We start from the raw sequence: 226,041 nt of genomic DNA, 5'->3' as shown, positions 1-226,041 counted from the left end.
ACGCCCTATGAAAGAGCGAGGGCCGGCATCGGCTTCGTCCCCCAGGGCCGCGAGATCTTCGCCAGGCTCACGGTCGAGGAAAACCTGCGCATGGGCCTGGCCTACAAGAGCGGCAGCACGCCCATCCCGTCGGAACTGTTCGATCTGTTCCCCGTGCTCAAGCAGATGATCAACAGGAGAGGCGGCGACCTCTCCGGCGGCCAGCAGCAACAGCTCGCCATCGCCCGCGCCCTGGCGCCCAAGCCCAAGCTCCTGATCCTCGACGAGCCCACCGAAGGCATCCAGCCCAGCATCATCAAGGACATCGGCCGCGTCATCCGCATGCTGGCCGACCGCGGCGACATGGCCATCGTGCTGTGCGAGCAGTACTACGACTTTGCCCAGGAACTGGCCGACGACTACCTCGTGATGGAGCGCGGCGAGGTCATTGCGCGCGGCCTTGGCAAGGACATGGAAGCGCAGGGCGTGCGCCAGCTCGTCGCGATCTGACAACGGGCCGGCCGGCATGCCGGTATCAGCCACAGCATGGCCGTATCGGCAGAAATTCAGGGTTTACCCTAAAATTGGGCTTCTGCCCGCTGCCGCCGGGCACCCTCCCAGGAGCCTGGCCTTGAACGCCTCCCCACCCGCGCTGGACAGCGCGGACACCGACATTTCCGCTGTTTCCCCCTCCGCACGGCCCGTCAACTTCCTGCGCGCCGTGCTCGCGCTCGGCGTCGGCGGCTTCGCCATCGGCACCGGTGAGTTCGTCATCATGGGCCTCTTGCCCGAAGTGGCCAAAGACATCGACGTCAGCATTCCGCAAGCCGGCCACGTCATCAGCGCCTATGCGCTCGGCGTGGTCATCGGCGCCCCGGTGCTCGCGGTGCTGGCGGCCGGCTGGCGCCGCCGCGCGCTGCTGATCGCGCTCATGGCCGTGTTTGCCGCCGGCAACTTCGCGAGCGCGATGGCGCCGGGCTACATGTCGCTCAACCTGCTGCGCTTTGCGACCGGGCTGCCGCACGGCACCTACTTCGGCGTTGCCGCGCTCGTGGCGGCCACGCTCGCGCCACCCGGGCGCCGCGCACGCGCCGTGGGCCTCGTGATGCTGGGGCTCACCGGCGCCACGCTGGTGGGCGTGCCGATTGCGGCATGGCTCGGCCAGCTGTTCGGCTGGCGCGCCGCCTTCGTGTTCGTCGGCCTCATCGCGCTGGTGGCCGTGGCGCTGCTGCGCCGCGACATCCCCGACCTGGCCCCGCCCGCGGGTGCCAGCCCCTGGCGCGAACTTGGCGCGCTCAGGCGCAAGCAGGTGTGGTTCACGCTCGGCATCGGCGCCATCGGCTTCGGCGGCATGTTCTCGGTGTTCAGCTACATCAAGCCCACGCTCATCGAAGTGGCCGGCCTGCCGCTGGGCGGCGTGCCTTTCGTGCTCGCGCTGTTCGGCCTGGGCATGGTCACAGGCAACCTCGTCGGCTCGCGCCTGGCCGACAAGTCGCTCATGCGCACCATCGGCGGCCTGCTCGTCTATGCGGCGCTGGTGCTTGCAATGTTCTCGTTCGCGGCGCACCACGTGGTCACCGCGGCAATCAACGTGTTTCTCATCGGCACCACCGTGGCCATCGGCCCGGCGCTGCAGATCCGCCTGATGGACGTGGCCGGCGATGCGCAGACGCTCGCCGCGGCGCTCAATCACTCGGCCTTCAACATGGCCAATGCGCTGGGCGCCTGGCTCGGCGGCGTGGCCATTGCCGCCGGGCTGGGCTGGACCTCGACCGGGTGGGTCGGTGCGCTGCTCGCGCTCGCAGGCGTGGGTGTGTTCGCCTGGGCGCTGACGAGTGCACGGGCGGGTGCACGGGCCGACGCGCGGCCGAACGACAAGGTGGCCTGCGAGGGCTCCGCCGGCTAGCCGGGCCTTCTTCAGGCTTGCGCGGCCAGCGCCTGGTAGAGCTTCAGCGCCGTGCGCGCCGTCTGCTCATCGCAGATCAGCACCGACAGCAGCCTGGCCCGCAGCACCGCCGCAATGATCGGCGCCTTGTTCTCGCCGCCCGAGGCAACGATCACCGTTGGAATGCGTGCCAGCTCCTCGAGCGACGGCGCGACCACGCGCTGGTTCAGCGCATGCTTCACCGGCTTGCCGTGGCGGTCGAGGAACTGGCCGATGATGTCGCCCACCGCCTTGGCCTGCCGCAGCTCGGCCACCGGCACGTCCTTCGGCAGGCCGTAGCGCACCAGCAGCGAGCGCGTGCTCAGGTCACCCACGCTCAGCAGCGCGACGTCGTTGGCCGCGATCTGGCCGAACGCTTCCTTGAAGACATCCTGCGAAACGATGGTGTCGCGCGATTTGGCGCTGCCCGCATACAGGGGCGCCGCCAGGTAGCTGCATTGCGCGCCCAGGCGCGCGGCCAGTGCGCTGGCCGTTTCGAAGGTGTTGATCTCCAGGCCGCGCGTCAGGCCGCCCATCATCGAGTTCACGTGCACCTCGGGCCATTGGCCGGATGCGACGTGGCGTATGGCCTCGCGCAAGGTGGCGCCCCAGCCCACGCCCACGCCGCGCACGCGGTTCGTCTCGATGTGCTTCGAAAGATATTCGCCGGCCGTGCGTCCCAGCAGCACGGGGATGAGATCGGGGCTTTCCGGCGTCGGAATGATCGTTGCCTCGCGCAGGCCGCAGACGCTGCGCAGTTCTTCTTCCAGCCGCAGGCAGCTCTCGTGGCGCGAGTTGATCTTGATGCTGACCAGCCCACTCTCGCGCGCCTCGCCCAGCAGGCGGTTCACGCGCAGCCGCGTCAGGCCGAGCTTCGTGGCGATGCCGTCCTGCGTCAGGCCCTCCATGTAGTAGAGCCAGGCCACGCGCACCGCCACCTGATCTTCCTCAGCCATCCGAATTCTCCGTGGTTGTCGTCGTCGATTCTGCGGCCGCGATGGTGGCACGAGTGCGCCGGACTACGGGTAGTCACGTGGTTGAAACAAATGTCTTTCAAACTATACACTTGTTCATCGACCGGAAAACGGCGTCCAGATTGCAGGAGACATGAGCGATTCGACATCCCCGCTGAGGGCCGCGCTGCGCGATGCGGTGGTCACGAAAGAAGTCGTCATCGAGCACGCCGCGGTGCGCTCGCTGCCTGGCGTGCTGCAGCGCTGCGCGCCAGGCCGGCGCTGGATGCTGGTGGCCGACGAGAACACCTGGGATGCGGTGGGCGCGTCGGCGCAGGCCCTGCTCGAATCGCAGGGCGTGTCCTGCGCGGCGCCGCTGGTCTTTCCTGCGAAGCCTCGCCTGAAGCCGCGCGTGCAGCGCTCGGCGGCCATCGCGCAGCAGCTTTCCGCGCAGGCGGCCACGCCCCTCGCGGTGGGCTCGGGCGTCGTGAGCGACCTGGTCAAGCATGCAGCCTCGCTCGCCGGCAGGCCTTATGTGTGCCTTGCAACCGCCGCCTCCATGGATGGCTACGCGGCCTCCGGCGCCGCGCTGCTGGGCGAAGACGGCTTCAAGCGCACGCTCGCATGCCCACCTCCGGTGGCGGTGCTGGCCGACCTCGACGTGCTGCGCGCCGCGCCGGCGCGCATGACGGCCTGGGGCTACGGCGATCTGGCCGGCAAGGCCGTGGCCGGCGCCGACTGGCTGCTGGCCGATGCGCTCGGCGTGGAGCCCATCAACCCGCGTCCCTATGCCCTGGTGCAAGACCATCTCGGCGATTGGCTCGGCGCGCCGCAGCGCCTGGCGGTGCATGAACCGCAGGCGCTGGCCGGCTTGCTGGCCGGCTTGCTGGTCAGCGGCTTCGCCATGCAGGCCCATGGCAACTCGCGTCCGGCGAGCGGCAGCGACCACCAGTTCTCGCACCTGTGGGAAATGGAGAACCTGCAGGTCGATGGCGAACCCGCGGCGCATGGCGCCTGCGTGGGCGTCGGCTGCGTGGCCATGCTGGCGATGTACGAATGGCTTCTTGCGCAGCCCGCCGCCGTAATCGCGGCTGCCGCGTCGCAGGCGCATGACGGCCAGGACGAGGCCGCGCTGTCGCGCGAGATCGAGGCCGCCTTCGGCAACGAAGAATTCAGGGCCGCCGCGCGCGACGAGATGAATGCGAAGGCCGCACTCGGCAGCCGCCGCGCACGCCTCGAGCAGCTGGTGCGCGCCTGGCCCGCCCTGCGCGCACAGCTGAAGCGCCAGCTGATCGGTGCGCGCGACATGCAGCAGCGCCTGGCCACCGTCGGCGGCGCGAGCCATCCCGGTGAGCTCGGCATCGCCGCCGCCAGGTTTGCCGCCGACCACCGCCGCGCACGCCTCATCCGGCGCCGCTACACGCTGCTCGACCTGCTCGACGACCTGGGCTGGCTCGACCGGGCGATCACCGAGCAGTTCGCTCCCGGCGGCTTCTGGGCCGCCTGAACGCAAGCACACACCGGCATCGACACACACCCCACAGGAGAACGCGATGAACATCCAACGACGCAGCACGCTGGCCATGCTGGCCCTTTCATCCACGCTCTGGCTCGCGAGCGCCACGCCCGCCGCCGCGCAGCCGGTGCAGGTGCAGTGGTGGCATGCCATGGGCGGGGCGCTCGGCGAGCGGGTGGAAGAGCTGGTGAAGAACTTCAACAGCTCGCAGAACAAGTACGCCGTGACCGCCGTCTACAAGGGCAACTACGACGAGGTCATCAACGGCACCATCGCCGCCTACCGCGCCAAGCGTGCGCCGGCGCTCGTGCAGATCTACGAACGCGGCTTCATGACCATGCTGTTGTCCGATGCGACCATGCCGGTGCAGGACCTGCTCGACCAGCGCGGCTTCAAGGTCGACTGGGCCGATTTCGTGAAGCCGGTGGCCGGCTTCTACAGCTACAAGGGCAAGCTGATGACGATGCCCTTCAATTCGTCCTCGCCCATCCTCTGGTACAACAAGGCGCACTTCGAGAAGGCCGGCTTCGCCAAGCCTGCCGAGACCTGGCAGGAGCTGGAGAAGCAGCTCTATGCCATCAAGCAGAAGGGCATTTCGGCCTGCGGCTCGGTGCTCGCGGGCGACTACCACTGGAGCCTGCTCGAGAACTACAGCGCCATCAACGACCTTCCCTATGCCACCAAGGCCAACGGCTACCAGGGGCTGGACACCGAGTTCGTCTACAACAACACGTCGGTCGTCTCGCAGGTCGCACGCATCAAGAAATGGATCGACGACGACGTGATGCAGATCGCTGGCCAGGGCCTGAGCCCCGAGCAGCTCTTCACCTCGGGCAAGTGCTCCACCTACTTTGCCTCGACCGCCGCGCACAGCGGCATCGAGCGTGAATCCAAGATCGACTGGAGCGCCACCTACCTGCCGTGGGAAGAAGGCAAGCAGCCGAAGAACAGCACCATCGGCGGTGCGTCGCTGTGGGTGATGAAGGGCCAGAAGCCCGCCGAGTACGAGGCCGTGGCCGCCTTCCTCGACTACCTGGCCAAGCCCGAGACGCAGTTCTGGTGGGTCAAGGCCACGGGCTACGTGCCGCTGACCAACAAGGCCTACGAGCTGGCCAGGTCGCAGGGCTACTACAAGGACCATGCAACGCGCGAGATCGCGATCCTGCAGCTCACGCGCGGCACGCCCACGGCCAATTCCACCGGCTTTCACTTCGGCAACTTCACGCAGACCATGATGGCGCAGCGCGACGAGTTCCAGAACGTGGTGGCCGGCAAGAAGACGCCGCAAGTGGCCATGGACGATGCCGTCAAGCGCGGCAACGAGATCCTGCGGCAGTACGAGAAGCTCAACAAGGGCCGCTACTGAGCGGGCTGGGACCCGGTGGCAGGCAGCATCCATGGCAGCAGCAATCGAATCGGGCCTGAAGCGCGCGCACTTCAAGGACGTGCGCCTGCCCGTGCTGCTGCTGTTGCCGCAGCTCGCGATCCTGCTGTTCTTCTTTTTCATCCCGTCGTTCCGGGCGCTGGGGCAGGCTTTCTTCCTGTCCGATCCGTTCGGCAACACGGTGCACTTCGTCGGCTTCGACAACTTCGCGCAGCTGCTGCAAAGCGACACGTACCACGAGTCGGTCCAGGTCACGGTGGTGTTCACCATCCTGCAGAACCTGCTGACCATCGCGGTGGCGCTGGTGCTGGCCTTTGCGAGTGACCGGGTGATCCGCGGCCGCGGCATCTACAAGGCGATCATCCTGCTGCCCTATGCCATTGCGCCGGTCATTGCGGGCATCCTGTGGGCCTTTCTGTTCAACCCGGCGGTGGGTCCGCTGGCGCAGGTGCTGCATGCGCTCGGCCTCGCGTGGGACCCGAACCGCGTGGGCTCGGACGCGATGATCCTGGTGATTTTGGCCGCCTCGTGGAAGCATGTGTGCTACGACTACATCTTTCTGCTCGCCGGCCTGCTGGCGGTTCCTTCCTCGCTGATGGAGGCGGCGGCGGTCGACGGCGCAGGGCCGCTTCGGCGCTTCTTCACCATCGGGCTGCCGCTGCTCATGCCCACGATGTTCTTCCTGGCCGTGATGAACTTCGTCTACGGCTTCTTCGAGATCTTTGCCATCGTCGATGCGGTCACGCAGGGCGGACCGGCCGGTGCGACCAACGTGCTGGTGTTCAAGGTGTACGTCGACGGGTTCATCAACCTCGACCTCGGCTCGTCGGCAGCGCAGTCGGTCATCCTGATGATCTTCGCGCTGCTGATGACGCTGCTGCAGTTCCGCTACGTGGAGCGGCGCGTGAGCTACGACGTATGACGCACGGCCCCAAGGATTCATCGCATGGTTGAACGCGCTCCCGTTCTCGACGGCATCTGCCACGCCATTCTGCTGGTGGGAGTGGCCTTCGTCTGCGTGCCGCTCTACCTGGCCTTCGTCGCGGGCTCGCTCACCATTGCCGAGGTGCAGCAGGTGCCGCTGCCGTGGCTGCCCGGCGACCAGTTCGTGCAGAACCTGCGCACCGCGTGGACGCAGGCCAACTTCGGCCGGCTGTTCTTCAATTCGTTCATCGTGGCGGCGGGCATCACCGTGGGCAAGATCGCGGTGTCCCTGCTGTCGGCCTTTGCCATCACGTACTTCCGCTTCCGCTTTCGCATGACGGCGTTCTGGCTCATCTTCGTGTCGCTGATGCTGCCCATCGAAGTGCGCATTTCGCCTACCTACGAATCGGTGGCGAATGCGGCGCTGCCGCTGCAGTGGGTGGTGGAGGCGCTGCACCTTTCGTCGGCATGGAACGCCATCACGGGCCACACCATCGATATCCAGCTCCAGTGGAACATGGTCGACACCTACCCGGGCCTCATCCTGCCGCTGATCGCCTCGGCCTCGGCCACCTTCCTGTTCCGCCAGTTCTTTCTCACAGTGCCCGACGAGCTGTGCGAGGCGTCCCGGCTCGACGGCGCCTCGCCGATGCAGTTCTTCTGGTCGATCCTGCTGCCGCTGTCGCGCTCCAACATTGCGGCGCTGGCGATCATTCTTTTCCTGTACGGTTGGAACCAGTATCTCTGGCCGCTGCTCTTCACCACCGACAAGGACATGGCCACCGCGGTGATCGGCCTCAAGCACCTGATACCGCGCGCCGATTCGCAGCCGGCATGGAACGTGGCGATGAGCGCCGCGCTCCTCACGATGCTGCCGCCCATCGTCGTGGTGGTGGCGCTCCAGCGTTCGTTCGTCAAGGGGCTGGTGGACAGCAGCAAATGAGGCAAGGGACTTTGCAGCAATGATCATCGTCGGACACCGCGGCGCGCGGAATCTCTGGCCCGAGAACAGCATGAGCGGCTTTCGCCGCCTCATCGCGCTGGGCGCCGATGCGGTCGAATTCGACGTGCAGGAAACGCGCGACGGCAAGGCCGTGGTCATCCACGATCCGCTGCTCGACCGCACCACCGAAGGCACGGGCGCGGTGCGCGACCATGCTGCCGCCCAGGTGCTGGCCACGCGCCTGCGCAAAGGGCAGGGCGCGCAGGGGGAACAGCGCCGCGACGAAGCCGGCGAATGCGTGCCTTCGCTGGCCGAAGTGCTGAAGCTCTTCGCGCCCACGCGCATGGAGGTGCACGTCGAGATCAAGACCGACGCCGCCGGCGAGCTGCCGCCCGGCGCCATCGCGCGCACGGTGCAGGCGCTGCACGATGCGGGCGTGGCCGATCGCAGCGTCCTGACCTGCTTCGTGCCCGAGGTGCTGGCGCAGGTGCTCGCCCACTGGCCGCGCGGGCGCGTGCTGGCCTCGCTCGACCATCGCTCGGCTGAAATGCTGGGCGGCATCACGCGTGCACTGGCGCGCTACGCGGCGCTGCCGGGCTGCATCGTCGCGGTCGAGAAGAAGCTGCTGGCCGCCACCTGGCCGCAGTGCCTGGCCGCACTCGGCAGCGAACGGCTGGGCGCCTGGGTCGTCAACGAGCCCGATGAAATTGCACAATGGCTCACCATGCCCCTGCGCCAGATCACCACCGACCGACCCGACCTGGCGCTGGCCGCGCGCGCAACACCATGAGGGTCTCGCGCCGCCGCCTGCTGCTCGGCGGAATGGCCGCCGCATCGCTCGGCCATCCGTTCCTCCGGCTCCACGCGCAACGGGCTTCGCGCGAATTTCCCTTCACGCTCGGCGTGGCGTCCGGCAGCCCCAGGCCCGACGGCATGGTGCTGTGGACCCGGCTGGCGCCCGATCCGCTGCAGGGCGGCGGCATGGGCGAGGCCCCGGTCGACGTGCGGTGGGAAGTGGCGCACGACGAGGGCTTCTCGCGCATCGCGGCAAAGGGCAGGGCGACGGCCCTTGCGGCGCTCGCGCATTCGGTGCACGTCGAGGTGCAGGGCCTCGCACCCGGCCGGCCTTACTGGTACCGCTTCACGGCCAATGGCGCGCGAAGCCCCGCCGGCCGCACCCGCACCGCGCCGGCCGAGGGCGATGCCGCGCCGCAGCCGCTGCGCTTCGCCTTCGCGTCATGCCAGCAGTACGAGCAGGGCTACTACGCGGCCTACCGCGACATGGCCATGCAGCCTTTGGACTTCGTCGTGCACCTGGGCGACTACATCTACGAAAGCTCCTGGGGCTCGCGCCACGTGCGCCACCACCAGGGCGGCATTCCCACGCAGCTCGGCGAGTTCCGCGACCGCTATGCGCTCTACAAGACCGATCCGCACCTGCAGGCCGCGCACGCCGCCTTCCCCTGGCTCGTGACCTGGGACGACCACGAGGTGGCGAACGACTACACCGACGACGTCTCGCCGCGCAGCATCGATCCCGCGCAGTTCCTTGCGATCCGCGCCGCGGCCTACCAAGCGTGGTACGAGCACATGCCCGTGCCCGCCAGCATGCGGCCGACCGGCGCCGCGGCCACCATCTACGGCCGCCATCGCCTCGGCCACATGCTCGACGTGTTGCTGCTCGACGGGCGGCAGTACCGTTCGCACCATGCCTGCCTCGCGGGCCGCAGCGCCTCGCCCTTGGCCGACTGCGCCGACCGGCTGTCACCGGAGCGCAGCTTCCTCGGCGCGAGGCAGGAGGCCTGGCTCGCGAACGAACTCGCTGCGCCGCGGGCCCGCTGGACCGTGATCGCCCAGCCCACGCTGCTGGCCGAGGCCGACCGCAAGCGCGGTCCCGAGCACGGCTACTGGATGGACGGCTGGGACGGCTACGCCGCCTCGCGCGCGCGCCTGCTCGACGGCCTGGCCGCGAACAAGGCGCGCGGCGGCGATGCGCTGGTCATCAGCGGCGACGTGCATGCCTTCTGGGCCGCCGACCTGCGCCGCGAGCCGCAGGGGCCGGCGGTGGCGACCGAATTCGTCGGCGGCGCCATCACCTCCGAAGGCCCCAGCGCCGCCAACGTGGCCAACATGCTCGCCAAGAACGACCACCTGCGCTACGGCCGGGGCGACAAGCGCGGCTATGCGCACATGGCGCTCGATGCGCGCGGCTGCGCGGTCGAGTTCCGCGCCGTGGACGACGAAAAGGCCGAAGACGCCGCCGTCGTGCCGATGGCACGCTTTGCGGTGGAGCGCGGCGCGCCCGGCGTGCATCTCGAAAGCACCTGAGCGCTGCAGCCTTGCGCTGTCGTGACTATGATGGCCGTCGCCCTTCAATCGCCTGGAGCGACACCCTCATGAGCATTCCGACCACCCGACTCGGCCGCACCGGCCTCACCGTCTCGCGCCTTGCGCTCGGCACCATGACCTTCGGCCTGCAGACCGACGAGGCCGTGTCGCACCAGATCCTCGACAAGGCCGCCGAGGGCGGCATCAACTTTCTCGATACCGCCGACGTGTATCCGCTCGGCGGCACCGTCGAAACCACCGGCCGCACCGAAGAGATCATCGGCCGCTGGCTGCAGAAGCAGGGCTCCGCGGGCCGCCGCCGCTTCGTGGTGGCCACCAAGGCCGTCGGCAAGGTCGGCCCCAACAGCTGGGACCAGGGCGCCTCGCGCAAGCACCTGCTCGACGCCATCGATGCCTCCTTGAAGCGGCTGCAGACCGACCATGTCGACCTGTACCAGCTGCACAGCGACGACCGCGAGACGCCGCTCGAAGAGAGCCTGGAGGCGCTCGACGTCATCGTCAAGTCGGGCCGCGCGCGCTACATCGGCGTGTCCAACTTCCTGGCCTACCGGCTGGCCCGCGCGCTCGGCAAGGCCGAGCTGCACAAGCTCACGCGCTACGTGTCGGTGCAGCCGCGCTACAGCCTGCTGTTCCGCGAGATCGAACGCGAGCTGCTGCCGCTCGCGGGCGAAGAGGGCCTGGGCGTGATTCCCTACAACCCGCTGGCCGGCGGCCTGCTCACCGGCAAGTACAAGCCCGGCGCCACGCCCGAGGAGAACACCCGCTTCACGCTCGGCACGGCCGGCGGCATGTACCAGGACCGCTATTGGAACGAGCGCAGCTTCAACACCGTGACCCAGCTGCACCAGCTGGCCGACGAAGCCGGCGTGCCGCTGGCCACCCTGGCGGTGGCCTGGGTCATGGCCAACCCGCTCATCACCGCGCCGCTGCTCGGCGCCAGCCGCCCCGAGCAGCTCGACGCCACGCTGGCCGCGGCCGACTACAAGCTGGACCCCGCGCTGAAGCAGAAGCTCGACGAGCTCACGGCCGAATACCGCAAGGGCGACGCGCCCAGGTAGGCACCCAGGAGTGAATCCGAAGAAGCTCGCGCTGCTGCCATGGCACAGCTGATGTCGCTGCTGGTGCAGAACGCGATCGCGATCGTCTTCGCGGCGAGCTTTGCCGCGCGCCTCGGATTGCCGGTGCCCGCGGCCGCGGTGCTGGTGGTGTCCGGTGCGCTGCTGGCGGCCGGCAACGTCTCGGTGGCGGGCGTGGTGCTGGCCGCGGTGCTGGCCAACGTGCTCGGCGATGGCGCCTGGTTCTATGCCGGGCGCCGCTTCGGCTACCGCTTCATGCGCCTTCTGTGCCGCATCTCGCTGTCGCCCGATTCATGCGTGCGGCGCGGCGAATCGCTCATTGGCCGATGGGGCGGCCTCTCGCTGGTGGCCGCCAAGTTCGTGCCGGGCGTGTCGGTGGTTGCGCCGCCGATGGCCGGTGCGCTGGGCATGTCGGTGTGGCGCTTCATCGGCTTCGACATTGGCGCCGCGCTGGTCTGGACCGGCGCCTTCCTCGGGCTGGGCTGGATTTTTCGCGACCAGATCCAGGAGGTGCTGGCCATGCTGGCCCAGGCCGGCGGCATCGCGACCCTGGCGCTCGTGGTGGTGCTGGCCGTGATGTTGGCGGTGCGCTATTGGCGTCGGCGTGCCTTCATGCGGCTCACGGGCATGCCGCGCATCAGCGTGGACGAGCTGCACGAGCTGCTGGCCAGCGAGGCGCCGCCGCTGGTGATCGACGTGCGCGGAGAGGCGGGCGTGCAGGTCGACCCGCGCCGCATCCCCGGGGCACTGCCGTACACGCTCAAGGCGCTGCAGCAGCGGCATCCGGAACTGCCGCTGGTCGACGGGCGCGACGTGGTCCTTTATTGCAACTGCCCCAACGAAGTGTCAGCCGCCCTGGCTGCGCGCGTGCTGCTGGCGCGTGGTGCGCGGCGCGCCCTGCCGTTGACCGGCGGGTTCGATGCCTGGGTGGCCTCGGGCCGCCCGACAAGTCTCCATTGAAAGCCGGCGCTGGAGCGCGTCGGGCACCTTCGCGATCCTGGGTCCATGGCCTTGCCCGGTGGTAGTCTTGCCCTCCGATGAACCTCCGCACCAAGATCGTCGCGCTGGCCGTTGCACCGCTGCTGGTTGCGCTGGTGTTGGTGGCCCTGGCGGTGCGCCACCAGGAGCATGACCTGGCGCAGCGCGAGCGTGCGCTGATCGAGAAAAGCTACATGGCCCAGCGGCGCAGCGAACTGCGCAGCTACGTCGACCTTGCCGTGAGCACCGTGCGGCCGCTGTACGACGCCGGCCAGGACGACGAGGAAACCCGCAGCGAAGCCCTGCGCCGCCTGGCCGCGCTCGACTATGGCGACGACGGGTACTTCTTCGTCTACGACATGCAGGGCCGCTCGCTCATGCATTCGCGCCAGCCCGAGCTCGTGAACCAGAACCTCTGGGAGATGCGCGACTCCCGCGGGCGCTTCACCATCCAGGACCTGATCGCGGGCGCGCGTGCGGGCGGTGGCTACGTCGAATACGAATGGCGCAAGCCTTCCAGCGATCAGATGGCGCCCAAGCTTGGTTACGTCACTGCGCTGCCGCGCTGGAAGTGGATGGTCGGCACCGGCCTGTACCTGGACGACATCGAGGCGACCATGCAGGCGCTCGACCGCCAGATGAGCGCCAACGTCACCACCACGCTGCTCTGGATTGCCGGCATTGCCGCGCTGTGCCTGGGCGTGGTGAGCGCCACCGGGCTGCTGCTCAACCTCAGCGAGCACCGCACGGCCGAGGCCAAGCTGCGGCTGCTGGCGCGGCGCGTGGTTCAGTCGCAGGAGGAAGAGCGTGGTCACCTCGCACGCGAGCTGCATGACGGCACCAGCCAGACGCTGGTGTCGGCCAAGCTGCTGATCGAATCCGCGGTGGACGCGCTGGACCGCGAACGCCAGCCCACGCCGCCCGCATTGAGCAAGGCGCTGCAAAGGCTCAATGATTCGCTGCTCGAGGTGCGCCGCATCTCGCACCGCCTGCGGCCGGCTCTGCTCGACACGCTTGGCCTGCCTGCAGCGCTCGAGCGCCTGGGCGATGAATTCGCCGAAGAGGGCGCCATCGACGCGTCGATCATGATCGAGGGCGAGGCCTTCGAGCTCTCGCAGGAAGCCAAGACTGCGCTCTTCCGCGTCACGCAGGAGGCGCTCACCAACGTGCGCAAGCACGCGCAGGCGCACCGCGTGCACATTGCGCTGGGCTTTTCCGACGAAGAAGGCGTGCGGCTGGAGATTGGCGACGACGGCACCGGCTTCGACGTGGATGCCATGCAGCTCGACCCGCGGCGCGGCATCGGCCTGCGCAACATGCGCGAACGCATGGAGTCGATCGGCGGACACCTGAATGTGCAGTCCGGCGAAGGCGGAACAACCATCGTGGCCGAAGTGCCGGCCCGCAGCGCGAAGCCCGAATAGCCAAATGACAAAAGAAGACGCTGCCCCCATTCGCCTCTTTCTGGTCGACGACCATCCGCTGGTGCGCGATGGCCTGCGCGCGCGGCTGGGCACCATGCCCAGGCTCGAGATCGTCGGCGAGGCGGGCAGCGCGGCCGAGGCGCTGGCGCTCGTCGAGTCGCTCAGGCCCGATCTGCTGCTGATGGATGTCGGCATGAAGGACATGAACGGCATCGACCTGGCCGCGCTGGTGCTGCAACGCCAGCCCGCGCCGCATGTGGTGATGCTCAGCATGTACGACAATCCCGAGTACGTGCAGAAGGCCCTGCAGGTGGGCGCGCGCGGCTACGTGCTGAAGGACGCGCCCGCGGCCGAGATCGTGGCCGCCATCGAGGCCGTGTCGGCGGGCGGCACCTTCCTGAGCCCGGCCGTGTCGAAGAAGTTGTTCCGCAACCAGGCGCCAAGGCCGCTGCTCACGCCGCGCGAGAGCGAGATTCTTACCGCGCTGGGCCGCGGCGAATCGAGCAAGCAGATCGCGCGCGACCTGGGCCTGAGCGTGCGCACGGTGGAGGCGCACCGGCAGAGCATCAAGCGGCGACTGGGCATCGAAGGGCAGGCGGAACTCATCAAGTATGCGGTGGAGCATGCGCGGGAGTTCGGGCAGGGGTGAACCGCGCTGTCTGTCCCCAATCAAACCACACCTATCCAAGCCGAATTCGCATGTCCGACCTTCCCCACAGCCCCGCCGCCGATCGCAACAAGCAGCCCATCCTCGAGGCGCTGACCCGCATCCTCGGCGAGCGCGGCACCGCACTGGAGATCGCATCCGGAACAGGCCAGCACGCCGCGTGGTTCGCAGCAGCAATGCCTCAATGGACCTGGCAACCGACCGACGCGGATGCACGGATGCTCCCCGCCATTGCAAGCCGAGTCGCAGAAGCCGCGCTGCCCAATCTTCGTGCACCGCTGCTGCTAGACGTGATGTCATCTCGATGGCCGTCGCAGGGGGCGGCGTTCGCTCCAGACGAAAAGTTCGATGCGATCTACTGCGCCAACATGCTGCACATCGCGCCCTGGCCCGCATGTGCTGCGCTGATGCAGGGCGCCGCGCAGCATCTGCTTCCTGGTGGGTTGCTGATCACGTACGGGCCCTACTTCGAAGACGAAGGCACACCGGCGCCGAGCAACCTGGCGTTCGACCAGGACCTGCGCGCCCGCAATCCTGCATGGGGCATACGCCGCCTGCAGGATGTGGGGGCAGAGGCGCGCCAGTCAGGACTCGTGTTGCGCGAGCGGCATGCGATGCCCGCGAACAACCTGCTGCTGGCCTTCGGCTTCTGAGTTCAGCGCACGCGGGGCACCGCAGCCGTCAGCAGCGCAAGCGCCTTGTTCAGCGTCGAGGCCGCGAAGCGTTCGCCCTTCGAATGGCCGATCCGCACCACGATGAGGTCGTGTGACGGAATCACCAGCACGAACTGGCCGCCGGCGCCGAGCATGTAGTAGGCCGACGTCGGCATCGCCAGCGAGCTCATTCCATTGATCCAGAAGAAGCCGCCGTAGATCGGGCGCTTGTCCGCTGCCCAGGCCGGTGCCACGCTGCTCACGAAATTGACGAAGCCTTCGGGAAGAATGCGCTCGCCATTCCACATGCCGTCCTGCAGATAGAGATTGCCCAGGCGGGCCCAATCGCGCGCCGACATGAAGTCGTAGCCCTGCGTGAGAAAGTTGCCGTAGGGATCGGTCTCGATCACCATCGAGCGGATGCCGATCTTGTCGAAGAGCGCGCGCTGCGGAAACGAAAGATATTCCTCGCCGCGCTTCTCCACCGCGAGGCGAACCAGGTAGTTGGCCAGCACGGGATCGGTGTTGCGGTAGCGGCCCACCGCGCCGGGAGGCCATTGCTGCGGCCGGGTCGCGGCGTAGTTGAACGCGTTGATGCGGCCCGTGTAGTAGTAGACGTGGTCGGGGTAGGTGCCGTTGGGGTCGAAGTCCGGATCGTCCGGCGCCTTGATCCGCAGGCCGCTCGACATCTGCAGGATGTCGGAAATCTTGATCTGCTGCCGCGCATCGCCAGCGCCTTGCCACTCGGGAATCGGCGCCGGCTGGTCGAGCTTGTACACGCCCTGCTTGATGAGCACCCCCATCATCGTGGCCACGACGCTCTTGCCCATCGACCAGGATTCGAGCGGCGTCGTCGCGCCGATGCCGTTCATGTAGCGCTCGGCGACGATGCGGCCCTTGTGCGTGACCACGAAGGCCGATGTGTAGGCCTCCGGCACGCCGAACGCGGCGTCGACGGCCTGATTCACCCTGGCCATGTCGACATCGGCCGGCGGCGGGTCGCCCGGCAGCACGTCGCCCATCGGCCACGGTTGCGTCGCGGGGTCGGGCAGCGAGCTCTTGACTTCGACGGGCGTGAAGAGAACGTCGTCCCGGCCGGCCGGCAGCGTGACGCAGCCCTGCGAACCGAAGTGGCGCGCCACCAGCGTCGGGCCGTTGGGAATCGAGATGCGAACCTCCTTTTTCACGCGGTCGACCACGGGCTTGCCGACGTTCTTGCGCTGGTCGTACGGTCCCACGAAGTAGCCGAGGCTTTCGGCGGCGACGTCGGGGTCGATGCCGGTGATGAACACTGCGGAGCACATCGTCTTGGCATAGCCGGAGGTGTGGTGCTCCAGCACGTTGCCGGGCGGTGGCACGTAGGGCGTGTTGAGTTCGAGGGCCCGTGCGCGGGCAATGAGCGCCTCGCGTTCCGGCAACTGCGCCGTGGTCGGCGGCAATGGAGCGCCGATGCCGATCCCTCCGCCGCCTCCGCCCCCGCCGCCACCGCCACCGCAGGAGGCCAACACGGCTGCCAGGCCCAGGGCCACGGCGGTTGTGGTGAGGGAGCGGCGGATCGAGCACTTCATTGGCGGTCCTTGGGTCTTCGCGATGGTCGATTGCGGTGCGCAACCTTCGGCACCGGCGGGATTGTGGGTGAATTCCGTGAGGGCGCCTAGCGCTTTCAAGTGAGGTGCATGCGATGTAGCTCCAAGGTTCTCACCCTTCGATCCAATGGCCGAAGAGTCCCAGCATCGTGCTTGCCTGCAGAACGCGGCAATAGTTCACGGTCGGAGGAGACAGCCTGTGTGGACGTAGCCTTTTGGGTGGCTGGCAGCACGCGCTTGAGTCGATAAGATGTGGCGCACTCACGGCCATGGAGCGGCAATGGATACCTCTACTCCGATTTGCACGCGTCGCGTCGAGTGGTCTTCTGGCCGATAAGCTGATGAAGCGTCCGATCTTCACTCTGTGCGGGGCTTTTCTCGGCGTCGCTTTGTTTCTGGGCATGCCAATCCTCTTTTCACTTGCGTTTCCAGGCACAGGGATTGGGCATCACGGCGAGGATGAAGCCGCCCGGATCCTGCGCGTGTATTTCGTCATGGGCGGTCTAGCCTCTGCCGTGTTGGATGGTTGGGTCGGCGGCGTCGCCGCCACGAGTCCACGTCGGGCGCTTGGAATGCTTGGTGCCATCGCAGCAGTCAGCATTGCCTTTGGCATCATTCCGATGCAATTGCCTATGAAGCCCGAGAACGCGATGGCTGTTGGCATTGGAGCGTGGGCCATCGTCAGTGCTGGTCTCGCGGCTTTGGTAGCACGCAAGAAGAGCGAAATCACTGCGTAGTGCCAATGCTTCGAGATGCGGGCGCATAGGCGTCACATCCTGGGTGCGCTAGCGGCACATGTCGTACCCACCGGCCAGCGTCAGGCTGGCGACGTCCAGCGCATCGGCCGTTGCGTGCCGACTGCGCGAAGCGCCTGGTACGGCGCCTTCGCCACGGTTCACGTTGCGGCAGGCATAGCTGCCGAGGTGCTCGATGGCCACCACCGGCTGGCCGAAGCGCTGCCTGGCAGCCGGCTGCAGCGCGTGCCGCTCCCACATGAAGAAGGACAGCGCCATCGGGCAGCTCAGCGAAGGCGCCGTGCCCAGGCGCACGCCGGCGGAGGCTTGCGGCGCGAAGGCGCCGGCTTCACCGGACGCCCAGAAGGATCCAGGGCCATTGACCTCGATGGAATGCCAGCCGAAGATCGATCGCCATGGCTGAGGCCCATCGCTCAGGGTGGCGTTGCAATGAGCGGATCCAGCTCGGCGCGTATGCGCCTTATCGCCACTTCATGCCGCAGCGTCTGCGCTCCGCGCCCATAGGTCATCGCTTTTCGGATCAGCCGCAATTGCTCGCGCTGCAGCAGCGTCTTCAGCCGCCTGGCCCGCAGGCCGAAGGTCCAGCCCATCTGCCTGCGAATCCGATACCGCAACAAGGGCGCGCCCAGGCGGATCCACTCGTCGTCGCGGATCAGCTCGCGCTCCGGCACGAAGTAGGCCGCCAGCGCATGCAGGTAGGCGCCGTTCTCGCGCGCAGCAACCCGCCAGAAGAGGCCCGCCGCAATCATCGCGGGAATGCCCTTGACGACGAGCAGCACCGCCATGTCGCCATACCCGCCGTCGAAGAGGTCTTCGAGCCATGGCGAGTTCCAGATGAAATGCATCGCCCACGCGAGTGCGAAGCACAGGAATGCGCAGGCGATCCTCGCCGCCATCGACCGCTCCGGATGCAGCAGGAACCAGGCGACGCCGAAGGACGCGATCGTCGTGTAGGCCGCGTGGCTCCACAGTCCGCTCAGCAGCCCGCGCGTCAGCAGGTTGATGAGCACCGGAGACACCTGGTTCTCGAGCGGAAAATGCATGGAGGCGTTGACGGTGTAGGTCAGGTTCTCGACCACCTGGAAACCCAGGCCCGCCATGGCACCCACGATCAGCACCGACAGATAAGTCTGGAACTGGTTGCGCGCCACCAGCACCAGCAGGATGACGCCGGCGATCTTCAGGAACTCCTCGGTGATCGGGCCCGCGATGGCCGGTCCCCAGAGCGCCACGAAATCCGGCGACACCAGCTTGGCGCACAGGCTCTGGATGGCGATGTTCGCCGGCGCGGCGAAGTAGACGGCTCCGAGCCCGCCCCATGCAAAGGCCAGCACGAAAGCTTCCGGCGGGTGCTGTTCGAGCAGGTCCAGCGTGCGAAAGACCAGAAGAAAAACCAGCGTGTAGATGCCCCACACCAGGATGCCCAGCAGGGCCGTGACGGGGACGACACGGAAACCCATCGAGAACATGTTGATGGTGTAGAACAGGCCGTTGACGATCAGCGCCGCCAGCAGCCAGAAGGCCGCGCGCTGCGGCTGGAAGAACGAATCGGTGCCGATCGGCCAGTCGCCGCGGTCCTGTTGGCCTTCGAAGGCGGGCGGGCTCACGGCGATGCCTCCAGGTCCATGGATTCCAGCATGCTGCGGGCCTCGGCCATCGTCTCGTTCAGGCCGTCGCTGGCGCCGTAGCACTCGATCTGCACGAGCGAGCGGCGCTGGAGGTCGACCACTTGCCAGAACCGGCCGGCCAGCTTCGATCCGTAGTACGCAAAGGTCTTGCCCTGCAGGCCCCACGAGGTGACGAAGTCGGACACGTCGCCGTCGATGTTCAGGCCCTGGCCGCGTTCCATGAGCCTTTGCTGCCGCATCAGCGGACCGTCGGGCCCGCCCGCCCATGCACGCGTGGTCACCAGGAACTTGTGGCCGCCCTTGAACAGCATCAACGACTGGCCGGCCCTGGAGCGCGACACGTCCATCTCCCATCCGCTGGCGGGAACGAACCTGGCATGGCCGACGGCCACCGTTTCCCCCGCGGGCAGCGGCCGGTTGCCAGGCGTGCGGCTGTCCCAGAAGGTCAGGCCGCCCACGTAGGCGGCAATGGCAAGGAGCACCGCGAGCGCGCCTGGCCAGGTGCGGTACGGTATGCGGCGGGATGGCTCGGGCATGCGGTGATCGTGCCATACGATGGCCGGGACACGGGCCTTGCTTGCATTGCTTCGACGCATGGCTATCCTCCACGGTCATTGCAATGAAGCTGCTTCGGAACCTTCAGGACAGAACATGAAAAAGTCGGACGCGAGCACCGGCCAGCCGGCATCGGGGCTCATCTCGCAACGAATCGCCGAGCTCGGCGGCTGGCGCGGCGAAACGCTGGGCCGCATGCGCAAGCTGATCAAGCAGGCGGACCCGGATGTGGTCGAGGAATGGAAGTGGATGGGCACGCCGGTCTGGTCGCACGGCGGCATCATCTGCACGGGGGAGTCCTACAAGGACAAGGTGAAGCTCACCTTCGCCAAGGGCGCCTCGCTGCCGGACCCGGCCGGCCTCTTCAACGCGAGCCTGGACGGCAACATGCGCCGCGCGATCGACATCTTCGAAGGCGAAGAAGTCGACGAAGCCGCCTTCGAGGCGCTCGTGCGCCAGGCGGTGGCGCTCAACAGTGCCGGCAAGCCAAAGCCTGCGAAGAAGACGGCCAAGTCCTGAAGGAACCACATGCCCGACGCATCCGCACCCGCGCCACGCCTCCGCATGCCGCTGCCGCTTCTTCGGCTGCTCCCGATCGGTGCCTGCCTGCTGGTGCTGGGCTGCGCGGGCCCGCGGGGGCCGCAGCCCGGGGCCGGCTACGGGCCGCCTCCCGTGCTCACGGCCGAGCAATCGAGCGGCGTCGCGATCCATGCGCTGGGCCTGGTCGGCACGCCGTACCGCTACGGCGGCAACACGCCGGAGGGCGGCTTCGATTGCAGCGGGCTCATCGGCTACGTATACAGAAACAGCACGGGCCAGGCCACGCCGCGCACGGTGGCGCGGATGGCCGCTTTCGGCCGCCCCGTGCCCGCATCCGACCTTCGCTCGGGCGACCTGGTGCTCTTCGGCGCGTCCACGCCGTCGCATGCGGGCATCTACGTGGGGGCAGGGCAGTTCGTGCATGCGCCGTCGACGGGCGGCGAGGTTCGGCTCGATCGGCTGGACGGCATCTACTGGTCGCGCCAGCCGATGCAGGCGCGGCGGCTCTAGCCTGGATATTTCGCGAGTGACGTGTCGCGATGGCAGTTGATCAATGTAGGGCGCGAAGCGCGCGATACAACCGCGATGAGTGAGATTTCAGCCGCATTGCTGGGGCTGAAGACGCAGTGCCCCCTTACCCCCGTTGTTTGTCGACGTGCCGGGGACAGCACTCGACGCGATCTATGGAGCCAGTGCGCGAGCGGCCGTGAGGAAGACGTGCTTGAGCGGGTGGTGCGAGGCCAGCAGCAGGCGGATGCGACGGGTATTGCGCAGCACGGCGGCGCCGATCTTGAGCAGCTTGACGCGGATGGTGGCGGTGCACGCGCGTTCCAACTGCGTGCCTTGAAGGGCCAGCCGGCGCAGGTTGATCATCAAGGTGTAGGCCAGCGCAGCCAACAGCAGGCGCAACTGGTTGGACGCGAAGCGGCGACAACTGCCGCGGCGACCGAACAGGTCGATCTGCGCTTCCTTGATGCGGTTCTCGGCCTCACCGCGGGCGCAGTACAAGTCCTCGTACAGCGACTTGGCGTCTCCCGCTTCCAGGCTCGTGACCACGAAGCGTGGATTGCGCCCTTGCGCGCCGTGCTCCAGCCGCGCGATGACGCGCCGCTCACGCTCCCAGCTGCGCGTTGCATATCGGAACTCGCCGATCAGGCGCTGCTTCGTGCCGACGGCTTCGTACTGCTCGGCCAGCGCGTGTTCAGCGATGGCCACGCGTTCAAGCAAGGCGGAGTTCTTCTGCAGGCCCACGATGTAGTCAATGCCCCAGGCGTCGAAGCGGCGCAGCGCCTTCGGGCGACAGAAGCCGGAGTCGCCGCGCACCACGAGCCGCACGCCGGGCCACGCCTGGCGCAGCCGTCGCGCGATCAGCTTGATCAACGCGCTGAGCACGCTGGCCGGATCGCGCCAGCTCGGGCGCAGCACGCACGCGAGCATGTCTTGCCCACAGAAGATGTACAGCGGCAAGTAGCAGTAGTTGTCGTAGTGGGCGTGGAAGTGCGCGCCTTCCTGGTCACCGTACAGCGGGATGTGCGTGGCATCGATGTCGAGCACGAGTTCGTCGGGGGTCGTCATGCGGCTAGCGATGAATTGATCCAACAAAACAGCGTGCAACGCCGCGGCATGCTCGCTCGTGGCCGAAGTCTCCAACCGGCTCAACGTCGGCGCCGAGGCCAGCTCAACGACACGACCTACCGCCGTTTGGTGCGCCAGGTCATGGCGCAGCGTGTTGTGCTGCGAAACACTTTCCCAGCCACAACACAAGCCGTACACGCGCTGCGCGAGCAGACTGCGAATGTCGTGACGCACGCTGGCCTTGCGCCGTGCGTCAGCGAACACGCGCGCCGCCGCGCGCGTCAAGCCGATGCGCTCATCGACTTGCTTGAGCAGTACCGCACCACCGTCGCTGACGATATCTCCGCCGTCAAACGCCGCCTCCACGACGCGACGCCCAACCTTGCAAAATCTCACTGGCACATCGGTACACTTTGGCACTGGCAGTCCTGTTCTCGAGTTGCATGTTCTTGGCATCAGATACCAATAACAACGCATCCCGGCTCAGGGCTGCCGACCTTCTACTCGCGAAATATCCAGGCTAGGCTCGAAAAAATGCTGCTCAATCCAACTTAACGCATCGGTGTCGCCGTTGGTTCTACGGGGATGCCTGCCTTGGGGCGGTCGGGCCGGTGTGGCATGCTGTGCCGGTATCACCGAACCTCGGAGAGGTCCTCATGAAAAAAATCTTCGTCCTGGCCGTTCTGGGCCTTGTCACCATCCTCCCGGCGTTCGCGCAACGCGGCGACTCTTACGAGAACGACCGCCGCTATTGCGCCAGCGGCCGCTCCGGCGTCGACTTCAACACCTGCATGTGGCGCATCCAGCGCGACCGCGAAGAGCGCTATGACCGCCGCGAGCAGCGCGCCTACGAACGGGAACAGCGGCGCGAATACGAACGCCGCGAGCGCTGGGCCGAGCAACCGCCTCCGCCGCCGGCCTATCGCCAGTGGGACGGCCCGCCCCCCGGCGAGCAGCCGAGGCTCAGCGACATGCAGCAGCGTGCGCTGGACAACTGCAACCTGCTGGCGCCGCGCGACCAGCCCCGCTGCCGCGCGACGGTGATGTCGACCGTCCGCTAGCAGGGTTTTCCATTACGCAAAGCCACGCACGCGGGCCGCGCGGTCCGACGGATGCGCCTGCGCGCGCGTGCGGCAACACTCCCGGGTTCATTCCCAGGAGACATTCCCATGCACAGCATCCGCCGCCATCTGGTGTGGCTCGTCGTGGCCGTGGTCGGCGCATTCGCGCTGGGCACCGTGGCCCTCACGCGCGGTGAAAGCGTCAACGCCCTGTGGGTGGTGACCGCCGCGGTCTGCACCTACCTGATCGCCTACCGCTACTACAGCCTGTTCATCGCCGAGAAGGTGCTGGGGCTGGACGGCAACCGCAAGACGCCGGCGCACCGCCACAACGACGGCCTGGACTACGTGCCGACCGACAAGAACGTGCTGTTCGGCCACCACTTCGCGGCCATTGCGGGCGCCGGTCCGCTGGTGGGCCCGGTGCTCGCCGCGCAGATGGGCTACCTGCCCGGGCTGCTGTGGGTGCTGGCGGGCGTGGTGTTCGCGGGCGCGGTGCAGGACTTCATCATCCTGTTCATTTCCACGCGGCGCGACGGCCGCTCGCTCGGCGACCTCGTCAAGCAGGAGATGGGCACGGTGCCCGGCATGATCGCGCTGTTCGGCACCTTCATGATCATGATCATCATCCTCGCGGTGCTGGCGCTGATCGTGGTGAAGGCGCTGGCCGAATCGCCGTGGGGCACCTTCACCGTGGCGGCCACCATTCCGGTGGCGCTGTTCATGGGCGTGTACCTGCGCTTCATCCGGCCGGGGCGCATCGGCGAGGTTTCGCTGATCGGCTTCGTGCTCCTGATGCTCGCCATCTTCGGCGGCCAGGCCGTGAGCCAGAACCCCGCGTGGGCGCCGCTCTTCACCTTCGACGGCAAGGCACTCACCTGGATGCTGGTGGGCTACGGCTTCGTGGCCGCGAGCCTGCCGGTGTGGTTGCTGCTGGCGCCGCGCGACTACCTGTCGACCTTCCTGAAGATCGGCACCATCATCGCGCTGGCGCTGGGCATCGTGTTCGTCATGCCCACGCTGCAGATGCCTGCGCTCACGCAGTTCGCGCAGGGCGGCGGGCCGGTGTGGGCGGGCAGCATGTTCCCGTTCCTGTTCATCACCATTGCCTGCGGCGCGGTGTCGGGCTTCCATGCGCTGATCTCCTCGGGCACCACGCCCAAGATGCTCGACAACGAGCGCCATGCGCGCTTCATCGGCTATGGCGGCATGCTGGCCGAATCCTTTGTGGCAGTGATGGCGCTGGTGGCGGCTTCGTGCATCGAGCCCGGCATCTACTTTGCAATGAACAGCCCGGCCGCGCTGGTGGGCAGCACCGCGCAGCAGGCGGCGCAGACCATCTCGAGCTGGGGCTTCGTGGTCACGCCCGAGATGCTCGTGCAGACCGCTAAGGACGTGGGCGAAAGCACCATTCTCGGCCGCGCGGGCGGTGCGCCGACGCTGGCCGTGGGCATGGCCCACATCCTCCACCAGGTGATCGGCGGGCAGGCCATGATGGCCTTCTGGTACCACTTCGCGATCCTGTTCGAGGCGCTCTTCATCCTCACGGCCGTGGACGCCGGCACCCGCGCGGGCCGCTTCATGTTGCAGGACCTGCTGGGCAGTTTCGTGCCCGCGCTCAAGCGCACCGATTCGCTGCCGGCCAACCTGTTTGCCACGGCGCTGTGCGTGGCGGCCTGGGGCTACTTCCTGTACCAGGGCGTGGTCGATCCGCTGGGCGGCATCAACACGCTGTGGCCGCTGTTCGGCATCTCCAACCAGATGCTGGCCGCGGTGGCGCTGCTGCTCGGCGTGGTGGTGCTGTTCCGCATGAAGCGCGAGCGCTATGCATGGGTGGCGATTGCGCCGGCCGCATGGCTGCTGGCGTGCACGCTCACGGCCGGCTGGCAGAAGATCTTCTCGCCCGATCCGAAGATCGGCTTCCTCTCGCACGCGGCCAGATACGTCGATGGGCTCGCCAACGGCGTGCTGGTGGCGCCGGCGAAGACGCCCGAGGCCATGTCGCGCATCGTCTTCAACGACCGGCTCGATGCGGCGCTGTGCGCGCTCTTCATGTTCGTGGTGCTGAGCGTGCTGGTCTACAGCATCAAGGCCTGCCTCGCGGCACGCGCGGCCCATCGGCCGACCGCGCAGGAGACGCCGTTCGAACCGCTCGCCGCGTCGGCGGCACGCTGAGCAGGCCGCCATGGCTCTCGCATTGCCGGAAGCCGGGCGCCACTTCGCCCGCTCGCTCAAGCAGTCGCTGCGGCTCATGGTCGGGTTGCCCGACTACGACGCCTACCTGACCCACATGGCGGCCACGCATCCGGACCAGCCGCCGATGAGCTACGAGGCCTTCTTTCGAGAGCGGCTCGAGGCGCGCTACGGCGGGGGTAAGGGGCGCTGCTGCTGAAGGACGGCGGCAGCAGCATTTAGAATCCCGCGGTTCGCGCGAAGCGAACTTTGTTGCAGGAAGCCCCGGCCACGCGCCGGTGCGAGCCGGGCAAAGGACCCAACCCAGATTTTCTCCAGGCAGGGCGCATGCGGTTTCTCCATTCGATCGATGGAGGGGCTGCATGGCGCTTCGCGATTCCAAAAAAATCGCCCTGAGGGAAATTCTCCATGTCCGTTCGCCCGCATGCCGTGCGCCTTCGCCGCACGCCGCTCTTTCTTGCCACCCTTGCCGCACTGCATTGCGCGGCCCAGGCCCAGACCTCCGCCAGCACGCTCCAGGAGATCACCGTCACCTCCGAGCAGGAGCCCGGCTATGCCCCGTCGGTCGGCAGCACGGCCACCAAGGGCAGCGCGCCGCTGCGCGACGTTCCCCAGGCGGTCAACGTGCTGCCCGCGCAGCTGCTGCGCGACCAGGGCGCAACCTCCATGCAGGACGCGCTGCGCAATGCGCCCGGCGTTTCCTTCAATGCCGGTGACGGCCAGCGCGACCAGGTGGTCATCCGCGGCTTCACGGCCATCGCCGACTGGTTCGTGGACGGCGTGCGCGACGACGCGCTGTACTTCCGCGACCTGTCGGACACCGAGCGCATCGAGGTGCTCAAGGGCCCGGCCGCCGTGCTGTATGGCCGCGGCTCGTCGGGCGGGCTGGTCAACCGCGTGACGAAGAAGCCGATCTTCGAGCGGCCCTTCGGCGAGGTGTCGCTCGGCCTGGGCACCCACGACTTCAAGCGGCTCACGGTCGACCTCAACCGGCCCATCGGCGAGAACATGGCCTTCCGCCTGAACGTCGCGCGCGAAAAGTCGGGCAGCTGGCGCGACCAGCAGTTCATCGACCGCTACAGCATCGCGCCCTCGCTGGCCATGAAGTTCAGCCCGCAGACCGACCTGCTGCTGCAGTACACCAACGCCTACGACCAGCGGCTGACCGACTTCGGCATTCCGGCGCTCAACGGCCGCCCGGTGAACGTGCCCATCGGCACCTACTACGGTTCGGCCTTCGCGAAGCGCGACGACACCACCACCACGCGCGTGCAGTCCTTCACCGCCACGCTCAACCACCGCTTCAGCGACACGCTGAGCCTGCGCAACACCACGCGCTACTACAGCTACAAGCTCGACCGCTTCAACACGCTGCCCAGCGGCACCACCGACCCGGTGCGCATGACCGTGGGCCGCACCCGCGGCTTCGTCGACCGCGACGAGAGCGGCTGGTTCAACCAGACCGACCTGACATGGCGCAACGAGCTCGGCGGCTTCAAGCAGGAATGGCTGGTCGGCGCCGAGCTCGGCAAGCAGGACAAGCGCGCGTACACGGTGTCCTCGGCCACCGGCTTCGAGCGCGTGAGCATCCTGAACCCGGTCTCCGCGCCGCCGCCGATCCCGCTCGCAAGCTACCTGGGCAACAGCGCGATTCCGAGCAACACCACCTTCAAGACGGCCGCGCTCTATGCGCAGGACCAGATCACGCTGGCGCCGCAGTGGAAGGCGCTCGTCGGCGGACGCTACGACGACTTCCGCCAGGAGACCTCCTTCGAGCGCACGCTGGCCCCCTTCTCGCGCACCGACCGCAAGTTCAGCCCGCGCGCGGGCCTGGTCTGGCAGCCGAGCGACTCGCAGTCCTACTACGTGTCGTACAGCCGCTCGTTCCAGCCTTCGGCCGAGACCTTCGCGCTGTCGGCCAACAACGCGGCCAACGATCCCGAGATCACCGTCAACAAGGAGATCGGCGCCAAGCTCGACTTCCTCGACGGCGCGCTCAACCTCACGGCCGCGCTTTTCAACCTGGAGCGCTCGGGCATCAAGAACACCGACCCGTCCAACCCGGCGCGGCAGATCAACGTGGGCACGCAGCGCACCAACGGCATGGAACTGGCGCTGGCCGGCAAGCTGCCGGGGCGCTGGGACGTCAGCGCGGGCTATGCCTACCTGGACGGCCGCATGGTCAAGTCGCTGGCCACCGTGAGTTCGCTGCAGCTGCCCGTCGGCGCCGCGATGCCGGTGCAGGGCAAGGTGGCGCCGCTCACGCCGCGGCATTCGGCCTTCGTGTGGCTCATGAAGGACCTGGGCCATGGCCTGAGCGCGGGCGGCGGCGTGAACTACGTGGCCGCGCGCTATGCCTCGCTCAGCAACCTGGTGACGCTGCCTTCGTACGTCACGGCCGACCTGGCCGCGAGCTACAGGACCGAGCGCTACGAACTCTCGGTGAACCTGAAGAACATCACGGGCAGGAAGTACTACGTGTCCGCGCACGGCAGCGTCGACAACTTGATCATGCCGGGGCCGGGACGCGAGCTGCAGGTGGCGCTGACCGCGAAGTTCTGAGGACGGGCAGGCAGGAAGGCTCAGGCGCCGGCTGAGCCTGGCTGCGTGAATTCCAGTTTCTTCCGGCCGGTGCTTGCTGCCACGATGGCCTCCACGCAACGGAATGGTGGAGAACATCGATGGCATCCGAATTGAATCAAATCGCAAGCTGGTCGCTGCGCTGGCGCATCGGCCTGTCGGGCGCCCTGTGCCTCGCGGCGGCGCTCTCCGCGGCGCAGCCGCCGGACGCGAGCGTTGTCCTGCATGCCGAGCAGCGTTTCCAGCTGGCGCTGGAAGCGCAGGCCGCCCGCGACTACCGCTCGATGCTCGAGCAGCTTCGGCAAGCGGCGGCCGAGGACAGCGCCGAGGCGCAGGAGATGCTGGGCATGGTGCTGCTGGCGGGACCGATGCTCTATGGCTCCGCAGTCAAGGCCGACCGCTGCGAGGCCCGCCGCTGGATGCTGCGGGCCGCATCGCAGGGCAGCGATACGGCCAGGGTCCAGCTCGCTTTCCTCAACCGGCTGCGCCAATCTCCGGCCGGCAGGAACGCCTGCGACTGAGCCTGTATTCCGGCGGCCGTGACGCCTGGTTACCGCAGCGTGCGCGAGGATGCTTCCCCGCGCGATGAGGGGCTAGACTCTTCGTTTGCCAAACCCTCCGCTGCGAGGCCGACTCATCATGAAACCCTGGTTGATTTCCATGGCGCTTGCTTTGGCGGGCGCCGCTCACGGCGCCGAAAACTGCGAAGCCCTGCGCACCCAGATCGAAGCGAAGATTGCCGCGGCCGGCGTGACGCGCTTCACCGTCACCACCGTCGATGCCAATGCAGAGGCGGCAGGACAGGTGGTGGGCAGCTGCGATCTCGGCAGCAAGAAAATCGTCTACCAGCGCGAAGGCGCACCCGCAGCCGGTGCGGCCCCGGCGCGTCCGGGCACGGGCCCGGCCGACGAAGAGATATTGACGGAGTGCAGGGACGGCACGGTTTCCGTCGGCGGCAGCTGCAAGAAGTAGGCGGGAGCCAAGCCTTGTCATCATCCAAAGCCTTTCGCATTGCGCTCTCGGCCTCGGCCGCCGCCATTGGCGGCATTGCGGCGTACTGGACCCTGCTGGCGACGCGGCAGGGACACATCCTCTTCAACGCCAGAAAGCTTCCCGTCGTCCATCTGTCCGACGACTTTTCCACCTACTCCCACACCGTGCCGGGCGGCATGGTGCGCGGCTATGTCTATCACCCCCAGGGCGAAGACGCGCTGCAGGACCTGTTCATCTATTTCGCCGGCCGGGGCGAGGACGTTCGAGCCACCGCGCAGGCGCTGCACTGGCTGCCGGAGGGCTTCGGATTTGCCGCGGTCAACTACCGGGGCGTGGCCGACTCGCAGGGCCACCCCTCCGAGATCGCTTCCGTGGCGGACGCAATCCAGTTTGCCAATCACCTGCGCAAGGCCTTTCCGCAGGCACGCCTGCACGTGGTGGGCCGCAGCCTGGGCACCGGCGTGGCCATCCAGCTGGTGGCACAGCAGGACTTCTCGAGCCTGCAACTGGTCACGCCCTACGACTCGATGCTGGAAGTGGCAAAGAAGCGATTTCCGCTCGTTCCGCTGTCGCTGTTGCTGCGGCACCGGTTCGACTCGCTCACGCACTGCAAGGAAGTGGCCGCGAAAACCCAGGTGCTGCTGGCCGAGCGCGACGACGTGGTGCTGCCCGAGCGCTCGCAGAAGCTCATCGCGGCCTGGCCGACACCCATCAACGTGCAGACCGTCCCCGGCTCCGACCACCACAGCATCATGGGCCTGGAAGCGACCTGGCTTCATCTCGTCGACTTCGCGCTGACGGCCATTCTTCCCGAACCGGTGGCAGCCTGAGCCGCTGGAGAAGCCTTCAGCCGGCACCCAGGGCGGCAAAGCCGCAATCAAGATCGCGCAGCAGATCCGAAGGCGCCTCGAGCCCCACGTGCAGCCGCACGACCGCGCCGCGCTGGCTCCAGTCGGTCACGCTGCGCGCTGCGCGCATGTTGGCCCAGGCCACCAGGCTCTCGTAGCCGCCCCAGGACGCGCCTCGGCCGAACAGCGACAGGGCATCGACGAAGCGCTCGACCGCGGCGTTTTCGATGCCAGGCTGCAGCTCGAACGAGACGAGCCCGTTGGTGCCGCGGCAATCGCGCTTCCAGAGTTCGTGGCCGGGGTGCTGCGGCAGCGCGGGGCAGAACACGGCCGCCACTTCGGGCCGTGCCTCCAGCCAGTGCGCCACTTCCATCGCATGCCGCTCATGCATCTGCAGCCGCGCGGACAGCGTGCGCATGCCGCGCAGCACCAGCCAGGCATCGTCGGGGCTCACCGTCATGCCGAAGGCATCGCAGCGCTCGTTGAGCGGCTGCCAGGCTTCGCGCGTGGTGGCGACCGTGCCCATCATCACGTCGGAATGGCCCGAGAGGTATTTGGTGGCAGCCATCAGCGAGATGTCGGCGCCCAGCGCGAGCGGCCGGTATTGAACGCCCGAACCCCAGGTGTTGTCCGCGGCAACGAGCGCGCCGCGTGAATGGGCCAGTTCGGCCAGCTTCGGCAGGTCGCACATCTCGTAGACCAGCGAGCCGGGACACTCGGCATACACAAGCCTCGTGTTCGGCTCGAACAGTTCCTCGATGCCGCTGCCGTCCGCGGCAAAGAAGGTGCAGCGGATGCCGTAGGGATCGAGGAAGGAATGCACGAGGTTGCGCGCTGGCTCGTACACGCTGTCCGACATCAGCACGTGGTCGCCGGGCTTCAGGTACGACAGCAGCACCATGCCGATGGCTGCAAGGCCGGTGGGGAAGAGGCGCGTGCGGTGGGCGCCTTCGAGTTCGGTCACCGCGTCTTCGAGCGCGAAGGTGGTGGGCGTGCCGCGTGCGCCGTAGCTGAAGGCACGCTCGCCGCCGCGCCGCGCGCGTGTGTCGCGCATGGCTGCCACGCTGTCGAACAGCACGGTGCTGGCGCGCACCAGCGGCATGTTGACCGGCGAGCCGCCGAAGTAGGCCGGGGCCTTGCCGGTGTGGGCGAGCCGGGTGTCGAGGGCCTGGCCTGCGGAGTCTTTGGGCGAATCGGACATGGTGTGTTCCAGCGAGCGCGGGCCTCTATGGTGCGTCAATCCGCCTTCGCGCCGGAAAGCTTGACGATGCGCGACCAGCGGTCGATGTCCTGTCGCAACTGCGCAGCGAAGGCCTCGGGCGTGTTGGCCACCACCTCGCTGCCGCCGTCGGTCACGAGCTTGGTCACTTCGGGCAGGCGCAGCGTGCGCACGATGGCTTCGTTCAGGTAGGCCACGCGCTCGGGCGGCGTGCCGGCCGGCGCGAAGAAGCCGTACCAGTCTTCGAAGCGGGCATTGGCGTAGCCCAGCTCCTCGAGTGTGGGCACCTTGGCGAACACGCCGATGCGGCGCGGGCTGGTGACGGCAAGCACGCGCAGCTTGCCGTTCTGCACCATGCCTGCGACCGAGGAGGTCGAGGTCACGAGCACGTCGACCTGCCCGCCGAGCAGGTCGGTGAGTGCCGGACCGGCGCCCTTGTAGGGCACATGCGTCATGTCCACGCCGCTGTCCTTTTGCAGCACCACGCCGACCAGGTGCGAGAGCGTGCCGTTGCCCGGCGTGGCATAGGTGACCTTGCCGGGGTTGGCCTTGGCGCGCGTGGCCAGGTCGGCAAAGGTCTTGTACGGCGAATTGGCTTCCACCACCAGCGCGAGCGGCGCCGCGTTGATCTGCGTGATCGGCATGAAGTTCTTCAGCGGATCGAAGCCGGGCGCCGAGTAGAGCGAAGGGTTCACCGCCATGATCGACACTTGCGAGGTCAGCACCGTGTAGCCGTCGGGCTTGGCCTCGGCCACCGACTTGGCGCCGATGTTGCCGCCCGCGCCGCCGCGGTTGTCCACCACCGCGGCCTGGCCCATGATTTCCGGCAGCCGCGTGGTCACCAGCCGGGCCGTGGCGTCGTTGCCGCCGCCCGGGGGAAAGGGCGAGACGAACTTCACCGTTTGCGAAGGAAAGCCGTTGCGCGCAGGCAGCGGCTGGGCCGAGGCAGGCTGCAGGGCCATGGCCGCCAGCCATGCGGCAGCGATGGAAAGGCGGGCAAGGCTCGGAATGCGAAAGACAGACGACATGACGGGACTCCTGGAATAGGAACTGACAACGACGAACGAACGAAAAAAGAGAAAGCGGAACTAGGCGTGTGGCGCGGTGGAAGCGGCGGGCAGCCTGAAAGCCGAGCGCTCCCGCGCGTCGAGCTGCGCGACCAGGCCGGTCTCCCAGGCGAGGTAGCGGCGCGCCGCTTCCTTGTTGCCGTCGTGGCGGTCGTGCACGAAGAACAGGTAGTCGATGCAGTCCGCATCCGCGGGCAGGGCGGGCGTGGCTTCCACCGGCAGGCCGGCGCCGCGCCATGCGGCCATGCTGCCTTCGAGCAGCAGCGGGGCGGGCGAAAGGCCGGCCAGCTCGGACGCCGCGGTCCAGGCCGCGAGCGCGGCGTCGTCGGCCACCAGCACGAGCTGGCGCGTTTCGTTCTTCAGGTCGTTGGCCAGGCGCGGGCGTATCGACCAGCGGGCCTGCGGGATGTGGCCGGCGCGGAACTGCATGCTCGGGCGCAGGTCGACCAGCGTCACATCGCCCTGCGCGAGGCGGGCGGACAGCGTCTGTGTATCGATCGTCGCCAGCGCAGGCGCGGACGGCGCGGCGGCGGCCGCGAGCGACAGCCCGCTCGCGAGCCCGCCTTCGAGCACGCTCGCATCGTGACCCATCTGCCGCAGCCAGTGCGCGACGGTGGGCGCGCGCACGCCATCGTCGTCGAACAGCACGAGCCGCGCGCCGCGCACGCCGAAGTACTGGTCGCCGGCCTGCATCAACTGCCCGCCGGGCGTGTGCTGTGCGCCGGGCAGCGTGCCGGCCGCGAATTCCTCGGGCGTGCGCACGTCGCAGAGAAACAGGCTGCGGCTGACATCGCCGGCCCATTGCTGGGCGGTCTGCGCCGTGACCGTGGGCACGCCGAAGCGTTCGGCCAGCGCTTTCGCGGCCGGCCGAAGATCGGCGTTGCCGCTGTCCGCCGGATAGCGCCGCGTGCCGCCGTGCTCCAGCCTGTGGTCGTTCAGGTACCAGCCCTGCGTGCCGTTCTCCAGCGCATAGACGGGGTTGGGCAGGCCCAGGTTGATGAGCGTCTGCGCGCCGATGATGCTGCGCGTGCGGCCCGCGCAATTGATGACGATGGGTGTGGTGGTGTCGGGCACCAGCCGGCGCACGCGGTAGGCGAGTTCGCCGTTGGGGCAGCAGGTGGCCGTGGGGATGTTCATCTTGTGGAACTCGCTCACCGGCCGGCCGTCGAGCACCACCACGTTCTCCTTGCGTGCCAGCATTTCGGCCAGCTGGTCGGCGCTCACGCGGGGCGTGTGATAGACCTCTTCGGCCAGTTCGCCGAAGGTCTTCGAGGGCAGGTTGACGCCCGCGAAGAGTGCATGGCCCGCGGCCTTCCAGGCGCGGGTGCCGCCCTGCAGAACGTGCACGTCGGTGTAGTCCAGCACGGCAAGCCGCCGGGCGGCACGTTCGGCCACGTCGGAGTCGCCGCCGTCATACACCACCACACGTACGCCGCGGCGCGGCATGAGGCGCGGCGCGTCGAGTTCGAGCCGGCTGAAGGGCAGGGGAATGCCGTAGAACAGATGCGCCTCGCCGTACTGGCCGTGCTCGCGCACGTCGAGCAGCGCGATCTCGCCGCCGTCGTGCAGCCAGGATTTGAGGGTCGTCGGGTCGATGAAAGAGGTCATGGGAAGCAAGCCGTTGGGACGAATGCAGTCCTGCGAGGCCGCGCCCTGCATGGCCCGCATGAAAGAAGACGAGGTTGAATGAGGGGCCTAGCGGCGCGTCTGCACGCCGATGCCCATCGTCTGGTACGTGCCGGCTTCCAGGTCGTACGCGGTGCGCTGGTTCAGCGTCTCGAGCGCACGGCCGTACATGTGCAGGTGCCGAATGACCTGCTCGCCCTGGATCTCGACCGAATGGATGTCCTCGGGCATCAGTGCGATGCCCTTGCCGGGCGCGACCACGACCAGCGCGGTTTCCTCGAGCTTGCCGACGCCCGGCACCGAGCCGTCGTCGCGCCGCTCGTACACGCGGTTGTGCTCGGTGCCTTCCACCGCAGCAATGCAGGCCCAGGTGGTGTGGTTGTGCGGCACGATCTTCTTGCCTGGGCGCATCACGTTGAGGTAGAGCGCATAGCTCTGGTCCGGGTCCTCGGCAATCAGGTAGCGGGCCTGGTGCTCGCCGGCCTCGGGCGCCGGAAAGTCGGCGGCGCCCCAGTAGTCGGTGCGCGCGGCCAGCCCTTGCAGCGAATCGAGCACCGCATCGAGCTTTTCGCGGGTTGGTTCAGCGCCGCCAATGGCTTTCTTCATCTGGGCGATGGACGCGGCAACCGCCTCGCGGCGTGGATCGGACAGGGTGCTCATGCAGGGTTCTCCAGTGGGGATGCTTGTCTTGGTGTGCATTCACTGTAGTGTCCGGGGCGTGACCCGACAATCCAGCCGGCGCACGAAATACATCAATAAAATTAATGTATGTCCACGCTCGATCTTGAATTGCTGCGCTCCTTCGCGGCCGTCGTCAGCCACCACAGCTTTGCGGCGGCGGCCGTGCACCTGGGGCGCACGCAGTCGGCCATCACGCAGCAGATGCAGCGGCTCGAAGAGCAGGTGGGCCACGCGCTGTTCGCCAAGCAGGGCCGGCAGAAGCGGCTCACCGAACATGGCGAGCGGCTCCTGACCTATGCGCACCACCTGCTCGCGCTCAACGACGAGGCGCTGCGGAGCCTCCGGCAGGGCGAACTCGAAGGCAACCTGCGCATCGGCGCGCCGCACGACGTGGCCGAGACCATGCTGCCGCTGCTGCTGACCGAGGTGGCGCGCACCTCGCCGCTGCTGCAGCTGGACATCCACATCGGCCGCAGCCCCTACCTGATGACCTCGCTCAAGAGCGGCGAGGTCGACATGATCATCTCGAACCGCGCCGATCCGCAGTTCGATGGCGTGGTGCTGCGCAATTCGCCGACCGTGTGGCTCTGCGCGGCCAGCTACGTGCACGACCCGGCCAAGCCGGTGCCGCTGATCATGGCGGATGGCCCGAGCATCTTCCGCCGCATCGGCCACGAGGCGCTCGACGCCGCGGGCGTGGCCTGGACGCCGCGCTACACCTCGTCGAGCCTGATCGGCATCAAGGCCGCGTTGCGCGCGGGCCTCGGCGTGACGGCGCGCGGCGTGGAACAGCTCGACGCAGGCCTGCGCGTGCTGGGTGCCGGCGACGGCATGCCGCGCCTGCCCGACCTGGCGTACTACCTGTACGTGCGCAGCCACGTGGTGAACCCGGTCACGCGGCAGGTGTTCGAGACGCTGAAGAAGCACTTGCGATTGCCGCGTACCGACATGCCGGCTTGAAATGTTCCGCACGCGTTGTGCACCGCCTGCTCACCTCGGCTTGGCGCGCGCTCCTGTTACCACCAGTGCGACCCCGCCCATCACCAGAGCGATCCCGGCCATGGTGAGCGCAGCCGGGATTTCCTTGAGAAACAGCACACCGATCAACGCAGCGAGCGCCGGCGCGAGGGCACCGAAAATGGCCGCCCTGGAAGCACCGAGCCGGCGCACGGCCTCGGTGTAGAAGTACATCCCGAGGATCGCGACCAGAATGCCTTGCGCGATCACCTGGAACCCGACAGCCGCCGGCGGCGCAGTGAAGATGTTCGGGGTGAACCAGAAGAAGTAGATCGGTGCGAACAGCACGGCGGAGCACACGTTCACCAGCGCGGTGGCGTGCCAGGGACTGATGCCGGAGCGGCGCTGCGCAATGGTGAAGCTTGCAAAGCACAGGCCTGCCAGCAGGAACAGCAGATCGCCCCGCCACTCGCCCGCCGCGCGGTTGGCAAGGAGCGCATAGCCGCCGATGCAGAGCACACCGGCGAGGACGACCGCCATGCCGCCAAGTTGCTGGCGGCTGAACTTTTCGCCGAACAGAACGCCGGACAACAGCGCCACCCAGATCGGCATCGTTCCGATCATGAGCGTGGCGACATGCGATGCGGGTGCGAAGCGCATGCCCACCGAACCGAGCATCATGAAAGGCACTCCCGCGCCCAGCACCATCACCAGCAGCCGCACGACGCCGATCTGTGCGAGGCCAAGGCCCTTTCGAGCCAGGATGGGCCACAGGAGCAGGGCCGAAACACCGAAGCGAAGAAACGTCACGTCATGCGGCCCCAGAGTGGTGGTCACGGCGAACCGCGTGGCCACCGACCAGCTCGACCAGATCAGCGCGACCGCAAGGCCGCACAGCACGCCCGCGGCCAGCGACTGCCGCCCCGCGGATCCCGCGAGTGTGGTGGAAGAAGCTGCGGACATGGCTACCTGCCCCTGCGCAGGATCTTGATGATGCCGATGGCGTCGTCCTGCGATTGCCCGGCCTGCATGGCTTCTGCAAACAGCGAACGGTTGGCCGTGGCAATCGGAAGCCACACGCCGCGTTGCTCGGCCTCGTCGCAAACCAGCCCAATGTCCTTGGCCACGTGGCGGATCGGGGCCTGCTGGGCAAAGTCGTTCGACACGAGCTTGGCGACTTTCGAGCGCAGCACGTCGTTGGCCAAGGGGCCGGCCTGCGCCATGTCGAGAAACTGCTGCACGTCGAGGCCGATGCCTGCAGCGAAGTGGGTCGCCTCGGAAATCGCCTCGAAGCAGGCGATCAGCAAGAGCTGATTGGCCAGCTTCATGCGCATGGCCATGGGGACCGGGCCGCAGCGAACGGTCTTCTTTCCGATCGCATCGAACAGTGGCTGCACGTGGTCGATGTGCTCCTGTTCGGCGGCCGACGCCAGGATCACGAGCTGCGCCGTTTCGGCGGGCTGCCTGGAGCCCGAGACCGGTGCTTCGACGTGGCGGGCGCCCGCGGCCGCGAGGCTGGTGCCAAGCGCCGTCGAGTACGCCGGTGCCACGGTGGCCATCAACACGATGGTCCGGCCGTTCACAGGCGCGGCAATTGCACCCTCCGGGGAGCGCTCCAGGACCTGGTCCACCTCCAGATGACTCGGAACCATGATGATGATGGCTTCCGACGCCGCGAAAACCTGGCCCGGCGTGTCTGCGACCTCGATGCCCAAGGGGCGCAGCACATCGCAGCGAGCGGGCGTCCGGTTGTAGACCGTGACGCTGTGCCCGGCCTTCTTGAGATTCTTCGCCATGGGTTCTCCCATGACGCCAGCACCGATAAGCCCGATTTTCATGATGATGTTCTGCGGGTATTCCTGACTCAGGAAACCATTGCCTTGTTGAAGTTGCAGAGAACTCTAAAGAGAATGAGCCTGGCAAAGAAACGACAAATACAGAACGAACAGTTCAGGGAAGGCGATGCATGGAGTTCTCGGATCTGCAGATTTTTCGGACCGTGGTCCAGGCCGGCGGCGTGGTGCGGGCGGCCGAGGTGCTGCATCGCGCACAGTCGAGCGTGACCGCGCGCATCAAGGTGCTGGAAGAAAAGCTGGGCGTTTCGCTGTTCCTGCGCGAGGGGCGCCGAATGCAGCTCACGCCCTCGGGAAAGATACTTGTCGGCTACGCCGATCGCATGCTCGACCTGGCCAGGGAGGCGGCCAGCGCCATCAAGTCGGATCGGCCCACCGGGGTGCTGCGCCTCGGCGCAATGGAAAGCACGGCTGCGGCCCGCCTGCCCGAGCCGCTTGGCCGTTTCCACGAGCGCTACCCCGAGGTGGCGTTGGAACTCTTCTCGGGCGATCCTCTCGACCTGATCAAACAGGTTCTTTGTTCGGAACTGGATGCAGCGCTCATCGCGGACCCCGTCTCCGACCCTCGGCTCGAGTCCATCGAGATCTATGACGAAGAGCTTGTGATCGTCGCCGAGGCCAGGCATGCACGCATTTCGTCGCCGAAGGATCTGCCATCGAAGACGATTCTTGCCTTTCATCCAGGCTGCCCGCATCGCAAGAGACTCGAGGACTGGTTCCTGCGCGGCCGCGTCGCGCCCGGGCGAATCGTGGAGGCCGGCTCCTACCACCTGATTCTTGGTTGTGTCGCCGTCGGCATGGGGATTGCGCTGGTGCCGTACAGCGTGCTCGACAGCTATGCGGAGCGCGATCGCCTGAGCGTCCACAGGCTGCATTCGAAGTTCGGCCGCGCCAAGACGAGGTTGGTGTGGCTCAAGGAAGCCCCTCAGACCAAGATACTCGCGCTGTCGGCCGTCTTGCTGGAAAGCTACGGCGCGTAATAGGAAGCCCCCGCGCTAAGTCGCCCAGATGCGCGGCGAACTCGCCGGCAACTGCCAGAGCTCGGCGCGCCACGCCTGCCACACCTGCCGCAGCAGCTGCATCGCGGGCTCGACCACCGGCGCCAGCACGCGCAGCACGACGATCTCCGCATGCGGGCTGGTCGCGCCGGCGCTCTCCTGCAGCCCGTGCGCATCGATGGCTGTGCGTGCGAGCGCAAGCAGCGCCTCGCGCCGCGCCCGCGCGGCCGGCGTGCCCGACACGAAGAACAGCGACGCGATGCAGCGATGCCCGCCGAAGCCCAGCGGGCTCTGCAGCAGCCGATGGTCCGCTGCGTCGATGCGCCCGCGCTCCAGCCACACGCCCGGCACTTCGATGTGCTGCAGGTAGGTGCCGCGCTCGAACGGCTGGTTGGCATTCGGCAGGCCGAGGGCCGTCACGTCCCAGCCGATCATTTCGGCGCCGGGCTCGGCCTCGATGGTGAGCCGGTTCTCGGCGCGGCAGCCGCTGTAGCAGATGGCCTCCAGCGGCAGCCACTCGAGCCGCGCGCCCTTGGCAAGCCGGATGCGCGTGCGCTGCAGCGCGAGCTCGCCTTCGGAGCGGTAGAAGCGCGACGCGCCCGGCGTGGTGATCAGGCCATGGCTCCCATCGGCCGCCTCGATGTCGATGTCCAGCGTGTCGCCGCCCACCAGTCCACCCGGCGGATGCACCAGCACGTTGTGGCAGATCGCATCGCCCTCGGGATAGAGGCTTTGGAGAATGCGCAGCGGCCCGTCATGGCGAAAGCGCGCAACGCTGCGGGCGGCTTCCTGTCGGTAGTCAAGATGAAGATGGGCGTGCCAGGACATCCAACGAGTCTATTCGCCCCGCACGGCTCTCCGTGGCTAGCTGCCCCAGGCGCCGTCGTGCGCAGCGCTCGCTTCGTCGAGCAGCGCGGGCCCAATGCATTCGATCGGATGCGGCGAGGCGCGGAACACGTCACGGCACGACAGCTCGGCATCGCGCTGGTCCTGCCGCTCGCCGCGGAACACGCGCAGCCGCTCGGCGTCGATGCCGAACACCACGCGGCCGATGTTCGACCAGAAGATCGCGCCCGCGCACATCACGCAGGGCTCGCCCGATGCATAGAGGGTGGCGCCGGCGAGTTCCTCGCGCGAGAGGCCGCGCCCCGCAAGTGCGCGCAGGGCGTTCACCTCCGCATGCGCCGTGCAGTCGCCGGTCTCGGCGTTGCTGTTGCCGGCTTCGGCCAGCACTTCTCCGGTTGCCGAGACGATGACCGATCCGAAGGGCCGGTTGCCGCGGCGGCGCGCCGCATGCGACCAGACGATGGCCTTGCGCAGGTAGCGTCCGTCGCGTTCGTCGAGGGTGGTTTCTTCGGGGAGTATGGAATTGCTGTTGCTGAAGTTCATGCCTTGATGGGAATCATGCGTTCGTTGCGCGATGGCAGCATCGACGTGTTGATGATGGCGTCGGACGAGGGCTTGACCTTGAGGCCGAGTATGTCGGCGACCCACTGCTCGAGCGTGAGCTTCTCGATGTCGCCCAGGCCGTGGCCGCGCGCAAAAAAAAGCAGAAGGTACTTCAAGAGCAATTTCCGGGCGAGCGCACAAGGGTGGTGCGTGCGCTGCTGAACGCTTCTACTCTCTCGCGGGAGTTCATGCACGACCCATGCCAGAGCCGCATGCCACGGTTTTTTGCTCGGACATTGCGGCTTGGGCTTGGACGCGTGGCCGATGCGCGCCACAATCCGGGCGCGCAATTTGCATGGCAGGTGGCGCAGAGTAGAAGCGTTCAGCCCTTGCGGCAGGAAATTGCTCTTTCAGGTTCGTTCGTACCCACGCGCAACAGAAGGAGTCCACGCATGCTCGTCACCCAACAACCCGTCTTCCGCAAGTTCTGGCATGCCGTCATGCCGCTCACCGAACTGGCCAACGGCCCGAAGCCCTTCACGCTGCTGGGCGAAGACATCGTTCTCTTCATCGATGCCGACGGCCAGCCCGCCGCGCTGCGCGACCGCTGCTGCCATCGCACAGCGAAGTTGTCGAAAGGCTGGTGCGTCGATGGCGAAGGCAAGGCCTGCGGCCAGGGCGCCATCCAGTGCGGCTACCACGGCTGGACCTACGACCGCAGCGGGCAGGTGATCCGCATTCCGCAGTACGAGGCCGACCGCAAGATCTCGCCGGAGTACCGCACCACCGCCTACCGCTGCACCGCGCGCTACGGTCACGCATGGGTGGCGCTCGAGGAGCCCATCGCCGACATTCCGGCGATTCCGGAATTCGACGACCCGGGCTACCGCACGATCTTCCAGTTCTACGAAGAGTGGCAGACCAGCCCGATGCGAGCCCTCGAGAACTCGTTCGACAACTCGCATTTCAGCTTCGTGCACCGCGCCACCTTCGGCGTGGCCGCGAGCCCGAAACCGAGCAAGTACGAACTGGTGGAGAACGAGGGCGGCTTCCATGCCGAGACGGTGATCGAGGCGGTCAACCCGGCGAAGTTCCACGCCATCAGCGGCGTGACCGAGCCGATCACCACGCGCCATATGCGCAACGCCTACTTCCTGCCGTTCTCGCGCCGGCTCGACATCGAATATCCGAGCGGCGTGCGCCACATCATCATCAACTGCTTCACGCCCATCGACGACGGCCGCATGCAGCTGTGCCAATGGCTGTTCCGTAACGACACCGAGGCCGACTGCACGGCGCAGATGCTGATCGACTTCGACGAGGCGGTCACGCGCGAGGACAAGGACATCCTCGAATCGACCGACCCCGACGCGCTGGTGGACACGCGCCGGCGCGGCGTCGAGTATTCGATGGAATCGGACCGGCCCGGCATGCTGATCCGCAAGCACCTGATGCAGCTGCTGGCGAAGCACGGCGAGGCGGAGGTCCATCGCGGCATGACCGGCGCAGTCATTCCGATAGCAAAGGCCGCCTGAGCGGCCGCTGCATCAAGCGTGTGCCGTCGCCGGGTTCGGGCGCGTTGCGCGCGATGAGCCCTGTTCGTAGCGGTCCATCGCCAGGCCATCGGTGCGGATCTCCGGACGCTGGCCGGTCACGAGGTCGGAGATGAGCTTGCCCGAGCCGCAGGCCATGGTCCAGCCGAGCGTGCCGTGGCCGGTGTTGAGGAACAGGTTTGCATAGCGCGTGGCGCCGACGATGGGCGTGCTGTCCGGCGTCATCGGGCGCAGGCCGGTCCAGAAGGTGGCGCGCGGCAGGTCGCCGCCGGGGAAGAGGTCGCTCACCACTTTTTCGAGCGTGGCGCGGCGGTGCGGATTCAGCCGCAGGTCGAAGCCCCCGAGTTCGGCCATGCCGCCCACGCGGATGCGGTTGTCGAAGCGCGTGACGGCCACCTTGTAGGTTTCGTCGAGCACGGTCGATTGCGGCGCCAGCGATTCATCGACCAGCGGCACGGTGAGCGAGTAGCCCTTGACGGGGTACACCGGAATGTCCAGCCCCAGCGATGCGATGGCGGCGCGCGAATAGCTGCCGAAGGCCATCACGTAGCGGTCGGCCGTGAGGATCTTGCCGGCGCTGGTGCGCACGCCGGTGATGCGGTCACCCGCCATCTCGAGCCCTTCGACCGCCTGGCCGAAGCGGAAGTCCACGCCCATGCCGCGCGCAATGTCTGCCAGGCCGCGGGTGAACAGGTGGCAGTCGCCAGTCTCGTCGTTCGGCAGGCGCAGGCCGCCCGTGAGCCGGTCGCGCGCGCCGGCCAGCGCGGGTTCGACGCGCGCGAGCGCATCGCGGTCGAGCAGTTCGTAGGGCACGCCGCATTCCTCGAGCACCGCGATGTCGCGCTGTACCGCGTCGAGCTGCGCCTGCGTGCGGAACAGCTGCAGCGTGCCGCCGGTGCGGTGTTCGTAGCGCAGGCCGGTTTCCGCGCGCAGCTGCTGCAGGCAGCCGCGGCTGTACTCGGCCACGCGCATCATGCGTTCCTTGTTGACTGCGTAGCGTTCAGGCGAGCAGTTGCGCAGCATCGCCGCCATCCAGCGCAGCTGGAACAGCGTGCCGTCGGGCCGGATCGACAGCGGCGCGTGCTTCTGGAACATCCACTTGATGGCCTTCAGCGGAATGCCGGGCGCGGCCCATGGCGTCGAATAGCCCGGCGACACCTGCCCGGCGTTGCCGAAGCTGGTTTCCTCGGCCGGGCCGGCCTGCCGGTCGAGCAGCGTCACGTCGGCGCCGGAGCGCGCGAGATAGTAGGCCGTGGTGGTGCCGATCACGCCGCCGCCGAGAACGATGACTTTCATGGGTATTTACGCGAATGAAGGTGAATGCATGGAATCTAAAGTGCATAATGCAGTGGATTTCATTGTTTTTGGAAGTTTTGCAGTGAAATTTCCTGCAGAGAACCTGCCAACTGCCTGCGCGAAGTGAAATGCCCGAACTCGACCGTATCGACCGCAAGATCCTCGACGTGCTGCAGCGCCAGGGCCGCATTTCCATGACCGAACTCGCCGAGCGCATCGGCCTGTCGGCATCGCCTTGCGCCGAGCGCGTGAAGCGCATGGAGCGCGACGGCGTCATCAGCGGCTACCACGCGCATGTGTCGCCCGAGGCGCTGGGCAAGACGCTGCTGGTGTTCGTGGAGATCAAGCTCTCGGCCAAATCGGGCGAGGTGTTCGACAAGGTGCGCAAGGAGCTGCTGCACATGCCCGAGGTGCTCGAGTGCCACCTGGTGTCGGGCAGCTTCGACTACCTGGTGAAGGCACGCCTGAGCGGCATGAGCGAATACCGGCACCTCTTGGGCGACATCCTCAAGAAGCTGCCCGTGGCGGCGGAATCGCACAGCTACGTGGTGATGGAGGAGATCAAGGAAACACTGATGCTTGCGGTCGACCGCTGAGCAGGGTTGCGGGCTACCATCGCGCCCGGCATTCACACCCCGCAAGGACATCGGCATGAGCATCACGGTCCGGCGCGACGGCATCACCGGCACGCGTCACATCCTCAAGATCCGCAACCACGAGATTCCCATCGATGCCTCGGAGGCCGGCGGCGGCAGCGATGCAGGTCCGCAGCCGCACGACCTGTACGACGCGTCTCTGGCCGCCTGCAAGGCGCTCACCGTGCTGATCTATGCGCGCCGCAAGGGCATGCCGGTGGAAGACATCGAGGTGGTCGTCGACCGCGACGACAGCGAGGAGCGCAAGGGCGTCTACCGGCTGAAGTCGAGCTTGCGCGTGACCGGCGAGCTGACCGAGGCGCAGCGCGACGAACTGCTGCGCGTGGCCGGCAAGTGCCCGGTGCACCGGCTCATGACCGAGGTGAAGACCGAGATCGAGACCGGCTGGGCCTGAAGAGGCCGCCTCTCATTCAGCGCGCGGCGTTCGCGCGCTTCGCATAGCGGTCGCCCCAATCGGCCAGCGGCCCGAGTGCCGCATTGAGCGATGCACCGAGCTTCGTCTCCGAATATTCCACCCGCGGCGGCACCTCGTGGAACACCTCGCGGTGCACCAGGCCGTCCGCCTCCAACTCCCGCAATTGCTGGATCAGCATCTTCTCGCTGATGTCGGGCAAGAGGCGCCGCAGTTCGCCGAAGCGGCGCGCCTGCACGTGAAGCTCCCAGAGGATCACTGCTTTCCATTTGCCGCCGATGACTTCGAATGCGGGGCCGATGCCGCAGTTGTAGGGCTTCTTTGCCTTCATGAGCCGTTCCAATACATGCGTTTCGGTAAGTACCTCACTTTATGGTAGGTACTTGACTGTTGGCAAGTGGAATTCCTACGATGCAGGCATCAACACAACCTGCAAGATCTGCATTGGAATCGCCATGAGCAACAAGGAAGTTTCCGTTCTGGGCCTGGGCTCGATGGGCATTGCCATCGCACGGCTTTATCTCGACCAGGGCTACACGGTCACGGTGTGGAACCGCACGGCGGAGAAAGCCGATGCGCTGGTCGCGAAGGGCGCGGTGCGGGCGCGCAGCGCAGCCGAGGCGGTGCGCGCCGCCAGGACGGCAGTGATGTGCGTCTACGACTACCGCGCCGCCGAGGCCATCCTCGCGATGGATGGCGTCGCGGCGGCGATGGATGGCCGCCTGCTGGTCCAGCTGACCACCGGCAGCCCCCGCGACGCGCTCGCGGCCGAGGCCTGGGCCCATCGGCATGGCGCCAGCCATCTCGAAGGCGCGATCCAGGCCGCTCCGGACCAGATGGGGCAGCCCGACACGCCGATCCTCATGTCGGGCGCACAAGCTGCTTTCCGCGAGGCCGAGCCGCTGCTGAAGGCGTTGGGCGGCGGCATCGTGTACCTGGGTGAGAAGGCCAGCGCCGCGGCGGCCATGGACCTGGCGACGCTTTCCACCATCTATGGCACGCTGCTCGGGTTCATGCATGGCGCGCGCATCGCCGAGCACGAGGGGTTCGACGTGGCCGAGTACGGCCGCGTCGTGGCCGGGATCATGCCGACCTTCGCCGCCTTCCTTCAGCACGAGGGCGCCGTGATCCAGTCCGGCGATTTCACGGTCTCGCAGAGTCCGATGCGCATCTCGGTCGAGGCGACGCAGCGCATACTGCAGACGGCACAGGAGGCGGGCATCAGCACCGAATTCCCGGCTTTCGCCGCGGGCCTTTTCAAGCGCGCCGATGCGGCGGGGCTCGGCGGCGAGGAGATCGCGGCGCTGATCAAGCTGCTGCGCTGACACGGCGGGCGACCCACCCCAGCCCGTGCGGCGCACCCTGAAACCTCCTTCGGGGCACGGCCAAAAGGCGCGGTCAGGTCCAATTTGGGGCGACGATTTACACTACCCGGTTAGCCCCGGCGCCGTCTACAGGACACTTTCAACAATGAAGTGGGTCATTCTTGCCATCTTCGCGCTCAGCGCGCTCTACGTTCATTTCCGCGGCCAGGTCCGGCATCGTTTCTTCAGACAGCTGTCTGATCACTCGACCTTCCTGGCGCCGCTGAACGCCTTCATGTACATCTTCTCGAAGGTGCCGAGCACGCCGTACCTGTCGCCCGCGCAGTTCCCCGAGATGCGCGTGCTCGAGGAGAACTGGCAGGTCATCCGCGAAGAGGCGCTCGCCATGCGCAACGGCGGCAGCATCAAGGCCTCGAGCCAGTTCAACGACGTGGGCTTCAACTCCTTCTTCAAGAGCGGCTGGAAGCGCTTCTACCTGAAGTGGTATGACGAGGCGCATCCGTCGGCGGCCGTGCTTTGCCCGCGCACCACCGAATTGCTCAAGGGCATCGGCACCATCAAGGCGGCGATGTTCGCCGAGCTGCCGCCAGGCAGCCGCCTCGTGCGCCACCGCGATCCCTTCGCCGGTTCGTTGCGCTACCACCTGGGCCTGTGGACACCGGGCGTCGAGGGCTGCTACATCGACGTGGACGGCCAGCGCTACCACTGGCGCGACGGCGAGGCCGTGGTGTTCGATGAAACCTACATCCACTACGCCGAGAACACGACCGACCACGACCGCGTGATCCTGTTCTGCGACATCGAGCGTCCGCTGAAGTACCGCTGGGCCAGCGCCGTGAACCGCTGGTTCGCCAAGAACCTGCTCGCTGCCGCCAGTTCGCCCAACGAGGCCGGCGACAAGACGGGCGGCATCAACCGCGCGTTCAAGTACATCTACCAGATCCGCGTGATCGGCAAGCGGCTCAAGGCCTGGGACAAGCGGGTGTACTACCTCGTGAAATGGTCGATCTTCGGCGGCCTGGCGCTCTGGATCTTCTGGTAGGCGCAAGCCTGCCGCGCGGTGCCCGGCCACCACTGCCCGCCCATGTCCCTCGCAGACAAAGACCTGCCCCTGCCGATCGACCTTGCCAGCGCCCAGGCGCTGATCGAGGCCGTTCAGTCCGAAGCCTTGGCGCAGCGGCTCGCCCTGCGCGTGCCGCCGCCCGAGCCCACCACCTGCTGCGGGCGCGGCTGCAACGGCTGCGTGTGGGAAGGCTGGCTGGCCGCCGTGGCCTACTGGCGCGACGAGGCCGCGCTGCTGCTGACCGGCGGCGCGTGCACCGATGAACAACCGTCCTGACGGCCGCCTATGCACCCGGCGGCAGGGTGTGTGAGCTGACCCGGAACACGTGCTGCTCCGGATCGGCGAGCACGGCCTGCCACTGGCCGTAATAGGTGGCATAGGGTGCCTTCAGCACGCGGCCGCCGAGCGCCGCGGCCTGCGCCGAAGCGGCGTCGACGGCCGATGGCGTGTCGAGCATGAAGGTGGCATAGGCCGTGACGGGCGGCACCGTTTCGGCACCAGTACCGGGTGCGCGCTCGTCCAGGCCGAGCAGCGCATAGGCGGGCGGTGCGTTGAAGCCGAACTGCACGCCCTCGTGCTGCAGCGCGCGGTAGATCGGCGAACGGCTGTGCACCGCCTCGGGCCAACCGAGCAGCGCGGCGTAGAAGCGCATCTGCGACTCGATGTCGCGGCACAGCAGGTTGAACCAGAGCTTCATGGACTGGCCGCGGAAGTTGCGTCGGTCGCGCCTGTCTTCAGTCCGTAGGTCTTGCGGTACATCTCGCGCAGGTGCTCTCCCGCCGTGCAGGGCGCATGGCGCGGTGCTTCGCCGGCCGGCACCGTGCCCGGCACGGCCTCGATGCGCGCGAAGTAGCCGGGTTCGTAGAAGAAGGGAATCGAGTAGCGCGGCGCTCCGCCCGAATGCAGGTTGCGCACGCGGTGCGGGTTGGAGTGGTAGAGGCCGTTGGTCCAGCGCGGGATCATGTCGCCGAGGTTGACGACGAAGCAGCCCTCGACGGGCGTTGCGGGGACCCAGTCGCCGTCGGGCATGCAGACTTCCAGGCCGCCATGCGCGTCCTGCGCGAGGATGGTGATGGCGCCCCAGTCGGTGTGCGCGCCGGCGCCGAAGGTGCGTTCGTCCGCATCCACCGGATGGGCCGGGTAGCGGACCATGCGCAGCGTGACCATCGGGTCCGCGCTGGTCGCATCGAAGTAGTCCTCGGGCAGGCCCAGCGACAGCGCCATGAGCTGCATCAGTCGCGTCGAGAGCCCGAGCATCGTGCGGATGTAGGTCTCGCATTGCGCCGGCGCATCGGGCAGCTCGCTCGGCCACTGGTTGTGGCCGTAGGTCTGGTAGCCCGCGCGCACGTAGGGGTGGTCGTCGGGGTAGGCCATGCCGCAATAGAAGCTTTCCTTCAGGTCGGGACGGGCCGCGGCGTCGAGCGTCTGCGCGCCGATGTTCTCGAAGCCGCGCATGGTCGGCGAGAGCTGCATCGACAGCGCCTGCCGCCTTTGCTGCGGGAGCGCCATCAGCTGGTGCGCGACGCAGAACTGCCGTGCCACGAGCTCGCCGCTGACGCCGTGGTTGCGCACATAGAAGAAGCCCGAAGCCATGGCGGCGGCGCGCAGCTGTGCCGCCACCGCGGCGCTGCGCGCACCGCCCGGCGCGAGCGCCTCCTGCAGGTCGAGGATGGGGATCGACATGGCGCCTCAGGCCTTGAGCTTGCGGTCTGCCGCCGGCGGCAGAAAGCGCTCGGTCCAGAGCTGCTCGACCGGCGGGCTGCTCTTCAGGCCGAAGGCGCCGACCGTCTCGTCGATCGTGGCCTGCAGCCGCGCCGTGGAGGCGGCGCCCCAGCCATTGCTGCGGGTGTCGGGTGTCTTCATGGTGCCGTCGACGATCAGCTTCAGCCGCTCGTGCTCGATCTCCTCGCTGGCCAGCGGCTCTCGCGCCTTGATGGCGGCGGCACCCGCCTTCGGGTCGGCGATCGCCTCGATCCAGCCGCGCGTCGTGGCCTTGACGAAGGCCTTCATGGCATCGCCCTGCTCCTGCATGCTCTTCGCATTGGCCACCAGGCCGTTGCCGTACGACTTCATGCCGTGGTCGGAAAAGCGGAACACCGTGATCTGCTCCGGCCCCATGCCGCGGGCCTTGAGGTTGAGCAGGCCGGTGAAGAAGAAATAGGCCGAGGCGTCGAAGTCGCCCTTGACGAAGCGCGTGTCGCCGATGTCGGGCGCGACGTTCTCCCACTTGACGCCCGACGGGTCGAAGCCTTGCGCCTTGGCGAAGGCGGGAAACAGTTTGCGCGAAGCATTGAAGGGCTGGCCGAGGATGGCTTTGCCCGCCAGGTCGGCCGGCTTGGCGATCGGCCCGCCCTTGCGCACCAGGATCGCATTGGGATTCAGGTCGTACTGGATCGCGACGGCCTTGAGCCCGGCGCCCGGGTTGTTGACGTTGAACTCGATCATGGTCGCGAGGTCGGCCGACGCGCAGTCGTAGGCGCCGCTGCCGACCAGGCTGATCGCCGACGCCGAGCCGTTGCCGGTGTCGATCGCCACGTCGAGCCCGGCGTCCTTGTAATAGCCGCGCTGCTGCGCGAGCAGGAAGCCGGCGCCGGAGGCTTCGATCTTCCAGCCGAGGTTGAACTTGAATTTCTGAAGCGAGCCCTGGGCGCGCACGAAGGGCGTGGCGGCGACGAGGGCGGTGGCGCCGGCCGCGTGCAGGAGGGAACGACGTTGCATGAATGAAAACACTCCGTAGGCGTTGGAAAAAAGGACACCGGAAGCAGCGCGTGCGTGCTGCCTCCAGAGCAATTTCCGGCCGAAGCGCGGAGAAGCCGCACCGTCATCGGGCGTCTTCACGGCGAAACGGTGAACGCTTCTACTCCGTGGAGGGTTTTGCAGGTTTCGTGCCAGCAGCCCTCATGCGCCGCGGCTTTCCCAGAAGCCGCGGTGGGTGGCGATCATTTCTTCCGCCACTTCGGGCACGGGGCCGATCACCTCGATCTTCTTCTGTCCGCGCGCGAACACTTCGCGGCAGGGCAGGCTCAGCGTGGGGTTCTCGGGGTGGTCGCCCGTGAGTGCGAGCAGGGCGCTTTCTTCCGCGCCGTAGACGATGCGGCCGATGTGCGCCCAGTAGCCGGTGCCCGCACACATCGCGCAAGGCTCGAAGGTCGTCACCAGGGTGCATTGCCACAAATAGTCGGCCGGCCAGTTCTGAGCGGCATGGCGCGCCAGCGTGGCTTCGGCGTGGTTCACCGTGTCGATGTTGCCCTGCTCGGCCAGGATGGTTTCGCCGTCGGGCGCAACGAGCACTGCGCCGAAGGGATGGCGGCCCATGGCCATGGCGCGGCGGGCCACCTCGTCGGCGCGTCGCAGCGCGCGGATGATCTGGTCGCGTGTCATGCGTCGCGCATCATTGGTTCTGCGAACCGCGGTGCGCCCAGCCGGTCGTGTGCTTCTCGACCACGCTGAAAAGCTCGTACATCAGCATGGCCATCGCGCCCACCACCATCAGGCCCGCGAAGGCCAGGCCCATCTGCATGGCCGATCCGGCCGAAATGAGCAGGTAGCCGATGCCTTCGTTGGCCGCGGTCATCTCGCTCACCGTGGTGCCGACGAACGCCAGCGTGATCGCCACCTTGAGCGAGCCGAAGAAGTAGGGCATGGAGCGCGGCAGGCCGATCTTCATGAGCACGTCCCAGCGCTTGGCGCCGAGCACGCGCAGCACGTCTTCGAGCTCGGGCTCCAGCGTGGCAAGGCCGGTGGCGATGTTGACCATGATCGGGAAGAAGCTGATCAAAAAGGCCGTGAGGATTGCCGGGCCCACGCCAATGCCGAACCACACCACGAGGATGGGCACGAAGGCTGCCTTGGGCAGTGCGTTGAAGGCCGTCATCAGCGGATAGATCGCCGCATAGGCGATGCGCGAACTCCCGATCACGAAGCCCAGCAGCACACCCACCACAATGGCCAGGCCGAAGCCCGCCATCGTGACCCAGAAGGTGCGCCACGCATGGCCCGCGATGATTTCCTTGAACTCCCAGAACTGGGTCCAGATGCGCAGCGGGCTCGGAAAGATGAAGTCCGAGACGCCGAAGCCCGCGCAGATCACCTGCCACAGCAGGATCACGGCCACGAGCAGCAGCCAGGGCGACCAGCGTTCGATTTGCTTGGTGTTCTTCATGGCGCGCCTTCAGTGAGACACCGCAGCGGCCGTTTGCGCCGCGCTGATGCCCGTGTTGCGGATGGCGCCGATGTGGCCGCGCAGCTCCAGCACGATGTCGGTGAACTCCTTGGTGTAGGTGAGCTCCAGTTCGCGCGGGCGCGGCAGCTCGATCTCGCGTTTGACCACGAAGCGGCCGGGGCTCTTGCTCATCACGTACACCGTGTCGGCCAGGAACACCGATTCGCGCAGGTCGTGCGTCACCAGGATGACGTTGAACTGCTGCTCGGTCCAGAGGTCGCGCAGGATGCACCAGAGCTCCTCGCGCGTGAAGGCGTCGAGCGCGCCGAAGGGCTCGTCGAGCAGCAGCATCTTGGGTTCGTGGATGAGCGCGCGGCAGATGCTCGCGCGCTGCTGCATGCCGCCGGAGAGCTGCCACGGGAACTTGTCCTCGTAGCCCGCGAGGCCCACCTTCTGCAGCAGCTTGCGCGCTCGCTCGACGTATTCCTTGCGCTTGGCCTTGAAGTTCGAGCGATAAGGCTCGACGATCTCGAGCGGCAGCAGCACGTTGTCGACCGTGGTGCGCCACGGCAGCAGCGAAGGCGCCTGAAAGGCCATGCCCGAGATCTTGAGCGGCCCGGTCACAGGCTGGCCGTCGATGCGGATCTTGCCCATCGAGGGCATCTTGAGGCCCGTGGTGAGCTTCATGAAGGTCGACTTGCCGCAGCCCGAAGGCCCGACGATGGCAATGAACTCCCCGCGCTTGACCTTCAGGTCGATGGCTTCGACCGCGAAGTGGTTCTCGCGCAGGAGCTCTTCGTTGTAGGCGAGCCAGACGTCCTGGAAGTCGACGAAGGAAGCAGCGGCCGCGTTCGATGCGTCCGCCATCACTTGCGCAGCACGCCGTTGAGTTCGGCCGCGGGCGGCAGCAGCGCGGCGGTCCACACGGCGTCGGGGCTCACGCGGGTCTTGGTGTTGAATGCGTCCGACACCTGCGAGGCCATCAGCGACATGCGGCCGGCATTGACCGTGCCGAAGCCTTCGCTGCGCGCGTCGGCGCTGTTGATCACGGTGTCGATGGCCAGCTGCAGGCGGCGGGTTTCGAGCTTGCTGTCGATGATGCCGTCGCGCGCCTTGACCGATTCGATGGCCACCGCCGGATTGGCGATCACTTCCTTCGCGCCCTTGGCAAAGGCCGAGAGGAATTTCTTCACCGCTTCCGGGTTCTCCTTGATGAGCTTGGGCGACGCGATGATCACGTTGCCGTAGAGCTTCACGCCGTAGTCGGGGTAGGGCAGCACGACGATGTCGGCGGCCTTGGCGCCGCGCGCCTCCAGGTTCAGCAGCGAGGTGAAGGTGAAGCCGGTGATCGCGTCGATGTCGCCGCGGATCAGCATGGTTTCGCGCAGCGTCGGGTCCATGGCGGTCCAGTTGACCGCGCCGATGTTGTTGGCCTTGGCAAAGATCGGGAACGCGCGGCGGCCCGCGTCGAACACCGGCGCACCGAGCTTCTTGCCGGCCAGGTCGGCCGGCTTGGCAATGCCGCTCTTCTTGAGCGCCATGACCGAGGCCGGCGTGTTGTTGTAGACCATCATCACCGCGACCGGCTTGTTGGGGCTGTCGGGGTTGTTGGCGTGGAATTCCATCAGCGCGGCGAGGTCGGCAAAGCCCATGTCGTAGGCGCCCGAGGCCACGCGCGTGACCGTGCCGCCCGAGCCGTTGCCCGCGTCGATGGTCACGTCGAGGCCTGCGGCCTTGAAGTAGCCCTTGGCGGCAGGATGCAGGAACAGGGCGGCCGGTCCTTCGAAGCGCCAGTCGAGCTGGAACTTGATCGGCGTCGTGGGCTGGGCCAGGGCCGAGGAAAGGCCGAAGCTGAGGGCCGAGGCGGCGAGGAAGGACTGGAGCAGTTGGCGCTTGTTCATGCGGGATCCGTTGTAGGTGAATGCTTCTGCATTCAAGCAAAAACGGTGCCCGCACGCGATTGGTGCGAACCCTTCCGCGGAACTGTTGCGGTGCGCAACTGGGGCAATGGCGCACCCTCCTTGGGAGTTCTCGCAGGTTTCAGCCAAAAGAAGCGTGAAGGTTGAACCAGCATGGGGCGCCGGCGTGCCTGCCGGCCCGCGCGGCGCCTTGGCTCAGAGCGCCGCGCCGATCTTGCGCAGCTCTGCGATCTGCGGCGCCTTGGGCAGCCAGATCTTGTCGAACTCCGCGATGATCGGCGCGGGGTTGTAGCCGGCGTCGCTCTTGATGGCGATGCCGCTGGCCTTGAACTTGTCGATCAGGCCGAGCTCGGTGGTCACGATGTCCCTGATCTGTGCGTCGAGCGACTGCTTGACCAGATCTGTGATGAGTGCCTTGTCCTTGCCGTCGAGCGTCTGCCAGATGCGGCCCGACACCAGCGGGGCGAAGGGCATGAACAGCGCGTTCATCGGCAGCATCGTCTTGGCCACGCGGTCGAAGCGCTGGTTCCACGAGAACTCGATGTCCGCTTCGAGCCCGTCGACCTGGCCGTTCGACATGGCGTCGAAAACGGCCGGCGTCGGAATGGGCGTGGGCGCGGCGCCGAGCAGCTGGTAGAAGTCGCGGTACACCGGCGTCGGGTTGATGCGCAGCTTCATGCCCTTGAGGTCGGTGGGCGTGGAGATGGGCTTGGTCGCGAACACCACGCGCATGCCGGTGATGCCCCAGCCCAGGCCGATGGTGCCGGTCTCGCGCGGCAGCACGTCGAGCAGCTTCAGCGCGGCGGGCGTGCGTACCAGCGAGGCCACGTTGGTGGTCGAGCGCACGAGGTAGGGGGCGTTGATGGCCGCCACGCTGGCCACGCGCGAGCCGAGTTCGGCCGCCTGGATCCAGCCCATGTCCAGGGCGCCGGACTGCAGCTGCTGCATCATGGCCGACTCGTTGCCGAGCTGGCCCGAATGGAACACCGTGGCGCTCAGGCGGCCCTCGGTGGCTTTCTTGAGCGCTTCGCCGAAGCTCAGCGCGGCGCGGTTCCACGAGTGGCCGGCCGGCGTGATGAGGCCGAGGCGGAATTCCTTGGCGGCCGCCGCGCGCGACACGGTGCCGAAGAGGGCGGACGACGCGGCGGCGGTACCGGCTGCGGCCTGGACGAATTTGCGGCGAGAGAGGGACATGCGGGGGCTCCGGGTTGAGTGAAGGGAAAAAGGGGGCGCCTGCCTGATCTACTTGAGCAGGGCCAGCGAAAGGCTCGGGAACAGCGACAGCAGCACCAGTGCGGCGCAGCAGATCAGGAAGAACGGCAGGGTGACGATGAACATCTTTCCCGGCTTGGCGCCGGTCACGGCGGAGGCCACGAAAAAGCTCAGGCCCACGGGCGGCGTCATCAGCCCCAGCACGAGGTTGATCACCACCACCACGCCGAAGTGGCGCGGGTCGATGCCGTAGATCTCGGTGGCAATGGGCAGCAGGATGGGCACCGTCATGATCAGCCCCGGAATGCCGTCGATCACGGTGCCGATCACCAGCAGGATCAGGTTCACCAGCAGCAGGAACGCGATCGGGTCTTTCGCCACGGTCTGGATCCAGGCGGCCGTGGCTTGCGGCACCTTGCCGTAGATCAGCAGCCACGAGAACACCGCCGCCGCGGCCACCAGGAACAGCACCACCGCCGAGTAGATCGCCGACTTCAGCAGGATCTGAGGAATCATCGCGAAGCGGAATTCCTTCGTGACGTAGCGGCCCACCAGCACCGCGGCCACCGCGCCCACGGCGGCCGCCTCGGTCGGGTTGGCGAAGCCGCCGAGGATCGAGCCGACGATCACGATGGGGATCAGCAGCGTCGGGCAGGCCGTGAGCATCGTGTGCAGGCGCTGCCGGATGGTGCGCTTCTCGGTGCGCGGGTAGTTGTAGACCAGCCCCATGCACGCAATCACGATGAAGAACAGCACCGTGAGGATCACGCCGGGGATGATGCCGGCAATGAGCATGTCGCCCACCGCCACCTGCGCGAGCACGCTGTACACCACGAACATCACCGAGGGCGGAATGATCGGCCCCAGCATGCCGCCATACACCGTGATGCCGGCCGCAAATGTCTTGTCGTAGCCCTGCTTCTCCATCTCCGGCACCATGATCTGGCTCATGATGGCGACCTGCGCGGTGGCCGAGCCGATGATCGACGACACCAGCATGTTGGCCAGGATGTTCACGTAGGCGAGGCCGCCCTTCACCGAGCCGATGAAGGCCAGCGCGAGGTCGACCAGCCGCTTCGTGATGCCGCCGCCGTTCATGATCTCGCCGATCAGGATGAACAGCGGAATCGCAATGAGGCTGTAGCTGTCGACGCCGCCGAACATCTGCACCGGGAACGACTGGAACAGCACCGTGTCGCCGGAGTTGAGGATGTAGACGATGCCTGCAAGGCACAGGCAGGCGCCGATCGGCACGCCCACCAGCATGATCGCGAGGAAGAAGAGGGAGGTCAGCATTTCAGTTCACCGCGTCTGCGTTGGTGACATGGAACTCGGTGTGCGTGCGCCTGGGCTGCAGGCCGAGGTCTTCGATGAGGTTGGACAGCGCATGCAGGCTGAGGGTGAGCGAGAAGACCGGCAGGATCAGCTGGATGGCCCAGGTCGGCCAGTTCAGCGTCTGCGTGCGCTCGGTGTAGAGAAAGTTGAAGGATTCGGCCGCGTACTCCTTGGCATCGAAACCCCAGCGCACGATGCCCACCGGGTCCATGTAGAGCCAGCACATCGCCAGCAGCGCGAGACCCAGCAGCAGCACGCCCCCGGAGGCGGTGGCCTTGGCGACGCGCACGGCCTTCTCGCCGAGCTTGTCGGTGAGCAGCGTCACTGCAAAGTCCAGCCGCAGCCGCGTCATCGCCGAGGCACCGATGAAGGTGAGCCACACCACGCAATAGACGGAAGCTTCGTCGACCCAGTAGAGCGGCACGCCGCCATAGCGCGTGACCACGTTCAACAGCACCAGCACGATGAGCAGGCCCATCAGGCCCGAGAGCAGGCGGCGTTCGCAGCGCAGCACGAAGTCGGACGCATCGAGCACCTGGCGGGAGAAGCCCCCGCGTTCCAAGGCGTGTTCTTCCATGGTGAGAAAGAGAAGGGCGCGCCCTTCAGGCAACCGACTGGTACTGCGCCGGCCGCGTGGCCAGCGCCTGCTTCACGATGGCCTCGATGGCCGCGCGCTCCTGGCCGATGAGCGGCAGCCGCGGGCGGCGCATGTGCTCGCTGCCCACGCCCACCAGCACGTCGATCAGCTTCAGGTTCTGCACCAGCTTGGTCGACACGTCCAGGTGCAGCATCGGCGTCATCCACTGGTACAGCTTCAGCGCCTCGGCGAATTTCCCGGCCTTCATCAGGTCGTACAGCGCCACCGTCTCGCGCGGGAACGCGCAGCCCACCCCGGCCAGCAGGCCGTCGCAGCCCAGCGCCAGCCCTTCATAGGCCAGGTCGTCCACCCCCAGGAACAGCTGGTAGCGATCGCCCACCGTGTTGCGCAGGTCCGTGATGCGGCGGATGTCGTCCGAGCTCTCCTTGATGGCCGCGATCCATTCGCAGTCCGCCAGCTCCAGCATGTGCTCGGGCTTCAGGTCCACCCGGTAGGCCACCGGGTTGTTGTAGACCATGATGGGTTTTTGCGCCGCATGGGCGATGGTGCGCACGTTGAGCATCGCCTCGCGCGCATCGGCCACGTAGATCACCGAGGGCATCACCATGAAGCCGGCGACGCCGAGCTGGTTGGCCCCGTCCACGTACCGCAGCGCCTCGCGCGTGCTGGTTTCCGACACATTGGCCAGCACGGGGATGCGGCCGTCGGCCGCTTCCAGGGCGATCTTCGCCACCTGCAGCTTTTCTTCGAGCGTGAGCGTGCTGGCCTCGCCCAGCGAGCCGCAGGTGACGAGGCCGTGGATGCCGTTGCGGATCTGGAAGTCGATGTGCCGCGCGGTGCCTTCGGCATCGATGCTTTCGTCGGCGTGGAACTTGGTGGTGATGGCGGGGAAGATGCCTTGCCAGCGGGGATTGCTCATGAGGTGCTTCTGGAAGTCGAGGAAGGTTGACGAAGGGCCTGGAGGGTCGTGGTTTCTTTAAATATATTAATAAGATATTTAAGATATCCGCTCAGGGTATTAGCAGATTGCATGCCAGCCGAAAAGATGATGAGCGGGCGAAAACGGTGCATACACCGACCGGCCCGCAATGAAAAACGCCCCGCTGCGTGCTGCAGCGGGGCGTCGGTTCAGGGAAAGCGGAAGCGGCCTACTTCAGCGCGGTCGTCGCGTTCGCCACCGCCAGCGCCGTCATGTTGACCACGCGCCGCACGGTCGACGACGGCGTGAGCACATGCGCCGAGCCCGCGGCCCCCAGCAGGATCGGGCCGACCGTGATGCCGTTGGCGCCCGTCATCTTCAGCACGTTGTAGAGGATGTGGGCCGAGTCGAGGTTCGGGCACACGAGCAGGTTGGCCTCGCCGGTGAGCGTGGTCTCGGGCAGGGCGGTGCGGCGCACTTCTTCCGACAGCGCCGCGTCGCCGTGCATCTCGCCGTCGCATTCGATGTCGGGCGCCATCTGCGCGAACAGGTCGCGCGCGAGCCGCATCTTGCGTGCCGAGCCGCGGCTCGAGGTGCCGTAGTTCGAGTGCGAGAGAAAGGCCACCTTCGGCGGCAGCCCGAAGCGGCGCACCTCTTCGGCCGCCATCAACGCAATGCTCGCCAGCAGCTCGGCGCTCGGGTCTTCGTTCACGTTGGTGTCGGTGATGAACACCGTGCGCTTCTCGAGCGTGAGCGCGTTGAGCGTGGCGAAGCCCGGCGCGCCGCGCTTCAGGCCGATCAGGTTGCGGATGTGCTCCAGGTGCACATCGAAGCGCCCGACCAGGCCGCAGATCATGGCGTCGGCATCGCCCAGGTGCATCATCAGTGCCGCGATGGTGGTGTTGGAGCGGCGCACCATGGTCTTGGCGGCCTCGGGCGTGACGCCGCGGCGGCCCATGAGCTTGTGGAAGCTCTCCCAGTAGATGCGAAAGCGCGGATCGTCCTCGGGATTGACGATCTCGAAGTCGGTGCCTGCGCGGATATGCAGGCCGGCCTTCTGGATGCGCGCCTCGATCACGGCCGGGCGCCCCACCAGGATGGGCTGGGCCAGGCCTTCGTCGATGGCCCACTGCGCGGCGCGCAGCACGCGCTCGTCCTCGCCCTCGGCGTAGGCCACGCGCTTGGACGCGGCGATCTTGGCGGCGCCGAACACCGGCCGCATGAACATGCTGGTCTGGTAGACGAAGCGCGTCAGGTGCTGGCGGTAGGCATCCATGTCCTCGATGGGGCGCGTGGCCACGCCCGAGGCGGCGGCCGCCTTGGCCACGGCCGGCGCGATACGCAGGATGAGCCGCGAATCGAAGGGCTTCGGAATGATGTAGTCGGGCCCGAAGGACAGCTCCTGCCCGGCATAGGCCGTGGCCACTTCCTCGCTGATGTCGGCCTTGGTGAGTTCGGCGATCTCGCGCACGCAGGCCAGCTTCATTTCCTCCGTGATCTTGCTGGCGCCGCAGTCGAGCGCCCCGCGGAAGATGTACGGGAAGCACAGCACGTTGTTGACCTGGTTCGGGTAGTCCGAGCGGCCGGTGGCGATGATGCAGTCGGGCCGCACCGCCTTGGCGAGTTCGGGCCGGATCTCGGGCTCGGGGTTGGCCAGCGCCAGGATGATCGGCTGGCCGGCCATGGTCTTCACCATGTCGGCGCTCATCACGCCGGGCGCGGAACAGCCCAGGAACACATCGGCGTCCTTCACCACGTCGGCCAGGGTGCGGGCGCCGGTGTCTTTCTGGGCGTAGCGTGCCTTGGATTCGTCGAAGCCGCCCGCGCGGCCCATGTAGATCAGGCCCTTGGAGTCGCAGGCGTAGATGTTGGCGGGCTTGGCGCCCAGGCCCACCATCACGTCGAGGCAGGCAATGGCGGCCGCGCCGGCGCCGGAGACGGCGATCTTCACCTCCTCGATCTTCTTGCCGACCAGTTCGAGGCCGTTGATGAGCGCCGCGGCCGAGATGATGGCCGTGCCGTGCTGGTCGTCATGGAACACCGGGATGTTCATTCGCTCGCGCAGCTTCTTCTCGATGTAGAAGCACTCGGGCGCCTTGATGTCCTCGAGGTTGATGCCGCCCAGCGTGGGCTCGAGCGCCGCGATGATCTCGACCAGCTTGTCGGGGTCGTTCTCGGCCAGTTCGATGTCGAACACGTCGATGCCGGCAAATTTCTTGAACAGGCAGCCCTTGCCCTCCATCACGGGCTTGGCGGCCAGCGGGCCGATGTTGCCCAGGCCCAGCACGGCGGTGCCGTTGGTGACGACGCCCACCAGGTTGCCGCGCGCGGTGAACTCGGCCGCCATCGACGGATCGGCCGCGATGTCGAGGCAGGGGTAGGCCACGCCGGGCGAATAGGCCAGCGACAGGTCGCGCTGGTTCAGCAGCGGCTTGGTCGGGCTGATGGAAATCTTGCCCTTGACGGGCGAGCGGTGGTATTCGCGCGCTGCTTCGCGAAGTGCTTCTTCGGCGGGTGACAGGGGAGCAGCCATGAAAAGTCTCCTTGTTTCTGACGGGCAATGAGGCTACCGCAAAAAGTGCCGCATCCTCAGCGGGTGGGCACGGGTTTTTGGTGCGGCGGGCGTGAATTCCCGGCATGCCGACTCGCTAAACTCCCGGCTGTTACCAAGTTTTAACTCTTGGCCAACACCCCGTGCGTCGGCCTGGCGGCCGGCCACCATCAACAACGAAGAACGACCCAGGAGGGGAGCGCATGACGCCCGGACCTTTCACGAGTACAGAGCCCGACGTCGTGGTCATCGGCGGGGGCCCGGCGGGCTCCACCGTGGCCGCGCTGCTTGCGGACAAGGGCCACGACGTGGTGCTGTTCGAGAAGGCGCACCATCCGCGCTTTCACATCGGCGAATCGCTGCTGCCGATGAACATGCCGCTGTTCGACCGCCTGGGCGTGCGCACCGAGGTGGAGGCCATCGGCATTGCCAAGCACGGCGCCGAGTTCGTCTCGCCGTGGCATGACCACACCAGCCACTTCTTCTTTGGCGAGGCCATGGACAAGAGCTTTCCGTATGCGGTGCACGTGCGCCGCTCGGAGTTCGACGAGCTGCTGTTCCGCCATGCCGCCAGGCGCGGTGCGCGCACCTTCGAAGGCCAGCGCGTCATGGGCGTGGACATGGACGCCGGCAAGGGCGCGGACAACCGCGCGCTGGTGAAGATCAAGGCCGAGGACGGCACCGAAACCAGCTGGCGTCCGCGCTTCGTGATCGATGCGAGCGGCCGCGACACGGTGCTGTCGAACCAGTTCGACGCCAAGCAGCGCAACCGCAAGCACGCCAGCGCGGCCCTGTTCGGCCACTTCGAGAATGCGGAGCGCCGGCCGGGCCGCTACGAAGGCAATATCTCGCTCTTCTGGTTCGATCACGGCTGGTTCTGGTACATCCCGCTGAAGGACGGCACCGTGAGCGTCGGCGCCGTGGCTTCGCCCGCGTATTTCAAGCGGCGCAAGGGCACGCTCGAGGAGTTCCTGATGGAAACCATCGCGCTCGCGCCCAAGCTGGCCGCGCGCCTGAAGAACGCCACGCTGATGGAAGGCGCCACCACTACCGGCAACTACGCCTACGACTCCAAGTTCTGCCGCGGCGACCGCTTCATGATGGTCGGCGACGCCTATGCCTTCGTCGACCCGATGTTCTCGTCGGGCGTGTACCTGGCGATGAACAGCGCCTTCGAGAGCGCCGCCGCGGCCGACTTCTGGCTCAAGGGCGAGATGAAGGAAGCCGAGAAGGCCTTCCGCCGCTTCGACAAGGTGATGAAGCACGGCCCCAGGATGTTCTCGTGGTTCATCTACCGCATCACCTCGCCGGCCATCCGCCGGCTGTTCATGAACCCGCGCAACATCTGGCGCATGCAGGAGGCGCTGCTGTCCATCCTGGCAGGCGACCTGTTCCGCAACACGCCCATCGGTCCGCGCTTCTGGGGCTTCAAGGTAACGTACTACGCCTCGTGCATCGGCATCCTGCCGCAGGCCATCAAGACCTGGGCATGGCGCCGGCGCAACCTGAAAGAGTCTCTGGAGACTGCGAAGTCCTGAGCCTCAGTCAGGAGTCACCGTGTGCTGCGCCAGCGCCTCGAGCGCGCGCACCAGCGCCGAGTGGTCCTGCTGGCCATGGCCCAATGCGGCGCAGGCGTTCATGAGCTGCGCCGCGCCCGCCGTCTGCGGCAGCGCCACGCCCAGCGCTCGTGCGCTCTGCAGTGCCAGGTTCAGGTCCTTCTGGTGCAGCGAGATGCGGAAGCCCGGCGCGAAGGTGCGCTTGATCATGCGTTCGCCGTGCACCTCGAGGATGCGCGAGCTCGCGAAGCCGCCCATCAGCGCCTGGCGCACCTTGGCCGGATCGGCGCCGGCCTTGGACGCGAACAGCAGCGCCTCGCCCACGGCCGCGATGTTCAGCGCCACGATGATCTGGTTGGCCACCTTGCAGACCTGGCCGTCGCCCACGTTGCCGACCAGCGTGACGTTCTTGCCCATCTTCTCGAGCAGCGGCCGCACCTGGCCGAAGGTGCCTTCGTCGCCGCCGCACATGATGGTGAGGCTGGCCGCCTTGGCGCCCACCTCGCCGCCCGAGACCGGCGCGTCGATGTAGCCGCAGCCGAGCGCGATGATGCGCTTGGCGAAGCCCTTGGTGGCAATCGGATCGATGGAGCTGCAATCGACCACGATCTTGCCGCGCGAGTCCTTCAGGCCCTCGGCCACGCCCTGCGTGCCCGGCTCGCCGAACAGCACCTTTTCCACGTCGGGCGTGTCGGGCACCATGATGAAGATCACGTCGGCCTGGCGCGCCACCTCGGCCGCCGAGGCGCAGATGGTGGCCTTCGAGATGAAGGGCTCGGGTGTGTTGCCTTGCGTGTTCACGAAGAGCTGGTGCCCCGCGTCGAGCAGGTGGCCCGCCATGGGCGCGCCCATGATGCCGAGGCCGATGAATCCGATTCTTTGTGATTGCGACATGTCTCTGTTTCCGATCTGAAGTTGTCTTTTATTGCGTGAGCGCTTCGCGCCAGCCGAGGCCGTTCACGGTGTCGCTGCGCGGCTTGTATTCGCAGCCGATCCAGCCGTCGTAGCCGATCGAATCGATGTGCCTGAAGAGCCATGGGTAGTTGATTTCACCCGTGCCCGGTTCGCCACGCCCGGGGTTGTCGGCCAGCTGGATGTGGCCGATGCGCGCGAGGTGCTTCGACAGGGTGTTGCCCAGCTCGCCTTCCATGCGCTGCGCGTGGTAGATGTCGTACTGCACGCGCAGGTTGGAAGAACCCACCTCGTCGATCAGCGCCAGTGCCTGGTCGGTGCGCGTCAGGAAGAAGCCCGGGATGTCGAAGGTGTTGATCGGCTCGATCAAGAGGCGCAGGCCCGCCGCCTCGAGCTCGCCGGCGGCAAGGCGCAGGTTCTCGACCACCGTCTTGTGCGCGGCCTCGGTGCTCACGCCGGCCGGCACCTTGCCGACCAGGCAGTTGAGCTGCGGGCAGCCCAGCGCCGTGGCGTAGTCGATGGCCATGGCAATGCCTTCGCGGAATTCGCCGGTGCGGTCCGGATGGCAGGCGATGCCGCGCTCGCCCTTGTCCCAGTCGCCGGCCGGCAGGTTGTGCAGCACCTGCTGCAAGCCATTGGCGCGCAGCGCGGCCGCGAGCTCCTTCTTTTCGAAGGGGTAGGGGAACAGATATTCCACCGCCTCGAAGCCGGCCTTGGCGGCGGCCTCGAAGCGCTGCATGAACGGCAGCTCGGTGAAGAGCATCGTGAGGTTGGCTGCGAACTTGGGCATCGCGTGCTCCTCTTCAGTCCAGCATCTCGGCCGCGACTGCGGTCGGTGCATCGGCCGGATGCTCGGCCAGGGGCTCGAACTCGGTGATGTTGTCGATCTCGGTGCCCATCGCGATGTTGGTCACGCGCTCCAGCATCACTTCGATGACGACCGGCACGCTGAACTCGGCCATCAGCGCTTCGGCGCGCTGGATGGCCGGCGCGATCTCTTCCTGCTTGTTCACGCGGATCGCCTTGCAGCCCAGGCCTTCGACGACCTTCAGGTGGTCCACGCCGTAGCTGCTTTCGATGCCTGCATCCGGCCCCGCGTTGATGTTGTCGAACGCGAGCTGCACGCAGTAGTCCATCTCGAAGCCGCGCTGCGCCTGGCGGATGAGGCCGAGGTAGGAGTTGTTGACCACGATGTGGATGTACGGCAGCTTGAACTGCGCACCCACCGCGAGCTCCTCGATCATGAACTGGAAGTCGTAGTCGCCCGAGAGTGCGACGATCTTGCGCGTCGGGTCCGCGGCGCGCACGCCCAGCGCGGCCGGAATGGTCCAGCCCAGCGGGCCGGCCTGGCCGCAGTTGATCCAGTGGCGCGGGTTGTACACGTGCAGGAACTGCGCAGCCGCGATCTGCGAGAGGCCGATGGTGCTCACGTAGCAGGTGTCGTTGCTGAAGTTGTTGTTCATGCACTGGTACACGCGCTGCGGCTTCATCGGCACTTCGTCGAAGTTGGTCTTGCGCAGCATGGTCTTCTTGCGCTCGATGCACGACCTGGCCCACTCGCGGCGGTCGCGCAGCTTGCCGGCCGCCTTCATCTCCTCGGCCACTTCGACGAAGAGCGCGAGCGCGGCCTTGGCGTCCGACACGATGCCGAAGTCGGGCGTGAACACGCGTCCGATCTGCGTGGGCTCGATGTCCACGTGCACGAAGGTGCGGCCCTTGGTGTAGACGTCGACCGAGCCGGTGTGGCGGTTGGCCCAGCGGTTGCCGATGCCCAGCACGAAGTCGCTCGCGAGCATCGTCGCGTTGCCGTAGCGGTGGCTGGTCTGCAGGCCGCACATGCCGGCCATCAGCGGATGGTCGTCGGGAATCGCGCCCCAGCCCATCAGCGTGGGAATCACCGGCACGCCGGTGGCTTCGGCAAGGCGCACCAGCAGGTCGGACGCATCGGCGTTGATGACGCCGCCGCCGGCCACGATCAGCGGGCGCTCGGCCGCGTTGAGCATGCCGATGGCCTTCTCGATCTGGGCCCGCGTGGCGGCCGGCTTGTAGGGGGTGAGCGGCTCGTAGCTGTCGATGTCGAACTCGATCTCGGCCATCTGCACGTCGAAGGGCAGGTCGACCAGCACCGGGCCCGGGCGGCCCGAGCGCATCAGGTGGAAGGCCTGCTGAAACACCTGCGGCACCTGGCCGGGCTCGCGCACCGTGACCGACCACTTGGTGACGGGCTTGGAGATCGATTCGATGTCCACCGCCTGGAAGTCTTCCTTGTAGAGCCGCGCGCGCGGCGCCTGGCCGGTGATGCAGAGGATCGGAATCGAATCGGCCCAGGCCGAGTACAGGCCCGTGATCATGTCGGTACCCGCGGGCCCCGAGGTGCCGATGCACACGCCGATGTTGCCGGCCACGGCACGCGTGTAGCCCTCGGCCATGTGCGAGGCGCCCTCCACGTGGCGCGCGAGGATGTGCGAGATGGTGCCGCGCTGGCGCAGCGCGGAATACATCGGATTGATGGCGGCGCCGGGCACGCCGAAGGCCTGCGTCACGCCTTCCTTTTCCATCACCAGCACGGCGGCCTGGACCGCTTTCATTTTTGCCATGGGACTGTCTCCTTGAGTGAGGTCCACTGTAGGAAGGGGAGACCATTCGAAGAAGACGGCTGGGGACCATAAAACCTATTCCGCCCTGGAATAAGTGATTACGATCCGGCCATGGACAGATTGTTGGCAATGGAAATGTTCGTGCGCGTGGTCGAGACCGGCAGCTTCTCGAAGGCGGCGCTCGAGTTCCACACCACGCAGCCCACCGTGACCAAGCAGGTAGCGGCCACCGAGGCGCGGCTGAAGGTGCGGCTGCTCAACCGCAACACGCGCGGCGTGAGCCTCACCGAGCCGGGCGCGCTCTACTACGAGAAGTGCAAGAACATCGTGCGCGAGGCCGAAGAGGCCGAGAGCATCGTGCAGCTGCGCCAGAACCAGGCGCAGGGGCTGCTGCGCATCGGCACCTCGGTGGCCTTCGGCCGCCGCGTGGTGGTGCCGCTGGCGCTCGAATACATGCGCCGGCATCCGCAGGTGCAGCTCGACCTGAGCTTCGAGGATCGCTATGTCGACCTCATCGCCCAGGGCATCGACGTGGCCATCCGCATGGGCAAGCTGGCCGATTCTTCCCTGGGCGCGCGCTATCTGGGCACCAACCCATGGGCCATGGTCGCGGCGCCGGGCTACCTGAAGAAGCACGGCACGCCCCGGCGCGCGCAGGACCTGAGCGCGCACGTGGCGCTCATCTACAGCAGCGTGGTGGGCGACGAGTTCTGGCGCATGCACACGCCCAAGGGCGATCCGGTGACGGTGCCGGTCTCGGGCCGCTTCCGCTCCAACAACCTTTCCGCGGTGCTGGCCGCGGCGCGCGACGGCCTGGGCATTGCGCTCATGCCGCGCTACGTGGCGAGCGAGTCGCTGGCCTCGGGCAAGGTGCTCGAGGTGCTGGGCGACCATGCGCTGCCCGAGCAGGAGATCCACGCCGTCTTTCCCTCGCCCAAGCTGGTGCCGGGCAAGGTGTCGGGTTTCGTGGCCTTCCTGCAGGGGCGCTTTGCCGAAGGCTGGTGGGGCGGCTGAGCGTGCCCACCGCCTGCTTCAGGCAGGCACGAAGGCGCCGTGCAGGCCCAAGGGCAGAGCGTAGGGCAGGGTGGCCTGCGCTACCGGTCCCGCCGCCAAATGGTCAGCCGCGAAGCACGACAGCACCGTCTTCTGCCGGCCGAAATCGAGCACCGTGCCCAGCACCCAGCCCGGCTTGGTGCCGTCCGGCACGAAGACATGCTCTTCCACCATGGCCTGGGTGCCGTAGCTGAAGCGCTGGCTGCGGCCGCTTTCGACATCGGTTCGCGCGATCGCGCCGAAGCCCGGTAGATCGGGCCGGATCTGCGTGGCATGAACCACCTGGCGGTGACGCAGGCCCACGCGTCGCGGATCGATGCGCGGAAACTCGGCTTCCTGCGCCGGCGCCTGCTGCGTGGCCTTGCCAGTGCCGAGGTTCAGCGTGGCGACGGTCAGCCGCGGATGGGTGCTTCTCACAACGCGCGCGCGCATCACTTCGCGGTTGGTCGTGAACACCGAATCGGCGTTGTCCGAACGCACGTAGTCGACGTGGATGAGCGTGCCGCTCGGCGTCTCTTCTTCCCAGGCATTGCCGACGTGGAACAGGAAGCCGGCCGGCAGCGTGAGCATCTGGCGCCGCTCCCAGTTCTGCTTGTCGATCACCAGGGCGCGCATGCCGAGTTCCGGCCGCCAGACATGGGCATCGAGAAAGCTCGCACCCGCCTCCTTGCGCTTGCCGTCGTAGACCAGCGGCGGCATCAGGAACACCATGTGCCGTTCGGTCACGGCGAAGTCATGGACCATCGGCATGTCGGCCACCGGCACCACGGCTGCGCGCCGCAGCGTGCCTTCGGGCGCGATCTCGTACAGCGCCAGCAGGCCCTGGCCGGAGCTCACGCCAAAGTTCCACACCGTGCCGTCCGGATCGACCTTGGGATGGGCCGAGAACGGCATGCCCGCGAGGTCCGGCCGCCAGGTCTTCACGCCCAGCGTCTCCAGCGTGCGCGCATCGACGCGCGTGGCCGAGCCGCCTTCCCAGAGCGCCAGCACCTCGCCCTGCATCGGCAGTACGCTGGTATTGGCGACGTTGATGCTGTCGGCCGAGGTCGGTGGCTCGACGCCCGGCGGCATGGTGCCGAAGGCCTCGAACAGGCGGCGGCCGGCCCGCACCTCGGCCACGCGCTTGGGCGTGGCGACATAGCGGCCCTGGTGCCGCACGTCGGGGCCGTCGATCACGAAGCGATGCACCATGCCGTCGCCGTCGAACCAGTGGTGATAGCGCTCGCCGCCCAGGTCGTGGCCGGCCGGGCCGATGCGCAACAGCGTGCCGGCCACGGCATCGGGAAAGCGCCCGCGCACCGTGGCGCGGGTCAGCGGCAGGTCGTCCGGGGGCGTGGCGAAGCCGGTCTTCCAAGGCGTACGGGCGGCCTCGAACCGGGCTTGCCAGTCGTCGGCCGTGCCGGCCGCGCGGGCCAGCGGTGCCAAGAGGGGCAGGGCACCGGCCGAGGCCAGCAGGCGCAGGAGTTCGCGTCGTTCCATGGCGGTTTGCTCCTCAGCGCAGGTGAATGACGGTCTGCAGGTCGGCGTCGACGATGATCGCAGCGGCTTCGAAGGCGGGCGCGGCGCGGTTGCCCTTCGCGTCGTTCGAGAAGCCATAGCGCTCGGTCGGCATGCCCATGAGGTTGGTGTCGAGCTTGCCGTTGCCGTTCTCGTCGGTGAACGCCCGCAGCGCGTACCGCCCCGGCGCCAGTCCTGTGAACACGAGCCGGGCCTTGCCGCCCTGCATCGGCGCGGTCTGCGAGGCCACGGCCTTGCTGTCGGCGTAGCTCGCGGCGTCGTTGTACAGCGCCACGTAGAGCGTGGCTTCGGCGGCCGGCCCGTCGGCTACGTTCAGGCTCAGGTCGGCGGCCAGAGCGGCCAGCGGGGAAATGAGGGAGGCGGCGTACAGGGCGCGTGCACCCGTTCGGGACAGTGGAAAGTTCATCGACAAGACCTCTTCTGGAAGTTGGAGGCCTCGACGATCTCGCAGCCGGCACGCGCTCGCCAGCGCCATGCGACGGAATGCGAAAACGCGCGCGCGAAATGCACGTGGCAGGCGCAGGGCGCACCCGCCTCGGTGCCCGGGGCCGCCTCGCCTGGGCGGCCCGCAAGGGCTTGTTTTCAGCTGGTGTTCTTGTCGTCGCCGGGGCTGGTCTCCAGCTGGCCCGATTCCGCGAACAGGCTCCACGCCGCCATGAACAGCGCCGCGATCACCGGCCCGATCACGAAACCGTTGATGCCGAAGATCGCCATGCCGCCGATGGTCGACATCAGCACGATGTAGTCGGGCATCTGCGTGTCCTTGCCCACCAGCAAGGGGCGAAGGATGTTGTCGACCAGCCCGATCACGAACACGCCCACGAAGACCAGGATGCCGCCCTGCCAGAAATGGCCGGTGGCAAGGAAATAGATGGCCACGGGCCCCCAGATGAGCGCCGCGCCCACCGCGGGCAGCAGCGAGAGAAAGGCCATCAGCACGGCCCACAGCAGCGCCCCCTGCACACCGAGGAACCAGAAGGCCAGGCCGCCGATGGTGCCCTGCGCGATGGCCACCGCCACGTTGCCCTTGACGGTGGCGCGGATCACGGTGGTGAACTTGTTGAGCAGGTAATGCGTGTGCGGCTTGGCGAGCGGCACTGCCTCGCGCATCGACCTCGAGAGCGCCGAACCGTCGCGCACCAGGAAGTACAGCAAATACAGCATCACGAAGAAGCTGATGACGAAGTCGAAGGTGTTCTGGCCGATGGTCAGCGCTTGGCTGGCGATGAGCTGGCTGCCCTGGGCCGCGCCCGCGGAGATGCGGGCCTGCCAGGCCTCCATGTCGCCGAGGTTGAAGCGGTCGAAGAGGTTCAGCAGCCATTGCGGCACGGCGTTGAGGATCTGCTGGAAATAGGCCGCGAAATTGATCTGCCCCGACCGGATGCTCTGCGTGACCTGCACGATTTCCTGCACCAGCGATACCCCGACCATGGCCAGCGGAAGAATCACGATGAAGAGGCAGATGGCCAGCGTCGACAGCGCGGCGGCGTTGTGCCAGCCGGGCATTTTCTTCAGCAGCCGCTTGTAGAGCGGCGTGAACAGGATGGCCAGCGCCACGCCCCACAGCACCGCGCCGAAGAACGGCATCAGCACCCAGAGAAAGGCCGCAGTGACGATGGCGAGCAGGGCGAGGAACACGCCGCGCTGGAGTTGGGGTGAGTTCATAGGTGATTCGGACTGTAGCCGAGCCTGAATGCACCCCCCTGTCGGTCGGCACGCCCTTGTGCGGTAGCGCCCCGGCGCTGCGGCGCCGGGAGGTCAGCGCCTGGCGCGCGGCAGCGCCACCGGCGCCAGCGTGGCGCGCAGCCGGGCGGGCGCGTCGGGCCCGGCCGTGGTTTCGACCTCGAGCGAGCGTTCGACATTGCCGATGTGCTCGATCATCAGCTGGCGTGCCCTGGCCGTGTCGCCGGCCTCCAGCGCGGCGACGATGGCGCCGTGCTCCGCGCAGGACTGCCCGGCCTCGTGCCTTGATTGGTAGAGCGTGGCGGCCAGCGTGGTGCGGGCCGTGAGGTCGCGCAGCACGTCGACCAGCAGCTGGTGGCCCATCTGCTCGGCCAGGCAGACGTGGAAATCGGCCAGCAGGAAGGCGCGCGTGGCGGCATCGGCGCCCTCGATGGCGCGCCGCTCGTCGGCAATGTGGTCGCGCAGCCTGCGGATGGCCTTTTGCAGCGGCCGGCCTTCGCTTTCGGCCAGAATGCCCGCCTCGACGATGCGCCGCGCCGAGAAGGCGTCGCGCGCTTCCTCGGCCGAGGGCTCCACCACGTACCAGCCGCGGCGCGACTGCACCTCGACGAAGCCGCGCGCCTGCAGCTGCATGAGCGCCTCGCGCACCATGGTCCGGCTCACCGCGAAGTTCTCGGCCAGCGCCTGCTCGCCGAGCCGCTCGCCCGGCGCGAGCTTTTGCGCCAGGATGGCTTCGACCACGCGCTCCGCGATGGAGGTGGGATTGACGTCGGTGGCCATCGGCTTCAATGGCTGCCGGCGCCCGCGCCCAGCGGTGCCGCCGGCAGCTCGGGCTCGGCCAGCGGCTCGTCGTCGGGCGAGTGGGTGCCGTCGAGCACGGCATGGGCGCGCTCGCGGTCGATGTCGCCTTCCCAGGCCGCGATGGCCACCGTGGCCACGCAGTTGCCGATCAGGTTGCCCAGCGCGCGCGCAATGCCCATGAACCAGTCGACCGAGAGCACCAGCACCAGGCCGATGGCCGGAATGGCGGGAATCGCGTGCAGCGTGGCGGCCAGCACCACGATGGCCGAGCCCGGCACGCCGTGCGCGCCCTTGGAGGTGACCAGCGCGATCGCAAGGATGGTCAGCAGGTCCGCCATCGAGATCGGCGTGTTGGTGGCCTGCGCGATGAACACCGCCGCGAGCGTGATGTAGATCGAGAAGGCGTCGAGGTTGAACGAGTAGCCCGTGGGAATCACCAGCCCCACCGTCGAGTCGCGGATGCCCATGCGCCGCAGCTTGGCCATGATCTGCGGCAGCACGCTGTCCGACGAGGTGGTGGCGAACACGATGGCGAGCTCCTCGCGCAGGTAGCGCAGCAGCTTCCACAGGCTGAAGCCCGAAATACGCATGACCAGCCCGAGCACCACGAACACGAAGATCAGCACCGCGCCGTAGAACAGGGCGACCAGCATGCCGAGCTGCTTGAGCGAGCCGATGCCGTACTTGCCCACCGTGAAGGCAATGGCGCCCAGCACGCCGAGCGGCGCCAGCTTGATGAGGATGCCCATGATCTTGAACAGCACCAGCGAAAGCGCGTCCACCACCACGCCCACAGGCTTGCCGCGCTCGCCCAGCAGCGACAGCGCGCAGCCGAACAGCACCGCGAACAGCAGCACCTGCAGCACGTCGCCGGTGGCAAAGGCGGCGACCACCGTGGTGGGGATCAGCTTCATCAGGAACTCGACCGTGCCGCCGCTCGTGAGCTTGTCGGCGTTCGAGGCATAGGCGCTCATGGCGGTGGCGTCGAGCTTGCCCGGGTCCACGTTCATGCCCACGCCCGGCTGGAACACGAAGGCCAGCACCAGGCCCATGGCCAGCGCAATGGTGGTGAGCACCTCGAAGTAGATCAGCGCCTTCACGCCGACCCGGCCCACGCGCTTCAGGTCGCCCGCGCCCGCGATGCCGTGCACCACCACGCAGAACACCAGCACCGGGATGATCATCTTGATCAGCTTGATGAAGCCGTCGCCGAGCGGCTTGAGCTTGATGGCGAACTCCGGCAAGAAGAGGCCGGCGAGCACGCCGAGCACCAGGGCGATGACGACCTGGCCGAAGAGCGATTTGGCGAAGCGAGGCATGGAAGTCTCCTTGTGTGTCTTGGCGGTGTTTGCATGCAAGGATCGTTTTTCTTGCATACAAGCAATGTAGGCAAGAAGGCTTCGGGGCAACCAGAGGGTATTCCCGGGCTCCGCGGGTCGGGTGAGGGCCGGGGCGGAGCGCCTTCTGGTGTTGTTAACAGTCCCCGGAAATGTAACCAGACTGTTCGTGTCGTTTATCGAGAGTTACATTCGTTGGAACACTCGAGAGCGACATGAACGAAGAAGGCCAGAAGGCGCTGCAGCCAATGATTTACCTGCCCGTGTCGGGCAAGTTTGTTATTGCGTTGATTGGCGCCAGCGCCTGGATGTGGTTCTCGATATGGGCTGCGGGACCCTGGCTGGCCGATTTGACGGATCGGGTCGGGATGGCCCTGGCCATTTTCCTGGTGTATGGCATCGCCGTTGTTCCGGGCTTCATGAATGCATTCCTGGCCATCAGCCTGCTGCTGGACAAGAGGCCGCCGCATCCCGCGCTATCTGTCTATCCCCCGATCTCCATCCTGATTGCCGCCTACAACGAGGAAGCGTCCATCGATGAGACGCTGGTCAGCATCGATCGGCAGAATTACCCGGGCGAACTGCAGGTGATCGTGATCAATGACGGCTCCGCGGACGGCACGTCTCTTGTCGTCGAGCGCGCCCTGGAGCGATACCCGTGGCTGACTTTCGTGGACCTTGAAAAAAACGGCGGCAAGGCGCGCGCGCTGAACATCGGGTTCAAGGAGGTGGCGCACGACCTGGTCATCACCGTGGATGCCGACTCTTTCCTTTACCGGGGGGCGCTGGCCAGCATCGTCGAGCGCTATCGCGCCGATCCGCCCCATACGCGGGCTGTCGCGGGAAAAATCCTGGTCCGCAACTCGCGGCTGAACTGGATCACCCGCTGCCAGGAATGGGACTACTTCCATGGGATTGCCGCCATCAAGCGGGTGCAATCGTTGTTCCAAGGCACCTTGGTGGCGCAGGGCGCATTTTCGATCTACGACAGGGCCGCGCTGATCGAGGTTGGCGGATGGCCCGAGTGCGTGGGCGAGGACATCGTGCTCACCTGGGCGCTGCTGAAAGCCGGCTACCGGGTGGGCCACTGCGAGGACGCATGCCTGTTCACCAATGTGCCCACCACCGTCAAGCAACTGGTCAAGCAGCGCCAGCGATGGGCGCGCGGCATGGCGGAAGCCTTCCTCAAACATCCGGGGATCCTGATCAAGCCGAGGTTGTCGACATTTTTCATTTATTGGAATCTGCTGTTTCCGTGGCTGGACCTGGCGTGCACCATCGGATTCATACCCGGAATAATTCTCGCGTTATTCGGCCATTACTGGATCGTGGGAATCATGACCCTTGCATTGATACCGGCCACATTCGCATTGAGCCTGCTCATGTTCAGGATCGAACGCCGGATGTTCAGGAAAACAGGCTTGGTGGTACGAAAGAACATCCAGGGATTCTTTGTCTACGCGCTGCTGTACAGCCTGATCCTGCAGCCGGCCAGCGTGCTCGGCTATCTGGATGAACTGTTCAGGAAGCCCAAGGCCTGGGGAACCAAATGACGGGGCTGCCGAGGTATCTTGCCGCCGTTTCCCTGGGTTGCCTGGTGCTGACCGCTCCCTGCAGGGCGGAGGAAGAAAAAGCAAACGAAAAATCGGCCGGCATGGCCTTTGGCCCGGAATTCTTCCTCACCAGCGACAGCGATAATTTTCAATCGCGGCGGGTGTCGGTGGAATTCTTTCCCGCCTTTGAAAATGCCGACCGCTACCTGGGGTTCCGGCTGGGCGACTATCAATACAGGCAGGACAACTGGCAAAGGGCCGGCAAGAAGATCTCGTTCCTGGCTCGCTCGGTCGAAACGAAGACCACCGACGGAGGAGCGATCGAGGTCGGCGCGTTCGAGCAGGGAGGGCACACGCTGCTCACGCTCGACGGCAGCTACCGCCTGTCGCCCACCAAGAGCACGGCGGTGGAGTTCCTGGTGACGCGCGACTGGGTGGAAACCCCGAAGTCGCTGGATCGCGGCATCGATTTTTCGTTTGTCGGGGTGGCCGTGGACCAGGGGCTTGGAAGCCACGTGACCCTGGTCGGGCTCGCGGCGCAGCAGTATTTCTCCGACGGCAACCGGCGCGACCACGGCCGCCTGCGGCTGATCTACCAGCCGTCGCTCGACCTGGGGCTGACCCTGCAGGCGCGCTATCGAACCTACCGCAGCAGCCACGAGGACGTGGACAGGGCCTATTTCAATCCGAAGAACTACAGCGAGGCGATGCTGGCGGTCGGCTGGCGGCAGCGTTTTTCGGGCTGGACCCTCGCGGTCACGGCGGGGCTTGGCACCGAGACGATCAACCACGAGTTCCGGCAGCCGACGCGGCTGCTGGACGTGAACCTGCAAAGCCCCGTGAGGGGATCGCAGGTCTTTCGCTTCGGTGCCGGCTACAGCCGCAGCACCACCTTCTCGGGGCCCAGCTACAAGTATCGGTACCTGCGCGGCGAGTGGGTGATACTGTTCTGAGGCCGCGCGCCTCCTGCCCGGCTACTTGTCGTGGTGCAGGTAGCTTGCCTGCTTCGGCAGCAGCAGGCTCACCATGAAGGCCACGCCCATCATCGCGGTCACGTACCAGTAGAAGTACGACTCGTGGCCGATCGACTTCAGGCCCAGCGCCACGTATTCGGCGCTGCCGCCGAAGATGGCGTTGCCCACCGCATACGACAGGCCCACGCCCAGCGCGCGCACTTCGGGCGGGAACATCTCGGCCTTCACGATGCCGCTGATCGAGGTGTAGAAGCTCACCACCGCGAGCGCCAGCGTGATCAGCACGCCGGCCATCAGCGGGCTGCCCACGCTCTGCAGGTTGCTCAGCACGGGCACCGTCATCAGCGCGCCGAGCGCGCCGAACAGCAGCATGTTGCTGCGCCGGCCGATGCGGTCCGACAGCGCGCCGAACAGCGGCTGCATGCACATGTAGATGAACAGGCAGGCGGTCATCACGTTGCTGGCGGTCTTGATCGACATGCCGGCCGAGTTCACCAGGTACTTCTGCATGTAGGTGGTGAAGGTGTAGAAGATCAGCGAGCCGCCGGCCGTGTAGCCCAGCACCACGAAGAACGCGCGCTTGTGGTGTTTGAACAGCTCGGCGACGCTGCCGGCGCCCTTGGCGGCGCGGGTCTGCGTGCTGGCGGTCTCGGTCAGCGTGCGGCGCAGCATCAGGGCCACGATGGCCGCCACGGCGCCCAGCACGAAGGGAACGCGCCAGCCCCAGGCCTTGAGCTCGGCCTCGTCGAGCACCTGCTGCAGCACCACCACGACCACCACGGCCAGCAGCTGGCCGCCGATCAGGGTCACGTACTGGAACGACGAGAAGAAGCCGCGCTGGCCGCGCATCGCCACTTCGCTCATGTAGGTGGCGGTGGTGCCGTACTCGCCGCCGACCGACAGCCCCTGCAAGAGGCGCGCGGCCAGCAGCAGCGCGGGCGCCCAGGCGCCGATCTGCGCATAGGTGGGCAGGCAGGCGATGACCAGCGAGCCCACGCACATCATGACGACCGAGGTCACCATCGAGGTCTTGCGGCCCTTGCGGTCGGCCAGCCGGCCGAACAGCCAGCCGCCGATCGGGCGCATCAGGAAGCCGGCAGCGAACACGCCCGCCGTGTTCAGCAACTGGACCGTGGGGTCCGACTTGGGAAAGAACGAGGGCGCGAAGTAGATCGCGCAGAAGGCGTAGACGTAGAAGTCGAACCACTCCACCAGGTTGCCGGACGAGGCGGCGAAGATGGCGAAGATGCGCTTGCGCTTTTCCTCGAAGGTGTAGGGCGTGGCGTTGGGCGCGTTGGCGCTGGTCGCGTCCGGGCTGGAGGCACCGGCGGTGGCGCTGGCAATGGCGGTCATTCGGGGGTCCTTGTCTCTGGCTGTGGCCGCCCGCGAAGCCGCGGAAAGCCGTGCCGGGGAGTCTGTCGCGCCAAGGGCGCGCCGTCGTCCGTAGCCGCCCGCCGCGGCGCTACGTACGTGTACGCAAGGGTAAATACCTAGAAAGAGCTACAACGCGTGCTCGCGCAGGAACCGGTCGAGCTCGTGGCTGTTCGACAGGCCGAGCTTGGCGAACACGTGGGCGCGGTGCGTTTCCACCGTGCGCTGCTCCAGCGGCGCGAGCTCCAGCGCGATGCGCTTGTTGGGCAGGCCCTGGGCGACCAGCCGGGCCACCTGCATCTCGCGCGGCGTCAGTTTGGACCACAGGGCCTGCGCGGCCTGGCGGGCCTGCCGGCGCACGGCGATCTCCTCGGCCTTCTGCAGCGCCTTGGCAATGCTCTCGAGCAGGCGTTCGTCGTTGCAGGGCTTCTCGAGCCAGCCGAAGGCGCCGTTCTGCACCGCCTCGACCGCCATCGGAATGTCGCCGTGGCCGGACAGGAAGATCACCACCAGCGGGCTGTCCTGCGCACGCAGCGCATCGAACACCTGCAGCCCGCTCATGCCCTCCATGCGCAGGTCCAGCACGACGCAGCCCGGGCGCTGCAGGTCGGCGCCGGCCAGGAAGGCCTCGCCCGAGGCAAAGGTCTGCACCGCATGGCCGCGCGACAGCAGCAGGAGGCCCAGCGAGCGGCGCACGGCCTCGTCGTCGTCGACGATGCACAGGTGGTTGGCAAGGGCGGTCACGGGGCTGAGATTTCCAGTTCGAGGGTGAAAACTGTGCCACCACCGGCCCGGTTGGCAAAGGACAGCCGGCCTCGGTGGGCTTCGACGATGGTGCGGCAGATGTTCAGCCCCAGCCCCAGCCCGCCGGCCTTGGTGGTGAAGAAGGGCGCGAACACCTGCTCGGCCAGCGCGGCGTCGATGCCGGAACCCCGGTCCGCCAGGCGGATGTGCACGCGGCCTTCGAGCAGTTCGGCCTCGACCTCCACCACGCGCTGCTCGGGCGGCGTGGCCAGCATGGCGTGCAGGCTGTTCGACAGCAGGTTCAGCAGCACCTGCTCCAGCAGCACGCGGTCGCCGCGCACCGGGGGCAGCGAAGGCGCGATGCGGACCTCCGCGCGCGCCTGGCGCAGCCGCATCTCGCCCTGCAGCAGCGCCAGCGCATGGGTGACCAGTGCCGCCACCGCGCAATCCTCCGTGCCGGCGGTGCGCTGGCGCACGAAGCCGCGGATGCGGCGCACGATCTCGGCGCTGCGCTGGGCCTGCGCCACGGTCTCGTCGAGGCTGCTGGCCAGCAGCGCCTGGTTGCCCTGTTCCGCGAAGGCCTTGGCCGCGCTCGCGAAATTGCTCAGCGCCATCAGCGGCTGGTTCAGCTCGTGGGCCAGGGTGGAGGCCATCTCGCCCAGGCTGGCGAGGCGCTGCGCATGCTGCAGCTGCTCGTCGTTCTGGCGCTGGCGCAGCTCGGCGCGCTTTTGCTCGGTGATGTCCACCACCGAGCTCATCCAGCCGCTGTGGCGGCCATCGGCATCGATGAGCTGCGCCGTGTAGACCATGGTGATCACCTCGTGCCCGTCGCGATGCCGCAGGCGCGATTCGAAACCCGAGCGCGCGGGCTGCCCGTTCATCATGGCCTGGTAGTGCAGCCAGTGCTGCGCCACGTCGTCGGGATGCCAGTAGGGGTAGGGCGGCAGCCGTCCGAGGAGCTCGTCGGCGCCGTAGCCGGTCATCTCGCAGAAGGCGGGATTGACGTAGATGATCCGGCCTTCGAGGTCGCGTGCGCGCATGCCCACCAGCAGCGAGTCTTCCATCGCCTTGCGGAAGGCGTGGGCCTCGTCCAGCGCGTGCGTGCGCTCGCGCACCCGCAGCTCCAGGTCGCGCCGCGCGTCGCGCTGTTCGGCGAAACGGCGCTCGCGCAGCTGCCAGTACAGCCCGCCCAGCAGCAGCACGCCCGCGCACAGCAGGCCCAGCATCCAGGTGCGTTCGCGCGCGCGGGCGACCTCGGCGTGGTCGGCCATCACGGTCAGGGTCCAGCCGAGGTCGGGCAGCGGCTCGTCCAGCACGAGGAAGCGGCGCGTCTTGCCGCCGATGTCGGTGCGCACGAGGTAGCCCGGATGTCCTTCCTCGCGCTCCACCGTCCATGGCAGCGGCGAGAAGCCGGTGCGGGCGCCGTACTGCTGGTCGCGCTTCATGCCCTCCAGGTCGGCGGCGGCGAGGGGCCGCGTGGCCTGGTACATCCACGCCGGCACCGAGCTCAGGAACACGATGCCGCGCGCATCGGTCAGCAGGATCGGTTCGCGCGCGAAGGTCCAGGCCTCCTGGAGCTGGCGCAGGCTGATCTTGACCGTCAGCACGCCCAGCACGGCGCCGGCCTCGGAGCGCACCGGCGCGGACATGAAGAGCCCGGGCTCGCCGGTGGTCTGGCCCACGCCGTAGAAGAGGCCGCTGCGGCCCGCGCGCGCGTCGATGAAGTAGGGCCGGTTGGCATAGGACTCGCCGACGAAGCTCTGCGGCGTGGCCCAGTTGCTTGCCGCCAGCGTGAGGCCTTGCAGGTCGATCAGGTAGAGCGCATCCGAGCCCGCGTGGCGGTTCACTTCCTCGATGTAGCGGTTGGCGCGCTGCTGCGCCGCGGGGTCGCGCGGATGGGCCAGCACGTCGAAGACGTCGGGGTGCATGCCCGCGGTGCGCGGCAGGTAGCCGTACTTGCCGGCGGCATCGCGCAGGCCCAGCACGTGGACCTCCATCGCGCGGCGGATCGAGTCCGCCTGGAAGCTTGCCTCGCGGGCTGCGGCCCACTGGCCCGCCGCGCCGATCAGCAGCAGCGCCACGGCCACGGCGGCCGTCCAGGCGAGCAGCGTGCGCCAGCGGCCGCGGCGCGAGCGGGCCATTGGCGTTGCGGGCGGGAGGGGAGGCAGGGGCGGCATGGGAGGCGGGGGCCGACCGGAGCGGCGACCGGGATTTTGCCTTGATCCCCGGATCGGCCGGCGGGGCCGCCGTACCATCGCCCTCATGCGAACCCTTTCACTCCCGGCCGGCGGCGAGATGCCGGTGCTCGGCCTCGGCACCTGGCGCATGGGCGAGATCGCAGGCCGCCATGCGGCCGAAGTTGCCGCGGTGCGCGAAGCCATCGCGATGGGCTACCGGCTGATCGACACCGCCGAGATGTACGGCGAGGGCGGAGCCGAAACCGTACTCGGCCAGGCCATTGCAGAGGCCCTGCGCGCGGGCGACGTGCGGCGCGACGAGCTCTTCATCGTCAGCAAGGTGTATCCGCACAACGCGAGCCGTCGCGGCACGCCCGAGGCCTGCGAGCGCAGCCTGAAACGGCTCGGCCTCGACACGATCGACCTGTACCTGCTGCATTGGCGCGGCAGCCATCCGCTACGCGAAACGGTCGATGCGATGCAGGCGCTGGTGGCCAAGGGGCGTATCGCGCGTTGGGGCGTGAGCAACTTCGACGCCGACGACATGGAGGAGCTGGCGCCGCTTATCGAGTCAGGCCCCGGCTGCGCGGCCAACCAGGTGTACCTGTCGCTGGCCGAACGCGGCCCGGAGTTCAGCCTGCTGCCGTGGTTACGCGAGCACGGCATGCCATTGATGGCCTACAGCCCGATCGACCAGGGCGCACTGGCCGCGGACGAGGCACTGGTAGCGCTGGCCGGGCGGCTCGGCGTGAGCGCCGCGCAACTCGCGCTGGCCGCGGTGATCGCACGGCCCGGTGTCGCCGCGATTCCGAAGGCCGTGCGCAGCGCGCACCTCCAGCAGAACCTCGCCGCCACCGACCTGAGGCTCGATGCGGCAACCCTCGCCGAACTCGACCGCCTGCATCCGCCGCCGCGCCGCAAGGCGCCGCTGGCGATGATCTGAGCAGTCTCTAGTGCGCTTCGGCCTGCTTGGCCGCCGCGATCACGGCCTCTTCGTCGTGCTTCGCGCCATTGAGGAACAGGTTCAGCAGCACCGCGCTGATCGACGCCAGCAGAATGCCCGACTCGATCAGCGAGTGAATGGCATGCGGCATCCACTGCTTGAAGTTGGGTGCAATGAGCGGAATCATGCCGACGCCGATCGACACCGCCACGATCATCGCGTTGTGCCGGTTGCCCTTGAAGTCCACGCCCGAGAGAATGCGGATGCCGGTGGCCGCCACCATGCCGAACATCACCAGGCCCGCGCCGCCCAGCACCACGGTGGGCAGCGATTCGATCAGCGCCGCCATCTTGGGCAGCAAGCCCAGCACGATCAGGATCACGCCGCCGGCCACGCAGACATAGCGGCTCTTGATGCCCGTGACGGCCACCAGGCCCACGTTCTGCGAAAAGCTCGTGTACGGAAAGGTGTTGAAGATGCCGCCGATGAGCGTGCCCAGGCCGTCGGTGCGCAGGCCCTTGGCCAGGTCCTTCTGCGTGATCTTCCGGTCGGTCATTTCGCCGAGCGCGAGGAACATGCCGGTCGACTCGATCATCACCACGATCATGATGAGCGTCATCGTGAGGATCAGGATCGGGTCGAACTGCGGCATGCCGAAGTGGAAGGGCAGCACCACGTCCACCCAGGCTGCCTTGCCGACTTTCTCGTAGGTCATCAGCCCGGTGATCGAGGCCACGACCGCGCCAATCACAATGCCCAGCAGCACCGAGATGTTGGCGATGAAGCCCTTGGCGTACTTGACGATCAGCAGGATCGACACCAGCACCAGCGCCGCCACCCCGAAGCCCGACAGGTCCGCGTACTTGGGGTTGGGCACCGTCGGCATGATGGCAAAGCCCTTGGGCACTGCGGGAATCGAGCTGCCCGGCGAGGTCACCTCCGCGAGCCACTTCGCATATACCGGATCCACCAGCGCAGGCGCCGTCGGCCCCACCGGGTTGCCGAAGATCCAGTTGATGCCCACGCGCATCAGGCTGATGCCGATCACCGCGATGATGGTGCCCGTGACCACCGGCGGAAAGAAGCGCAGCATGCGGCTCACCAGCGGCGCGATCAGCATCGAGACCGCGCCGGCGCCGATGATGGCGCCGAACAGCAGCTGCGCGCCGTTCTGGCCCGGGTTGGCATTGGCAATGGCCACCATGGGCGCGACCGATGCGAAGGTCACCCCCATCATCACCGGCAGCCGGATGCCGAACCACTGCGTGGCGCCCAGCGCCTGGATCAGCGTGGCGATGCCGCAGCAGAACAGGTCGGCCGAGATCAGCAGCGCAACCTCGTCGGGCGAGAGCTTGAGCGCACGCCCGACGATCAGCGGCACCGCAACGGCCCCCGCGTACATCACCAGCACATGCTGAAGGCCCAGGGCCGCGAGCTTGCCCGAAGGCAGTCGCTGGTCCACCGGATGGACTGTGGAAGGGGTGTCGGCCGTCATTGCGTTTCTCCTGCAGCGGCAAGGGGAAAGGTGCGTGGACGGCGCGGGTGCCCGTGGCGTCCACTCGTTGTGTACGCCAAACTGTATACAATTTATGCTGCAATCCGGATGGAGGTAAACCCGGATCAGTTTTCCATCTTCAGCCGCCGCATGAGCCAGTTCGCGGTGAACTCGAAGTGCTCACTCATGTTCGACTCCGCCGTGTGGCCGTCCTCTCCGAATACCAGTTGCGTCACGTTGAAGCCAAGGGCCGCAAGGGATGCGGGCTCGTCCCTGGAGACGAGGTCTTCGCGCGCGCCGTTCACCATGAGAATGGGCTTGCGCAGCTGCGCCGTGGTCGGTTTCTTCAGCTGGCGCGAGAGCTGGAATGCTTCGTAGTATTCGCACATCGCTTCGCGAGGCGTGGTCTGCGGGTTCATGTTCGCAAACACGGTGTAGGGCGCGACGATCCATGCAGGAGCCACCTTGCAATGCGCTTGCCCAAAGCTCGAATCGCTGGGGCCGCCCACATTGACGATCGCCTTGTAGAAGTCGTTGCGCAGCCCGCCAAGCGTTCCCAGGTAGCCTCCCATGCTCCAGCCGTACACGGCCACGCGGCTCGCGTCCAGGTCGCTGCGGGTCTTGATGTAGTCCGCCACGGCGTCGAACATCACGTGGGACTCCGGGCGGAACCCGAGCTGGTTCTCCCCGGTGTCCGGGTTCTCCACAATGATGGTGGCGAAGCCGCGGCCCATGAAGTAGTCGCTGTGCCGGATCATCTCGGTCTTCAGGTTGTCGAGGCCGCCAAGAATGACCAGCACCGGCAGCTTCTCGTTGCCGCCCGGACGTGCCGGCGGTGCCCGGAAGTAGCCGATGAATTCCTTCGCGCCGGTCTTGAATGCGATCCGCTGCAGCGGCTTTCCCAGGAGCGCATGGGCTCGTTCGGTCGCCTGCAGGTCCGCCGCGGGAACACGCTTGGGAAGCCGGTTCATCCGAAGGTAGAAAGCGGCCTTCCTGTATTCGGCCGATGCGGCGGTGCCGTTGCCCCGCTCTTCGAGTGCGCGGGCCCGTTCCAGATGCATCTGGGCAGGCTTGTTGAAGGTTGCTTGCCAGGCTGCCTGCGACGGCCCGGCGTGTTCCGGCAGCGCCGCGGCGATTTCGTCGAAGGTGCGTGCTTCGATGCCGGCATCCTCGAGCCACCAGCAGATGTTGAATTTGAACGAGGGATGCATGCGGGCGATGCCTCCCGGGTACTCCGCCTGCCCCTTGCTGCAGAACTCGGCCATGCTGCCTGCGGCCCTGGCGGCAGGGAGGCCCTGGGCCGCAGACTCCTGCGGCGCTGCCGCGATGCAAAGAACGGCTGCGATGGCCGTCGAGAGTTTCAGGATCAATCTGTTGGTCACGGTCTTTTTCCCTTGTTCAGGATTCGATTCGGGTCGGCACACCGGGCAGCCAGCCATTGCCGCGATACCAGGCGAGCGTGTCGGCAACGGTCTGCTCGATCGGGCGAAACTTCAGCTGAAGCTTCTGCTCGCTCTTCGTGTGATTGAAATGGCTGCGCCCCGCCTCCTTGCGCATCAGCCGCACAGTGGCCAGGCTGAGCAGGATGGGCTTGCCGGTGATCCGCGCGTAGAGTTCCTGCACCGCCGCCAGCAGATACAGGAGCGGAAAGGGCAAGTGGCGCGTCGGCGTCTTGATGCCTGCGATCTTTCCCACCAAGGGCACCAGTTCCTGCATCGTCATGTGGCGGCCGGCCGCCAGGTAGCGTTCGCCGCGCTGCCCGTGCTCCGCGGCCGAAATCTGCGCCCTTGCCACATCGCGGGCGTCGACGACGGAAAAGCTGCCGGGTACCAGTCCGGGCAGTTTTCCGAGCACCACATCGTTGACGAATTGTCCTGACGAGGTGGGGCCGATATCGGCCGGCCCCCACATCCATCCTGGCAGGACAAAGCTCGCATGCATGTCCGGGTGCGTGCCCAGAAAGGCCGACACGACCTGGTCGGCCATGATCTTGCTGCGGTAGTAGTCGTCGTCGGCGTCGGCCAGGTCGCGCAGGCAGGTCTCGTCCATGGGCACGCCCGGCTCGCCGTTGAGCACCGCAATGGACGAGGTCTGGACGAAGCGCCGGATGCCGGCACCGTAGGCCTGCTCGATGAGCTGCCGCGTGCCGTCCACATTGATGCGCTTGAGCTCTTCCCAGTGGCTGCCGCCCTTGAAGTTGTCCCGGAAGAATGCGGCAGTGTGGAACACCACGTCGCACCCTTGCAGCGCGCCGGCGAAGGCGGGCACATCGGCCATGTCGCCCAGCACCAGTTCGACGCCCTTCACGCCCGCAAACTGCTGCTGGCCCTTGGCCTTCGAGCGGACAAGGGCCTTGACGGAGACGCCTCGCGCGACCAGTTCGCGCACCAGGTTGTTGCCGAGAAGGCCGGTCGCGCCGGTGACGAACGCGGACCTCAAGGCCTTGGTTTTTTCCATATCAATCGAATTTCAAAAATCAAACGAGTTTTGAATGTAGCCGCGGCATTTTCAAATATCAAGTGATTTCTGAATCTTGGCTGTCCGATATCCAAAGTTCATGTGATATCTTTTGAGGCATGAGCCCGACGACAGCAAGAAGGCGCCTGACCCGCGAGGAAAGCCGGGCGCAGACGCGCGAGCGTCTGATCGAAGCCGCGCAGCACCTGTTCGTGTCGAACGGCTATGGGGGCGCGTCGATCCGCGACATCGCGGACAAGGCGGGCTACTCCCAAGGCGCCTTCTATTCGAACTTCTCGAGCAAGGAGGACGTCCTCCTGGAGTTGCTGCGGCGGCACATGGAGGCGGAAGCGACGCAGCTTTTCAAGGTCATGGGCAACGAGCAGCAAGAACCCGAGCAGATGCTGGCCGAACTGGAAGCCTGGGCTTCCACGCTCAATCACGATGCCGACTGGTGCATGCTTTCCATCGAACTGCAGCTGCATGCCAACCGCAGCCAAACGTTCGCTGCGGAGTACCAGAAGGTGTGGGACAGACACCGCTGCGAGATCGGCGGTGTGATCGGCCAGCTGTTCAACAAGCTCGGGCGCACGCCTCCTGCCGCACCGGACGAACTGGCCGCCGCGTTCATGGCCCTGTCGCATGGGCTGGCACTGCAGAGGATCAGCACGCGCCCGGATCCCTCGGGACGGCTGATCATGGTGTTCCTGCGCGGACTGATCGCAGGTGCGGAACGCCTGGGTTGAGGCGCTTTTGCAGACCCTCCCAGACCCTCCCTAAGCGGAATGGCACTTACTTTGGGCCGCTGAGCCTTCGGCGAGGCGTAAGTGCTTGATTGCAAAGGGAGGGTGGCTGACCCTGGATCGATAGGATGGTTGGTTACGAAGCATCCAAACCATCTCACCAAAGGCCAGCCAGCATGGATCGTAAAGCCCGAAGCGATTTGCATCAACGCCGCAGAGGCATTCAACGGCGGGCACGCACGACCGAGGCGGTGGAGTTCTTCAACATCCTGACGAGCCCGCAGTTGCTCGAGACGACCGAAGCGCTGCTGCCCGAGCATCGCGAGCGGCTGTATCCGCCGACGGTGACGCTGTCGATGTTCATGCGCCAGACGCTGGAGGCCGATGGCTCATGCCAGAAGGCGGTCAATGGCTGGGCGGCGCAGCGCGCGGCCGACGGGTTGAGCGCGTGCAGCGTTCGCACGGGCGCGTATTTGCAAGGCTCGCCAGCGCTTGCCCTTGGAGATGGTCACGGCGCTCACACAGCAAACGGGGCGCGAGCTGAGCGCAAAGGCGTTGGCGCCCTGGAAGTGGCGAGGCCGCGCGGTCAAGTTGGTGGACGGCACGGGCCTGTCGATGCCCGACACGCCCGAGAACCAGGCGGTGTATCCGCAGCCCAGCACGCAGGCACCGGGCGTGGGCTTCCCGCTGGCGCGGCTGGTGGCGGTGATCTGTCTGGCCACTGGAGCAGCCCTGGACGCGGCGATTGGCCCGTACAGCGGCAAGGGCAGCGGAGAACTGGCGCTGGTGCGCCGCCTGCTCGAAGGCTTTGGCGCGGGCGATGTGATGCTCGCCGACGCGCTGTACTGCAACTACTTCCTGATCGCCGCGCTGCTGGACAAGGGCGTGGACGTCGTGTTCGAGCAGCACGGAGCGCGGATCACGGACTTCCGCCGCGGCCAGCAGTTGGGCACGCGCGATCACATCGTGTGCTGGCCCAGGCCGGCGCGTCCCGAGTGGATGACACACGAGCAGTACGCGCGCGTGCCCGAGGACATCATGCTGCGCGAAGCCAAGGTGGGCCACCAGGTGCTGGTCACCACGCTGCTGGAGCCTCGAGAGGTGAGCAAGAGTGATCTGTCGGCGCTCTACGCACGCCGCTGGAACGTCGAGCTGGACCTGCGAAACCTCAAGACCACCACGGGCATGGAGGTGCTGAGCTGCCAGACGCCGCAGATGAACGAGAAACAGATGTGGGTGCACCTGCTGGCCTACAACGTGATCCGGCTACTGATGGCGCAGGCCGCTTGCAAGGCCGGCGTCGATCCGCGCGGCCTGAGCTTCAAACACACGGTGCAACTATGGGCGGAGTGGACCACGCGCGGACTATGCGCCGCGAAGGACAACCAGCGGCTGTTCGCATTGATCGCTCAATCCAAAGTCGGCCACCGCCCAGGGCGCATCGAGCCGCGAATGCGAAAGCGACGGCCCAAACCGTACCCATGGCTGAAGACGCCGCGCGAGCAGGCCCGTCGACATGTGCAGCGACACGGTCACGCATGCAGGCCAAAGTAAGTGCCATTCTCCCTAAGCGAGCAGAGCCTTCACCAGATCGAGCTGGCGGTCGGGCTTCTCGGTACCCAGTTCGAGGCTGGCCTCGATGCGCTCCAGGTGATCGATCATGCAGGCCACAGCGCTTTCCACGTCGCCCTTGCGGCAGATGCGCAGGAAGTCCGAGTGCTCGTCCGACGAGCAATGCGGGTCGTTCGACGAGTGGTAGAGCATCGCGATCAGCGAGCTGCGCGCGACCAGTTCGCGCACCAGCTCGGCCAGCGTCTTGTTGCCCGTGGCCTCCGCCAGCGCCACGTGGAAATCGCCCAGCACCTTCTCGCGCACGGTGCCCGTGGTGGTGGTCTGGCGCAGCGCGGTGCGCTCGAAGCGGATGTGCTGTTCCAGCACCTGGTAGTCGCGCGGCCGTGCATTGGCAATGAACAGGCGCACCACCTCGCTTTCGAGGATGCGGCGCACCGCGAACACCTCGCGCGCTTCCTGCACCGTGGGCTGGCAGACGAAGGCGCCCTTGTCGGGAATCATCTCGATGAGCTTGTCTTTCGAGAGCATCAGCAAGGCCGCGCGGATCTTGGTGCGGCTCACCGAGTAGACACGGCCCAGTGCTTCTTCGCGCAGCCAGGTGCCGGGCGGCAGGCGCTTCTCGACGATCGCGGTGGCGATGTCCTGCGCAATGCTTTCGATGGAGCTGCCCTTGTCGGTGGCCGCCGCGCCGTTCTCGGCCGGAGCGGCGGTGGTGGGGGAGGCGGTGGATTTGGTGCTGGCGCGGGGCATGCGGAGATTGTGGCTCAGTGGGTGGCTGCCGTGCCCGCACCGCCCTCCGTCAGCCGCGCAGCGTGAAGCCCTCGAGCGTGCCCTTCATGGCCTTGGGCAGGGGACGGGCCAGTTCGCCGCGCTTGCTGGTTTGCAGCTTCAGCGCAACCAGCGATTCGACGAGCTTGGTGGCCGCGGCCACGCCGTCGATCACCGGCACGCCGAGCAGGCCGCCGATGTGCTCGCACAGGTCGGTCATGCCGGCGCAGCCGAGCACGATGCAGTCGGAGCCGTCTTCCTCGAGCGCGCGCTTGCATTCGTCGGCGATGCGCTCGCGTGCCTTGGAGCCGGGCTCCTCGAGTTCGAGCACCGGCAGTTCGCAGGCGCGCACGTTGGCGCAGAAGCGTTCCATGCCGTAGATCTCGGCCAGGTGCCAGGCCTGGCCCATCGTGCGGCCCAGCGTGGTGACCACGCTGAAGCGGCTGCCCACCATGCTGGCCATGTGCATCGCGGCTTCGGCGATGCCCACCACCGGGCCGCGCGCCAGTTCGCGGGCGGCCTTCAGGCCCGGATCGCCGAAGCAGGCGATCACGTAGCCGTCGATGCCGTCGCGCTCGCCGGCCGCGATCTCCTGCAGCAGGCCGGGCACGGCCAGTGCCTCGTCGTAGTGGCTCTCGATGGAGACCGGCCCCATGGCCGGGCTGACCGCGACGATCTGCGTGCCGGCGCTCGCCACCGCGCGGGCGCAGGCGCCGATCTTCTCGGTCATGCTCCAGGTGGTGTTGGGATTGATGATCTTGATGCGCACGGCGCGGCCCTTTCTCTTTTCGGTATTTCAAGTCTTGTTGTTGCGGTTCAGGAGCACGTACAGGACGAAGCCCAGACCCATGCCGATGAACCATGCATAGTTCGCGCCACCGCGCAGCACCGGCACCATCACGCAAAGGATCGGCACCAGGGCGGAGGGGATCAGCGCCTGGATCGCTTTCGGGTTGTAGCCGCCGCTGTACCAGTACTCGCCCTTGGTGCTCATGGTGTAGAGCGCGTCCACGTCGATGCGCTGCCTGCGCACGATGTAGTAGTCGGCAATCAGGATACCGAACAGCGGCCCGATGAACGAGCCCAGCACGTCGAGCGTGTAGTGGATGACTTCGGGGCTGTTGTAGAGGTTCCACGGCGTGAGGAACACCGAACCCACCGCGGCGATCATGCCGCCCGTGCGCCAGCTGATGTGCTGCGGCGCCACGTTCGAGAAGTCGAAGGCCGGCGAGACGAAGTTGGCGACGATGTTGATGCCGATGGTCGCGATCATGAAGGTCAGCGCGCCCAGCACCACGGCGGTGGTGCTGTCGATCTTGCCCACGGTGTGCACCGGATCGGTGATCAGCTCGCCGAACACCGGCAGCGTGGCGGCGGTGGTGATCACCGTCAGCAGCGAGAAGAACACGAAGTTGATCGGCAGGCCCCAGAAGTTGCCCTTCTTCACCGCGTCGAAGCTCTTGCCGTAGCGCGAGAAGTCGCCGAAGTTGAGCATCGGGCCGCTGAAGTAGCTCACCACCAGCGCAATGGCCGAGAGCATCACCGGCAGCGCGTCCCAGCCCTGGAACTTGATGCCGCCCAGGTTCAGGTCGATGTTGCTCCAGCCGGCCTTCCACACCAGCCAGCCGCAGAGCACGGTCATGACCACGTGCACGGCCGGCCCGGCCCAGTCGATGAACTTGCGGATCGCTTCCATGCCGTGCCAGAACACGAAGGCCTGCAGCACCCACATGATCATGAACGCCACCCAGCCCAGCGTCGACAGGCCCACGAAGCCATGCTGCGCCACGTCGGCATACGGCGCGAGGTTCGGGAACATGTGCAGCGCCAGCACCATGAAGGCGGCCGAGGCGAGATAGGTCTGCACGCCGTACCAGGCCACCGCGATCAGCCCGCGGATGATGGCCGGGATGTTGGCGCCCAGCACGCCGAACGAGGCGCGGCACACCACGGGGTAGGGCACGCCCGTGACCTGGCTCGGCTTGGCCACCAGGTTGCAGAAGAACTGGACGATGACGATGCCGACCAGGAGCGACACCAGCACCTGCCAGCTCGACAGGCCCAGCGCGAACAGGCTGCCGGCCGTGATGTAGCCGCCCACGCTGTGCACGTCGGACATCCAGAACGCGAAGATGTTGTATTGGCCCCAGGTCTGCTTCCTGAGCGGGGCAAGGTCTTCGTTGGTCAGCCGCGGGTGGTAGCCGGGCTTGATCAGCGCGTTGGATTCAGCATGCGGCGCATGGCCGGCTTCGCTCGCCCCCGCGGGGGCCTGGCTGACGACTGTGCTCATGGGTCTTTCCTCGTGCGAATGGTGGGTTGAGGGACCGCTTTCCAACGCAAATTCGGCGCCGGGTATCGGGTGCGTTATTTGTATACAAAAACGGTGTGCAATCAAGTCCATCCGGCAATTCATATATCCGTAGATTCCCTGAGGTACCGCCAAGCGGTGAAATCTATAATATGGACATACATCCACAATATGGACAACTCCCATGCCGCTCGACGATTCCGACTCGAATCCGAAGACCCCTTACCAGTACCCGAACCCACCGGATGCACTGCCCGAGATCGTGGTGCCCCACGCCATTCCGACGGACGAGCGGCTGTGGGTGCCGCAGGCCGAGAACGTGTGGTTCCGTCCGCTGTGCCTGAATGCGAGCCAGGGCTACTGGATGAATCTGCTGCGCGTGCGCAAGTCGGGGGTGCTGAGCCGCCATCGCCATCCGCAGGCGGTGCACGGCTTCGTGCTGAAGGGCCGTTGGCGCTACCTCGAGCATGACTGGGAAGCCACCGAGGGCAGCTACGTCTTCGAGCCGCCGGGCGAAACGCACACGCTCTACGTGCCCGAAGACGTCGAGGAAATGATCACGTACTTCCAGGTCAACGGCGTCATGTACTACACCGATCCCTGGGGCAAGGGCATTGGCTACGAGGACGTGTTCACCAAGATCGACATGTGCCGCAAGCACTTCGATGCCGTCGGCCTGGGTGCGGACTACGTCAAGCAGTTCATTCGATGACCAGCGGGCGCCTTGCAATGGCCCGCTACGACTTCGCGGGCCGAGCCGGTGTCGTGACCGGCGGCGCCAGCGGTATCGGCGCGGAGGTCGTCCAACGCCTGCGAGAAAGCGGAGCGCGTGCCGCCGTGTGGGACCTGGCCGAGCCTGCTGCAAGCGACGACGCCTGGCGCGTCGACGTGAGCGACCTGGCCAGCGTCGAGGGCGCGGCCCGCGAAACCGCGGCCCGTTTCGGCCGCATCGACTTCGTCGTGAACAGCGCCGGCTTTGCCGGCCCGACCGTGCCGTTGGCCGAGTACGACCCGAAGACGTGGCGCCGCATCGTCGATGTCAACCTCGTTGGCACTTTTCACGTCTGCCGCGCGCTGGTGCCCCATCTGCGCCAGGCCGGGGCAGGGCGCATCGTCAACATCGCCTCGCTGGCCGGCAAGGAAGGCACGCCCAACGCCTCCGCCTACAGCTCGGCCAAGGCGGGCGTGCTGGCATTGACCAAGTCGCTCGGCAAGGAACTGGCGGGCACCGGCGTCCTTGTGAATGCGATCGCGCCGGCCGCCGTGCGCACGTCCATCCTGGAACAGATGTCGCCCGCCCATGTCCAGACCATGATCGACAAGAGCCCCATGCAGCGGCTGGGAGAAAGCAGCGAAGTGGCCGAAATGGTGGCCTGGCTTTGCTCGGGATCGTGCAGCTTCAACACCGGCGCGGTGTTCGACCTTTCGGGCGGGCGCGCGACTTACTGAGTCGTTGCGCTCCCCCTTTTTCCTTCTTCATCTCTTTCACCTCACGGAGACATTCCATGATTCGATTCGCCCGCAACCTGCGCCGCCTGGCGGTGCTTTCGTTGCTGCCCGCCGCGGCTGTGCTGGTTGCCGGCACCGCATCGGCCCAACCGGCAGGATTCCCCAGCAAGCCCATAGAACTGGTGGTGCCCTTCCAGCCGGGCGGCGGCACCGATGCCCTGGCGCGTGCCTTTGCCGATGCCACCCGCAAGCACATGCCGCAGAGCATGATCATCGTCAACAAGCCGGGCGCCAGCGGCGCGATCGGCTGGCAGGACGTGGTCAATGCCAGGCCCGACGGCTACCGCCTGGCGGTCGTCACGGTGGAACTCACCACGCTGCCGCACATGGGCCTGGCGAAGTTCACCTATAAGGACCTGACGCCCATCGTCCGCCTGAACGCGGACCAGTCCGCCATCACCGTGCGCGCGGATGCGCCGTGGAACACCGTCGAGGAATTCCTTGCCGCGGCCAGGAAGGACAGCGGCAAGCTGAGCATGGGCAATGCCGGCAACGGCTCCATCTGGCATCTCGCCGCCGCCGCGCTGGAAGACAAGACCGGTGCCAGGTTCAACCACACGCCGTTCCAGGGCGCCGGCCCGGCCGTGCTGGCGCTGCTGGGTGGCCACATCGACGCCGTCGCAGTGAGCCCCGCCGAGGTCACCACCTACGTGCAGGCCGGCAAACTCAAGACGCTGGCGGTGATGGCCGAGCAGCGCGTCAAGGGCTTCGACAAGGTGCCGACCCTGAAGGAGCGCGGCATCGATCTGGTCATCGGTACCTGGCGGGGCATTGCGGCGCCGAAGAACACGCCGCCGGAAGTCGTGGCCTACCTGAAGAACCTGAGCCAGAAGGCTGCCAACGAGCCGGCCTTCCGCGAGGTGCTGGACAAGCAGAACCTGGGCTTCTCGTATGCCGACGACGTGGCCTTCAAGGCCAACATGGCCAAGGACAACGCCTACTTCAAGGCGCTGATGGGCAAGCTGGACATCAAGAACTGAGAATGCCGACGCCATGACTTATCAAGCAGGACTCTTCAATGGCAAGCGCGCGCTGGTCAGCGGTGCGACCCAGGGCATCGGCGCCGTCATCGCCAACCACCTGGCTGCGTTGGGTGCCCGGGTCACCGCCATCGGGCTGGGCAAGGGCGACGGCACGCTGGGCGCCGCCGTCGAGGTGAAGGAGGCCGACGTGACATCGGCGCAAAGCCTCGACGCTGCGCTGGCAGGCATCGACCGGCTCGACATTGTCTTCAACTGCGCCGGCATCATCCAGCGCGGCGCCGAGCATGACCTCGAAGTCTTCGAGAAGGTGCTCGCGGTGAACCTCACCGGCACCATGCGGGTGTGCACCGCGACGCGCGAACGGCTCAAGGCCGGCGGGGGCTGCATCGTCAACACGGCCTCGATGCTGAGCTTTTTCGGCGGCGGCCTGGTGCCCGGCTATGCGGCCAGCAAGGGTGGCGTAGCGCAACTCACCAAGTCGCTGGCGATCGCCTATGCGGCCGATGGCATCCGTGTCAACGCGGTGGCGCCGGGCTGGATTGCGACGCCGCTGACGCAGGCGCTGCAGGACGACCCGGCGCGCGCCGGTCCCATCCTGGCGCGCACGCCCATGGGCCGCTGGGGCACGCCGGACGACGTGGCGCGCGCCGCGATGTTCCTGTGCACGCCGGCCGCGGCCTTCATGACCGGGGTGATCCTGCCGGTCGACGGTGGCTATATGGTGAGCTGAGCGCGGCTCGGCGATACGGCCCGAAGGTCGCAGGGCGCGTGGCGTTCGTGGGGATAATCGAGAGCCACCACCCGAGCCCAATCTCCTTCCGATCGTCGTTTGATGCCCGCATCGTCCAGTTCCCGCGCCGCGCCGGCGCCCGTGAAGCCGCAAGTGGCGGGCACGGCTGCGTTCTCCAAGTTCATGCAGGTGCTGCAACTGGTGGCGGATGCGCAAGAGCCGATGAACATTGCGGCGCTGATGCGCGCGACCGGCTTTCCGCGGCCCACGGTGCATCGCATCGTTGCTGCCTTGGTGGCCGAGCGCCTGCTGGTGGAGCAGGCGCCTGGCGCCACCTTCGCGCTGGGGCCGCGCCTGATCCAGCTGGCGAGTCGCAGCTGGGGCCGCTCCGAGCTGCGCCTGGCGGCGGTGGACGAACTCAAGCGCCTGCGCGACATCACCGGCGAGACGGTGCACCTGGCCGTGCCCAACGGCACGAGCATGGTCTACATCGAGAAGCTCGAGAGCCCGAGTGCGGTGCGCATGGCCTCGCGCATCGGCACCAGCGTGTCCCTGCACTCGACGGCAGTCGGCAAGGCCTACCTGGCAGCACTCGACGACAGCGCGGTCAAGAAACTGCTCAAGGACCTGCCGATGCCGCGCTACACCGCCAACACGCCGGTCGACCCGGCGCAGTTGCGCGCGCTGATCCGCGAGGCCCGCGAGCGTGGCTGGGCGGTGGACAACGAGGAAAACGAACCCGGCATCTGCTGCTTCGGGGCCGTCATCCGCGGCGCGGGCGGTGTGCCGGTGGCAGCGATCAGTGTCAGCACGCTTGTGTTCCGCCAGAAGGAAGATCCGCTGCAGAGCTATGTCGCGCCCTTGCTGGAATCCTGCCGCGTGATCTCGGAGCGCATCGCCCAGACGCCCTCGATCTCTGCAGGCGACATGCTCTAGCAGGCGCCTTTTCGGTAGGTGCTCAATCCGCGTCCACCGGAGCCAGCATCGTTCCGCGGCAGTTCGGCGAGCCGCAGTGGCAGGGGTATTTCTCGGCGGTCGAACCGTCGTCCGCGGTCAGGGAATAGTCGATGAACAACTCGTCGCCCGCGTCCACCGCCACGAGGGTCTGGAACTTGAGCAGCAGTTCGCCCGCGTCGTCGTACTCCTCGACCGCTTCGCAGTTGGGGTCGCAGGCGTGGTTCAGGTGGCGCGTGCCGTTGCCGCCCTTGGCGCCGTCGATCGTTTCCTGGTTGGAGAGCGTGAACAGGTAGGTGAGCTGGTCGTTCCACGTTCTGGCGGCGATCTCCTGCTGCGTGTAGCGCCGGCCTTCGTAGAGGCCGAGGAACGCCTCTGCCGGGAGGTCGCACGTCGCGAACGCGCCGAGCCCGTGCACCCCGCTGGGCGCGACCCGGATATGAGGCGTGGACGAGGTTTGCTTGCGGGGTTTCATGTGCGGGAGAACAAAAAGGATTGGAGACGCGCTCATTTTGCGGGCTCTTCGTCGGCTTGCGCCTGGAACATGCGCGTGAAATCGCAGCATTCCTGCGCCAGCATCACGATGGAGGAGGTCAGCGCGCTGCGGTGCTCGCCCTTGTGCATGGCCACGTAGCGCACCACCGGCAGCGCGGGCACCACGTCGATCACCGCGAGCATGCCGGCCGAAACCAGCGGGTCCAGGCACTGGCGCGGAAGGTAGCTCACGCCCAGGCCCGACACCGTGAGCCCGGTCAACGCCACGAGGTTGCTCACCACGATGGTGTCGGCGGGCTGCACGCCCTGGTCCTTCATCCAGGCGTCGTAGGCGCGGCCGGTGCCCGAGTTCTTGCCTTGCACCAGCATGCGGTGGCGCGCGAGCTCGTGCAGCCGCATGGCGCCCGTGGCCCGCACCACGCCGGGCTTGCACATCCAGGCGCTCTTCACTTCGCCGATGGCCTTGCTCTGCATGCGCGAATCGGCAAAGGTGTCGGGCACGATCACCAGGTCGAGCTCGTCGGCCAGCAGCTTGTCGCGCAGCTGCAGGCTGTCGTCCACGTCGGGCTCGAGGATGACCTTGGGATAGTGCCGCTGGATCACGCCCACCAGCCGCGGCAGCCATGTCATCGCAGTGAGCTCGGTGACGCCGATGCGCAGCCGCCGCTCCACCACGCCCGGCTTGCTGAACTGCTCGACCGCGGCATCGCGCTGCTCGAGCAGCCGGGACGCGAGCACGAACATCTCCTCGCCCTTCTCGGTGAGCCGCGCGGTGCGCTGGCTGCGGTCGAACAGCTCGGTCTCGAACAGCAGCTCGAGTTCATGCACCCGCTTGGACACGGCCGACTGCGAGGTATGAAGCTGGTTGGCCGCCTGTGCGAAGCCGCCCAGCTTGGCGATCCAGTACAGGGCCTCGAGCTGCTTGAAGGTCATCACGGTGCACGCCCCTTGGATTGAATACTTTTATTCATCTTATTCAATCACAAAAAATCGCTTTTAGAAATTTGAAGCCGAGCCGAAGATGCGCCCGTGTCGCCCCCTGCCTCTTCTTCAAAGGAACATTCCATGAACTTCAAACTGTCCCTCGCGCTGGGTGCCAGCGTTGCGTTGATCTGCGGCGCCGCGGCCGCGCAGGAGAGCCCCACGCTGCGCAAGATCAAGGAAAGCGGCACCGTGCAGATCGGCAGCCGCGACACGCAGATTCCGTTCTCCTACAAGACCGGCGCCGAGAGCGCACCCATCGGCTTCACCAACGAAATCTGCCTGAAGGTGGTGGACGCCATCAAGGCCAAGCTCGGCCTTTCGAAGATCGAGGTGCGCTACACGCTGCTCAACTCGACCAACCGCATTCCGCTGGTGCAGAACGGCACGGTCGACCTCGACTGCGCGACCACCACCAACACCGTGCAGCGCCAGCAGCAGGTCGACTTCGCGCCGAGCCATTTCGTCACCAACATCACCGCTGCGGTGAAGAAGAACTCGGGCATCAACTCGATCGCCGACCTGCAGGGCAAGACCGTGGCCACGGTGGCCGGCAGCACGTCGATGCAGCTGCTGCGCGGCTTCCGAAAGACCGAGAACATCGAGGTGCAGGAGATCGCGGGCAAGGACACGGCCGATGCCTTCCTGCTGCTCGCAAGCGACCGTGCCGTGGCCTACGTGCTGGACGACGTGCAGCTGGCCGGCCTCATCGCCAACCAGCCCAACGCCTCCGACTACAAGCTGCTGAAGGACGTGCTGCGCCAGGAGCCCTACGGCATCATGATGCGCAAGGACGACCCCGAGTTCAAGGCCGTCGTCGACCAGGCCGTGACCGAGATGATGAAGTCGGGCGCCATCGACAAGCTCTATGCGAAGTGGTTCATGGCGCCCATTCCGCCGCGCAACGTGAACCTCAACTTCCCGATGTCCGACGCCGTGCGCGAGGCCTACAAGAACCCGAACAACAAGGGCGTTTGAGGATGTCGGCAAACACACAACGTGCCAACGGGCTGGCGTTTCCCGACGCGCTGATGCGCGAGGTGAAGCAGCGCTTTCTCCACGTCGACCACGACCACCACGGGCGCGAGCGCCTCTACTTCGACAATGCCGGCGGCTCGTTCCGGCTGAAGGCGGCGGCCGAGCGCTTCGCGCAGGTCGACGCCGTCCCCGACAACGCGGAGCGCATCCACGCAACCGCCGTCGAGCTGCAGCAGATCCAGGCCAGGGCCACGGCCGACGTGCGCACCATCCTCAACGCGCGGGGCGGCAGCGTCTATGCGTCGCTGACGGCATCGGGCGCGATGTTCGACATGGTGCGCGCGGTGGCCGAGAACGTGCCGGGCACGAACATGGTCACCACCGTGCTGGAGCATCCTTCGTCGTTCGACGCGATGAGCCTCTATGCCGGCAAGTCCGGCTGCGAGCTGCGGGTGGCGAAGAGCAACCCTGAGACCGGCGGCGTCGATGCCGACGAGATCGTGCGGCTGGTGGACAAGGACACCTGCCTGCTCAACGTGATCTATGCATCGAACATCTCGGGCGCCAAGCTAGACATGGAACAGATCGTCCGGCGCGCGCGAGAGATCAAGCCCGATCTCTACATCGTGGTGGACGCCGTGCAGCACGCGCCGCATGGCCTGATCGACCTGCAGAAGACGCCGGTGGACGGCATCAACATGGCGCCCTACAAGTTCTTCGGCTGCCGCGGCTCGGGCCTGTCGTGGGTGTCGGACCGCGCGGCGCTGCTGCCACACCACAAGCTCGCGGGCAAGAAGCCCGACTTCTGGGACCTGGGCAGCTCCGCGCCCTGGCAGTTTGCCGTGGTCACCGAGATCGTGGACTACGTGTGCTGGCTCGGCGGTCATTTCTGTGACGCCACCGGGCGCCGCGCGCTGTTCGAGGCGGGCATCGCGCACATCGAGCTGCACGAGCGGGCCTTGCTGTCGGCTCTGCTGGACGGAAGCGGCGGTGCCACCGGCCTGCGCGGGATCGAAGGCGTGAAGGTCTTCCTCGACCATCCGGACCTGACGAAGCGCGACCTGATCATCGGCATCGGCTTCGAGCACATCGACTGCACGCAGGCCGTGGTCGAGTACGGCTTGCGCGGCGTGACGGTCTACGAGCGCGTGGCGAGCAGCATCTATTCGAAGCGCATGCTCGATTCCTTCGGCCTCGAAGGCACCGTGCGGGTTTCGCCGCTGCACTGCCACTCGGTCGCGGACATGGAGAAGTTTCTCCAGGTGACGCGGGAGATTGCCGTCGGCGCCGGTTCGGCCCGCTGAACTCAGTCGCGGTCGCGATCGATGCCAAAGGCGCGCAGCTGCACTGCCAGCCGTTCGTACTCGGCAGCATCCAGCGCCACCAGCGGCGGCCGCACCCGCATCCAGCCGGGGGCATCGTCGAGCATGGCCATCAGGCCCTTGAAGGCGGCCGTCAATCCGTAGCCGCCGAGGATCTTGAGCAGGTCCAGCACGCGCTGCTGGTCGGTCTCCGGCTGAGTGGAGCCCGCGACCAGGCGCTGCACGAGGCGCGGCATGACGTTGGCAATGCCGCTGACGGCGCCGAGGCTGCCGCGTGCGGCCATCGTCTGAAGATCCGGCTCGTTGCCCACCCACACCTGCATCGGCGGCATGAACGCCTCGGCGTAGGCCAGGGAATCCGCGCGCTGGCAGCCGCTGTCCTTCAGCCCCACGATCGTGTCCGGGTACAGCGTCTTCAGCGTGCGGATCACGTGGTGGCTCAGCCCGACGCCCGATACCTGCGGGATGTGATAGAGCACGATGCGCAGCCTCGAATCGGCGACGCCGTCGATGATCCAGCGGTAGGCGTCGATCACCCCCTGGTCGGAAACGCCCTTGAGAAAGAAGGGCGGCAGCAGCAAGCAGCCGTAGGCGCCCAGCTCCAACGCATGCCGGGTCAGCGCGAATGCATCCGGCAGCGCGGCGCAGCTGGTGGAGGCCAGGATGCGCCCGGCCGGCACGCCGTGGGCGACCAGGCCGGCCAGTGCATTCATCCGTTCGCTCACACTGAAGGACGGGCCTTCGCCGGTCGTGCCGAAAGGCGTCACGCCGGTGCAGCCGGCATCGAGCAGGCGCAAGGCGTGCGAGGCGAAGCGGGGGGTGTCGATGCCGAGCTTCTCGTCGAGCGGGGTCAGCAAGGCGGGCCAGATGCCGGTGTAGGGAACGGAAGATAGGGTGTTCACGGTCGGACTTTCGAAGATGCGAAGGGTGGGGACAAAGGAAGGAAGAAGTGCGCGTCAGCCCTCGGCGCCGAATTGCGCGTCGAGTAGCTGGTGGGCCGGCAGGCCGACGATGCGGGTGAAGTCGGCATAGGCGAGCGACGGCACGTCGCGCGGCGTGCCGTCCCGCCGCAGGCGCGCCAGCGCCTGTTCGACGGCCAGCGCGGCGCTGAACAGGGCCGTCACCGCATACAGCACGACGGCGAAGCCCATGCCCTGCAGGTCGGAGGCGCTGAGCGCCGTGGTCTCGTTGCCGTCGACGATGGAGACGATCTTCGGCCCGGGAAGGTGCCTGGCCACGGCCTCCACCTCGGCGATCTTCTTGATGCCGTCGACGAAGACCAGGTCGACGCCCGCGTCCTGCCAGCGCCGGGCCCGTGCCAGCGCCTCGTCGATGCCGGCGGCGGGCAATGCGTCGGTGCGCCCGATGATCAGCATCGGATCGTCGCCGCGCGCGGCGACCGCACAGCGCAGCCGGCGCTCGTTTTCGCGCGCGTCGATCAGCCGGATGCCGGCCATCTGCCCGCAGCGCTTGGGCGCCACCTGGTCCTCGAGGTGGATGGCGGCCACGCCGGATTGGACGTATTCGCGCACCGTGCGCTCGATGTTCGACGGGCCACCGTAGCCGGTGTCGGCGTCGGCGATCACCGGCACGCCGACGGCACGCACCATGTCGCGTGCATGGCCGGTCATCTCGGTCTGCGTCATGAGGCCGATGTCGGGCTGGCCCAGCCGCGAGGCGGTGGCGCCGAAGCCGGTCATGTAGATCGCGGGGAAGCCGGCGTGCTCGATCTGGCGCGCACTCAGCGCGTCGTAGGCGCCCGGTGCCTGGACGATGGGGCCGGCGGCGAGCAGCGCCTTCAGGGACAGTGCGGGATGCAGGGTCATGGCATCAGCTCATCATCAGGCCGCCGTCGATGTTGATCGACTGGCCCGTCATGTAGTCGGCCGCCGGCGAGGCGAGGAACATCGCCAGGTCGGCCACGTCGTCCGGCGTCTGCGCGCGGCCCATCGGCACGGCGGCCACGCGCTGCTGCCACGCCTGGCCCCGGGGCACGCCCTGCAGCGCGGTCCAGTCGCGGTCCATGCGCTGCCACATGTCGGTCTCCACCAGTCCGGGGCAGATCGCGTTGACGGTGATCTGCGGCGCGAAGGTGATGGCGGCCGACTGGGCCAGGCTGATCACCGCCGCCTTGCTGGCGCGGTAGTGCGGTATCACCGATGCGATCGGGCCGGCCCCGCTGCGCCCGGCAATGGACGCCATCAGCAGGATCTTTCCGCGCGGCCGGCCTTCGGCGCGCGGCGGCTGCGCCAGCATCTGGCGCGCGGCGGCCTGCAGCGTGAGGAAGCTGCCCTTCACGTTGACGCCGAGCATGCGGTCCCAGTCGGCGCCGTCCAGTTCGAGCAGCGGCTTGAGCTGCATGATGCCGGCGTTGCAGATCATCACGTCGAGACGGCCGAAGCTTGCGACCGTGCGCTCGACCAGCGTGGCGCATTGCCTGGCGTGCGTCACGTCGGCTGCAACGCCCAGGGTCTGCAGTTCGTCCGCCGCGGCCGCGCAGGACGCGGCATCGATGTCCGAAACGACCACCCGCGCGCCCTGTGCCCGGAAGGCACGCGCCAGCGCCCGGCCGATGCCCTGGCCGGCACCGGTGATTGCCACCACCGGCTCTTCGATGGCGGCCCGCGTCATGGCGCCGCTGCCTTGCGTTGCAGCGCCTCGCCGGCGACGTAGGTGCGGTTCCACACCGGCGAGATCACCAGTTCGTTGATGCAGACATGCGGCGGCATCTCGGCGATGAAGCGGATCGTGCGTCCCAGGTCTTCTTCCTGCAGCATGCGGGCCTTGTCCGCTTCGCTGGGCTGCACCGGCCGCTTCTTCAGGATCGGCGTGGCGACTTCGCCCGGGCACAGCGCGGTCGCGCGCAGGCCGTGGACGCATTCCTCGATGTTGAACGAGTGCGTGAGCGCCATCATCGCGGCCTTGCTCGCGGTGTAGGCGGGGCCGGTCATGTATTCGTAGTGCCAGCCCGCGAAGGAGGCAATGTTGATCACCGTGCCGGCGCGGCGCGCGCGCATGCCCTTCGCCACGGCCAGCGTGCAGTAAGCGGCGCCGTTCAGGTTGACGGCGACCACCTGCTCGAAGGTGGCGGCGTCGGTTTCGCACCAGTAGCGCTTGGGAAAGTTGATGCCGGCGCTGTTGACGAGGATGTCGATGCGGCCGAGTTCCGCCTCGATCGCCCGCGCCGTGGCCGTGACCGCCGCGGCGCCCGCCACGTCGAGCTCTGCCGCCGTGATGGCGCCGCGCGGCGCGCCCAGGCGCTCGGCGGTCTCGATGGCCGCGCCGAGCTTGGGCCCTTCACGCCCGGAAATGACGACCCGGCAGCCGGCCTGCGCCAGCTGCGTGGCGCCCGCCAGGCCGATGCCGCTGCCACCGCCCGTGACCCAGGCGACCTGTCCTGAAAGACTCATTGCTTCGTCCCGTCGCCTGCGTTGTCGCGGATGCGCTTGAGTTCGGCCGTGACCATGGTGATGGCCTGGTCGCCGATGGCCTTGGCATGGCGCTCGTAGATCACGCTCGAGCGCTCGCGGATGCGCTGCATCTCGGCCGGCGCGATCTCGTTGACCGTCATGCCCTTGGCCTTCAGGCTGTCCACGCTGCGCGCTTCCATGGCCCGGTTGGCGCGGCGCTGCTCGTCGCGTCCCTGCACCGCGCATTCGCGAAGCGTCGCCTGCTCCTGCGCAGAGAGCGTGTCCCAGATCTTCTTGGAGAACAGCACCAGCGTCGGGCTGTAGGCGTGCTTGGTCAGCGTGAGGTATTTCTGCACCTCGTAGAACTTCATGTTCTCGATGTTGGTGAAAGGGTTCTCCTGGCCGTCCACGGTCTTGGTCTCCAGGGCCGAATAGACCTCGGTGAAGGCCATCGGCACCGCGTTGCTGCCCAGGGTCTTGAAGGTGTCGAGGAAGATGGCGTTCTGCATCACGCGCATCTTCACGCCGTCGAAATCCTCGACCTTGTTGATCGGGCGCTTCGAGTTGGTGGTGTGGCGAAAACCGTTCTCCCACCAGGCGAGATTGACCAGACCCACCGCGGGCAGCTTGGCCGAGAACCAGTCGCCGACCTTGCCGTCGAGCAGCTTGTCGGCCTCGCTGGAGGTGTTGAACAGGAAGGGCAGGTCGAAGACGCCCAGCGCCGGCACGATGGAGACGACCGGTGCGGTCGAGGTGATCACCATGTCGAGCGAGCCCGTGCGCACGCTCTGCGTGCCGGTGAGGTCGCTGCCCAGCGCGCCATCCCAGAAGGGCTGGATCTTCATCTTGCCGCCGCTCTTCTCGAGCGTGCAGGCCCCCATCTTCGCGAGGCCGTTGCCCATCGGGTGCTCCTTGCTCACGCCGTTGGAGACGCGGAAATTGCGCTCCTTGAACTGGGCCTGCGCGGCGCCGGCGGTCAGGCCGGCGGCCAGGGCCACGGCAAGCAAGCGGGAAAGACGGGAGTGAATCGGCATCGTATGTCTCCTGGTTGTATGAAAAGTCAGCTCAGCCACTTGAGCGGCACCAGCACGAGGTCCGGGAACAGCACCAGCAGCAACAGGACGAAGAGCTCGGCCCAGAGGAAGGGCCAGAGGCCGCGCATCAGATCCCTCATCGAGATCTTTGCCACGCCGCACATCACGTTGAGCACGATGCCCACCGGGGGCGTGATGAGGCCGATGGCGTTGTTCATGATGAACAGCACCCCGAAGTACACCGGATCGATGCCGGCCTGCTTGACCACGGGCATCAGCACGGGTGTGAGAATCATCAGCGTGGGCGCGAAATCGAGTGCGGTGCCGACGATCACCACGATGACCATGATCACGAACATCAGAAGGATCTTGTTGCCCATGAAGGGCTCGAGCATGGCGGCCACCTGGCTCGGCACGTCCGAGGTGGTGATCAGCCAGGCCGAGACCAGCGCCGCCGCAATCAGGAACACCACCACCGCGGTGCTCTTGGCCGCGGCCACGAGCAGGCCATAGCACTGGCGCAGGCCCAGCTCGCGATAGACGAAGGCACCGAGCACGAAGGCGTAGACGCAGGCCGCCACGCCGGCCTCGGTGGGCGTGAAGATGCCGAACTTCAAGCCGCCGATGATGCCCAGCGGCATCAGCAGCGCCCAGATGCCATCGACCGCGGCGCGCCCGCGCGCGGCCATCGACTGGCGCGGCTGCACCGTCACCTTGTCGCGCCGCGCCACCCACTGCCAGGTGAGCACCAGCGACACCCCCATCAGCAGGCCCGGCACGATGCCGGCCAGGAACAGCTTGCCGATCGACACGTTGGCGATGACGCCGAACACGATGAGTCCGATCGAGGGCGGCAGCACCGGCGCGATCACGCCGCCGGCAGCGATCAGCCCGGCCGAGCGAGGCACGTCGTAGCCGGCCTGGCGCATCATCGGAATCAGCATTGCGCCGATGGCCGCGGCGTCGGCAGCCGCGCTGCCGGAGATCGCCGCCATCACCACCGAGGCGAAGATCGCCACCAGCCCGAGGCCCCCGCGCAGATGGCCGACCCAGGCCAGCGCGAAGTTGACGATGCGCCGCGAGATGCCGCCGGCGTTCATCAGTTCGCCGGCCAGCATGAAGAAGGGAATCGCCAGCAGCGGAAAGCTGTCGGCGCCTTCCACGAGCTTCTGCGACAGGATGGTGGCGTCGATCTGTCCCTGCGACACCATCAAGGCCACGCCGCAGATCAGCAGGGCGAAGGCAATCGGCGCGCCCAGCATCATGGCGCCGAGCAGCGACAGCGTGAAGACGGCGATCGTCATGGCCGTGCTCCCGGATGTGCGGCCTCGTGCGGTATCTCTTCGCTTTCCGTGACCTGCACCAGTTCGTCGTCGCGCAGCCGGCCGCTCGCGATGCGCCAGAGGGCGTGCAGCGCATGCGCGCCGATCCCCAGGCTCGTCAGGTAGCTCACGCCGAAGACCCAGATCATCGAGAGGCCGGTGACCGGCGCCGTCGTGGTGGCGTTGACCTCGTGCTGCTGCCAGGTGCCCCAGAACAGCACCGCGCAACCGGCCAGCACGATCGCCTGGCTGGCCGCCAGGCAGGCCAGCTTGCCGCGGTGCGACAGGCGGCTGACGAAGCCGTCCATGCCCAGGTGCGCGCCGTCGCGCATCGCGACGACGGCGCCCACGAAGGTGAGCCAGACGAAGAAGATGCGCGACAGTTCCTCGGACACCTGGATGCCCGAGTTGAAGGCGTAGCGCAGCACCACGTTGCCGAACACCATCACCACCATGCCCAGCAGCAGGGCTGCGAGCACGGCCTCGATGCCCTTGAACAGGCGGTCGATGAAGACGCGTCCCATGCTCACACCACCTTGCCGGGGTTGAGCAGGCCCAGGGGGTCGAGGGCGGCCTTCAGCGTCTTCATGAGCGCGATCTCCTCGGGGCTGCGCGCGTGGCCGAGCCAGCGCTTCTTCGCCGTGCCGATGCCGTGTTCGGCCGACACCGTGCCGCCGAATTCGCGCACCAGGCCATAGATCACCTCGTCCATCGCCTCCTTGGGCTGCTGCTCGACCGACAGGCCGGGCACCCAGGCGACCAGGTGCAGGTTGCCATCACCGATGTGCCCGTAGTAGACGCTCTCGCAGCCGGGAATGCGCACGGCCAGCGCCGCCTTGCAGGCACGCACGTAGGCGCCCATCGACTTCACGGCCAGTCCGACGTCGTAGGAGACGTGAGGGCCCAGCGTGGGAAAGAACTCGGCGCACGCATCGCGCAGCGCCCAGAACGCTTGCGTGTCGGCCACCGATTGCGCCACCGCCGCGTCGGCCAGGGCGCCTTCCTCCATCAGGGATTCGAGCCAGCGCTGGAAGCGGGGGCCGTCGATCGCCTCGTCGGTGCCCTGGACTTCGACCAGCACATAGTGTCCATGCCGTGCGCTGCCGGTCAGCGGGTCGCGCACGCCCACCCGCTCGGTCACCACTTGCCAGTAGTCGGGCCACATCACCTCGAAGGCCGAGAGCAGCGGACCGAGCCCGCCGCGCGCGGCGCCCAGCAGGCGCACCACGCCGTCGTAGTCGGGCAGGGCGCACAGCGCCGACAGCGTGCAGCCCGGCTGGGGGTGCAGGCGCAGCACGATGCGGGTGATGATGCCCAGCGTGCCCTCGCTGCCGATGAACAGGTGCTTGAGGTCGTAGCCGGCGTTGTTCTTCAGCATCTTGTTGAGGCTGGTCATCACCGTGCCGTCGGGCAGCACCACCTCCAGGCCGAGCACCAGTTCGCGCGCCATGCCGTAGCGGATCACACGGTTGCCGCCGGCGTTGGTCGACAGATTGCCGCCGATGGCGCAGGAGCCGCGCGCACCCAGATCGAGGGCGAAGTAGAAGCCGGCCTCGGCCGCCGCGCGCTGCACCAGCTCGAGCGGCGTGCCGGCCAGCACGGTCATCGTGGCGCTGGCGGGGTCGATCTCCTCGATGCCGACCATGCGCTCCAGCGACAGGGCGACCCAGCCGTCCTCGGGCCGCGCGCCGCCGCACAGGCCGGTCAAGCCTCCCTGGGGCACCACCGCCAGGCCGGCCGCGCGGCAGGCCTTCAGCGCCGCGGAAACGCCTGCGGCGTCCACCGGGCGGACCACCGCCAGCGGATGTGCCGGCGGCTGGGTGCTCCAGTCGTTGCGGTTGCGCTGCGGCACCTCGTCACCAAAGAGCACCGCAGAGGCGCCGAGCGATTCGCGCAGTGCGAGCAGGGGCTGCGGCACAGCCGCGGGGGACGCAAGAGTCATGGCCATCCGTTCGAAGGAAATTGACCGTATCATCTTGTATGTAAGGTACTAGAGCATCGGTATTTGCACCGGCTTCCGTTCGTCGCGGCAGGTCGGCTATAAGCAACCCGGTCGTTCCAGCCCCGTCCCATCCGTCCTCATCGCGCCGTGCCTCCAACCCACCGTTTCAAGATCGAAGCCCCGAAATCACTTGCGTCCCAGGTGGCGCAGCGCCTGCGCGAAGCCATCATCGACGGCGAATTCGCCCTGGGCGCGATGATTCCGGAGGAGTCGCTCGCGACCTCCTTCGGCGTCAGCCGCACGCCGGTGCGCGAGGCACTGAACCTGCTGCAGCTGGCGGGCCTGGTGGTGATACGGCCACAGCGTGGCAGCTACGTGTTCGAGCCCAGCGAGGCCGACATCACGGCCATCTGCGAGTTCCGCTGCCTGCTGGAGCCGCGCGCGGCCGAACTGGCATACCAGAACGCGCGCGACGCCACGGCCGCGGCGCTGCAGGCGGCGATCGACGAGATGGAGGGCGCGCGTGCAGCGCGCGACGCGGTGCGGTATGGCCGCGCAGACACGCGGCTGCACGAGGCCTTCTTCGAGTACTGCGGCAACCCGTACATGCAAGCCGCCTACGCCACCGCCGCGACCAAGATCGCGGCGCTGCGCACGCACCTTTCAGCGCCGGCCGACGTGCTGCATACGGCGGGCTTCGAGCAGCACTCGCAACTTCTCGCGCTGTTTCGCGCCGGCGATTTCGTCAAGTTCGAAAAGCTCATGCGCGCCCATGTCACCGGCACGCGCAACAGCTATGTCGCCAGCCTGAAGACGCGGACCGCCGCGTAAAAAAGGCTCAGGCCAGCAGGTCGCTCAGCGTGCGTGCGATCACCTTGGTGGCGCGGCGCAGGTCTTCGAGCACCACGCGCTCGTCGCTGCGCTTGGCATGCGATTCGAGCACGGTGCGGGGGCCGGCGCCGTAGATCACGCCCGGAACGCCGGCTTCGCCGTAGAGGCGCACGTCGGTGTACAGCGGCGTGCCCATGGCCTTGATCGGCTCGCCGAACAGTTCCTGGCCGTGCTTCTGGATGGCGTCGACCAGCGGCTTGTTGCCCGCCAGCGGCTTCATCGAGTTGGCGAGCAGCAGGCGCTTGATGTCGACCGTGATGCCGGCGCTCTCGGCCGCGGCATCGGCGATCACCTTGCGGATCGTGGCCTCGACCTCGACCGGGTTCTCTTCGGGAATCATGCGCCGGTCGAGCTTGAACACCACCTTGCCCGGAACCACGTTGGTGTTGGTGCCGCCTTCGATGCGGCCCACGTTGAGGTAGGGGTGCGTGATGCCCTCGACCTTCGACGTCACCTGCTGGTAGAGCGTGTTCTGCGCATAGAGCGCGTTGAGGATCTTCACCGCGCCTTGCAGCGCATCGACGCCGGTGGTGGGGATGGCCGCATGGGCCATCTTGCCGTGCACCGTCACTTCCATCTGCAGGCAGCCGTTGTGCGCGGTGACCACTTCGTAGCTGAAGCCGGCCGCGATCATCAGGTCGGGCTTGGTCAGGCCCTGCCTGAGCAGCCAGCCCGGGCCGAGGATGCCGCCGAATTCCTCGTCATAGGTGAAGTGCAGCTCGACGCTGCCCTTGGCCGGCCTGGCCACGGCTTCGAGCGCGCGCAGCGCGAAGGTGAAGCTCGCGAAGTCGCTCTTGCTCACCGCAGCGGCGCGGCCGTAGAGGCTGCCGTCGGCAATCTCGCCGCCGTAGGGGTCGTGCGTCCAGCCTTCCCCCGGGGGCACCACGTCGCCGTGGGCGTTCAGGGCCACGGTGCGGCCATCGTTGCCGTACTTGCGGCGCACGATCAGGTTGGTGATCGATTCGAGCCCGTAGTCCTTCACTTCCTGCGCGGGCACGGCGTGCTTCTCGGCGTCCAGGCCGAAGTCCTTCAGCAGTTCGGCCGTGCGCTCGGCATGCGGCGCATTGTTGCCGGGCGGCGTGTCGGTGGGCACCTGCACCAGTTGCTGCAGGAACTGCACTTCCTCGTCGAAGTGGGCGTCGATCCAGGCGTCGAGCTTGGCGTAGTCGGTCATGGTTTTTCTTTTCAGTGGGCTTGTTCGGCGGCGAGGTTGTCCAGCAGGTGCTGGAAGGCTTCGACCGCGAGCTGGATGTCGTCGTTGGTGCTCGATTCGAGTGGGTTGTGGCTGATGCCCGAGTTGATGCCGCGCACGAAGAGCATGGCCTGCGGCATCACCTCGTGCAGCTTCATCGCGTCGTGGCCGGCGCCGCTGGGCATGCGGTACAGCGGCACGCCGAGCGATTCGACGGCCTTTTCCCAGCGTTGCTGCCATTCGGGCGCACTGGGCGCAGCGGCGGCGCGCATGGCCTCCTCGATGACGAAGCGCACGCCGCGGCGATCGGCAATCTCCTGCAGCGCGGCCAGCACGTCGCGCACCACGGCGTCGCGCTGCGGATCGTTGGGTGCGCGGATGTCCAGGCTGAACTTGCAGCGTCCGGGCACCACGTTGATCGAGCCGCTCGGCACTTCGAGCATGCCCACGGTGGCGACGGAGTCGCCGTCCTTCGCTGCGCGCTGCTCGGCGAAAAGAATCAGTTCGGCCACTGCGGCGGCGGCATCGCGGCGCCGGCCCATCGGCGTGGTGCCGGCATGGCTGGCCATGCCGATCATCTCGCCCACGTAGCGCACGCCGCCGTTGATGGAGGTGACGATGCCCAGGGGGATGTCGAACTCGGTGAGCACCGGGCCCTGCTCGATGTGCACCTCGACGAAGCCGAGGTAGCGCGTCGGGTCGCGCTGGATCTTGGGAATGTCTTCGAGCTTCAGGCCTGCATGCTGCATCGCCTCGAGCATGGTGATGCCATCGGCATCCTTCTGGTCGAGCCAGCGCGGGTCGAAGTGGCCGATGAGCGCGCCCGATCCCAAAAAGGTGGCCTTGTAGCGCTGGCCTTCCTCTTCGGCAAAGCCCACCACCTCGAACGCGAACGGCAGGCGCCTGCCCTGGCGCTTGAGTTCGCGCACGCAGGCCATCGGCACGAAGATGCCCAGGCGGCCGTCGTACTTGCCGCCGTTGCGCACGGTGTCGTAGTGCGAGCCGGTGAGCAGCGCCTTTGCGTCGGGCGTGGCGCCTTCGTAGCGGCCGACCACGTTGCCGACCGCGTCGATGTGCACCGAGTCGAAGCCGCAATCGCGCATCAGGCCCGAGATCTGCGCGGCGCAGGCGCGGTGCGCGTCGGTCAGGTAGGTGACGGTGAGCTGGCCCTTCTCGGCATAGCCGGGGTCGGTGTGCGCCGAGAGCGCTTCCTGCCAGTCCCAGACGTCGTTGCCGAGCGAGACGTCGGCGCCGAACTTGTCGTCGAGCCGGATCTCGGCGATGCGGTGGATGTTGCGCAGTGCCTCGCCGAGTTCGAAGGCCGGGTGATGGTGCAGCCGGCGCTCGAAGGTGTCGATGATCTCGCGCTTGGAAAGCCCGGTGCCGCGCGGCCCGCGCACCGCCAGGATGAACGGAAAGCCGAACTTCGCGTTGTAGTCGGCATTGAGCTGCTGGATCTTTGCAAACTCTTCGGGCGTGCAATCGGTGAGGCCGGCCTTGCTTTGCTCATGGGTCGATTCGGCCGTGAGCGTCTTGCTGACCATGGCCTTGCCTGCGAGCTCGGGGTGAGCGCGGATCAGGCCCAGCTGTTCGTCGGCCGAGGCCGCGGCCACCGCCTTCACGAGCGCATGCTTCAGGTGCGCAAGCGAGCGGAAGGGGCGCGCCGCGAGCGCGCGCTGGGCGATCCACGGCGAATGCTCGTAGGTGCCGTCGAGCAGCGCCAGGGCATCGCCCGGCGTTGCTGCGTTCAGTTGGTCGAGGGTCTGGCTCATGACGGGTCTCCTGTGGCGGCCGCTTCGAAGGGATGCGCCTGCTTCCAGTGGCGCGCGATGTCCACGCGCCGGCAGACCCACACGCCCTCGTGCCGGCCGATGTGATCGAGAAAGCGCTGCAGCGCGGTGATGCGGCCGGGCCGCCCGAGCAGGCGACAGTGCATGCCGATGCTCATCATCTTGGGGCTGTTGTCGCCCTGCGGGTCGCCTTCGGCATAGAGCGCGTCGAAGCTGTCCTTCATGTACTGGAAGAAGGGGTCGGCGTGCGAGTAGCCCTGCGGCAGCGCAAAGCGCATGTCGTTGCAGTCGAGCGTGTAGGGCACGATGAGCTGCGGTACCACGGTGCCGTCGGTCTTCTGCACCTTCATCCAGAAGGGCAGGTCGTCGCCGTAGTAGTCGCTGTCGTACTCGAAGCCGCCGTAGTCGGCCACGAGGCGGCGCGTGCGTGGGCTGTCGCGGCCGGTGTACCAGCCCAGGGCGCGCTCGCCCGTGAGCTTTTCGATCGCTTCCATGCCCAGGCGCATGTGCTCGCGCTCGGTGGCTTCGTCGAGGTTCTGGTAGTGGATCCAGCGCCAGCCGTGGCAGGCGATCTCGTGGCCCAGCTCCTTGAAGGCGGCGGCCAGTTCGGGGTAGCGTTCCAGCGCCATGCCCACGCCGAACACGGTGAGCGGCAGGCCGCGCTTCTCGAACTCGCGCAGGATGCGCCAGACGCCGGCGCGCGAGCCGTACTCGTAGATGCCTTCCATGCTGATGTGCCGGTCGGGGAAGCTGGCCGGGTTGAACATCTCGGAGAGGAACTGTTCGGAGCCTGCGTCGCCGTGCAGCGTGGCGTTCTCGCCGCCCTCTTCGTAGTTGAGGACGAACTGCACCGCGATGCGCGCGCCGCCCGGCCATCGGGCATGGGGCGGATTGCGGCCGTAGCCGACGAGGTCGCGCGGGTAGGGCAGGGTGGTGTCGTAGACGGTCATGGGCGTTCGTTCAGGACAGGGCAAGCGAGATGTCGTTGGTCGGAACCTTGCGGTCGAACGTGAGGTTGGCCTCGACGTGTTCCAGGTGTTCGGTCATGAGGCGTACCGCGCGCTCCTCGTCGCGGGCGGCCAGCGCCTTCACGATGTCGGCGTGCTCGTCGTTGGAGTGCTCGGCCGCGCTGGTGCTCTGGTACATCAGCGTGATGAGGGCGCAGCGCGAGATCAGCTCGCCGAGGATCTGCGCCAGCACCTGGTTGCCCATGAGCTCGGCCATGCGCACGTGGAAGTCGCCGAGCAGCTCGGTGCGGCCCGAGATGTCCTCGCCCGACACCGCGGACTTTTCGAGCGCCACGTGCTCCTTGAGCGCCTTGATCTTGGCCGGCGTGACGGTGCGCACGAACTCGCGCGTCATCTCGGCCTCGAGCATGCGGCGCACCGCGAACACCTGTTTGGCCTCGTCGACGGCTGGGGCCGCCACGAAGGCGCCGCGCGCGGGCTCCAGGCGGATCAGCTTGTTCTGCGACAGCTGGAACAGCGCCTGGCGCACCAGCGTGCGCGACACGCCGAAGTGGTCGGCCAGCTTCTGCTCAGCCAGCTTGGTGCCGGGCTGCAGCCGGTGGTCGACGATCGCCTTGGTGAGCGCGTCGACGATCGAACGGGTGGTGGAGGACTCCATGTTTTTCATGATAGACCCAAAGCCAGTAACTGTATACACTTTTGTCCACCGGAATTTCCCGCACCCGATTCGACCTTCGAAGGAGCGCCCCATGGGCTTGAGCACTCACGTACTGGACACGATGCACGGCGGCCCCGCGGCCGGGATGGAGGTGGCGCTGTACACCACCCAAGGTGAGGACGCCACGCTGGTGAAGCGCTTCACCTTGAATTCGGACGGCCGCAGCGACGCGCCGCTCTACGACAACCACTCGCTCAAGGTCGGCACCTACCGGCTGGTGTTCGACGTGGCGGGCTACTTCAAGGCGCGCGGCGTGACGCTGCCCGAGCCCAACTTCCTGAACAAGGTGTCGCTGGACTTCGGCGTGGCGCACACCGACCAGCACTACCACGTGCCGCTGCTCGTGAGCCCGTGGAGCTACTCCACCTACCGCGGGTCCTGAGGTGTCAATCCCCTTGGGACTGGCCTTCGGTCAAGGTGTCGAGCTGGAAGCGTCCGCTCTTGTCCCACAGCCAGGTGTCGGTCCAGGTGACCGGGCCGAGGCGGGTGGCGGCGGGGAAGGGGGCGGCCTGCAGCACGGCGCGCTCGATCTCGGCGATGACCTCGGGCGCATGCTGGGGCGCGCGCATCCAGTGCATCGACACCACCCTGCCGCCGGCATCGAGATTCACCTGCAGCGTGCCCACGGCATAGAGCAGCGGCGGCAGCTGGCCGCCGTAGATGCGCGAGCGGTTGATCTCGTAGATGTGGCGCGCGGCATCGCGGCGGTAGTCGCGCGCGGTGGCCGCGTTCGACGCGCGCGGTGCGGGACCGCTGGCGCTGCGGTCGGCCGTGGCCTTGCTCAACTGGCCGGGCACCGATCCGGCGCCCGGGCCGGTGGTGCCGCATCCGGCAATCCAGAGTGCGCAGAGGGAGGAGGCCAAGAGGGCGAGGCGGCGCGGCGTAAGCTGACGGTTCATCGCCGGGTTTATACCGTGAGTCACGCGCAACCCCGCAACCGAAGGTATCGAGAATGAACGGCTTGGTCGATCAGCTGCTGGCGCGCCTGGCCCGCGAAGACGCGGTGCTGGTGCGCGTCGAATCCACGCAGGGCTCGGCGCCGCGCGAGGCGGGCACCTGGATGGCGGTGTGGGCCGAAGGGCTCACGGGCACCATCGGCGGTGGCCAGCTCGAGTTCCAGGCCACGCAGGAAGCGCGCGAGTTGCTCGCGGGGCGGCGCGCCATCGACGGCATCGAACGCTATCCGCTCGGCCCGAGCCTGGGCCAATGCTGCGGCGGCGTGGTGTTTCTCTCTTATCGCCGCATCACGGCGGCCGATGCGCCGGTGCTGCAGCGCGAACTGGTCGGTCAGCTCCAGCCGGTGGCGCTGTTCGGCGGCGGCCACGTGGGCGCCGCGCTCGCGCGGCTGCTGGCCGGCCTGCCGTTCTCGGTGCGCTGGATCGACAGCCGCGACGGCGTGTTCCCCGATGCGCTGCCGGCGCAGATCGAGACCGAGCATTCAGAGCCCGTGCAGGACGCCGTGGCCGCGCTCGCGCCGGGCAGCCGCGTGCTGATCATGAGCTTCAGCCACGCCGAAGACCTGGACATCGTCATCGCCTGCCTCAAGCGCCTGCGCACGCACGGCGACCTGCCCTACATCGGCCTGATCGGCAGCAAGACCAAGTGGGCCACCTTCAGCCACCGGCTCGAGGCACGGGGCTTCACGCCCGGCGAACTGGCGCGCATCACCTGCCCGATCGGCGTGCCCGGCATCACGGGCAAGGAGCCCGAGGTGATCGCGGTGGCGGTGGCGGCACAGTTGTTGCAATCGCTGGGCTGAACAGGGTTTTCCCCGGCGGCAACGCCCCAAAAAAAGCTCCCGTCCGTTGCCAAAACTGTATACACTTTCGGTCCACAACAAGCCGCAGCGGAGCGAGGCCCATTTCATGGAGCCTGCGTTCGCGGCACTTTCTCTGCTTACAGCGCCCGCAGTGGTGAGCAGGCTGAAACCCCTTTGCGGCGCCCCGCGCGCCTAGAGGGTTGAGAGAGAGCACATGGAAAGCTACTACCTCGACTGGGCCAACCTGCTGCTGCGCTGGGTCCACGTCATCACCGCCATCGCCTGGATCGGCGCTTCCTTCTACTTCGTGATGCTGGACAACAGCCTCGAGAAGCCGCAAGACCAGGAGTCGCTCGACAAGGGCGTGGGCGGCGAGCAATGGGCCGTGCACGGCGGCGGCTTCTACAACATGCAGAAGTACGCGCTGGCGCCCAAGAAGCTGCCGGACCACCTGCACTGGTCGTACTGGGAGAGCTACAGCACGTGGCTCACGGGCTTTGCGCTCTTCACCATGTCGTACCTGTGGAACGCCAGCACCTACCTGATCGACAAATCGAAGATGGATTGGCAGCCCGGCGCCGCCATTGGCGTGGCCCTGGCTTTCTTCGTGGTGTTCTGGATGGTCTACGACGGCATCTGCCAGGTCTTCGGCCGCCGCAAGAACGGCGACACCATCGTCGGCGTGCTGATCGCAGTCTTCATCGTGTTTGCGACCTGGCTGGCCTGCCAGTGGTTCGCGGGCCGCGCGGCCTTCCTGCTGGTGGGCGCGATGATGGCCACCACGATGAGCGGCAACGTGTTCTTCTGGATCATTCCGGGCCAGCGCAAGAACGTTCAGGCCCTGCGCGAAGGCCGGCCGGTCGACCCGGTGCACGGGCAGCGCGGCAAGCAGCGCAGCGTGCACAACACCTACTTCACGCTGCCCGTGCTGTTCGCGATGCTGAGCAACCACTACAGCTTCACTTACACGCACAAGTACAACTGGATCGTGCTGCTGCTGATCATGCTCGGCGGCGCGGCCATTCGCCAGTTCTTCGTGGTGCGGCACCGCTTCAAGCTCGGCAACGCGGGCAATCCGCTGCCCTACGCGCTGGTTGGCATCGTGGTGCTGGGGCTCACCATCGTCTGGATGAAGCCCGAGCCGGCCGCCGCGCCCGCGGCTGGCGCAGCGGCGCCCGCGGTGGCCTTCAAGGACGTGCAGAAGGTGCTCGAGCAGCGCTGCTTCATGTGCCACGGCGAGGCCACGCAGATGAAGAACGTGCGCGTCGACTCGCCCGACCAGGTGGCTGCGCATGCGCAGGCCATTTACCAGCAGGTGGTGGTCACGAAGATCATGCCGATGAACAACGCCACGGGCATTACCGACGAAGAGCGGGCCCTGATCAGCCGCTGGTTCCAGGCCGGCGCAAAGACCAACTAGTACGTCAACACGTAAGTTTCGAAACGTAATGACGACCGAGCTTGTGATCTGCATCCTGTCGAGTGAACTTCCACTCGATGGTTCGGCGCAGCGCGTTTCGATCTGCTTGCCAGGCATCGACTTCGCGTCGCAGGAGTTGCTGGCTGGGGAGGCGGCGGTTCAGGCATTGGCGCGTGAGGATGCCGATCTCGATTTCTGCCATGTTGAGCCAACTTGCGTGCTTGGGCGTGTAGTGAAAGCACACCCGGCGCAACAGCGTGTTGGCCGCGCGCACTCCCAACACATCGTCGAAGCATTTCCTGAAGTGAATGTTCAGGTTGTCCAGCACGAGGTGAACGCGGCGTGCCGTCGCATAAGTGTCGGTGAGAAGTGCCTGGACGAAGCCGACGAAGTCTGTCTTGCCCCGGTGATCGGTGACCGAGACGACGCGCTGTCCCGCCTTGGGCTCGACTGCCACGAACAGATTGGTGGTGCCCTTGCGCACGTATTCGTAGTCCAGCTTGGCCGCCTCGCCCGGCGCCATGGGCAACGGCTCTCGGCTATGAGCAACGAGTTGCAGACTCTTCTCGTCGATGCAGATCACGGGCTCGTCGCCGCACATCGGTTTGGCGTACAGCTTGAGCAGGTTGTACATGCGGCAGCGGTACTCTTCGGTGAGCGTGCCGATGCACCACATCAGCCGTCGCCAGGGCTTGAGATCGTTTTTTTTAGCATGCGCCGGACGGTTTCCCGACTGACGTTGCCAAGGCCCAATTCCTGGCGCGCGGCACGTTCGAGTTCGACGATCGTCCAGCGCTGGCGACCCTCGGGCGCAGCCGAGCATGCCAGTGCCGTCACGCGCGCCTCGGCATCGGTGTCGTACTGTCGCGGCCGACCCGAGCGTGCAACGTCGAACACGGCCAGATCGACGCCCCCTTGCAGGTATGCCGACCGGGTGCGCCACAGCGCGGTGCGTCCGATCCCCAGAACGTCCATGATCTGCGCCTCGGGAATCCCGCGATCCAGGCACCACAGCGCATGCGCCCGGTTCACTTCGCGCGAATGATGGATTCCCTTGCGTCGAATCTCCTCGATGATCGCCCGATCCTTCTCGGTCAAATGCAGTTCGGTCTGGCGCATGAGCACTCCTTCGTAACCCCAACGGGGATAGATGGAGTGTATTCATGTTTTGTTATTTACGTGTCAATGTACTAGACAGACGGAAGTTGACCGGCGACAAGGGGGCGGGTCTTGGTCCGCAGCACAATCGCCGGATTGGAGACAAAGCAGCAATGACCGCATCGAACCCCACCTTCGGCCCCGCTCCCGATCCGCGCGAAGCCCCGCGCGCCTTCCTCGAACATCTCTACCGCGTGGCGGTGGACCGCGCGCTGCCGCTGTCCACGCTGGGCGCGCATCTGCCGAAGCCGCCCAAGGGCCGCACGCTGGTGCTGGGCGCCGGTAAGGCCGGCGGCTCGATGGTGCAGGCGCTCGAAGCCCTGTGGCCAGCCGATGCGCCGCTCTCGGGCCTGGTCGTCACGCGCTACGACCACATTCCGCCGCGCCCTGAAGGCGTGCCGCAGCGCGTGAAGATCGTCGAGGCCGCGCATCCGGTGCCCGATGCGGCCGGGCAGCAGGCGGCCGAGCGCATCCTCGCGCTCACGCAAGGCCTCACGGCCGACGATCTCGTGCTGTGCCTGATCTCGGGCGGCGGCTCGTCGCTGCTGGTGCTGCCGGCCGAAGGCCTCACGCTGGCCGACAAGCAGCGCATCAACAAGCAGCTGCTCGACAGTGGCGCCGGCATCGGCGAGATGAACTGCGTGCGCAAGCACCTGTCGCGCATCAAGGGCGGCCGGCTGGCTGCGGCCTGCGCGCCGGCCCGGGTGGTGACGCTCACGATCAGCGACGTGCCGGGCGACGACGCGGCCGTCATTGCCAGCGGCCCCACGGTGCCCGATGCCACCACCTGCGCCGAGGCGCTGGCCATCCTCGACCGCTATGGCATCGAGGTGCCGGCGCCCGTGCGCGCGCAGCTCGAGAGCGGAGAACTCGAAACGCCGAAGCCGGACGACGCGGTGTTCGCGGGCCATGAAGTCCACCTGATCGCCACGCCCCAGCAATCGCTCGAAGCCGCGGCCAGGGCAGCGCGCGAGACCGGCATCGAGGCGCACATCCTCAGCGACGAGATCGAAGGCGAATCGCGCGAAGTCGGCAAGGTGCATGCCGCACTGGCGCGCGCCGTGGCACACCGCGGCGAGCCGTTCGCGCGGCCCTGCGTGATTCTCTCGGGTGGCGAGACCACGGTGACCATCCGCCCGCGCCAGCCGGGCCAGGCCAAGGGCCGCGGCGGCCGCGCTGGTGAACTGTGCATGGGCCTGGCCGGTGCGCTCATGGGCCAGCAGCAGGTGTGGGCACTGGCCGCCGACACCGACGGCATCGACGGCGTGGAAGATAACGCGGGCGCCTTCGTCACGCCCGACACGCTGGCGCGCGCCACGGCTGCCGGGAGGAAACTGTCGGACCACCTCGACCGCAACGATGCGTACGGCTACTTCGATGCCATCGGCGACCTGTTCGTGACGGGGCCGACGAACACCAACGTCAACGACTTTCGCGCGCTGCTGATTCTTTAAGAGTCTGTCTGCGATCCATATGTTGGGCGCTGTTGTTCAGGGCGCGATCAAGCCGACGGTGTGCTCTGCTCCGCGAATGTCCCCCGGCCTGCGGCCTCCTCCTTTATTTCGCTGCGCAGAGCACACCATCGACGTGATCGTTGGTCAGAGCGGTCGTTGATCGGTCTCACACCAGCAGCGTGTCCTGCGCACGCGCCCCGAAAAACGGGCGATTTCCGGCCGCCGGCGGGGTTTGGTGAACTCGGGTTAATCTACGCACCCGGCGGCGATTTGCCGCCGTTGTCGCATGCGTACCCCCCAAAGGTGCCGCGCCGCGCACCCAGATTTCCCCCTTTTCATCATCCAGCCCTCGAAGGAAAAGTTCGCCATGACCGCCACCTATACCGACACCCGCCTGCTGATCGACAACGAATGGGTCGACGCCACCGGCGGCAAGACGCTGGACGTCGTGAACCCCGCCACCGGCAAGGCCATCGGCAAGGTGGCGCACGCCAGCATCGCCGACCTCGACCGCGCCCTGGCCGCCGCCCAGCGCGGCTTCGAGAAGTGGCGCAGCACGCCCGCCAACGAGCGCGCCGCCGTGATGCGCCGCGCGGCTGCACTGATCCGCGAACGCGCCCCCGAGATCGCCAGGCTGCTCACGCAGGAACAGGGCAAGCCGCTGGCCGAAGCCAAGGGCGAGACGCTGGCCGCTGCCGACATCATCGAATGGTTCGCCGACGAAGGCCGCCGCGTCTACGGCCGCATCGTGCCCTCGCGCAACCTGGCCGCGCAGCAGCTGGTGATCAAGGAGCCCCTGGGCCCCGTCGCCGCGTTCACGCCCTGGAACTTTCCCATCAACCAGATCGTGCGCAAGCTCGGCGCCGCGCTGGCCACCGGCTGCTCGTTCCTGGTGAAGGCGCCGGAAGAAACCCCGGCTTCGCCGGCCGCGCTGCTGCAGGCTTTCGTCGATGCCGGCATTCCGCCCGGCACGGTGGGCCTGGTGTTCGGCAACCCGGCCGAAATCTCGAACTACCTGATCTCGCACCCGATCATCCGCAAGGTGACCTTCACGGGCTCCACGCCGGTCGGCAAGCAGCTGGCCGCGCTGGCGGGCTCGCACATGAAGCGCGTCACCATGGAGCTGGGCGGCCACGCGCCGGTCATCGTGGCCGAAGACGCCGACGTGGCGCTGGCCGTGAAGGCCGCGGGTGCCGCCAAGTTCCGCAATGCGGGCCAGGTCTGCATCTCGCCCACCCGCTTCCTGGTGCACAACAGCCTGCGCGAGGAATTCGCCCGCACGCTGGTCAAGTACACCGAAGGCCTGAAGCTCGGCGACGGCCTGGCCGAAGGCACGACCCTCGGCCCGCTCGCCAATGCACGCCGCCTCACGGCCATGGCCCATGTGCTGGAGGATGCGCGCAAGAAGGGCGCGACCGTGGCGGCCGGTGGCGAACGCGTCGGCGACACCGGCAACTTCTTCGCGCCCACCGTGCTGACCGACGTGCCGCTCGATGCCGACGTGTTCAACAACGAGCCCTTCGGCCCCATCGCTGCGATCCGCGGCTTCGACACGCTCGAGGAAGCCATTGCCGAAGCCAACCGCCTGCCGTTCGGCCTGGCCGGCTACGCCTTCACCAAGTCGATCAAGAACGCGCACCTGCTGAGCCAGAAGCTCGAACTCGGCATGCTGTGGATCAACCAGCCCGCCGCGCCATCGCCGGAAATGCCCTTCGGCGGCGTGAAGGATTCGGGCTACGGCTCGGAAGGCGGCCCGGAGGCGCTCGAGGCCTACCTGAACACCAAGGCTGTTTCGATCATGAGCGTGTAAGCGGTCGTTCGAATCGCTCCGGCTTTTTGCAAAAAGCGGGATCGCTTCGCGGCGGTGTCGCTTTTTTTATGCCCTTGTCCTTGTTTCAGGGCGCGCTCCCGCCGACGGGGTACCTTGCTCCGCGAATGTCCTCCGGCCTGCGGCCTCCCCCCTGATTTCGCTGCACAAGGCACCCCATCGACGGGAGCGTTGGACAGAGCGGTCGTTGAGCGGGGGTACACCACGAGCGTGCCCAGTGCACAGGGCATCGGGTGCTCCCCGCAGCGAAATCAAGGAGGAGCCGAAGGCGGGGGACATTCGCGGAGGGGAGTACCCGGTGGCCTGTGCACGTGCCCTGAACAAAGCGCCCTGAACAAAGCGCCCTAAACGAAGAGCCCTGAACAAAACGTCACTGCCACCCATACCGCCGCGCATACCAGCCCTTGACCGCCTGCGTGAGCGTCGCGTACCCCGCCAGCATCGCGGCCAGCCACGGAAAGTAGGCCAGCGGAAGCGCCTGCAGCCTGAAGTAGTGCGCGAGCCGCCCCATCGGCAGCCAGATGCCCGCCGCGGCAATGGCCGCGCCCATGGCCAGCAGCGGCCAGGCCGCGCGGCTTTGCAGGAACGGAATCTTGCGCGTGCGGATCAGGTGCACGATCAGCGTCTGCGACAGCAGTCCCTCCACGAACCAGCCCGACTGGAACAGTGCCTGGTGAGCCACCGTGTTGGCCGAGAACGCGAACCACATCACGGCGTAGGTCAGGACGTCGAACACCGAGCTCAGCGGGCCGAAGAACAACATGAAGCGGCCCAGGTCGGCCGGGTTCCAGCTCTGCGGCTTGCGCAGGAACTCGGCATCGACGTTGTCGAACGGAATCGCGATCTGCGACACGTCGTACAGCAGGTTCTGCACCAGCAGATGCAGCGGCAGCATCGGCAGGAACGGAAGGAACGCGCTCGCCACCAGTACCGAGAACACGTTGCCGAAATTCGAGCTCGCGGTGAGCTTGATGTATTTCAGCATGTTGGCAAAGGTGCGGCGGCCCTCCACCACGCCCTGCTCCAGCACCACGAGGCTCTTCTCGAGCAGGATGACGTCGGCCGATTCCTTGGCCACGTCCACCGCGCCGTCCACCGAAATGCCGATGTCGGCCGCGCGCAGCGCGGGCGCATCGTTGATGCCGTCGCCCATGAAGCCGACCACGTGCCCGTTCGCATGCAGGGCGCGCACGATGCGCTCCTTGTGCGCGGGCGTGAGCTTGGCGAACACCTGGTGCCGTTCGACCAGCGTGCGCAGGCCGGCGTCGTCCAGCTCGTCGATCTCCCGGCCCGGCACGACGCGGCCGGCCTCGATGCCCACGTCGCCGCAGACCTTGCGCACCACCAGCTCGTTGTCGCCCGTCAGCACTTTCACCGCCACGCCGTGCTCCGCCAGCGCGCGCAGCGCGGGCGCGGTCGATTCCTTCGGCGGATCGAGAAAGGCGACGTAGCCCAGCAGCGTCAGCGCCGCTTCGTCGGCCACGCCGTAGGCAACCTGGGCCGGCCGTTGCGCCCCGGCGGCCAGCACGCGGCTGGCCACGGCCACCACGCGCAGGCCCTGGGTGTTGAGCTCCGACGCGATGCCGTGAATGCGTTCGAGCAGATCGGCGTCGAGCGGCAGCACGTCGTCGCCGCGCTCGACCGAGGTGCAGACCGAGAGGATCTCCTCCAACGCGCCCTTGCAGACCAGCAGGTGCTCGCTGCCGCCGCCGTCCTCCATTCCCACCACCACCGACATGCGGCGGCGCGCGAAGTCGAAAGGCACCTCGTCGATCTTGCGCCAGGCCGTTTGCAGCCGCGTCTCCAGCTGCATTTCAGCGTGGTTCAGCACGGCCTTGTCGAGCAGGTTCTTGAGCCCGGTCTGGTGGAAGCTGTTCAGGTAGGCCATCTGCAGCACATGGTCCGAGGCTTCGCCCCAGGCGTTGGTGTGGCGCTCCAGCACGATGCGGTCCTGCGTCAACGTGCCGGTCTTGTCGGTGCACAGCACGTCCATGGCGCCGAAGTTGTGAATGGCTTCCAGCCGCTTCACGATCACCTTCCGGCGCGACATCACGACCGCGCCCTTGGCCAGCGTGGCGGTCACGATCATCGGCAGCATCTCGGGCGTGAGGCCGACCGCGATCGACAGCGCGAACAGCGCCGCCTCCCACCAGTCGCCTTTGGCCACGCCGTTGATCACCAGCACCAGGGGCGCCATCACCAGCATGAAGCGGATCAGCACCCAACTCACGCGGTTGATGCCGGCCTGGAATGCACTGATGCCTTGGTCAACGGCGGTCACGCGCTGCGCCAGCGCGCCGAAGAAGGTGCGGCTGCCCGTATGCACGATGAGCGCGGTGGCGGTGCCGCTGACCACGCTGGTGCCCATGAAGAGCAGGTTCTCGCGTTCGAGCACGCCGGCTTCGGGGCCGCGGCGGTCGATGCAGAACTTCTCCACGGGCATCGCCTCGCCGGTCAGCGCCGACTGGCTGATGAACAGGTCCTTGGCCGCGAGCAGCCGGCAGTCGGCCGGGATCATGTCGCCGGCCGAGAGCGCGATCACGTCGCCCGGCACCAGCTCGCGCATCGGCACTTCGATGCGCAGCGCGCTCGCGGTGCCGGGTGCGGGCCGCAGCACGGTGGCCGTGTTGCTCACCATGGCCTTGAGCCGCTCGGCCGCCTTGCTGGAGCGCGACTCCTGCAGAAAGCGCAGCACGGTCGACAGCCCCACCATGTTGCCGATCACGAGTGCGGCCTTCATGTCTTCCGTGATCCAGGAGATCAGCGCCAGCGCCGTCAGCAGCAGGTTGAAGGGATTGCGGTAGCACTGCCACAGATGCACCCACCATGACGGCGGCTGATCGTGGCGAACCTCGTTGCTGCCGAACTGCTTGCGCAGCGCTTGCGCCTGGCTTTCGTCCAGGCCTTGCGGCGAGCTGTGGAGTCCGAGGAGCACCTGGCCGGCATCGGTGCGCGACGCAGTCTGCAGTGCTTTCGAGATATCGGGCGGGGTGCCGGCAGAGGCCGGGGCGATGCGCGGCCGTGCGGCGCGCGGCAGGTGTTCGCGGCGGATCATGGGGTTCTTCTCCTTCGGGCGCGGGCCGCGAAGGAGGGAACCTCCCGCCTCGGTCAATCAGCGGGCAGGAATCCTCCGCGGCGCGGCGCGCCGGGTCGTGAAAGCAAATGGCATCGAATCAAAAGAGAGTGGGGCGCGCTGGGGCGCAAGCGAGGGGCTGGGTCCATGGTGGCCTCCTGCGATGAAGATGCGGCTGTGGCTTTGCGCGGCGGCTCAGCGCTGCTTCGGACCGGCGTTCCGGTCGAGCAGCAGGAAGAAGCTGCGGATGCGCCGCGTGGTCCAGAGCGCGGCGGCCTGGTCCACCGTCTCGTCGATGGCGGCCGGTGCCGCGGCCGCATGGCCTGGCGCATGCGCCGAGGCGCTGCGGACGCGCGGCTGCACCTGCGGCGACGATGGCTGCTGCTGTTGCCGTTGCTGGCAGGAATGAAACTGACGCATGACAAGGCTCCTTCGCGATGAAGGGCGTCGTGGCATGAGACCACGCAAGCTGACTGAAAAAGTCAGCGACGAAAGCAACGGGATTTGGGAGGAGGAGAGCCGCTTGCCGAAGAGGCAAGGGGGTCACACGCTGCGGGCACACAGGCCGCAGCGCGGAAGAAGCCTGCGCTACGGAGCCGGGTGTGTCACGCCTGCCAAAGCACGCGTCTTGTCACTGATCCAACTGGCACTGTCCACGCACGAGGCTCCGAAGTAAAGATGTGGGATTGTTGCACTGCGTCATAGGGTCGTCAACCCTTTGGCTCGGCATTGCGCAGGGCTATCGCGCCGTGCAGCGGATGCGCCCGCAAGGGGCCGCGAAGCTCAGTTGCACTGGAACAGGACGCCGGATTCCGCAGGCGCCTTGCCGAGCCAGCGCGGCGTTTGGCCCTTGGCGCTGCAATGGTCGGTGGCCTGCGTGTACGTGGGCGCACGCAGCACACCTTCGCGGAAGGGCACCACCTGGTTGGGAGGTACGGAGCAGCCGGTGGCAAGCAACGCGAGCGGAAGAAGAGTGCGCCAGTTCATCGGGCCATTCTAAGACGCGGCCTAGTCGCAGAGCGCCCGGATCGTGGGTGGAATGGGCACCGCGCGGATGCCGCCGCCTTCGCGCTTCGCCGCGAAGATGCGCACCTCCTCGCATTCGAGGATCAGCTCGTCGCCGCGCAGGACGCGGTAGGTCTGCACGAAGCTCTTGTCGCGCCACTCGGCGATGCGCACCGCGATCTGCAGCGTGTCGCCGTAGCTTGCGGCCTTGACGAAGCGGGTGTGCGTGTCGACCAGCGGCGTGCCGATCACGCCCAGCGTGCGCGCCGTTTCTTCCCAGCGCGGCACGCCGCATTCGGCGAAGAAGTGGCGCGACGCCGCATCGATCCAGCGGAAGAAGTTGGGAAACCAGACGATGCCGGCGGGATCGCAGTCGCCGAACTCGACGCGCGCGGTGTAGGTGATCTCTTTGCTGTTGCTCATCAGTTCATTCTCGTCGGCCGCCACGGGGCGATGCGTGCGTTCAATCCGCGACGATCTTGCGGTCGCGGATCAGCGCGCCGAAGCGCTGCGAATCGGCCGCCGCGCGCCGCTGGAATTCGGCCGGCGAGCCCGGCACCGCCTCGCCGCCAAGCGAGGCGATGCGTTCCTTCACGGCCGGCAGCGCGAGCGCGCGGTTGATCTGGGCGTTGAGTTGCGCCACCACCTCCGGCGGCGTGCCTGCGGGCGCGTAGAAGCCGAACACGGTGTCGGCGTCGAAGCCGCGCAGTCCGGCTTCGTCGAGCGTGGGCACATCGGGAAAGAGCGGTGAGCGGTGCGGGCTGCCGACCGCAAGCAGCCGGAGCTTGCCCGCGCGCACCTGCTGCAGGCCGATGCCCGGATCGAAGGCGTAGTCGATCTGGCCCGCCAGCAGGTCCTGCAGGGCGGGCGCCGCGCCGCGGTAGGGCACGTGCAGCGCGAAGAGGCCCGCCTGGCTCTTGAACATCTCGCCCGCCAGGTGCGGCGAGCTGCCGTTGCCCGGCGAGCCGTACGACAGCTTGCCCGGGTTGGTCTTGGCGTACGAGATGAACTCGCGCACATTCACGGGCGGCAGCGAGGGCCTGATCACCAGAAACACCAGCACGCGCGCGGCCGCTGCCACCGGCACCAGGTCCTTCGCGGGATCGAAGCTCATGCGCGAATACAGGTGCGGGTTCACCGACACCATGCCGCCCGAACTCATGAGCAGCGTGTAGCCGTCGGCCGGTGCGCGCGCCACCGCCTCGCCGCCGACGTTGCCGTTGGCACCCGCGCGGTTCTCGATCACCACCGGTTGCTTGAGCGCTTCCTGCAGCGGCTGCGAGACCGCGCGCGCGATCTGGTCGGCGGCGCCGCCGGGCGGAAAGTTGACGACCACCTTGATCGGCTTGGCGGGCCATGTGTCGGCATGCGCCTGTGCGTGCGCACAGGCCAGCAGCACGCAGGCGGCGCTGAACAGCAGGCGTCGCCGCCAGGGAAGGGCATGGTGGGGCATGAGTGGTGTCTCCTGTGTTGTCATGGAATCAGGGGCGGGCGGTGGTGGATGGCGGCCGTTTCATCCAGCGGATCGGCTGCGCCTGCACCGGCCGCGGCGCGGCACCGTGGCGCACCAGCGCGGCGTCGAGCGCCTTGCCTCCCTCGTCGGCCAGGGCTGCTTCGCGCGCCGCGGCAATCGCCTCGGCGCGCGCCGGCGCGGGCAGCGTTGCACGGCCTGCGAGTTCGCCGATCATGTGCAGCAGGTTGTGCTTGCCGCGCTCGTTGGTGCTGCCATAGCCCTTGATGAGCCGGCCGCACAGCGCGAGCTCGTGGCCCAGCACCCAGGCCTCGCGCGTGCCGGCCTCCACCGCCGCGAGCCAGCGTTCGATCAGCGCCTGCTCCTCGGCAAAGCGATGGCCGCGGCGGCGCAGCCACTTCAGCGATGACAAGAGGCGCAGCGAGGCCATGCCGGCCACCGAGTGGCTGCCCACCTGCAAAGGCAGCGCCCAGGGTGCGAGGCCGCGTGCCTGCCTGCCGCGGTCCCACGCGGTGACGCGGCGCGCCAGGCCCGCCGGCAGCAATGCGGCGAACTCGGCCGCGCCGGGCTTGAAGTGGTCGTAGACCTTCACGATGTCTTCCTCGGCCGCGCGCACTTCCTGCCGCACGCGCTGTGCGCGGCTGGCGCGGCCCTTGAGCGCGGCCACGCGCACGATGTCGTCGAAGGCCATCCAGAGCGCGAGCCAGCGCGCGATTTCGCGGGTGATGGCAAAGCCCTGCGCGCCGGCCGGGTCGGCGGCGCGCTCGGCATCGAGCACCCGGCCCAGCCGGTCGGCGTAGAGGGCGGCGTAGCCGGCGTCCTGGTAGTCGAGCACGCGCGCATGGCCGAGCGTGAGCATGTCGTGCACGGCGGGCGGAAAGCGCCGCGCCAGTTCGTCCGGCAATGCGCGCGGCGGTGGCGGTGCGTCGCGGGTGTCGGCGGCCAGCACGCTGCTCACGAAGGCGGCCTGCGCGCGCGGCGTGCCCACGGCCTCGAAGCCTGCTGCAAAGCCGCGCAGGCTGGCGGCGGCCATCTTGCCCAGCTTCTCGGGCGCGCGGGCGTCGCCGCCGCGCACCACGTGCTCATAGGCCTCGCGCGGGAACGGAAACAGGCCGCTGCCCGCGATGGCGCCGAGCATCACCGCGCTGACCACCGTGCCGGTCTCGCGCGCCATCGCGTTCATGTCGAACACATGGTGTTCGCGGCTGAAGGCCTTCACCACGTCGACGAGGCGCTGCGCATCGGCGCGGCCGTCGCCGGGCTGCATGCGCTCCGCGGTGGTGAAGATGCGCGCCGACGAGCTGATGACCAGCGTGCGCAGCGGCGCGCTCATGCCGTTGCCGATCTGGCGCGCCGTTTCGAGCAGCTCCGACGACACGATGGCGTCGAGCGCGCCCGGCACCGGGCTCAGGCTGAACACCGGGCGCCGGCCGGCAAGCTGCACGAGCGGCACCGGGAAAACCTCGATGTAGTAGGTGGTGGCGCCGGTGCGCTGCGCCACGCCGGGAATCGACGTGCTCTGCGCGGCATGGCCGGCGTGGCGCGCGATGTCGACCAGCCACTCGGTGAGCACGCCGCCGCCTTCGCCGCCTAGGGCGCAGACGAGCAGGGAGATGGGGCGGTTCTGTTCCATGTCGTCGTCTCTCATGCGGGTTGCAGCACGCGCACCACGGCGCCGCGCAGCGCGTGCAGCAGGCGCTCGTGCCACTTCGGGTTCTGCACCACCTCGGCGCGGTAGAAGCTCGGGCACAGCGTGGCCGCATGCGCGTTCTCGCCGCACAGGCCGCAGCCCACGCAGCCGTCGATCACGGTGGCGACGGGGTCGACCTTGAGCGGGTCGGGGTTGTCCTTGAGCGTGAGCGTGGGGCAGCCCGACAGGCGGATGCAGGCGTGGTCGCCGTTGCACACGTCCTCGTCGACGCCGTACTTCACGCGCACCACGCGCTCGCCGCGCTGAAGGAGGCCGGCAAGCCAGGGCTTGATGCGGCGCTGGCGCTCGAGCTGGCATTCGCCTTCGGCAATCACCACCTTCAGGCCGTTGAAGTCGCTGGTGAGCGCTTCGGTCAGCGTCTTGCGCATGCGCTCCACGTCGTAGGTGGTGACGGTGCGCATCCACTTCACGCCCAGGCCCGTGAGCGTGGCCTCGATGGTCTGGTTCTTGTCGACCAGGCTCTGCTGCTTGTCGACGGCGCGCTCCTTCATCTCGTCGTCGGGCGTGGAGATGATGTCCTGCGTACCGGTGGCCGAGGTGTAGCCGTTCTTGAAGATCAGCAGCACCGCGTCGTCGCCGTTGAAGAGCGCGCTCTGCACGCCCGTGAGCAGCCCGTTGTGCCAGAAGCCGCCGTCGCCCATGATCGACAGCGTGCGGCGGTTCATCATGGGCGCCACGCCCGCGCGGCTCGCCAGGCTCATGCCGTAGCCGAGGATCGAATGCCCCATCGAGAAGGGCTCGAAGGTGCCGAAGGCATGGCAGCCGATGTCGGCCGCGATGTGCACCGGCCCCGTCTCCTGCTGCGCGAGCTTCAGGGCCGAGAACACCGGGCGCTCGGGGCAGCCGATGCAGAAGCTCGGCGGCCGGTTGGGCAGCGGCGTCTCGAGCTGTCGGGCCACGGCCTCGCGGCGCTCGCGGTTGCCGGCCAGCCAGGCCTGCGCGGAAGATGAAGCCTCGCTGGTCTCGATGTATTTCGCGGCGAACGCGCCGAGGCCGCCCGCGAGCACCTCGACGCCGTATTCTCCGGCTGCGGGCAGCATGTCCTTGCCGTGCAGCGGCGTCTGGATGTCGCGCCGGCGCAGCAGGGTGGCGATGTCCTGTTCGATGTATTCGGGCTGGCCTTCCTCCACCACCAGCACGGCACGCTTGCCCACGCAGAAGTCGGCCACCTGCTCGGGCACCAGCGGGTAGGTCACGTTGAGCACCAGGATCGGGATGTCCGTCTCGCCGAAGGCGTCGGCCAGGCCCTGCTGCTGCAGGCTGCGGATGAGCGCGTTGTAGAGCCCGCCCTGCACCACGATGCCGAGGCCGGCATGCCGGCCGCCCGGAATCAGCTCGTTGAGCCCGTGCTCGATGATGTGGCGCCGCGCGGCCGGAATGCGCTCGTCGCCCTTGAGTTTTTCGTGCCGGAAGGTGACGGGCGGATGCGCGAGCCGCATGTAGTCGAAGCCCGCGGGCTCGCTCATCAACGCGCGGGTCGATACCGCGGGCGCGATGTTGTCCTTGCACTCGAAGCTGCCGCGCACGTGGCAGGTGCGGATGCGCAGCTCCATCAGGCAGGGCATGTTGGAGGCTTCCGAAAGGCAGAAGCCTTCTTCCACCATGCGCACCATCACGCCCAGGTCGGGCCGCGGGTCGAGCAGGCACATGCTCGACTTGAGCGCATAGGCGTGCGTTCGCTCCTGGATCACGCTGGCGCCTTCGCCATAGTCCTCGCCCACCACCACCAGCACGCCGCCGGTCACGCCGGGCGACGACAGGTTGGAGAGCGCATCGGCCGCCACGTTGGTGCCGACTATCGACTTCCAGGTGACCGCGCCGCGCAGCGGGTAATGAATGGAGGCGCCGAGCATCGCCGCGGCCGAGGCTTCGTTGGAGCAGGCCTCCACATGCACGCCGAGTTCGTCCATGTAGGCCTTGCCCTGCACCATGACGTCGAGCAGGTGCGACACCGGCGCGCCCTGGTAGCCGCCCACGTATGCCACGCCCGACTGCAGCAGGCCCTTGGTGATTGCGAGGATGCCCTCGCCATGAAAAGTGGCGCCGGCGCCCAGGCGCAGCAGCTCCACTTCCTTGCTGAATGAAACTTCCAAGAGATTCGACTCCGTTGATGTATGGGGGTTGAGTGGTGGCGAGAGCGCGGGGCGGCAAACGCTTTCCCCGCGCCGCGCTTCGCCGACGCCGTGCCGTGGTGGCGGCTCCTTACTTGCCGGACGGCCTGGCGGCTGCGCCGGGAAAGCGCGCCACGTAGTAGGCAAGGGTGTCCAGGTCCTCCGGCGGGATGCCGCTCAGGGCTTCGGTCATGGCCTGTGTGTAGCCCGGGCGCTTGCCCGTGCGGAAGCCGTGCAGGGTCAGCTGCAGATAGTCTTCGCGCTGCTGCGCGATGCGCGGGACCTGCTGGCCGCCGCTCAGGTCGGCGCCGTGGCAGATCACGCAGCGATGCGTTTGCGCCAAGGCCTGGCCGCGTGCCATGCGCGCCGCATCGGGCGGCGCGGCCGGCGGCGCGGCGGGCACCGGCGCCAGCGTGGCGATGAACTCCGAGAAGCCGCGCAGGTCCTCGTCCTTCATGGTCTTTGTCACTGCCGACATCGCGGGGTTGTCGCGCCGGCCTTCGCGGAACAGGAACAGCTGCGTGATCGCATAGAACGAATGCTGGCCTGCGAGCGCCGGCGCTCCCGCCATGTCGCTGCGCCCGTTCGCGCCGTGGCACGAGGCGCACACGGCCGCATAGCGCTGCGCATAGCTGCCCTGCGCAGGCTGCGTGCCCTGTGCGCCGGCAGGCGGTGCCGCTGAAGCGAGGAGCGTCATGGCGATGCCCGCAATGGACTGCGCGATGAAGAGAAAGCTCTTGCTCATCGGCCGCCGTAGCTGATGCGGTAGATCGCGCCGGCGTGGTCGTCGCTCACGAGCATGGAGCCGTCCTTCAGCACCAGGAAGTCCACCGGCCGGCCAAGGTAGTTGTTGTTCTCGACGAAGCCCGTCATGAAGGGCTCGACCTTCGCGCCGCCCTTGCCGTCAGGCCATGCCACGGCAATGTCGGCGTACTTGACGGTGCGGTTCCACGGACCGTGGCGGGCGATGAACATCGCGCCGCGGTACTTGGTGGGGAACATCTTTCCGTTGTAGAAGGCCAGGCCCAGCGAGGCGGCGTGCGGGCCGAGCAGCGCGGCGGGCTTCGTGAACTCACCGCAGTTCTTGCCCCAGCCGAATTCGGGGTCGGCGATGTTGCCCTGGTGGCAATACGGATAGCCGAAATGCTGGTCGGGCTTGGTCACCACGTTCAGCTCGTCGTTCGGCAGGTCTTCGCTGAGCCAGTCGCGGCCGTTGTCGGTGAACCAGAGGTTGCCGGTCTTGGGGTCGAAGTCGAAGCCCACCGTGTTGCGCACGCCGCGCGCCACGGTCTCGATGCCGCTGCCGTCGAGGTTCATGCGAAAGATGCGCGCATGCGCCTCGTCGGGATCGCAGATGTTGCAGGGCGCACCCACGGCGTAATAGAGCTTGCCGTCGCGCACGCGAAGGTAGCGCCAGCTGTGGTCCTGCCCGCCGGGCAGCTTGTCGTTGAGCACCGCGGGCGTGCCGGGGTTGTCGAGCTTGTCCTCGATGCCGTCGTAGCGAACGATCTGCTTGTGGGTGGCCAGATAGAGCGCGCCCTTGTGGAACTCGATGCCGGTGGCGAATTCGGTCTTGTCGACGATGGTCTTCGGCTTGCGGTCGCCCTTCTCCGCAATGGCATAGACCTTGTTGCCCACGAACAGCGTGCTCACGAAGACCGTGCCCTTGTCGCCCTGGCGCAGCGAGCGCGCATCGAGCACGCCCGAGGCCCAGGTCTCCACCTTGAAGCCGGGCGGCAGCTTGAACTTGGCGGTGGGCAGCTGGTCGGGCGCGGTCGGGATCGGGAAGGAGGGCACCGGCGCCATGCGCGTGGCGGCTTCGGTCTTGGGGCGCCCCTTGGCCCAGCCCGGCTCCTCGGCCGGCGGCTGTTGTGCCCAGGCGGCGGTGGCGGCAACGCAAAGCAGTGCGGCGATTGCCGCATGCGGACGGAGTCTGGCCATGTCTTGTCTCCTGTGCGCCGGTCAAAGCCGGCGAGGTGTTGTGAATGAAAGAGTCATACGTTGAAGGCTTAGCCAGCTACGGCGGCCCCGAGTCATGCGTGCACATTCGTGAGGGTGTGGGCGAAGCGTTGACAGGGGTACGCGCGGGCCGGGTATCGAGCCGCGTAATACATGCCCCGCGGCGAGAGCTGCGGGTGGTCCGGGGTGCCGAGGCAGTAGGAGATTGCCGAAGGCCACACCGATGCTGCCGCTTTGGCGAGGTGGCATGGGACCCCGCGCGGTCAGAGACCCCGCGCACGCGCGGAAACACCTTGCACGGAAACCGGGAGATCCCGCGTCCTTCTGCAACGCGCTGGGAAGCGTCGAGTGCAGAGCGCATCGTGAAGCCCAAGGGCGTACGACGATGAGCGATAGGAGCGGGAAGTCGGACTGCTGCGTAGTACCGAAGAAGCTGCCGAACAAGGCTGCGGGGGAAGCTCCTGCGGCGGCGGAGGCGGTGGAGGGAAGGCGGCAGGCCAAGGGAAATGCCATCGCGGCGCGCATGTCCCGCAGATCGGTGCGGGTCTATGACATGGGAACCGCGCTCGATGGCATACGACAGACGGCAAAGGGCCGTCGTGGTGCGAGGTTCACTGGACTGCTGCACCACATCTACGCGGTCGAACGCCTTGAGGCGGCCTACCTTGCGCTCAAGCGCGACGCGGCCGCTGGGGTGGACGGCCAGACCTGGCAGGCGTACGGGCAGGACCTGGAGGGCAACCTCCTGGATCTGTCCGAACGGTTGGCCCGAGGGGGCTACCGGCCCCAGCCTGTGAAGCGGGTGTACATCGACAAGGCCGACGGCAGCAAGCGCCCGCTGGGCGTGCCGGCGCTGGAGGACAAGCTCGTCCAGCGCGCCACGGTCGAAGTGTTGAACGCCATCTATGAGCAGGACTTCCTCGGGTTCAGCTACGGCTTCAGGCCCGGCAAGAGTGCGCACAACGCGCTGGATGCCGTGGCGGTAGGTGTGCACAGCAGACGAGTGAGCTGGATTCTCGATGCGGACATTGCCAAGTTCTTCGACACAATCGAAAGGGACTGGCTGGTGAAGTTCATCGAACACCGCGTGGCGGACACGCGCGTGGTGCGGCTGATCAAGAAATGGCTGCACGCGGGCGTGCTGGAAGAAGGCAGGCTGAGGCAAAGTGAGGTGGGTACGGTTCAGGGTGGGAGCATCAGTCCGCTGCTGGCCAACATCTACCTGCACTATGCGTTCGACCTGTGGGTGAAGCAGTGGAGGGGGCGCCATGCCCGAGGCGACGTGATCGTCGTGCGTTACGCCGACGATTGGGTAGCCGGGTTCCAGTTCCGCGACGATGCCGAGCGCTTCCAGCGCGCGGTGGCCGAGCGGCTGGGCCAATTCGGGCTGAAGCTGCACCCCGAGAAGACGCGGCTGATCGAGTTCGGGCGCTTCGCCCGGGAGAATCGACGCCGCCGAGGACAAGGCAAGCCGCAGACCTTCGACTTCCTGGGGTTCACGCATTGCTGCGGGACGACGAGGAAGGGCCACTTCATGGTCCTGCGGCTCACCAGTGCCAAACGCCTGCGAGCCAAACTGCAGGTGGTCAAGCTCGAACTCAGAAGGCGCATGCACCAACCCATCCCGGAGCAGGGCCAGTACCTGCGGGCGGTGGTGGCCGGGCATGCGCGCTACTTCGGCGTGCCGTGCAACGGCGCGCGGCTGAGGACATTCCGCTTCCAGGTCGCCGGGCTGTGGCATCGCACGCTGTGCCGCCGCAGTCAGAGCCATGGCCTGACGTGGCGTCGAATGTATCGATTGATGGCGCATTGGCTGCCTGTTGCGAACATCTGCCACCCGTACCCGAACCAGCGTCTGATCGTCATGACCCAAGGCAGGAGCCGTATGCGGTAGCTCCGCACGTACGGATCTGTGGAGGGGGTGCTGGGTGACTGGCATTCCTACTCCTACTTTCGTTGTGGGGTGCTCTTCTTGTGTTCACCGAACGGAGCGCGATCGGCGACGGCGGCCAGTGTGCGAGCCCGGTGCCGGGTCTTCAATAAAATAATCGAGCTAAGTAATATGCATGCCATGCATATACAGACGATCGACCTCAACCTGCTGCGCCTTTTCGATGCGGTCTACCGTGCCCGCAGCGTGAGCCGCGCGGCCGAGGCGCTGGGCCTGACGCAGCCGGCGGCGAGCCACGGCCTCGGCCGCCTGCGCCTGCTGCTGAAGGACGCGCTTTTCACGCGCGCGCCGGGCGGTGTGGCGCCGACACCGCGCGCCGAGCGGCTGGCCACTGCGGTGCAGGTTGCGCTCAACACGCTGGAAGAGGCGCTGAACGAGTCCGACCGTTTCGAGCCGCAGGCCTCGCGCAAGACCTTCCGCATCCACATGAGCGACATCGGCGAGGGCCGCTTCCTGCCCGCGCTCATGGCGCGGCTCGGCGAGCTGGCGCCCGGCGTGCGGGTCGAGACGCTTCCGCTGCCGCCCACCGAAATCGCGCCCGCGCTCGACAGCGGCCGCATCGACTTTGCCTTCGGCTTCCTGCCCAAGGTGCGCGACACGCAGCGCAAGCACCTGCTGAAGGACCGCTACATCGTGCTGCTGCGCAAGGGCCATCCGTTCGCGCGCGGGCGGCGCAGCAGCCAGGCGCTGATCGAGGCGCTGCAGACGCTCGAGTACGTGGCGGTGCGCACGCATGCGGAGACGCTGCGCATTCTGCAGCTGCTCAACCTGGAGGAGCGCGTGCGGCTCACCACCGAGCACTTCATGGTGCTGCCGGCCATCGTGCGCGCCACCGATCTTGCCGTGGTGATGCCGCGCAACATCGCGCGCGGGTTCGCCGAGGAGGGCGGCTACGCCATCGTGGAGCCTGCCTTTCCGCTGCGCGACTTCACGGTCTCGCTGCACTGGAGCAAGCGCTTCGAGGCCGATCCGGCCAACCAGTGGCTGCGGCAGGTGATCACGGCGCTGTTTTCCGAGCGCACCGGTTAAGGGGAGAGGGAAAGACGCAGGACCGGCGCGCCTTGTTTCAGCAGGCGCTTGCGAAAGATCATCTGGCGGTCAGGCTTGGCATGCCACCATCGAGGCACACATGAAGAAACGTATTCCGTCGTTCCTGCGCCACGTGGGGCCCGGCGTCGTCACCGGTGCGGCCGACGACGACCCCTCCGGCATTGCCACCTACACCCAGGCCGGTGCCCAGTTCGGCACCGGCCTGCTCTGGACGGTGTTCCTGTCGCTGCCGTTCATGGTGGCGATCCAGCTGGTGTCGGCGCGCATCGGCCGGGTCACGGGCAAGGGTGTGGCCGCCAACCTGCGCGAGCACATGCCGCGCGGCTTTCTGTTCGTGCTGGTGGCGCTGCTGGTGGTGGCCAACACCATCAACATCGCGGCCGATATCGCGGCCATGGGCGAGGCGCTGGCGCTGGTGGTGGGCGGCGGGGCGCATTTCCTTTCGCTGATGTTCGGCGTGGTCACGGTGCTGCTGCAGGTGTTCGTGCCCTATCGCAAGCTGGCCTACGTCCTCAAGTGGCTGACGCTCACGCTGTTTGCCTATGTGGCCGCGGTGTTCGCGGTGCAGGTGGAGTGGGGCCGCGTGCTGCACGACCTCGTCGTGCCCAGGCTGCAGTGGAACGGCAACTACTGGATGATGATCGTGGCGCTGCTGGGTACCACCATCTCGCCGTACCTGTTCTTCTGGCAGGCCTCGCAGGAAGTCGAAGAGCTCCGGCTCAAGGGCGGGCGGCGCGGCACCGACAAGGAGGTGTGGCGCGACCTGCGGCGCGTGCGGCTCGACACCTGGCTGGGAATGACCTTCTCGAACGTGATCGCTTTCTTCGTGATGGTGGTGGGAGCGGCGGTGCTGTTCACGGCGGGGGTGCGCGACGTGACCTCGGCGGCGCAGGCGGCCGAGGCGCTGCGGCCGCTGGCGGGCGACTTCGCGTTCTGGCTCTTCGCGGGCGGCATCATCGCGACCGGCTTGCTGGCGGTGCCCGTGCTGGCCTCGTCGGCCGCCTATGCGGTGGCGGAGGCCTTCGGCTGGGAAGAAGGGCTGGAGCGGCACTGGCGCGAGGCCAAGGAGTTCTACGGCATCATCGCCGTGGCCACGTTGGTGGGAACGGCGCTCGACTTCACGCCGATCGATCCGATGAAGGCGCTCTACTGGAGTGCCGTGATCAACGGCGTGGTGGCCGTGCCGATCATGGCCGCGATGATGGTCCTGGTGTCGCGCGAGAAGGTCATGGGCGTGTTCACCTCGGGGCGCCGCACGCGATGGCTGGGGTGGGGCGGCACGGCCCTGATGGGGTTCGCTGCCCTGATGATGGGATGGGACATGGTGCGCTGACACGGGATCGCCCCGCGGCCTTGGAATCAATCAAAAGTACGCGCTGCCGAGCGCATATTTTTTTGGCCGGCCGTTCACACGCCGATGGATGCCCCTACAGAATTTGTACCAAGTTGCTGCATTGCAACAATGTTTTCGACGCATCGGACCTAGGAAATACGATGAAAGCCTTCGTATTCGGCCATCGCGAATCGAATGTCCACTTCCCGGTGAAACCTTTCTCGCTCAAGGTTCCGCGTGAAATTTCCGTGCGCGGAAAAGCGTCACTGAAATCATTGCAACGACTTGTACATTGGTCCGGCAATGTGAACGGATTGTCACCGCGGGCCACCGGCATTTCTCCTTGAACGGCGGGTGCATCACGCGTCCATTTCACGCGCACATGCATCGTTGCCGATTTCATTCAAGACTTGGAGAAATGCATGACTACCGCCGATCACCTGGGCCGCACCGCGCCCCTGACCTCGGGTCAGATGGCGATGTGGCTCGGCGCAAAGTTCGCGTCGCCCGACACCAACTTCAATCTCGCCGAAGCCATCGAGATCGATGGCCCCATCGACCCCGCCATCTTCCTTGCCGCCATGCGCCAGGTGGCCGATGAAGCCGAAGCCACGCGGCTGAGTTTTCTCGACACGGGCGAAGGGCCGCGCCAAGTCGTGGCGCCCGCCTTCACCGGCGAGATCCCCTACCTCGACCTGAGCGGCCGGAGCGATGCGCAGGCCGAGGCCGAGCGCTGGATGCGCGCCGACTTCACGCGCAACATCGACCTGGAGAAGGGGCCGCTGTGGCTGTCCGCGCTGATCCGGCTCTCGCCCGTGCGCCACATCTGGTACCACCGCAGCCACCACATCGTGCTCGACGGCTTCGGTGGCGGCCTCATTGCGCGCCGCTTCGCGGACGTCTACAGCGCCATGGCCGCCGGCAGCGCGGCGGTGCCCGACGAATCGCGCCTGGCGCCGATCTCGCAGCTGGCCGAGGAAGACAACGCCTACCGCGCCTCGGGCCGCTTCCCGCGCGACCGCCAGTACTGGGTCGAGCGCTTCGGCGATGCACCGGATCCGCTGAGCCTGGCTTCGCAGCGTTCCGTCAACATCGGCGGCCTGCTGCGCCAGACCGTGCACCTGCCGGCCGCCAGCGTGCAGGCCTTGCAGGCCATTGCGCAAGACCTCGGGACCACGCTGCCGCAGATCCTCATCGCCACCACCGCGGCCTACCTGTACCGCGCCACCGGCATCGAGGACATGGTGATCGGTATTCCGGTCACGGCGCGCCACAACGACCGCATGCGGCGCGTACCGGCGATGGTGGCCAACGCACTGCCGCTGCGCCTTGCAATGCGCGCGGACCTGCCGATCCCGGAACTGATCCGCGAGGTCGGCCGGCAGATGCGGCAGATCCTGCGGCACCAGAGCTACCGCTACGAGCACCTGCGCAGCGATCTCAACATGCTGGTCGCCAACCGGCAGCTGTTCACCACGGTAGTCAACGTCGAGCCCTTCGACTACGACTTCCGTTTTGCCGGCCATGCTGCCATGCCGCGCAACCTGTCGAACGGCACGGCCGAGGACCTGGGCATCTTCCTGTACGAACGCGGCAACGGGCAGGACCTGCAGATCGACTTCGATGCCAACCCCGCGGTGCACAGCGCAGAAGGCCTGGCCGATCACCAGCGCCGCCTGCTCGCCTTCGTGGCCGCGGTGATCCGCGAGCCGGAGCAGGCCGTCGGCCACGTCGACCTGCTGAGTGCCGACGAACGCAGGCAACTGCTGGTGGACTGGAACGACACGGCGCACCCGGCGCCCGCCACCCATCTCACCGCATTGATCGAGGCCCAGCTTGCAGCCAACCCGCAAGGCATTGCGCTGCGCTTCGAAGGCGAGGCCATGCGCAACGACGAGCTGAACCGCCGCGCCAACCGGCTCGCGCATCTGCTGCGCGCGCGCGGTGCAGCGCCGGAGCGCACCGTGGCCCTGGCCATTCCGCGCTCGATGGAGCTGATGGTGGCCCTGCTGGCCACGCTGAAGACGGGCGCCGCCTACCTGCCGGTCGACCCGGACTTTCCGCAGGACCGCATCGCCTTCATGCTCGGCGACGCGCAGCCGGTGTGCCTCGTCACGACCACGGCGCTCGCGGAGACACTGCCGGGCGATGCCCCGAAACTGCTGCTCGATGAAGCGCAAACGATTGCGGATCTGGCGAGTTGCGATGACACCGATCCCGGCATCGCGATCGACCCTTCGCATCCGGCCTATGTGATCTACACCTCGGGCTCCACCGGAACGCCGAAGGGCGCGGTGGTGTCGCACCGCGCCATCGCCAATCGCCTGCGCTGGATGCAGCACCGCTACGGCCTGCGGGCCGACGACCGCGTGCTGCAGAAGACGCCTTCGAGCTTCGACGTGTCGGTCTGGGAATTCTTCTGGCCGTTGATCGACGGCGCCGCGCTGGTGCTCGCGAAGCCGGGCGGCCACAAGGATGCGGCCTACCTGGCCGGGCTGATCGCCAGCGAAGGCATCACCACGATCCACTTCGTGCCGTCGATGCTCGAGGTCTTCCTGCGCGAGCCCGCCGCGTCCGCGTGCACCACGCTGCGACGCGTGATCTGCAGCGGCGAAGCCTTGTCGCCCGCGCTGGTGTCGCAATTCCAGCAGCGCCTGTCCTGCGAGCTGCACAACCTCTACGGGCCGACCGAGGCCGCCGTCGACGTGACCTCGTGGGAATGCCCGCGCGAGCCGCAAACCGTGGCGGCATCGGTGAGCGTTCCTATCGGCCGCCCGATCTGGAACACGCAGATGCATGTGCTGGACAGCGGCCTGCAGCCTGTGCCGCCGGGCGTGACCGGCGAGCTCTACATCGCCGGCATCGGCTTGGCGCGCGGTTACCTGAAGCGACCGCTGCTGAGCGCCGAACGCTTCATTGCCAACCCGCATGGCGAGGCCGGCAGCCGCATGTACCGCAGCGGCGACCTCGCACGCTGGCGCAGCGACGGCAGCCTCGACTTCCTGGGCCGCGCCGACCAGCAGGTGAAGATCCGCGGCCTGCGCATCGAGCCGGGCGAGATCGAATCGGTGCTGCTGAAGCACCCGCAGGTGGCGCAGGCCGCGGTGGTTGCACGCGAGGACGCACCGGGCGAGAAGCGCCTCGTCGCCTACGTGGTTGCCGTGGATGCGGCCGACCCGCAGGCCGCCGAGCTGCGCACGCACCTGGCGCACGCCTTGCCCGAGTACATGGTGCCCTCGGCCTTCATGAGCCTGCCGGCGCTGCCGCTCGGCCCCAGCGGCAAGCTCGACCGCAAGGCGCTGCCGGCGCCCGAGTTGCAGGCCGCCACGCCGTACGCTGCGCCCCGCACGCCCACCGAAAAGATCCTGGCCGGGCTCTGGGCCGAGACGCTGCACCTGCCGCGCGTGGGCGTCCACGACAACTTCTTCGAGCTCGGCGGGCACTCGCTGATGATCGTGCAGCTGATCTCGATGATCCGGCAGCAGTTCATGATCGACCTGCCGCTGGACACGCTGTTCCAGGTCTCCACCATCGCCGGCCTTGCGGAACTGCTCGACCAGGAGACGGTGGCGCGCCCCAGCATCGTGCCGATGCCGCGCCCGGCGCGCATTCCGCTGTCGTTCGCGCAGCGCCGCCTGTGGCTGATGAACCAGCTCGAGGAAGGCAACCCGGCCTACAACATGCCGCTGGCCCTGCGCCTGTCCGGTGTGCTGGACCGCGCGGCGCTGCACGAGGCGCTGGGTGACCTGGTGCAGCGCCACGAGAGCCTGCGCACCATCTATCCGAACGAGGACGGGCTGCCCTACCAGCACATCCTCGGTGGTGCGCAGGCGCGGCCGGCGGTGATCGAAGCCGACAGCAGCGAGGACGACATCGCCGCGCAGCTGCATGCCGCGGCGCACCGCGGCTTCGCGCTCGGCACCACGCCGCCTCTGCGCACGCACCTGTTCAAGCTGGCCGCCGACGAGCACGTGCTGCTGCTCCTGACGCACCACATCGTCGGCGACGGCGCCTCGCTGCTGCCGCTGGCGCGCGACCTGAGCGTGGCCTATGCCGCACGCTGCGAAGGCAAGGCGCCGGGCTGGGCGCCGCTGCCGCTGCAATATGCCGACTACGCACTGTGGCAGCACGAACTGCTCGGCAGCGAAGACGACCCCGACAGCATGGCCGGGCGCCAGCGCGAGTTCTGGCGCGAGACCCTGCGCGACCTGCCCGAGCGGCTGAGCCTGCCCGTCGACCGCCCGCATCCGGCGGTTCCCAGCTACCGCGGCGACGTGGTGCCGATGCAGATCGCGCCGCGCGTGCACGAACGCATGCTGCAGCTGGCGCGCGACGGCCAGGCCAGCGTCTTCATGGTGCTGCAGGCCGCGCTCGCGGGGCTGCTGCACCGGCTGGGGGCCGGCGACGACATCGCCATCGGCACGCCGGTGGCCGGGCGCAGCGATCATGCGCTGGACGAGCTGATCGGCTGCTTCGTCAACGCGCTGGTGCTGCGCACCGACCTTTCGGGGCAGCCGAGCCTGCGCGAGCTGATCGCGCGGGTGCGCACCACCAACCTGGCGGCTTATGCGAACCAGGAGTTCCCGTACGACCGCATCGTGGAGCTGCTGCGGCCGGGCCGCTCGGGCGCCAACCTGCCGCTGTTCCAAGTCATGCTGGGCTTCCAGCAGGGCCGCAACCGGCTGTCCTTCAGCCTGCCGGGCCTGTCGATCACGCCGCAGCCGGTGGCCGTGGACACCGCGAAGTTCGACCTGTCCTTCATCCTCGACGAGCAGCGCGGCGCCGACGGCCTGCCGGGCGGCATTGCCGGCGGCATCCAGTACAGCACCGACCTGTTCGACCGCGACACGGTCGAAGCCATCGCGGCGCGGCTCGCGCGCCTGCTGGAAGAGGCGTGCGATGCGCCCGACGAGCCCATCGGCAGCCTGGCCATCCTGAGCGGCGAGGAGCACAGGCGTCTGCTGGAGGACTGGAGCGGCCGCACGCGCGAGCTGGCGCCGCTCACGCTGGCCGCCATGGTGCAGGCCCATGCCGCCGAGCGACCGCATGCCGCGGCGGTGGTGCTGGACGGCGCGACGGTGAGCTATGCCGAGCTCGACCTGCGCGCCAACCGGCTCGCGCACCTGCTGCGCGGCCGGGGCATCGGTGCCGGCGCCATCGTGGCGACGGTGCTGCCGCGTTCGCTCGACCTCGTGGTAGCGCACCTGGCCATCGTCAAGGCCGGCGCGGCCTACCTGCCCATCGACCCGGGCCACATGGCCGGGCGCAGCGCCTTCGTGTTCGAGGAAGCGGCGCCCGCCGCCGTGCTGACCCATGCCGCGCTCCTGCCGCAACTGGCCGGCGTGCCGCACTGCATGGCGCTCGACGGCGACGGGACGGTCGCCGCGCTGGCGATCCAGCCGGACGATCATCCGGCGCCAGCGCAAGCTGCCGATCCTCGGGAGGCCGCCTACGTTATCTACACCTCCGGCTCCACCGGCGTGCCCAAGGGCGTGGTGGTGCCGCATGCGGGCCTGGGCAGCCTGGGCGCCGCCATGATGGAGCGGCTTGCGATCACGCCCGATTCGCGCGTGCTGCAGTTTTCCTCCAGCGGCTTCGATGCTTCCGTGATGGACCAGCTGATGGCCTTCTACGCCGGCGCCGCGCTGGTGGTGCCGGCGGTGCAGCAGCTGCTGGGCACGGACCTGGCTGACCTGCTCGAAAGGCAGGCCGTCAGCCATGCGCTGATTCCGCCCGCCGCGCTGGCCACCTTGCCGCACGGCGAATTTCCGCAGCTGCAAACGCTGGTGGTGGGCGGCGACGCCTGCCCCGCCGCGCTGGCCGCGCGCTGGTCGCCGGGCCGCCGCATGATCAACGCCTACGGCCCAACCGAAATCACCATCTGCGCGAGCATGAGCGCGCCGATGAATGCAAAGGAGCCGCCCTCCATCGGCCAGTCGGTCTGGAACACGCGGATGTATGTGCTCGACGACAGCCTGCGGTCGGTGCCGCCCGGTGTCGCGGGCGAGCTGTACATCGCCGGCAGCGGCGTGGCGCGCGGCTATCTGAAGCGGCCCGTGCTGAGCGCCGAACGCTTCATCGCCAACCCCTTCGGCGAGCCCGGCAGCCGCATGTACCGCAGTGGCGACCTCGCGCGCTGGCGCAGCGACGGCAGCCTCGATTTCCTGGGCCGCGCCGACCAGCAGGTGAAGATCCGCGGCTTCCGCATCGAGCCCGGCGAGATCGAATCGGTGCTGCTGAAGCATCCGCAGGTGACGCAGGCGGCCGTGGTCGTGCGCGAGGACGTGCCGGGCGACAAACGCCTGGTGGCGTACTTCGCCGCCGCATCCGATCCGCAGCCGGTCGAGCTGCGCGCGCACATGGCGAAGGCGCTGCCCGACTACATGGTGCCCTCGGCCTTCGTGCACCTGCCGTCGCTGCCGCTGACCCAGAGCGGCAAGCTCGACCGCAAGGCGCTGCCCGCGCCCGGAGAGCCGCAGGCCGGTGCGCAGTACGTGGAACCGCGCACGGCCACCGAGAGGCTGCTCGCGGGGCTGTGGGCGGAAACGCTGCAGCTGGAGCGCATCGGCATCCACGACAACTTCTTCGAGATCGGCGGGCATTCGCTGATGGCCATACAGCTCGGCATGCGCATCCGCCAGCAGGTGCGCGCGGACTTTCCGCATGCCGAGGTCTACAACCGCCCCTCGATTGCCGAGCTGGCCGCATGGATCGACGACAACGCCGGCGGTGGGGCCGAGGCACTGGACCTGTCGCGCGAACTCGACCTGCCCGCGCACATCCGCCCGCAGAGCACGGCGCCGATGCTGGCTGCGAAGCGCGTGTTCCTCACCGGCGCCAGCGGCTTCGTCGGCAGCCACCTGCTGGCCGCGCTGCTGCGCGACACCACGGCCTGCGTGGTGTGCCACGTGCGCGCCGAGGACGAGCAGGCGGGCGAGCTTCGGCTGAAGCGCACGCTGGCCCAGCGCCGGCTGGGCGCGGTGTGGGACGACGCGCGCATCAAGGTGGTGACCGGCGACCTCGGCAAGCCGCGCCTGGGCCTCGACGACAGCGCCGTGCAGCTGGTGCGGGACGGCTGCGACGCCCTCTACCACTGCGCCGCGCAGGTCGACTTCCTGCATCCCTATGCGAGCCTGAAGCCCGCGAACGTCGACAGCGTGGTCACGCTGCTCGAATGGACGGCGCAAGGCCGCGCGAAGAGCATGCACTACGTCTCCACGCTCGCGGTGATCGACCAGAACAACAAGGAAGACACCATCACCGAGCAATCGGCGCTGGCCTCGTGGAGCGGGCTGGTCGACGGCTACAGCCAGAGCAAGTGGGTCGGCGATGCGCTGGCCCGCGAGGCGCAGGCGCGGGGCATGCCGGTGGCGATCTACCGGCTGGGGGCAGTCACCGGCGACCACGCGCATGCGATCTGCAATGCCGACGACCTGATCTGGCGCGTGGCGCACCTCTACGCCGACCTGGAAGCGATTCCCGACATGGACCTGCCGCTCAACCTCACGCCGGTGGACGACGTGGTGCGCGCCATTCTCGGCCTGGCGGGGCAGGAGGCCTCGTGGGGCCAGGTGTTCCATTTGATGAGCCAGGAGGCACTGCGGGTGCGCGACATTCCGCCGGTCTTCGAGCGGATGGGCATGCGCCTGGAGCCGGTGGGGCTCGAGCCCTGGCTGCAGCGCGCGCACGCGCGGCTGGCCACCGGGCACGACCGCGACCTGGCCGCGGTGCTGGCGATTCTCGACCGCTACGACACCACGGCCACGCCGCCGCAGGTGAGCGGCGCGGCCACGCATGCGCAGCTCGCAGCCATCGGCGCGCCGATCCGCCCGGTGGATCGCGAGCTGCTGCAGCGCTACTTCGTCGACCTGGGCATCGACACCAAGGCGCGCCGCGCCGCGGAAACCACCACTTCATAGAGAGGAGCAAGAACGCAAATGGCAAGCTATCTCATCGCCGCCACCGCCCTGCCGGGGCACGTGTTGCCGATGCTGGCGATCGCGCAGCACCTCGTGGGCCTCGGGCACGAGGTGCGGGTGCACACCGCGAGCCAGTTCAGGGCGCAGGCCGAAGCCACCGGCGCAGGCTTCACGCCGTTCGCACCCGCGATCGATTACGACTACCGCGACCTCGACAAGCGCTTTCCCGAGCGCCAGCGCCTGTCGTCCGCACATGCGCAGCTGTGCTTCGGCCTCAAGCATTTCTTTGCCGGCGCCATGGCCGCGCAGCACGCGGGGCTGCGTTCGATCCTCGACGGGTTCGAGGCCGATGCCATCCTGGTCGACACGATGTTCTGCGGCACCTTCCCGCTGCTGCTGGGGCCGCGCGAAGAGCGTCCGGCCGTCGTCGCCATCGGCATCTCGGCGCTGCCGCTGTCCAGCTGCGACACCGCCTTCTTCGGTACCGCGCTGGCGCCGTCGAGCACGCCGGAAGGGCGCGCGCGCAACCGGGCGATGAACGCCAACCTCAAGCAGGCGATGTTCGGCGAGGTGCAGCGCCACTTCGACGGCTTGCTGGCGCGCTCGGGTTCGCCGGCGCTGCCGGAGTTCTTCGTCGATGCGATGGTCAAGCTGCCGGACCTGTACCTGCAGCTCACCGCGCCTTCCTTCGAATACCCGCGCAGCGACCTGCCCGCATCGGTGCGCTTCGTCGGCCCGCTGCTCGCGCCCGCCAGCCGCGGCTTCACGCCGCCCGACTGGTGGCACGAACTGGACGACGGCCGCTCGGTCGTGCTGGTGACGCAGGGCACGCTGGCCAACCAGAACCCGGCGCAGCTGATCGGCCCGACCCTGCAGGCGCTGGCGGGCGACGGCAACGTCCTCGTCATCGCCACCACCGGCGGTCCGGTGCCGCCTGCGCTGGCTGCGAACCTGCCCGCCAATGCCCGCGTGCTGCCGTTCCTGCCCTACGACCGGCTGCTGCCCAAGGTGCACGCGATGGTCACCAACGGCGGCTACGGCTCGGTCAACCATGCGCTGAGCCTTGGCGTGCCGCTGGTGGTGGCCGGAACCAGCGAGGAGAAACCCGAGATCGCCGCGCGCGTGGCCTGGTCGGGGGCGGGCATCAACCTGGGCACCGGCCAGCCGGGCGCGCGCCAGATCGGCGACGCCGTGCGCAAGGTGCTGGGCGAATCCAGCTACCGGCAGCGCGCGGCCGCATTGCGCGAGGATTTCGCGCGCCATCACGCGCTCGCCGGTATCGCCGAAGCGCTGGCGGCGCTGCGCCGCACCACCCCCGCATCCGCGGAAATGGCTTGAACGCCCAAGGAAATCGACATGAGCAACCCGTTCGACGACAAGAACGCCAGCTTTCTGGTGCTGGTGAACCACGAGGGGCAGCACTCGCTGTGGCCCGCCTTCATCGCCGTACCCGCCGGCTGGCAGGTGGCGCTGGCAGCGACCGACCGGGCCGCCTGCGACGCATTCATCGAAGCGAACTGGGTCGACATGCGGCCGCGCTCGCTGGTGGCCGCCGGCGGCGGCTGACGGCACCCGCTCCCGCCATGGGTGCGCACGCCCATGGCCCGGGAATTGCTCTCGCTCTCGAGGGTTTCCCCCTAGGTCGCATACCCGCGTCCACATACGCAATATGGCTCCTGCGGTATGTGGGCACTGGCACAAGCGGCTAACGTCCAGGCTTGGCCGGGAAACCGAGCCGCCCACGAGGCCAAAGAGCATGAGCACAGAGAGCAGCAGCAACAACAACACGCAACCCGTCCGCTTCTTCCACCGCGGCAGGATCGTCGACGTCAGCGGCGTCCATCCGACCCGTTCGGTGCTCGACTGGCTGCGCGAGGACGCGCACTGCACCGGCACCAAGGAGGGCTGCAACGAGGGCGACTGCGGCGCCTGCACCGTCGTGATCGGCGAACTGGCCAGCGACGCCAACGCGCCGGGCACGGTCGGCGGGCTGCAGCTGCAGACGGTCAACGCCTGCATCCAGTTTTTGCCCGCGCTTCATGGCAAGGCGCTGTTCACGGTCGAGGACCTGAAGGCGCAGTGCGCGGCCGCCCAACCGCAGGACAACAGGAAGCATGCCGTCCACACGCTGCACCCCGTGCAGCAGGCGATGGTCGACTGCCATGGCTCGCAATGCGGCTTCTGCACGCCGGGCTTCGTGATGTCGCTGTGGTCCGCCTACGAGCACCACCAGGCCGAGGGCACGCAGCCCACGCGCCAGCAGCTGGCCGACGAGCTCTCGGGCAACCTCTGCCGCTGCACCGGCTACCGGCCGATCCTCGATGCGGGCCAGCGCATGTTCGACCTGCCGGCCGTGCGGCTCGACACGAAGCCCGTGGTGGCGGCGCTCACCGCCTTGCAGAACGATGGCCTGGACTACGCGGCGCCGCTCGGCGCCCGCATCGACCACTTCCACGCCCCCAGGACCATCGCCCAGCTCGCCGCGCTGCGCGAGCAGAAGCCGCGCGCCCAGCTGCTGGCCGGCTCGACCGACGTCGGCCTCTGGGTCAACAAGCAGTTCCGCGACCTCGGCGACATCATCTACGTGGGCGACGTGGCCGAGATGAAGACCATCGAGACCCGGCAGAACGACGAAGGGGGGGAGCTCTACATCGGCGCCGGCGCCTCGCTCGAAGCCGCCTTCGAAGCCCTGGTGCAGCGCGTGCCGAGCCTCACGGACGTGTGGTTGCGCTTCGCCTCGCCGCCGATCCGCCATGCCGGCACCATGGGCGGCAACGTGGCCAACGGCTCGCCCATCGGCGATTCGCCGCCGGTGCTGATGTCGCTGGACGCCGAGATCGAGCTGCGCCGCGGCGACGCGGTGCGCCGCATGCCGCTGCCCGATTTCTACATCGACTACATGAAGAACCAGCTGCAGCCCGGCGAGTTCGTGCAGGGGCTCGCGGTTCCGCTGGCCGCCATGCGCCGCCAGGTGCGCGCCTACAAGATCAGCAAGCGTTTCGACTGCGACATCTCTGCCCTGTGCGCAGGCTTCGCGATCGATCTGGAGCCGGGCAGCGACACGGTGAAGGCCGTGCGCCTGGCCTTTGGCGGCATGGCCGCCACCGTCAAGCGCGCCGCAAATGCCGAAGCGGCGCTCGTCGGCAAGCCGTGGACGCAGGCCAGCGTCGCCGCCGCCAGACTCGCGCTCGCGCAGGACTTCAAGCCGCTGTCGGACATGCGCGCCTCGGCCGACTACCGGCTGCAGGTGGCGCAGAACCTGATCCAGCGCCTCTGGCTCGAAACGCGCGCCGAAGACGCGCTGTCGCTCGAAGAGACCAGCGTCTGGAGCGTGATGCCGCATGCCGCGGTCAAAGCCGCGGCCGAAGGAGCTTGACCATGAACAAACCCATCGACGCCCGCCTGCTGCAGCCCGCCGAGGCCTTTGCCGACTACCTGACCAACACGGCTGCCCGCATCGACCCGGCGGCCGAAGCGCTTGCGCACGACCTCGGCGCACGCGTCGGCATCAGCCGGCCGCACGAATCGGCGCACCTGCACGTGGCCGGCGAAGCGACCTACATCGACGACATTCCGGAACTCACCGGCACGCTGCACTGCGCGCTCGGCCTGTCGCCGGCCGCCAACGGCCGCGTCACGGCGCTGTCGCTCGACGCCATCCGCGCGATGCCCGGCGTGGTCACGGTGCTCACGGCCGACGACATTCCCGGCACCAACGACTGCGGTTCGATCGTCCACGACGACCCGATTCTCTTGCCGGTGAAGGACGGCGGCGAGATCCGCTATCTCGGCCAGCCCGTGTTCGCCGTGATCGCCGAGACGCGCGAGGCCGCGCGCCGCGCCGCTTCCAGGGCCAAGGAGGCGATGACCATCGAGGCGCAGCCGCCCGTGCTCACGCCGCAGGATGCGCATGCGCGCGGCCAGTACGTGGTGCCGCCGATGCACATCGTGCGCAGCGGCGGCTCGGCCAACGAGGGCGACGAGGCAGCCGTGCGCGCGGCCATCGCCAAGGCACCGCACCGCCACACCGCCACGCTCGACGTGGGCGGGCAGGAGCAGTTCTATCTGGAAGGCCAGATCAGCTACGCCATTCCCAAGGAAGGCGGCGCGCTGCACATCCACTGCTCGACGCAGCACCCGAGCGAGATGCAGCACCTGGTGGCGCACGCGCTGCATCTGCAGTCGAACGAAGTGCACGTGGAATGCCGGCGCATGGGCGGCGGCTTCGGCGGCAAGGAATCGCAATCGGCGCTGTTCGCCTGCGTGGCGGCCATCGCGGCGCGGCAGCTGCAGCGCCCGGTCAAGCTCAGGCTCGACCGCGACGACGATTTCATGATCACCGGCCGGCGCCACTGCTTCTGGTACGAGTACGAGGTGGGCTACGACGACGAGGGCCGCATCCTCGGCGCGGAAATCACCATGGTCTCGCGCGCTGGCCACTCGGCCGACTTGTCGGGCCCGGTGATGACGCGCGCGCTGTGCCACTTCGACAACGCCTACTGGCTGCCCAACGTGGCCATGCACGGCTACTCGGGCAAGACCAACACGCAGAGCAACACCGCGTTCCGCGGCTTCGGCGGCCCGCAGGGCGCCATTGCCATCGAGAACATCATGGACTCGGTGGCGAGGGAACTGAAGCGCGATCCGCTCGACGTGCGGCGCGTCAACTTCTACGGCAAGGCGGAGAACAACGTCACGCCCTACCGCCAGACCGTGACCGACAACATCGTCCACGAACTGGTGGCCGACCTCGAAATCAGCAGCGGCTACCGTGCGCGGCGCGAAGAGATCGCAGCCTTCAACCAGAAGAGCGTGGTGCTCAAGCGCGGCCTCGCGCTCGCGCCGCTCAAGTTCGGCATTTCGTTCAACGTCAAGCACTTCAACCAGGCCGGCGCGCTGGTGCATGTGTACACCGACGGATCGATCCTCGTGAACCACGGCGGAACCGAGATGGGGCAGGGCCTCAACACCAAGGTGGCGCAGGTGGTGGCGCACGAGCTGGGCGTGAGCTTCGAGCGCGTGCGCGTGACCGCGACCGACACCACCAAGGTGGCGAACACCTCGGCCACGGCCGCATCGACCGGCGCCGACCTCAACGGCAAGGCCGCGCAGGATGCCGCGCGCCAGATCCGCGAGCGCCTGGCCGAGAGCGCGGCCGAGCGCCACGGCGGCAAGGCGAGCGAAGTGCGCTTTGCCAACGACAAGGTCGAGGTCAATGGCCGCTCGCTGGCCTTCAGCACCGTGGTGGGCGAGGCGTATCTCGACCGCAAGCAGCTGTGGTCCGACGGCTTCTACGCCACGCCCGGCCTCAGCTGGGACAAGGACAAGATGCAGGGCCGCCCGTTCTACTACTACGCCTACGGCGCGGCGGTGAGCGAGGTGATCGTCGACACGCTCACCGGCGAATGGAAGCTCTTGCGCGCCGACATCCTGCACGACGCGGGCAAGTCGCTGAACCCGGCCGTGGACATCGGCCAGGTCGAAGGCGCCTTCATCCAGGGCATGGGCTGGCTCACCACCGAGGAGCTGGTGTGGCATCCGCAAAGCGGCATGCTCACCACGCACGCTCCCAGCACCTACAAGATCCCGACCGCCAACGACTGCCCGCCCGTCTTCAACGTGCGCCTGTTCGAAGGCCAGAACTTCGAGGACTCGATCCACCGCAGCAAGGCCGTGGGCGAGCCGCCGCTCCTGCTGCCGTTCTCGGTGTTCTTCGCGATCCGCGATGCGGTGTCGGCGGCCGGCGGCCACAGGGTCGATCCGCCGCTGAAGGCACCGGCCACGAGCGAGTCGATTCTTCGCGCCATCACCGCCGTCCAGTCCGCATAGTCACTCGTAGACTTTGGCGCATGTCCAAAGTCCTTCCAATGCCCTACGCCCTGATTCCCTTCGCGAAACACCGCGGAACCGGCTTTGCCGGGGGGGAACGTCATGCGTGATCAAGCGCTGTTCGACAAGATCGATCTTCATCTCATCAGGGTGCTTCACACCGTGCTGACCGACCGCAGTGTCTCGCGCGCCGCCATTCGCCTGGGCATGTACCAGCCGGCCGTCTCGGCCGCGCTGAAGCGGCTGCGCGAACTCTCGGGCGACCCGCTCCTGGTGCGCTCGGGTTCGGGCATGGTGCCGACCGATGCGGGGCTGCGGATGATCGAGCCCGCCGCGAGCATCCTGCGCGCCGCCGAGATGCTGTTCTCCGATGCGCGCGGCTTCGAGCCGCAGTCGGCGGCCACCACCTTCCGCATCGCAGCGAGCGACTACATGGACCCGCTGTTCCTGCCGATGCTGGTGGCGCACGTGAAGCGCGAGGCGCCGCTGTGCCAGATCGAAATCCACGCGCTCACGCCCGATTCGGACTACCACGGCCATCTGGCGCTCGGCCAGGTCGACCTGGTGATCGGCAACTGGCTCAAGCCGCCGGAAGACCTGCACATGGCGCGGCTCTTCGGCGACGAGGTGGTGTCGCTGGTCAACCAGGACCACCCGGCCGTGCGCCGCGGCTGGGACCTGGAGACCTGGCTCGCGGCCGAGCACATCGCGCCCACGCCCATGCACCCGGGCGGGCGCGGCATCATCGACCAGATGCTCGACGAGCTCGGACGGCAGCGCAACATCACGGCGCGCTGCGCGCACTTCAGCCTGATCCCGGACATGGTGGCCTCGAGCCTCCTGGTGCTCACCACCGGGCGCCAGTACTGCGAGCGCTTTGCCGCGCGGCTGCCGGTGAAGATCCTCGAATGCCCGGTGGCGCTGCCGCGCCTCATGTACTACCAGCTCTGGCACGAGCGCACCCATTCGTCGAGTTCCGCGCGCTGGCTGCGCGAATGCATCAAGGACGTGGCGGCGTCGCTGCGGCCCGCCTTCACCACACCGGCCTCACGGGCCTTCGCGGCCGAGGCCCCCGACCCGCCTTGACGAATCCTTCGGCCGCGCCGGCGTCGCGGCCGAGGCAACGTTTGAACGAACCGCCACATACAACAGCTGGAGACAAGCGACATGAACAGGTTTGAAGAGGTGCCCAAGGTCACCGATCCCCACGCCTCGGGGACAGCCGCGCGCAGCGCGCCGCAGGGCACGAACTGGCTTGAACGCATGTTCAAGCTGACCGAGCACAACACCACGGTGCGTACCGAAGTCATCGCAGGGCTCACCACCTTCCTGACGATGGCCTACATCATCTTCGTGAACCCGTCGATCCTCGGCGACGCGGGCATGCCCAAGGGTGCGGTCTTCGTGGCCACCTGCCTGATCGCAGCGCTGGGCACGCTGATCATGGGCCTGTATGCCAACTACCCGATCGCGATGGCGCCGGGCATGGGGCTCAACGCCTACTTCGCCTACGTGGTGGTGCTGGGCATGGGCTACACGTGGCAGATCGCGCTGGGCGCGGTGTTCATCTCGGGCTGCCTGTTCCTGATTGTCACGGTCACGGGGCTGCGGGAGCTTTTCATCCAGGGCATACCGCAGTCGCTGCGAACGGCGATCACCGTGGGCATCGGCATGTTCCTGGCGCTCATCGCGCTCAAGAGCGCGGGTGTCGTCGCCGCCTCGCCAGCCACCTTCGTCACGCTGGGCGACCTGCACTCGGCACCGGTGGTGCTGGCCACGCTGGGCTTCCTGGTCATCGTGGCGCTCGACCGGCTCAAGGTGCGCGGCGCCATCCTGATCGGCATCCTGCTGGTGACGGTGCTGTCGTTCTTCTTCGGCGGCAACAAGTTCCATGGCGTGTTCGATGCGCCGCCATCCATTGCGCCCACCTTCATGCAGCTCGACATCATGGGCGCGCTCAAGGGCGGCATCCTGAACGTGGTGCTGGTGTTCTTCCTGGTCGAGATGTTCGACGCCACCGGCACGCTGATGGGCGTGGCCAAGCGCGCCGGCCTGCTGGTGCCCGGCAAGATGGAGCGCATGAACAAGGCGCTGCTGGCCGACAGCGGCGCGATCTTCGCGGGCTCGCTGCTCGGCACCTCGAGCACCACGGCGTACGTGGAAAGCGCGGCCGGCGTGCAGGCGGGCGGGCGCACCGGCCTCACGGCCGTGGTGGTGGCGGGGCTGTTCCTCGCCTGCCTGATGATCTCGCCGCTCGCGGGCTCGGTGCCGGCCTATGCCACCGCACCGGCGCTGCTGTTCGTGGGCTGCCTGATGCTGCGCGACCTCGTCGAGCTCGACTGGGAAGACACCACCGAGGTGATCCCCGCGGCCGTGACCGCGCTGGCCATGCCTTTCACCTACTCGATCGCCAATGGCCTGGCCTTCGGCTTCATCACCTACGCGGTGCTCAAGCTCTTCACCGGCCGGGCACGGGAAGTGCATGTCATGGTGTGGGTGATCGCGGCGATTTTCCTGTTCAAGTTCGCCTATGTAGGAGGACACTGAGGGGAGCGCCGTCGGGTGCCGATGGATGCGGGGACGCTATTAAACTTATAGCTGTCCCCGCTTGTTGCTGTTGAACGAGACAAAACCCACGAAACCCGGCATGACAACCCCCAGACTCCAGCTCGCGAACATCACCAAGCGCTATCCCGCGGTGGTGGCGAACAGCGACATCTCGCTGGCCGTGGCGCCCGGCGAGATCCATGCCGTGCTCGGCGAGAACGGCGCCGGCAAATCGACCCTGATGAAGATCATCTACGGCTCGGTCAAGCCCGACGAAGGCACGGTCACCTTCGACGGCCAGCCCGTCATCCTGCGCAACCCGCAGCAGGCGAGGGCGCTGGGCATCAGCATGGTGTTCCAGCATTTCAGCCTGTTCGACACGCTCACCGTGGCCGAGAACGTGTGGCTGGGCCTGGACAAGTCGCTGCAGCTGGCCGAAGTGGCGCGCAGCATCACGGCCAAGGCCAGCGAATACGGGCTCGACATCGATCCCTCGCGGCCGGTGCACACGCTGTCGGTGGGCGAGATGCAGCGTGTGGAAATCATCCGCGCGCTGCTCACCAACCCCAAGCTGCTGATCCTCGACGAACCCACCTCGGTGCTCACGCCGCAGGCGGTGGTCAAGCTCTTCGGCGTGCTCAACAAGCTGGCGTCGGAGGGCTGCAGCATCCTCTACATCAGCCACAAGCTGCACGAGATCCGCGAGCTGTGCACGGCCTGCACGGTGCTGTGCGGCGGCAAGGTCACGGGCGTGTGCAATCCGCAGAACGAAAGCAACGAGTCGCTCTCGCGGCTGATGATTGGCAGCGAGCCGCCGCCCCTGCAGCACCGGCCGGTGCATGCGGGCGCGGTGGCGTTGCGCGTGAACGGGCTCACGCTGGCGCGCGAGGACCAGTTCGGTGTCGATCTCGACGGCATCTCGTTCGAGGTGCGTGCCGGCGAGGTGGTCGGCATTGCGGGCGTGTCCGGCAACGGGCAGAAGGAACTGCTCTACACGCTTTCGGGCGAAGACGTGCGCGCCGAGCCCGCGATGGTGCAGGTGTTCGGCAAGCCGGCAGGCCGGCTGCGGCCGCGCGCGCGGCGCGCGATGGGCCTGCATTTCGTGCCCGAGGAGCGGCTGGGCCGCGGCGCCGTGCCCACGCTCGGGCTCGCGCACAACCTGCTGCTCACGCGCGGCAACGCGGTGGGCAAGGGTGGCTGGATCCGCACGGCGGCGCTCGAAAAGCATGCCAGGGCCATCATCGAGCGCTTCAACGTCAAGGCTGGCGGCCCGAATGCCGCGGCGCGCTCGCTCTCGGGCGGCAACCTGCAGAAATACATCGTCGGCCGTGAGATCGACGCCAACCCCAAGCTCTTTATCGTCTCGCAGCCGACCTGGGGCGTGGACGTGGGCGCGGCCGCGCTGATCCGCGGCGAAATCCTTGCGCTGCGCGACGTCGGCTGCGCGGTGCTGGTGGTCAGCGAGGAGCTCGACGAGCTGTTCGACATCAGCGACCGGCTGCACGTGATCGCCAAGGGCCGGCTGTCGCCATCCATCGACCGCGCGGCCGCCACGCTGCCGCAGATCGGAGAATGGATGAGTGGCCTTTGGGAGGAGAAGAACAACAACAAGGAGGCGACCCATGCTTAAGCTCGAACCCCGCCCGGAGCTGTCGCGCTTCTGGACCTTTGCCTCGCCGATCCTCGCGCTGCTGATCACCGTGCTGATCGGCGTGGCGCTGTTCGCCGCGCTCGGCAAGGACCCGGTCAAGGGCCTGCTGGTGTTCTTCTACGAACCGATCAAGAGCGGCTATGCGATCGGCGAGCTGACGATCAAGGCCACGCCGCTGCTCATCATCGCGCTCGGGCTGGCGGTGTGCTTCCGCTCCAACGTCTGGAACATCGGCGCCGAAGGCCAGTTCGTGTTCGGCGCCATCGCCGCGGGCGGCGTCGCGCTGATGGCCGACAAGACCACGGGTTCGTGGATCGTTGCGGCCATCCTGGTCGCGGGCACCGTCGGCGGCATGGTGTGGGCCGGCATCGTGGCCTTCCTGCGCGACCGGTTCAACGCCAACGAAATCCTCGTGAGCCTGATGCTGGTGTACGTGGCCACGCTGCTGCTGGGCTACATGGTGTTCGGCCCCTGGAAGGATCCGCAGGGCTACAACTTTCCGCAATCGAAGACCTTCGAGGCCGTGACGCAGATTCCGCGGCTCTTCAAGGGTTCGCGCGTGAGCATCGGGCTGATCATCGCGCTGCTGGGGGTGGGCGCGCTCTGGGTGTTCCTGTTCCGCACGCGCGCAGGCTTTGCGCAGCAGGTCGGCGGGCTTGCGCCGGCGGCCGCGCGCTATGCGGGCTTCTCGGCGCGCCGCGCGGTGTGGATCGCGCTGCTGACCTCGGGCGGCGCGGCGGGCCTGGCCGGTGCGCTCGAAGTCGCCGGCCCGCTCGGCCAGCTCACGCCGTACGTGCCGGCGGGCTACGGCTTCGCGGCCATCATCGTGGCCTTCGTCGGCCGGCTGCATCCGGTGGGCATGGTGTTCTCGGCCATCCTCATGAGCATGTTCTACATCGGCGGCGAGCTCGCGCAGTCGCGCCTGGGCCTGCCCAAGTCGCTGACCGGCGTGTTCCAGGGCCTCTTGCTCTTCACGCTCTTGGCCTGCGACACGCTCATCGCCTATCGCATCCGCCGCAAGGCCGCTGCGAAGGCGGTGGCCTCCACGATGACGACGAGTTCGCTGCAAGCCAGCACGCCTTTGACCGCGCCGATCGTGCGTTCCACGGAGTCCACATGAAGCACACGATGAATTCACTTCCAGGAACACCGCGGAACCGGCTTTGCCGGGCCGCTGGTGTTGCCCCCGGTAGCGGGTTGGCGAAGCGGACACGTAGTGCCGCGCAGCTTGGGGGCGAGCAACATGTTTGACAGCTACGCACTCCTGCTCGGCTCGACGTTGAGCGCCGGCACCGTGCTCGCCATCGCGGCACTGGGCCTGCTCATCAACGAGAAGGCCGGCATCGTCAATCTCGGCGCCGAGGGCATGATGCTCTGCGCCGCCATTGCCGGCTTTGCGACGGTCGTCATCACGCACAACCCCTGGCTCGGCTTCCTGGCCGGCATGGCGGCGGGTGCCTTGCTTGCCGCCTTCTTCGGCGTGCTGGTGATCTGGCTCAACACCAACCAGTACGCCACCGGCCTCGCGCTCAGCCTGTTCGGCGTCGGCTTCTCCGCCTTCGTGGGCATCAGCTTCGTGCAGGCCAAGCTGCCCGAGAGCGTGTCGTACGCGGTGCCGGTGCTCGGCGACATTCCGCTCGCCGGACCTGCGCTTTTCCGCCACCACCCCATGGTGTATTTCGCGGTTGTCCTGACCTTCGGGCTGATCTGGTTTCTCTACCGCACCCGCGCCGGGCTGGTGCTGCGGTCGGTGGGCGAATCGCCCGAATCGGCGCATGCGCTCGGCTATCCGGTGCGGCGCATCCGCTTCATGGCGGTGATCGCGGGCGGCGCGCTGTGCGGCCTGGCGGGAGCGTACCTCTCTACCGTCTACACGCCGCTGTGGGTCGAAGGCATGGTCGCGGGCCGCGGCTGGATCGCGCTGGCGCTCACCACCTTCGCCACCTGGCGGCCGATCCGCGTGCTGCTGGGCGCCTACCTGTTCGGCGGCGTCTCGATGCTGGGCTTCCACCTGCAGAGCAGCGGCGTCGACGTGCCGCCGCAGTTCCTCAGCATGCTGCAATACATCGCGCCCATCGTGGTGCTGGCGCTGATCTCGCGCAACCCGGCCTTCATTCGCATCAACATGCCCGCCTCGATCGGAAAACCGTTCTACCCCGGCTCATAATCTCGCTTCTCGATTTCCGCCAACCTGTCCTTTTTGAGGATTTCCGACAATGAATGATCTGAACAAGCGCTCCCTGCTCAAGCTGGCCGCCCTCACGGCGGTCGCTTCGGCGGCCCTGATCGGCTGCGGCAAGAAAGAGGAAGCGGCTGCACCGGCTGCAACCCCCGCACCGGCGCCGGCACCCGCTGCCGCCGCACCGGCACCGGCGGCGCCGCTCAACATCGCATTCGCATACATCGGCCCGGTGGGCGACGGCGGCTGGACCTTCGCGCACGACAACGGCCGCAAGGCGCTCGAGAAGGAATTCGGCGACAAGATCAAGACCACCTTCGTCGAGAGCGTGCCCGAGGGCGCCGACGCCGAGCGCGTGTTCCGCGACATGGTCGGGCAGGGCAACAAGCTGATCTTCGGCACCACCTTCGGCTACATGGAGCCGATGCTCAAGGTGGCCGCCGACAGCAAGGACGTGAAGTTCGAGCATGCCACCGGCTACAAGACCGCCGAGAACATGCGCACCTACGACAGCCGCACCTACGAAGGCGCCTACATGGCCGGCGTCATTGCCGGTGCCATGACCAAGAGCAACACGCTCGGCGTGGTCGGCTCGGTGCCGATTCCCGAGGTGCTGCGCAACATCAACAGCTTCACGCTGGGCGCGCAGTCGGTCAACCCGAAGATCACCACCAAGGTGGTGTGGGTGAACGAATGGTTCAGCCCGCCGAAGGAAACCGAAGCCGCCACCGCCCTCATCAACGGCGGCGCCGACGTGCTGTTCCAGAACACCGACTCGCCGGCCGTGCTCAAGACCGCGCAGGAAAAGGGCAAGCGCGCCTTCGGCTGGGATTCCGACATGACCGCCTACGGTCCCAAGGCCCACCTGGCCTCGGCCACCATCAACTGGGCGCCGTACTACATCAAGGCCACGCAGGACGCGCTCGACGGCAAGTGGGCCACGGGCCAGAGCTGGTGGGGCGTGAAGGAAGGCGCCATCGACATCGTCTCGATCGCCGAGGACGTGCCGGCCGAAACCAAGGCCAAGGTCGAGGCAGTGAAGAAGGGCCTGAAGGACGGCAGCTTCGTGATCTGGAAGGGCCCGATCCTGGGCCAGGACGGCAAGGAAGTGGTCGCCAAGGATGCCGTGGCCGACGACAAGTTCCTGTCGGGCGTGAACTTCTATGTCAAGGGCGTGGAAGGCAAGGTTCCCGGCGGCGACAAGAAGTAAACCGCTGCGCGCCTGCGCGTATGAAGGGTCGCCTGCGGGCGGCCCTTTTCATTTGTGGTTCGCGCCGCGCGGCTTCCCTTCGGTCACCATCCGCGCGCTGTCGACAAGGCCCTGGATCAATCGCAGGCGCGGCGATGCGCGCTGCCACAGGACGCCGAAGCGCCGCGGCTCCGAAGGCAGCGGCAGCGCAATCTTCGCCACGCGCTGGCCGTCGAGCAGCGGCGAGGCGATGTCGGGCACCAGCGAGACGCCCAGGCCGCGGTCGACCATCATGGCAATCGCCAGCAGCGAGCTGAGTTCGAAGCGCTCCTGCGGCACGATGCCCGCGGTGCGCAGGTAGCGGTCGGCCTGCTTGCCGCCGCCCAGGTTGCGGTCGTAGCGGATCAGCGGCGAGGTCCGCAGCAGCTCGTGCGGATCGCGCCGCGCGAGGCGGCTGGGCGCCAGCAGCACCAGCGGCTCCTCGCGCAGCAGCGACCAGTCGAAGGTCTTGGCGAGCACATAGGGCGGGTAGAGGCACACGGCCGCGTCGAGGTCGCCCTGCTGCACCGCCTTGTAGAGCGTGGCCGTGGTGCCCGACTGCAGGAACACCTTGACGCCGGGATGCGTCTTCACGAAGCGCGCGAGGATGTCCGGCAGCAGGCTGTGGATGGCCGTGTTGATGGTGCCGACCAGCAGCTCGCCGCCGGCCGCGTCGCTGCCGAGCAGCGCCTTGATGTCGCCCACCTCGCGCAGCAGGTTGCGCGCCCGCTGCACCAGCTGGTGTCCCGCCTCGGTGGGCTGCACCGTGCGGCCGGCGCGGGCCAGCAGCGGCGCGCCGAGTTCGCGCTCCAGCGTGCGGATCTGCTGCGCCACGGCCGCGGGCGTCAGGTCGAGGCGGCGCGCGGCTTCCGACATGGAGCCCGACTCCACCACCAGAAGAAAGCTTTGCAGATAGGCTGTTTCCATGAAAGATAGATTTTCTATCATCTGATCATAGGGGGCGTGTGTTTTTCCGATCTCGTGAACCGCACACACTGCGGCGCATGAGAAGCAAACTCTTCGTTCCCGGAACGCGCCCCGAGCTGTTCGCCAAGGCGCTGGGCGGCGCGGCCGATGGCGTCTGTTTCGACCTGGAAGACGCGGTGTCCGAACCGCGCAAGGGCGAGGCGCGCGACGCCGTGCGGCAGTTGTTGCACGGCGGCGGCACGGCCGCGTCGGGCAAGACCGTGATCGTTCGCGTCAACGCGATGGACACGCCGCATTTCGCGGACGACGTTGCGGCGGTGGCCCAGCCAGGCGTGCACCTGATCAACATCCCCAAGCCCGAAAGTCCGGCCCACGTGCGCGCCGCGGTCGAGGCGATCGAGCGCGCCGAGCGCGCCAACGGCGTGGCCACGCCCATCGGCCTGCTGCTGAACATCGAGGCACCCGCGGCCTTGCGCACTGCGGCCGAGCTCGCCCTCGCGCATCCGCGCGTGGCGGGGCTGCAGTTGGGCCTGGGTGACCTGTTCGAGCCGCTGGGCATCGCGCGGCGCGAGCCGGCCGCGATCCAGCAGGCGATGTTCGCGGTGCGCATGGCGGCGGGCGAGGCGGGCGTCTATGCCTGCGACGGCGCGTTCGCGGACATCCGCGACGCCGATGGATTCCGCGCCGAAGCCATGCTGGCGCGCAACCTCGGCTTCCTCGGAAAGACCTGCATCCACCCGAGCCAGATCGCGATCGCCAACGAGGTGTTCCGTCCCACCGACGAGGAAATCGCGCACGCATGCAAGGTGGTCGAGGCCACCGGCGTGGCCGACGCCGGCGGCGTGGGCGCCTATGTGGTGGACGGAAAGATGATCGACATTCCCTTCGTGATCCGCGCACGCGCCATCGTCGCGAGCGCGCGCAGCCTCGGCCTGCTGCCGGGCTGAGCCTTTCGCTGTTTCAAATAAAACCAGGAGACAAGACAGATGCACATTCCCTCGCCCCTTCGCCTGCGCGCGCTCGCAGTGGCCGCCTTCGCCGGCGGCTTGCTGTTGAGCGGCGGCGCGTTCGCGCAGACCGCGGCCTACCCGAGCAAGGCCATCACCATCGTGGTGCCCTATCCGGCGGGCGGCTCGAACGACACCTTCGCGCGCCAGGTGGCCAAGGAACTGGGCGACGAGCTCAAGCAGCCGGTGATCATCGACAACCGCCCCGGCGCGAGCGGCAACACCGGCACCGGACAGGTCGCCAAGGCCGCGCCCGACGGCTACACGCTGGTGGCGGTGTCCTCGAGCATGACGACCAACGCGGCCGTGCAGTCCAAGCTGCCGTTCGATCCGATCAACGGGCTGGCGCCGGTGGCGATGTTCGCCAAGGGCCCCTTCATCGTCGCGGTGAACAACGAGTTTCCCGCCAGGACGCCGGCCGAGCTGATCGCTGCCATCAAGGCCAAGCCGGGGCAGTACAACTACGCATCGTCCGGCTCGGGCAGCGTCAACCAGTTCGGCACCGAGCTGCTCAAGGCCAAGGTCGGCGACATGCAGATCACGCACATCCCGTACAAGGGCATGGGCCCGGCCGTGACCGACCTGGTCGGCAACCAGACGCAGCTGCTGATCTCCAGCGGCCCTTCGCTGCTGCCGATGGTGCGCGCGGGCAAGCTGCGCGCCGTGGGCATCACGAGCCTGAAGCCGAGCCCGATTGCGCCCGAGCTCATTCCGATGTCCACCGCCGTGCCGGGCTACGAGTTCGAACTCTGGTGGGGCCTGCTGGCGCCGGCTGGCACGCCGTCCGACGTGGTTGCCAAGCTCAACGCCACGGTCAACAAGATCCTGGCCAAGCCCGAGATCGCGGCCAACTTCCTGCGCGAAGGCGCCATTGCCACGCCGCTCGCGCCAAAGCAGTTCGCCGCGGTGATCGCCGAGGACGTCGAGCGCTGGAAGAAGCTGGCGAAACAACAGAACATCACTGCCGACTGAGGAAGAAGGAACCGATCCATGAGCTTCGACGCCCCGAACGACGACGCACGCCTGCCCGTACGCAGCGGCCCCACCGGCCCGCTCAGCGGCCTGCGCGTGCTCGACCTCAGTGCCTACATCGCGGGCCCGTACGGCTGCTCGCTGCTGGCCGACCAGGGCGCCGAAGTCATCAAGATCGAGCCGCCCACGGGCGACAACCTGCGCAAATATCCGTCAACGCTCGAGGCCGAGAGCCGCGCCTTCATCGGCGTGAACCGCAGCAAGCTCGGCGTGGTGCTCGACCTGAAGAAGGCAGACGACCTTGCCGCGCTGATGGCGCTGGTGCGCATGGCCGACGTGCTGGTGCACAACTTCCGGCCCAGCGTGCCGCCGCGGCTGGGCATTGCCTACGAACAGCTGAAGGCCGTCAACCCGCGCCTGATCTATTGCAGCCTCACGGGCTACGGCGAGACCGGGCCGCTGCGCGAGAAGGCGGGCTACGACCAGGTGCTGCAGACCATGACCGGCATGTGCGCACTGCAGGGCAAGCGCGGCGAGCCGCCCGAGATCATCTATGGCTCGGTGGTCGACTACTACGCGGCCGCGCTGGTGGCCGCCGGCGTGGCCTCGGCGCTGTACGAGCGCGAGAAGAGCGGCCAGGGCCAGTTCGTCGGCGTCTCGCTCCTGCGCTCCGCGCTCACGATGCAGTCCGCCCGCATGGTGTGGGCCGAGGGCGAGCCCAAGGACGTGGGGCGCGACATGCGCTCCGGCGGCATCACCGGCATCCACCCGACGCGCGAGGGCCACCTCTACATCTCGGCCAACACGCCGCATTTCTGGCGCGCGCTGTGCGACAAGGTGGGCCTGCCCGAGTTCGCAGCCGACGAGCGCTACGACTCGGTGCGCAAGCGCGCGCAGCATTTCGCCGAGATCGTGCCGCGCTTGCGCGAAGCGCTGGCCGCGCGCACCGCACTCGAATGGGAAGAACTGTTCGGCGAGGAAGTGCCCTGCGCGGCAGCTCGCACGGTCGAGGACATGTTCGACAACGAGCAGGTGCTGGCCGAAGACATGGTGGCGAACTTCGCGCATCCCACGCTCGGCTCCTACCGCGGCTTCACCCGGCCGGTGCAGTTCGGCCGCACGCCCGGCCCCGAGCCCTTTGCGGCGCCCACGCTGGGCCAGCACACGGGGCCGGTGCTGGCGGCGCGCAAGGCAGCGGACGGGGCCGATTGAGCAACCCACATGCAGGCCGTCTATTCCCACAGCAGCGGCAGCCGCAAGCCCGCCAGCGTTGCACCGCAGGGTGCGTGCGATGCGCATATGCATGTCTACGACCACCGCTTCGCGCTCCACGGGTCGCCCGATGCCATGGTCGACAACGCCACGGCCGCCGACTACCGCCTGCTGCAGCATCGCATCGGCACGCGGCGCACGGTCGTCGTGCAGCCGCGCATTCACGGCACCGACAACAGCGTGACCCTGGATGCGATCCGCGCGCTGGGCTCGGCGCACACCCGGGGTGTCGCGGTGGTCCGGCCCGACGTGAGCGATGCCGAGCTCGAGCGCCTGCATGCGGGCGGCATCCGCGGCATCCGCTTCACGCTCTACACGCCGGCCAACGCGACGACCGATTTCTCGATGGTCGAGCCGCTCGCGCAGCGCGTGCATGCCCTGGGCTGGCATGTGCAGCTGCATTGGAGCGCCGGCCAGATCGCAGCGCATGCGGACTTGCTGGCGCGCCTGCCGTGCACGATCGTGTTCGACCATCTCGCGCGGCTGCCGCTGCCCGGCGCGCTATCGCATCCCGCGTTCGATGTCGTCAGCCGGCTGCGCGACAACGGCCGCACGTGGATCAAGCTGTCCGGCGCCTACCTCGACTCGAAGACGGGCGCCGCGGGCGGCTATGCAGACACGAGCGCCATCGCGCAGGCCTGGGTCCGGCAGGCGCCGGAGCGCGTGGTGTGGGGCAGCGACTGGCCGCACCCGACCGAGCCTGCGCCCAAGCCCGACGACGCGGTGCTGTTCGACCTGCTGGGCCAATGGGTTCCCGACGAGGCCGTGCGCCACCGCGTGCTCGTCGACAACCCGGCGCTGCTCTACGACTTTTCCTGAAACGACAAAGACCGAGACAACCGAATGACGAAGAGACGTATCCTGAAATCGATCGCGGCACTGGCCGCCTGTGTTCCCCTGCTGGGCTGGGCCGCATGGCCCGAGAAGCCGATCCGCATGGTGGTTCCGTATGCCGCGGGCGGCGGTGCCGACAACACCGCGCGCGTCGTCGCGCAGCAGATGAGCATCGCGCTCGGCCAGCAGATCGTCATCGACAACCGGCCGGGCGCGGGCGGTGTGATCGGCGAGGACAACGTGGCCAAGGCGCCCGCCGACGGCTACACCGTGCTCTACGACGCCTCGGCGTTCTCGGTGAACCCGTCGCTGCGCAAGCTGCCTTTCGATGCTGCGAAAGACTTCATCCCGGTGTCTCTGGTGGCGACCGCGCCGCAGATCCTCGTCGTGCCCGCCACGGCGCCGTACAAGACGGTGGCGCAGTTCCTGGACTTCGCGCGCAAGAACCCCGGCAAGCTGAGCTTTGCCTCGGCGGGCGGCGGCACCGGCTCGCACCTGGCCGGCGAGGCGCTGAACGAACAGGCCAAGGTCAGCCTGATGCACGTGCCCTACAAGGGCGGCGCACCTGCGCTGACCGATGTGATGGGCGAGCAGGTCTCGGCCTACTTCGGCAACGTGGCGTCGACGCTTGGCTACGTGCAGTCGGGCAAGCTGCGCGCACTGGCCGTGAGTTCGGCGAAGCGCGTGCCCGGCCTGGCCGACACGCCGACGCTCGCGGAGTCGGGCCTGCCGGGCTACAACGTGGTCGAGTGGAACGGCGTGTTTCTTCCCAAGGGCACGCCGCCCGACATCGTGCAACGGCTCGGCAAGGCGGTGCAGGCGGCGGTCAACGAACCCCAGGTGAAGCAGAAGCTGCTGCAGCTCGGCCTGGAACCCGCCGGCACCACGCCGGAGGCCTTCGCGAAATTCGTGCAGAACGAGACGGGGCGTGTGGGCGCGCTGGTGAAGGAGCGCAACATCCGGGTCGATTGATTCCGGCCCGTTCATGCGGCCGGCCGCTCAGCCTGTGCAGGCGGCGACCGGCCCGGGGTATTCCATTTCCTGCATGACCCAGTCGCGCCGCGAGGCGCCGTAGCGTTCGCCGATCTCGCACAGCGTGCGGTCCAGTTGCGGCACCGGCCTCAGCGACGATGAGAGGAGCAGGCGACTCGCCCCTTCGCGAGGCGGTTGCGCCAGCAGCACCAGCCCGCTGCGAAGCCTGACCGGTCCCGAGGCCGATGCGGCATCGACGCTGACGTGTCCGGTGCGCGTCCACGCGTCGACGGCCAGCGCGAGGGCGATGTCGTCGGCGCCGTCCTGCACGTCCACGCGCCAGCGCTCGCCGCGCCAGAACGCGGCCTTGTTGAGCAGGAAATCCGCCCTGCGGCCGGCGTCGAGATGGAACGGCGAACTGTCGTGCGCCGGAGTCCATGAAGCCACGCCGAGTTCCGCGGCGAGGGCCTTGGCCTTCTCCTGGCCGCCGATCGCCTCCACCAGCGCCAGCATGGTCGGCACCGAGGCGGTGATGCCCGTGGTGGTGGCGACGCCGCGGTCCATCACGTAGCGCTGGTGCGGCACGTAGGTGGCGCCGGCGTGGCGCTTCAGCAGCGTGCCGCGGTCGTACCAGTGGCCCGCGAAACGCCGGCCGTCGAGCAGGCCGGCGCGGCCGACCACGCGTGCGCCCGAGCAGACGCCGATCACACGTGCGCCCCGCGCTGCCTGCTGCTTCAGCCAGGCAGCCACCGCAGGGTTGTCGTCGGCGATCATCGCCGGCACGATCACGTAGTCGGCGCCCGAGGGGTTCGACCGGTCGAAGCTGGCGAAGTCCTGCGCGCCATCGACCTCCAGTGCCGGGTACAGGCTGACCCGTCCGCTGCGCGGCGCCACAATCCGTACTTCGGCCACATCGGCACGCTCGAGCACCGCATGCGGCAGCAGAAGATCCGTCATTTCCGTGCCTTCGTTCAGCGCCAGCACGGCGACCACGGGCCTGCCGGCGCGATGCGGCTTCAGGGCCCCGACGAAGGCCTGCTTCTCGCGCTCGCTGCGGGCCGCATCGGCCTGCGCGGGCGGCAGCGGCGGCGCGCCTCCCGTGCAGGCTGCCAACACAAAGGCTGCAATACTTGCGCCGATCAGCGCTCCTACCGATCTCCACATGGCCGTTTCCCTGTCGACTTGACGATGCCCAGAGACTACGAATGCCCACCCTGACCCGCAAGGACGAAGTAACCGCGGTTTCTGCCAGCGACGTGGTGCTGGTGGTGTTCGACGGCGTTGAGGTGATCGACGTCGCCGGCCCCGCCAGCGTGTTCAGCAAGGCCGGGCAGATGCGCCCCGGCAACTACCGCCTGCACATCGCGTCGCCGGCCGGCGGCACCGTGTCGACGAATGGCGGCCTGAGCTTTTCCGGCACCAGCAAGCTGCAGCAGCTGCCCCCGTCGATCGATACGCTGATCGTTGCCGGCGGCGATGAGCCGGCCGTGCGCGCGGCCATCCTCGAGCAGCACATCGGCGCCTGGCTCAGGCAGGTGGCGCCGCACACGCGCCGCATGGCAAGCGTGTGCAGCGGCGCCTTCGCACTGGCCGCGGCCGGCCTGCTCGACGGCCGCGAGGCCACCACGCACTGGCGCGTCTGCGACCAGCTCCAGGCGCTGCGGCCGCAGGTGCGGGTGCAGCGCGATCGCATCTATGTGCGCGATGGTCCGGTGTGGACCTCGGCCGGCGTCACCACCGGCATCGAGCTCGCGCTTGCGCTGGTCGAGGACGACCTTGGCCATGCGGTGTCGATGGAGATCGCCCGCACGCTGGCGTTGCCGATGCTGCGCGGCGGGGCGCAGCCGCAGCTGACGCAGGCGCTCCAGGCGCAGGCCTCGGCCAGCCATCGGCTGCGCGAACTGGTGGCGTGGATCGGCACGCATCCGCAGGACGACCTGTCGGTCGAGGCATTGGCCGAGCGCGTGCAGATGAGCCCGCGGAACTTCGCGCGCGCCTTCACGGCCGAGACCGGCTGCACGCCGGCGCGCCTTGTCGAACAGGTCCGCGTGGCCGCCGCCGCGCAGCTGCTGCGCCAGACGCGCTGGCCGCAGGACCGCATTGCGAGCCGCAGCGGCTTCCGCTCGGTGGACGCGCTGCAGCGCGCCTTCGCGCGGCAGCACGGCCTGACGCCGCAAGCCTATCGAACCCATGACGAAACCTGACACCTCTTCCCTTGCACTGATCGACGACTGTTCCCGAGCTTCGCTCCAGCTCCTGGAGCGCAACCTCACGCCGCACGGCATCCTGGCCGCCACCCGCACCGAGGCGGCTGTTGCGCGGCGCTACACGCGCATCTTCGGGCGCGACGCGGCCATCTGCGTGATGGCCATGTGCGGCAGCGGCGTGCCCGCGCTGGAGCAGGGCGCGGTGGCCAGCCTCGACGCGCTGGCCGCGCAGCAGGCGGCCAACGGGCAGATTCCCAAGTACGTCGACCCCGACGGCCACGATGCCGACTTCTGGTACCTGGGCTGCATCGACGCCACGCTGTGGTGGCTGATCGCGGTGGACCATGTGCGCCGCCACGGCCGTGTCGGCCCCTTGCACTGGAGCGGCGAGGTGGAGCGCGCCATCGGCTGGCTGCTGGCGCAGGAGCACCAGCACTTCCGGCTGCTGCAGCAGAACGAGGCCAGCGACTGGGCCGACATCATGCCGCGCTCGGGCTACGTGCTGTACAGCAACGCGCTCTGGTACGAGGTGAAGCGCCGCTTCGCGCTGGACCATGCCGAGGCGACGCAGCACCACTTCAACCACCTGTTCAATCCGTTCCAGCAGGACCTGCCCGAATACCACCGCGCCCGGCTGCTGCGGCACTATGCGCGCCGCGGGCGAGCCGATCCGGGCCTGTACCTGAGCTTCGTCAACCTGTCCTTCGTCGGCGACGAGGGCGACGTGTTCGGCAACGTGCTGGCCATACAGAGCGGGCTGGCCGATGCGGAGATGGCGAACCGCATCGTCAAGACCATTGCCGCGGCGCGCGCCTGCGAGCCGTACCCGGTGCGCGTGGTGCTGCATCCGCTGACGCGCGAGCATGCGCTGTGGCGGCCGTACATGGCGCGCCATCAGCAGAACCTCGTGCACCAGTACCACAACGGCGGCATCTGGCCTTTCGTGGGCGGCTTCTGGGTGATGGCGCTGGCCCGCCTCGGGCTGCATGACATGGCGTGGCCTGAACTCGCGCGCCTCGCGCATGTGAACCAGCTCGGCGGCTGGCGTTTTACCGAGTGGTTCCACGGCCGCACGCTGGCGCCGATGGGCATGGCCGGCCAGAGCTGGAACGCCGCCACCTTTGTGCTCGCCCGGCGTGCCCTGCAGGGGGGCGAGGCGGGTTGGTGACGCCTTGCGTTCCAAGGCCCGCGCGCGGGTAGCCGGCCCGGTCGATCAGACCGTGAGCACGATCTTGCCGATGTGACCGGCGCGTTCGAGGTATTGGTGGGCTTGCACCACCTCGTCGAGCGCAAAGCTGCGGTCGATGCGCATCTGCAGGGCGCCCCTGGCCAGGCCTTCATTGACGAAGCCCAGCGCGCGGCCCAGCGCAGCTTCATCGCGCGGCAAGCCCATGGTGGCCGAGCCGGTGAATTCCAGGACCGTGTAGACGTGGAAGCGCCAGCTCTTGCGGAACTGCGCAAGCACGGGGTAGCTGAACTCCGCGCCGCCGGAGAGCCCGTACAGCACGTACCAGCCGCGCTGTGCGACGGCGCCGCCGAGCCGCTCGAGCTGCGGACCGCCCACGCCGTCGTACACCAGGTCGGCGCCGCGGCCGCCGGTCAGCGCCAGGACCCGCTCCACCACGTCTTCCTCTTGCGTTACCACCACATGGGCCGCGCCTGCATCCAGCAGCGCCTGGCGCTTGGCTGCCGTGCGCGTGGTGGCGATGGCAAAGATGCCCGCCGCGCGCGCCATCTGCAGCGCCGCAATGCCCGTGCTGGATGACGCACCCGTCACCAGCACCGTCTGGCCGCGCTGCAGGCGGGCCATCTCGAACATCGGGAAATAGCCCGTCAGGTAGGCCATGTAGGCACCGGCGGCCTGCTCGGCCGAGAGCTTGCCGGGGTGGCGCACCACATGCGAGGCGGGAAAAAGAATGCTCTCGCCATAGGTGGGATACAGGCCCTGGTTGGCTCCGGGCAGCAGCGCGACGCGGTCGCCGACGCTCAGGCCGTTGACGCCCGCGCCCACCGCTTCGATGAGCCCGGCGGCCTCGTTGCCGAGGCCGGCAGGCAGGATCGGGTCCTCGATGTACAGGTTCTGGCGCCACAGTGCGTCGGCCCGGTTCAGGCCGATCGCCTGCACCGCGATGCGCACTTCGCCGGCGCCAGGCGCTGGCGTCGCGACCTGCTCGACCTTCAGAACATCGGCGCCGCCGAAGCGGTGAAAGCGGACCATCCTGCCCATACAAAAATCTCCTTGAAAAAAGCCGGAAGCCTCGGAATGAAGCGGCCGAAGGCATCAATCTAGAAGCCGCAGGGCCATCAAGGAAATCGATTCATACGATATTCGCTATGCACGGAATCGATGACTTCAAGGCGCGTGGATGAACCCGATCGAACTCAGCCGGATTGACCTCAACCTGCTCACCGTGCTGGCGGCCCTCATGCGCGAGCGGCACGTCAGCCGGGCTGCGCAGCGGCTGCACCTGGGGCAGCCGGCCGTGAGCCACGCGCTGGCGCGGCTGCGCGAGCTCACGGGCGATCCGCTCCTGGTGCGCCAGGGGCGGGTGATGGAGCCGACCGAGCGGGCACTCGCGCTAATGCAGGGACTGGGTCCGGCGCTCGAGCAGATCGAGGCCACGTTCCGGGCGCAGGCGGACTTCGAGCCCGCGCGCGCCGCGCCGGTGTTTCGCATCGGGCTGACCGACGACCTGCAGATCGCGATGCTGCCGCGGCTGCTTCGCGCGCTCAGCGTGGAGGCACCCCGGGCCCGGCTGGTGAACCTGACGGTCTGCTACCGCAACGCCGCGCGCTATCTCGACGAAGGGCGGGTCAGCGCGGTCATGACCTTCCTGAAGGACCTGCCGGCGGGCGCCAAGATACGCAAGGTTCGCACGGCACGCTTTGCACTGCTGCGTGCCGACACCGCAGCCGCAAGGCTGACGCTCGACGACTATTGCCGGCGGCGGCATGTGCTCGTGACCTACGCGGGCGACCTGTGCGGCACCGTCGATGAAGCATTGAATGAACTTGGCCGGCAGCGCGAGGTGGCCTTCTCGGTGCCGCAGTTCGGCAGCCTGCCTGCCGTGCTCGCGGGCACCGAGTTGCTGGCCACGGTGCCGGAGCACGTGGCGCTGGCGCTGTCGGCGCAGGGCGGGCTTCGCTACGAGGCGCTGCCGTTCGAGAGTCCGAACTACCAGATCAAGTTGGCCTGGCGCGCCGTGACCGACAAGGACGCAGCGGAGGCATGGCTGCGCAAGGCGATGCTGCGGGCTTTCAACGACTGACGCGCTGACCGCGGCCGCGCTTCATGGCGGCGGCTGCGAAAGAACCCACCCGGCCAGGGCCTTCGCTTCTTCATCGGTCACGTGCGACTGGCGGGGCATGATGACGCGTCCCCAGGTGCCGACGCTGCCGCCCTGGATCTTGCCGGCCAGCCGGGAGGGTGCCGCCGCGTCGTTCCGGTAGCGGTCCGCGATTTGCGCAAACCCGGGGCCGACCTGCTTTCGGAGCATGCCGTGGCAGGCGAGGCACCCGTGTTCGCGGGCCAGTGCCTGCGCCTCGTCGACAGTGGCAGCGAACGCCGGAACGGATACCAGCAACAAGACGAGCAGCGAAAGCGGGAGAAGTTTCCGGTTGGGGCTCGATGGCCGGTCTGAAATGGAAAGCATGGGCCCTATACGTTCTGGCGCATCTCCCAGGGGGCGGCTGCGCTTATGCTGTGCGGAAATCACAACGCCGATTTTCCCACCATGACCGACTACCGACCCGTCTTCGACCAGAGCTTCGGCAAGATCTCCGCCGAGCGCCTGCCCGAACTGCTGCGCGCCATGCCCAAGGCCGAGCTGCACATGCACATCGAAGGCTCGCTCGAACCCGAGCTGATCTTCGCGCTCGCGCAGCGCAACGGCGTGGCCATACCGTACGCCAGCGTCGAAGAGCTGCGCCGCGCCTACGCCTTCACCAACCTGCAGAGCTTCCTCGACATCTACTACGCCGGCGCCAGCGTGCTGCTGAAGGAGCAGGACTTCTACGACATGGCCTGGGCCTACCTGGAGCGCGCCGCGGCCGACAACGTGGTGCGTACCGAGATGTTCTTCGACCCGCAGACGCACACCGCGCGCGGCGTGCCGATGGAGACGGTCGTCAACGGCCTGCACCGTGCGTGCGCCGACGCACAGCCGAAGCTCGGCGTGAGCGCGGCGCTCATCCTGTGCTTCCTGCGCCACCTGAGCGAGGAAGAGGCCTTCGAAACACTGGAGCAGGCGCTGCCGTTTCGTGACAAGTTCATCGGGGTGGGCCTCGATTCGAGCGAGGTCGGCCACCCGCCCGAAAAGTTCGCGCGCGTGTTCGCGCGCTGCCGCGAACTGGGCTTCCACCTCGTCGCGCATGCGGGCGAGGAGGGCCCGCCGGCCTATGTGTGGTGCGCGCTCGACGTGCTCAAGGTCGAGCGCATCGACCATGGTGTGCAGAGCGCGAAGGACCCGGCCCTGATGAAGCGGCTTGCGCAGGACCGCATTCCGCTCACCGTGTGCCCGCTGTCCAACCTCAAGCTCTGCGTGTTCCCCGACCTGGCGCAGCACAACCTCGGCGCGTTGCTCGACGCGGGGCTGGTGGCCACCGTCAACTCGGACGACCCGGCCTACTTTGGCGGCTACATGAACCAGAACTTCACACAGACCTTCGCGGCCACTGGCCTCGACGTGCAACAGGCCTGGCAGCTCGCGGCCAACAGCTTCGAAGGCAGCTTCATCGACGCCGCCGCCAAGCGCGCCTACGTGGACCGGCTCAACGCCGTCTTCGCGAGCTTCTGATCGGCCGCGGCGGACCGCGGCACCAGCAGCAGCATCGCCACCAGCGCGCAGGCGCTGGCCGCAAGCCACACCAGCGGCCAGCCCTGCAGCGCGAGCAGGTGCGGGATCGAGAAGGGCGTGAGGAAGCACACCAGGAACACGCTGGTGTTCGCCATGCCGAGGGCGGTGCCCGCGCGTGCCGCGCCGGCCAGCGTGGCCAATTCCGTGTAGGCCACGCCGTGCCATGCCGACACGCAGACGCCGCTGGCCGCGAGCAGCGCCACCAGCGCCATGCGCAGCGCCGCTGAATCGGCCGCGTGCGTGCCCGCCGCCATCACCAGCACCGCGAGCCCTGCGAACAGCAGCACGCTGAGCGCGCTGCAGGCGCGCAGGTAGGCGGGGCGGTTGCGGCGGCGGTCGGTCCAGCGGCCGCTCCACACGCGCATCACCATCGCGCCGACCTGCACGAAGACCATCGTGGCCGTGATGGTTGCGAGGCCCGCATGGCCGAAATCGTGCAGGAATACCGTGCCGAACGAAAGCACCGCGAACTGCGGCGCGCACAGAATGCCGATGCCCAGCACGATGCGCCAGACGCGGGCGTCGCGCAGCGGGCCGCTCTGCGATGCGATCGCCGACTCGGCGACGTTGGCCCTGGCGCACGGCGCAACAGGCGGCTCGTGCACCCAGGCCCAGCTCATGGCCGCGCTCAGCGCGCACAGCAGCGCCAGCAGGCCGTAGAGCGCGGCAAAGCCGAAGTGCAATGCGACGAACGGCAGCACCAGCGCCCCGATGCCGCCGCCCAGCGGCACGGCGGTCTGCCGGATGCTCATCGCGAGCCCGCGCTCGCCGGCATCGAACCACGTCATCACAGCGCGGCCGCTCGCGCCGTTGACGCTGCCGCCCAGCAGGCCGACCAGCAGCAGGCCGGCACCCAGCCAGCCGAGGTCGGGGAGGTGCTGCGCGCTCGGCGCGGCCCAGAGCGCCATCGCCACGAGCGCGATCGCGGTGCTGCCGAGGCCGGTGAGCAGCACCGGCCGGTCGCCCCAGCGGTCGGTCAGCAGGCCCCACGGCAGCTCGCTGACCGCGATGCCCAGGCCCATGAGGCCGAGCACCAGGCCGAGCGTCGCGTTGTCGAGCTGGTAGCCGGTGCGCATCAGCACCGCGGTCATCGGAATGCCGCTGAAAGCCACGGAGAAGGCCGCGTTGGCGGCCACGCCCGCGGCCAGCACCTTCCAGCGGTGGCGCGGCGAATACGAAAGGGAGGAGGTCGAATCGGTCATGTTGCAGTGCAGTGTCCGCTGTTGCAAAAGTTCTGAAAATCAGAAAATAATGAGCTAATCGTTCCAAAAAACAGGACGATCAATGAAGGGTGAATCCATGTCCCAGGTGATGTTCGATCTCGACGTGCTGCGCAGTTTCTCCACAGGCATCGCGCTTGGCAGCTATGCGCGCGCGGCCGACCGGCTGGGCCGTTCGACCTCAGCGGTCAGCGCCCAGCTCAAGAAGCTGGAGGCGCAGGCCGGCACCGCGCTGTTCCGCAAGGCCGGCCGCGGGCTGGAGCTCACCGACGCGGGCGAAACGCTGCTGGCCTACGCCCACCGCATGCTCGAACTCAACGCGGAAGCCGGCGCCGCCATGCGCGGTGCGGATCTCGAAGGCTGGGTGCGACTCGGCCTGCAGGAAGACTTCGGCGAAACGTTGCTGCCCGCCGTGCTCGGCCGCTTTGCACGCGCGCATCCCAAGGTGCGCATCGAGGCCTGCGTGGCGCGCAGCGCGGAACTGCGCGAACGGCTCGAGCTGCGGCAGCTCGACCTGGCCCTGGTGTGGGACACCGGCGAGCAGATGACGCCGCACGGCGAGCGCGTGGCGCGGCTGCCCCTGCAATGGATCGGCCCCAGGGCGCCCGATGCGCTCGACGCAGCCTGGTGGAAGGAGCGCGAGCGCCGCGGCAATAGCGCGCGCAAGTCGAAGGAGCCGCTGCCGCTGGTGCTGCTCGACGCGCCATGCCCGCTGCGCGAGATCGTCGTGGCCGCGCTCGACCGCGCCGGCACGCCGTGGCGCCATGCGTTCACCAGCGCCAGCCTGGCCGCGCTGTGGGCCGCCACGTCGGCCGGCCTGGGCCTGTCGGTGCGCACGCCCTTCGGCCTGCCTGCGCATGTGCGTGCCATCGACCGCACGGCCATCGGGCTGCCGGCGCTGCCGCAGATGTCGCTCATGCTCTATCGCGCGCAGGCCGCGGCCGAGGCGCCGGTGGCCCGGCTCGACGCGCTGCTGCTGGAGGCCGTGCGCGAACATGTGCAGGCGGAGCCGGCGCAGCTTCACTGAGCCGCACCGGGCACAATCCCGTAGCCCTTGCGCCGTGCCTATGCATGAGAATCCGTTGCCGGAGACAAGACAAAAAAAGAGACATGGCATGACCACGCAGCAAAACTTCCTGCACCTCTGGGACGACAGGTTTCTTTACATCACGCCGGCGATCCAGTCGGGACTCACGGCGCGCTCGTCGGCGACGCTGCTGGCGTCGGTCAGCGGCCATCCGTTCATGCTCGAGGCGGTCGATGGCACGCGCGTGCAGTGCACCGCCGCGCTGGTGGCCCCGCATGTGTCGCGCCGGCTCGATGTCGATGGCTGCGGGCTGCTGTCGCTCAACCTCGATCCGGCATCGAGCGCCTACCGCATGCTCGCGCGTTGCATGGGCGGCTACGGCATCCAGCCGATCGATGCGCGCCGCTTCGGCAAGCTGCGCGACGACTTCGACCCCGCGCAGCGCGGGCTGCTCGGCGACAGCAGTCTGCAGTCGCTCAGCGCGAAGATGGTGGAGGCGATCACCGGATGCCCGGAACTCGTGGCGCCGATCGACCGGCGCATCGAGCGCGTGCTGCAGGCCATCCGTGCACATGCGGGCCAGATCCCGCTGAAGAAACTCTCGGCCGTGGCCTGCCTCTCGCCCGACCGGCTGACCCATCTCTTCGCGGAGCAGGTGGGCGTGTCGGTCAAGCGCTATGCGTTGTGGACCAAGGTGCGGCGCACGGTGCAGCAGTTCACCGGCCACCGGCCGCTCACCGATGTGGCGCTGGTCAGCGGCTTCACCGATGCGGCGCACATGAGCCGCACCTTCCAGCGCTACTTCGGGCTGCCGCCGTCGTTTCTCGCGAGCCGGGTGCATGTGACGGCGGACGCGCAGGCGTCGCACGCCTGGGGCCACGCGACCGCCCACTGAGCCGCCCGCATGACAGCGGCTGCGTTCAAGCCGCGGCCTGTCTCCATGCGTAGGCTCCAAGGTGCTCCATCAAGAGAGCATCAACCGGAGACATCCATGAGACAGACATCCTCGCGCGGCGCCGTGCCGCTGTCCCTGCTCGCGTTGGCCATCGCAGCCGCGCTCACCGCCTGCGGCGGCGGTGGAGGCAACGGGTTCTCGTTCCCGCCCGTTACTGGCAATCCGCCCGGCAACCCGCCGGCCGAAGGCACCTACAAGGCCGAGATCCGCCGCACCGCGATGGGCGTGCCGCACATCAAGGCCGACAACTGGCCCGGCGCGGGCTACGGCTACGGTTACGCGCAGGCCGAGGACAACCTCTGCACCATGGCCGACTCGTTCCTCACCTACCGCGGCGAGCGTTCGCAGTACCTCGGCGGCGACGCGCAGCTCGTGGCCGGCAGCACCATCGGGCGGCCGAAGAACATCGACTCCGACTTCTTCCACAGGCACGTGATCTCGGCCGACGTGCTCGAGAAGATGATCGCCGCGCAGCCCGACAACCTGAGGCAGCTGGTCGAGGGCTTCGCCGCGGGCTACAACCGCTACGTGCGCGACCTGAAGGCCAGCGCCGCGGCGCACGAGGCCTGCCGCAACGAGGCCTGGGTGAAGCCCATCACGGCCGAGGACATCTACCGCCGCATGTACGCGGCCAATCTCGCGGGCGGCTACAGCAACTTCCTGCCGAACATCGCCAACGCGATCGCTCCGGCGCCGGCGGCGTCCACCAAGACCGCCGCGCGCGGCAGGCTCGACAAGGCCAGGCTGCAACTCGCGGCAGCCGGCATGCGTGTGCCCGAGCTGCAGGTGGGCGGGCATGAAGGCGTCGGCAGCAACATGATCGGCTTCGGCACGGCAGCCACCGGCGACGCGAGCCCGCTGCTCTTCGGCAACCCGCACTGGTACTGGCGCGGGCCCGACCGCTTCTACCAGGCGCAGCTCACGATCCCGGGCCAGCTCAACATCAGCGGCACCTCGTTCCTGGGCATTCCGGTGATCCTGATCGGCTTCAACGACAACATCGCCTGGAGCCACACGGTGTCGACCGCGCGCCGCTTCGGCTTCTTCGAACTGAAGCTCGCGGCGGGCGACCCGACGAGCTACATGCGCGACGGCAGCGCCGTGAAGATGCAGGCGTTGAACATCACGGTCAACGTGAAGCAGGCCGATGGCAGCGTGGCGCCGGTGACGCGCACGCTCCACAAGTCGGAATACGGGCCGATGGTCAACCTGGCGCCGCTGAACGCCGCGCTGGCCTGGAGCCAGACCACGGCCTTCGCGATGCGCGACATCAACGGGGAAAACTACCGCACCTTCCGGAACTGGCTGCGCTGGAACCAGGCGAAGTCGCTCGACGAGTTCATCGCCATCCAGCGCGAGGAGTCGGCCATTCCGTGGGTCAACACCGTGGCGGTGGGCCGCGGCGCGCCCAAGGCCTGGTATGCCGACATCGGCGCGATCCCCAATGTGTCGCCTACCCAGGTGGCGAGTTGCACGACGCCGCTGGGTGCGGCGATCGGCGCCTCCCTGCCGCGCGTGCCGGTCTTCGATGGCTCCAGGAGCGCGTGCGACTGGCAGACCGACGCCGACTCCGCCCAGACGGGCGCTCTCGGCGCCTCCCGCATGCCGAGCTTGATGCGCGACGACTACGTCGAAAATTCGAACGACAGCTATTGGCTCGCGAACCCGAAGGCACCGATGACCGGCTACCCGGACATCCTGGGTCCTGCAGGCACGGAGGCCGTGAGCTTCCGCACGCGCCTGGGCAACCTGCTGGCACAGGGGCGGATCGACGGTGCCGATGCGTACGGGGCCAAGGGCGCCACGGCCGACGCCGTCAAGCGGATGGTGATCAACAGCCGCGTGCTGACGGCCGAGCTATTCAAGGACCAGGCGCTGGCCATGGTGTGCGCAACGCCGACGATCAACGTTGCGACCGATCCGCAAGGTGGCGCGGCCATCGGGCGCGACGTGGACACCGGCCCCGCCTGCGCGGTACTCCAGGCCTGGGACAACACCGGTGCAAGCGCGGCGCGCGGCGCGCACATCTGGGACGAGTTCTGGAACCGCGCCTCGCTGCAATCCTCGGCCACGCTCTACAACGTGCCCTTCAGCGCGGGCGACCCGATCCACACGCCGCGCGACCTGAAGCCCGGTGCGCAAGCCGCGCTGCAGCAGGCCTTCGGCGCGGCCATCGCACGCGTGGAAGCCAGCGGCTTCGCGCTCGATGCGAAGCGCGGCGACTACCTGTTCGCCACGCGCGGCGGCCAGAAGATTCCGTTGTATGGCGGCTGCCACGGCCCGGGTTACTTCACCATCGCCTGCTCGGAGAACCGGCTCGACAAGGGCGGCTACACGATGGACGGCAACCCGAACGGCAACAGCTACATGCAGGTCGTGCGGTTCCCCGAAGGCGGCGTGGAGGCGCATACCTTCCTCACGTTCTCGCTGTCGGACGACCCGGCCTCGGCGCACAACGCCGACTACACGCGCGCCTACAGCGCGGGGCAATGGCTCAAGGTGCCGTTCTCCGAAGCCGAGATCAAGGCCGATGCGGCCTACCGCAGCGCGGTCGTCAGCGAGTAGCCGACACGGGCGCGCGCCGGGCGGGCTGGTTGGCCTGAAAACCGCCGACTAGAATCCGCACCCCGCAGCCGGGCGTCCCGGCCGGCTGCGGGCTTCCTGCTTTTCCGGGGCCATGTAGAGGAACACCATGTACAAAAACCTCGCGGGCCGCGCCGTTCTGGCGTGGACAGCCGCCTGTTTTCTATCTCCCTCCTTTGCGCAACCGCAGGCTCCGAAAGAGCCGCTGAAGATCGGCTTCGTCTACGTGACGCCGGTCACCGATGCCGGCTGGGTGCGCCAGCATGAAGAGGGCCGCAAGGCCGTCGATGCGGCGCTCGGCGGCAAGGTCAAGACCACCTTCGTCGAGAACGTTCCCGAGGGCGCCGACGCCGAGCGCGTGATCCGTGACCTCGCACAGCAGGGCAACCGGCTGATCTTCACGCCCAGTTTCGGCTACATGGAGCCGACGCTCAAGGTGGCGCACGATTTCCCCGACGTGAAGTTCGAATCGATCACCGGCTACAAGACCGCGCCCAACGTCGCCACCGCCAATGCGCGCTACTACGAAGGCCGCTACCTCGCGGGCATCGCAGCCGGCCGCATGACGAAGACGAATCTCGCGGGCTACGTCGCGGGCTTTCCGATTCCGGAGGTGCTGCAGGGCATCAACGCCTTTGCGCTCGGCATGCGCTCGGTGAACCCGAATGCGAAGGTGGCCGTGGTGTGGCTCAACGAGTGGTTCGATCCGCCCAAGGAGCGCGATGCTGCGATGGCGCTGTTCAACCAGAACGCCGATGTCATCGCCTTCCACACCGGCTCCACCGCCGTGATGGCCGCGGCGCAGGAGCGCGGCAAGCTGGCCGTGGCCTACCACTCCGACATGCGCAAGATCGCGCCCGACGCGCAGATCGTCGCCGTCACGCACCAGTGGGGCGGCTACTACGCGCAGCGTGCGCAGGCGGTGCTCGACGGAAGCTGGAAGAGCGGCAATGTGTGGGGCGGCGTGAAAGAAGGAATGATCCGCGTCGGCGACTTCGGCAGCAAGGTGCCCAAGGCCGTACAGCAGGAGGTGCTGGCGCGGCAGAAGGACATCGCGGAGGGCAGGCTGCAGCCGTTCCGCGCGGTGGGGCCGAGGTGCGCGACAACGAAGGCCGCACCGTCATCGCCAAGGGTGCGCAGCTGAACGACGAGCAGATCCTGAAGATGAACTGGCTGGTCGAGGGCGTGCAGGGGCGCGTGACGCGCTAGGCCAGCCTTTCGACGACGAAGTCGACGAAGGTGCGCAGCTTCGCGCTGGGACGCGCTTCAGGCAGCCGCATGATGTGCACCTGGCGGGTCGGCAGCGCCCACTCGGGCAGCAACTGCACCACCTGGCCCGAGGACAGAGCAGGGCCGAGCAGCGCATCAGCCTGCACGATCACCCCCACGCCGGCTATTGCGGCAGCGAGCAGCGCCTGCCCGTTGTTGGTGGTGAGCGGGCCGCGCACGGGCACATGCACCGTCTGGCCGCCGCGCGTGAAGCGCCATGAATGGTTCGGGCCCCAGGCGGCGAAGCCCAGCAGCGCAAAGGCCTCGAGGTCCGACGGGTGCTTCGGCTGGCCGTGGCGCGCGACCCATGCGGGGCTTGCGACCGCGAACATGCGCGCCAGTGCGAGCGGCCGCGCGATGAGGCGTTCATCGACCGCCGCGCCCGAGCGGATGCCGCAGTCGAAGCCTTCTTCGGCCAGGTCGACCACGCGGTCGTTGAGCACCAGGTCCACCTTCACCTGCGGATAGGCCGCGATGTAGTCGCCGATCACCGGGGTGAGCCGGTGCGCGCCATAGGCCACCGGCGCCGTCACGCGCAGCACGCCCTGCGGCATGGCGCGCAGCGACTCGGCCACGCCATCGGCCGTGTGCACGCTGGCCAGCACGTCGCGGCAGCGCTCCAGGTAGGCCGCGCCGATTTCCGTGAGCGCATGGCGCCGTGTGGTGCGCTCGAGCAGGCGGGCGCCGAGCTGGTCTTCGAGCGCGCGGATGTGCTTGCCGACCATCACGGCCGAGAGGTCGAGCGCCTCGGCCGCCGCGGCGAAGCTGCCTGCGTCCACCGCCCTGACGAAGACTTCCATGGCGCGCAGCTTGTCCATATTGAGAACCCGAAGTTTCGAATTGCCGAACCGGATGGCAATTTATCAAACAATTCATTCGCAAAACAATGGCGCCTTCCTTGATTCATTCGCGGAGGCAGTCATGAAGATTCTTGTTGTGGGCGCGACGGGCGCCATCGGCAGTGCGGTGGCCGGGGTGCTGGCCGAACGCGGGCACGAGGTGGTGCGGGCGGGGCGCACGCGCGGCGACCGGCAGGTCGACATCACGAGCGATGCGAGCGTCCGGGCGCTGTATGCGGCGGTGGGGCGCGTCGACGCGATCGTCTCTGCGGCCGGAGGTCTGTTCTTCGGACCACTCGCTGAAATGCGGTCGGCCGATTTCAACATCGGCCTGCAGGACAAGCTGCTCGGCCAGGTGCGCCTCGCGCTGCTGGGCCAGCACGTCCTGGCGGATGGCGGGTCGATCACGCTGACCACGGGCGTGGCGGCCGACGATCCGGTTCGCGGGGGAGGCAATGCGGCTGCCGTGAATGCGGCGGTCGAGGGTTTCGTGAAAGGCGCGGCGATCGAGCTGGCGCGCGGCCTGCGCATCAATGCGGTCAGTCCGACGCTGCTGACCGAATCGTTGGCAGCGTATGGCGCGCTCTTTCCGGGCGTCGAAACCGTACCGGCCGCGCGCGTGGCGCTGGCCTACGTGCGCAGCGTCGAAGGCCCGCTGACCGGGCGCGTGTTTCGCGTGTGGCAATGAGCAGGCGCACGCGACTGGCCGCCGCGCTGCTCGCGCTCGCCGCGACGGCGGCCATCGCCGCACCTCCCGCCGTACAGGCGCTGCCCGAAGACTGGTATCCGGAAAGCGTCGCCATCGGGCCGGACGGTGCGTTCTATGTCGGCAGCTGGCGCCAGGGCGCGGTCGCCAGGGTGAAGCCGGGCGCCGCGCCGCAGGCCGAGGTGCTCGTGAAGCCCGGCGCCAACGGCCTGGCGAACGGGCAGGGCGTGCTGGTCGATGCGAAACGCCAGGCCCTGTGGGTCTGCTCGGGCAACAGCGGCTTCACCACCGTGCCGCAGGCGCCGAGCGCGCTCAAGCGCTACGACCTGGCGACAGGCACGCCGCGCGCAAGCTACGCGATGCCCGACGCGGGCTACTGCAACGATCTCGCACAGGACGCACGCGGCAACATCTACGTGACCGATTCCTTCCATCCGCGCGTGCTGCGGCTCGCGCCCGATGCCACGGCGCTCACGGTCTGGAAGGAAAGCCCGTCGCTGGCCGGCGAAGGGCCCTACAAGGGCCTGAACGGCATTGCGATCGATGGCGGCCGCGACGTCTACGTGAGCCTCGTGGCCGCCGCGTCGCATCTGCTGCGCATCGGATTGAACGCCGATGGCAGGGCCGGCGAGGTCACGCGCATCGAGGCGCCGCGGGTGATGAAGAACGTCGACGCGATCCGCGCCTGGAAACCCGGCCGGCTGGTGCTGTTCGAGAGCAATGCCTTCGGCGACGGACCCTACGGCGGGCAGGTCACGGTGGCACGCATCGATGGCGCGAAGCTCGGCCTGCAGACGGTGGTGGCGGGGCTCAACGACCCGTCCTCCGGAGCGGTGCTCGGCAACCGCGTCTATTTCATCGAGTCGAAGTACGCGCTGCTGTTCAAGCACAAGGACGACGACGCGGCCATTCCCCGCGGCGTGCCTTTCGATATCCAGTCGCGCGCCTTGCCACCGGATTGAAGTGCATTCGGCATATAGCACTCATATGCGCATGGAAATTGCGACGCCGCGGCGCTGCATTACCCTCGGCAACCACGATGAAAAAAGCCTACCGCGCCTCCCTCCTGCGATTCGACGATGCCGGACTGCCCGTTTTCGATGAAGACGGCCTGCTGGTCGTCGCGCCCGACAGCGCCGGCCGCCAGCGCGTGCTCGACGCCGGCAGCCATGCCGCCGTGTCCCCGCGCCACCCGGATGCCGAGGTGACCCACCTGCCGGGCCGCATCCTCGCGCCGGGCTTCGTGGACATGCACATCCACTTTCCGCAGACCGACATCATCGGCTCGCCCGCGCCGGGGCTGCTGCCCTGGCTCGAGAACTACACCTTCCCGGCGGAAGCCAGGTTCGCCGACCCGGCGCATTCGAACGAAGTGGCCGACGTGTTCTTCGACGAACTGCTGCGCAACGGCGTCACGACCGCGCTGGCCTTCGCGACTTCGCACGTGGCCTCGGTCGATGCCTTCTTCGAGGGCGCGCAGCGCCGCAACCTGCGCATGATCAGCGGCAAGGTGCTGCAGGACCGCAATTCGCCCGACGGCGTGCGCGACGAAACCGAGCAGAGCCTCATCGACTCCGAGGCGCTGATCCGCAAGTGGCACGACACCGGCCGCCTGGGCTATGCCATCACCCCGCGCTTTGCGCCCGCGAGCACCGACGCCCAGATGCGCGGCGCGAGCGAACTGGCCGCGAAATACGCCGACACATGGATCCAGTCGCACGTGGCCGAGAACCGCGACGAGGTGGCATGGGTGCGCGAGCTCTATCCGCAGGCGCGCTCGTACCTCGACGTGTATGCCGGCTTCGGGCTGATGCGCGAGCGCGCCGTGTACGCGCATTGCATCTACCTGGACGACACCGACCGCGCGCTGCTGCGCGACACGAAGACGGCCGCGGCCGTGAGCCCGACCAGTAACCTGTTCCTGGGCAGCGGCTTCTTCGACTTTGGCGCGGCCGACCGCGTGGGCTACCCCTACGGCCTGGCCAGCGACGTGGGCGGCGGCACCAGCTTCAGCCCCTTCCACACCATGATGGCGGCCTACTACGTGGGCCGGGAGGGCCAGACCAAGGCCGGCCTGAGCATCGCGCCTTCCGAGCTCTGGTGGCGCCACACCGGCGGCGCGGCGCGTGCGCTGGGGCTGGGTGGCGTGGTCGGCAACCTGCAGCCCGGCTGCGAGGCCGACTTCCTGGTGCTCAATCCCCAGGCCACGCCGCTGCTCGCGCGCAAGACGAAGCTGGCGAACACGCTGGAAGAAATGCTGTTCGCGATGATCGTGCTGGGCGACGACCGTCTGGTCGAGCGCACGGTGATCTCGCAGGCGCTGTAGCACCCGGGACGGCGGGGAGGGTGGTGGCCCATGCCACAATTCGCGCCATTCCTCCCCGCAGCAGCATCAGCGACCGCATATGAGCATCAAGAGCGACAAATGGATCCGGCGCATGGCCGAGCAGACCGGCATGATCGAGCCCTTCGAGCCCGGCCAGGTGCGCGAGGCCGCCGGCCACAAGATCATCAGCTATGGCACCTCGAGCTACGGCTACGACATCCGGTGCGCGCCTGAATTCAAGGTTTTCACCAACATCCACAGTACCGTGGTCGACCCGAAGAACTTCGACGAGAAGAGCTTCGTCGACATGCATGGCGACTACTGCATCATTCCGCCCAACAGCTTCGCGCTGGCACGCACGGTCGAGTACTTCCGCATCCCGCGCAACGTGCTCACCATCTGCCTGGGCAAGAGCACCTATGCGCGCTGCGGCATCATCGTCAACGTGACCCCGTTCGAGCCCGAATGGGAAGGCTATGTGACGCTCGAATTCAGCAACACCACGCCGCTGCCCGCCAAGATCTATGCTGGCGAAGGCTGCGCGCAGGTGCTGTTCTTCGAGAGCGACGAAGTCTGCGAGACCAGCTACAAGGACCGCGGCGGCAAGTACCAGGGGCAGCGCGGCGTCACGCTCCCCAAGACCTGATCCGCGCATTCTGACCGCCGGTTACGCAGCAGGCGGCCGGGCCAAGTACCATCCTGCGACGATCCGGCAAAACTTCTGCAAGGCCGGCAAGGAGATGCGATGAGATGGGAAGGCAACGAACAGTCCGACAACGTCGAAGACCGCCGCGGTGAAGATGGTGGCGGTGGCGGCGGTTTCATCGGCGGCCGAAGCATCGGCATCGGCACCATCGCAGTCGCGCTGATCGCAGGCTGGATCTTCGGCATCAATCCGCTGACCGTGCTCAGCCTGCTGAGCGGCGGCGGTGGCGAGCAGGTCCAGGTGCAGCAACAGCAGCAAGGCCCCGCGCCCAAGCCGCCCTCGAGCGACCGCGAGGCGGCCTTCGTCTCGACCGTGCTGCGCAATACCGAGGTGGTCTGGACGAACATCTTCCGGCAGAACGGCGGCGCCTACCAGCCGCCGCGGCTCGTGCTGTTCCGCGGTGCCACGCCCACGGCTTGCGGCACCGGCCAGGCGGCCATGGGGCCGTTCTACTGCCCCGGCGACAAGAAGGTCTACATCGACCTCGGCTTCTACGACACGCTCAAGAACCAGCTCGGCGCGCCGGGCGAATTCGCGCAGGCCTACGTCATCGCGCACGAGGTCGGCCACCACGTGCAGGACGAGCTCGGCGTGACCGCCAAGGTCGACGGCATGCGCGGGCGCCTGAGCCAGTCGCAGAACAACGCGCTGAGCGTCCGCGTCGAGCTGCAGGCCGACTGCTTTGCCGGCATCTGGGCACACCATTCGCAGGAGTCGAAGAAGTGGCTCGACCCGGGCGACATCGAGGCCGCGATGAACGCCGCGCAGAAGATCGGCGACGACGCGCTGCAGCGTTCCGCGGGCCGCGCCGTGGTGCCCGACAGCTTCACCCACGGATCGAGTGCGCAGCGCCAGCGCTGGTTCGGTGCGGGCTACCAAAGCGGCGATGTCAAGTCCTGCGATACCTTCAATGCACGCAGCCTTTGAGCACTAAGGGCGCGAAAGCCCCGTAATTGCTGGATTGTTTGCTATAAAATAAATAGCAATACAGCCGGCGCGGAGTTTGTCGCGCCGCTGTCACTGCCATTTTTTGCGGCAGTGCGACAATAGAAGGCTTAATGACAAGCTCCTTCTCCAATCTATCGCTGGCGGAACCGCTGGCGCGCGCCGTAGCCGAAATGGGCTACGAGACCATGACTCCCATCCAGGAGCAGGCCATTCCGGTCGTGCTTTCGGGGCAGGACGTGATGGGGGCCGCGCAGACCGGCACCGGCAAGACCGCGGCGTTTTCGCTGCCCTTGCTGCAGCGCATGCTCAAGCACGAGAACTCGTCCACGTCGCCAGCGCGGCATCCGGTGCGTGCACTGGTGCTGCTGCCCACGCGCGAACTGGCCGACCAGGTGGCCCAGCAGGTCAAGCTGTATGCCAAGTACACCAACCTGCGCAGCACGGTGGTGTTCGGCGGCATCGACATGAAGCCTCAGACGCTCGAGCTCAAGAAGGGCGTCGAAGTGCTGGTGGCCACGCCGGGCCGGCTGCTCGATCACATCGAAGCCAAGAACGCGGTGCTCAACCAGGTGGAGTACGTGGTGCTCGACGAGGCCGACCGCATGCTCGACATCGGCTTCCTGCCCGACCTGCAGCGCATCCTGAGCTACCTGCCCAAGCAGCGCACCACGCTCCTGTTCTCGGCCACCTTCTCGCCCGAGATCAAGCGCCTTGCAGGCAGCTACCTGCAGAACCCGGTCACCATCGAGGTGGCGCGGCCGAACGAAACGGCCTCCACGGTCGAGCAGCACTTCTACAGCGTGGCCGACGACGACAAGCGCCGCGCGCTCAAGCAGATCGTGAAGCAGCGCGGCATCACGCAGGCCTTCGTGTTCGTCAACAGCAAGCTCGGTTGTGCGCGCCTCGCGCGCTCGCTCGAGCGCGATGGCCTTCGCACCACCGCGCTGCACGGCGACAAGAGCCAGGACGAACGCCTGAAGGCGCTCGCCTCGTTCAAGGCCGGCGAAGTCGACCTGCTGGTGTGCACCGACGTCGCGGCCCGCGGCCTCGACATCAAGGACGTGCCCGCGGTCTTCAACTTCGACATTCCGTTCAACGCCGAAGACTACGTGCACCGCATCGGCCGCACCGGCCGTGCCGGCGCCTCGGGCCTGGCCGTGAGCTTTGCGAGCGGCGGCAACGACGCGCGCCTGGTGGCCGACATCGAGAAGCTGATCAAGAAGAAGATCGAGCTCGAACCCGTCGAGTTCGAGGAAGACAATCCGCGCGGCCGCATCAATGACGGACGCCGCCACTGGCGCGAAGAGGGCGAGGCCGGCGACGCACGCGACGTGCTCGACCAGCCGCGCGAGCGCCGCGAAACCGAAGCCCGGCGCGGCGGCGGACGCCCGCACCGCGCACCTTCCGCGCCGCGCGATCCGTTCTTCGACAAGCCCTACGAACCGGGCCAGGCCGACGCCACGCCGGCCTGGGAAGCCGCTGCCAAGGCAACGCCTTCGCGCGGCATCTCGAGCAACATCAAGACCAAGCGCAAGGTCGCGGCCCTCTTCAAGAGCGCCGAAACCAACTGACGCCCGGGAGGGCTACCTCCATCCGCGGTGCCACCCGTAGCGCGGGTGGTGCCAGCCATATCCGTAGCGCGGGTGGTAGTTCCACACGAAACCCACGCCCGGCGATACGTAGGTCGGGGCCACATAGGCCACGCCCGGAGGCGCGGCATAGACCGGTTGCGCCGGTGCGACCACGCAGCCGGTCAGGATGGCCGCCAGCGCGGCGGCCGAAAGAGCGAGAACAGGCAGTCTCATGGCGATGCTCCTGGGACGAGTTGATCGGTATTCCCAGAAAACGCCCCGCGCCATCGGCGGATGACCTCCTTTACCCTCGCGAAATAATGTGACCGGCCCGTTGCAAGCCGGGCGCCCCAAGGCCGCGTTGCGCCCTCAGATCACGTGGAAATGGTGCGTTCCGTCACGCCCCAGTTGCGCGACAAGGCCGTATTCCCAGTCCAGGTAGGCCTGCATGGCCTCCGCCGGCGCATCCGTGCCTTCATAGGGCCTGCGGTAGCGGTCGGTGCGCGGTGTCGCGAGCCGTGTCTCGCCGGTTTCCGCCTCCAGGCCTGCCGCGAACCATGCCGCGTTGCCGCCGGCCAGCACCAGCACTTCCACGTCGCGCTCGCCGCGCGCATCGAGCAGCAGGCGCAGGTCGGCCGCGGCGTAGCGCGCGAGGAGGCTGCTGCCGCAGGTCAGCACATAGCGCTGCGCCGGCGGGATGGCCGCGTCGACGGCCTGCGCAAGCTGGGCGCGAATGGCATACCAGGCCCCGGGGATGTGGCGCTTCACGTAGTTGGCGCTGGTGGTCACGTCGATCACCGCCGTGCCGATCTGCTGCTTCAGCAGGGCCGCCAGCTCCGTGGGCGAGATCTCTGCCACCGCGGCCGCGGCGGGCGGATGGGCGGGCGGCGGCGCAGCGGTCTCGGTGAAGGCCGAAGCGGGCGGCACCGTGTCGGGCACGTAGACCTCCCACCCCATCTGCGCGAGCCACGACGCGCTCATCGAGGCTCGCACACCGTCGTCGTCGGCCAGCACGATGCGAGCGCCGCGCACCGGCACCTGGTGATCGGTTTCCTGCACCAGCTGCCCGCCGGGCGCGCTCGCGAAGCCGGGCAGGTGGCCGGCCTCGTATTCCTCGGGCGTGCGCACGTCGAAGCGGTACACGGTGCGCCCTGGGGCTTCCAGCGTGTGCAGCGCATCGAGCGCGATGCGGCGCACGTCGGCCTTTTCCGCGACGCGCCGCGCGTCGGCCTGGGCCTGCGCGCGATGCGCATCGGATACCGCGGCCGGCGCCTTCCGGTCCGCGCCATGGTCGAGCAGCTGCCCCGCGAGCTTCCAGCCGACGGTGCCGTTGCGCAGCGCCGCCACCGGGTTCGGAATGCCCGCATTCACCAGCGACTGCGTGCCGATGATGCTGCGCGTGCGGCCCGCGCAATTGACGATCACCTGCGTCGTCGGGTCGGGAGCCAGCTCGCGCACGCGCAGCACCAGTTCCGCGCCGGGCACGCTGGTGGCAGAGGGGATGCTCATCGTCCGGTATTCGTCGAAGCGCCGTGCGTCGAGCACCACCACATTGGCCTTGCCCTCGACCAGGGCCTTCACCTCGGGTGCGGAGAGCGAGGGCGTGTGCCGCTCGTGCTCGACCAGTTCGCCAAAGGACTTGCTCGGCACGTTCACGTCGCGGAACAGCTCGCCGCCGGCCGCGCGCCAGCCCTCGAGGCCGCCTTCGAGCAGGTGCAGGTTCGCATAGCCCAGCGAGGCCAGCGTGCGCGCGGCCAGCGGCGCCAGGTCGATGTCGCCGTGCGCGCCGTACAGCACGATGAAGGTGTCCCGCCGCGGAATGCGCCGCCAGGCTTCGATCTCGATGCGCGAGAGCGGCAGGTTCGCCGCCCACAGCGGATGCGCCTGCGCGAAGGGGTCTTCCTCGCGCACGTCGAGCAGCGCGGTTTCCTCGCGTGCGAGCAGGCGCTCGCGCACGGCGGCAAAGGGCAGCAGGGGAAAGGCAGCGGTCGTCATGCGGATGTCGTCGATCTGAGTTCGGCTGAGCGGTCCCACAGGTTGGGAAGCAGCGAGTTGGAGTAGCCCGAGACGAAGGGCTTGCGTGCGCCCTCGGCCGGGTAAGTATGCCGCCGCACGGCCCCGATGTTGGCACCGTACACGTGGATGCTGATCGATACGCGGTCTGCATGCGCGTTGTGCACGCGATGCAGGTCGCCGATGCGGGGCGAGACGGCTTCCACGTCGCCGGCATCGAGCCGCACCGCCTTGCCCTGCGGACGCGCCCGGCCATCGGGGCCGACGGCATAGCCCTGGCTGTATTCGGCGCCGCGCAGCATGCCGATCAGGCCCCACACGGTATGGTCGTGCACCGGCGTCGCCTGCCCCGGTCCCCAGACAAAACTCACGACCGAGAAGCGTTCGGTGCTGTCGGCATGCAGCAGGAACTGCTGGTAGCGCGCCGGATCGGGTTGGGCAAAGGCGTCCGGCAGCCGGTCGTCGCGCGCAACCAGCCTGCGAGGCAGGGCGCCGCCTTCGGAAAGAATGCGCGGCTCGTTGGGCCCGCTGTCGAGCAGGCGGCCGAACGCGACGACGAATTCGCGCGGCGGTGCGACAGCAGGCACGCCGCTCACGCGGGACGTTTCCAGAGCTGCGCATCGGTGATGGCGTGCACGTCCACGCGCACCGGCAGGATGCCGTCGCGCGCCGAACGGTCGGCCACCGTCTGCAGTGCGGCGATATCGGCTTCGGAGACCGGCCGGCCCGTGACCGAGGCGCGTGCCGTGATGATGCGGGCCGATTCGATCGGCAGGCGCGTGAGCTGGCTGTAGGCCTGCGCATAGGCCTCGGGGTTGGCCAGCGCCCATTCGCCCGCGCGCGCCAGCCGGTCCAGAAACTGCACGATGGCGACGCGCCTGGCCGGATCGGCCAGCGAAGGCTCGCTGGCGGTGATGAAGCCCAGCGCCGTGTTGATGCCGCGCCCGTCGCGCAGGATGCGCCCGCCCTGCTGCAGCGCAATCGTGTAGTAGGGATCGAAGACGGCCCACGCATCGATCTGCTTCGAAGCGAAGGCGGCGGCCGCATCGGTCGGCAGCACGAACTTCACCGTGACCTCGTCGCGCCGCACGCCGGCTTCCTCGAGCGCGCCATAGAGCTGGTATTGGGAGATGCTGCCGCGTGCGGACGACACGATCACCGTCTTGCGGCGCAGGTCGGCCACCTGGCGCAGCTTTGAGTCGGGCTGCACCACGATGCCCAGGGCATCGGCCTTGCCGACGCGCGTGGCGACGATCTTCAGCGGCGTCCTGCCGACGGCTGCGGCCAGCACCGGCAGGTCGCCGGCCACCGCCGTGTCGACGGCCGCGCTGCGCTGCGCCTCGAACAGCGGCGCCGCGCCCTGGAAGTTGGCCCAGCGGTAGGCAAAGGGCACGCCTTCGAGTGCCTTCGAGGCTTCGAACAGCGCGCGCAGGCCGCCGGCCTGGTCGCCGAGCACCAGCGTGGCCTGCGCTTGCGCCCATGCGCGCAGCGGCCCGGCGGCTGCGAGCGAGAGCGCCGCGCCTTGCTTGAGCCAGCTGCGGCGCGAGGCTTTCGAAAACAGCAGATCGGTCATGCGGCGGCTCCGGAGGACAGCAGCGCACGCTTGCCCGCCGCAATCAGGATCGCGTCGTTCTGCGGCGTGTGGATGCGGCTGCACAGCACGTCGCGGTAATGCCGCTCCAGCGGGTTCTGCCGCGCGAGGCCGTGGTTGCCGCTGAGCTGCAGCGCGAGTTCGACCGCGCGGATGGCGTTGCCCGTCACGGTGTACTTGAGCAGGCCGCTGTCGGCGGCCGGCTGCGCGCGGCCTTGGTCCACGGCCCGGGTTGCATCGTCGAGCAGCACGCGGTTCGTGCGCAGCAGCGCCTCGATCTCTCCCACGTGCTCCTGCACGCGCGGCAGGCTCGCGAGCGGCGCGCCCAGGCTGCCGGGCGCACGCGTGTTCAGAAAGCCCGCCAGCCAGTCGCGCGCGGCCTGCGCCACCGCGTCGTAGAGGCTGCCGAGCAGCACCGTCATCCAGGCCTGCTGCGTGGCGTGGGCATCGATGTCGGTCTGGCTGCCGGCGTCGGGCGCCCAGTCGGCCGGGGCGCGCAGGTCCACCGCGTGATCGAGGTCGATCGGGACGTTCTCGAACACCACCTCGTGGCTGCCCGAGGCGCGCAGGCCCAGGTGGTCCCAGCTCGCGATCACGCGCACGCCGGGCGCATGGCGCGGCACCAGGAACACGCCGGTGCGCGGCGCGGCCTCGTCGGTGCGGCCCCACACGGCGAGCCACGAGAGGCCTTCGATGCCCGTCGTGTAGAGCTTGTGGCCGTCGATCTTCCAGCCGCTGCCTTCGCGGCGCGCGACCGTCGCGGGCAGGCCGCCGCGCGCGGGCGAGCCGAGCGCGGGCTCGACGCGCAGCGCGTTGATGAGCGCGCCGCGTTCCACCGCGCTGCGCAGCACGCGTTCGCGCAGGTGCGGCGGCCAGCGGCTGTCGCTGCGTGCGAGTGCGTGGTGCTGCAGGTAGGTCATCGTGAGGATCAGCGCGGTGGCCGGCTCGCCGCGCGCCACGGCCGCGATCACGCGGCGCGCCGTGGCCAGCGTGGCGCCGCCGCCGCCGTGCACCGCGGGCGCCACCAGGCCGACGAGGCCGTGCGACTGCAAGGCCGCGAAGTTCGGATGCGGAAAGGCGCCGCTGCGGTCGTGGTCGGCCGCGGTGGCGGCGAACTGCGCCGACAGATGCGCGAGCAGCGCGGCATCGACGGTGGCAGGCGCGGGGTCTTCATTCGTGGCCGGCGGGCGGCGCAAGGGGAGTGCACTCATGGTTGCGCACGGTACCGGGGCCGCGCCGCGCCGGAAACGACGCATCCCGCATATGCAAACTCGTTTTTCTGCGTTCGCTTTTGCCGCCTGCCTCGGTACGGTCCGGTGCATGACATCTGACTTCCCCATCGACAGGCGCCGCCTGCTTCAGGCTGCTGCGGGCTGGAGCGCCCTGGCCGCGGCCAGGGCGGCACCGGCGCGCGACCTTTCTGGCGTCACGCTGCGCGTGGGCACCTACAAGGGGCTCTGGCGGCCGCTGCTGCAGGCTTCCGGCCAGGCCAGCACGCCCTACAAGATCGACTGGCGCGAGCTCAACAACGGCGTGCTGCACATCGAGGCCACCAACGGCGACGCGCTCGACCTGGGCTCGGGCAGCGAGATCCCGTCGGTGTTCGCGGCGCGCCAGAAATCGAGCGTGCGGCTGGTGGCCGTGACGCATGAAGACCTCAACAACCAGGCCACACTGGCGCGCAAGGATTCGCCGATCCGCCGCATCGCCGATTTCAAGGGCAGGCGCGTGGGCTACGTGCGCGCCACCACCTCGCACTACTACCTGGCCAGGCAGCTGGCCGAGGCGGGCCTGTCGTTCAGCGACATCCAGGCCGTGAGCCTCACGCCCTCGGACGGCCTCTCGGCCTTCGCGCGCGGCGACCTCGATGCCTGGGCCATCTACGGCTACAACGGCCAGTTGGCGCGCACGCAGTACGGGGCGCGAACCATCAAGACCGGTGTGGGCTACCTCTCGGGCAACTTTCCGATCTACGCCAACCCGCGTGCGCTCGACGACGAGCTGCGCCGCGCGGCGCTGGGCGACCTGCTGCAGCGCCTGCAGCGCGCCTTCGCATGGATCAACGGCAACCTCCTGGCCTATGCGCGGGCGCAATCGGCCGAGACGCGCGTCCCGGTCGGCGACCTGGTCGAGCTCTTCAACGGCCGCAGCGGCGACTACAGCCTGGGCCCGGTCACCGATGCGGTGGTGCGCAGCCACCAGGAGGTGGCCGACACCTTCCTGAAGATCGGCGTGCTCGACGGGCCCGCCGACGTGAAGCCCCTGTGGGACCGCCGCTTCGAGAGCGTGCTGCGCCTGCCCGCCGCCTGAACAACACACACATCACCCTGAAAACACGAGGACACCATGAGCCAGAACGACGTTGAATTCATCGGCATGATCCAGGGCCAGAAGGTCTCGGAGATCCACGCGGCCAAGGGCCCGGCCATCGACCGCGACTACGTGCGCGCCTTCGCCCAGGCGCATGAGAACGCGGGCTTCGACCGCGTGCTGGTGCCGCATCATTCGACCGGCCCCGACGCCACGCTGACCGTGGCCCATGCCGCATCGGTCACCGAGCGCATCCATTTCATGCTCGCGCACCGCCCGGGCTTCGTCGCACCGACGCTGGCGGCGCGGCAGTTCGCCTCGCTCGACCAGTTCAGCGGCGGCCGGCTCGCGGTGCACTACATCTCGGGCGGCTCCGACGAGGAACAGCGCCGCGACGGCGACTGGCTCGGCCACGACCAGCGCTATGCGCGCACCGACGAATACCTCGACGTGCTGCACAAGGTGTGGACCGCCGGCAAGCCCTTCGACCACGAAGGCGCGCACTACCGCTTCCAGAACGCTTTCTCCGAAGTGAAGCCGGTGCAGACACGCAATGGCAGGCCGCATGTGCCGGTGTACTTTGGCGGTGCTTCGGAGGCGGCGATTCCGGTCGCGGGCAAGTACGCCGATGTGTATGCGCTGTGGGGCGAGTCGCTCGACCAGGCGCGCGAGCTCACGGCGCGCGTGCGCGCCGAGGCCGCGAAGCACGGGCGCAGCATGCGCTTCTCGGTGTCGTTCCGCCCGATCCTCGCGGAGACCGAAGAGGCCGCATGGGCGCGCGCCGAGAACATCTTGGCCGAGACGAAGCGGCTGCGTGTGGTGCAGGGCTACAACCGCGGCGGGCCGCAGCAAAGCGAAGGTGCGAAGCGCCTGCTCGCCGCGGCCGAGAAGGGCACGCGGCTCGACAAGCGCCTGTGGACGGCGGTGGCGCAGGAGATCGGCGGCCGCTCTAACAGCACCGCGCTGGTCGGCACGCCCGAGCAGGTGGCCGATGCGCTGCTCGACTACTATGACCTGGGCGTGACCACCTTCCTGATCCGCGGCTTCGATCCGCTGGAAGACGCGGTCGACTACGGCCGCGAGCTGATTCCGCGCACGCGCGAGCTGGTGGCGCAGCGCGCGCAATCGCAACGCAAGGCGGCCTGAGCGATGAATGCCGTTCTTTCCATCGACCGCCACGCCCCCCAGCCGCTCAAGCTCAACCCCAACCCGCAGCAGAAGTACTGGTTCGATCCGATCCCGCCGCGCACCAGCGTGCAGGCCGAGCGCCGCCATCGGCAGGAGCGCCTCGCAGGTGCATTCCGCCTGTTCGCACGCTTCGGTTTCGCCCAAGGCCTGGCCGGCCACATCACCGCGCGCGACCCGGAGCTCAGCGACCACTTCTGGGTCAACCCGCTGGGCATCCATTTCTCGCGCATCAAGGTCTCCGACCTGCTGCTCGTCAACGCGAAGGGCGAGACGGTGATCGGCGATCGGCCGCTCAACAAGGCCGCGTTCGCCATCCATGCCGCGATCCACGAGCACAACCCGAAGATCGTCGCCGCCGCGCATACGCATTCGACCTACGGCAAGGCCTGGTCGACACTCGGCCGCAAGCTCGACACGATCACGCAGGACAGCTGCGTGTTCCATGACGACGTGGCGCTGTTCGACGACTTCACCGGCATGGTGGTCGACACCAGCGAGGGTGAGCGCATCGCGCGGGCGCTGGGCGACAAAAAGGGCGCGATCCTCAAGAACCACGGCATCCTGACAGCGGGCCCGACGGTCGAGGCCGCCGCGTGGTGGTACATCGCGCTCGACAACGCCTGCCACACGCAGCTTCTCGCCGAGGCCGCCGGCAAGCCGCAGCCCATCGACGAGGAAACCGCGCGCCACACGCACAGCCAGATCGGAGGGCCGGAGGGGGCCATCCATTCCTTCGACAGCCTCTACCAAGGCCTGGTCGAGGCGGAACCCGAACTGCTGCTCTGAAGAAAAACCACTGGAGTTCTCGATGACCGCATCCTTTTCACGCCCCATATCGCGCCGGGGTGTCCTGCGCGCAGGCGGCGCCGCCGCCGTGGTTGCCTCTGGCGGCCTGATCGCCTCGCGGGCCTTCTCGCAGCAGGCGCGCAAGCTCACCTTCGCATGGAACGCCGCCGCGTTCTGCCTCTCGCCCGTCGTCGTCGCGCAGGAGCGCGGCTACTTCGAGCGCAACGGCTTGCAGGTGGACCTGATCAACTACACCGGTTCCACCGACCAGCTGCTGGAGTCGCTGGCCACGGCCAAGGCCGATGCGGCGGTGGGCATGATCCACCGCTGGCTCAAGCCGCTGGAGTCGGGCTTCGACGTGAAGATCGTCGGCAGCTCGCACGGCGGCTGCGTGCGGCTGGTGGGTGCGAAGAGTGCGGGTGCGACCAGCCTTGCGAGCCTCAAGGGCAAGATCATCGGCGTGTCGGACATCGCGAGCCCGGGCAAGAACTTCTTCTCGATCCTGCTCGCGAAGAACGGCATCGACGCCGACAGGGACGTGACCTGGCGCCAGTACCCGGCCGACTTGCTCGACATTGCCGTGCAGAAGGGCGAGATCCATGCGATTGCCGATGGCGACCCTAATGTGTACCTGATCGAGAAGCGCAACAAGGGCGCCTTCGTGGAGATTGCGAGCAACCTCTCGGGCGAATACAAGGACAAGGTCTGCTGCATCGTCGGCGCGCGGGGCGAACTTGTTCGCAAGGACAAGCCGACCGTCGCGGCCCTCGTGCGCGCCATCGCGCAAGCCTCCGACTACGTGGCCGAGAACCCGAACGAATCGGCCAAGCTGTTTGCGAAGTATTCGCCCAAGGTGCCGATCGAGGACCTGCGCGCGCTGCTTGGCACGCTCACGCACAACCACCATCCGCTCGGAAAGAACCTGCGCGACGAGGTGGAGTTCTATGCGCGCGATTTCCGCGGCGTCGGCGTGCTCAAGAAGACCACCGATCCAGTGCGCTTTGCCGAGCACGTCTCTTTCGATCCACTCGCATGAGCACCCCCGACCCCGCATTGGGCTTCGATTCCCTCCCCTTCCGGGGGAGGGCCAGGGTGGAGGCAGCGCCGCCCGAACGCACATCCGCTCCGGCATCGACATCGCCCCGTATCCAAGCGGCCCTGTCCGCATGGCGCATCGGCTTCGCTGCCGCAGCCACATGGTTCGCCCTCGGCCTGCTCACGGTCTACTGGCCGAACAAGGCCGTCGGCTTCAGCGACTGGGCCTACACCCACGAGTTCGGCATCGCCGCCATCGCGGTGGGCGCGCTGCTGCTGGCCGTTGCATCGCTCGGGCCGCGCGCCGGCCGCGTCGCGCTTGCACTGCGGCCCGCAGGCCCGTGGCTTGTCGCGCTGCCCGTGCTGTTCGCGATCTGGGAGATCGCGACTGCCAAGCTCGCGCTGCTGCCCACGCCGTTCTTCGCGCCGCCGCAAAGCCTGGTCGAGACCTACATCGACGACTGGCGCCGCCTCGGCGAAAGCCTGCTGCATTCGACCCGGCTGCTCGCACATGGTTTCGTGCTGGGCGCGCTCGCGGGCTTTCTCACGGGCGTGACCATCGGCTGGTCGCGCATCGCGGGCTACTGGGTGCATCCGGTGCTGCGCTTCGTGGGGCCGGTGCCGGCTTCGGCGCTGCTGCCGCTGGCGTTCTTCTTCTTTCCGTCGAGCTATGCGGCCGCGGTGTTCCTGATCGCGCTGGCGACGGGCTTTCCGGTGGCGGTGCTCACTTGGTCGGGCGTGGCGGGCGTCAACCGCAACTACTACGACGTGGCGCGCACCATGGGCGCGAGCGAGCGCTTCCTGGTGCTGCGCGTGGCCATTCCGGCTGCCTTGCCGCAGGTGTTCGTGGGCCTCTTCATGGGGCTGGGCGCGGCCTTCTCGGTGCTCGTCACGGCCGAGATGATGGGCGTGAAGGCGGGGCTGGGCTTCTATCTTTCGTGGGCGCAGGGCTGGGCCTCGTACTCGAACATGTATGCCGCGCTGATCGTGATGGCGGTGCTGTGCTCGGGCCTGATCACGCTGCTCTTCAAGGTGCGCGACCGCGTGCTGTCGTGGCAGAAGGGGACAGTCAAATGGTAGCCACCGCAACAACGGCCGATGCAGGCGTGCGCCAGGCCGGCGCGCACATCGATATCCGCGGCGTGAGCCATTGGTTCGATGTGCCCGCGGGGCCGCTGCAGGTGCTCGACGACATCGACCTCTCGGTGAAGCCCGGCGAGTTCGTCGCGCTGCTGGGGCCGAGCGGCTGCGGCAAGTCGACGCTGCTGCGCCTGGTGGCCGGGCTCGAGCCCGCCACGGCTGGCCGAATCACGCAGGACGATGCGCCCATCACGCGGCCTGACCCGTCGCGCATCGTCGTGTTCCAGGACCCGACGCTCTACCCCTGGCGCAGCGTGTGGGACAACGTGGCGCTGGGCCTGCAGGCGCGCGGCGTGCTCAAGGCGCAGCGCGGGCGCGTCGACGAGGCGCTGAAGCTTGTCGGCCTCACCGACTTTGCCAAGGCCTTTCCGCACCAGCTCTCGGGCGGCATGGCGCAGCGCGTGGCGCTGGCGCGCGCGCTGGTCAACGATCCGCAGCTGCTGGTGCTCGACGAGCCGCTCGGCAAGCTCGATTCGCTCACGCGCATTGCAATGCAGAGCGAGCTGGTCAACCTGTGGCAGCGCGCGGGCTTCTCGGCGCTGCTGGTGACGCACGATGTGGAAGAGGCCCTGTTCCTCGCCAACCGCGTGATCGTGCTGAGCGACCGGCCGGCGCGCATTTCGGCGGAGATCGTGGTCGACTTGCCGTATCCGCGGCATCGCGGCCATGCGCGTTTGGCCGAGCTTCGCCACGAAGCATTGCGGCACCTGGGGCTCGACGCCACCTGGTGAGATGAACAGCACGCCCGAGGCCGATTGGCTCAACCTGCTGATCGGCCTGCTGCAAGGCGCCCAGCTGCAGTTGCTGCGCGTGCTCGATGCACTCGGGCTCGCGCAGCATGTGCACGGCCAGCCGGCGTGGCCGTGGGCGCGGCGGCTGTCGGGCGAGAACCTGCTGATCGACCTGGGGCAGGCGCGCAGCTTGGCGTGGACACTGGTGTTCGTCGCCGTGGCGGTGCTCGCGTTGCTGCTGGCCTTCTTGTGGCGGCGGCCGCGCTACTACCTGCTGGCGCTGGTGCCGATGCTGCTGATCGCCGCGCCCTGGCCCGAGCCGCGCGTGGTGCTGGTGCCCGCGACGCCCACCAGCTTTCAGGCATCGCCGACCGGCTTCACGGCCGAGTCCATCGCCCAGGGCCGCGTGCTCTACCAACAGAACTGCGTGGCCTGCCACGGCGCGAACGGCAAGGGCGAAGGTCCACTCGCAGCCTCGCTGGCGGTGTGGCCGCCGGACCTCAGCGGCCCGTTGCTATGGCGGCGCGCCGATGGCGACCTGCTCTGGCGCATCCTCCACGGCACGCGCGATGCGCAGCAGGGCGGCCAACCCACCATGCCCGGCTTCGCCGCAAAGCTCAACGAGGCCGACGCCTGGGCGCTGGTCGACTACATGAAGGCGCAGGGCGCGGGCCAGAGCCTGCGTGCGCTCGGCAACTGGCCGCAGCCCATCGGCCTGCCCGACATGGCGGTGCGCTGCGGTTCGCAGCCGCCTCGGTTGCTCGCAAGCTGGCGCGGGCAGCGCGTGCGCATCGTGGCGGGCGGCGCAGCGCCAGTGGAAGACCCGCGCCTCGTCACCGTGCTGCTGCGGCCGCCTTCGAGCGCGGTGGCAACGTCCGCCGATTGCGTGGCCGATTCCGCCGCCGCATGGGAGGCACTGGCGCTCATCGCCGGCACCGAGCAATTGGCCGGCACCCAACTGATTGCCGATCGCGACGGCTGGCTGCGCGCACGCGGTGCGCCCGGCAAGGCGGGCTGGTCGGACGACGACCTGCTGTGCCGCAGCGAACGTGCGCCCGTCGCGGCGGCGGAGCAGGTCGCTGCTGCACTGCCTGCCGATGGCCTGGGCGCGCTGATCGCCCGCATGGACGCGCAGCCGGTGCGCTTCGTCAAGGGCGGCTTCATCCATTGACTGATCTTTTTACTGAACACGGAGAACCCATGAACCCACACCACAACCGATCACGCCGGCAGCTGCTCGCAAGCGGCCTCGCCGCTGCCGTGGCCCTGCCCGCCTTCTCATTGCAGGCCCGCGCACAGGGCTGCCCAGTCCTGAAGGCCGGCGACCAGAAGGGCGGACTGCGCGCGCTGCTCGAAGCGGCAGGCGGACTCGAAGGCCTGGGCTACGACATCCAGTGGTCCGAATTCCCCGCAGCCGCGCCGCTGGCCGAAGCGCTGAATGCCGCGGCGGTCGATTCCGGCCCCATCGGCGATGCGCCGCTCATCTTTGCGCTTGCGGCCGGCACGCGCGTCAAGGCCATCGGCGCGAACCGTTCGGATTCGTACGGCACGGCCGTGCTGGTGCGGCCCGACTCGCCGCTCAAGACCGCGGCCGATCTCAAGGGCAGGAGCATCGCCACCAACCGCGGCTCCATCGCCCACTACGTGACGCTCAAGGCCATCACCGCGGCGGGCCTCAAGCCCGAGGAGGTCAACATCCGCTTCCTAGCGCCCGCCGATGCCAAGCTCGCGCTCACGCAGGGCTCGGTCGATGCGTGGGCCACCTGGGAGCCCTACACCGCGCTGGCCGAGGTCAGCCGCCATGCGCGCGTGCTCGTGAGCGGGCGCGGGCTGCTGCCGGGGCTCAGCTACCTCGCGGCCGCCGATGCCGCCATTGCCGCCAAGCGGCCGGTGCTGCAGGACTTTCTGCAACGCGTGGTGAAGGCCCAGCTCTGGTCGTACCGCAACGTCGATGCCTACTCGGCCGCACTGGCCCGCATCATCGGCATTCCGCCCGAGGCGGCCAAGCTGCAGTTCGAGCGCCGCCAGCAGAAGTGGATACCCATCGATGCGCAGGTCATCGCCGACCAACAGGGCACGGCGGATTTCTACCGACAGGTGGGGCTCATCAAGCAGCCGCTGGATGTGAAGGGGACGTTCGACACGGGGTTTGGTGTGGCGGGCTGAACGAAGACGCGGCCCGGTTCATCATTCGCGCAGATGCGTCCGGAGCAGTGCATGCACGGCAATTTGCAGTCGCATTCACTCCTTGCGTGACATCGCTTCTTGCAACGCCTCGGCCGTTCCCCAATGCTGCAGGAATTCGATCTCGTCGGCCTTGCTCAGCTTGCCTTGTGTCCGGTAGACGAGGGCTGTCATCACCGCGCCCGTTTGCACCGGCTTGTCTTCCGGTTCACCCATCCCTGAATCGCTTTGCCATTCCTTCGGGAATACGGGCCATGAACAGGTGACTTGGCTGAGCATGTGATACGCAGTTTCCATCACCCCTGGGCGTTGCTCCAGCTTGTACTGGCTGGAACTGGGCTTGCCGCAGTAGGTTGTGTGCTCTTGCCCTATTCGCTCAGGAATGCCCTCCCGGCCAGGACCGTATTCCATGTAGCGGCGGATGTATTCCCACAGCGGAGCCGCGTCGTGCTGCATGGGCAATGTGGGGCCGACGAAGATGGCGTCTTCGCCCTTGGCGTGTGGGTCGGCAGCGTCGAAGGGCGGGTGGTGGAGAATGAGCGAGTAGTACGCCGCCTTGCCGGGCGCTCCGTTCTTTCTGGCAAGCAAGTCATAGCCATCCATGTCGACGATGGCGCGCAGGCGATCCCAGTCGAATACGGCGTTGCCGCCGCAACTTCGTGGCCTCAGCAGATAGACCTTACGCGTCACTCGATTGAAGCGGATGCGGCCTCGCGCATAGGTGAAGAAGCACGTGCGTACGCCCATGATGTCGAACCACAACCAGAGCAAGACACAACAGCCGAGGGACAAGGGGAAAAGTAAAAGCCATCCCATCCATAGCAATGGTGACATCTCGGGCTCATAGGAAATCACCCTGAAGAATGCGATGAGCTGATCAAACAGAAGGGGGTGCACAGCGAACCCATAGAACCCCCAAAATACTGTCAAGCAGGGCAACAAGATGAAAATTGTTCCAATTCCAGATTTCCATTGCAATTCCCATCCTGAATTGCATATTTCAAAATACAAGTTATTCTGTGCATAGGCGCAACGACTCGGAAGAATGGGGTCGTTAGTTTCGGCTCGCTCATATACTTTCCAAAGCCTTTTATCTCCGTCGGCTTGCACGCATTTGCGTCCTTCAGCGAGTGATCGCCTGCGCGCGCGCTGATACACGTGTTCATTGGGAAACATTCTTGCTTTCTAGTGCGACGCCTTAAGGTCGGCCTGCACATTTGCCAGTTTTTGTAGGGTTTCGTGCAAGTTAGCGTGAATCGGTGTCTTTTTCTTGTTAAGAGGACAGTCCGACAGCCAGTTGATCCATTCATCCTCTTTCAGTACGCCGATTGCGATAATTGTCGCAACTATTAGCACTGCGCCAATTAGCCCCAATGCCGCGCCCAAACTTGCAGCCGAAACCCCCAAGATCGAGATATCGAATGCGACGACAGTTGTCGCGCCTATCGTGAAAATCGTGCCCGCAACACTCGCAAACTGAGCTGCGGCCAAGCCGTACTGTCTACGATCTAGAGACAAATTTGCGTCCATCCCATCGAACCAAACAGAAACCATCGCCGCAGGCAGCAAGAACTTGAACGCCATTTTCTGAAGGTTTCTTAGTTGCGTGAGATTCAACGAGTCCAAACTGATTTCCAGGACTTTTTCTTTGTATACATTGACGCCCCTGATGCCCTTGAAGATCGTCTCTTCGTACGCCTTGGCGCGCCAGTCTGCGATCGAGCCAATGCTCTGCAAGACGTTACCTGCCATCTCCGCGGCGGTGCGCCCGTCGGGGTTGACGATGAGCTGCCCGCCCTTCAACAAGCTGGCTCCAAAATCAAAGACGCCGCCCAGCATCGCAGCTCGTGAACCAGGCGCGGCGCTTCTGGCTCGGGCCATCGCCGCTTCACCGGCCTTGCCTTTCTGAGCCGTGGACAGCTTGGCCAGCTTCTCGGCCCGCCCAAGCATCTGCGCCCGCCTCACGTCGTCCGCACGCAACTGCAAACGCTCGGCCTCATTCTCGACCGTGCGCCCTAGCGTAGTGATGCCGGTCAACGCCATATAGCGGACCAGTTGCGCTTCCTTGCGTGTCACCGGCAACGCGGCAAGACCTGCAACCATCTTGACGCTCATCAACGTCATCACATGCGCGGGCCAGGCCAGCTTGCGCAGCCTGCCGCTTTCGCCGATGGCGGGAAACGCATCCATGAACGCAAGAGCCTTGTCGCCGAGTCCGACGCGCCCCGCGAGCAGTTTGAGCTTGACCGCCAGGCTCTCCAGCAATGGAGCGCTGGGGTCGGGTCCCGGCAGCGCTGCTGGTTGCCCGGTCTGTCCTTCTCCTTCCGACGCTTGCCGAAGCGATGCCAGGTACGCCAGATTGTTGAAGCACAACGTGCGCGACAAGGCGTTGTCACCCCAGAGGTCCAGTTGCTCCAGCCATTTGTGGCCCCAGTCATTGCTTTCGGTGCCCGCCAGGCACTGGGCCAACTGAAGGCTCAGGTTCGCTCCACCTCCGGGTCGGTCTACGCGCGTGTCCTTGTTGCTGTAGCGCTCCATCACCTTGAAGAGAGAGGGACTGACCAGCCAGCGGCCTTGATCCTCTCCGAGCTTCGAACGCAGAGTCTCGACCTTGTCACGCACAGTCTTGTGAACAGTGTCGGAAAAGTTCGTGGCCGTCGCTTCATCGAAAAGCCGCGCGAAGTTCGCGTCCATCTTCTGGGTAGCGGTCGCCTCTTGCTGCGCTCTGTTGCGCTCTCTGTTGGCATTGCGCGCGGCCAGCTCTGCTGCGCGCGCCTGGGGATCGCTTGGCAACGGTGCGTGAAAGTTCTTGGACTCCTCATAGCCGGCGCTGATCGCTCGGAACGCGCCTTTCTTGACGAGACTCCGCAGGCCTTTTGCGCTCACCGCCGTTTGAAGAACCCATTCATTGGTCACGCCCTTCGCGAACCCGCTGGCTTGCTCGATCTGCCAGTGACTATAGGGAGTATGGGCCTCTGATTGCAGGTGCCCAAGTTCCTGCGCAATGCCCACGGCATCCTCGCACGCCACCACCGCGCCCTTATGAAGGTGCAGGAACTCGACCATCTTCCTCAGCCGCTTGCCATGGGCTTTGTCGTAAGTTGGACCGACGCGTTTGCGGGTGTCGTAGGACACGTCCTCGGTCCCGGTGAAGTCGCCCATGGCCGTTACCGCCGGCGTCCGGACTTCCACCTGTTCCTCATAGTCTCCCCACCCCCGCTCCTGCGCATTGCTGCCCATCAAGCCGTACATGAGGGGTTCGCATGCATCGCGGACCGCCTCGCTGCTCAAGGCGCTGAACTCCACTACTTGCCCATTCAACTGCCCAGGCTGCAGCGTGTCCTTCTGGCTTGTGCTCCCGCCCGCCCATCCTGCAACATCGAAGCCCTGCATGTACTTGCCCAGGTTCGGCTCGATCTCCTTCTTCAGGTGTTCGTAGTCGATCGGGTCGGGGTTGAACATGTAGTCGAGCTTGGTGACGTTCTTTGCGTCGCCCACCCAAACCATCGAGCTGTTGGCCCCGCGAAACTCAATCTCGCACGCCGGATGGGAAGCCGCCGCTTGCGGCAATCCCACCGGGAATTCGCCGAGGTAGCCATGCGGATGCACGATGTAGCCCTGCCACTCGGGGCCGACGCCCTTGCGCTCGATGCGCAGGTAGAGGTAGCCCGCGCGCAGCATGCGCACGTTGTACAGCGCCGTCTGCATTGCGACACCTCCGGGCCGGGCTTGCAGCTGGCCCATGGGTTGCAGCGGCTCGAGGGCTTTCATGCCCTTGGCCTGCGCGCTGTAGGCCGCTGCATAGCGGACGAACAGGATGGGCAGGCCTTTGCGGTCGCAGTTCTTGCACGGTGTGGCGCAGGGCATCGGAGCTTCTTTCTTCCTATCTTTCTGAAGGCTGGGCCTCGGCGTAAAGGGTGCCGAACCGGGCTTCAGGCTGTTGACGCAACGCGCCCAGGATTCGATCGAGCAGGTCGGCTTCGCGCGCCGACTGCCAGAAGCCGTCGCGGCTGATGTCTGCGGATGCGTGTGCCTTCCAGGTGACGGCCACGAAGTCCTCCAGGTTGTCGTCGTTCAAGCCGAGGCTCTGGCCCAGAGCCAGCATGCGGCTCATGGCAGCGCCATCGGGCTGCCGGTCGGGCGGCACATCGTTGCCGGCAAGGCGTGCCCAGACGCGATGGCCCGCGGGAGCGGAATGAGCGGCGTGCCATTGGCCAAGCTCGAAGCTCAGGCGGCCGGCAGCCGATGAAGAGAGCGCTTCGGCGTTGTCCGGCCGGACGAACGCACGGAACCATTCAGGTTCGCGGGATGTGGCGGTGACGTCCTGCTGCACCAGGTCGGCAAAGGACCATGGCCTCCATGGCTGCTCGAGCGCCCACCATTGGCGCACGGGGCCCAGCCATGCCTGGCGCTGTGCGCCGGACAGGAGGGGCCATGCGCGCTGCATCACGCGCGCGTCCTGGTACCGGAAGAGGCGCGCGCTGCCATCCGCGGGCGACGTCTGGTCGCCCAGGCCGGCCCAATGGTCAGCGATGGCGACGGGGCTGGCTTCGCTGAAGAGCACGCCGCACAAAGGTTGCCGCATCTGGCGTTGCTCGGCATGCAGCCAGGCTTGCCTTAACCATTCGGGGAGATCGTTTGCGATCAAGCCAACAACCGCCGGGTCCGTGGATGGGGTGGCCCAGTCCTCCGGCAGCGGCACGAGGCAGGGTGCATCGTCTTCGCGGTGTTTGAAATGGCGATCGGGCACGGCCACGCGTTGTTCCGCCATGGCGGGGTAGCGTTGCTCGATGGCGGCGGTCAACGCGTTGGCGTGCCAGTGTTCGAGCGCGAGGCAGGCGCGCAGGGGGCGGCCTCCGGCGGCGGCGAGCACATGAGCCGCCGCATTGAATGCCGCGCTCAGTTGTCGAACCAGTGCGGCGCAGCGCGGGGCCGCAGAGGGGATGCCGGCGTATGTCATCGGATTAGCGAGCCAAGGAGCCGGCACCTTCGTTGGATGCGCCGCCTTCCCTGAGCTTGCAGTCCGACTCGCTGTGCGGCTTGACCGGCAGGCTGGCCGGCCCCATGAGACTGTGACTTGCCGCATGCGCCCGCCACACCCCATTGGTGCCGCTCTCGATGCCATTCGCATTCCACCGTGTGTAGCTGGAGCCGCCGTTGATCAGCACCTCGTCCCTGGCCGTGATGGTGATGCGGTTGGCCTCCATCTTGATGTTGAGCTTGGCCAGCGCATTGATGCTGGCCTTCATGGCCGTGATGTCGATGTCGTCCTTCGCGGCGGTCATGCGGATGCCGGCCCTGGCCGCGGACAGGCGCACCGCATTCTTGGCGCTCACCAGGAAGCTGTTGCCCGTGGCCACGCTGGTGTGCGCGCCGCTGGTGATGGCGGTGTGCTCGCCGCTCACGATGTGGGTGCTGCCGGCCGTGGTGGTCTGGATGCCCGCAGGGCTGGCCAGCGTCAGGTGCGGCTCCTGGAATTCGGGGAAGAGGCCGTGCGCCTTGTCTCCGCCACTGCCCTTGATGGCGTCGTTCTGCGCCTTCAGCGCCTTGGCCACCTCGTCCTGGTCGCCGGCCTCGTGCGCCTTGGCTGCCTGCGCGGCCTGGCTCAGGCTTTCGTGCAGATCGCGTCCCTCGGTGAGCCGGGCGACGGTCTCGGGCATGTCGGTGATGTGGCCCTGGGCGTTGGGGCGCGCCTCGGTGCTCAGCAGCAGGCCCTGGCCGGCCCGCAGGGCGCCATGGCCATCGGTGCGCAGCTCGGCCCCCTGGCCCCGGTCGTCCCGGCGGCCGGAGACATCGTCGATGCGCCCGACGTGGCCCAGGCTCAGGCTGGTGCTCTGGTGGTCGCTCTTGAGCTGGGCCTGCACCTTGCCGCTCGAATCGTCGAGAGCCAGGTGGTTGCTTTTGCCGCCACCGAGCTCGCGGCTGCGCAGGCCTGACAGGTGCTTCTGCTGCGGCAGCTGCCAGGCGGGCATCTCGTCGGCGTTGTGCACCCGGCCGGTGACGATGGGGTGGTCGGGGTCGCCGTTCAGGAAATCGACGATCACCTCCTGCCCGATGCGCGGCAGCGCGGTCGCGCCGAAGGTGGCACCGGCCCAGGCGGTGGACACACGCACCCAGCAGCTCGAATTCTCGTTGCGCTGGCCCAGGCGGTCCCAGTGGAACTGGACCTTGATGCGTCCGTACCTGTCGGTCCAGATCTCCTCGCCGGCCGGGCCGACCACCAACGCTGTTTGCGGCCCCTCGGTCCACGGCTTGGCCGTGGTGCGCGGAGGACGCCAGGCATAGCTCGTGGGTTGGGCCTCGAAGGCGAAGCGCTGCACCGAGCCCTCGGACCCGGCCACCCCTTCGCTGGCCTGCAGGTTCTCCTGAAGGTCGTAGTCCACGGCCAGCAGCAGGTGCTCCTTGTTCTGATCTTCACGGGGGTGACGCGTGAGCGTGAAGGTGCAACCCGGCGCCAGATCGCGCCGGTTGGCGCGGCCCGTGACCCGGCTGCGTTCGCTCAGCTGTTCTTCAGTGCGGATGCGCGCGTAGGTCTCGCCGTCGTCATGCTGGGTGAAGCCACCCGGCCATTCGCAGCGCTCGAAGCCGTCGTGGTCATGCCCGGGCGGCATTTGCCGCAGGCTCGTGAGGTCGGCCCTTGGCTTCTCGAAGTCGTAGTCGTCGTTGAGGTAATGGCCTGGGCGCACTTCCTCCGAGGACGCCCATTCGTAGATGCGCTCGCTGGCCTCCAGCCCGCCGGTCATGCCGGCCTTCTCGTGCGGGTGGTAGCGCACGGTCTCGCCGCCGGGCAAGGGGGCGTGCGAGCTGGCGATGTCGTCGGCGAAGACCAGCACATGCTGCTCGGCCTCGTGCCTGAACCAGAAGTAGATGCCTTCGTGCTCGCACAGGCGCGAGATGAAGTCGAAGTCGCTCTCGTGGTACTGCACGCAGTAGGTCCACGTGCGGTAGCTGCGGCTGAGCTTCTGCTCAAGGGGATGGCCGTAACGGCCCAGCACGGCCGCAACGATCTCGGGCACGGTCTGGTCCTGAAACACCCTGAAATCGCTTCGGCGCGTGGCGAGCCAGAGCCACGGGCGAAGCCGCATCTTGTAGAAGGCCTGGCGGTCGTCTTCGTGCGACAGGCCGAAGCGGGTGACGAGGCCGGCGAGGTAGCGCGGGCTGCCGCTCTCGGTCTCCATCACGACGGTGGCGGGTTTGCCGAGAACGGCCGCGGAGTCGATGGCATTGCTGCGGCTCAACAGATCGACATCGAAGACATAAGCCTGGCTGAGCGCCTCTCGCCCGACCAGCCGATGGAACTGCAGTGCCTCGCCCAGCGGCGTCTGGATGGTGACGCGGCGCTTCATGGATGGCGTCTCCATGCGATCGACAAGATCGCCGGGGACGCGACGGATGATGTCGCAATGGCGTGTTTCACGCGGACTCCCTGCTGTCGCTTTTGTTGATTACTTTTTGCTTAAGAGAGCGATATGGCCGCTCTCGATGCGTCGTCGTACGCTGCGACAAGACGTTTCAAGCGATCGCAATTATGCGATTTCAATGCATGGCGAGGCGCAAGTTCTCTTTCGATTTGGGGGATTTTGTTGCAGTTGCACCGGCAATTTGAATTGCCGAAAAAATGGACTCATACGACGTATGTAGTCACTGCATTCGTGATCCGGTTTTTATTCAAACAAAAGAACTCTCAAGCGCGTTCCGCCGCACGCGCCAGCTGCGACAGTCTTTTGACCAGCGGCTCGAAGAGTTCCGCCGATGTATTGCCATAGCCCAGCACCAATCCGTTGTCCGAAGGCCCCGGTCGGATCGCAAAGTTCGACAGCGCGGTCGGCGCGAGCCGGTGGCGCAGCGCATCGGCGGCGATGCGCTGGTCGTCGAAGCGCGGCGGCAGCCGCACCGTGAGGTGCAGTCCGCAGTGGCCGCCGTCGATCTCGTGCGGCACCTTGAAGTGCCGTGCGAGCGCCGCCCGCAGCGCCTGTTGCCGCTCGCGGTAGAGGCGCCGCATGCGGCCCAGGTGCCGGCTGAACTGGCCGCTCTCGATGAAGTCAGCCATCGCGAGCTGCTCGTGGCGGTGCCCGCCGCGCAGCATTTCCTCGAGCGGCTTCTGCACCGTGGCCATGAGCGGCGCGGGCAGCACCACGAAGCCCAGCCGCAGCGACGGAAACATGGTCTTGCTGAAGGTGCCCACATAGAGCACCGGCGCATCGTCCACCAGGCCCTGCATCGCGCCGATGGGTTCGCCGGTGTGGCGGAACTCGCTGTCGTAGTCGTCCTCGATGATCCACGCGCCATGGCGGCGCGCCTGCGCGATCAGCGCCAGGCGGCGCGTAATGCTCAACACCGCACCGGCCGGGTACTGGTGCGAGGGCGTGGTGTAGACCAGCCGCGGCGGGTGCCTGTGCCAGTCGCGTTCGCTCACGCACAGGCCTTCGGCATCGACGCGCATCGGCACGATGCGCATGTCGCCGGCATGCATGGCCGCCTTCGCGCCGCGGTAGCCCGGGTCTTCGACCCAGCCGGTGTCGCCGGGGTTGGACAGCAGCCGCACGCACAGCGCAATGGCTTCCTGCGCGCCCTCGGCAATCACGACCTGGTGCGGCTCGCAGCGCACGCCGCGCGCAATGGCCAGGTGCCGCGCGATGGCCGCGCGCAGCGGTGGTTCGCCGAGCGGATCGCCATAGCCGAGCGTGGCGGGGCTGGCGCCGCGGATCGCACGGTCGACGGCGCGCCGCCATGCGGCCCCGGGAAAGTGCGAGAGCGCGGGCATGCCGGGCCGCAGGGCGGCGTCCATCTCGGCGCGCGGCGCGCCGGGCTGGATGCGTGCGAGCCGCCGCGCAGTGGCCGGCGCAGCGCCGGACTTGATGGCGCGCATGGCCTTTGCGGGCGGTGCCAGCTCGGTCACGCGCGTGCCCTGCCGGTCGGGTTGCACATAGCCTTCGGCCGCCAGGTGCTCGTAGGCCGCGGTGACGGTGTTGCGGGAAATCGAGAGGGCCTCGGCCAGCGCGCGCGAACCGGGCAGCCGGCTGCCCGGCGCAAGGCCGCTATCGAGAATGGCGCGCTTCAGGCGCTCGTGCAGCTGGCGCTGCATCGGGCCGGCCTCGCGCTCCCTGGCAAGCGGGGATTCGAGCCACGCGGTGGCGGCGGCGTTGCGGGGCGGTGGGCTCATGGGAGAAGAAGGTGCGTGGCACCATGAAATAGCCGGACCGTGGTGCTTCCTGTGGCGCCACGAAAAAGGTACTTTAGCGGTTCCCCGGCCGTGCCGCTTCATCCGCTTTCTCTTCTTCTGAAAGTTCTTCTTCATGCCAGATCGCCACAACGAATACGGCCAGTCGATCGGTCCGCTGCTACCCGGCTGGACCGCCCGCCCGCTGCCGCCGCGCCGCGTCATCGAAGGCCGGTACTGCGTGCTCGAACCGCTCGATGCCGCCAGGCACGCCGACGACCTCCACGCCGCCTATGCGCAGGCACCCGACGGCCGCGACTGGACCTACCTGGGCGTCGAACGGCCCGCCGACCTGGCGGGCACCCGCGCCCACATCGAACGCGCCGCGCAGAGCACCGACCCGATGCACTTCGCGGTCGTCGACCGGCACGGCGGCCGCGCCGTCGGCACGTTCGCGCTGATGCGCATCGACCCCGCGAACGGCGCGATCGAGGTCGGCAGCGTCAACTTCTCGCCGCTGCTGAAGCACACGCCGATGTCGACCGAAGCCCAGTACCTGCTGATGAAGCTTGCCTTCGACGAACTCGGCTACCGGCGCTACGAATGGAAGTGCGACAACTTCAACGAACCATCGAAGCGCGCAGCCGCGCGCCTGGGGTTCCAGTTCGAGGGCATCTTCCGGCAGGCGGTGGTCTACAAGGGCCGCAGCCGCGACACCGCGTGGTTCTCGATCACCGACGGCGAGTGGCCGATGCTGCGCACGGCCTTCGAGCGCTGGCTCGCGCCCGCGAACTTCGATGCCGAGGGCCGGCAGCGCATGGCGCTCGACCGCTTCAGGCTGCCGCGCGCCTGAGGTCGGTCAGTCCGGCTTGCCGGGCTTCTGCGACTGCTCGCACTTGACCTGGATCAGCTCGCGCTCGTCCAGCGTGGCGCCGATGCGCACCGCACTGAGGCAGCCGCCCCAGACGCAGCCGGTGTCGGTGGAGAGCAGGTCGGGCCGCGAGAGCCAGCCCAGCGTGGACCAGTGGCCGAAGGCGATGGTGGCATTGGCGGTCTTGCGGCCGGGCACGTCGAACCAGGGCATGAAGCCCTCGGGGCCGGGCAGCATGCCGTCCTTGCTCTCGAACTCCATCACGCCTTCGGCGGTGCAGAAGCGCAGCCGCGTGAGCGCGTTCACGATGGCGCGCAGCCGTGCGCCGCCGGTGAGCGCGTCGCTCCACTGCGCGGGCTCGTTGCCGTACATGCCGAGCAAAAATTCGCCCAGCGCCGGGCCGCGCAGGACCGATTCGACCTCCGCCGCCAGCGCGAGCGTGTCGCCGACCGTCCACTGCGGCAGCACGCCGGCATGCACCATGAGCAGGTCGCCGCCGTCGATCTGCATGTGCAGCGCCATGTGCTGCTGGCGCACCCATTCGAGCATGGCTTCGCTGTCGGGTGCTTCGAGCAGGCCGGCCAGCGTGTCCTTGCGGCTGGACTTGCGCGCGCCGTGCGCCACGCCCAGCAAGTGCAGGTCGTGGTTGCCGAGCAGGCTCAGCGCCGAGGCACCGTAGCCCTGCACGCGCCGCAGCACGGCGGCCGAGTCGGGGCCCCTGTTGACCAGGTCGCCCAGCAGCACGACGGTGTCGCGGCTGGGTGAAAAACCGATCTTGTCGAGCAGTTTCTGGAGGGCGGCGTCGCAGCCCTGGATATCTCCGATCAAGTAAAGTGCCATGTCCTCATTTTCACCCCCCGTTCATGGATGTTCTCCTGCTGGCCATGCTGACCACGCTCAATGCGTTGTTCGCGATGTCCGAAATGGCCCTTTCAACCAGCCGGCGCGCGCGCCTGGCAGCGCTGGCCGAGACGGGAGACACCGGCGCGGCAGCCGCGCTCCGGCTGATGGAGGAGCCCACCCATTTCCTGTCGACCGTTCAGATCGGCATCACCTCGATCGGCATGCTCAGCGGTATCGTGGGCGAGGCCGCCTTTGCGGAGCCGCTCTCGGTCTGGATGGAAAACCTGGGCATGGGCCGCGGCACGGCCAGCGTGGTTTCCACCGCGGTGGTGGTGACCTGCATCACCTTCTTCACCATCATCTTCGGCGAGCTGGTGCCCAAGCGGATCGGCCAGCTTTACCCCGAGCCGGTGGCGCGCTGGGTGTCGCGCCCGATGCGCGGGCTCGCCAAGGGCGCCAAGCCGTTCGTCTGGCTGCTCGCGAGCGCCACCGCCGCCGTGCTGAAGCTGCTGCGCATCGACGCCAATGCCGCGCGCTCCATGACCGAGGAAGAAATCTCGGCCAGCCTGGAAGAGGGCGTGGACGCGGGCGTGATCGAGCAGCACGAGCACCAGATGGTGCGCAACGTGTTCCACCTGGACGACCGCCGGCTGTCGTCGCTGATGATCCCGCGCGCCGACATCGAATGGCTCGACGCCTCGGACACGGTGGCAGAGGCGCTGCAGAAGGTGGCGGACGCGGGCGCGCTCAACCTGGTGCATTCCTGGTACCCCGTGTGCCGCAATTCGCTCGACGACGTGGTCGGCGTGATCAGCGTGGCGCACCTGTTGCGCCTTGGCACCGGCCACGTCGGCGTGCTGGGCCAGGAAGCCGCGCCAGCCGTGTTCGTGCCCGAGACGCTCACCGGCATGGAGCTGCTCGAGCAATTCCGCGAACGCGGCGGCCGGCTGGTGTTCGTGGTCGATGAATACGGCGTGGTGCAGGGCCTCATGACGCCGCGCGACATGCTCGAAGCCATCACGGGCGAACTGCAGCCCGGCACCCTGACCGATGCCTGGGCGCGCGAGCGGCCCGACGGCGTGTGGGAGCTCGACGGATTGATGCCGGTGTCGGAGCTGCGCGCGAGGCTCGGCATCCGCGAGCTGCCGGAAGAGGAGCGCGGGCGCTACAACACAGTGGCCGGCCTGCTGATGGCCGTCTCCGGCCATCTGCCCAAGACCGGCGAAGTCATCGACTGCGCGGGCTGGCATTTCGAGATTGCCGCGCTCGAGGGACGCCGCATCGACCGGGTGCTGGCTGTGGCCGACAAATCGGCATCGCAGGACGACTAGCCAGCGGCCCCGTTCACCAGATCAGAAATCCGAAGCTCACGCACACCATGAACCCCACCGAAGACATCTACACCGAGCCCAACGCCGACCCCGACACGCTGGCCAACCTCGGGCCGCTGCGCGCCATGGCCGGCATCTGGGAGGGCAGCCGCGGCGTGGACGTCAAGCCCAAGCGCGAAGGCCCCAAGACGCAGGTCTACGTCGAGCGCTACGAGCTGCAGCCGATCGATCCGCAGACCAACGGCCCCCAGCTGCTGTACGGTCTGCGCTACCACACCTACATCCACAAGCCCGGCCTGAGCAAGATGTACCACGACCAGGTGGGCTACTGGCTCTGGGAGCCGGCCACCGGCACGGTGCTGCACACGCTGGCCATCCCGCGCGGGCAGGTGGCCATGGCAAGCGGCCACGCCAAGGCGGACGACACGCGCTTTACGCTCAGCGCCGAGCGCGGCAGCCTGGTGAACGGCATCGTGTCGAACCCCTTCATCGAGCACGCCTTCACCACGCTGGCGTGGAACATCACGGTGACCATCAACGCCGACGGCACCTGGTCCTACGACCAGGACACCGTGATGCAGATCCAGGGCCAGGCCGAGCCCTTCCACCACACCGACCGCAACACGCTGACGCGTGTCGAGGGGCCGGGGCGCAATCCGCTCGCGATGCCCGACGCGCCGGCCGCCGTGGCCGTGCAGCAAAAGTAGCGGCGCCCGCCGGGGCGCCCCGCGCTCACCAGCGGATCTTCAGGCCCACGCTGCCGTTCAGGCCGCTCTTCACGCGCGTGTCGCCGCCCGATGCCCAGAACTTGCCGACCTCGCCATACAGGCTCATGTTCTGCGTGAGCTGCAGCGTGGCGCCCGCCGCCAGTTCGGTGCTCGTGCCGCCGGTGCGGGTGGCAATGTCGGTGTAGGCCGCGGGGCCGATGAAGCGCGTGACGTCCGTGCCGCTGCTGCTGCGGTAGACGTTCAGCCGCGCATAAGGTTGCAGCGGACCGGCGCTGGTGGTCATCTCGCCCTTGACCCGCACGCCGGCGCGCACCAGCCAGCCGCTGTGGCTATGCTGCTGCACGACCGCGCCGATGATGCCGGCGTCGTCCAGGCTCACGCGCTGATGCACCAGCTGCAGCTGCGGCTCGACGATCCACTCCGGCGAGATGTGGAAGCCCTGGCCCACCTCGATGGAGGCCAGCAGGCTGTGGCCCTTGCCCGAGCCGGCCGAGCCCAGCGTCGTGGCCGCGGTGTAGCGGTGGCGCCCGGCCTGCAGCACGCCGTCCACGTACAGGCCGCTGTCGTTCTTCCAGGTGGCGTAGGCGCCCAGGTACTGGCTGCGCAGGTCGCTGGAGCCGACCGCATAGCCCTGCACGCCGCGGGCAAAGCCGTTCACGCGCATGTCGCCCTCGAGCTGGCCGATATAGATGCCGACGCGCCAGTTGGGATCGGCCCACAGGTCGTTGCCGGCCTGGAAGCCCGTGAGGCGCCCCTCGCTGGTGGGGCTCACGGTGCCGGCCTGGCCGATGGTGCGGTCCATGCTGATGACGCGGGCCCAGCCCTGGCGGTAGCCCTGCTGCGGCGTGGCGGTGGCGAGGCCGGCCGCGCCGTCGTCGCCCACGCGCTGGTGGAGGTTGCCCACCATGGCCAGGTTGGACTGGCGGAACTGCTCGGGCAGCGCCGCGTACAGCGGGACTTCGGCACGGTAGGTCGGCACCGTCACGCCCACAGGCGGGGAGCCTCCGTCGCTGCTTCGCGGGGTGCCACCGTCGTCCGGCGCAGGCGCAGGCGGTGCAGGCGGTGCCGGTGGTGCCGGTGGTGCAGGTGGCGCAGGCGGCGGTGGGGGAGGCGGCGGAGGCGGCGGCGGCGCGACGATGACGCCGGAGCGCAGGTACCAATTCTCGCCTGCGCCGGTCGCGTCGGCGGCGTGCAGCCGGTACTCGTAGGCGCCGGCGTCGACGTGGCCGCCTGCCAGGCGGAAGGCGTCGCGGGTGGTCTGGGCCGTGGTCGTGGCGCCGTTCATCGCGGTCACCACTTCGATGCCGTTGCCGATGGTCAGCGCGCCCAGGCCGCCCAGGTTGGTGATCTGTATGTTGGTGCTGCCGCTGGCAATGGCGGTGCAGCCGCTGAGGATCAGCCGGTCGCTCAGGCTGGCGCTGGTGCCCAGCGCCGTGCCCAGGCGCAGCGTGCCGTCGTTGCCCACCCACGGGCCTTGCACCGTGAGGGTGGCGCCGGGCGTGCCGCTCAGCAGCGAGACGATGCCGCTGTTGGCCATCGACGCGATGGTCTGGCTGTGGCCCGCCAGGTCGAGCGTGGCGCCCGCATTGACGGTGAAGGCGCTCGCGCTGCTGAGGGTGTCGGCCGCGCCAGCGCGCAAGGTGCCGGCCGCGACGTTGGTTGCGCCGGTGTTCGTGTTGGTGCCGCTCAGGGTGAGCGTGCCTGCGCCGACCTTCACCAGGTCGCCGGCGCCCGAGATCGGGCCCGACCAGCCCAGGCCATGGCCGTTGGTGTCGATGGTGCCGGTGCCGCCCAGCAGCAGCGCATTGTCCAGGCTCAGGCCGTCGGCGCCGGCGATCACGCTGGCGCTGGCACCGCTTCCGATGGCAATGGCACCCAGCATCGACGAGCCGGTGTTCACGGTCAGGCTGTTGCTGCCGCCGGTGAATGCCACGGCCGATGCGCGCGTGGCGCCGTCGCCGCCAAGGCCGCCTGAAATGGTGCCGCTGTTGCTGATGTTCAGGTTGGCGCCCGCGATGCCGGCGCCGCCGGCACCGTGCGCACCGCTTGCACCGCCGTTGCTGTTGGCCCCGCCGATGCCACCCGTGCCGCCCGCGATGGTGCCGCTGTTGGCAATCGTTGCGCCGCTGCCGGTGGACAGAAGGCCCACGCCGCCGTCGCCGCCGCCGCCGGGCGCACCGGTGCCGCCCGCGCCGCCGCCGCCCGCACCGCCGGCACCACCGGTGATCTGGCCGGTGTTGGTCACGGCGAGGGTGCTGCCGGCCAGCATGGCACCGGCGCCGCCCGCGCCACCACCGCCGCCCGCGGCATTGCTTCGGGCTGGCAGCAGCTCGGACCCGCCCGCGCCGCCAGCACCGCCGGCGAGCGTGCCGCTGTTGCCGAAGCCGAGTCCCGGCGTTGCCGCGCTGATGAAGAATCCGCCGCCGCCACTGCCGCCGCCACCGCCCTGCGAGTAGGCGTCGCCGCCCTTGCCGCCGGCGCCGCCCACGGAAGAGCCGAAGGCGTTGTAGTTGTTGAGCGGGCCGATCAGCACGGACCCGTAGCCGCCGGCACCGCCGCCGCCGGCGGCCCAGTAGCCGTTGCCACCCGCACCGCCGCTGCCGCCGGTGTAGCTTCCGGAGGAAGCGAAGGTGCTGGAGCCCATCAAAAGGCCGTAGTAGCCGCCGCCACCGCCGCCGCCGTATCCATTGCCGTTGCTGGAATCGCCGGTCTGCGATTCACCCGCGCCGCCGCTGGCCCCCTGCACCACGCCGGGGGAGACGACGGTGCTGGAGCTGCCCGCCGCACCGCCCGCACCCGCGGTAGCACCGGCGAAGGCGCCCACGTCGGCGGCGGATCCCGCCGTGACGCCGGCATCGGTCGACGATCCGCCATCGCCGCCATGCGCTGCGACGGAGGTGTCGTTGAGCCCGCCCGCGCCGCCGCTGCCATTGCTGCCGCCGGCGCCCGCGTGCAGCGTGCTGTCCACGGGCTGCCCGCCTGCGCCGCCCTGGGCCAGGGTCGAGCCGGCGCTCAGGCACAGCACCGCCATGGCGACGGCATGCACACCAGCCGACCGCGCGTGTCCGCGTGCGATTTCAGGCGCGGCCACCCACGCGCCGAGCGCAGGATTCCAGAGGGTTCGGAATGTCTTGTTCATGGATTTACCTTTTTCACGGCTTGTTTCCCCGGTGATCTGCCAATGGCTGCGCTCGTGATCCGCATCGGACCCAAGCGCTGATGCCCCGTGAAATCACTGTAGGAATTGCGCCGCGTGCGCACATGAGCGGTGCGCCCCTTCTCCCGGGAGACAAGCGTCCCGCCTGTGCGCGCCGCAACCATGACAAAGCGCCTGCCGATGCAGGCCGGGCTGCGCCTTGTCCTACAGGCGCCGCGCCGCTCAGCCGCGAGGATCGGGGCATGAGCAAATCGATCTTTGCGTGGGTAGGCGCGGCCGCCTGCTGCGCAGCCGCCACCGCGATGGCGGAGCCGGTGAAAGTGCCCCTCGACAGCGACGACAAGGGCACCATCTACGTGGCACCCAACGTCAATTCCACCGAAACCTCGGCCTACACCAAGGGCGCGACGGTCGGCGTGCAGCGGCCCGACGGCAGCGGGAGCTACATCGGCACCGACACCTCCACGCCGCGGCCCACCTACTCGCTGGGCGCAAGCACGGGAGGCAACGTGTCGCTCACGGGCGGCGTGCTGACGGATGGCAAGGCCAACAACGGCGTGAAGGCCGGCGTGACCATCAAGTACTGATCAGGACCGATCTTCTTCAGCAGATGTTCAGACGAAGGTGCTGTACACGATGAACCCATCGTGCGTGGCAACCTTGTCGTAGAGCGCGCGCCCGGCGGTGTTGGTCACCTGCGTCTGCCAGTACACGCGGTGTGCGCCCACGCCCTTCACGTGCGCGCAGACGCCTTCGATCAGTTGCCGCCCCACGCCCCGGCCGCGCTCCGAAGGCAGCGTGAACAGGTCCTGCAGGTAGCAGTTCGGCTCGATGCGCGTGGTGCTGCGGTGAAAGAGATAGTGGGTGAGGCCCACCAGCTGGCCGTCGCGCTCGGCCACCAGCGCGTGCACCGGCTCGTAGGCATCGAAGAAGCGCTGCCAGGTCACCCGCGTGATCTCGTCGGGCAGGGCGGTGGGGCCTTCGCGCTTGTAGAAGGCGTTGTAGCCGTCCCATAGCGGCTTCCATGCCGCGTAGTCATCGGGCGCCGGGGGGCGAATCAGGAGGGAAGAGGTCGTCATGCGTCGGTTGCCTGCACGTTGAAAAAACATGCGATTGCAACACGGCCCGGCTCAGCGCGCGAAGAATTGCTCCAGTGCCTGCACGGGCAATCGACGCCGCAGGCCGATGGCGACCACGCCGGCGCGTGCGCCCCGCGGCGGCCTTGCCTTGCGCAGCGAGCCATGGCGGCCGGCGAACTGGATCTCGGACCATTCGTCGCCGCCCGCGCCTTGGCCGGTGCGCAGCAGGCCCTTGAGCCGCAGCACGCCTGGCGGCATGTCGCGCAGCCACGCGCGCAGCAGCTCGGCGGGAATGGCGGCCGCGGGCTGTGCGCTCCAGGTCTGGAACATCGCGCCGTGGTCGGAGGCGTGGTGATGGGCGTGATCGTGGTCGCGTTCGCACCCGCTTGCGCAGGGCTCGCGGCCGGCGGCCGGCAGCGGCAGGCCCGACAGCAGCGCGAGCGGCACCGCCGACTGGGTGGCTTCGATGCGCGGCGTGCCGGGCGCGGTGGCCTCGGCCCACGCGTTCGCTTCCGCAAGTGCGGCGGCGTCTGCGAGGTCGGCCTTGTTGAGCACCACGAGGTCGGCGGATTTCACCTGCCGCGCCAGCGTGTCCGCCAGCAGCACGTCGTGCGCCTGCTGCACCGCCGCGGCGGCATCGACCAGCACGATCACGCCTTCGAGGCTCAGCTCGGGCGCGGCCATGCCGATCTGCGCAATGCGCCACGGGTCGGAAACGCCGCTGGCCTCGATCACCACCGCATCGAAGGGCGTGGCCGACTCGATGACCTGCACCAGCGCGCGGCCCAGGTCGTCTCCGATCTGGCAGCACACGCAGCCATTGGTCAGGGCGAGCGTCTCGCCGTGCGTGGCGGCGACCAGTTCGGCATCGATGTTGAGCGCGCCGAAATCGTTCACCAGCGCCGCGATGCGCAGGCCCTGCGCCTCGCGCAGCCAGCGGTTGAGCAGCGTGGTCTTGCCCGCGCCCAGGAAGCCGCCGATGACGGTGAGCGGCAAGCGTTTCTTTTCCTGCGTCACGCGGGGCTCAATTTTTCTTCGCCTCGAATACCCGGCCCGACAGCACCGTGCCCCACACGCGCGCATCCTTCAGCGCCATCGGGTCCATCTCCAGAGGATCGTCTTCCAGCACGCAGAAGTCGGCGCGCTTGCCGCATTCGATGCTGCCGATCTCGCCGTCGAGCTTCAGCGTCCAGGCCGCGCCGAGCGTGATCGCGTGCAGCGCCTGCGGCACCGTGATGCGCTCCGATTCGCCGAGCAGCCGGCCCTTGGGCGTGATGCGGTTCACGGCGCACCAGGCAGTGAAGAGCGGCCCGAGCGGCGTGACCGGCGCATCGGAATGGATGGCCAGCGGCACGCCGGCCGCCAGCGCGCTGCCGCAGGCATCGAGCCGGTTCGCGCGGTCGGGGCCCATGGTCATTTCGTAGTGCTGGTCGCCCCAGTACCAGATGTGGTTGGCGAAGAGGTTCGCGCTGAGGCCGAGCGATGCCATGCGCCGGAACAGCGGCGCATCGATCATCTGGCCGTGCTGCAGCGTGTGGCGGTGGTCGGGGCGCGGCGCGCGCGCCAGCACGCGCTCGATGGCGTCGATGGCCACCTCGCTCGCCTCGTCGCCGTTGGTGTGCGTGTGGATGGTGAGCCCCGCGCGGTGATAGGTCTCGAAGTCGGCCTCGTACTGCGCGGGTGCCGTCACCCAGATGCCGTTGGGCGCGCCGTTGAAATGCCCCGGCCAGCGCAGCCGCGCCGAGAAGCCCTGGATCGAACCGTCGAGCATCATCTTCACCAGGCCGTAGCGCAGCCGGTCGGTGCTGCGCGGCACCAGGGCCCTCACATGCTCGGCGCCCAGTGCCGCGCCGTGCGTGCCATGGAAGGCCTGGAAAGCCGGCAGGATGCGCACGCCGAAGCCCTCGTCGCGCGTCGCGCTCTCGAGCACGCCGCAGTCTTCGTCGCTGAGCTTGTTGACGAGGTCGGTCGCGGTCGTCACGCCTTGCATGCAGGCCAGGCGGGCGAAGGAGCGCACGCCGGCCTCGGTCATCGGTGCGAGCAGGCCGGCATTGCCGATCCTGCGCAGCACCAGGAACATCGCGGCCGGCTCCTGCAGCTCGCCGGTGGGCTCGCCCGCCATCTCGCCGGCAGCGAACTTGACCACACCCTCGACCTCGTTGTCGCGCGTGATCCCGGCGATGCGCAGCATGGCGCTGTTGACGTTCATCAGGTGGCCGTTGGCGTGGCCGATGACCGCCGGCCGCGTGGCACTGGCACGGTCGACGTGCGCCACCGTCATGCGCTCGCCGCCGAAGTAGATGGGGTCGAAGCCCCAGGCGATCAGCGGCTCGGTGTCGGGGATGCCTTCGGCCGACATCTGCGCGGCAACTTCGCAAAGGCGCGCCACCACGTCGTCCATCGAGCGCAGGCCGCTCCACACCTTGCCTTCGGGGTCGCGCCGGTCGAACCAGCCGAGGTACGTCCAGTCCCACATGCTGCCTTCCTTCAGGTGGCAGTGGCCCTCGACCAGGCCCGGCATCAGCACCTGGCCGGCAAAGCGCTCGTCGAGCACGAATGCGCCCCAGGCCCGCATGTCCGCGAGCGTGCCCACGGCCAGCACGCGGCCGTCGCGCACCGCCACGTGCGTGGCGTGCGGCTGCATCGGGTTCATGGTGATGATCTTGCGCGCGGGGTAGACGGTGGTGATGTGGGTACTCATGGCAGGTCGGGAACCGAAAGAGGAGGAAGGGCCATGCCGTCGACGATGTCGACACGCCTGCAGCGTACCCAATGATCGGGCGCCACTTCGCGCAGCGGCGGCAGCTCGGCCGCGCAGGCCGGCTCGGCCACGGGACAGCGGCCGGCAAAGCGGCAGCCGGGCGGCGGATTGATCGGGCTCGGCGGATCGCCCGAGAGCTTGATGCGGCTGGCGGCGCGGCGGCGGCCGCCGCCCACGGTCGGCACGGCCGACATCAGCGCCACGCTGTAGGGGTGCAGCGGCCGCGCGAAGAAGCTGCGCCGCGGCGCGCGCTCCACGATCTGGCCGAGGTACATCACGGCGATGTCGTCGCAGATGTGCTCTACCACCGCCATGTCGTGCGAGATGAAAAGGTAGCTCAGCCCCAGCTCGCGCTGCAGCCGCACCAGCAGGTTCAGTATCTGCGCCCGGATCGCGATGTCCAGTGCCGACACCGGCTCGTCGCACACCACCAGCTCCGGGTTGGTGGCCAGCGCGCGCGCAATGTTGATGCGCTGGCGCTGCCCGCCAGAGAACTGGTGCGGGAACAGGTGCTGCTGCTCGGGCCGCAGGCCCACGGCCTCGAAGAGCTCGGCCACGCGGCGCGTGCGCTCTTCGGGCGTGCCCACCTGCATCAGCTCGAGCGGGGCGCGCACCGTGGCACCGGCGCGCTCGCGCGGGTTCAGCGAGGAGAACGGGTCCTGGAAAATGATCTGCATGCGCGTGCGCGCCTGCCGCAGCGCCTCGCCCTGCAGCGCACCCAGGTCGGTGCCGCCCAGGCGCATGCGGCCCGAGGTGACGGGCGAAAGCCGCATCACCGCGAGCGCGGTCGTGGTCTTGCCCGAGCCTGATTCGCCCACCACCGCCAGCGTGGTGCCGCGGCGGATCTCGAACGAGACACCGTCCACCGCCTTCACCACTTCCGCGGGCTTGCCCCAGCGTGCCTTGCCGCGTGCGAAGTGCACCTTGAGATCCTCGACCGAGAGCAGCGTGTCGGTCTTGCCGATGAATGTCATGCGGCCTCCTTCATGCGCGCCTGCGGCGCCTCGACATGCAGCCAGCAGGCGGCGCCGTGCGGCGCGCCCGTGCCTTCGCCTTCTGCAGGGCCTTCGAGCGCGAACATTGGCGGCGCCTCTGCGGCGCAGCGCGCCATCGCATGCGGGCAGCGCTCGCGAAACGCGCAGCCCCGGCCCAGCTCCCAGATCGACGGCACCACGCCTGCGATCTCGGCCAGTTCCGGCCGCGCGCCGTCGCCGAAGGCCGCGCTGCTGCCGAGTTCGGGCAGGCAATCGATCAGGCCGCGCGTGTAGGGATGGCCCGGCTGCGAAAGCACCTGTTCGGTGCTGCCCTGTTCGATCACGCGGCCCGCATACATCACCATCACGCGGTCGGCCATTTCGGCGACCGCGCCCATGTCGTGCGTGATGAGCATGATGGCCGTGCCCTTCTCGCGCTGCAGCTCGCGCAGCAGGTCGAAGATCTGGGCCTGCACCGTCACGTCCAGCGCCGTGGTGGGCTCGTCGGCAATCAGTATGTCGGGCCGGCAGGCCAGCGCCATGGCAATCATCACGCGCTGGCGCATGCCGCCCGAGAGCTGGTGCGGATATTCGTCGACGCGCCGCTCCGGCGCCGGAATGCCCACCTGCCGCAGCATCTCGATGGCACGCTCGCGGGCCGCCTGGGCGTTCATGCCCGCATGCAGACGCAGCGATTCGCCGATCTGGTCGCCCACGGTGAACACCGGATTGAGCGAGGTCATCGGCTCCTGGAAGATCATCGAGATGCGGTTGCCGCGCACCTCGCGCATGCGTGCGTCGGTGGCCTGCACCAGGTCTTCGCCCTGGAACATCACGCGTCCGCCGCTGATGCGGCCCGGCGGCGAGGGAATGAGCCGCAGCAGCGCGAGCGCCGTCATGCTCTTGCCGCAGCCCGATTCGCCGACCACGCACAGCGTCTCGCCGCTGCGGATCTCGAAGTCGACGCCATTGAGCACCAGCGCCTGGCCGCGGCGGGTCTTGAATTCGACGTGCAGGTCCTGCACGCGCAGCAGTGGGTTGCCGCTCATCATCTTTCCCTCAGCTTGGGGTTGAGGGCGTCGTTGAGCCCGTCGCCGATCAGGCTCACGGCCAGCACGGTGACGAAGATGGCCGCGCCGGGAAAGGCCACCGCCCACCAGCACGACAGCACGTACTGCCGGCTGGAGCCGATCATCAGGCCCCAGCTCATCTGGTTCGGGTCGCCCAGGCCGAGGAACGACAGCCCCGCCTCGAACAGGATGGCCGCGCCCACGGCCAGCGTGGCCGACACCACCAGCGGCGGCAGCGCGTTGGGAAGGATCACCTTCCAGATGATGCGGGCGTCGCGCGCGCCGATGGCCCGCTCGGCGCGCACGAACTCCAGGCCGCGGTATTTCATGAACTCGGCGCGCGTGAGCCGTGCGGTGCCGGTCCAGCTCACGATGCCGATGGCCAGCGTGACCGTCACCAGCGTGGGCGAGAACAGCGTGACCACCACCATCGCGAACAGCAGCGCGGGCAGCACCTGGAAGAACTCCGTCACCTTCATCAGCGCCGCGTCGACCTTGCCGCCGTAGTAGCCCGCGAAGGCACCCAGCGTGATGCCGATCAGCACCGACAGCAGCGCGGCCACCGCGCCCACCAGCAGCGTGGCGCGCCCGCCGTAGATCAATGTCGTGAGCACGTCGCGGCCGAGGTAGTCGGTGCCGAGCCAGGCCTCCTCGCTGAAAGGCGGCGTGAGCGGCGCGGCCTTGATCTCGAAGGGGTCGGCCGGATGGAGCCAGGGCCCGGCGATGGCCACCGCCAGCATCGCGAGCAGCATCGCCATGCCCGCAATGGCCGCGGGATTGCGCAGGAACATGCGCATCGCCTCCATGCCGGGGTGCTCGACGCGCAGGGCCGGCCCGGCAGGTGCGGCAGAAACGGAAGGCAGCGTTGCGAGCTTGTTCATGAGGCCTTGATCCGCGGATCGATGAAGCGATAGCACAGGTCGGTGAGCTGGTTCATCACCACCACCACCACCGAGGAGAACAGCAGCACGCCGAGGATGGTCGGGTAGTCGCGCCGCAGCACCGACTCGAAGGCCAGCCGGCCGAGGCCCGGCCAGTTGAACACCGTCTCCACCAGGATCGCGCCGGCCAGCACGTTGCCGAACTGCAGGCCCAGCACCGTGACCACCGGCAGCAGCGCATTGCGCAGCGCATGCTTGTAGAGCACCACGCGGTCGGCCAGGCCCTTGGCGCGCGCGGTGCGGATGAAGTCGGAGCCCAGCACGTCGAGCATCGACGAGCGCGCGAGCCGGCTGTACTGCGCGAGATACACCAGGCTCAGCGTGAGCGTGGGCAGCACCAAGTGATGCGCCACGTCGAGCACGTCCTTGAGGCCGCCGCCGGTCGAGTCGATGGCGCGCAGGCCCGCCACCGGAAGAATGGGGAACACCGAGGCCAGCAGGATCACCAGCATGATCCCGAGCCAGAACACCGGTGCCGCAAAGCCCACCAGCGACAGCACCGTGATGAACTGCGACAGCCAGCCATTCGGCTTGCGCGACGACAGCACGCCCAGCGCGGTGCCGACGAAGAAGGCCAGCAACACCGAACTCAGCACCAGCAGCAGCGTGGCCGGCACGCGCTCGGCAATCATGCTTGTCACGGGCAGGTTGAAGAAGTACGAGTACCCCAGGTCGCCCCGCGCCACCTTGCCGAGGTACACGCCCAGCTGCACCGGCAGCGACTCGTCGAGCCCGTACTGCGTGCGCAGCTGCGCCATCAGCTCGGGCGACATGCCGCCGCTGGCGCCGGCAATGGTTTCGACCGGGTCGCCCGGTGCCGCGTGCACCAGCACGAAGTTGAGCACCACCACCGCGAGCACCAGGCCCAGGGCCTGGAGCAGTCGCGAGGCGGCATAGCGCAATGTGCCCATGTCGTGCCGCCTTACTTGAGGTAGACCTCGTCCAGCGGCGACAGCGGCCCCCAGATGGTGGTCGGCACGTTGCCCACCTTCTTGCTGGCGATGGTGTGGTAGGGCACCTGGTTGATGAACTCGATCGGCAGCTCGTCCGTCACGATCTTCTGGAACGTGGCGTAGTAGGCCTTGCGCTGGGTCGGGTCGGCCAGGCTGCCGGCGGTGTTCAGGAGCTCGTCGACCTTCGGGTTGGCGTAGGACTGCGTGTTGGTCCACACGATGGGCTTGATGTTGGTCGACAGGTAGGTGCGGTGCACGCCGATGATCGGGTCGCCCCAGTTGAACACCAGGTCCATCGACATGTCGAAGTCGTGCGAGGCCAGGCGCTTGGCCCAGGCCGGGAAGTCGGCCGAGGCGCGCACCTCCACCGCGATGCCCACCTTCTTGAGCTGGCCGCGGATGTACTCGGCCACGTTCTTCTGCTGGTCGTCGCCGCCGGGCAGGTAGTCGATGGTGAGTTTGAAGCGCTCGCCGCCGGCGCCGGCTTTGTAGCCCGCGGCGTCGAGCATCTCTGCCGCCTTCTTCAGGTCGAGCGGGTAGCGCACCAGGTCGGGCACGGCAAAGGGGCTGCTCGCCACCAGCGGGCCGTCGGACACCGTGGCAAAGCCGCCCATCAGCGCCTTGGTGATGAAGTTCTTGTCGATGGACGTGGCAATGGCCTTGCGCACCTGGACGTCGGACAGCGGCTTTTTCGCGGTGTTGAAGGCCAGCCAGTTGAGCGGGCCGATGCCGTCGTAGCCCTTGGAGGTGAGCGACACCTTCGGGTCGTTGGCCAGGCGCTTGAGGTCGGTGGGCAGCGTGGCAAAGGGCAGCATCTGGACGTCGCCGCGCTCCAGGCCCAGCACCAGACTGGCCATGTCGGGCGTGACGTTGAAGATCACCTTGTCGAGGTACGGCTTGCCGGGCAGGAAGAATTTGTAGAAGCGCTCCAGCACGATGCGCTGCGAGGGCTTGAACTCGGTTACGCGGAACGGGCCCGAGCCGATCACGTCGGTGGTGTTGCGCGGATGGTTCTTCAGGTCCTGTCCGTCGCCGTAGATGTGCTTGGGAAGAATCGGGCACAGCGCGGGCGACATCGCCAGCACGATGGCCGGGTGCGGCACGCTCATGCGGATGATGGCGGTGTACGCGTCCGGGGTGTCCACCTTCTCGACCGGGCCGAGCATGGTGGCGAAAGGGTGGTTGGCCTTGATGGCCATGACCGAGAAGGCCACGTCGGCCGAGGTGATGGGCTTGCCGTCATGGAACACGGCATCCTTGCGCAGCTTGAGCGTGAGCGACCTGGCGTCGTCGGCCAGCTTCCACGATTCGGCCAGGTAGGGCTGCGGGTTCCACTTGTCGTCGAAGCGCAGCGGGCTCGCGAAGACCTGCGTCGATGGCATGGCGGTGGCAATGCCCGATTGCACCGCGCCGTTGAGGTGCCGCGGCGTCTGGGTGCTGCCGATGACCAGCGTGCCGCCGCGCCTGGGCTCTTCGGCGGCGGAGGCGGGCAGCGGCAGCAGGGTGCTCGCGGTCATCAGCGCGGCCGAGACAAGGGTGGCGCGGCGCGTAAGGCGGAGAAGGGGCATGACAGGACCTCTGGAAGTTCGACACAAGGCAGGCGGACTGATTCGGCCCGTGGGCCTTGCGCTCGAAGATAGGCGCTTGCCCCGTGCACGCGAAGAGCCAGCCGCGCGCGACCTGCAGGGCCAGAAGCCACGGGTTTGCCCCGTTGTGCGGCGGTGCGATGCGCCACTTCGGTGAATGCGCACCGCGCGCGCACAACCCCGCGGCCTCGTCGGCCGGCCGACGCTACTTACTTCTCGTCGCGCAGCCAGTACCACTTGTAGAGCATGCGCTGGCCGATGCGGCGGAACGGCGCGAAGGCGGGCGATTCCACCAGCCCCAGCACATTGGGGAAGGGCAGCGCCGACTTGTAGATCGGAAGCTCGAACACGTCCTTGCCCGTGTCCTTGCCGGCCACGCGCTCGGCCAGCCGCTTGCCGGCCCAGGTCGAGAACGACACGCCGTTGCCGCCATAGCCCACGGCATACCAGATCTTCCTGTCCGCCTCGGGCTGCGTGATGCGCGGCATCATGTCGTGGCTCATGTCGACCCAGCCCCACCACGAGTAGTCGATGCGGATGCCCGCGAGCGGCGGAAACTTGCGCGCGATGGCATCGGTGAGCAGCTTCAGGTGCACCGGGTGCTCGGCGTCGGCGCCGCTCACCGAGCTGCGGCTGCCGATCTGCAGCCGGTTGCCCTTGAGCAGCCGGTAGTAGAAGCGCAGCGTGCGCGTGTCGGTCAGGAAGGTCAGCGACCTGAAGTTGGTGGCCTGCAGCTCGGCCTCGGTGAGCGGCCGCGTGACCACCGAGTTGGAGAGGATCGGCATGATGCGGTTCTTCAGGAGCGGACTCAGCGCCTGCCCGGTGTAGCCGCCGGTGCACACGGCCACGCGGCGCGCGCGCACCACGCCGCCGGGCGTTTGCAGGTGGTGCACGCCGTCGATGGTCTGCCAGCCCTGCACGGGGCTCGAGGTGTGCACCTTCACGCCCAGCGCGCGGGCCTTGCGCATCAGGCCGAAGGTGAACTTCAGCGGGTGGATGCCCACGCCTTCGGGCTCGAACATGGCGCCGGCCGCCTCGCGTTCGTCGCAGTAGTCGCGCCGCACCTCTTCGGCCGTCAGCATGCGCGTGGCGTAGCCGAACTGCTCGCGCATCACGCGCGCCTCGGCTTCGAGCACCGCGAGCTTTTCGGGCCGGTGCGCAAGATAGAGATGGCCGCCGTCGAAGGCATCGCAGTCGATCTGCGTCGTGAGCTGCTTGAAGTTCTCGAAGCCGCCGCGGATCTCGGCGTCGAGCCGCCTGGCGGTGTCGAGGCCCCAGCGCTGGATCCACTGCGAGCGCTTGAGCCGGCCGCTGGCGTTCTGCCCCTGGCCGCCGCTGCGGCTGGAGCAGCCCCACGACGCCTGGTTGGCCTCGAGCACCGTGGCCTGGATGCCATGCTCCTGCGCCAGGTAGAGCGCGGTCGACATGCCGGTGGCGCCGGAGCCGATGATGGCCACGTCGACATCGATGTCGCGCAGCAGCGGGCCGTCGTCTTCGGGCGGCGTGCCGGCGCTGGCCACCCACCAGGTGGGCGCGTAGGCGCGGCCGGCGCCGGGATCGGGCGCGACCAGCGGGTCGTAGCGCGGGTCGTAGGGCCGGCTCGCGGGCTGCGGCTGCGGTTGCGAGGCGGAGAAAGAAGCGGTGCCGGACACGGTCATGATGCGGGGGCTCCCGGAACGGCTGGCCTAGCGGGCCGCCGGCAGGTTGGGGCGAGCCTTGCGGAACACGTTCTTCAGGTGGATCTTTCCGCCCCTGAAGGTGAAGACGTCGATGCCGTCGGTCTCGATGCGGCTGCCGTCGGCCGCGGTGCCCGTGAAGGTCCACTGCGAGGTGCCGAAATCGCCGTGCACGAAATGCCGGCCATCGGTCCACTGCGCATCGGGCACCGCCTGCCATGCCGCCGCGAAGGCCTTGCGCACCGCCTCAGTGCCCACGTGGCGGGTGCCGCAGGCGTCGGGGCCGGCGGCGGTCTGGAAGATGCAGTCCTCGGTCATGAAGCCCATCAGCGCGTCGATGTCGTGGCGGTTCCATGCATCGCTGAACGCGGCCAGGGTTTCGGTGGTGACGGAAGAAGAGGAGGATGAGGAAGAAGGCTGTGCGGTCACGCGGGAGCTCCGGGATTGAATGCCGCAAGCGTAGGCAGCCCGCCGCCCGCGCGATAGGGCCAGATGCGGGGATTCGACCGAGCCAGAACGCCGCGCTTGCCCTAAACTGCGGCGCACCATGGCCAACCCTAGAGCTACTCAATGGGCGCAGCTCTTCGCGCTGCCCGACCAGCCCGCCTTGCCGCTGCAGGCCCGTCTGCGCGCCGCCGTGGTGCAGGCCATCCTGGAAGACCACCTGAGCGCCGGCGCCTCGCTGCCCTCGTCGCGCGAGCTTGCCGCGCTGCTGGGGTTGAGCCGCAACACCGTCACTTCGGCCTACCTGCAGCTGATCGACGAAGGGTTTCTGGAAGCGCGTCCGCGCAGCGGCGTGTTCGTGGCGCGCAACGCGCGGCCGCTGTCGGCTGCGCATGCCGAGCCGCTGGTGGGCCGTAGCGGCCAGGCCAGCCAGCCGCCCGACTGGTCGGGGCGCGTGCTGCGCTCGCTGCTCGACAAGCCCACGCTGTCGAAGCCTGACCGCTGGCGGGACTATCCGTTTCCGTTCGTCTACGGCAACTACGACCCGCTGCTTTTCCCGACCGAGGATTTTCGCGAGTGCTGTGCGCGCAGCCTGGCGCGCTCGCAGCTGCCGCATTGGACGCCCGACTTCGAGACCGACGACGTGCCCGACCTGATCGAGCAGATCCGCACGCGCTTGCTGCCCAAGCGCGGCGTGTTCGCGCTGAAGGAAGAAATCCTGGTGACGCTCGGCGCGCAGCACGCCTACTACCTGCTGGCCGATGCACTGTTCGACGAGCACACCCGCGTCGGCCTGGAAGAGCCCGGCCATCCGCATGCGCGCAACAGCTTCTCGATGCGCAACCCCAAGTGGGTCGAGGTGGCCGTGGACGAGGAGGGCCTGGTGGTCGATGCGCTGCCCGCGGCCGACTACCTCTTCGTGACCCCTTCGCACCAGAGCCCGACCACCGCCACGCTGAGCCTGGAGCGCAGGCAGTGGCTGCTGCGCAAGGCCGAGCTGCAGGACTTCGTGATCATCGAGGACGACTACGAGGCCGAGAACCTGTACGAAGGCACGCCGATGCCGGCGCTCAAGAGCCTGGACAAGACCGGGCGCGTGATCTACGTGGGCTCGGTCTCGAAGAGCCTTTCGCCTGCGCTGCGGCTCGGCTTCATCGTGGCGCCGCGCGCGCTGATCAAGGAGCTGCGCGGCATACGGCATGCGATGGTTCGGCATCCGAGCGCCTTTCTGCAGCATGCGTATGCGCTGTTCCTTTCGCTGGGGCACCACGAGTCGCATGCGCGGCGGGTGAACCATGCAATGCAGGAGCGGCTTGCGCTCGCGGCCAAGGCGCTGCGCGAGCATCTGCCCGAGTTCGAGTTCACGCTGCCGCAGGGCGGGGCGTCGATCTGGGTGCGGGCGCCGGCGTGGGTCGACGCGGGCGAGTTGTCGCTGATGGCTCGCAGCCATGGGGTGCTGATCGAAGCGGGGGATGTGTTCTTTGCGAAGCCGCCTTATCCGTGTCCGTTTTTTCGGCTGAGGTTGTCGTCCATTGCGGCTTCGCAGATTTCGTTGGGGATTCAGGCCTTGGGGATGGCTGTTGGGGAGTTGGCGTTGGCTCGGGGGGAGTTGAGGGCGCATTGAGTTCCGGGGCCGGGTCTCGCCCCGGCGGGCGACCTACGTTTCTTTGCTTCGCCAAAGAAACGTAGGCAAAAGAAAGGCGACCCCACTGTCTGCGACCCTCCGCTTCGCTGCGGGCAACCTGCGGTGCTCACGTTTCGCGGGGTCTCGCCCAAACTCGCTTCGCTCAAACAAGGGCGAGCCCTGATCCGCGAAACGCTCCGCTCCTCGGCGCATACAGAGGGGAGGGCAAACCACACGGGCCTTTGCTTCGCTCGGCCACCAGGCCACCGCAGGCGCGCAGCGCCTGCGGTGGTTGGTATTGGGCTGTTGGTGTTGGGGCCGAGCGAAGCGAAGGCCGCCCGCTTCCACCCCTTCTGGCTGCGCCGAGGAGCGCAGATGGAGGCGGGGTCAGGGCCGCAGCTGTTTGAGCGAAGCGAGTTCTGCGGACCCCCGCCGGAGTCGAGCACCGCAGGTTGCCCGCAGCGAAGCGGAGGGACGCAGACAGTAGGGGTCGCCTTTCTTTGCTTACTTTCTTTGGCGAAGCAAAGAAAGTGAGTCGCCCGCCGGGGCGAGACCCGGCCCCCGAACCCCAAAAAACGCACCGCTCCCGTGCACTCGCACCAGAACAAGGGTATTCACCGACAAGCTGGCTCCATACCCCCCACAGCGCTGGTACTTTCTGCAAAGAGACAACAGGTGCAAAGTCCGCCCAGATTCACCCACAGGAGAAAACAGATGACCATGCCCCGACGTCTTTCCCTGAAATCCGCAGCGCTCGCAGCCGCCGCGATGCTGATGATGATGAGCAGCGGCGCCGCGTTCGCGCAGCAGGCCAAGGAGCTCACCTTCGCCCACCAGGACATGCTGGTTCCCTTGCGCCTCGTCATGGAGTCCGGCGAGGTCGAAAAAGCCACGGGCTACAAGATCAACTGGCGCATGTTCTCCGGCGGCGGCGACGTGATCCGGGCCATGGCGTCGGGCGACGTGCAGATGGGCGAAACCGGCTCCAGCCCGCTCACGGCCGCGGCCAGCCAGGGGCAGGACATCAAGCTCTTCTGGATATCGGCCGACATCGCGAATGCGGAAGCGCTCATTGCGCGCAACGCCTCGGGCATCAACAGCATGAAGGACCTGGCCGGCAAGAAGGTGGCCACGCCGTTCGTCTCGACCGCGCACTACCAGCTCATGGCCGGCATGAAGATGGACGGCGTCGACCCCAAGAGCGTCAACGTGATGAACATGCGCCCGCCCGAGATCGCGGCGGCCTGGGAGCGCGGCGACATCGACGCCACTTTCATCTGGGATCCGGTGCTTTCCAAGATCAAGGGCACGGGCAAGACCATCGCCACCTCGGGCAGCATCGGCAAGCGCGGCGCGCCCACCTTCGAGGGCATCGTGGTCAACGCCAAGTGGGCCGCGGCCAACGAACCGTTCATGATCGCCTTTGTGAAGGCGCTCAACCGCGCGAACGAGGAATACAAGGCCAGCGGCAAGAGCTGGACGCCCGATTCGCCGCAGACCAAGGCGATGGCCAAGTGGACCAAGGCCGATCCGAAGGACGTGTCGGCGGCGATGGCGCTCTACACCTTCCCGACCATGGCCGAGCAGGTCTCGCCCACGTGGCTGGGCGGCGGCGCGGCCAAGGCGATGGCGGGCACGGCGGCGTTCCTGAAGGAGCAGGGCCGGGTGCAGGAGGTCAAGCCCGACTACAGCGCCTTCGTGACCACGGCCTATGTCGAGAAAGCCATGGGGAAGTAAGCCGCATGCCAACGCTCGACATCCGGGACCTCACGGTCAACTATGCCGTCAAGGGTGGCACGCTGCAGGCGCTGGCGCCGGTCAACCTCACGATGCGCGACGGTGATTTCGTCGTGGCGCTCGGCGCATCGGGCTGCGGCAAGACCACGCTGCTCAACAGCATTGCGGGCTTCCTGCCGCCTTCCACCGGCGACATCCTGCTCGACGGCAAACCCGTGGTCGGCCCCGGTGCCGACCGCGGCGTGGTGTTCCAGAAGCATGCGCTGATGCCGTGGCTCAACGTGCGCGACAACGTGGCGCTGGGCTTGCGCCTCGCCGGCTTGGGCAAGGCCGAGCGCGACCGCATCGCGGAAGAAAAGCTCGCGCTCGTGGGCCTGCAGCAGTACGCGGAGCGCGCGGTGTACGAACTCTCGGGCGGCATGCAGCAGCGCGTGGGCATTGCACGCGCGCTGGCCAGCGACCCGGCCGTGCTGCTGATGGACGAGCCCATGGGCGCGCTCGACGCGTTCACGCGCGAACAGGTGCAGGAGATCCTGCTCAAGGCCTGGTCCAAGTCGAACAAGATGGTGTTCTTCATCACCCATTCGGTCGAGGAGGCGCTGTTCCTGGCCACGCGGCTGATCGTGATGAGCCCGAGTCCGGGGCGCATCTCGCACGTGTACGACGAGGTTCCGTTCTCGCGCCAGTTCCTGTCGCATGGCGATTCGCGCAAGGTGAAGTCGGAGCCCGAATTCATCCGCATGCGCGAAGAGGTTCTTTCGATCATTCATCATCGCGAGGCTGCACATGCCTGAGGCCACCATCGCAACGCCTGCCGCCGTCATGACACCGCCCCCCAAGCCCGCCGCACCGCCGCCTCCACCGGCCGGCGCCAAGCTCAAGACCAGCGCCTTCAAGGTGCCGGGCGAGGGCTCGAGCGTGACCATCAGCGTGGTCACGGTGGCGGCGCTGGTCGCGCTGTGGTTCCTGGTGACCAACATGGGCTGGGTCAAGCCGCTGTTCCTGCCGACGCCGCAGGCGGTGTTCCAGCAGTTCTACGAATACCTCACGGGCCAGGCCAACGACAAGCCGCTGTGGCAGCACTTCCTCGCGAGCATGTTCCGCGTGTTCTCGGCGTTCCTGCTGGCCTGCATCACCGCAATTCCGGTGGGCATTGCGATGGGCATGAGCCGCTTCTGGCGCGGCATCTTCGATCCGCCGCTGGAGTTCTACCGGCCGCTGCCGCCGCTGGCCTACCTGCCGCTGATCATCATCTGGTTCGGCATCGACGAGCTGCCCAAGGTGCTGCTGATCTTCCTGAGCTGCTTCGCGCCGCTGGCGCTGGCCGCGCGCTCGGGCATGCGCAGCGCGTCGCAGGAGCAGATCAACGCCGCGTATTCGATGGGCGCGAGCTACATGCAGGTGATCCGGCACGTCATATTGCCGTCGGCGCTTCCCGACATCCTGGTGGGCATGCGCATTGCCATCGGCTTCGGCTGGACCACGCTGGTGGCGGCCGAGATGGTGGCGGCCAACATGGGCCTGGGCCAGATGGTGCTGAACGCGTCGAACTTCCTGCGTACCGACATCGTCATCATGGGCATCATCGTGATTGGCGTGGTGGCCTATCTGTTCGACCTGCTGATGCGGTGGCTCGAGCGGCGTCTGGTGCCCTGGAAAGGGCGCATGTAGACGAAGAAGCCAGCACCTGCGATGCGGGCGGCAGGGGCGGCATCGCGGGCGGATTGCCGTGCTGAACCATCGACTGCTCGAGAAAGTCGAGCATGGTGCGCATCGCGGCGCTGTTGTGCCGGCGCTGCGAGTAGGCGGCATACAGCCAGTGGTCGCGCGGCATGTGCTCGCGCAGCACCGGCACCAGCGCGCCGCGCTCCAGGTGCGACTGCGCCAGCGGCTCGGGCACGTAGGCCACGCCAGCGCCGCGCAGCGCCAGCTCGATGAGCGCGACGGCATCGTTGGCCTCCATGCGGCTGTGCACCGGCACGTCGACCGGCTTGCCGGCGATCTCGAAGGGCAGGTGGGTGGTGGGCTTGGCCGAATAGCTCAGCACGTCGTGGCGGCCCAGGTCTTCGGGCACCCTGGGAATGCCGCGCCGGGCCCAGTAGGCCGGGCTCGCGCAGACCACCATGTCGAACGGCACCAGCCGGCGCACGATCAGGTTCATGTCGTCGATGCGCCCGCCCGTCAGGTGGATGTCGATGCCTTCCTCGATCAGGTCGATCTCGCTGTTGGTGAACACCAGGCTCACGTACACGTCGGGGTAGAGCTTGATGAACTCGGCGATCACGTCGGACAGCCAGCCCGCGATCAGCCCGTGCGGCGCGCTCATGCGCAGCCGCCCCTGGGGGTGCGAGCCGTGGGCCTGCAGGTCGTTCAGCGTGTTCTCGGCCATGGCCACCAGCTCGGTGCTGCGGTCGAGCAGCACCTGGCCGGCATCCGTCAGGCTCAGCGAACGGGTGGAGCGGTTGAGCAGGCGCACGCCGCTGCGCGTCTCGAGCTCGGCCACGTAGCGGCTGACCGTGGCCTTCGACATGCCGAGCGAAATGGCTGCGCGGGAGAAGCTGCGCCGGAACGCGACTTCACGGAATGTTTTGATGAGATCGAGGCCGTCCATGGTGGACGCATTGTTCCAGCATCGGGGG

Annotated in this window: 200 protein-coding genes and 2 pseudogenes (1 of these 202 running past the window's edge); 101 read left to right on the top strand and 101 right to left on the bottom strand. The window is 67.7% G+C overall.

Annotated features, from left to right (window positions below; translation table 11 throughout):
- Positions 1 to 489, top strand: the 3' portion of a protein-coding gene (gene urtE, locus VAPA_RS20530) for an urea ABC transporter ATP-binding subunit UrtE (protein WP_021008684.1). Its footprint begins 204 nt before the window's first position; 489 of the gene's 693 nt are visible here — the last part of the coding sequence; its start codon lies off the left edge, out of view; the stop codon is at positions 487 to 489.
- Between the two features lie 121 nt (positions 490 to 610).
- Positions 611 to 1,885: an MFS transporter gene (locus VAPA_RS20525; protein WP_021008683.1), complete on the top strand. Its 1,275-nt coding sequence runs from the start codon at positions 611 to 613 to the stop codon at positions 1,883 to 1,885.
- Positions 1,886 to 1,896: 11 nt separating this feature from the next.
- On the opposite strand, the gene VAPA_RS20520 is transcribed toward VAPA_RS20525, so the two are convergent.
- Positions 1,897 to 2,859 carry a sugar-binding transcriptional regulator gene (locus VAPA_RS20520; RefSeq protein WP_021008682.1) on the bottom strand — a complete coding sequence of 321 codons (963 nt, stop codon included), beginning with the start codon at positions 2,857 to 2,859 and terminating at the stop codon, positions 1,897 to 1,899.
- 151 nt (positions 2,860 to 3,010) lie between these two features.
- Here VAPA_RS20520 and VAPA_RS20515 point away from each other — a divergent pair, with 151 nt between their 5' ends.
- From VAPA_RS20515 to VAPA_RS20465, 11 genes are all read left to right on the top strand, one after another.
- Positions 3,011 to 4,363, top strand: coding sequence for an iron-containing alcohol dehydrogenase (locus tag VAPA_RS20515; protein WP_021008681.1), 1,353 nt, complete (start codon positions 3,011 to 3,013; stop codon positions 4,361 to 4,363).
- Positions 4,364 to 4,409: 46 nt separating this feature from the next.
- Positions 4,410 to 5,738 (top strand): extracellular solute-binding protein, encoded by a 1,329-nt coding sequence (locus VAPA_RS20510; RefSeq protein ID WP_021008680.1) that lies wholly within the window; start codon positions 4,410 to 4,412, stop codon positions 5,736 to 5,738.
- A 31-nt stretch (positions 5,739 to 5,769) separates the two neighbouring features.
- Positions 5,770 to 6,678 (top strand): ABC transporter permease subunit, encoded by a 909-nt coding sequence (locus VAPA_RS20505; protein ID WP_021008679.1) that lies wholly within the window; start codon positions 5,770 to 5,772, stop codon positions 6,676 to 6,678.
- Positions 6,679 to 6,702: 24 nt separating this feature from the next.
- Positions 6,703 to 7,623: an ABC transporter permease subunit gene (locus VAPA_RS20500; RefSeq protein WP_021008678.1), complete on the top strand. Its 921-nt coding sequence runs from the start codon at positions 6,703 to 6,705 to the stop codon at positions 7,621 to 7,623.
- 19 nt (positions 7,624 to 7,642) lie between these two features.
- On the top strand, positions 7,643 to 8,413 hold the full coding sequence (locus VAPA_RS20495) for a glycerophosphodiester phosphodiesterase family protein (RefSeq protein WP_021008677.1): 771 nt from the start codon (positions 7,643 to 7,645) through the stop codon (positions 8,411 to 8,413).
- Positions 8,410 to 9,951, top strand: coding sequence for an alkaline phosphatase D family protein (locus tag VAPA_RS20490; RefSeq protein WP_021008676.1), 1,542 nt, complete (start codon positions 8,410 to 8,412; stop codon positions 9,949 to 9,951). The genes VAPA_RS20495 and VAPA_RS20490 overlap by 4 nt, the downstream gene beginning before the upstream one ends.
- 68 nt (positions 9,952 to 10,019) lie before the next feature.
- Positions 10,020 to 11,030 carry an aldo/keto reductase gene (locus VAPA_RS20485; protein ID WP_021008675.1) on the top strand — a complete coding sequence of 337 codons (1,011 nt, stop codon included), beginning with the start codon at positions 10,020 to 10,022 and terminating at the stop codon, positions 11,028 to 11,030.
- A gap of 39 nt (positions 11,031 to 11,069) precedes the next feature.
- Positions 11,070 to 12,008 carry a VTT domain-containing protein gene (locus VAPA_RS35425; RefSeq protein ID WP_021008674.1) on the top strand — a complete coding sequence of 313 codons (939 nt, stop codon included), beginning with the start codon at positions 11,070 to 11,072 and terminating at the stop codon, positions 12,006 to 12,008.
- 77 nt (positions 12,009 to 12,085) lie between these two features.
- Positions 12,086 to 13,450, top strand: a complete 1,365-nt coding sequence (locus VAPA_RS20475; RefSeq protein ID WP_021008673.1) for a cache domain-containing protein — start codon at positions 12,086 to 12,088, stop codon at positions 13,448 to 13,450.
- Between the two features lie 4 nt (positions 13,451 to 13,454).
- Positions 13,455 to 14,099, top strand: a complete 645-nt coding sequence (locus VAPA_RS20470; protein WP_021008672.1) for a response regulator transcription factor — start codon at positions 13,455 to 13,457, stop codon at positions 14,097 to 14,099.
- A gap of 50 nt (positions 14,100 to 14,149) precedes the next feature.
- The gene (locus tag VAPA_RS20465; protein ID WP_021008671.1) at positions 14,150 to 14,770 is read left to right on the top strand and encodes a DUF938 domain-containing protein; all 621 of its coding nucleotides are present in this window, start codon (positions 14,150 to 14,152) and stop codon (positions 14,768 to 14,770) included.
- A gap of 2 nt (positions 14,771 to 14,772) precedes the next feature.
- Here the strand turns inward: VAPA_RS20465 and VAPA_RS20460 are convergent, their stop codons facing one another.
- Positions 14,773 to 16,338, bottom strand: coding sequence for a serine hydrolase domain-containing protein (locus VAPA_RS20460; protein ID WP_021008670.1), 1,566 nt, complete (start codon positions 16,336 to 16,338; stop codon positions 14,773 to 14,775).
- A gap of 359 nt (positions 16,339 to 16,697) precedes the next feature.
- Here VAPA_RS20460 and VAPA_RS20455 point away from each other — a divergent pair, with 359 nt between their 5' ends.
- Complete coding sequence (locus VAPA_RS20455; protein ID WP_021008669.1) at positions 16,698 to 17,093, top strand: hypothetical protein; 396 nt, start codon at positions 16,698 to 16,700, stop codon at positions 17,091 to 17,093.
- 48 nt (positions 17,094 to 17,141) lie between these two features.
- Here the strand turns inward: VAPA_RS20455 and VAPA_RS20450 are convergent, their stop codons facing one another.
- The 3 genes from VAPA_RS20450 to VAPA_RS20440 all read right to left on the bottom strand — a co-directional run bounded on the left by VAPA_RS20450 (position 17,142) and on the right by VAPA_RS20440 (position 19,275).
- Positions 17,142 to 17,405: an extensin family protein gene (locus VAPA_RS20450; protein ID WP_021008668.1), complete on the bottom strand. Its 264-nt coding sequence runs from the start codon at positions 17,403 to 17,405 to the stop codon at positions 17,142 to 17,144.
- 119 nt (positions 17,406 to 17,524) lie between these two features.
- Entirely contained in the window at positions 17,525 to 18,718 is a 1,194-nt protein-coding gene (locus VAPA_RS20445) for a PrsW family intramembrane metalloprotease (protein ID WP_021008666.1), read from the bottom strand.
- Positions 18,715 to 19,275, bottom strand: coding sequence for a hypothetical protein (locus tag VAPA_RS20440; protein WP_021008665.1), 561 nt, complete (start codon positions 19,273 to 19,275; stop codon positions 18,715 to 18,717). Before VAPA_RS20440 ends, VAPA_RS20445 begins: the two co-directional genes overlap by 4 nt.
- Positions 19,276 to 19,390: 115 nt before the next feature.
- On the opposite strand from VAPA_RS20440, the gene VAPA_RS20435 reads away from it, so the two are divergent.
- Entirely contained in the window at positions 19,391 to 19,813 is a 423-nt protein-coding gene (locus VAPA_RS20435) for a DUF1801 domain-containing protein (protein ID WP_021008664.1), read from the top strand.
- 9 nt (positions 19,814 to 19,822) lie between these two features.
- On the top strand, positions 19,823 to 20,344 hold the full coding sequence (locus VAPA_RS20430; protein ID WP_021008663.1) for a C40 family peptidase: 522 nt from the start codon (positions 19,823 to 19,825) through the stop codon (positions 20,342 to 20,344).
- A 171-nt stretch (positions 20,345 to 20,515) separates the two neighbouring features.
- On the opposite strand, the gene VAPA_RS20425 is transcribed toward VAPA_RS20430, so the two are convergent.
- Entirely contained in the window at positions 20,516 to 21,829 is a 1,314-nt protein-coding gene (locus VAPA_RS20425) for an IS1380 family transposase (RefSeq protein ID WP_021008662.1), read from the bottom strand.
- Positions 21,830 to 22,065: 236 nt separating this feature from the next.
- Here VAPA_RS20425 and VAPA_RS20420 point away from each other — a divergent pair, with 236 nt between their 5' ends.
- The 7 genes from VAPA_RS20420 to VAPA_RS20390 all read left to right on the top strand — a co-directional run bounded on the left by VAPA_RS20420 (position 22,066) and on the right by VAPA_RS20390 (position 29,066).
- Positions 22,066 to 22,470: a hypothetical protein gene (locus VAPA_RS20420; protein WP_021008661.1), complete on the top strand. Its 405-nt coding sequence runs from the start codon at positions 22,066 to 22,068 to the stop codon at positions 22,468 to 22,470.
- Between the two features lie 108 nt (positions 22,471 to 22,578).
- Entirely contained in the window at positions 22,579 to 24,645 is a 2,067-nt protein-coding gene (locus tag VAPA_RS20415; RefSeq protein WP_021008660.1) for a carbon starvation CstA family protein, read from the top strand.
- A 10-nt stretch (positions 24,646 to 24,655) separates the two neighbouring features.
- Entirely contained in the window at positions 24,656 to 24,862 is a 207-nt protein-coding gene (locus VAPA_RS20410) for a YbdD/YjiX family protein (RefSeq protein WP_021008659.1), read from the top strand.
- Between the two features lie 209 nt (positions 24,863 to 25,071).
- The gene (locus VAPA_RS20405) at positions 25,072 to 27,225 is read left to right on the top strand and encodes a TonB-dependent receptor (RefSeq protein ID WP_021008658.1); all 2,154 of its coding nucleotides are present in this window, start codon (positions 25,072 to 25,074) and stop codon (positions 27,223 to 27,225) included.
- Between the two features lie 119 nt (positions 27,226 to 27,344).
- Positions 27,345 to 27,764, top strand: a complete 420-nt coding sequence (locus tag VAPA_RS20400) for an SEL1-like repeat protein (RefSeq protein ID WP_021008657.1) — start codon at positions 27,345 to 27,347, stop codon at positions 27,762 to 27,764.
- A 118-nt stretch (positions 27,765 to 27,882) separates the two neighbouring features.
- A complete protein-coding gene (locus VAPA_RS20395; RefSeq protein ID WP_021008656.1) occupies positions 27,883 to 28,215 on the top strand; it encodes a DUF1161 domain-containing protein in 333 nt (110 codons plus the stop codon).
- 14 nt (positions 28,216 to 28,229) lie between these two features.
- Complete coding sequence (locus VAPA_RS20390) at positions 28,230 to 29,066, top strand: alpha/beta hydrolase (RefSeq protein WP_021008655.1); 837 nt, start codon at positions 28,230 to 28,232, stop codon at positions 29,064 to 29,066.
- A gap of 16 nt (positions 29,067 to 29,082) precedes the next feature.
- On the opposite strand, the gene metC is transcribed toward VAPA_RS20390, so the two are convergent.
- The 4 genes from metC to VAPA_RS20370 form a co-directional block, all read right to left on the bottom strand.
- Entirely contained in the window at positions 29,083 to 30,285 is a 1,203-nt protein-coding gene (metC, locus tag VAPA_RS20385; RefSeq protein WP_021008654.1) for a cystathionine beta-lyase, read from the bottom strand.
- Between the two features lie 35 nt (positions 30,286 to 30,320).
- Entirely contained in the window at positions 30,321 to 31,331 is a 1,011-nt protein-coding gene (locus VAPA_RS20380; protein ID WP_021008653.1) for a Bug family tripartite tricarboxylate transporter substrate binding protein, read from the bottom strand.
- A 60-nt stretch (positions 31,332 to 31,391) separates the two neighbouring features.
- Positions 31,392 to 32,978 (bottom strand): rhodanese-like domain-containing protein, encoded by a 1,587-nt coding sequence (locus VAPA_RS20375; RefSeq protein ID WP_041946534.1) that lies wholly within the window; start codon positions 32,976 to 32,978, stop codon positions 31,392 to 31,394.
- A gap of 87 nt (positions 32,979 to 33,065) precedes the next feature.
- Entirely contained in the window at positions 33,066 to 33,656 is a 591-nt protein-coding gene (locus VAPA_RS20370; RefSeq protein ID WP_021008651.1) for a mercaptosuccinate dioxygenase, read from the bottom strand.
- Positions 33,657 to 33,764: 108 nt separating this feature from the next.
- Here VAPA_RS20370 and VAPA_RS20365 point away from each other — a divergent pair, with 108 nt between their 5' ends.
- On the top strand, positions 33,765 to 34,637 hold the full coding sequence (locus VAPA_RS20365) for a LysR substrate-binding domain-containing protein (RefSeq protein ID WP_021008650.1): 873 nt from the start codon (positions 33,765 to 33,767) through the stop codon (positions 34,635 to 34,637).
- 30 nt (positions 34,638 to 34,667) lie between these two features.
- Here the strand turns inward: VAPA_RS20365 and VAPA_RS20360 are convergent, their stop codons facing one another.
- Together VAPA_RS20360 and VAPA_RS20355 are read right to left on the bottom strand one after the other, a co-directional pair.
- Positions 34,668 to 35,597: a DMT family transporter gene (locus tag VAPA_RS20360; protein ID WP_021008649.1), complete on the bottom strand. Its 930-nt coding sequence runs from the start codon at positions 35,595 to 35,597 to the stop codon at positions 34,668 to 34,670.
- Between the two features lie 2 nt (positions 35,598 to 35,599).
- Positions 35,600 to 36,472 carry an NAD(P)-dependent oxidoreductase gene (locus tag VAPA_RS20355; RefSeq protein ID WP_021008648.1) on the bottom strand — a complete coding sequence of 291 codons (873 nt, stop codon included), beginning with the start codon at positions 36,470 to 36,472 and terminating at the stop codon, positions 35,600 to 35,602.
- A 128-nt stretch (positions 36,473 to 36,600) separates the two neighbouring features.
- On the opposite strand from VAPA_RS20355, the gene VAPA_RS20350 reads away from it, so the two are divergent.
- On the top strand, positions 36,601 to 37,467 hold the full coding sequence (locus VAPA_RS20350; protein ID WP_021008647.1) for a LysR family transcriptional regulator: 867 nt from the start codon (positions 36,601 to 36,603) through the stop codon (positions 37,465 to 37,467).
- 15 nt (positions 37,468 to 37,482) lie between these two features.
- On the opposite strand, the gene VAPA_RS20345 is transcribed toward VAPA_RS20350, so the two are convergent.
- The 3 genes from VAPA_RS20345 to VAPA_RS20335 are packed head-to-tail and all read right to left on the bottom strand — an operon-like array spanning position 37,483 to position 39,050.
- On the bottom strand, positions 37,483 to 38,313 hold the full coding sequence (locus tag VAPA_RS20345) for an urease accessory protein UreD (RefSeq protein ID WP_021008646.1): 831 nt from the start codon (positions 38,311 to 38,313) through the stop codon (positions 37,483 to 37,485).
- 36 nt (positions 38,314 to 38,349) lie between these two features.
- A complete protein-coding gene (locus tag VAPA_RS20340) occupies positions 38,350 to 38,874 on the bottom strand; it encodes a nucleoside deaminase (RefSeq protein WP_021008645.1) in 525 nt (174 codons plus the stop codon).
- On the bottom strand, positions 38,871 to 39,050 hold the full coding sequence (locus tag VAPA_RS20335; protein ID WP_041946177.1) for a hypothetical protein: 180 nt from the start codon (positions 39,048 to 39,050) through the stop codon (positions 38,871 to 38,873). The genes VAPA_RS20340 and VAPA_RS20335 overlap by 4 nt, the downstream gene beginning before the upstream one ends.
- A 276-nt stretch (positions 39,051 to 39,326) precedes the next feature.
- On the opposite strand from VAPA_RS20335, the gene VAPA_RS20330 reads away from it, so the two are divergent.
- Positions 39,327 to 40,409 carry an aromatic ring-hydroxylating dioxygenase subunit alpha gene (locus VAPA_RS20330; RefSeq protein WP_021008643.1) on the top strand — a complete coding sequence of 361 codons (1,083 nt, stop codon included), beginning with the start codon at positions 39,327 to 39,329 and terminating at the stop codon, positions 40,407 to 40,409.
- Positions 40,410 to 40,421: 12 nt separating this feature from the next.
- Here VAPA_RS20330 and VAPA_RS20325 read toward each other — a convergent pair whose 3' ends face one another.
- Entirely contained in the window at positions 40,422 to 41,723 is a 1,302-nt protein-coding gene (locus tag VAPA_RS20325) for a D-amino acid dehydrogenase (protein ID WP_021008642.1), read from the bottom strand.
- Between the two features lie 128 nt (positions 41,724 to 41,851).
- On the opposite strand from VAPA_RS20325, the gene VAPA_RS20320 reads away from it, so the two are divergent.
- Positions 41,852 to 42,319 (top strand): winged helix-turn-helix transcriptional regulator, encoded by a 468-nt coding sequence (locus tag VAPA_RS20320; protein ID WP_021008641.1) that lies wholly within the window; start codon positions 41,852 to 41,854, stop codon positions 42,317 to 42,319.
- Between the two features lie 55 nt (positions 42,320 to 42,374).
- Entirely contained in the window at positions 42,375 to 42,773 is a 399-nt protein-coding gene (locus tag VAPA_RS20315; protein ID WP_021008640.1) for an OsmC family protein, read from the top strand.
- Positions 42,774 to 42,789: 16 nt separating this feature from the next.
- On the opposite strand, the gene VAPA_RS20310 is transcribed toward VAPA_RS20315, so the two are convergent.
- Positions 42,790 to 43,122, bottom strand: a complete 333-nt coding sequence (locus VAPA_RS20310; protein ID WP_021008639.1) for a winged helix-turn-helix transcriptional regulator — start codon at positions 43,120 to 43,122, stop codon at positions 42,790 to 42,792.
- A gap of 124 nt (positions 43,123 to 43,246) precedes the next feature.
- Between VAPA_RS20310 and VAPA_RS20305 the strand changes: the two genes are divergently transcribed.
- The 3 genes from VAPA_RS20305 to VAPA_RS20295 all read left to right on the top strand — a co-directional run bounded on the left by VAPA_RS20305 (position 43,247) and on the right by VAPA_RS20295 (position 45,455).
- On the top strand, positions 43,247 to 44,116 hold the full coding sequence (locus VAPA_RS20305; RefSeq protein WP_021008638.1) for an NAD(P)-dependent oxidoreductase: 870 nt from the start codon (positions 43,247 to 43,249) through the stop codon (positions 44,114 to 44,116).
- A gap of 145 nt (positions 44,117 to 44,261) precedes the next feature.
- The gene (gene lpxO, locus VAPA_RS20300) at positions 44,262 to 45,158 is read left to right on the top strand and encodes a lipid A hydroxylase LpxO (RefSeq protein WP_021008637.1); all 897 of its coding nucleotides are present in this window, start codon (positions 44,262 to 44,264) and stop codon (positions 45,156 to 45,158) included.
- Between the two features lie 42 nt (positions 45,159 to 45,200).
- Positions 45,201 to 45,455, top strand: coding sequence for an oxidoreductase-like domain-containing protein (locus tag VAPA_RS20295; RefSeq protein ID WP_021008636.1), 255 nt, complete (start codon positions 45,201 to 45,203; stop codon positions 45,453 to 45,455).
- A gap of 7 nt (positions 45,456 to 45,462) precedes the next feature.
- Here VAPA_RS20295 and VAPA_RS20290 read toward each other — a convergent pair whose 3' ends face one another.
- The 12 genes from VAPA_RS20290 to VAPA_RS20235 all read right to left on the bottom strand — a co-directional run bounded on the left by VAPA_RS20290 (position 45,463) and on the right by VAPA_RS20235 (position 57,857).
- Positions 45,463 to 45,876, bottom strand: coding sequence for a VOC family protein (locus VAPA_RS20290; RefSeq protein WP_021008635.1), 414 nt, complete (start codon positions 45,874 to 45,876; stop codon positions 45,463 to 45,465).
- Entirely contained in the window at positions 45,873 to 46,862 is a 990-nt protein-coding gene (locus tag VAPA_RS20285) for an isopenicillin N synthase family dioxygenase (RefSeq protein ID WP_021008634.1), read from the bottom strand. Before VAPA_RS20285 ends, VAPA_RS20290 begins: the two co-directional genes overlap by 4 nt.
- Before the next feature lie 6 nt (positions 46,863 to 46,868).
- Positions 46,869 to 47,897, bottom strand: coding sequence for an ABC transporter substrate-binding protein (locus VAPA_RS20280; RefSeq protein WP_021008633.1), 1,029 nt, complete (start codon positions 47,895 to 47,897; stop codon positions 46,869 to 46,871).
- A gap of 180 nt (positions 47,898 to 48,077) precedes the next feature.
- Positions 48,078 to 48,560, bottom strand: coding sequence for a nucleoside deaminase (locus VAPA_RS20275; protein WP_021008632.1), 483 nt, complete (start codon positions 48,558 to 48,560; stop codon positions 48,078 to 48,080).
- A 10-nt stretch (positions 48,561 to 48,570) separates the two neighbouring features.
- On the bottom strand, positions 48,571 to 49,341 hold the full coding sequence (locus VAPA_RS20270; RefSeq protein ID WP_021008631.1) for an ABC transporter permease: 771 nt from the start codon (positions 49,339 to 49,341) through the stop codon (positions 48,571 to 48,573).
- Positions 49,342 to 49,350: 9 nt separating this feature from the next.
- Positions 49,351 to 50,208 carry an ABC transporter ATP-binding protein gene (locus VAPA_RS20265; protein ID WP_021008630.1) on the bottom strand — a complete coding sequence of 286 codons (858 nt, stop codon included), beginning with the start codon at positions 50,206 to 50,208 and terminating at the stop codon, positions 49,351 to 49,353.
- A complete protein-coding gene (locus tag VAPA_RS20260; RefSeq protein ID WP_021008629.1) occupies positions 50,208 to 51,242 on the bottom strand; it encodes an ABC transporter substrate-binding protein in 1,035 nt (344 codons plus the stop codon). Before VAPA_RS20260 ends, VAPA_RS20265 begins: the two co-directional genes overlap by 1 nt.
- 213 nt (positions 51,243 to 51,455) lie before the next feature.
- Complete coding sequence (locus VAPA_RS20255) at positions 51,456 to 52,454, bottom strand: TRAP transporter substrate-binding protein (protein ID WP_021008628.1); 999 nt, start codon at positions 52,452 to 52,454, stop codon at positions 51,456 to 51,458.
- Between the two features lie 48 nt (positions 52,455 to 52,502).
- On the bottom strand, positions 52,503 to 53,768 hold the full coding sequence (locus VAPA_RS20250; protein ID WP_021008627.1) for a TRAP transporter large permease: 1,266 nt from the start codon (positions 53,766 to 53,768) through the stop codon (positions 52,503 to 52,505).
- Between the two features lies 1 nt (position 53,769).
- The gene (locus VAPA_RS20245) at positions 53,770 to 54,384 is read right to left on the bottom strand and encodes a TRAP transporter small permease (RefSeq protein WP_021008626.1); all 615 of its coding nucleotides are present in this window, start codon (positions 54,382 to 54,384) and stop codon (positions 53,770 to 53,772) included.
- Between the two features lie 25 nt (positions 54,385 to 54,409).
- A complete protein-coding gene (locus tag VAPA_RS20240) occupies positions 54,410 to 55,324 on the bottom strand; it encodes a dihydrodipicolinate synthase family protein (protein ID WP_021008625.1) in 915 nt (304 codons plus the stop codon).
- Between the two features lie 229 nt (positions 55,325 to 55,553).
- The gene (locus tag VAPA_RS20235; RefSeq protein WP_021008624.1) at positions 55,554 to 57,857 is read right to left on the bottom strand and encodes an NADP-dependent malic enzyme; all 2,304 of its coding nucleotides are present in this window, start codon (positions 57,855 to 57,857) and stop codon (positions 55,554 to 55,556) included.
- Between the two features lie 221 nt (positions 57,858 to 58,078).
- Between VAPA_RS20235 and VAPA_RS20230 the strand changes: the two genes are divergently transcribed.
- Positions 58,079 to 59,413, top strand: a complete 1,335-nt coding sequence (locus tag VAPA_RS20230; RefSeq protein ID WP_021008623.1) for an NAD(P)/FAD-dependent oxidoreductase — start codon at positions 58,079 to 58,081, stop codon at positions 59,411 to 59,413.
- Between the two features lie 3 nt (positions 59,414 to 59,416).
- On the opposite strand, the gene VAPA_RS20225 is transcribed toward VAPA_RS20230, so the two are convergent.
- From VAPA_RS20225 to gcl, 3 genes are read right to left on the bottom strand one after another with little or no spacing between them, the layout of a single operon-like run.
- The gene (locus VAPA_RS20225) at positions 59,417 to 60,325 is read right to left on the bottom strand and encodes a 2-hydroxy-3-oxopropionate reductase (protein WP_021008622.1); all 909 of its coding nucleotides are present in this window, start codon (positions 60,323 to 60,325) and stop codon (positions 59,417 to 59,419) included.
- Between the two features lie 28 nt (positions 60,326 to 60,353).
- A complete protein-coding gene (gene hyi, locus VAPA_RS20220) occupies positions 60,354 to 61,133 on the bottom strand; it encodes a hydroxypyruvate isomerase (RefSeq protein ID WP_021008621.1) in 780 nt (259 codons plus the stop codon).
- 13 nt (positions 61,134 to 61,146) lie between these two features.
- On the bottom strand, positions 61,147 to 62,940 hold the full coding sequence (gene gcl, locus VAPA_RS20215; RefSeq protein ID WP_021008620.1) for a glyoxylate carboligase: 1,794 nt from the start codon (positions 62,938 to 62,940) through the stop codon (positions 61,147 to 61,149).
- Positions 62,941 to 63,051: 111 nt separating this feature from the next.
- Here gcl and VAPA_RS20210 point away from each other — a divergent pair, with 111 nt between their 5' ends.
- Complete coding sequence (locus VAPA_RS20210) at positions 63,052 to 63,954, top strand: LysR family transcriptional regulator (protein ID WP_021008619.1); 903 nt, start codon at positions 63,052 to 63,054, stop codon at positions 63,952 to 63,954.
- 18 nt (positions 63,955 to 63,972) lie between these two features.
- Here VAPA_RS20210 and VAPA_RS20205 read toward each other — a convergent pair whose 3' ends face one another.
- From VAPA_RS20205 to VAPA_RS20185, 5 genes are all read right to left on the bottom strand, one after another.
- Positions 63,973 to 65,472, bottom strand: a complete 1,500-nt coding sequence (locus tag VAPA_RS20205; RefSeq protein WP_021008618.1) for a carotenoid oxygenase family protein — start codon at positions 65,470 to 65,472, stop codon at positions 63,973 to 63,975.
- A gap of 13 nt (positions 65,473 to 65,485) precedes the next feature.
- Positions 65,486 to 65,917 carry a DUF2141 domain-containing protein gene (locus VAPA_RS20200; protein ID WP_021008617.1) on the bottom strand — a complete coding sequence of 144 codons (432 nt, stop codon included), beginning with the start codon at positions 65,915 to 65,917 and terminating at the stop codon, positions 65,486 to 65,488.
- 176 nt (positions 65,918 to 66,093) lie between these two features.
- Positions 66,094 to 67,176, bottom strand: a complete 1,083-nt coding sequence (locus VAPA_RS20195; protein WP_021008616.1) for an AI-2E family transporter — start codon at positions 67,174 to 67,176, stop codon at positions 66,094 to 66,096.
- 93 nt (positions 67,177 to 67,269) lie between these two features.
- A complete protein-coding gene (locus VAPA_RS20190; RefSeq protein ID WP_021008615.1) occupies positions 67,270 to 67,974 on the bottom strand; it encodes a GntR family transcriptional regulator in 705 nt (234 codons plus the stop codon).
- Between the two features lie 5 nt (positions 67,975 to 67,979).
- Positions 67,980 to 69,314, bottom strand: coding sequence for a C4-dicarboxylate transporter DctA (locus VAPA_RS20185; RefSeq protein ID WP_021008614.1), 1,335 nt, complete (start codon positions 69,312 to 69,314; stop codon positions 67,980 to 67,982).
- Between the two features lie 233 nt (positions 69,315 to 69,547).
- On the opposite strand from VAPA_RS20185, the gene VAPA_RS20180 reads away from it, so the two are divergent.
- Both VAPA_RS20180 and VAPA_RS20175 read left to right on the top strand, forming a co-directional pair.
- Entirely contained in the window at positions 69,548 to 70,885 is a 1,338-nt protein-coding gene (locus tag VAPA_RS20180; RefSeq protein WP_021008613.1) for a glycosyltransferase family 2 protein, read from the top strand.
- Positions 70,882 to 71,838, top strand: coding sequence for a porin family protein (locus VAPA_RS20175; protein WP_021008612.1), 957 nt, complete (start codon positions 70,882 to 70,884; stop codon positions 71,836 to 71,838). The genes VAPA_RS20180 and VAPA_RS20175 overlap by 4 nt, the downstream gene beginning before the upstream one ends.
- A gap of 21 nt (positions 71,839 to 71,859) precedes the next feature.
- Here the strand turns inward: VAPA_RS20175 and VAPA_RS20170 are convergent, their stop codons facing one another.
- From VAPA_RS20170 to VAPA_RS20160, 3 genes are all read right to left on the bottom strand, one after another.
- Complete coding sequence (locus VAPA_RS20170; RefSeq protein ID WP_021008611.1) at positions 71,860 to 73,212, bottom strand: MFS family transporter; 1,353 nt, start codon at positions 73,210 to 73,212, stop codon at positions 71,860 to 71,862.
- Between the two features lie 147 nt (positions 73,213 to 73,359).
- A complete protein-coding gene (locus tag VAPA_RS20165) occupies positions 73,360 to 73,974 on the bottom strand; it encodes a response regulator transcription factor (protein ID WP_021008610.1) in 615 nt (204 codons plus the stop codon).
- The gene (locus VAPA_RS20160; RefSeq protein WP_230558897.1) at positions 73,971 to 76,115 is read right to left on the bottom strand and encodes a sensor histidine kinase; all 2,145 of its coding nucleotides are present in this window, start codon (positions 76,113 to 76,115) and stop codon (positions 73,971 to 73,973) included. The genes VAPA_RS20165 and VAPA_RS20160 overlap by 4 nt, the downstream gene beginning before the upstream one ends.
- 121 nt (positions 76,116 to 76,236) lie before the next feature.
- Between VAPA_RS20160 and VAPA_RS20155 the strand changes: the two genes are divergently transcribed.
- The gene (locus tag VAPA_RS20155; RefSeq protein ID WP_021008608.1) at positions 76,237 to 77,094 is read left to right on the top strand and encodes an aldo/keto reductase; all 858 of its coding nucleotides are present in this window, start codon (positions 76,237 to 76,239) and stop codon (positions 77,092 to 77,094) included.
- Positions 77,095 to 77,101: 7 nt separating this feature from the next.
- On the opposite strand, the gene VAPA_RS20150 is transcribed toward VAPA_RS20155, so the two are convergent.
- The 3 genes from VAPA_RS20150 to VAPA_RS20140 form a co-directional block, all read right to left on the bottom strand.
- Positions 77,102 to 78,589: a nucleobase:cation symporter-2 family protein gene (locus VAPA_RS20150; RefSeq protein ID WP_021008607.1), complete on the bottom strand. Its 1,488-nt coding sequence runs from the start codon at positions 78,587 to 78,589 to the stop codon at positions 77,102 to 77,104.
- 125 nt (positions 78,590 to 78,714) lie between these two features.
- Complete coding sequence (locus tag VAPA_RS20145) at positions 78,715 to 79,971, bottom strand: alpha/beta hydrolase family protein (RefSeq protein WP_021008606.1); 1,257 nt, start codon at positions 79,969 to 79,971, stop codon at positions 78,715 to 78,717.
- Between the two features lie 16 nt (positions 79,972 to 79,987).
- Positions 79,988 to 81,046: an SDR family oxidoreductase gene (locus VAPA_RS20140; protein WP_021008605.1), complete on the bottom strand. Its 1,059-nt coding sequence runs from the start codon at positions 81,044 to 81,046 to the stop codon at positions 79,988 to 79,990.
- A 119-nt stretch (positions 81,047 to 81,165) separates the two neighbouring features.
- On the opposite strand from VAPA_RS20140, the gene VAPA_RS20135 reads away from it, so the two are divergent.
- Both VAPA_RS20135 and VAPA_RS20130 read left to right on the top strand, forming a co-directional pair.
- A complete protein-coding gene (locus VAPA_RS20135; RefSeq protein WP_021008604.1) occupies positions 81,166 to 81,792 on the top strand; it encodes a TetR/AcrR family transcriptional regulator in 627 nt (208 codons plus the stop codon).
- Positions 81,793 to 81,965: 173 nt separating this feature from the next.
- Positions 81,966 to 83,343, top strand: a pseudogene (locus VAPA_RS20130) (IS4 family transposase).
- 12 nt (positions 83,344 to 83,355) lie between these two features.
- Here the strand turns inward: VAPA_RS20130 and VAPA_RS20125 are convergent.
- The 3 genes from VAPA_RS20125 to VAPA_RS20115 are packed head-to-tail and all read right to left on the bottom strand — an operon-like array spanning position 83,356 to position 86,419.
- The gene (locus tag VAPA_RS20125; RefSeq protein ID WP_021008603.1) at positions 83,356 to 84,111 is read right to left on the bottom strand and encodes a GntR family transcriptional regulator; all 756 of its coding nucleotides are present in this window, start codon (positions 84,109 to 84,111) and stop codon (positions 83,356 to 83,358) included.
- 49 nt (positions 84,112 to 84,160) lie between these two features.
- Complete coding sequence (locus VAPA_RS20120) at positions 84,161 to 84,898, bottom strand: aspartate/glutamate racemase family protein (RefSeq protein WP_021008602.1); 738 nt, start codon at positions 84,896 to 84,898, stop codon at positions 84,161 to 84,163.
- A 27-nt stretch (positions 84,899 to 84,925) separates the two neighbouring features.
- Positions 84,926 to 86,419, bottom strand: coding sequence for an NCS1 family nucleobase:cation symporter-1 (locus VAPA_RS20115; protein ID WP_021008601.1), 1,494 nt, complete (start codon positions 86,417 to 86,419; stop codon positions 84,926 to 84,928).
- Between the two features lie 202 nt (positions 86,420 to 86,621).
- On the opposite strand from VAPA_RS20115, the gene VAPA_RS20110 reads away from it, so the two are divergent.
- From VAPA_RS20110 to VAPA_RS20090, 5 genes are all read left to right on the top strand, one after another.
- Complete coding sequence (locus tag VAPA_RS20110) at positions 86,622 to 87,149, top strand: 2,4'-dihydroxyacetophenone dioxygenase family protein (protein ID WP_021008600.1); 528 nt, start codon at positions 86,622 to 86,624, stop codon at positions 87,147 to 87,149.
- A complete protein-coding gene (locus VAPA_RS20105; RefSeq protein WP_021008599.1) occupies positions 87,146 to 87,886 on the top strand; it encodes an SDR family NAD(P)-dependent oxidoreductase in 741 nt (246 codons plus the stop codon). The genes VAPA_RS20110 and VAPA_RS20105 overlap by 4 nt, the downstream gene beginning before the upstream one ends.
- 56 nt (positions 87,887 to 87,942) lie before the next feature.
- Positions 87,943 to 88,926, top strand: coding sequence for a tripartite tricarboxylate transporter substrate binding protein (locus VAPA_RS20100; RefSeq protein ID WP_021008598.1), 984 nt, complete (start codon positions 87,943 to 87,945; stop codon positions 88,924 to 88,926).
- A gap of 13 nt (positions 88,927 to 88,939) precedes the next feature.
- Positions 88,940 to 89,659, top strand: coding sequence for an SDR family NAD(P)-dependent oxidoreductase (locus tag VAPA_RS20095; protein ID WP_021008597.1), 720 nt, complete (start codon positions 88,940 to 88,942; stop codon positions 89,657 to 89,659).
- 102 nt (positions 89,660 to 89,761) lie between these two features.
- A complete protein-coding gene (locus VAPA_RS20090) occupies positions 89,762 to 90,595 on the top strand; it encodes an IclR family transcriptional regulator (RefSeq protein ID WP_021008596.1) in 834 nt (277 codons plus the stop codon).
- Positions 90,596 to 90,617: 22 nt separating this feature from the next.
- Here VAPA_RS20090 and VAPA_RS20085 read toward each other — a convergent pair whose 3' ends face one another.
- The gene (locus tag VAPA_RS20085; protein WP_021008595.1) at positions 90,618 to 91,088 is read right to left on the bottom strand and encodes an SET domain-containing protein; all 471 of its coding nucleotides are present in this window, start codon (positions 91,086 to 91,088) and stop codon (positions 90,618 to 90,620) included.
- A 32-nt stretch (positions 91,089 to 91,120) separates the two neighbouring features.
- The gene (locus VAPA_RS20080) at positions 91,121 to 92,041 is read right to left on the bottom strand and encodes a LysR family transcriptional regulator (protein WP_041946176.1); all 921 of its coding nucleotides are present in this window, start codon (positions 92,039 to 92,041) and stop codon (positions 91,121 to 91,123) included.
- 132 nt (positions 92,042 to 92,173) lie between these two features.
- Here VAPA_RS20080 and VAPA_RS20075 point away from each other — a divergent pair, with 132 nt between their 5' ends.
- Together VAPA_RS20075 and VAPA_RS20070 are read left to right on the top strand one after the other, a co-directional pair.
- Positions 92,174 to 93,067, top strand: a complete 894-nt coding sequence (locus tag VAPA_RS20075) for an amino acid ABC transporter substrate-binding protein (protein WP_021008593.1) — start codon at positions 92,174 to 92,176, stop codon at positions 93,065 to 93,067.
- Between the two features lie 2 nt (positions 93,068 to 93,069).
- Positions 93,070 to 94,371 (top strand): aminotransferase class V-fold PLP-dependent enzyme, encoded by a 1,302-nt coding sequence (locus tag VAPA_RS20070; protein ID WP_021008592.1) that lies wholly within the window; start codon positions 93,070 to 93,072, stop codon positions 94,369 to 94,371.
- 2 nt (positions 94,372 to 94,373) lie between these two features.
- Here VAPA_RS20070 and VAPA_RS20065 read toward each other — a convergent pair whose 3' ends face one another.
- Genes VAPA_RS20065 through VAPA_RS20030 form a run of 8 tightly spaced genes read right to left on the bottom strand, consistent with a single transcriptional unit; the run spans position 94,374 to position 102,097 of the window.
- Complete coding sequence (locus tag VAPA_RS20065; protein ID WP_021008591.1) at positions 94,374 to 95,291, bottom strand: dihydrodipicolinate synthase family protein; 918 nt, start codon at positions 95,289 to 95,291, stop codon at positions 94,374 to 94,376.
- Positions 95,292 to 95,345: 54 nt separating this feature from the next.
- Positions 95,346 to 96,215, bottom strand: coding sequence for an isocitrate lyase/PEP mutase family protein (locus VAPA_RS20060; RefSeq protein WP_021008590.1), 870 nt, complete (start codon positions 96,213 to 96,215; stop codon positions 95,346 to 95,348).
- A 4-nt stretch (positions 96,216 to 96,219) separates the two neighbouring features.
- A complete protein-coding gene (locus VAPA_RS20055; RefSeq protein ID WP_021008589.1) occupies positions 96,220 to 97,020 on the bottom strand; it encodes an SDR family NAD(P)-dependent oxidoreductase in 801 nt (266 codons plus the stop codon).
- Positions 97,017 to 97,799, bottom strand: coding sequence for an SDR family oxidoreductase (locus VAPA_RS20050; protein ID WP_021008588.1), 783 nt, complete (start codon positions 97,797 to 97,799; stop codon positions 97,017 to 97,019). The genes VAPA_RS20055 and VAPA_RS20050 overlap by 4 nt, the downstream gene beginning before the upstream one ends.
- Entirely contained in the window at positions 97,796 to 98,833 is a 1,038-nt protein-coding gene (locus tag VAPA_RS20045) for a TRAP transporter substrate-binding protein (RefSeq protein ID WP_021008587.1), read from the bottom strand. Before VAPA_RS20045 ends, VAPA_RS20050 begins: the two co-directional genes overlap by 4 nt.
- Positions 98,834 to 98,859: 26 nt before the next feature.
- Entirely contained in the window at positions 98,860 to 100,137 is a 1,278-nt protein-coding gene (locus tag VAPA_RS20040) for a TRAP transporter large permease (RefSeq protein ID WP_021008586.1), read from the bottom strand.
- Positions 100,134 to 100,679, bottom strand: a complete 546-nt coding sequence (locus VAPA_RS20035) for a TRAP transporter small permease (protein ID WP_021008585.1) — start codon at positions 100,677 to 100,679, stop codon at positions 100,134 to 100,136. Before VAPA_RS20035 ends, VAPA_RS20040 begins: the two co-directional genes overlap by 4 nt.
- Positions 100,680 to 100,681: 2 nt before the next feature.
- Positions 100,682 to 102,097, bottom strand: coding sequence for an FAD-binding oxidoreductase (locus VAPA_RS20030; RefSeq protein WP_021008584.1), 1,416 nt, complete (start codon positions 102,095 to 102,097; stop codon positions 100,682 to 100,684).
- Positions 102,098 to 102,244: 147 nt separating this feature from the next.
- On the opposite strand from VAPA_RS20030, the gene VAPA_RS20025 reads away from it, so the two are divergent.
- Positions 102,245 to 102,928 (top strand): GntR family transcriptional regulator, encoded by a 684-nt coding sequence (locus VAPA_RS20025; RefSeq protein ID WP_021008583.1) that lies wholly within the window; start codon positions 102,245 to 102,247, stop codon positions 102,926 to 102,928.
- 7 nt (positions 102,929 to 102,935) lie between these two features.
- On the opposite strand, the gene VAPA_RS20020 is transcribed toward VAPA_RS20025, so the two are convergent.
- From VAPA_RS20020 to VAPA_RS20005, 4 genes are read right to left on the bottom strand one after another with little or no spacing between them, the layout of a single operon-like run.
- Positions 102,936 to 104,162, bottom strand: a complete 1,227-nt coding sequence (locus VAPA_RS20020) for a M20 family metallopeptidase (RefSeq protein WP_021008582.1) — start codon at positions 104,160 to 104,162, stop codon at positions 102,936 to 102,938.
- Positions 104,163 to 104,173: 11 nt separating this feature from the next.
- A complete protein-coding gene (uraD, locus tag VAPA_RS20015) occupies positions 104,174 to 105,952 on the bottom strand; it encodes a 2-oxo-4-hydroxy-4-carboxy-5-ureidoimidazoline decarboxylase (RefSeq protein WP_021008581.1) in 1,779 nt (592 codons plus the stop codon).
- Complete coding sequence (gene puuE / locus VAPA_RS20010; RefSeq protein ID WP_021008580.1) at positions 105,949 to 106,920, bottom strand: allantoinase PuuE; 972 nt, start codon at positions 106,918 to 106,920, stop codon at positions 105,949 to 105,951. The genes uraD and puuE overlap by 4 nt, the downstream gene beginning before the upstream one ends.
- A 10-nt stretch (positions 106,921 to 106,930) precedes the next feature.
- Positions 106,931 to 107,605 (bottom strand): GntR family transcriptional regulator, encoded by a 675-nt coding sequence (locus VAPA_RS20005; protein ID WP_041946175.1) that lies wholly within the window; start codon positions 107,603 to 107,605, stop codon positions 106,931 to 106,933.
- Between the two features lie 82 nt (positions 107,606 to 107,687).
- Between VAPA_RS20005 and uraH the strand changes: the two genes are divergently transcribed.
- Entirely contained in the window at positions 107,688 to 108,038 is a 351-nt protein-coding gene (gene uraH / locus VAPA_RS20000; protein ID WP_021008578.1) for a hydroxyisourate hydrolase, read from the top strand.
- Between the two features lie 4 nt (positions 108,039 to 108,042).
- Here uraH and VAPA_RS19995 read toward each other — a convergent pair whose 3' ends face one another.
- Positions 108,043 to 108,555, bottom strand: coding sequence for a hypothetical protein (locus VAPA_RS19995; protein ID WP_021008577.1), 513 nt, complete (start codon positions 108,553 to 108,555; stop codon positions 108,043 to 108,045).
- A 53-nt stretch (positions 108,556 to 108,608) separates the two neighbouring features.
- Between VAPA_RS19995 and xdhC the strand changes: the two genes are divergently transcribed.
- A complete protein-coding gene (gene xdhC / locus VAPA_RS19990) occupies positions 108,609 to 109,415 on the top strand; it encodes a xanthine dehydrogenase accessory protein XdhC (RefSeq protein WP_021008576.1) in 807 nt (268 codons plus the stop codon).
- A 214-nt stretch (positions 109,416 to 109,629) separates the two neighbouring features.
- Positions 109,630 to 110,835, top strand: coding sequence for a urate hydroxylase PuuD (locus VAPA_RS19985; RefSeq protein WP_021008575.1), 1,206 nt, complete (start codon positions 109,630 to 109,632; stop codon positions 110,833 to 110,835).
- 4 nt (positions 110,836 to 110,839) lie between these two features.
- Here the strand turns inward: VAPA_RS19985 and VAPA_RS34895 are convergent, their stop codons facing one another.
- Complete coding sequence (locus tag VAPA_RS34895) at positions 110,840 to 111,511, bottom strand: IS630 family transposase (RefSeq protein WP_021005719.1); 672 nt, start codon at positions 111,509 to 111,511, stop codon at positions 110,840 to 110,842.
- Positions 111,511 to 111,954 (bottom strand): helix-turn-helix domain-containing protein, encoded by a 444-nt coding sequence (locus VAPA_RS34890; protein ID WP_021005052.1) that lies wholly within the window; start codon positions 111,952 to 111,954, stop codon positions 111,511 to 111,513. The genes VAPA_RS34895 and VAPA_RS34890 overlap by 1 nt, the downstream gene beginning before the upstream one ends.
- A 152-nt stretch (positions 111,955 to 112,106) precedes the next feature.
- Between VAPA_RS34890 and VAPA_RS19970 the strand changes: the two genes are divergently transcribed.
- Both VAPA_RS19970 and VAPA_RS19965 read left to right on the top strand, forming a co-directional pair.
- Positions 112,107 to 113,447, top strand: a complete 1,341-nt coding sequence (locus VAPA_RS19970) for a glycerate kinase type-2 family protein (RefSeq protein ID WP_021008574.1) — start codon at positions 112,107 to 112,109, stop codon at positions 113,445 to 113,447.
- A gap of 367 nt (positions 113,448 to 113,814) precedes the next feature.
- Positions 113,815 to 115,257, top strand: coding sequence for an NAD-dependent succinate-semialdehyde dehydrogenase (locus VAPA_RS19965; RefSeq protein ID WP_021008573.1), 1,443 nt, complete (start codon positions 113,815 to 113,817; stop codon positions 115,255 to 115,257).
- Between the two features lie 388 nt (positions 115,258 to 115,645).
- Here VAPA_RS19965 and mgtA read toward each other — a convergent pair whose 3' ends face one another.
- The 9 genes from mgtA to VAPA_RS19920 all read right to left on the bottom strand — a co-directional run bounded on the left by mgtA (position 115,646) and on the right by VAPA_RS19920 (position 126,587).
- Positions 115,646 to 118,330 (bottom strand): magnesium-translocating P-type ATPase, encoded by a 2,685-nt coding sequence (gene mgtA, locus VAPA_RS19960; RefSeq protein WP_051255341.1) that lies wholly within the window; start codon positions 118,328 to 118,330, stop codon positions 115,646 to 115,648.
- 213 nt (positions 118,331 to 118,543) lie between these two features.
- Positions 118,544 to 118,768 carry a hypothetical protein gene (locus tag VAPA_RS19955; protein ID WP_021008571.1) on the bottom strand — a complete coding sequence of 75 codons (225 nt, stop codon included), beginning with the start codon at positions 118,766 to 118,768 and terminating at the stop codon, positions 118,544 to 118,546.
- A gap of 363 nt (positions 118,769 to 119,131) precedes the next feature.
- Positions 119,132 to 119,335, bottom strand: coding sequence for a hypothetical protein (locus VAPA_RS19950; RefSeq protein WP_021008570.1), 204 nt, complete (start codon positions 119,333 to 119,335; stop codon positions 119,132 to 119,134).
- 21 nt (positions 119,336 to 119,356) lie between these two features.
- The gene (locus VAPA_RS19945; RefSeq protein WP_021008569.1) at positions 119,357 to 119,776 is read right to left on the bottom strand and encodes an acyl-CoA thioesterase; all 420 of its coding nucleotides are present in this window, start codon (positions 119,774 to 119,776) and stop codon (positions 119,357 to 119,359) included.
- Between the two features lie 40 nt (positions 119,777 to 119,816).
- Entirely contained in the window at positions 119,817 to 120,806 is a 990-nt protein-coding gene (locus tag VAPA_RS19940; protein WP_021008568.1) for a Bug family tripartite tricarboxylate transporter substrate binding protein, read from the bottom strand.
- 28 nt (positions 120,807 to 120,834) lie between these two features.
- Complete coding sequence (locus tag VAPA_RS19935) at positions 120,835 to 122,457, bottom strand: indolepyruvate oxidoreductase subunit beta family protein (protein ID WP_021008567.1); 1,623 nt, start codon at positions 122,455 to 122,457, stop codon at positions 120,835 to 120,837.
- Positions 122,458 to 122,468: 11 nt separating this feature from the next.
- Positions 122,469 to 124,628 carry a thiamine pyrophosphate-dependent enzyme gene (locus VAPA_RS19930; RefSeq protein WP_021008566.1) on the bottom strand — a complete coding sequence of 720 codons (2,160 nt, stop codon included), beginning with the start codon at positions 124,626 to 124,628 and terminating at the stop codon, positions 122,469 to 122,471.
- A gap of 109 nt (positions 124,629 to 124,737) precedes the next feature.
- Complete coding sequence (locus tag VAPA_RS19925; protein WP_021008565.1) at positions 124,738 to 125,391, bottom strand: c-type cytochrome; 654 nt, start codon at positions 125,389 to 125,391, stop codon at positions 124,738 to 124,740.
- Complete coding sequence (locus tag VAPA_RS19920; RefSeq protein ID WP_021008564.1) at positions 125,388 to 126,587, bottom strand: PQQ-dependent sugar dehydrogenase; 1,200 nt, start codon at positions 126,585 to 126,587, stop codon at positions 125,388 to 125,390. Before VAPA_RS19920 ends, VAPA_RS19925 begins: the two co-directional genes overlap by 4 nt.
- Before the next feature lie 403 nt (positions 126,588 to 126,990).
- On the opposite strand from VAPA_RS19920, the gene ltrA reads away from it, so the two are divergent.
- From ltrA to VAPA_RS19850, 15 genes are all read left to right on the top strand, one after another.
- Entirely contained in the window at positions 126,991 to 128,499 is a 1,509-nt protein-coding gene (gene ltrA / locus VAPA_RS19915; RefSeq protein WP_041946173.1) for a group II intron reverse transcriptase/maturase, read from the top strand.
- A gap of 177 nt (positions 128,500 to 128,676) precedes the next feature.
- On the top strand, positions 128,677 to 129,585 hold the full coding sequence (locus VAPA_RS19910; protein ID WP_021008562.1) for a LysR family transcriptional regulator: 909 nt from the start codon (positions 128,677 to 128,679) through the stop codon (positions 129,583 to 129,585).
- A 100-nt stretch (positions 129,586 to 129,685) separates the two neighbouring features.
- On the top strand, positions 129,686 to 130,939 hold the full coding sequence (locus VAPA_RS19905; protein ID WP_021008561.1) for an NRAMP family divalent metal transporter: 1,254 nt from the start codon (positions 129,686 to 129,688) through the stop codon (positions 130,937 to 130,939).
- 161 nt (positions 130,940 to 131,100) lie between these two features.
- Positions 131,101 to 131,286, top strand: coding sequence for a hypothetical protein (locus VAPA_RS34525; protein WP_155248084.1), 186 nt, complete (start codon positions 131,101 to 131,103; stop codon positions 131,284 to 131,286).
- Positions 131,287 to 131,361: 75 nt separating this feature from the next.
- Positions 131,362 to 138,858 carry a non-ribosomal peptide synthetase gene (locus VAPA_RS19900; protein WP_021008560.1) on the top strand — a complete coding sequence of 2,499 codons (7,497 nt, stop codon included), beginning with the start codon at positions 131,362 to 131,364 and terminating at the stop codon, positions 138,856 to 138,858.
- A gap of 18 nt (positions 138,859 to 138,876) precedes the next feature.
- Complete coding sequence (locus VAPA_RS19895) at positions 138,877 to 140,196, top strand: glycosyltransferase (protein WP_021008559.1); 1,320 nt, start codon at positions 138,877 to 138,879, stop codon at positions 140,194 to 140,196.
- A gap of 18 nt (positions 140,197 to 140,214) precedes the next feature.
- Positions 140,215 to 140,424 (top strand): MbtH family protein, encoded by a 210-nt coding sequence (locus VAPA_RS19890; RefSeq protein WP_021008558.1) that lies wholly within the window; start codon positions 140,215 to 140,217, stop codon positions 140,422 to 140,424.
- Positions 140,425 to 140,614: 190 nt separating this feature from the next.
- The gene (gene xdhA / locus VAPA_RS19885) at positions 140,615 to 142,234 is read left to right on the top strand and encodes a xanthine dehydrogenase small subunit (RefSeq protein WP_021008557.1); all 1,620 of its coding nucleotides are present in this window, start codon (positions 140,615 to 140,617) and stop codon (positions 142,232 to 142,234) included.
- A 2-nt stretch (positions 142,235 to 142,236) separates the two neighbouring features.
- Complete coding sequence (gene xdhB / locus VAPA_RS19880) at positions 142,237 to 144,687, top strand: xanthine dehydrogenase molybdopterin binding subunit (protein WP_021008556.1); 2,451 nt, start codon at positions 142,237 to 142,239, stop codon at positions 144,685 to 144,687.
- Between the two features lie 102 nt (positions 144,688 to 144,789).
- A complete protein-coding gene (locus VAPA_RS19875; protein WP_015866681.1) occupies positions 144,790 to 145,773 on the top strand; it encodes a LysR family transcriptional regulator in 984 nt (327 codons plus the stop codon).
- Positions 145,774 to 145,950: 177 nt separating this feature from the next.
- Positions 145,951 to 147,234 carry an NCS2 family permease gene (locus tag VAPA_RS19870; protein ID WP_196232579.1) on the top strand — a complete coding sequence of 428 codons (1,284 nt, stop codon included), beginning with the start codon at positions 145,951 to 145,953 and terminating at the stop codon, positions 147,232 to 147,234.
- Between the two features lie 100 nt (positions 147,235 to 147,334).
- Entirely contained in the window at positions 147,335 to 148,864 is a 1,530-nt protein-coding gene (locus tag VAPA_RS19865) for an ABC transporter ATP-binding protein (RefSeq protein WP_021008554.1), read from the top strand.
- Entirely contained in the window at positions 148,857 to 150,005 is a 1,149-nt protein-coding gene (locus VAPA_RS19860) for an ABC transporter permease (RefSeq protein ID WP_021008553.1), read from the top strand. The genes VAPA_RS19865 and VAPA_RS19860 overlap by 8 nt, the downstream gene beginning before the upstream one ends.
- 123 nt (positions 150,006 to 150,128) lie before the next feature.
- Complete coding sequence (locus VAPA_RS19855) at positions 150,129 to 151,052, top strand: ABC transporter permease (RefSeq protein ID WP_021008552.1); 924 nt, start codon at positions 150,129 to 150,131, stop codon at positions 151,050 to 151,052.
- A gap of 49 nt (positions 151,053 to 151,101) precedes the next feature.
- Positions 151,102 to 152,274, top strand: a complete 1,173-nt coding sequence (locus VAPA_RS19850; RefSeq protein ID WP_021008551.1) for a BMP family ABC transporter substrate-binding protein — start codon at positions 151,102 to 151,104, stop codon at positions 152,272 to 152,274.
- A gap of 48 nt (positions 152,275 to 152,322) precedes the next feature.
- Here VAPA_RS19850 and VAPA_RS19845 read toward each other — a convergent pair whose 3' ends face one another.
- Positions 152,323 to 153,219 (bottom strand): LysR family transcriptional regulator, encoded by an 897-nt coding sequence (locus tag VAPA_RS19845; protein ID WP_021008550.1) that lies wholly within the window; start codon positions 153,217 to 153,219, stop codon positions 152,323 to 152,325.
- A 77-nt stretch (positions 153,220 to 153,296) separates the two neighbouring features.
- Between VAPA_RS19845 and VAPA_RS19840 the strand changes: the two genes are divergently transcribed.
- From VAPA_RS19840 to VAPA_RS19820, 5 genes are read left to right on the top strand one after another with little or no spacing between them, the layout of a single operon-like run.
- Positions 153,297 to 154,166: an HpcH/HpaI aldolase/citrate lyase family protein gene (locus VAPA_RS19840; protein WP_021008549.1), complete on the top strand. Its 870-nt coding sequence runs from the start codon at positions 153,297 to 153,299 to the stop codon at positions 154,164 to 154,166.
- A 39-nt stretch (positions 154,167 to 154,205) separates the two neighbouring features.
- On the top strand, positions 154,206 to 155,198 hold the full coding sequence (locus VAPA_RS19835; protein WP_021008548.1) for a tripartite tricarboxylate transporter substrate binding protein: 993 nt from the start codon (positions 154,206 to 154,208) through the stop codon (positions 155,196 to 155,198).
- 18 nt (positions 155,199 to 155,216) lie between these two features.
- A complete protein-coding gene (locus VAPA_RS19830) occupies positions 155,217 to 156,410 on the top strand; it encodes a CoA transferase (RefSeq protein ID WP_021008547.1) in 1,194 nt (397 codons plus the stop codon).
- A gap of 9 nt (positions 156,411 to 156,419) precedes the next feature.
- Positions 156,420 to 157,289 (top strand): amidohydrolase family protein, encoded by an 870-nt coding sequence (locus VAPA_RS19825; RefSeq protein ID WP_021008546.1) that lies wholly within the window; start codon positions 156,420 to 156,422, stop codon positions 157,287 to 157,289.
- 24 nt (positions 157,290 to 157,313) lie between these two features.
- Positions 157,314 to 158,276, top strand: coding sequence for a Bug family tripartite tricarboxylate transporter substrate binding protein (locus VAPA_RS19820; protein ID WP_021008545.1), 963 nt, complete (start codon positions 157,314 to 157,316; stop codon positions 158,274 to 158,276).
- Between the two features lie 27 nt (positions 158,277 to 158,303).
- Here VAPA_RS19820 and VAPA_RS19815 read toward each other — a convergent pair whose 3' ends face one another.
- Positions 158,304 to 159,440 (bottom strand): DJ-1/PfpI family protein, encoded by a 1,137-nt coding sequence (locus VAPA_RS19815; RefSeq protein WP_021008544.1) that lies wholly within the window; start codon positions 159,438 to 159,440, stop codon positions 158,304 to 158,306.
- Positions 159,441 to 159,481: 41 nt separating this feature from the next.
- Between VAPA_RS19815 and VAPA_RS19810 the strand changes: the two genes are divergently transcribed.
- Positions 159,482 to 160,480 carry a GlxA family transcriptional regulator gene (locus VAPA_RS19810; protein ID WP_021008543.1) on the top strand — a complete coding sequence of 333 codons (999 nt, stop codon included), beginning with the start codon at positions 159,482 to 159,484 and terminating at the stop codon, positions 160,478 to 160,480.
- Positions 160,467 to 161,651, top strand: a complete 1,185-nt coding sequence (locus VAPA_RS19805; protein WP_021008542.1) for an amylo-alpha-1,6-glucosidase — start codon at positions 160,467 to 160,469, stop codon at positions 161,649 to 161,651. Before VAPA_RS19810 ends, VAPA_RS19805 begins: the two co-directional genes overlap by 14 nt.
- 45 nt (positions 161,652 to 161,696) lie before the next feature.
- Here VAPA_RS19805 and VAPA_RS19800 read toward each other — a convergent pair whose 3' ends face one another.
- Complete coding sequence (locus VAPA_RS19800) at positions 161,697 to 162,710, bottom strand: zinc-dependent alcohol dehydrogenase family protein (protein ID WP_021008541.1); 1,014 nt, start codon at positions 162,708 to 162,710, stop codon at positions 161,697 to 161,699.
- A 139-nt stretch (positions 162,711 to 162,849) separates the two neighbouring features.
- On the opposite strand from VAPA_RS19800, the gene VAPA_RS19795 reads away from it, so the two are divergent.
- Positions 162,850 to 163,752 (top strand): LysR family transcriptional regulator, encoded by a 903-nt coding sequence (locus VAPA_RS19795; protein WP_021008540.1) that lies wholly within the window; start codon positions 162,850 to 162,852, stop codon positions 163,750 to 163,752.
- 21 nt (positions 163,753 to 163,773) lie between these two features.
- On the opposite strand, the gene VAPA_RS19790 is transcribed toward VAPA_RS19795, so the two are convergent.
- Positions 163,774 to 164,136 carry a c-type cytochrome gene (locus VAPA_RS19790; protein WP_021008539.1) on the bottom strand — a complete coding sequence of 121 codons (363 nt, stop codon included), beginning with the start codon at positions 164,134 to 164,136 and terminating at the stop codon, positions 163,774 to 163,776.
- An 81-nt stretch (positions 164,137 to 164,217) separates the two neighbouring features.
- Between VAPA_RS19790 and VAPA_RS19785 the strand changes: the two genes are divergently transcribed.
- Positions 164,218 to 165,279: an adenosine deaminase gene (locus VAPA_RS19785; protein WP_196232516.1), complete on the top strand. Its 1,062-nt coding sequence runs from the start codon at positions 164,218 to 164,220 to the stop codon at positions 165,277 to 165,279.
- Here the strand turns inward: VAPA_RS19785 and VAPA_RS19780 are convergent.
- A complete protein-coding gene (locus VAPA_RS19780) occupies positions 165,240 to 166,541 on the bottom strand; it encodes an MFS transporter (RefSeq protein ID WP_021008537.1) in 1,302 nt (433 codons plus the stop codon). The two genes, VAPA_RS19785 and VAPA_RS19780, sit on opposite strands and share 40 nt — an antisense overlap.
- Positions 166,542 to 166,638: 97 nt before the next feature.
- Between VAPA_RS19780 and VAPA_RS19775 the strand changes: the two genes are divergently transcribed.
- From VAPA_RS19775 to VAPA_RS19760, 4 genes and pseudogenes are all read left to right on the top strand, one after another.
- Positions 166,639 to 167,586, top strand: a complete 948-nt coding sequence (locus VAPA_RS19775; protein WP_021008536.1) for a LysR substrate-binding domain-containing protein — start codon at positions 166,639 to 166,641, stop codon at positions 167,584 to 167,586.
- Between the two features lie 88 nt (positions 167,587 to 167,674).
- Positions 167,675 to 168,481, top strand: coding sequence for a helix-turn-helix domain-containing protein (locus VAPA_RS19770; protein WP_021008535.1), 807 nt, complete (start codon positions 167,675 to 167,677; stop codon positions 168,479 to 168,481).
- A gap of 96 nt (positions 168,482 to 168,577) precedes the next feature.
- Positions 168,578 to 171,106 (top strand): penicillin acylase family protein, encoded by a 2,529-nt coding sequence (locus VAPA_RS19765; protein ID WP_021008534.1) that lies wholly within the window; start codon positions 168,578 to 168,580, stop codon positions 171,104 to 171,106.
- 127 nt (positions 171,107 to 171,233) lie between these two features.
- Positions 171,234 to 172,333, top strand: a pseudogene (locus VAPA_RS19760) (BMP family ABC transporter substrate-binding protein).
- Here the strand turns inward: VAPA_RS19760 and VAPA_RS19755 are convergent.
- A complete protein-coding gene (locus VAPA_RS19755) occupies positions 172,330 to 173,211 on the bottom strand; it encodes a LysR family transcriptional regulator (RefSeq protein ID WP_021008532.1) in 882 nt (293 codons plus the stop codon). The pseudogene VAPA_RS19760 and the gene VAPA_RS19755 overlap by 4 nt on opposite strands.
- Positions 173,212 to 173,314: 103 nt before the next feature.
- Between VAPA_RS19755 and VAPA_RS19750 the strand changes: the two genes are divergently transcribed.
- The 6 genes from VAPA_RS19750 (at position 173,315) to VAPA_RS19725 (ending at position 179,489) form a co-directional block, all read left to right on the top strand.
- A complete protein-coding gene (locus VAPA_RS19750) occupies positions 173,315 to 173,920 on the top strand; it encodes a short chain dehydrogenase (protein WP_021008531.1) in 606 nt (201 codons plus the stop codon).
- Positions 173,917 to 174,900 carry a hypothetical protein gene (locus VAPA_RS19745; protein WP_021008530.1) on the top strand — a complete coding sequence of 328 codons (984 nt, stop codon included), beginning with the start codon at positions 173,917 to 173,919 and terminating at the stop codon, positions 174,898 to 174,900. Before VAPA_RS19750 ends, VAPA_RS19745 begins: the two co-directional genes overlap by 4 nt.
- A gap of 77 nt (positions 174,901 to 174,977) precedes the next feature.
- Entirely contained in the window at positions 174,978 to 176,264 is a 1,287-nt protein-coding gene (guaD, locus tag VAPA_RS19740) for a guanine deaminase (RefSeq protein ID WP_021008529.1), read from the top strand.
- Between the two features lie 79 nt (positions 176,265 to 176,343).
- Positions 176,344 to 176,910, top strand: coding sequence for a dCTP deaminase (gene dcd, locus VAPA_RS19735; RefSeq protein WP_018905384.1), 567 nt, complete (start codon positions 176,344 to 176,346; stop codon positions 176,908 to 176,910).
- A gap of 99 nt (positions 176,911 to 177,009) precedes the next feature.
- Entirely contained in the window at positions 177,010 to 177,897 is an 888-nt protein-coding gene (gene ypfJ / locus VAPA_RS19730; protein ID WP_021008528.1) for a KPN_02809 family neutral zinc metallopeptidase, read from the top strand.
- A 131-nt stretch (positions 177,898 to 178,028) separates the two neighbouring features.
- On the top strand, positions 178,029 to 179,489 hold the full coding sequence (locus tag VAPA_RS19725) for a DEAD/DEAH box helicase (RefSeq protein ID WP_021008527.1): 1,461 nt from the start codon (positions 178,029 to 178,031) through the stop codon (positions 179,487 to 179,489).
- A 12-nt stretch (positions 179,490 to 179,501) separates the two neighbouring features.
- Here the strand turns inward: VAPA_RS19725 and VAPA_RS19720 are convergent, their stop codons facing one another.
- The 5 genes from VAPA_RS19720 to VAPA_RS19700 all read right to left on the bottom strand — a co-directional run bounded on the left by VAPA_RS19720 (position 179,502) and on the right by VAPA_RS19700 (position 184,304).
- Entirely contained in the window at positions 179,502 to 179,723 is a 222-nt protein-coding gene (locus tag VAPA_RS19720; RefSeq protein WP_021008526.1) for a hypothetical protein, read from the bottom strand.
- Positions 179,724 to 179,858: 135 nt separating this feature from the next.
- The gene (locus VAPA_RS19715) at positions 179,859 to 181,484 is read right to left on the bottom strand and encodes a rhodanese-related sulfurtransferase (protein WP_021008525.1); all 1,626 of its coding nucleotides are present in this window, start codon (positions 181,482 to 181,484) and stop codon (positions 179,859 to 179,861) included.
- Complete coding sequence (locus VAPA_RS19710) at positions 181,481 to 182,098, bottom strand: cysteine dioxygenase family protein (protein ID WP_021008524.1); 618 nt, start codon at positions 182,096 to 182,098, stop codon at positions 181,481 to 181,483. Before VAPA_RS19710 ends, VAPA_RS19715 begins: the two co-directional genes overlap by 4 nt.
- The gene (locus tag VAPA_RS19705) at positions 182,095 to 183,075 is read right to left on the bottom strand and encodes an ABC transporter substrate-binding protein (RefSeq protein WP_021008523.1); all 981 of its coding nucleotides are present in this window, start codon (positions 183,073 to 183,075) and stop codon (positions 182,095 to 182,097) included. The genes VAPA_RS19710 and VAPA_RS19705 overlap by 4 nt, the downstream gene beginning before the upstream one ends.
- Positions 183,072 to 184,304: an acyl-CoA dehydrogenase family protein gene (locus VAPA_RS19700; RefSeq protein WP_021008522.1), complete on the bottom strand. Its 1,233-nt coding sequence runs from the start codon at positions 184,302 to 184,304 to the stop codon at positions 183,072 to 183,074. The genes VAPA_RS19705 and VAPA_RS19700 overlap by 4 nt, the downstream gene beginning before the upstream one ends.
- 109 nt (positions 184,305 to 184,413) lie before the next feature.
- On the opposite strand from VAPA_RS19700, the gene VAPA_RS19695 reads away from it, so the two are divergent.
- The 8 genes from VAPA_RS19695 to VAPA_RS19660 are packed head-to-tail and all read left to right on the top strand — an operon-like array spanning position 184,414 to position 192,449.
- Complete coding sequence (locus VAPA_RS19695) at positions 184,414 to 185,403, top strand: ABC transporter substrate-binding protein (RefSeq protein WP_021008521.1); 990 nt, start codon at positions 184,414 to 184,416, stop codon at positions 185,401 to 185,403.
- Positions 185,404 to 185,439: 36 nt separating this feature from the next.
- Positions 185,440 to 186,549 carry an LLM class flavin-dependent oxidoreductase gene (locus VAPA_RS19690; protein WP_021008520.1) on the top strand — a complete coding sequence of 370 codons (1,110 nt, stop codon included), beginning with the start codon at positions 185,440 to 185,442 and terminating at the stop codon, positions 186,547 to 186,549.
- A gap of 3 nt (positions 186,550 to 186,552) precedes the next feature.
- Positions 186,553 to 187,377, top strand: a complete 825-nt coding sequence (locus VAPA_RS19685) for a class II aldolase/adducin family protein (protein ID WP_021008519.1) — start codon at positions 186,553 to 186,555, stop codon at positions 187,375 to 187,377.
- A 22-nt stretch (positions 187,378 to 187,399) separates the two neighbouring features.
- Positions 187,400 to 188,413 (top strand): ABC transporter substrate-binding protein, encoded by a 1,014-nt coding sequence (locus VAPA_RS19680; RefSeq protein ID WP_021008518.1) that lies wholly within the window; start codon positions 187,400 to 187,402, stop codon positions 188,411 to 188,413.
- Complete coding sequence (locus VAPA_RS19675) at positions 188,410 to 189,492, top strand: ABC transporter permease (protein ID WP_041946171.1); 1,083 nt, start codon at positions 188,410 to 188,412, stop codon at positions 189,490 to 189,492. The genes VAPA_RS19680 and VAPA_RS19675 overlap by 4 nt, the downstream gene beginning before the upstream one ends.
- Positions 189,486 to 190,283 (top strand): ABC transporter ATP-binding protein, encoded by a 798-nt coding sequence (locus tag VAPA_RS19670; protein ID WP_041946170.1) that lies wholly within the window; start codon positions 189,486 to 189,488, stop codon positions 190,281 to 190,283. The genes VAPA_RS19675 and VAPA_RS19670 overlap by 7 nt, the downstream gene beginning before the upstream one ends.
- Before the next feature lies 1 nt (position 190,284).
- Complete coding sequence (locus VAPA_RS19665; protein ID WP_021008515.1) at positions 190,285 to 191,454, top strand: c-type cytochrome; 1,170 nt, start codon at positions 190,285 to 190,287, stop codon at positions 191,452 to 191,454.
- 29 nt (positions 191,455 to 191,483) lie between these two features.
- Positions 191,484 to 192,449: an ABC transporter substrate-binding protein gene (locus VAPA_RS19660; protein ID WP_021008514.1), complete on the top strand. Its 966-nt coding sequence runs from the start codon at positions 191,484 to 191,486 to the stop codon at positions 192,447 to 192,449.
- Between the two features lie 75 nt (positions 192,450 to 192,524).
- Here the strand turns inward: VAPA_RS19660 and VAPA_RS19655 are convergent, their stop codons facing one another.
- The 5 genes from VAPA_RS19655 to pdxR (VAPA_RS19635) all read right to left on the bottom strand — a co-directional run bounded on the left by VAPA_RS19655 (position 192,525) and on the right by pdxR (VAPA_RS19635) (position 201,630).
- Positions 192,525 to 193,643 (bottom strand): DUF6708 domain-containing protein, encoded by a 1,119-nt coding sequence (locus tag VAPA_RS19655; RefSeq protein ID WP_041946169.1) that lies wholly within the window; start codon positions 193,641 to 193,643, stop codon positions 192,525 to 192,527.
- Positions 193,644 to 193,652: 9 nt separating this feature from the next.
- A complete protein-coding gene (locus VAPA_RS19650) occupies positions 193,653 to 196,334 on the bottom strand; it encodes a T6SS effector BTH_I2691 family protein (RefSeq protein ID WP_021008512.1) in 2,682 nt (893 codons plus the stop codon).
- Positions 196,335 to 196,350: 16 nt separating this feature from the next.
- Positions 196,351 to 197,427, bottom strand: coding sequence for a DUF4123 domain-containing protein (locus VAPA_RS19645; RefSeq protein ID WP_021008511.1), 1,077 nt, complete (start codon positions 197,425 to 197,427; stop codon positions 196,351 to 196,353).
- A gap of 4 nt (positions 197,428 to 197,431) precedes the next feature.
- Positions 197,432 to 199,813: a type VI secretion system Vgr family protein gene (locus tag VAPA_RS19640; protein WP_021008510.1), complete on the bottom strand. Its 2,382-nt coding sequence runs from the start codon at positions 199,811 to 199,813 to the stop codon at positions 197,432 to 197,434.
- Between the two features lie 338 nt (positions 199,814 to 200,151).
- A complete protein-coding gene (pdxR, locus tag VAPA_RS19635; protein WP_021008509.1) occupies positions 200,152 to 201,630 on the bottom strand; it encodes a MocR-like pyridoxine biosynthesis transcription factor PdxR in 1,479 nt (492 codons plus the stop codon).
- Positions 201,631 to 201,763: 133 nt separating this feature from the next.
- On the opposite strand from pdxR (VAPA_RS19635), the gene VAPA_RS19630 reads away from it, so the two are divergent.
- On the top strand, positions 201,764 to 202,480 hold the full coding sequence (locus VAPA_RS19630) for a GNAT family N-acetyltransferase (RefSeq protein ID WP_021008508.1): 717 nt from the start codon (positions 201,764 to 201,766) through the stop codon (positions 202,478 to 202,480).
- A gap of 6 nt (positions 202,481 to 202,486) precedes the next feature.
- Here VAPA_RS19630 and VAPA_RS19625 read toward each other — a convergent pair whose 3' ends face one another.
- The gene (locus VAPA_RS19625; protein ID WP_021008507.1) at positions 202,487 to 203,338 is read right to left on the bottom strand and encodes a symmetrical bis(5'-nucleosyl)-tetraphosphatase; all 852 of its coding nucleotides are present in this window, start codon (positions 203,336 to 203,338) and stop codon (positions 202,487 to 202,489) included.
- A 23-nt stretch (positions 203,339 to 203,361) separates the two neighbouring features.
- Here VAPA_RS19625 and VAPA_RS19620 point away from each other — a divergent pair, with 23 nt between their 5' ends.
- Both VAPA_RS19620 and VAPA_RS19615 read left to right on the top strand, forming a co-directional pair.
- Positions 203,362 to 204,672 (top strand): hemolysin family protein, encoded by a 1,311-nt coding sequence (locus tag VAPA_RS19620; RefSeq protein ID WP_021008506.1) that lies wholly within the window; start codon positions 203,362 to 203,364, stop codon positions 204,670 to 204,672.
- Between the two features lie 47 nt (positions 204,673 to 204,719).
- On the top strand, positions 204,720 to 205,379 hold the full coding sequence (locus VAPA_RS19615) for an FABP family protein (protein WP_021008505.1): 660 nt from the start codon (positions 204,720 to 204,722) through the stop codon (positions 205,377 to 205,379).
- 25 nt (positions 205,380 to 205,404) lie between these two features.
- Here VAPA_RS19615 and VAPA_RS19610 read toward each other — a convergent pair whose 3' ends face one another.
- Positions 205,405 to 208,539: an autotransporter outer membrane beta-barrel domain-containing protein gene (locus VAPA_RS19610; RefSeq protein WP_021008504.1), complete on the bottom strand. Its 3,135-nt coding sequence runs from the start codon at positions 208,537 to 208,539 to the stop codon at positions 205,405 to 205,407.
- A gap of 260 nt (positions 208,540 to 208,799) precedes the next feature.
- On the opposite strand from VAPA_RS19610, the gene VAPA_RS19605 reads away from it, so the two are divergent.
- The gene (locus VAPA_RS19605; RefSeq protein ID WP_021008503.1) at positions 208,800 to 209,144 is read left to right on the top strand and encodes a hypothetical protein; all 345 of its coding nucleotides are present in this window, start codon (positions 208,800 to 208,802) and stop codon (positions 209,142 to 209,144) included.
- Between the two features lie 27 nt (positions 209,145 to 209,171).
- Here VAPA_RS19605 and VAPA_RS19600 read toward each other — a convergent pair whose 3' ends face one another.
- The 10 genes from VAPA_RS19600 to VAPA_RS19555 all read right to left on the bottom strand — a co-directional run bounded on the left by VAPA_RS19600 (position 209,172) and on the right by VAPA_RS19555 (position 220,026).
- A complete protein-coding gene (locus tag VAPA_RS19600; RefSeq protein ID WP_021008502.1) occupies positions 209,172 to 209,636 on the bottom strand; it encodes a GNAT family N-acetyltransferase in 465 nt (154 codons plus the stop codon).
- Positions 209,637 to 209,687: 51 nt separating this feature from the next.
- Positions 209,688 to 210,632: a CobW family GTP-binding protein gene (locus VAPA_RS19595; protein ID WP_230558896.1), complete on the bottom strand. Its 945-nt coding sequence runs from the start codon at positions 210,630 to 210,632 to the stop codon at positions 209,688 to 209,690.
- A gap of 28 nt (positions 210,633 to 210,660) precedes the next feature.
- A complete protein-coding gene (locus VAPA_RS19590) occupies positions 210,661 to 212,337 on the bottom strand; it encodes an amidohydrolase (protein ID WP_021008500.1) in 1,677 nt (558 codons plus the stop codon).
- Positions 212,334 to 213,371, bottom strand: coding sequence for an ABC transporter ATP-binding protein (locus VAPA_RS19585; RefSeq protein WP_021008499.1), 1,038 nt, complete (start codon positions 213,369 to 213,371; stop codon positions 212,334 to 212,336). The genes VAPA_RS19590 and VAPA_RS19585 overlap by 4 nt, the downstream gene beginning before the upstream one ends.
- Positions 213,368 to 214,423, bottom strand: a complete 1,056-nt coding sequence (locus VAPA_RS19580) for an ABC transporter ATP-binding protein (protein WP_041946168.1) — start codon at positions 214,421 to 214,423, stop codon at positions 213,368 to 213,370. The genes VAPA_RS19585 and VAPA_RS19580 overlap by 4 nt, the downstream gene beginning before the upstream one ends.
- Complete coding sequence (locus VAPA_RS19575) at positions 214,420 to 215,322, bottom strand: ABC transporter permease (protein WP_021008497.1); 903 nt, start codon at positions 215,320 to 215,322, stop codon at positions 214,420 to 214,422. The genes VAPA_RS19580 and VAPA_RS19575 overlap by 4 nt, the downstream gene beginning before the upstream one ends.
- Positions 215,319 to 216,293: an ABC transporter permease gene (locus VAPA_RS19570; protein WP_021008496.1), complete on the bottom strand. Its 975-nt coding sequence runs from the start codon at positions 216,291 to 216,293 to the stop codon at positions 215,319 to 215,321. The genes VAPA_RS19575 and VAPA_RS19570 overlap by 4 nt, the downstream gene beginning before the upstream one ends.
- Before the next feature lie 11 nt (positions 216,294 to 216,304).
- Positions 216,305 to 217,903 carry an ABC transporter substrate-binding protein gene (locus VAPA_RS19565; protein ID WP_021008495.1) on the bottom strand — a complete coding sequence of 533 codons (1,599 nt, stop codon included), beginning with the start codon at positions 217,901 to 217,903 and terminating at the stop codon, positions 216,305 to 216,307.
- Between the two features lie 227 nt (positions 217,904 to 218,130).
- Positions 218,131 to 219,579, bottom strand: coding sequence for an NAD(P)/FAD-dependent oxidoreductase (locus VAPA_RS19560; protein ID WP_021008494.1), 1,449 nt, complete (start codon positions 219,577 to 219,579; stop codon positions 218,131 to 218,133).
- A gap of 27 nt (positions 219,580 to 219,606) precedes the next feature.
- Positions 219,607 to 220,026, bottom strand: a complete 420-nt coding sequence (locus tag VAPA_RS19555) for a nuclear transport factor 2 family protein (protein WP_021008493.1) — start codon at positions 220,024 to 220,026, stop codon at positions 219,607 to 219,609.
- Between the two features lie 118 nt (positions 220,027 to 220,144).
- On the opposite strand from VAPA_RS19555, the gene pdxR (VAPA_RS19550) reads away from it, so the two are divergent.
- From pdxR (VAPA_RS19550) to VAPA_RS19535, 4 genes are all read left to right on the top strand, one after another.
- Positions 220,145 to 221,665: a MocR-like pyridoxine biosynthesis transcription factor PdxR gene (gene pdxR, locus VAPA_RS19550; protein WP_021008492.1), complete on the top strand. Its 1,521-nt coding sequence runs from the start codon at positions 220,145 to 220,147 to the stop codon at positions 221,663 to 221,665.
- A gap of 714 nt (positions 221,666 to 222,379) precedes the next feature.
- The gene (gene tauA / locus VAPA_RS19545) at positions 222,380 to 223,402 is read left to right on the top strand and encodes a taurine ABC transporter substrate-binding protein (protein WP_021008490.1); all 1,023 of its coding nucleotides are present in this window, start codon (positions 222,380 to 222,382) and stop codon (positions 223,400 to 223,402) included.
- Between the two features lie 5 nt (positions 223,403 to 223,407).
- Positions 223,408 to 224,196 (top strand): taurine ABC transporter ATP-binding protein, encoded by a 789-nt coding sequence (locus tag VAPA_RS19540; RefSeq protein ID WP_021008489.1) that lies wholly within the window; start codon positions 223,408 to 223,410, stop codon positions 224,194 to 224,196.
- Positions 224,189 to 225,073 carry an ABC transporter permease subunit gene (locus VAPA_RS19535; RefSeq protein WP_021008488.1) on the top strand — a complete coding sequence of 295 codons (885 nt, stop codon included), beginning with the start codon at positions 224,189 to 224,191 and terminating at the stop codon, positions 225,071 to 225,073. Before VAPA_RS19540 ends, VAPA_RS19535 begins: the two co-directional genes overlap by 8 nt.
- Here VAPA_RS19535 and VAPA_RS19530 read toward each other — a convergent pair.
- Entirely contained in the window at positions 224,985 to 226,013 is a 1,029-nt protein-coding gene (locus tag VAPA_RS19530; RefSeq protein ID WP_021008487.1) for a LysR family transcriptional regulator, read from the bottom strand. The two genes, VAPA_RS19535 and VAPA_RS19530, sit on opposite strands and share 89 nt — an antisense overlap.
- Positions 226,014 to 226,041: the final 28 nt, after the last annotated feature.

The organism is Variovorax paradoxus B4, assembly GCF_000463015.1.
Taxonomy (GTDB): Bacteria; Pseudomonadota; Gammaproteobacteria; order Burkholderiales; family Burkholderiaceae_C; genus Variovorax; species Variovorax paradoxus_E.
The sequence above is the reverse complement of the archived record's forward strand: the minus strand, read 5'-3'. Positions and strand labels throughout refer to the sequence as shown.

Coding starts and splice junctions, on each gene's coding strand:
- VAPA_RS20520 (WP_021008682.1), bottom strand. CDS start 2,859: ATGGCTGAGGAAGATCAGGTGGCGGTGCGCGTGGCCTGGCTCTACTAC.
- VAPA_RS20515 (WP_021008681.1), top strand. CDS start 3,011: ATGAGCGATTCGACATCCCCGCTGAGGGCCGCGCTGCGCGATGCGGTG.
- VAPA_RS20510 (WP_021008680.1), top strand. CDS start 4,410: ATGAACATCCAACGACGCAGCACGCTGGCCATGCTGGCCCTTTCATCC.
- VAPA_RS20505 (WP_021008679.1), top strand. CDS start 5,770: ATGGCAGCAGCAATCGAATCGGGCCTGAAGCGCGCGCACTTCAAGGAC.
- VAPA_RS20500 (WP_021008678.1), top strand. CDS start 6,703: ATGGTTGAACGCGCTCCCGTTCTCGACGGCATCTGCCACGCCATTCTG.
- VAPA_RS20495 (WP_021008677.1), top strand. CDS start 7,643: ATGATCATCGTCGGACACCGCGGCGCGCGGAATCTCTGGCCCGAGAAC.
- VAPA_RS20490 (WP_021008676.1), top strand. CDS start 8,410: ATGAGGGTCTCGCGCCGCCGCCTGCTGCTCGGCGGAATGGCCGCCGCA.
- VAPA_RS20485 (WP_021008675.1), top strand. CDS start 10,020: ATGAGCATTCCGACCACCCGACTCGGCCGCACCGGCCTCACCGTCTCG.
- VAPA_RS35425 (WP_021008674.1), top strand. CDS start 11,070: ATGGCACAGCTGATGTCGCTGCTGGTGCAGAACGCGATCGCGATCGTC.
- VAPA_RS20475 (WP_021008673.1), top strand. CDS start 12,086: ATGAACCTCCGCACCAAGATCGTCGCGCTGGCCGTTGCACCGCTGCTG.
- VAPA_RS20470 (WP_021008672.1), top strand. CDS start 13,455: ATGACAAAAGAAGACGCTGCCCCCATTCGCCTCTTTCTGGTCGACGAC.
- VAPA_RS20465 (WP_021008671.1), top strand. CDS start 14,150: ATGTCCGACCTTCCCCACAGCCCCGCCGCCGATCGCAACAAGCAGCCC.
- VAPA_RS20460 (WP_021008670.1), bottom strand. CDS start 16,338: ATGAAGTGCTCGATCCGCCGCTCCCTCACCACAACCGCCGTGGCCCTG.
- VAPA_RS20455 (WP_021008669.1), top strand. CDS start 16,698: ATGAAGCGTCCGATCTTCACTCTGTGCGGGGCTTTTCTCGGCGTCGCT.
- VAPA_RS20440 (WP_021008665.1), bottom strand. CDS start 19,275: ATGCCCGAGCCATCCCGCCGCATACCGTACCGCACCTGGCCAGGCGCG.
- VAPA_RS20435 (WP_021008664.1), top strand. CDS start 19,391: ATGAAAAAGTCGGACGCGAGCACCGGCCAGCCGGCATCGGGGCTCATC.
- VAPA_RS20430 (WP_021008663.1), top strand. CDS start 19,823: ATGCCCGACGCATCCGCACCCGCGCCACGCCTCCGCATGCCGCTGCCG.
- VAPA_RS20420 (WP_021008661.1), top strand. CDS start 22,066: ATGAAAAAAATCTTCGTCCTGGCCGTTCTGGGCCTTGTCACCATCCTC.
- VAPA_RS20415 (WP_021008660.1), top strand. CDS start 22,579: ATGCACAGCATCCGCCGCCATCTGGTGTGGCTCGTCGTGGCCGTGGTC.
- VAPA_RS20410 (WP_021008659.1), top strand. CDS start 24,656: ATGGCTCTCGCATTGCCGGAAGCCGGGCGCCACTTCGCCCGCTCGCTC.
- VAPA_RS20405 (WP_021008658.1), top strand. CDS start 25,072: ATGTCCGTTCGCCCGCATGCCGTGCGCCTTCGCCGCACGCCGCTCTTT.
- VAPA_RS20400 (WP_021008657.1), top strand. CDS start 27,345: ATGGCATCCGAATTGAATCAAATCGCAAGCTGGTCGCTGCGCTGGCGC.
- VAPA_RS20395 (WP_021008656.1), top strand. CDS start 27,883: ATGAAACCCTGGTTGATTTCCATGGCGCTTGCTTTGGCGGGCGCCGCT.
- metC (WP_021008654.1), bottom strand. CDS start 30,285: ATGTCCGATTCGCCCAAAGACTCCGCAGGCCAGGCCCTCGACACCCGG.
- VAPA_RS20380 (WP_021008653.1), bottom strand. CDS start 31,331: ATGTCGTCTGTCTTTCGCATTCCGAGCCTTGCCCGCCTTTCCATCGCT.
- VAPA_RS20375 (WP_041946534.1), bottom strand. CDS start 32,978: ATGACCTCTTTCATCGACCCGACGACCCTCAAATCCTGGCTGCACGAC.
- VAPA_RS20370 (WP_021008651.1), bottom strand. CDS start 33,656: ATGAGCACCCTGTCCGATCCACGCCGCGAGGCGGTTGCCGCGTCCATC.
- VAPA_RS20365 (WP_021008650.1), top strand. CDS start 33,765: ATGTCCACGCTCGATCTTGAATTGCTGCGCTCCTTCGCGGCCGTCGTC.
- VAPA_RS20360 (WP_021008649.1), bottom strand. CDS start 35,597: ATGTCCGCAGCTTCTTCCACCACACTCGCGGGATCCGCGGGGCGGCAG.
- VAPA_RS20355 (WP_021008648.1), bottom strand. CDS start 36,472: ATGAAAATCGGGCTTATCGGTGCTGGCGTCATGGGAGAACCCATGGCG.
- VAPA_RS20350 (WP_021008647.1), top strand. CDS start 36,601: ATGGAGTTCTCGGATCTGCAGATTTTTCGGACCGTGGTCCAGGCCGGC.
- VAPA_RS20345 (WP_021008646.1), bottom strand. CDS start 38,313: ATGTCCTGGCACGCCCATCTTCATCTTGACTACCGACAGGAAGCCGCC.
- VAPA_RS20340 (WP_021008645.1), bottom strand. CDS start 38,874: ATGAACTTCAGCAACAGCAATTCCATACTCCCCGAAGAAACCACCCTC.
- VAPA_RS20330 (WP_021008643.1), top strand. CDS start 39,327: ATGCTCGTCACCCAACAACCCGTCTTCCGCAAGTTCTGGCATGCCGTC.
- VAPA_RS20325 (WP_021008642.1), bottom strand. CDS start 41,723: ATGAAAGTCATCGTTCTCGGCGGCGGCGTGATCGGCACCACCACGGCC.
- VAPA_RS20320 (WP_021008641.1), top strand. CDS start 41,852: ATGCCCGAACTCGACCGTATCGACCGCAAGATCCTCGACGTGCTGCAG.
- VAPA_RS20315 (WP_021008640.1), top strand. CDS start 42,375: ATGAGCATCACGGTCCGGCGCGACGGCATCACCGGCACGCGTCACATC.
- VAPA_RS20310 (WP_021008639.1), bottom strand. CDS start 43,122: ATGAAGGCAAAGAAGCCCTACAACTGCGGCATCGGCCCCGCATTCGAA.
- VAPA_RS20305 (WP_021008638.1), top strand. CDS start 43,247: ATGAGCAACAAGGAAGTTTCCGTTCTGGGCCTGGGCTCGATGGGCATT.
- lpxO (WP_021008637.1), top strand. CDS start 44,262: ATGAAGTGGGTCATTCTTGCCATCTTCGCGCTCAGCGCGCTCTACGTT.
- VAPA_RS20295 (WP_021008636.1), top strand. CDS start 45,201: ATGTCCCTCGCAGACAAAGACCTGCCCCTGCCGATCGACCTTGCCAGC.
- VAPA_RS20290 (WP_021008635.1), bottom strand. CDS start 45,876: ATGAAGCTCTGGTTCAACCTGCTGTGCCGCGACATCGAGTCGCAGATG.
- VAPA_RS20285 (WP_021008634.1), bottom strand. CDS start 46,862: ATGTCGATCCCCATCCTCGACCTGCAGGAGGCGCTCGCGCCGGGCGGT.
- VAPA_RS20280 (WP_021008633.1), bottom strand. CDS start 47,897: ATGCAACGTCGTTCCCTCCTGCACGCGGCCGGCGCCACCGCCCTCGTC.
- VAPA_RS20275 (WP_021008632.1), bottom strand. CDS start 48,560: ATGACACGCGACCAGATCATCCGCGCGCTGCGACGCGCCGACGAGGTG.
- VAPA_RS20270 (WP_021008631.1), bottom strand. CDS start 49,341: ATGAAGAACACCAAGCAAATCGAACGCTGGTCGCCCTGGCTGCTGCTC.
- VAPA_RS20265 (WP_021008630.1), bottom strand. CDS start 50,208: ATGGCGGACGCATCGAACGCGGCCGCTGCTTCCTTCGTCGACTTCCAG.
- VAPA_RS20260 (WP_021008629.1), bottom strand. CDS start 51,242: ATGAACAAGCGCCAACTGCTCCAGTCCTTCCTCGCCGCCTCGGCCCTC.
- VAPA_RS20255 (WP_021008628.1), bottom strand. CDS start 52,454: ATGTCCCTCTCTCGCCGCAAATTCGTCCAGGCCGCAGCCGGTACCGCC.
- VAPA_RS20250 (WP_021008627.1), bottom strand. CDS start 53,768: ATGCTGACCTCCCTCTTCTTCCTCGCGATCATGCTGGTGGGCGTGCCG.
- VAPA_RS20245 (WP_021008626.1), bottom strand. CDS start 54,384: ATGGAAGAACACGCCTTGGAACGCGGGGGCTTCTCCCGCCAGGTGCTC.
- VAPA_RS20240 (WP_021008625.1), bottom strand. CDS start 55,324: ATGAGCAATCCCCGCTGGCAAGGCATCTTCCCCGCCATCACCACCAAG.
- VAPA_RS20235 (WP_021008624.1), bottom strand. CDS start 57,857: ATGGCTGCTCCCCTGTCACCCGCCGAAGAAGCACTTCGCGAAGCAGCG.
- VAPA_RS20230 (WP_021008623.1), top strand. CDS start 58,079: ATGACGCCCGGACCTTTCACGAGTACAGAGCCCGACGTCGTGGTCATC.
- VAPA_RS20225 (WP_021008622.1), bottom strand. CDS start 60,325: ATGTCGCAATCACAAAGAATCGGATTCATCGGCCTCGGCATCATGGGC.
- hyi (WP_021008621.1), bottom strand. CDS start 61,133: ATGCCCAAGTTCGCAGCCAACCTCACGATGCTCTTCACCGAGCTGCCG.
- gcl (WP_021008620.1), bottom strand. CDS start 62,940: ATGGCAAAAATGAAAGCGGTCCAGGCCGCCGTGCTGGTGATGGAAAAG.
- VAPA_RS20210 (WP_021008619.1), top strand. CDS start 63,052: ATGGACAGATTGTTGGCAATGGAAATGTTCGTGCGCGTGGTCGAGACC.
- VAPA_RS20205 (WP_021008618.1), bottom strand. CDS start 65,472: ATGGAACGACGCGAACTCCTGCGCCTGCTGGCCTCGGCCGGTGCCCTG.
- VAPA_RS20200 (WP_021008617.1), bottom strand. CDS start 65,917: ATGAACTTTCCACTGTCCCGAACGGGTGCACGCGCCCTGTACGCCGCC.
- VAPA_RS20195 (WP_021008616.1), bottom strand. CDS start 67,176: ATGAACTCACCCCAACTCCAGCGCGGCGTGTTCCTCGCCCTGCTCGCC.
- VAPA_RS20190 (WP_021008615.1), bottom strand. CDS start 67,974: ATGGCCACCGACGTCAATCCCACCTCCATCGCGGAGCGCGTGGTCGAA.
- VAPA_RS20185 (WP_021008614.1), bottom strand. CDS start 69,314: ATGCCTCGCTTCGCCAAATCGCTCTTCGGCCAGGTCGTCATCGCCCTG.
- VAPA_RS20180 (WP_021008613.1), top strand. CDS start 69,548: ATGAACGAAGAAGGCCAGAAGGCGCTGCAGCCAATGATTTACCTGCCC.
- VAPA_RS20175 (WP_021008612.1), top strand. CDS start 70,882: ATGACGGGGCTGCCGAGGTATCTTGCCGCCGTTTCCCTGGGTTGCCTG.
- VAPA_RS20170 (WP_021008611.1), bottom strand. CDS start 73,212: ATGACCGCCATTGCCAGCGCCACCGCCGGTGCCTCCAGCCCGGACGCG.
- VAPA_RS20160 (WP_230558897.1), bottom strand. CDS start 76,115: ATGGCCCGCTCGCGCCGCGGCCGCTGGCGCACGCTGCTCGCCTGGACG.
- VAPA_RS20155 (WP_021008608.1), top strand. CDS start 76,237: ATGCGAACCCTTTCACTCCCGGCCGGCGGCGAGATGCCGGTGCTCGGC.
- VAPA_RS20150 (WP_021008607.1), bottom strand. CDS start 78,589: ATGACGGCCGACACCCCTTCCACAGTCCATCCGGTGGACCAGCGACTG.
- VAPA_RS20140 (WP_021008605.1), bottom strand. CDS start 81,046: ATGGAAAAAACCAAGGCCTTGAGGTCCGCGTTCGTCACCGGCGCGACC.
- VAPA_RS20135 (WP_021008604.1), top strand. CDS start 81,166: ATGAGCCCGACGACAGCAAGAAGGCGCCTGACCCGCGAGGAAAGCCGG.
- VAPA_RS20125 (WP_021008603.1), bottom strand. CDS start 84,111: ATGCCCCGCGCCAGCACCAAATCCACCGCCTCCCCCACCACCGCCGCT.
- VAPA_RS20115 (WP_021008601.1), bottom strand. CDS start 86,419: ATGAGCACAGTCGTCAGCCAGGCCCCCGCGGGGGCGAGCGAAGCCGGC.
- VAPA_RS20110 (WP_021008600.1), top strand. CDS start 86,622: ATGCCGCTCGACGATTCCGACTCGAATCCGAAGACCCCTTACCAGTAC.
- VAPA_RS20105 (WP_021008599.1), top strand. CDS start 87,146: ATGACCAGCGGGCGCCTTGCAATGGCCCGCTACGACTTCGCGGGCCGA.
- VAPA_RS20100 (WP_021008598.1), top strand. CDS start 87,943: ATGATTCGATTCGCCCGCAACCTGCGCCGCCTGGCGGTGCTTTCGTTG.
- VAPA_RS20095 (WP_021008597.1), top strand. CDS start 88,940: ATGACTTATCAAGCAGGACTCTTCAATGGCAAGCGCGCGCTGGTCAGC.
- VAPA_RS20090 (WP_021008596.1), top strand. CDS start 89,762: ATGCCCGCATCGTCCAGTTCCCGCGCCGCGCCGGCGCCCGTGAAGCCG.
- VAPA_RS20085 (WP_021008595.1), bottom strand. CDS start 91,088: ATGAAACCCCGCAAGCAAACCTCGTCCACGCCTCATATCCGGGTCGCG.
- VAPA_RS20080 (WP_041946176.1), bottom strand. CDS start 92,041: ATGACCTTCAAGCAGCTCGAGGCCCTGTACTGGATCGCCAAGCTGGGC.
- VAPA_RS20075 (WP_021008593.1), top strand. CDS start 92,174: ATGAACTTCAAACTGTCCCTCGCGCTGGGTGCCAGCGTTGCGTTGATC.
- VAPA_RS20070 (WP_021008592.1), top strand. CDS start 93,070: ATGTCGGCAAACACACAACGTGCCAACGGGCTGGCGTTTCCCGACGCG.
- VAPA_RS20060 (WP_021008590.1), bottom strand. CDS start 96,215: ATGACCCTGCATCCCGCACTGTCCCTGAAGGCGCTGCTCGCCGCCGGC.
- VAPA_RS20055 (WP_021008589.1), bottom strand. CDS start 97,020: ATGACGCGGGCCGCCATCGAAGAGCCGGTGGTGGCAATCACCGGTGCC.
- VAPA_RS20050 (WP_021008588.1), bottom strand. CDS start 97,799: ATGAGTCTTTCAGGACAGGTCGCCTGGGTCACGGGCGGTGGCAGCGGC.
- VAPA_RS20045 (WP_021008587.1), bottom strand. CDS start 98,833: ATGCCGATTCACTCCCGTCTTTCCCGCTTGCTTGCCGTGGCCCTGGCC.
- VAPA_RS20040 (WP_021008586.1), bottom strand. CDS start 100,137: ATGACGATCGCCGTCTTCACGCTGTCGCTGCTCGGCGCCATGATGCTG.
- VAPA_RS20035 (WP_021008585.1), bottom strand. CDS start 100,679: ATGGGACGCGTCTTCATCGACCGCCTGTTCAAGGGCATCGAGGCCGTG.
- VAPA_RS20030 (WP_021008584.1), bottom strand. CDS start 102,097: ATGACTCTTGCGTCCCCCGCGGCTGTGCCGCAGCCCCTGCTCGCACTG.
- VAPA_RS20020 (WP_021008582.1), bottom strand. CDS start 104,162: ATGACCGACTACGCCAAGCTCGACGCCTGGATCGACGCCCACTTCGAC.
- uraD (WP_021008581.1), bottom strand. CDS start 105,952: ATGAGCCAGACCCTCGACCAACTGAACGCAGCAACGCCGGGCGATGCC.
- puuE (WP_021008580.1), bottom strand. CDS start 106,920: ATGACCGTCTACGACACCACCCTGCCCTACCCGCGCGACCTCGTCGGC.
- VAPA_RS20005 (WP_041946175.1), bottom strand. CDS start 107,605: ATGAAAAACATGGAGTCCTCCACCACCCGTTCGATCGTCGACGCGCTC.
- uraH (WP_021008578.1), top strand. CDS start 107,688: ATGGGCTTGAGCACTCACGTACTGGACACGATGCACGGCGGCCCCGCG.
- VAPA_RS19995 (WP_021008577.1), bottom strand. CDS start 108,555: ATGAACCGTCAGCTTACGCCGCGCCGCCTCGCCCTCTTGGCCTCCTCC.
- xdhC (WP_021008576.1), top strand. CDS start 108,609: ATGAACGGCTTGGTCGATCAGCTGCTGGCGCGCCTGGCCCGCGAAGAC.
- VAPA_RS19985 (WP_021008575.1), top strand. CDS start 109,630: ATGGAAAGCTACTACCTCGACTGGGCCAACCTGCTGCTGCGCTGGGTC.
- VAPA_RS34895 (WP_021005719.1), bottom strand. CDS start 111,511: ATGTGGTGCATCGGCACGCTCACCGAAGAGTACCGCTGCCGCATGTAC.
- VAPA_RS34890 (WP_021005052.1), bottom strand. CDS start 111,954: ATGCGCCAGACCGAACTGCATTTGACCGAGAAGGATCGGGCGATCATC.
- VAPA_RS19970 (WP_021008574.1), top strand. CDS start 112,107: ATGACCGCATCGAACCCCACCTTCGGCCCCGCTCCCGATCCGCGCGAA.
- VAPA_RS19965 (WP_021008573.1), top strand. CDS start 113,815: ATGACCGCCACCTATACCGACACCCGCCTGCTGATCGACAACGAATGG.
- mgtA (WP_051255341.1), bottom strand. CDS start 118,330: ATGATCCGCCGCGAACACCTGCCGCGCGCCGCACGGCCGCGCATCGCC.
- VAPA_RS19955 (WP_021008571.1), bottom strand. CDS start 118,768: ATGCGTCAGTTTCATTCCTGCCAGCAACGGCAACAGCAGCAGCCATCG.
- VAPA_RS19950 (WP_021008570.1), bottom strand. CDS start 119,335: ATGAACTGGCGCACTCTTCTTCCGCTCGCGTTGCTTGCCACCGGCTGC.
- VAPA_RS19945 (WP_021008569.1), bottom strand. CDS start 119,776: ATGAGCAACAGCAAAGAGATCACCTACACCGCGCGCGTCGAGTTCGGC.
- VAPA_RS19940 (WP_021008568.1), bottom strand. CDS start 120,806: ATGCCCCACCATGCCCTTCCCTGGCGGCGACGCCTGCTGTTCAGCGCC.
- VAPA_RS19935 (WP_021008567.1), bottom strand. CDS start 122,457: ATGGAACAGAACCGCCCCATCTCCCTGCTCGTCTGCGCCCTAGGCGGC.
- VAPA_RS19925 (WP_021008565.1), bottom strand. CDS start 125,391: ATGAGCAAGAGCTTTCTCTTCATCGCGCAGTCCATTGCGGGCATCGCC.
- VAPA_RS19920 (WP_021008564.1), bottom strand. CDS start 126,587: ATGGCCAGACTCCGTCCGCATGCGGCAATCGCCGCACTGCTTTGCGTT.
- ltrA (WP_041946173.1), top strand. CDS start 126,991: ATGAGCGATAGGAGCGGGAAGTCGGACTGCTGCGTAGTACCGAAGAAG.
- VAPA_RS19910 (WP_021008562.1), top strand. CDS start 128,677: ATGCATATACAGACGATCGACCTCAACCTGCTGCGCCTTTTCGATGCG.
- VAPA_RS19905 (WP_021008561.1), top strand. CDS start 129,686: ATGAAGAAACGTATTCCGTCGTTCCTGCGCCACGTGGGGCCCGGCGTC.
- VAPA_RS34525 (WP_155248084.1), top strand. CDS start 131,101: ATGAAAGCCTTCGTATTCGGCCATCGCGAATCGAATGTCCACTTCCCG.
- VAPA_RS19900 (WP_021008560.1), top strand. CDS start 131,362: ATGACTACCGCCGATCACCTGGGCCGCACCGCGCCCCTGACCTCGGGT.
- VAPA_RS19895 (WP_021008559.1), top strand. CDS start 138,877: ATGGCAAGCTATCTCATCGCCGCCACCGCCCTGCCGGGGCACGTGTTG.
- VAPA_RS19890 (WP_021008558.1), top strand. CDS start 140,215: ATGAGCAACCCGTTCGACGACAAGAACGCCAGCTTTCTGGTGCTGGTG.
- xdhA (WP_021008557.1), top strand. CDS start 140,615: ATGAGCACAGAGAGCAGCAGCAACAACAACACGCAACCCGTCCGCTTC.
- xdhB (WP_021008556.1), top strand. CDS start 142,237: ATGAACAAACCCATCGACGCCCGCCTGCTGCAGCCCGCCGAGGCCTTT.
- VAPA_RS19875 (WP_015866681.1), top strand. CDS start 144,790: ATGCGTGATCAAGCGCTGTTCGACAAGATCGATCTTCATCTCATCAGG.
- VAPA_RS19870 (WP_196232579.1), top strand. CDS start 145,951: ATGTTCAAGCTGACCGAGCACAACACCACGGTGCGTACCGAAGTCATC.
- VAPA_RS19865 (WP_021008554.1), top strand. CDS start 147,335: ATGACAACCCCCAGACTCCAGCTCGCGAACATCACCAAGCGCTATCCC.
- VAPA_RS19860 (WP_021008553.1), top strand. CDS start 148,857: ATGCTTAAGCTCGAACCCCGCCCGGAGCTGTCGCGCTTCTGGACCTTT.
- VAPA_RS19855 (WP_021008552.1), top strand. CDS start 150,129: ATGTTTGACAGCTACGCACTCCTGCTCGGCTCGACGTTGAGCGCCGGC.
- VAPA_RS19850 (WP_021008551.1), top strand. CDS start 151,102: ATGAATGATCTGAACAAGCGCTCCCTGCTCAAGCTGGCCGCCCTCACG.
- VAPA_RS19845 (WP_021008550.1), bottom strand. CDS start 153,219: ATGGAAACAGCCTATCTGCAAAGCTTTCTTCTGGTGGTGGAGTCGGGC.
- VAPA_RS19840 (WP_021008549.1), top strand. CDS start 153,297: ATGAGAAGCAAACTCTTCGTTCCCGGAACGCGCCCCGAGCTGTTCGCC.
- VAPA_RS19835 (WP_021008548.1), top strand. CDS start 154,206: ATGCACATTCCCTCGCCCCTTCGCCTGCGCGCGCTCGCAGTGGCCGCC.
- VAPA_RS19830 (WP_021008547.1), top strand. CDS start 155,217: ATGAGCTTCGACGCCCCGAACGACGACGCACGCCTGCCCGTACGCAGC.
- VAPA_RS19825 (WP_021008546.1), top strand. CDS start 156,420: ATGCAGGCCGTCTATTCCCACAGCAGCGGCAGCCGCAAGCCCGCCAGC.
- VAPA_RS19820 (WP_021008545.1), top strand. CDS start 157,314: ATGACGAAGAGACGTATCCTGAAATCGATCGCGGCACTGGCCGCCTGT.
- VAPA_RS19815 (WP_021008544.1), bottom strand. CDS start 159,440: ATGTGGAGATCGGTAGGAGCGCTGATCGGCGCAAGTATTGCAGCCTTT.
- VAPA_RS19810 (WP_021008543.1), top strand. CDS start 159,482: ATGCCCACCCTGACCCGCAAGGACGAAGTAACCGCGGTTTCTGCCAGC.
- VAPA_RS19805 (WP_021008542.1), top strand. CDS start 160,467: ATGACGAAACCTGACACCTCTTCCCTTGCACTGATCGACGACTGTTCC.
- VAPA_RS19800 (WP_021008541.1), bottom strand. CDS start 162,710: ATGGGCAGGATGGTCCGCTTTCACCGCTTCGGCGGCGCCGATGTTCTG.
- VAPA_RS19795 (WP_021008540.1), top strand. CDS start 162,850: ATGAACCCGATCGAACTCAGCCGGATTGACCTCAACCTGCTCACCGTG.
- VAPA_RS19790 (WP_021008539.1), bottom strand. CDS start 164,136: ATGCTTTCCATTTCAGACCGGCCATCGAGCCCCAACCGGAAACTTCTC.
- VAPA_RS19785 (WP_196232516.1), top strand. CDS start 164,218: ATGACCGACTACCGACCCGTCTTCGACCAGAGCTTCGGCAAGATCTCC.
- VAPA_RS19780 (WP_021008537.1), bottom strand. CDS start 166,541: ATGACCGATTCGACCTCCTCCCTTTCGTATTCGCCGCGCCACCGCTGG.
- VAPA_RS19775 (WP_021008536.1), top strand. CDS start 166,639: ATGTCCCAGGTGATGTTCGATCTCGACGTGCTGCGCAGTTTCTCCACA.
- VAPA_RS19770 (WP_021008535.1), top strand. CDS start 167,675: ATGACCACGCAGCAAAACTTCCTGCACCTCTGGGACGACAGGTTTCTT.
- VAPA_RS19765 (WP_021008534.1), top strand. CDS start 168,578: ATGAGACAGACATCCTCGCGCGGCGCCGTGCCGCTGTCCCTGCTCGCG.
- VAPA_RS19755 (WP_021008532.1), bottom strand. CDS start 173,211: ATGGACAAGCTGCGCGCCATGGAAGTCTTCGTCAGGGCGGTGGACGCA.
- VAPA_RS19750 (WP_021008531.1), top strand. CDS start 173,315: ATGAAGATTCTTGTTGTGGGCGCGACGGGCGCCATCGGCAGTGCGGTG.
- VAPA_RS19745 (WP_021008530.1), top strand. CDS start 173,917: ATGAGCAGGCGCACGCGACTGGCCGCCGCGCTGCTCGCGCTCGCCGCG.
- guaD (WP_021008529.1), top strand. CDS start 174,978: ATGAAAAAAGCCTACCGCGCCTCCCTCCTGCGATTCGACGATGCCGGA.
- dcd (WP_018905384.1), top strand. CDS start 176,344: ATGAGCATCAAGAGCGACAAATGGATCCGGCGCATGGCCGAGCAGACC.
- ypfJ (WP_021008528.1), top strand. CDS start 177,010: ATGAGATGGGAAGGCAACGAACAGTCCGACAACGTCGAAGACCGCCGC.
- VAPA_RS19725 (WP_021008527.1), top strand. CDS start 178,029: ATGACAAGCTCCTTCTCCAATCTATCGCTGGCGGAACCGCTGGCGCGC.
- VAPA_RS19720 (WP_021008526.1), bottom strand. CDS start 179,723: ATGAGACTGCCTGTTCTCGCTCTTTCGGCCGCCGCGCTGGCGGCCATC.
- VAPA_RS19715 (WP_021008525.1), bottom strand. CDS start 181,484: ATGACGACCGCTGCCTTTCCCCTGCTGCCCTTTGCCGCCGTGCGCGAG.
- VAPA_RS19705 (WP_021008523.1), bottom strand. CDS start 183,075: ATGACCGATCTGCTGTTTTCGAAAGCCTCGCGCCGCAGCTGGCTCAAG.
- VAPA_RS19700 (WP_021008522.1), bottom strand. CDS start 184,304: ATGAGTGCACTCCCCTTGCGCCGCCCGCCGGCCACGAATGAAGACCCC.
- VAPA_RS19695 (WP_021008521.1), top strand. CDS start 184,414: ATGACATCTGACTTCCCCATCGACAGGCGCCGCCTGCTTCAGGCTGCT.
- VAPA_RS19690 (WP_021008520.1), top strand. CDS start 185,440: ATGAGCCAGAACGACGTTGAATTCATCGGCATGATCCAGGGCCAGAAG.
- VAPA_RS19685 (WP_021008519.1), top strand. CDS start 186,553: ATGAATGCCGTTCTTTCCATCGACCGCCACGCCCCCCAGCCGCTCAAG.
- VAPA_RS19680 (WP_021008518.1), top strand. CDS start 187,400: ATGACCGCATCCTTTTCACGCCCCATATCGCGCCGGGGTGTCCTGCGC.
- VAPA_RS19675 (WP_041946171.1), top strand. CDS start 188,410: ATGAGCACCCCCGACCCCGCATTGGGCTTCGATTCCCTCCCCTTCCGG.
- VAPA_RS19670 (WP_041946170.1), top strand. CDS start 189,486: ATGGTAGCCACCGCAACAACGGCCGATGCAGGCGTGCGCCAGGCCGGC.
- VAPA_RS19665 (WP_021008515.1), top strand. CDS start 190,285: ATGAACAGCACGCCCGAGGCCGATTGGCTCAACCTGCTGATCGGCCTG.
- VAPA_RS19660 (WP_021008514.1), top strand. CDS start 191,484: ATGAACCCACACCACAACCGATCACGCCGGCAGCTGCTCGCAAGCGGC.
- VAPA_RS19655 (WP_041946169.1), bottom strand. CDS start 193,643: ATGTTTCCCAATGAACACGTGTATCAGCGCGCGCGCAGGCGATCACTC.
- VAPA_RS19650 (WP_021008512.1), bottom strand. CDS start 196,334: ATGCCCTGCGCCACACCGTGCAAGAACTGCGACCGCAAAGGCCTGCCC.
- VAPA_RS19645 (WP_021008511.1), bottom strand. CDS start 197,427: ATGACATACGCCGGCATCCCCTCTGCGGCCCCGCGCTGCGCCGCACTG.
- VAPA_RS19640 (WP_021008510.1), bottom strand. CDS start 199,813: ATGAAGCGCCGCGTCACCATCCAGACGCCGCTGGGCGAGGCACTGCAG.
- pdxR (WP_021008509.1), bottom strand. CDS start 201,630: ATGAGCCCACCGCCCCGCAACGCCGCCGCCACCGCGTGGCTCGAATCC.
- VAPA_RS19630 (WP_021008508.1), top strand. CDS start 201,764: ATGCCAGATCGCCACAACGAATACGGCCAGTCGATCGGTCCGCTGCTA.
- VAPA_RS19625 (WP_021008507.1), bottom strand. CDS start 203,338: ATGGCACTTTACTTGATCGGAGATATCCAGGGCTGCGACGCCGCCCTC.
- VAPA_RS19620 (WP_021008506.1), top strand. CDS start 203,362: ATGGATGTTCTCCTGCTGGCCATGCTGACCACGCTCAATGCGTTGTTC.
- VAPA_RS19615 (WP_021008505.1), top strand. CDS start 204,720: ATGAACCCCACCGAAGACATCTACACCGAGCCCAACGCCGACCCCGAC.
- VAPA_RS19610 (WP_021008504.1), bottom strand. CDS start 208,539: ATGAACAAGACATTCCGAACCCTCTGGAATCCTGCGCTCGGCGCGTGG.
- VAPA_RS19605 (WP_021008503.1), top strand. CDS start 208,800: ATGAGCAAATCGATCTTTGCGTGGGTAGGCGCGGCCGCCTGCTGCGCA.
- VAPA_RS19600 (WP_021008502.1), bottom strand. CDS start 209,636: ATGACGACCTCTTCCCTCCTGATTCGCCCCCCGGCGCCCGATGACTAC.
- VAPA_RS19590 (WP_021008500.1), bottom strand. CDS start 212,337: ATGAGTACCCACATCACCACCGTCTACCCCGCGCGCAAGATCATCACC.
- VAPA_RS19585 (WP_021008499.1), bottom strand. CDS start 213,371: ATGACATTCATCGGCAAGACCGACACGCTGCTCTCGGTCGAGGATCTC.
- VAPA_RS19580 (WP_041946168.1), bottom strand. CDS start 214,423: ATGATGAGCGGCAACCCACTGCTGCGCGTGCAGGACCTGCACGTCGAA.
- VAPA_RS19575 (WP_021008497.1), bottom strand. CDS start 215,322: ATGAACAAGCTCGCAACGCTGCCTTCCGTTTCTGCCGCACCTGCCGGG.
- VAPA_RS19570 (WP_021008496.1), bottom strand. CDS start 216,293: ATGGGCACATTGCGCTATGCCGCCTCGCGACTGCTCCAGGCCCTGGGC.
- VAPA_RS19565 (WP_021008495.1), bottom strand. CDS start 217,903: ATGCCCCTTCTCCGCCTTACGCGCCGCGCCACCCTTGTCTCGGCCGCG.
- VAPA_RS19560 (WP_021008494.1), bottom strand. CDS start 219,579: ATGACCGTGTCCGGCACCGCTTCTTTCTCCGCCTCGCAACCGCAGCCG.
- pdxR (WP_021008492.1), top strand. CDS start 220,145: ATGGCCAACCCTAGAGCTACTCAATGGGCGCAGCTCTTCGCGCTGCCC.
- tauA (WP_021008490.1), top strand. CDS start 222,380: ATGACCATGCCCCGACGTCTTTCCCTGAAATCCGCAGCGCTCGCAGCC.
- VAPA_RS19540 (WP_021008489.1), top strand. CDS start 223,408: ATGCCAACGCTCGACATCCGGGACCTCACGGTCAACTATGCCGTCAAG.
- VAPA_RS19535 (WP_021008488.1), top strand. CDS start 224,189: ATGCCTGAGGCCACCATCGCAACGCCTGCCGCCGTCATGACACCGCCC.
- VAPA_RS19530 (WP_021008487.1), bottom strand. CDS start 226,013: ATGGACGGCCTCGATCTCATCAAAACATTCCGTGAAGTCGCGTTCCGG.